Annotated in this window: 207 protein-coding genes, 2 tRNA genes and 4 pseudogenes (2 of these 213 only partly in view); 104 read left to right on the top strand and 109 right to left on the bottom strand. The window is 60.5% G+C overall.

Annotated elements, in window-relative coordinates; all coding sequences use genetic code 11:
* From gltB to ACU680_RS12100, 9 genes are all read right to left on the bottom strand, one after another.
* Nucleotides 1-2627, bottom strand: partial view of a glutamate synthase large subunit gene (gene gltB / locus ACU680_RS12140; protein WP_448179547.1) — the 5' portion only. It extends 1819 nt beyond the left edge of the window; the window shows 2627 of its 4446 coding nt (coding positions 1-2627); its start codon is at nt 2625-2627; its stop codon lies off the left edge, out of view.
* Nucleotides 2628-2976: 349 nt separating this feature from the next.
* The gene (locus ACU680_RS12135) at nt 2977-4566 is read right to left on the bottom strand and encodes an AAA family ATPase (RefSeq protein WP_329698937.1); all 1590 of its coding nucleotides are present in this window, start codon (nt 4564-4566) and stop codon (nt 2977-2979) included.
* A gap of 10 nt (nt 4567-4576) precedes the next feature.
* Entirely contained in the window at nt 4577-5677 is a 1101-nt protein-coding gene (aroB, locus tag ACU680_RS12130; protein WP_108590286.1) for a 3-dehydroquinate synthase, read from the bottom strand.
* 151 nt (nt 5678-5828) lie between these two features.
* Nucleotides 5829-6347: a shikimate kinase AroK gene (aroK, locus tag ACU680_RS12125; RefSeq protein WP_024011270.1), complete on the bottom strand. Its 519-nt coding sequence runs from the start codon at nt 6345-6347 to the stop codon at nt 5829-5831.
* A gap of 4 nt (nt 6348-6351) precedes the next feature.
* Nucleotides 6352-8424 (bottom strand): type IV pilus secretin PilQ, encoded by a 2073-nt coding sequence (locus ACU680_RS12120; RefSeq protein ID WP_367082683.1) that lies wholly within the window; start codon nt 8422-8424, stop codon nt 6352-6354.
* A 13-nt stretch (nt 8425-8437) separates the two neighbouring features.
* Complete coding sequence (locus tag ACU680_RS12115; protein WP_367082682.1) at nt 8438-8965, bottom strand: pilus assembly protein PilP; 528 nt, start codon at nt 8963-8965, stop codon at nt 8438-8440.
* Nucleotides 8962-9585 (bottom strand): type 4a pilus biogenesis protein PilO, encoded by a 624-nt coding sequence (gene pilO / locus ACU680_RS12110; RefSeq protein WP_027611313.1) that lies wholly within the window; start codon nt 9583-9585, stop codon nt 8962-8964. The genes ACU680_RS12115 and pilO overlap by 4 nt, the downstream gene beginning before the upstream one ends.
* Nucleotides 9582-10148, bottom strand: coding sequence for a PilN domain-containing protein (locus ACU680_RS12105; protein ID WP_367082680.1), 567 nt, complete (start codon nt 10146-10148; stop codon nt 9582-9584). Before ACU680_RS12105 ends, pilO begins: the two co-directional genes overlap by 4 nt.
* A complete protein-coding gene (locus ACU680_RS12100) occupies nt 10148-11212 on the bottom strand; it encodes a pilus assembly protein PilM (protein WP_108590281.1) in 1065 nt (354 codons plus the stop codon). Before ACU680_RS12100 ends, ACU680_RS12105 begins: the two co-directional genes overlap by 1 nt.
* A gap of 216 nt (nt 11213-11428) precedes the next feature.
* On the opposite strand from ACU680_RS12100, the gene ACU680_RS12095 reads away from it, so the two are divergent.
* The gene (locus tag ACU680_RS12095) at nt 11429-13876 is read left to right on the top strand and encodes a penicillin-binding protein 1A (protein WP_367082678.1); all 2448 of its coding nucleotides are present in this window, start codon (nt 11429-11431) and stop codon (nt 13874-13876) included.
* Between the two features lie 262 nt (nt 13877-14138).
* Here ACU680_RS12095 and ACU680_RS12090 read toward each other — a convergent pair whose 3' ends face one another.
* From ACU680_RS12090 to rpmE, 3 genes are all read right to left on the bottom strand, one after another.
* Entirely contained in the window at nt 14139-15407 is a 1269-nt protein-coding gene (locus tag ACU680_RS12090) for a malic enzyme-like NAD(P)-binding protein (protein ID WP_007968342.1), read from the bottom strand.
* A 183-nt stretch (nt 15408-15590) separates the two neighbouring features.
* A complete protein-coding gene (locus tag ACU680_RS12085) occupies nt 15591-16373 on the bottom strand; it encodes a thermonuclease family protein (RefSeq protein WP_448179655.1) in 783 nt (260 codons plus the stop codon).
* A gap of 41 nt (nt 16374-16414) precedes the next feature.
* A complete protein-coding gene (gene rpmE / locus ACU680_RS12080) occupies nt 16415-16630 on the bottom strand; it encodes a 50S ribosomal protein L31 (protein ID WP_007968345.1) in 216 nt (71 codons plus the stop codon).
* Between the two features lie 284 nt (nt 16631-16914).
* Between rpmE and ACU680_RS12075 the strand changes: the two genes are divergently transcribed.
* From ACU680_RS12075 to ACU680_RS12030, 10 genes are all read left to right on the top strand, one after another.
* Complete coding sequence (locus ACU680_RS12075) at nt 16915-19134, top strand: primosomal protein N' (RefSeq protein ID WP_448179546.1); 2220 nt, start codon at nt 16915-16917, stop codon at nt 19132-19134.
* Nucleotides 19135-19395: 261 nt separating this feature from the next.
* Nucleotides 19396-21132 (top strand): arginine--tRNA ligase, encoded by a 1737-nt coding sequence (gene argS, locus ACU680_RS12070; protein WP_367082672.1) that lies wholly within the window; start codon nt 19396-19398, stop codon nt 21130-21132.
* A 1-nt stretch (nt 21133) separates the two neighbouring features.
* A complete protein-coding gene (locus ACU680_RS12065) occupies nt 21134-21841 on the top strand; it encodes an SPOR domain-containing protein (protein ID WP_007968349.1) in 708 nt (235 codons plus the stop codon).
* Nucleotides 21842-22140: 299 nt separating this feature from the next.
* A complete protein-coding gene (gene hslV / locus ACU680_RS12060) occupies nt 22141-22671 on the top strand; it encodes an ATP-dependent protease subunit HslV (RefSeq protein ID WP_007968352.1) in 531 nt (176 codons plus the stop codon).
* A 55-nt stretch (nt 22672-22726) separates the two neighbouring features.
* The gene (gene hslU / locus ACU680_RS12055; protein WP_448179545.1) at nt 22727-24064 is read left to right on the top strand and encodes an ATP-dependent protease ATPase subunit HslU; all 1338 of its coding nucleotides are present in this window, start codon (nt 22727-22729) and stop codon (nt 24062-24064) included.
* Between the two features lie 125 nt (nt 24065-24189).
* A complete protein-coding gene (locus tag ACU680_RS12050; RefSeq protein WP_367082670.1) occupies nt 24190-24567 on the top strand; it encodes a gamma-butyrobetaine hydroxylase family protein in 378 nt (125 codons plus the stop codon).
* A 257-nt stretch (nt 24568-24824) separates the two neighbouring features.
* A complete protein-coding gene (gene phaC / locus ACU680_RS12045; RefSeq protein ID WP_367082669.1) occupies nt 24825-26504 on the top strand; it encodes a class II poly(R)-hydroxyalkanoic acid synthase in 1680 nt (559 codons plus the stop codon).
* Nucleotides 26505-26623: 119 nt separating this feature from the next.
* A complete protein-coding gene (gene phaZ, locus ACU680_RS12040; RefSeq protein ID WP_007961784.1) occupies nt 26624-27478 on the top strand; it encodes a poly(3-hydroxyalkanoate) depolymerase in 855 nt (284 codons plus the stop codon).
* Nucleotides 27479-27617: 139 nt separating this feature from the next.
* Entirely contained in the window at nt 27618-29300 is a 1683-nt protein-coding gene (gene phaC / locus ACU680_RS12035) for a class II poly(R)-hydroxyalkanoic acid synthase (RefSeq protein ID WP_448179544.1), read from the top strand.
* A gap of 30 nt (nt 29301-29330) precedes the next feature.
* Nucleotides 29331-29951: a TetR/AcrR family transcriptional regulator gene (locus tag ACU680_RS12030; RefSeq protein WP_400763420.1), complete on the top strand. Its 621-nt coding sequence runs from the start codon at nt 29331-29333 to the stop codon at nt 29949-29951.
* Nucleotides 29952-30206: 255 nt separating this feature from the next.
* On the opposite strand, the gene ACU680_RS12025 is transcribed toward ACU680_RS12030, so the two are convergent.
* From ACU680_RS12025 to ACU680_RS12015, 3 genes are all read right to left on the bottom strand, one after another.
* Nucleotides 30207-31127 carry a phasin family protein gene (locus tag ACU680_RS12025; protein ID WP_448179543.1) on the bottom strand — a complete coding sequence of 307 codons (921 nt, stop codon included), beginning with the start codon at nt 31125-31127 and terminating at the stop codon, nt 30207-30209.
* 10 nt (nt 31128-31137) lie between these two features.
* Nucleotides 31138-31560 (bottom strand): phasin family protein, encoded by a 423-nt coding sequence (locus ACU680_RS12020; RefSeq protein WP_367082664.1) that lies wholly within the window; start codon nt 31558-31560, stop codon nt 31138-31140.
* 250 nt (nt 31561-31810) lie between these two features.
* Nucleotides 31811-32086 carry a polyhydroxyalkanoic acid system family protein gene (locus ACU680_RS12015; protein WP_003220859.1) on the bottom strand — a complete coding sequence of 92 codons (276 nt, stop codon included), beginning with the start codon at nt 32084-32086 and terminating at the stop codon, nt 31811-31813.
* A 154-nt stretch (nt 32087-32240) separates the two neighbouring features.
* On the opposite strand from ACU680_RS12015, the gene ubiE reads away from it, so the two are divergent.
* From ubiE to ACU680_RS11960, 11 genes and pseudogenes are all read left to right on the top strand, one after another.
* Nucleotides 32241-33011, top strand: coding sequence for a bifunctional demethylmenaquinone methyltransferase/2-methoxy-6-polyprenyl-1,4-benzoquinol methylase UbiE (gene ubiE, locus ACU680_RS12010; protein WP_007961779.1), 771 nt, complete (start codon nt 32241-32243; stop codon nt 33009-33011).
* Entirely contained in the window at nt 33011-33634 is a 624-nt protein-coding gene (locus ACU680_RS12005; RefSeq protein WP_426201779.1) for a ubiquinone biosynthesis accessory factor UbiJ, read from the top strand. The genes ubiE and ACU680_RS12005 overlap by 1 nt, the downstream gene beginning before the upstream one ends.
* Nucleotides 33631-35235, top strand: coding sequence for a ubiquinone biosynthesis regulatory protein kinase UbiB (gene ubiB / locus ACU680_RS12000; RefSeq protein WP_448179542.1), 1605 nt, complete (start codon nt 33631-33633; stop codon nt 35233-35235). The genes ACU680_RS12005 and ubiB overlap by 4 nt, the downstream gene beginning before the upstream one ends.
* A gap of 80 nt (nt 35236-35315) precedes the next feature.
* Nucleotides 35316-35708, top strand: a complete 393-nt coding sequence (gene hisI / locus ACU680_RS11995) for a phosphoribosyl-AMP cyclohydrolase (protein ID WP_095667753.1) — start codon at nt 35316-35318, stop codon at nt 35706-35708.
* A 269-nt stretch (nt 35709-35977) separates the two neighbouring features.
* Entirely contained in the window at nt 35978-36310 is a 333-nt protein-coding gene (locus tag ACU680_RS11990; protein ID WP_003220849.1) for a phosphoribosyl-ATP diphosphatase, read from the top strand.
* A gap of 25 nt (nt 36311-36335) precedes the next feature.
* Nucleotides 36336-36617 (top strand): twin-arginine translocase TatA/TatE family subunit, encoded by a 282-nt coding sequence (locus ACU680_RS11985; protein WP_003220847.1) that lies wholly within the window; start codon nt 36336-36338, stop codon nt 36615-36617.
* Between the two features lie 10 nt (nt 36618-36627).
* A complete protein-coding gene (gene tatB, locus ACU680_RS11980; protein WP_448179541.1) occupies nt 36628-37092 on the top strand; it encodes a Sec-independent protein translocase protein TatB in 465 nt (154 codons plus the stop codon).
* A complete protein-coding gene (gene tatC, locus ACU680_RS11975) occupies nt 37089-37880 on the top strand; it encodes a twin-arginine translocase subunit TatC (protein WP_448179540.1) in 792 nt (263 codons plus the stop codon). Before tatB ends, tatC begins: the two co-directional genes overlap by 4 nt.
* Nucleotides 37877-38584 carry a 16S rRNA (uracil(1498)-N(3))-methyltransferase gene (locus ACU680_RS11970; RefSeq protein WP_367082659.1) on the top strand — a complete coding sequence of 236 codons (708 nt, stop codon included), beginning with the start codon at nt 37877-37879 and terminating at the stop codon, nt 38582-38584. Before tatC ends, ACU680_RS11970 begins: the two co-directional genes overlap by 4 nt.
* Nucleotides 38585-38810: 226 nt before the next feature.
* Nucleotides 38811-39872 (top strand): annotated as a pseudogene (locus tag ACU680_RS11965) (methyl-accepting chemotaxis protein); the annotation flags it as partial.
* Nucleotides 39855-40727 carry a methyl-accepting chemotaxis protein gene (locus tag ACU680_RS11960; RefSeq protein ID WP_371917811.1) on the top strand — a complete coding sequence of 291 codons (873 nt, stop codon included), beginning with the start codon at nt 39855-39857 and terminating at the stop codon, nt 40725-40727. The pseudogene ACU680_RS11965 and the gene ACU680_RS11960, both read left to right, overlap by 18 nt.
* 154 nt (nt 40728-40881) lie before the next feature.
* On the opposite strand, the gene ACU680_RS11955 is transcribed toward ACU680_RS11960, so the two are convergent.
* The 18 genes from ACU680_RS11955 to hutC all read right to left on the bottom strand — a co-directional run bounded on the left by ACU680_RS11955 (nt 40882) and on the right by hutC (nt 63689).
* A complete protein-coding gene (locus ACU680_RS11955) occupies nt 40882-41616 on the bottom strand; it encodes an amino acid ABC transporter ATP-binding protein (RefSeq protein WP_367082654.1) in 735 nt (244 codons plus the stop codon).
* Nucleotides 41609-42568, bottom strand: a complete 960-nt coding sequence (locus ACU680_RS11950) for an amino acid ABC transporter permease (protein WP_448179539.1) — start codon at nt 42566-42568, stop codon at nt 41609-41611. Before ACU680_RS11950 ends, ACU680_RS11955 begins: the two co-directional genes overlap by 8 nt.
* Nucleotides 42569-42748: 180 nt before the next feature.
* The gene (locus ACU680_RS11945; protein WP_003220833.1) at nt 42749-43546 is read right to left on the bottom strand and encodes a transporter substrate-binding domain-containing protein; all 798 of its coding nucleotides are present in this window, start codon (nt 43544-43546) and stop codon (nt 42749-42751) included.
* A 358-nt stretch (nt 43547-43904) separates the two neighbouring features.
* Complete coding sequence (mdoH, locus tag ACU680_RS11940; protein ID WP_448179538.1) at nt 43905-46475, bottom strand: glucans biosynthesis glucosyltransferase MdoH; 2571 nt, start codon at nt 46473-46475, stop codon at nt 43905-43907.
* Nucleotides 46468-48252, bottom strand: coding sequence for a glucan biosynthesis protein G (locus ACU680_RS11935; RefSeq protein ID WP_333989364.1), 1785 nt, complete (start codon nt 48250-48252; stop codon nt 46468-46470). The genes mdoH and ACU680_RS11935 overlap by 8 nt, the downstream gene beginning before the upstream one ends.
* Nucleotides 48253-48715: 463 nt before the next feature.
* Nucleotides 48716-49153 carry a D-aminoacyl-tRNA deacylase gene (gene dtd / locus ACU680_RS11930; RefSeq protein WP_400763446.1) on the bottom strand — a complete coding sequence of 146 codons (438 nt, stop codon included), beginning with the start codon at nt 49151-49153 and terminating at the stop codon, nt 48716-48718.
* The gene (pip, locus tag ACU680_RS11925; RefSeq protein WP_329698958.1) at nt 49150-50121 is read right to left on the bottom strand and encodes a prolyl aminopeptidase; all 972 of its coding nucleotides are present in this window, start codon (nt 50119-50121) and stop codon (nt 49150-49152) included. Before pip ends, dtd begins: the two co-directional genes overlap by 4 nt.
* A 261-nt stretch (nt 50122-50382) precedes the next feature.
* Nucleotides 50383-51186: an N-formylglutamate deformylase gene (gene hutG / locus ACU680_RS11920; protein WP_448179537.1), complete on the bottom strand. Its 804-nt coding sequence runs from the start codon at nt 51184-51186 to the stop codon at nt 50383-50385.
* 10 nt (nt 51187-51196) lie between these two features.
* Nucleotides 51197-52402 carry an imidazolonepropionase gene (gene hutI, locus ACU680_RS11915; protein WP_448179536.1) on the bottom strand — a complete coding sequence of 402 codons (1206 nt, stop codon included), beginning with the start codon at nt 52400-52402 and terminating at the stop codon, nt 51197-51199.
* 89 nt (nt 52403-52491) lie between these two features.
* Nucleotides 52492-54024 carry a histidine ammonia-lyase gene (hutH, locus tag ACU680_RS11910; protein ID WP_448179535.1) on the bottom strand — a complete coding sequence of 511 codons (1533 nt, stop codon included), beginning with the start codon at nt 54022-54024 and terminating at the stop codon, nt 52492-52494.
* A gap of 116 nt (nt 54025-54140) precedes the next feature.
* Complete coding sequence (hutH, locus tag ACU680_RS11905) at nt 54141-55664, bottom strand: histidine ammonia-lyase (RefSeq protein WP_448179534.1); 1524 nt, start codon at nt 55662-55664, stop codon at nt 54141-54143.
* 154 nt (nt 55665-55818) lie between these two features.
* Complete coding sequence (locus ACU680_RS11900; protein WP_047601084.1) at nt 55819-56649, bottom strand: quaternary amine ABC transporter ATP-binding protein; 831 nt, start codon at nt 56647-56649, stop codon at nt 55819-55821.
* A complete protein-coding gene (locus ACU680_RS11895; protein ID WP_007949591.1) occupies nt 56646-57497 on the bottom strand; it encodes an ABC transporter permease in 852 nt (283 codons plus the stop codon). Before ACU680_RS11895 ends, ACU680_RS11900 begins: the two co-directional genes overlap by 4 nt.
* An 84-nt stretch (nt 57498-57581) precedes the next feature.
* On the bottom strand, nt 57582-58550 hold the full coding sequence (locus tag ACU680_RS11890) for an ABC transporter substrate-binding protein (RefSeq protein ID WP_448179533.1): 969 nt from the start codon (nt 58548-58550) through the stop codon (nt 57582-57584).
* Between the two features lie 69 nt (nt 58551-58619).
* A complete protein-coding gene (locus ACU680_RS11885; protein WP_448179532.1) occupies nt 58620-60092 on the bottom strand; it encodes a purine-cytosine permease family protein in 1473 nt (490 codons plus the stop codon).
* Between the two features lie 153 nt (nt 60093-60245).
* Nucleotides 60246-61931, bottom strand: coding sequence for a urocanate hydratase (gene hutU, locus ACU680_RS11880; protein WP_448179531.1), 1686 nt, complete (start codon nt 61929-61931; stop codon nt 60246-60248).
* 481 nt (nt 61932-62412) lie between these two features.
* Nucleotides 62413-62982, bottom strand: coding sequence for a HutD/Ves family protein (locus ACU680_RS11875; RefSeq protein ID WP_448179530.1), 570 nt, complete (start codon nt 62980-62982; stop codon nt 62413-62415).
* Nucleotides 62979-63689 (bottom strand): histidine utilization transcriptional repressor HutC, encoded by a 711-nt coding sequence (hutC, locus tag ACU680_RS11870; protein ID WP_007961751.1) that lies wholly within the window; start codon nt 63687-63689, stop codon nt 62979-62981. The genes ACU680_RS11875 and hutC overlap by 4 nt, the downstream gene beginning before the upstream one ends.
* Nucleotides 63690-63835: 146 nt before the next feature.
* Here hutC and ACU680_RS11865 point away from each other — a divergent pair, with 146 nt between their 5' ends.
* The gene (locus ACU680_RS11865) at nt 63836-65200 is read left to right on the top strand and encodes a formimidoylglutamate deiminase (RefSeq protein ID WP_367082636.1); all 1365 of its coding nucleotides are present in this window, start codon (nt 63836-63838) and stop codon (nt 65198-65200) included.
* A 90-nt stretch (nt 65201-65290) separates the two neighbouring features.
* On the opposite strand, the gene ACU680_RS11860 is transcribed toward ACU680_RS11865, so the two are convergent.
* The gene (locus ACU680_RS11860; RefSeq protein ID WP_448179529.1) at nt 65291-65860 is read right to left on the bottom strand and encodes a lipocalin family protein; all 570 of its coding nucleotides are present in this window, start codon (nt 65858-65860) and stop codon (nt 65291-65293) included.
* Nucleotides 65861-65891: 31 nt separating this feature from the next.
* Nucleotides 65892-66146 (bottom strand): hypothetical protein, encoded by a 255-nt coding sequence (locus tag ACU680_RS11855; RefSeq protein ID WP_367082634.1) that lies wholly within the window; start codon nt 66144-66146, stop codon nt 65892-65894.
* A 281-nt stretch (nt 66147-66427) separates the two neighbouring features.
* On the opposite strand from ACU680_RS11855, the pseudogene ACU680_RS11850 reads away from it, so the two are divergent.
* Together ACU680_RS11850 and ACU680_RS11845 are read left to right on the top strand one after the other, a co-directional pair.
* Nucleotides 66428-67462: pseudogene (locus tag ACU680_RS11850) on the top strand (cache domain-containing sensor histidine kinase); the annotation flags it as partial.
* A 93-nt stretch (nt 67463-67555) separates the two neighbouring features.
* Nucleotides 67556-68320 (top strand): methyl-accepting chemotaxis protein, encoded by a 765-nt coding sequence (locus ACU680_RS11845; RefSeq protein WP_371260421.1) that lies wholly within the window; start codon nt 67556-67558, stop codon nt 68318-68320.
* Between the two features lie 199 nt (nt 68321-68519).
* Here ACU680_RS11845 and ACU680_RS11840 read toward each other — a convergent pair whose 3' ends face one another.
* The 5 genes from ACU680_RS11840 to ACU680_RS11820 all read right to left on the bottom strand — a co-directional run bounded on the left by ACU680_RS11840 (nt 68520) and on the right by ACU680_RS11820 (nt 78044).
* Nucleotides 68520-69122: a DUF924 family protein gene (locus ACU680_RS11840; protein ID WP_448179528.1), complete on the bottom strand. Its 603-nt coding sequence runs from the start codon at nt 69120-69122 to the stop codon at nt 68520-68522.
* A gap of 3 nt (nt 69123-69125) precedes the next feature.
* Nucleotides 69126-70136 (bottom strand): class 1 fructose-bisphosphatase, encoded by a 1011-nt coding sequence (locus ACU680_RS11835; protein WP_007961744.1) that lies wholly within the window; start codon nt 70134-70136, stop codon nt 69126-69128.
* Between the two features lie 340 nt (nt 70137-70476).
* Nucleotides 70477-71841 (bottom strand): DUF3999 domain-containing protein, encoded by a 1365-nt coding sequence (locus tag ACU680_RS11830; RefSeq protein WP_448179527.1) that lies wholly within the window; start codon nt 71839-71841, stop codon nt 70477-70479.
* Nucleotides 71838-75425, bottom strand: a complete 3588-nt coding sequence (locus ACU680_RS11825) for a DUF2339 domain-containing protein (protein ID WP_448179526.1) — start codon at nt 75423-75425, stop codon at nt 71838-71840. Before ACU680_RS11825 ends, ACU680_RS11830 begins: the two co-directional genes overlap by 4 nt.
* Before the next feature lie 168 nt (nt 75426-75593).
* Nucleotides 75594-78044 carry a glycogen/starch/alpha-glucan phosphorylase gene (locus ACU680_RS11820; protein ID WP_448179525.1) on the bottom strand — a complete coding sequence of 817 codons (2451 nt, stop codon included), beginning with the start codon at nt 78042-78044 and terminating at the stop codon, nt 75594-75596.
* Nucleotides 78045-78303: 259 nt separating this feature from the next.
* On the opposite strand from ACU680_RS11820, the gene ACU680_RS11815 reads away from it, so the two are divergent.
* Nucleotides 78304-78741, top strand: a complete 438-nt coding sequence (locus tag ACU680_RS11815; RefSeq protein WP_007961740.1) for a YkgJ family cysteine cluster protein — start codon at nt 78304-78306, stop codon at nt 78739-78741.
* A 218-nt stretch (nt 78742-78959) separates the two neighbouring features.
* Here the strand turns inward: ACU680_RS11815 and typA are convergent, their stop codons facing one another.
* Nucleotides 78960-80780, bottom strand: a complete 1821-nt coding sequence (typA, locus tag ACU680_RS11810) for a translational GTPase TypA (protein WP_007961739.1) — start codon at nt 80778-80780, stop codon at nt 78960-78962.
* A 139-nt stretch (nt 80781-80919) separates the two neighbouring features.
* Nucleotides 80920-82374 carry a tRNA uracil 4-sulfurtransferase ThiI gene (gene thiI, locus ACU680_RS11805; protein WP_007961738.1) on the bottom strand — a complete coding sequence of 485 codons (1455 nt, stop codon included), beginning with the start codon at nt 82372-82374 and terminating at the stop codon, nt 80920-80922.
* A 328-nt stretch (nt 82375-82702) separates the two neighbouring features.
* Here thiI and glnA point away from each other — a divergent pair, with 328 nt between their 5' ends.
* From glnA to ntrC, 6 genes are all read left to right on the top strand, one after another.
* Nucleotides 82703-84109 (top strand): glutamate--ammonia ligase, encoded by a 1407-nt coding sequence (gene glnA, locus ACU680_RS11800; RefSeq protein ID WP_003220788.1) that lies wholly within the window; start codon nt 82703-82705, stop codon nt 84107-84109.
* A gap of 181 nt (nt 84110-84290) precedes the next feature.
* Nucleotides 84291-84713, top strand: a complete 423-nt coding sequence (locus tag ACU680_RS11795; RefSeq protein ID WP_448179524.1) for a cupin domain-containing protein — start codon at nt 84291-84293, stop codon at nt 84711-84713.
* 25 nt (nt 84714-84738) lie between these two features.
* Complete coding sequence (locus ACU680_RS11790; protein ID WP_367082621.1) at nt 84739-85248, top strand: DUF4124 domain-containing protein; 510 nt, start codon at nt 84739-84741, stop codon at nt 85246-85248.
* Nucleotides 85245-85862 carry a DUF4124 domain-containing protein gene (locus ACU680_RS11785; protein ID WP_367082619.1) on the top strand — a complete coding sequence of 206 codons (618 nt, stop codon included), beginning with the start codon at nt 85245-85247 and terminating at the stop codon, nt 85860-85862. The genes ACU680_RS11790 and ACU680_RS11785 overlap by 4 nt, the downstream gene beginning before the upstream one ends.
* A gap of 231 nt (nt 85863-86093) precedes the next feature.
* Nucleotides 86094-87179: a nitrogen regulation protein NR(II) gene (glnL, locus tag ACU680_RS11780; protein ID WP_007961730.1), complete on the top strand. Its 1086-nt coding sequence runs from the start codon at nt 86094-86096 to the stop codon at nt 87177-87179.
* Nucleotides 87176-88612 (top strand): nitrogen regulation protein NR(I), encoded by a 1437-nt coding sequence (ntrC, locus tag ACU680_RS11775; RefSeq protein WP_007961729.1) that lies wholly within the window; start codon nt 87176-87178, stop codon nt 88610-88612. Before glnL ends, ntrC begins: the two co-directional genes overlap by 4 nt.
* A gap of 508 nt (nt 88613-89120) precedes the next feature.
* Here the strand turns inward: ntrC and ACU680_RS11770 are convergent.
* On the bottom strand, nt 89121-89561 hold the full coding sequence (locus ACU680_RS11770; RefSeq protein WP_448179523.1) for a hypothetical protein: 441 nt from the start codon (nt 89559-89561) through the stop codon (nt 89121-89123).
* Between ACU680_RS11770 and ACU680_RS11765 the strand changes: the two genes are divergently transcribed.
* Nucleotides 89560-90015: a tRNA (cytidine(34)-2'-O)-methyltransferase gene (locus tag ACU680_RS11765; RefSeq protein ID WP_041071426.1), complete on the top strand. Its 456-nt coding sequence runs from the start codon at nt 89560-89562 to the stop codon at nt 90013-90015. The genes ACU680_RS11770 and ACU680_RS11765 overlap by 2 nt on opposite strands.
* A 175-nt stretch (nt 90016-90190) precedes the next feature.
* Here the strand turns inward: ACU680_RS11765 and secB are convergent, their stop codons facing one another.
* The 3 genes from secB to ACU680_RS11750 are packed head-to-tail and all read right to left on the bottom strand — an operon-like array spanning nt 90191 to nt 91403.
* On the bottom strand, nt 90191-90676 hold the full coding sequence (gene secB / locus ACU680_RS11760) for a protein-export chaperone SecB (protein ID WP_027611264.1): 486 nt from the start codon (nt 90674-90676) through the stop codon (nt 90191-90193).
* A 57-nt stretch (nt 90677-90733) separates the two neighbouring features.
* On the bottom strand, nt 90734-90988 hold the full coding sequence (gene grxC / locus ACU680_RS11755; RefSeq protein WP_003220774.1) for a glutaredoxin 3: 255 nt from the start codon (nt 90986-90988) through the stop codon (nt 90734-90736).
* Nucleotide 90989: 1 nt separating this feature from the next.
* Nucleotides 90990-91403 (bottom strand): rhodanese-like domain-containing protein, encoded by a 414-nt coding sequence (locus tag ACU680_RS11750; protein ID WP_007961724.1) that lies wholly within the window; start codon nt 91401-91403, stop codon nt 90990-90992.
* 153 nt (nt 91404-91556) lie between these two features.
* Between ACU680_RS11750 and gpmI the strand changes: the two genes are divergently transcribed.
* The 6 genes from gpmI (at nt 91557) to ACU680_RS11720 (ending at nt 99871) form a co-directional block, all read left to right on the top strand.
* Nucleotides 91557-93083: a 2,3-bisphosphoglycerate-independent phosphoglycerate mutase gene (gene gpmI, locus ACU680_RS11745; protein WP_400759976.1), complete on the top strand. Its 1527-nt coding sequence runs from the start codon at nt 91557-91559 to the stop codon at nt 93081-93083.
* A 252-nt stretch (nt 93084-93335) separates the two neighbouring features.
* Nucleotides 93336-94622, top strand: coding sequence for a murein hydrolase activator EnvC family protein (locus ACU680_RS11740; RefSeq protein WP_367082613.1), 1287 nt, complete (start codon nt 93336-93338; stop codon nt 94620-94622).
* Between the two features lie 31 nt (nt 94623-94653).
* Nucleotides 94654-95973, top strand: coding sequence for a S41 family peptidase (locus ACU680_RS11735; protein ID WP_041071409.1), 1320 nt, complete (start codon nt 94654-94656; stop codon nt 95971-95973).
* A gap of 2 nt (nt 95974-95975) precedes the next feature.
* Nucleotides 95976-96752 (top strand): divergent polysaccharide deacetylase family protein, encoded by a 777-nt coding sequence (locus ACU680_RS11730; protein WP_367082612.1) that lies wholly within the window; start codon nt 95976-95978, stop codon nt 96750-96752.
* A gap of 128 nt (nt 96753-96880) precedes the next feature.
* The gene (locus tag ACU680_RS11725; RefSeq protein ID WP_448179522.1) at nt 96881-98359 is read left to right on the top strand and encodes a trypsin-like peptidase domain-containing protein; all 1479 of its coding nucleotides are present in this window, start codon (nt 96881-96883) and stop codon (nt 98357-98359) included.
* Nucleotides 98360-98566: 207 nt separating this feature from the next.
* A complete protein-coding gene (locus ACU680_RS11720; protein ID WP_448179521.1) occupies nt 98567-99871 on the top strand; it encodes a Vps62-related protein in 1305 nt (434 codons plus the stop codon).
* Here ACU680_RS11720 and ACU680_RS11715 read toward each other — a convergent pair.
* From ACU680_RS11715 to ACU680_RS11685, 7 genes are all read right to left on the bottom strand, one after another.
* Nucleotides 99852-100607, bottom strand: a complete 756-nt coding sequence (locus ACU680_RS11715; protein WP_346650711.1) for a substrate-binding periplasmic protein — start codon at nt 100605-100607, stop codon at nt 99852-99854. The genes ACU680_RS11720 and ACU680_RS11715 overlap by 20 nt on opposite strands.
* A 73-nt stretch (nt 100608-100680) precedes the next feature.
* The gene (hisF, locus tag ACU680_RS11710; protein ID WP_007909211.1) at nt 100681-101451 is read right to left on the bottom strand and encodes an imidazole glycerol phosphate synthase subunit HisF; all 771 of its coding nucleotides are present in this window, start codon (nt 101449-101451) and stop codon (nt 100681-100683) included.
* 9 nt (nt 101452-101460) lie between these two features.
* Complete coding sequence (gene hisA, locus ACU680_RS11705; RefSeq protein WP_448179520.1) at nt 101461-102198, bottom strand: 1-(5-phosphoribosyl)-5-[(5-phosphoribosylamino)methylideneamino]imidazole-4-carboxamide isomerase; 738 nt, start codon at nt 102196-102198, stop codon at nt 101461-101463.
* A 42-nt stretch (nt 102199-102240) separates the two neighbouring features.
* The gene (locus ACU680_RS11700) at nt 102241-102501 is read right to left on the bottom strand and encodes a DUF2164 domain-containing protein (RefSeq protein WP_007952545.1); all 261 of its coding nucleotides are present in this window, start codon (nt 102499-102501) and stop codon (nt 102241-102243) included.
* Nucleotides 102502-103140 (bottom strand): imidazole glycerol phosphate synthase subunit HisH, encoded by a 639-nt coding sequence (hisH, locus tag ACU680_RS11695; protein ID WP_007961712.1) that lies wholly within the window; start codon nt 103138-103140, stop codon nt 102502-102504.
* Nucleotides 103140-103733, bottom strand: a complete 594-nt coding sequence (gene hisB / locus ACU680_RS11690; RefSeq protein ID WP_007909204.1) for an imidazoleglycerol-phosphate dehydratase HisB — start codon at nt 103731-103733, stop codon at nt 103140-103142. The genes hisH and hisB overlap by 1 nt, the downstream gene beginning before the upstream one ends.
* A gap of 273 nt (nt 103734-104006) precedes the next feature.
* The gene (locus tag ACU680_RS11685; protein WP_007961711.1) at nt 104007-105671 is read right to left on the bottom strand and encodes an OFA family MFS transporter; all 1665 of its coding nucleotides are present in this window, start codon (nt 105669-105671) and stop codon (nt 104007-104009) included.
* Between the two features lie 223 nt (nt 105672-105894).
* Here ACU680_RS11685 and ACU680_RS11680 point away from each other — a divergent pair, with 223 nt between their 5' ends.
* The 6 genes from ACU680_RS11680 (at nt 105895) to ACU680_RS11655 (ending at nt 110629) form a co-directional block, all read left to right on the top strand.
* On the top strand, nt 105895-106299 hold the full coding sequence (locus ACU680_RS11680; protein WP_400759989.1) for an acetyl-CoA sensor PanZ family protein: 405 nt from the start codon (nt 105895-105897) through the stop codon (nt 106297-106299).
* A gap of 78 nt (nt 106300-106377) precedes the next feature.
* Nucleotides 106378-108600 (top strand): AsmA family protein, encoded by a 2223-nt coding sequence (locus ACU680_RS11675; RefSeq protein WP_448179519.1) that lies wholly within the window; start codon nt 106378-106380, stop codon nt 108598-108600.
* Complete coding sequence (mutY, locus tag ACU680_RS11670) at nt 108597-109664, top strand: A/G-specific adenine glycosylase (protein WP_448179518.1); 1068 nt, start codon at nt 108597-108599, stop codon at nt 109662-109664. Before ACU680_RS11675 ends, mutY begins: the two co-directional genes overlap by 4 nt.
* On the top strand, nt 109661-109933 hold the full coding sequence (locus ACU680_RS11665; protein ID WP_007961706.1) for an oxidative damage protection protein: 273 nt from the start codon (nt 109661-109663) through the stop codon (nt 109931-109933). Before mutY ends, ACU680_RS11665 begins: the two co-directional genes overlap by 4 nt.
* A 103-nt stretch (nt 109934-110036) precedes the next feature.
* A tRNA-Phe gene (locus ACU680_RS11660) sits at nt 110037-110112 on the top strand.
* Between the two features lie 166 nt (nt 110113-110278).
* Nucleotides 110279-110629, top strand: a complete 351-nt coding sequence (locus tag ACU680_RS11655; protein ID WP_448179517.1) for a hypothetical protein — start codon at nt 110279-110281, stop codon at nt 110627-110629.
* Nucleotides 110630-110679: 50 nt separating this feature from the next.
* On the opposite strand, the gene ACU680_RS11650 is transcribed toward ACU680_RS11655, so the two are convergent.
* A complete protein-coding gene (locus ACU680_RS11650) occupies nt 110680-111129 on the bottom strand; it encodes a carboxypeptidase regulatory-like domain-containing protein (RefSeq protein ID WP_448179516.1) in 450 nt (149 codons plus the stop codon).
* A 258-nt stretch (nt 111130-111387) separates the two neighbouring features.
* Here ACU680_RS11650 and ACU680_RS11645 point away from each other — a divergent pair.
* The 6 genes and pseudogenes from ACU680_RS11645 (at nt 111388) to vapC (ending at nt 115193) form a co-directional block, all read left to right on the top strand.
* Nucleotides 111388-112447 (top strand): annotated as a pseudogene (locus tag ACU680_RS11645) (PDDEXK nuclease domain-containing protein).
* Nucleotides 112448-112514: 67 nt separating this feature from the next.
* The gene (locus ACU680_RS11640) at nt 112515-113489 is read left to right on the top strand and encodes an alpha/beta hydrolase family protein (RefSeq protein ID WP_448179515.1); all 975 of its coding nucleotides are present in this window, start codon (nt 112515-112517) and stop codon (nt 113487-113489) included.
* Between the two features lie 28 nt (nt 113490-113517).
* Nucleotides 113518-113931 carry a hypothetical protein gene (locus ACU680_RS11635; protein WP_448179514.1) on the top strand — a complete coding sequence of 138 codons (414 nt, stop codon included), beginning with the start codon at nt 113518-113520 and terminating at the stop codon, nt 113929-113931.
* A gap of 6 nt (nt 113932-113937) precedes the next feature.
* On the top strand, nt 113938-114390 hold the full coding sequence (locus ACU680_RS11630) for a hypothetical protein (RefSeq protein ID WP_448179513.1): 453 nt from the start codon (nt 113938-113940) through the stop codon (nt 114388-114390).
* A 165-nt stretch (nt 114391-114555) separates the two neighbouring features.
* Nucleotides 114556-114786 (top strand): type II toxin-antitoxin system VapB family antitoxin, encoded by a 231-nt coding sequence (vapB, locus tag ACU680_RS11625; RefSeq protein ID WP_108181398.1) that lies wholly within the window; start codon nt 114556-114558, stop codon nt 114784-114786.
* The gene (gene vapC / locus ACU680_RS11620) at nt 114786-115193 is read left to right on the top strand and encodes a type II toxin-antitoxin system tRNA(fMet)-specific endonuclease VapC (protein WP_448179512.1); all 408 of its coding nucleotides are present in this window, start codon (nt 114786-114788) and stop codon (nt 115191-115193) included. Before vapB ends, vapC begins: the two co-directional genes overlap by 1 nt.
* Nucleotides 115194-115262: 69 nt before the next feature.
* Here the strand turns inward: vapC and gabP are convergent, their stop codons facing one another.
* A complete protein-coding gene (gabP, locus tag ACU680_RS11615) occupies nt 115263-116654 on the bottom strand; it encodes a GABA permease (protein ID WP_007961696.1) in 1392 nt (463 codons plus the stop codon).
* A 552-nt stretch (nt 116655-117206) separates the two neighbouring features.
* Between gabP and ACU680_RS11610 the strand changes: the two genes are divergently transcribed.
* From ACU680_RS11610 to ACU680_RS11580, 7 genes are all read left to right on the top strand, one after another.
* Nucleotides 117207-117980 carry an ABC transporter ATP-binding protein gene (locus tag ACU680_RS11610; RefSeq protein WP_007961695.1) on the top strand — a complete coding sequence of 258 codons (774 nt, stop codon included), beginning with the start codon at nt 117207-117209 and terminating at the stop codon, nt 117978-117980.
* Nucleotides 117981-117993: 13 nt separating this feature from the next.
* Nucleotides 117994-118743: an ABC transporter substrate-binding protein gene (locus tag ACU680_RS11605; protein ID WP_007961694.1), complete on the top strand. Its 750-nt coding sequence runs from the start codon at nt 117994-117996 to the stop codon at nt 118741-118743.
* 77 nt (nt 118744-118820) lie between these two features.
* Complete coding sequence (locus ACU680_RS11600; protein WP_007961693.1) at nt 118821-119516, top strand: ABC transporter permease; 696 nt, start codon at nt 118821-118823, stop codon at nt 119514-119516.
* Nucleotides 119513-120202: an ABC transporter permease gene (locus ACU680_RS11595; RefSeq protein WP_007961692.1), complete on the top strand. Its 690-nt coding sequence runs from the start codon at nt 119513-119515 to the stop codon at nt 120200-120202. The genes ACU680_RS11600 and ACU680_RS11595 overlap by 4 nt, the downstream gene beginning before the upstream one ends.
* Nucleotides 120183-121418: a methyltransferase gene (locus ACU680_RS11590; RefSeq protein ID WP_448179511.1), complete on the top strand. Its 1236-nt coding sequence runs from the start codon at nt 120183-120185 to the stop codon at nt 121416-121418. Before ACU680_RS11595 ends, ACU680_RS11590 begins: the two co-directional genes overlap by 20 nt.
* Nucleotides 121419-121837: 419 nt before the next feature.
* Nucleotides 121838-121913: transfer RNA gene (locus ACU680_RS11585), tRNA-Thr, on the top strand.
* Between the two features lie 383 nt (nt 121914-122296).
* Nucleotides 122297-122542: a hypothetical protein gene (locus ACU680_RS11580; protein WP_448179510.1), complete on the top strand. Its 246-nt coding sequence runs from the start codon at nt 122297-122299 to the stop codon at nt 122540-122542.
* Nucleotides 122543-122824: 282 nt separating this feature from the next.
* Here the strand turns inward: ACU680_RS11580 and ACU680_RS11575 are convergent, their stop codons facing one another.
* Entirely contained in the window at nt 122825-123250 is a 426-nt protein-coding gene (locus ACU680_RS11575) for a type II toxin-antitoxin system HicB family antitoxin (RefSeq protein ID WP_448179509.1), read from the bottom strand.
* Nucleotides 123251-123281: 31 nt separating this feature from the next.
* Nucleotides 123282-123464 (bottom strand): type II toxin-antitoxin system HicA family toxin, encoded by a 183-nt coding sequence (locus ACU680_RS11570; protein ID WP_367082544.1) that lies wholly within the window; start codon nt 123462-123464, stop codon nt 123282-123284.
* Between the two features lie 469 nt (nt 123465-123933).
* Between ACU680_RS11570 and ACU680_RS11565 the strand changes: the two genes are divergently transcribed.
* Nucleotides 123934-124209: a DUF3077 domain-containing protein gene (locus tag ACU680_RS11565; RefSeq protein ID WP_448179508.1), complete on the top strand. Its 276-nt coding sequence runs from the start codon at nt 123934-123936 to the stop codon at nt 124207-124209.
* 51 nt (nt 124210-124260) lie between these two features.
* Here the strand turns inward: ACU680_RS11565 and ACU680_RS11560 are convergent, their stop codons facing one another.
* The 4 genes from ACU680_RS11560 to ACU680_RS11545 form a co-directional block, all read right to left on the bottom strand.
* Nucleotides 124261-124941, bottom strand: a complete 681-nt coding sequence (locus ACU680_RS11560) for an RES family NAD+ phosphorylase (RefSeq protein WP_448179507.1) — start codon at nt 124939-124941, stop codon at nt 124261-124263.
* Entirely contained in the window at nt 124938-125348 is a 411-nt protein-coding gene (locus ACU680_RS11555; protein WP_448179506.1) for an MbcA/ParS/Xre antitoxin family protein, read from the bottom strand. The genes ACU680_RS11560 and ACU680_RS11555 overlap by 4 nt, the downstream gene beginning before the upstream one ends.
* 127 nt (nt 125349-125475) lie before the next feature.
* On the bottom strand, nt 125476-125790 hold the full coding sequence (locus ACU680_RS11550; RefSeq protein WP_448179505.1) for a type II toxin-antitoxin system YafQ family toxin: 315 nt from the start codon (nt 125788-125790) through the stop codon (nt 125476-125478).
* The gene (locus tag ACU680_RS11545; protein WP_034151912.1) at nt 125756-126046 is read right to left on the bottom strand and encodes a type II toxin-antitoxin system RelB/DinJ family antitoxin; all 291 of its coding nucleotides are present in this window, start codon (nt 126044-126046) and stop codon (nt 125756-125758) included. The genes ACU680_RS11550 and ACU680_RS11545 overlap by 35 nt, the downstream gene beginning before the upstream one ends.
* Nucleotides 126047-126515: 469 nt before the next feature.
* On the opposite strand from ACU680_RS11545, the gene ACU680_RS11540 reads away from it, so the two are divergent.
* The gene (locus ACU680_RS11540) at nt 126516-127442 is read left to right on the top strand and encodes a LysR family transcriptional regulator (protein WP_448179504.1); all 927 of its coding nucleotides are present in this window, start codon (nt 126516-126518) and stop codon (nt 127440-127442) included.
* Here the strand turns inward: ACU680_RS11540 and ACU680_RS11535 are convergent.
* The 6 genes from ACU680_RS11535 to ACU680_RS11510 all read right to left on the bottom strand — a co-directional run bounded on the left by ACU680_RS11535 (nt 127359) and on the right by ACU680_RS11510 (nt 132055).
* Complete coding sequence (locus ACU680_RS11535) at nt 127359-127676, bottom strand: AzlD domain-containing protein (RefSeq protein ID WP_003220702.1); 318 nt, start codon at nt 127674-127676, stop codon at nt 127359-127361. The two genes, ACU680_RS11540 and ACU680_RS11535, sit on opposite strands and share 84 nt — an antisense overlap.
* On the bottom strand, nt 127655-128371 hold the full coding sequence (locus ACU680_RS11530) for an AzlC family ABC transporter permease (RefSeq protein WP_003220701.1): 717 nt from the start codon (nt 128369-128371) through the stop codon (nt 127655-127657). Before ACU680_RS11530 ends, ACU680_RS11535 begins: the two co-directional genes overlap by 22 nt.
* Nucleotides 128368-128745, bottom strand: coding sequence for a GNAT family N-acetyltransferase (locus ACU680_RS11525; RefSeq protein ID WP_003220700.1), 378 nt, complete (start codon nt 128743-128745; stop codon nt 128368-128370). Before ACU680_RS11525 ends, ACU680_RS11530 begins: the two co-directional genes overlap by 4 nt.
* 79 nt (nt 128746-128824) lie before the next feature.
* Nucleotides 128825-129571 (bottom strand): 2OG-Fe dioxygenase family protein, encoded by a 747-nt coding sequence (locus ACU680_RS11520; RefSeq protein WP_007961854.1) that lies wholly within the window; start codon nt 129569-129571, stop codon nt 128825-128827.
* Between the two features lie 232 nt (nt 129572-129803).
* Complete coding sequence (locus ACU680_RS11515; RefSeq protein ID WP_108590810.1) at nt 129804-131090, bottom strand: OprD family porin; 1287 nt, start codon at nt 131088-131090, stop codon at nt 129804-129806.
* A 296-nt stretch (nt 131091-131386) separates the two neighbouring features.
* Nucleotides 131387-132055 (bottom strand): DsbA family protein, encoded by a 669-nt coding sequence (locus tag ACU680_RS11510; RefSeq protein WP_367082539.1) that lies wholly within the window; start codon nt 132053-132055, stop codon nt 131387-131389.
* A 256-nt stretch (nt 132056-132311) separates the two neighbouring features.
* On the opposite strand from ACU680_RS11510, the gene ACU680_RS11505 reads away from it, so the two are divergent.
* Entirely contained in the window at nt 132312-134405 is a 2094-nt protein-coding gene (locus tag ACU680_RS11505; RefSeq protein WP_448179503.1) for a TonB-dependent receptor, read from the top strand.
* A 150-nt stretch (nt 134406-134555) separates the two neighbouring features.
* Here the strand turns inward: ACU680_RS11505 and ACU680_RS11500 are convergent, their stop codons facing one another.
* The 3 genes from ACU680_RS11500 to ACU680_RS11490 form a co-directional block, all read right to left on the bottom strand.
* A complete protein-coding gene (locus ACU680_RS11500) occupies nt 134556-134768 on the bottom strand; it encodes a hypothetical protein (protein ID WP_448179502.1) in 213 nt (70 codons plus the stop codon).
* Nucleotides 134769-135013: 245 nt separating this feature from the next.
* Nucleotides 135014-136120, bottom strand: a complete 1107-nt coding sequence (gene aguA, locus ACU680_RS11495; protein WP_448179501.1) for an agmatine deiminase — start codon at nt 136118-136120, stop codon at nt 135014-135016.
* A 235-nt stretch (nt 136121-136355) separates the two neighbouring features.
* Nucleotides 136356-139268, bottom strand: coding sequence for an aminotransferase (locus ACU680_RS11490; RefSeq protein WP_448179500.1), 2913 nt, complete (start codon nt 139266-139268; stop codon nt 136356-136358).
* A gap of 147 nt (nt 139269-139415) precedes the next feature.
* On the opposite strand from ACU680_RS11490, the gene rfbC reads away from it, so the two are divergent.
* The 4 genes from rfbC to ACU680_RS11470 are packed head-to-tail and all read left to right on the top strand — an operon-like array spanning nt 139416 to nt 143646.
* Nucleotides 139416-139961 (top strand): dTDP-4-dehydrorhamnose 3,5-epimerase, encoded by a 546-nt coding sequence (gene rfbC, locus ACU680_RS11485; protein ID WP_007961846.1) that lies wholly within the window; start codon nt 139416-139418, stop codon nt 139959-139961.
* Between the two features lie 42 nt (nt 139962-140003).
* Nucleotides 140004-141812 (top strand): sensor histidine kinase, encoded by a 1809-nt coding sequence (locus tag ACU680_RS11480; protein ID WP_330206730.1) that lies wholly within the window; start codon nt 140004-140006, stop codon nt 141810-141812.
* Complete coding sequence (locus ACU680_RS11475) at nt 141809-143194, top strand: sigma-54-dependent transcriptional regulator (protein WP_103368290.1); 1386 nt, start codon at nt 141809-141811, stop codon at nt 143192-143194. The genes ACU680_RS11480 and ACU680_RS11475 overlap by 4 nt, the downstream gene beginning before the upstream one ends.
* Nucleotides 143191-143646: a YiiD C-terminal domain-containing protein gene (locus ACU680_RS11470; protein ID WP_448179499.1), complete on the top strand. Its 456-nt coding sequence runs from the start codon at nt 143191-143193 to the stop codon at nt 143644-143646. Before ACU680_RS11475 ends, ACU680_RS11470 begins: the two co-directional genes overlap by 4 nt.
* Before the next feature lie 84 nt (nt 143647-143730).
* Here ACU680_RS11470 and cysQ read toward each other — a convergent pair whose 3' ends face one another.
* Together cysQ and nudE are read right to left on the bottom strand one after the other, a co-directional pair.
* Nucleotides 143731-144558 (bottom strand): 3'(2'),5'-bisphosphate nucleotidase CysQ, encoded by an 828-nt coding sequence (gene cysQ / locus ACU680_RS11465; protein ID WP_400760024.1) that lies wholly within the window; start codon nt 144556-144558, stop codon nt 143731-143733.
* A gap of 11 nt (nt 144559-144569) precedes the next feature.
* Entirely contained in the window at nt 144570-145136 is a 567-nt protein-coding gene (gene nudE, locus ACU680_RS11460; RefSeq protein ID WP_400760027.1) for an ADP compounds hydrolase NudE, read from the bottom strand.
* A gap of 88 nt (nt 145137-145224) precedes the next feature.
* Between nudE and yrfG the strand changes: the two genes are divergently transcribed.
* Nucleotides 145225-145887 carry a GMP/IMP nucleotidase gene (yrfG, locus tag ACU680_RS11455; protein ID WP_448179498.1) on the top strand — a complete coding sequence of 221 codons (663 nt, stop codon included), beginning with the start codon at nt 145225-145227 and terminating at the stop codon, nt 145885-145887.
* A gap of 112 nt (nt 145888-145999) precedes the next feature.
* Here the strand turns inward: yrfG and lysM are convergent, their stop codons facing one another.
* Nucleotides 146000-146440 carry a peptidoglycan-binding protein LysM gene (gene lysM, locus ACU680_RS11450; RefSeq protein WP_123585632.1) on the bottom strand — a complete coding sequence of 147 codons (441 nt, stop codon included), beginning with the start codon at nt 146438-146440 and terminating at the stop codon, nt 146000-146002.
* Between the two features lie 235 nt (nt 146441-146675).
* Between lysM and fdhD the strand changes: the two genes are divergently transcribed.
* The 3 genes from fdhD to ACU680_RS11435 all read left to right on the top strand — a co-directional run bounded on the left by fdhD (nt 146676) and on the right by ACU680_RS11435 (nt 150689).
* Nucleotides 146676-147515, top strand: a complete 840-nt coding sequence (gene fdhD / locus ACU680_RS11445; protein WP_047600939.1) for a formate dehydrogenase accessory sulfurtransferase FdhD — start codon at nt 146676-146678, stop codon at nt 147513-147515.
* Nucleotides 147512-149860 (top strand): FdhF/YdeP family oxidoreductase, encoded by a 2349-nt coding sequence (locus ACU680_RS11440; protein WP_448179497.1) that lies wholly within the window; start codon nt 147512-147514, stop codon nt 149858-149860. The genes fdhD and ACU680_RS11440 overlap by 4 nt, the downstream gene beginning before the upstream one ends.
* 346 nt (nt 149861-150206) lie before the next feature.
* Nucleotides 150207-150689, top strand: a complete 483-nt coding sequence (locus ACU680_RS11435; protein ID WP_007964672.1) for a glycine zipper domain-containing protein — start codon at nt 150207-150209, stop codon at nt 150687-150689.
* A 103-nt stretch (nt 150690-150792) separates the two neighbouring features.
* On the opposite strand, the gene ACU680_RS11430 is transcribed toward ACU680_RS11435, so the two are convergent.
* The 4 genes from ACU680_RS11430 to ACU680_RS11415 form a co-directional block, all read right to left on the bottom strand.
* Complete coding sequence (locus tag ACU680_RS11430; RefSeq protein ID WP_448179496.1) at nt 150793-151224, bottom strand: acyl-CoA thioesterase; 432 nt, start codon at nt 151222-151224, stop codon at nt 150793-150795.
* Nucleotides 151225-151255: 31 nt separating this feature from the next.
* Nucleotides 151256-152479 carry a 3-hydroxyacyl-CoA dehydrogenase gene (locus ACU680_RS11425; RefSeq protein WP_448179495.1) on the bottom strand — a complete coding sequence of 408 codons (1224 nt, stop codon included), beginning with the start codon at nt 152477-152479 and terminating at the stop codon, nt 151256-151258.
* Between the two features lie 221 nt (nt 152480-152700).
* Nucleotides 152701-154629 carry a RecQ family ATP-dependent DNA helicase gene (locus tag ACU680_RS11420; RefSeq protein ID WP_448179494.1) on the bottom strand — a complete coding sequence of 643 codons (1929 nt, stop codon included), beginning with the start codon at nt 154627-154629 and terminating at the stop codon, nt 152701-152703.
* A gap of 182 nt (nt 154630-154811) precedes the next feature.
* On the bottom strand, nt 154812-155315 hold the full coding sequence (locus ACU680_RS11415) for a polysaccharide deacetylase (protein ID WP_367082515.1): 504 nt from the start codon (nt 155313-155315) through the stop codon (nt 154812-154814).
* A gap of 302 nt (nt 155316-155617) precedes the next feature.
* Here ACU680_RS11415 and ACU680_RS11410 point away from each other — a divergent pair, with 302 nt between their 5' ends.
* The 4 genes and pseudogenes from ACU680_RS11410 to ACU680_RS11395 all read left to right on the top strand — a co-directional run bounded on the left by ACU680_RS11410 (nt 155618) and on the right by ACU680_RS11395 (nt 158041).
* On the top strand, nt 155618-155893 hold the full coding sequence (locus ACU680_RS11410; protein WP_003220660.1) for a hypothetical protein: 276 nt from the start codon (nt 155618-155620) through the stop codon (nt 155891-155893).
* A gap of 92 nt (nt 155894-155985) precedes the next feature.
* Nucleotides 155986-157128: a hypothetical protein gene (locus ACU680_RS11405; RefSeq protein ID WP_367082514.1), complete on the top strand. Its 1143-nt coding sequence runs from the start codon at nt 155986-155988 to the stop codon at nt 157126-157128.
* Between the two features lie 342 nt (nt 157129-157470).
* A pseudogene (locus ACU680_RS11400) lies at nt 157471-157671 on the top strand (hypothetical protein); the annotation flags it as partial.
* A 43-nt stretch (nt 157672-157714) separates the two neighbouring features.
* Nucleotides 157715-158041, top strand: a complete 327-nt coding sequence (locus ACU680_RS11395; protein ID WP_448179493.1) for a hypothetical protein — start codon at nt 157715-157717, stop codon at nt 158039-158041.
* On the opposite strand, the gene ACU680_RS11390 is transcribed toward ACU680_RS11395, so the two are convergent.
* Both ACU680_RS11390 and hslO read right to left on the bottom strand, forming a co-directional pair.
* Nucleotides 157942-159483, bottom strand: a complete 1542-nt coding sequence (locus tag ACU680_RS11390; RefSeq protein WP_007964688.1) for a phosphoenolpyruvate carboxykinase — start codon at nt 159481-159483, stop codon at nt 157942-157944. The two genes, ACU680_RS11395 and ACU680_RS11390, sit on opposite strands and share 100 nt — an antisense overlap.
* Nucleotides 159484-159664: 181 nt before the next feature.
* Nucleotides 159665-160567 carry an Hsp33 family molecular chaperone HslO gene (gene hslO, locus ACU680_RS11385; RefSeq protein ID WP_367082508.1) on the bottom strand — a complete coding sequence of 301 codons (903 nt, stop codon included), beginning with the start codon at nt 160565-160567 and terminating at the stop codon, nt 159665-159667.
* 104 nt (nt 160568-160671) lie between these two features.
* On the opposite strand from hslO, the gene ACU680_RS11380 reads away from it, so the two are divergent.
* Complete coding sequence (locus tag ACU680_RS11380; RefSeq protein WP_448179492.1) at nt 160672-161475, top strand: phosphatase PAP2 family protein; 804 nt, start codon at nt 160672-160674, stop codon at nt 161473-161475.
* 166 nt (nt 161476-161641) lie between these two features.
* On the opposite strand, the gene ACU680_RS11375 is transcribed toward ACU680_RS11380, so the two are convergent.
* On the bottom strand, nt 161642-162049 hold the full coding sequence (locus ACU680_RS11375; protein ID WP_448179491.1) for an RNA-binding S4 domain-containing protein: 408 nt from the start codon (nt 162047-162049) through the stop codon (nt 161642-161644).
* Nucleotides 162050-162264: 215 nt separating this feature from the next.
* Here ACU680_RS11375 and rimB point away from each other — a divergent pair, with 215 nt between their 5' ends.
* The gene (rimB, locus tag ACU680_RS11370) at nt 162265-162744 is read left to right on the top strand and encodes a retropepsin-like aspartic endopeptidase RimB (protein WP_003220644.1); all 480 of its coding nucleotides are present in this window, start codon (nt 162265-162267) and stop codon (nt 162742-162744) included.
* Nucleotides 162741-163646, top strand: coding sequence for a 30S ribosomal protein S6--L-glutamate ligase (gene rimK, locus ACU680_RS11365; protein WP_007949201.1), 906 nt, complete (start codon nt 162741-162743; stop codon nt 163644-163646). The genes rimB and rimK overlap by 4 nt, the downstream gene beginning before the upstream one ends.
* Before the next feature lie 201 nt (nt 163647-163847).
* Here rimK and ACU680_RS11360 read toward each other — a convergent pair whose 3' ends face one another.
* Both ACU680_RS11360 and ompR read right to left on the bottom strand, forming a co-directional pair.
* Nucleotides 163848-165161 (bottom strand): ATP-binding protein, encoded by a 1314-nt coding sequence (locus ACU680_RS11360; protein WP_003220639.1) that lies wholly within the window; start codon nt 165159-165161, stop codon nt 163848-163850.
* 114 nt (nt 165162-165275) lie between these two features.
* Entirely contained in the window at nt 165276-166016 is a 741-nt protein-coding gene (gene ompR, locus ACU680_RS11355) for an osmolarity response regulator transcription factor OmpR (protein ID WP_003220637.1), read from the bottom strand.
* Between the two features lie 358 nt (nt 166017-166374).
* On the opposite strand from ompR, the gene ACU680_RS11350 reads away from it, so the two are divergent.
* From ACU680_RS11350 to tauD, 7 genes are all read left to right on the top strand, one after another.
* Nucleotides 166375-168699, top strand: a complete 2325-nt coding sequence (locus tag ACU680_RS11350) for a Tex family protein (protein ID WP_367082502.1) — start codon at nt 166375-166377, stop codon at nt 168697-168699.
* The gene (locus tag ACU680_RS11345) at nt 168699-169082 is read left to right on the top strand and encodes a PaaI family thioesterase (protein ID WP_135294745.1); all 384 of its coding nucleotides are present in this window, start codon (nt 168699-168701) and stop codon (nt 169080-169082) included. The genes ACU680_RS11350 and ACU680_RS11345 overlap by 1 nt, the downstream gene beginning before the upstream one ends.
* Nucleotides 169083-169327: 245 nt before the next feature.
* A complete protein-coding gene (gshA, locus tag ACU680_RS11340; RefSeq protein ID WP_448179490.1) occupies nt 169328-170911 on the top strand; it encodes a glutamate--cysteine ligase in 1584 nt (527 codons plus the stop codon).
* A gap of 283 nt (nt 170912-171194) precedes the next feature.
* Complete coding sequence (tauA, locus tag ACU680_RS11335) at nt 171195-172172, top strand: taurine ABC transporter substrate-binding protein (protein ID WP_329699012.1); 978 nt, start codon at nt 171195-171197, stop codon at nt 172170-172172.
* Between the two features lie 16 nt (nt 172173-172188).
* Entirely contained in the window at nt 172189-172983 is a 795-nt protein-coding gene (gene tauB, locus ACU680_RS11330; RefSeq protein WP_448179489.1) for a taurine ABC transporter ATP-binding subunit, read from the top strand.
* The gene (tauC, locus tag ACU680_RS11325; RefSeq protein ID WP_007964710.1) at nt 172980-173813 is read left to right on the top strand and encodes a taurine ABC transporter permease TauC; all 834 of its coding nucleotides are present in this window, start codon (nt 172980-172982) and stop codon (nt 173811-173813) included. Before tauB ends, tauC begins: the two co-directional genes overlap by 4 nt.
* A 141-nt stretch (nt 173814-173954) precedes the next feature.
* Nucleotides 173955-174797 carry a taurine dioxygenase gene (tauD, locus tag ACU680_RS11320; protein ID WP_448179488.1) on the top strand — a complete coding sequence of 281 codons (843 nt, stop codon included), beginning with the start codon at nt 173955-173957 and terminating at the stop codon, nt 174795-174797.
* A 209-nt stretch (nt 174798-175006) separates the two neighbouring features.
* On the opposite strand, the gene mgrA is transcribed toward tauD, so the two are convergent.
* From mgrA to ACU680_RS11305, 3 genes are all read right to left on the bottom strand, one after another.
* Nucleotides 175007-176044 carry an L-glyceraldehyde 3-phosphate reductase gene (gene mgrA, locus ACU680_RS11315; RefSeq protein ID WP_034148469.1) on the bottom strand — a complete coding sequence of 346 codons (1038 nt, stop codon included), beginning with the start codon at nt 176042-176044 and terminating at the stop codon, nt 175007-175009.
* A gap of 190 nt (nt 176045-176234) precedes the next feature.
* Nucleotides 176235-177554: an LLM class flavin-dependent oxidoreductase gene (locus ACU680_RS11310; RefSeq protein WP_448179487.1), complete on the bottom strand. Its 1320-nt coding sequence runs from the start codon at nt 177552-177554 to the stop codon at nt 176235-176237.
* Between the two features lies 1 nt (nt 177555).
* A complete protein-coding gene (locus ACU680_RS11305) occupies nt 177556-179781 on the bottom strand; it encodes a TonB-dependent receptor (RefSeq protein ID WP_448179486.1) in 2226 nt (741 codons plus the stop codon).
* Between the two features lie 205 nt (nt 179782-179986).
* On the opposite strand from ACU680_RS11305, the gene ACU680_RS11300 reads away from it, so the two are divergent.
* Nucleotides 179987-181024, top strand: coding sequence for a LacI family DNA-binding transcriptional regulator (locus ACU680_RS11300; RefSeq protein ID WP_448179485.1), 1038 nt, complete (start codon nt 179987-179989; stop codon nt 181022-181024).
* Nucleotides 181025-181124: 100 nt separating this feature from the next.
* On the opposite strand, the gene ACU680_RS11295 is transcribed toward ACU680_RS11300, so the two are convergent.
* Nucleotides 181125-181526: a type II toxin-antitoxin system HicB family antitoxin gene (locus ACU680_RS11295; protein ID WP_123585734.1), complete on the bottom strand. Its 402-nt coding sequence runs from the start codon at nt 181524-181526 to the stop codon at nt 181125-181127.
* A gap of 341 nt (nt 181527-181867) precedes the next feature.
* Between ACU680_RS11295 and ACU680_RS11290 the strand changes: the two genes are divergently transcribed.
* Nucleotides 181868-182128 (top strand): hypothetical protein, encoded by a 261-nt coding sequence (locus tag ACU680_RS11290; RefSeq protein ID WP_003220613.1) that lies wholly within the window; start codon nt 181868-181870, stop codon nt 182126-182128.
* 24 nt (nt 182129-182152) lie between these two features.
* Here the strand turns inward: ACU680_RS11290 and betT are convergent, their stop codons facing one another.
* On the bottom strand, nt 182153-184114 hold the full coding sequence (betT, locus tag ACU680_RS11285; protein WP_167734187.1) for a choline transporter BetT: 1962 nt from the start codon (nt 184112-184114) through the stop codon (nt 182153-182155).
* A gap of 424 nt (nt 184115-184538) precedes the next feature.
* Nucleotides 184539-185465, bottom strand: a complete 927-nt coding sequence (gene epsC / locus ACU680_RS11280; protein WP_095137901.1) for a serine O-acetyltransferase EpsC — start codon at nt 185463-185465, stop codon at nt 184539-184541.
* A 190-nt stretch (nt 185466-185655) separates the two neighbouring features.
* Between epsC and ACU680_RS11275 the strand changes: the two genes are divergently transcribed.
* The 12 genes from ACU680_RS11275 to ACU680_RS11220 all read left to right on the top strand — a co-directional run bounded on the left by ACU680_RS11275 (nt 185656) and on the right by ACU680_RS11220 (nt 198157).
* Nucleotides 185656-186654 carry a D-cysteine desulfhydrase gene (locus ACU680_RS11275; protein ID WP_448179484.1) on the top strand — a complete coding sequence of 333 codons (999 nt, stop codon included), beginning with the start codon at nt 185656-185658 and terminating at the stop codon, nt 186652-186654.
* A 343-nt stretch (nt 186655-186997) separates the two neighbouring features.
* Nucleotides 186998-187798 (top strand): cystine ABC transporter substrate-binding protein, encoded by an 801-nt coding sequence (gene tcyJ / locus ACU680_RS11270; protein ID WP_202370864.1) that lies wholly within the window; start codon nt 186998-187000, stop codon nt 187796-187798.
* Nucleotides 187798-188463: a cystine ABC transporter permease gene (gene tcyL / locus ACU680_RS11265; RefSeq protein WP_003220607.1), complete on the top strand. Its 666-nt coding sequence runs from the start codon at nt 187798-187800 to the stop codon at nt 188461-188463. Before tcyJ ends, tcyL begins: the two co-directional genes overlap by 1 nt.
* A gap of 4 nt (nt 188464-188467) precedes the next feature.
* Nucleotides 188468-189217 carry an L-cystine ABC transporter ATP-binding protein TcyN gene (gene tcyN / locus ACU680_RS11260; protein WP_003220606.1) on the top strand — a complete coding sequence of 250 codons (750 nt, stop codon included), beginning with the start codon at nt 188468-188470 and terminating at the stop codon, nt 189215-189217.
* Nucleotides 189218-189687: 470 nt separating this feature from the next.
* Complete coding sequence (locus tag ACU680_RS11255; RefSeq protein ID WP_367082479.1) at nt 189688-190458, top strand: hypothetical protein; 771 nt, start codon at nt 189688-189690, stop codon at nt 190456-190458.
* A 400-nt stretch (nt 190459-190858) separates the two neighbouring features.
* Nucleotides 190859-192100 carry an SfnB family sulfur acquisition oxidoreductase gene (locus ACU680_RS11250; protein WP_367082477.1) on the top strand — a complete coding sequence of 414 codons (1242 nt, stop codon included), beginning with the start codon at nt 190859-190861 and terminating at the stop codon, nt 192098-192100.
* Between the two features lie 24 nt (nt 192101-192124).
* On the top strand, nt 192125-193318 hold the full coding sequence (locus ACU680_RS11245) for an SfnB family sulfur acquisition oxidoreductase (protein ID WP_448179483.1): 1194 nt from the start codon (nt 192125-192127) through the stop codon (nt 193316-193318).
* A complete protein-coding gene (locus ACU680_RS11240; protein WP_007964732.1) occupies nt 193318-194676 on the top strand; it encodes an LLM class flavin-dependent oxidoreductase in 1359 nt (452 codons plus the stop codon). The genes ACU680_RS11245 and ACU680_RS11240 overlap by 1 nt, the downstream gene beginning before the upstream one ends.
* Before the next feature lie 125 nt (nt 194677-194801).
* Nucleotides 194802-195611, top strand: a complete 810-nt coding sequence (locus tag ACU680_RS11235) for a MetQ/NlpA family ABC transporter substrate-binding protein (RefSeq protein ID WP_367082471.1) — start codon at nt 194802-194804, stop codon at nt 195609-195611.
* 2 nt (nt 195612-195613) lie between these two features.
* Nucleotides 195614-196735: a methionine ABC transporter ATP-binding protein gene (locus ACU680_RS11230; protein WP_448179482.1), complete on the top strand. Its 1122-nt coding sequence runs from the start codon at nt 195614-195616 to the stop codon at nt 196733-196735.
* Complete coding sequence (locus tag ACU680_RS11225; protein WP_027611182.1) at nt 196725-197369, top strand: methionine ABC transporter permease; 645 nt, start codon at nt 196725-196727, stop codon at nt 197367-197369. The genes ACU680_RS11230 and ACU680_RS11225 overlap by 11 nt, the downstream gene beginning before the upstream one ends.
* Before the next feature lie 158 nt (nt 197370-197527).
* Nucleotides 197528-198157: a class I SAM-dependent methyltransferase gene (locus ACU680_RS11220; RefSeq protein ID WP_448179481.1), complete on the top strand. Its 630-nt coding sequence runs from the start codon at nt 197528-197530 to the stop codon at nt 198155-198157.
* A gap of 84 nt (nt 198158-198241) precedes the next feature.
* On the opposite strand, the gene ACU680_RS11215 is transcribed toward ACU680_RS11220, so the two are convergent.
* The 3 genes from ACU680_RS11215 to ACU680_RS11205 are packed head-to-tail and all read right to left on the bottom strand — an operon-like array spanning nt 198242 to nt 203456.
* Nucleotides 198242-201295 carry an efflux RND transporter permease subunit gene (locus tag ACU680_RS11215; protein WP_367082465.1) on the bottom strand — a complete coding sequence of 1018 codons (3054 nt, stop codon included), beginning with the start codon at nt 201293-201295 and terminating at the stop codon, nt 198242-198244.
* On the bottom strand, nt 201292-202356 hold the full coding sequence (locus tag ACU680_RS11210; RefSeq protein WP_448179480.1) for an efflux RND transporter periplasmic adaptor subunit: 1065 nt from the start codon (nt 202354-202356) through the stop codon (nt 201292-201294). The genes ACU680_RS11215 and ACU680_RS11210 overlap by 4 nt, the downstream gene beginning before the upstream one ends.
* The gene (locus ACU680_RS11205) at nt 202353-203456 is read right to left on the bottom strand and encodes an efflux RND transporter periplasmic adaptor subunit (RefSeq protein WP_367082461.1); all 1104 of its coding nucleotides are present in this window, start codon (nt 203454-203456) and stop codon (nt 202353-202355) included. Before ACU680_RS11205 ends, ACU680_RS11210 begins: the two co-directional genes overlap by 4 nt.
* A gap of 259 nt (nt 203457-203715) precedes the next feature.
* On the opposite strand from ACU680_RS11205, the gene ACU680_RS11200 reads away from it, so the two are divergent.
* Entirely contained in the window at nt 203716-204912 is a 1197-nt protein-coding gene (locus tag ACU680_RS11200) for an AAA family ATPase (protein ID WP_448179479.1), read from the top strand.
* A 244-nt stretch (nt 204913-205156) separates the two neighbouring features.
* Here the strand turns inward: ACU680_RS11200 and ACU680_RS11195 are convergent, their stop codons facing one another.
* The 15 genes from ACU680_RS11195 to ACU680_RS11125 all read right to left on the bottom strand — a co-directional run bounded on the left by ACU680_RS11195 (nt 205157) and on the right by ACU680_RS11125 (nt 219131).
* Entirely contained in the window at nt 205157-206038 is an 882-nt protein-coding gene (locus ACU680_RS11195) for a transporter substrate-binding domain-containing protein (RefSeq protein ID WP_448179478.1), read from the bottom strand.
* Nucleotides 206035-206817: an amino acid ABC transporter ATP-binding protein gene (locus ACU680_RS11190; RefSeq protein WP_400760100.1), complete on the bottom strand. Its 783-nt coding sequence runs from the start codon at nt 206815-206817 to the stop codon at nt 206035-206037. The genes ACU680_RS11195 and ACU680_RS11190 overlap by 4 nt, the downstream gene beginning before the upstream one ends.
* Nucleotides 206814-207473, bottom strand: coding sequence for an amino acid ABC transporter permease (locus ACU680_RS11185; protein ID WP_448179477.1), 660 nt, complete (start codon nt 207471-207473; stop codon nt 206814-206816). The genes ACU680_RS11190 and ACU680_RS11185 overlap by 4 nt, the downstream gene beginning before the upstream one ends.
* Nucleotides 207454-208119 carry an amino acid ABC transporter permease gene (locus ACU680_RS11180; protein WP_123375646.1) on the bottom strand — a complete coding sequence of 222 codons (666 nt, stop codon included), beginning with the start codon at nt 208117-208119 and terminating at the stop codon, nt 207454-207456. Before ACU680_RS11180 ends, ACU680_RS11185 begins: the two co-directional genes overlap by 20 nt.
* Before the next feature lie 654 nt (nt 208120-208773).
* On the bottom strand, nt 208774-209571 hold the full coding sequence (locus ACU680_RS11175) for a MetQ/NlpA family ABC transporter substrate-binding protein (RefSeq protein WP_108589330.1): 798 nt from the start codon (nt 209569-209571) through the stop codon (nt 208774-208776).
* A gap of 261 nt (nt 209572-209832) precedes the next feature.
* Entirely contained in the window at nt 209833-210753 is a 921-nt protein-coding gene (locus ACU680_RS11170; protein ID WP_367082447.1) for a sigma 54-interacting transcriptional regulator, read from the bottom strand.
* A gap of 56 nt (nt 210754-210809) precedes the next feature.
* Entirely contained in the window at nt 210810-211391 is a 582-nt protein-coding gene (locus ACU680_RS11165; RefSeq protein ID WP_448179476.1) for an alpha/beta hydrolase, read from the bottom strand.
* 356 nt (nt 211392-211747) lie between these two features.
* Nucleotides 211748-212149, bottom strand: coding sequence for an ExbD/TolR family protein (locus ACU680_RS11160; RefSeq protein WP_003220570.1), 402 nt, complete (start codon nt 212147-212149; stop codon nt 211748-211750).
* A 1-nt stretch (nt 212150) separates the two neighbouring features.
* Nucleotides 212151-212876, bottom strand: coding sequence for a MotA/TolQ/ExbB proton channel family protein (locus tag ACU680_RS11155; RefSeq protein WP_007963447.1), 726 nt, complete (start codon nt 212874-212876; stop codon nt 212151-212153).
* A gap of 44 nt (nt 212877-212920) precedes the next feature.
* The gene (locus ACU680_RS11150; RefSeq protein WP_448179475.1) at nt 212921-213736 is read right to left on the bottom strand and encodes an energy transducer TonB; all 816 of its coding nucleotides are present in this window, start codon (nt 213734-213736) and stop codon (nt 212921-212923) included.
* Between the two features lie 274 nt (nt 213737-214010).
* A complete protein-coding gene (locus tag ACU680_RS11145) occupies nt 214011-214346 on the bottom strand; it encodes a hypothetical protein (RefSeq protein ID WP_448179474.1) in 336 nt (111 codons plus the stop codon).
* Between the two features lie 53 nt (nt 214347-214399).
* A complete protein-coding gene (locus tag ACU680_RS11140; protein ID WP_448179473.1) occupies nt 214400-214723 on the bottom strand; it encodes a hypothetical protein in 324 nt (107 codons plus the stop codon).
* A gap of 164 nt (nt 214724-214887) precedes the next feature.
* Entirely contained in the window at nt 214888-215214 is a 327-nt protein-coding gene (locus ACU680_RS11135; RefSeq protein ID WP_007963451.1) for a hypothetical protein, read from the bottom strand.
* 189 nt (nt 215215-215403) lie between these two features.
* Nucleotides 215404-216747, bottom strand: coding sequence for an aryl-sulfate sulfotransferase (locus ACU680_RS11130; RefSeq protein WP_448179472.1), 1344 nt, complete (start codon nt 216745-216747; stop codon nt 215404-215406).
* A gap of 23 nt (nt 216748-216770) precedes the next feature.
* Complete coding sequence (locus tag ACU680_RS11125; RefSeq protein ID WP_448179471.1) at nt 216771-219131, bottom strand: TonB-dependent receptor; 2361 nt, start codon at nt 219129-219131, stop codon at nt 216771-216773.
* A 165-nt stretch (nt 219132-219296) separates the two neighbouring features.
* Between ACU680_RS11125 and ACU680_RS11120 the strand changes: the two genes are divergently transcribed.
* Both ACU680_RS11120 and ACU680_RS11115 read left to right on the top strand, forming a co-directional pair.
* A complete protein-coding gene (locus tag ACU680_RS11120) occupies nt 219297-220241 on the top strand; it encodes a LysR family transcriptional regulator (RefSeq protein ID WP_448179470.1) in 945 nt (314 codons plus the stop codon).
* Between the two features lie 213 nt (nt 220242-220454).
* The gene (locus tag ACU680_RS11115) at nt 220455-222071 is read left to right on the top strand and encodes an alkaline phosphatase family protein (RefSeq protein WP_448179469.1); all 1617 of its coding nucleotides are present in this window, start codon (nt 220455-220457) and stop codon (nt 222069-222071) included.
* A 107-nt stretch (nt 222072-222178) separates the two neighbouring features.
* On the opposite strand, the gene ACU680_RS11110 is transcribed toward ACU680_RS11115, so the two are convergent.
* Nucleotides 222179-223099, bottom strand: a complete 921-nt coding sequence (locus ACU680_RS11110) for a TauD/TfdA dioxygenase family protein (RefSeq protein WP_448179468.1) — start codon at nt 223097-223099, stop codon at nt 222179-222181.
* Between the two features lie 181 nt (nt 223100-223280).
* Between ACU680_RS11110 and ACU680_RS11105 the strand changes: the two genes are divergently transcribed.
* Nucleotides 223281-224201 carry a LysR family transcriptional regulator gene (locus ACU680_RS11105; RefSeq protein ID WP_367082431.1) on the top strand — a complete coding sequence of 307 codons (921 nt, stop codon included), beginning with the start codon at nt 223281-223283 and terminating at the stop codon, nt 224199-224201.
* An 85-nt stretch (nt 224202-224286) separates the two neighbouring features.
* Here ACU680_RS11105 and ACU680_RS11100 read toward each other — a convergent pair whose 3' ends face one another.
* Nucleotides 224287-225300 (bottom strand): ABC transporter substrate-binding protein, encoded by a 1014-nt coding sequence (locus ACU680_RS11100; protein ID WP_448179467.1) that lies wholly within the window; start codon nt 225298-225300, stop codon nt 224287-224289.
* A gap of 397 nt (nt 225301-225697) precedes the next feature.
* Here ACU680_RS11100 and ACU680_RS11095 point away from each other — a divergent pair, with 397 nt between their 5' ends.
* From ACU680_RS11095 to ACU680_RS11085, 3 genes are read left to right on the top strand one after another with little or no spacing between them, the layout of a single operon-like run.
* The gene (locus ACU680_RS11095) at nt 225698-227296 is read left to right on the top strand and encodes an ABC transporter permease (RefSeq protein ID WP_448179466.1); all 1599 of its coding nucleotides are present in this window, start codon (nt 225698-225700) and stop codon (nt 227294-227296) included.
* Nucleotides 227293-228108: an ABC transporter ATP-binding protein gene (locus ACU680_RS11090; protein WP_400760132.1), complete on the top strand. Its 816-nt coding sequence runs from the start codon at nt 227293-227295 to the stop codon at nt 228106-228108. The genes ACU680_RS11095 and ACU680_RS11090 overlap by 4 nt, the downstream gene beginning before the upstream one ends.
* A gap of 14 nt (nt 228109-228122) precedes the next feature.
* Nucleotides 228123-229733 carry an arylsulfatase gene (locus tag ACU680_RS11085; protein WP_448179465.1) on the top strand — a complete coding sequence of 537 codons (1611 nt, stop codon included), beginning with the start codon at nt 228123-228125 and terminating at the stop codon, nt 229731-229733.
* Nucleotides 229734-229861: 128 nt separating this feature from the next.
* Here the strand turns inward: ACU680_RS11085 and ACU680_RS11080 are convergent, their stop codons facing one another.
* Nucleotides 229862-230686: the 3' portion of a fatty acid desaturase gene (locus tag ACU680_RS11080; protein ID WP_448179464.1), read on the bottom strand. It continues 249 nt past the right edge of the window; only the last 825 of its 1074 coding nucleotides appear in the window; its start codon lies off the right edge, out of view; its stop codon occupies nt 229862-229864.

Genomic DNA, 230686 nt, shown 5'->3' with positions numbered 1-230686 from the left:
GCCAGGGCTTCGTGGGCTTCCGGCGACAGGGCGCCCAGCGAGATACCGGCGGAGTCGAAGCGCTTGAGCACCGATTCCAGCGGTTCGACTTCACTGATGTCCAGCGGCGTGTCGAGGGTCTTGACCTTGAACAGGTCGCGAATCATCGACACCGGGCGGTTATCCACCAGCGAGGTGTATTCCTTGAACTTGGCATAGTCGCCCTGCTGCACGGCGGCTTGCAGGGTATTGACCACGTCCGGGTTGTAAGCGTGATATTCGCCGCCGTGGACGAACTTCAGCAGACCGCCCTGCTGGATCGGCTTGCGCGGACTCCAGGCTTCGGTAGCGAGGGCTTTCTGCTCGGCTTCGATGTCGACGAAACGCGCACCCTTGATACGGCTCGGCACACCACGGAAGCTCAGTTCGCACACTTCTTCGGACAGGCCGATGGCTTCGAACAGTTGCGCACCACGGTACGAGGCGATGGTCGAGATGCCCATCTTCGACAGGATCTTCAGCAGACCTTTGGTGATGCCCTTGCGGTAGTTCTTGAACACCTCGTAGAGGTCGCCCAGCACTTCACCGGTACGGATCAGGTCGCCCAGCACTTCGTAGGCCAGGAACGGATAGACCGCCGAGGCGCCAAAACCGATCAGCACCGCAAAGTGGTGCGGATCGCGGGCGGTGGCGGTTTCCACGAGGATGTTGGAATCGCAGCGCAGGCCTTTCTCGGTCAGGCGATGGTGCACCGCGCCGGTGGCCAGCGAAGCGTGGATCGGCAGTTTGCCCGGCGCGATATGACGGTCGCTCAGAACGATCTGGGTACGACCGGCACGCACGGCTTCTTCAGCCTGATCGGCAACGTTGCGGATCGCCGCTTCGAGGCCGACGCTTTCGTCGTAGTTGAGGTCGATGATCTGCCGCTCGAAACCCGGGCGGTCGAGGTTCATCAGCGAGCGCCACTTGGCCGGCGAGATCACTGGCGAGCTGAGGATCACGCGCGAGGCGTGCTCCGGCGATTCCTGGAAGATGTTGCGCTCGGCACCGAGGCAGATTTCCAGCGACATCACGATCGCTTCACGCAGCGGGTCGATCGGCGGGTTGGTGACCTGGGCGAACTGCTGGCGGAAATAGTCGTACGGCGTGCGCACGCGCTGCGACAGCACGGCCATCGGCGTGTCGTCGCCCATCGAACCGACGGCTTCGTAGCCTTGTTCGCCAAGCGGACGCAGCACCTGATCACGCTCTTCGAACGTGACCTGGTACATCTTCATGTACTGCTTGAGCTGATCGACGTCGTAGAACGCCGAACCGTGGTCGTTGTCTTCCATGGTCGCCTGGATGCGCAGGGCGTTCTTGCGCAGCCATTGCTTGTACGGATGACGGGATTTCAGACGGTTGTCGATTGCGTCGGTGTCGAGGATCTGCCCGGTTTCGGTGTCCACGGCGAGAATCTGGCCCGGGCCGACACGGCCCTTGGCGATCACGTCCTGCGGCTGGTAGTTCCAGACGCCGATTTCCGACGCAACGGTGATGAAGCCGTTGGTGGTGGTGACCCAGCGCGCCGGACGCAGACCGTTACGGTCGAGCAGGCACACCGCGTAGCGACCATCGGTCATGACCACGCCGGCCGGGCCGTCCCACGGCTCCATGTGCATCGAGTTGTACTCGTAGAACGCGCGCAGATCCGGGTCCATGGTTTCGACGTTCTGCCACGCTGGCGGAATGATCATCCGCACGCCACGGAACAGGTCGATGCCACCGGTGACCATCAGTTCGAGCATGTTGTCCATGCTCGAAGAGTCGGAACCGACACGGTTGACCAGCGGGCCGAGCTCTTCCAGATCCATCAGATCGTTGCTGAACTTGGTCCGACGGGCCTGCGCCCAGTTACGGTTACCGGTAATGGTGTTGATCTCGCCGTTGTGGGCGAGGAAGCGGAACGGCTGAGCCAGCGGCCATTTCGGCAGGGTGTTGGTGGAGAAGCGCTGGTGGAACACGCAGATCGCGGTTTGCAGGCGCTGGTCACCGAGGTCCGGATAGAACGCGGCCAGGTCGGCCGGCATCATCAGGCCTTTATAGATGATGGTCTTGTGCGAAAAGCTGCAGATGTAGTGGTCGGTGTCGGCGGCGTTGGCCACCGACGAACGACGCCGGGCGCTGAACAGCTTGACCGCCATGTCCTGATCGCTCAGGCCTTCACCGCCGATGTACACCTGCTCGATCTGCGGCAGGCGCTCGAGGGCCAAACGGCCGAGGACGCTGGTGTCGATCGGCACTTTGCGCCAGCCGATCAGTTGCAGGCCTTCAGCGAGGATCTCGCGGTTCATGTTCTCGCGAGCGGCTTCGGCTTTGGCCGGATCCTGGTTGAAGAAGACCATGCCCACGGCATATTGCTTGGGCAGCTCGACGCTGAAGGCTTCCTTGGCAATCGCACGCAGGAACGCGTCAGGCTTTTGAATCAGCAGACCGCAACCGTCACCGGTCTTGCCGTCGGCATTAATCCCACCGCGGTGGGTCATGCAGGTCAGGGCCTCGATGGCCGTTTGCAATAGGGTATGACTGGGCTCGCCCTGCATATGGGCTATCAGGCCGAAACCGCAGTTATCCTTGAATTCATCTGGTTGGTACAGACCTGCTTTCATAGACACTTTCTCACCAGGCTGCCTCTTTTCGAGGCAAATTTCTTTTCAATTCAACCACTTGCTGACCGCGCCGAACGTACGCCGGCTTTGCGGGGGCAAAAGGGTGGTCATTGTACACAGCGACACAGACGCTCACAAATTTGACGACGAAATGTCGCAAATTTATGTCGCATTTGTGAAAGGTTTAAAGCGATATGCTGTGCTAGTCAAAACTTTTTTAATTCTGACCGCAACGACTCAAAGACTACTGTGACGCAGACACCACAAGGCACGCGACCTGGAAGGAAGCGCGCACTCGTAGAAATTTTGAGGTGCTTGGAGAGGCGGCCTGGGTAAGGCCGCCGAATCTTCAGCGAGTTGTTGCCAGTTCCTGTTGGACGCTGGCGACAGTGCGAGGCCAAGGTTTACCAGCCTGAACCTTCGCTGGCAAGGCCTTGATGGCAGAAACGGCTGCATCACGATTGGCGAAGTTGCCGTAGGTGATCACGTAAAGCGGCTTGCCGTTGAGGACTTTCTTGAAATAACGGTACTCGCCGCCCTGCTCCTTGACGAAGTTCTGTGCGGTCGCTTCGGAGCTGGTACCGAGGATCTGCACCACATAGTTGCTGGTCGGCTGACCGGCGTACCAGCTGCCACCGGCGGCTTTGGCGACGGTAACCGGCTTCTCGGCCGGTTTGGCGGCTGCAACTGGCTTGGCCGGGGCAGGAGCCGGTTTGGCCGCTGGCGCTGCCGGAGCAGGCTTGGCGGTGGCGACCTGAGTCGGAGCCGGGGTCGGCTTGGCGGCGGGCACCGGAACCGGGGTTGGCGCCGGACCGGCCGGAACACCTGCCGGTGGTGCGGAAGTGGTGACGGTCGGCGGCGTCGCGCTGGAGCCTTCAACCGGCACGCCGTCGTCACCTTCAGTGATGCCGCCAGCGGCTTCAGCCAACGGGCCGCGCATCACCGGTTGCGAGTTGCCGACCAGCGGCAGCGGCATCGGCTGGGTATTGCCGGCGAACTCGACGTTCGGCGCGCCACCCTTGGCGCCCTGGCCCAACGGCAGTTGTGCCTGTTCGTTGGCGGGAGCGCCAGTGGTTGGCGCCTTGTTGCGACCCGGCATCAGCCAGGCGGCGGCGACCGCGACCACAACGACGGCGGATATCGCCAATACGTGTTTCTTCGGCATGTTGAACCCCATACTTGGACGCTTGACCGCAGAGCGGCTGGCAATCATGACTTCGATCAGTGCATCGCGAGCGACCTGGTTGATGTTGCCAGGCCAACCCTCGGCGCTTTCGTGAATCTCAGAGATCTGATCCGCGGTGAAAAGTTCGACACCCCGGCCCGCACCTTCCAGCCGTTGGTCGAGATATTCGCGGGTCTCTTCCTCGGTGTACGGCTGCAGTTCGATGACGTGGAAGCGCTCTTCCTCGAGGTGCAAGGCCTCCAGTTGCGCGATCAGCGACGACTCACCGAACAGGAACACGTGCGGACGACCTTCCGGCGCACCGGCGCCCAGCGCCATCAGCGCCTCGAGGGCGGATTCGTCGAGCTGCTCGGCATCATCCACCAGCAGATAGACTTCCTGCCCGGTCAGTGCCAGCTGCACCACTTGCGCCAGAATCGCGCCGACTTCCGCCTGCGCCACGTCCAGCGCCTGCGCCACCTGACGCAGCACGCCAGCGGCATCGCCGGCGCCACGGGCCGACACGACAACGCTTTGCACCGATTGCTTGTTGGTGCTGGCCACCAGCGCCTGACGCAGCAAGGTCTTGCCGCTGCCCTGCGGGCCGGTGACCACCAGCAGCAACTGGCTGTAACGCGCCAGGTGATGCAGTTGCCCCAGCACCGGTTTGCGCTGGGCCGGGAAGAATTTGAAGCCCGGCACCCGCGGCGCGAAAGGGTCGTGACTTAACTGGAAATGGCCGAGGAACGCCTCGTCGGCATGCAAACTAGTCATCGGAATCTTATTAACCTTTAAGCTGAGCCAGAGCGCGGTAATCCGCTCCCAGCGTGGCCTGTAGAACCTCTTTCGGATAATCGGCGGTCACCACCGCTTCGCCCATCCGGCGCAGCAGCACCAGGCGCAGACGACCGTCGATCACTTTTTTATCAATTGCCATATGTTCGAGAAAATCGGCTTCGGTCATTTCTTCCGGCGGAATCACCGGCAGACCGGCACGCTGGAACAGACGAATGCCGCGATCACGCTCCTGCTCGCTGATCCAGCCCAGACGCGCGGACATTTCCAGCGCCATCACGGTGCCAGCGGCGACCGCCTCACCATGCAACCAGACACCATAGCCCATGTGGGTCTCGATGGCGTGGCCGAAGGTGTGGCCCAGGTTAAGCGTGGCGCGCACGCCGGTTTCCTTCTCATCGGCGCCGACCACGGCAGCCTTGGCTGCGCAGGAGCGCTCGATGGCGTAGGTCAGGGCTTTCTGGTCCAGCGCACGCAGGGCGTCGACGTTGTCTTCGAGCCAGGTCAGGAACGGCTCGTCGCAAATCAGACCGTACTTGATGACTTCGGCCAGACCGGCGGACAGTTCGCGCTCCGGCAGGGTTTTCAGGGACGCGGTATCGATCAGCACGACGTTCGGCTGATAGAACGCGCCGACCATGTTCTTGCCCAGCGGATGGTTAATGCCGGTCTTGCCGCCCACCGACGAATCGACCTGGGACAGCAGCGTGGTAGGTATCTGGATGAAATCGACGCCGCGCTGGTAGCAGGCGGCGGCAAAACCGGCCATGTCACCAATGACCCCGCCGCCGAGGGCGATGATCGTGGTGCGGCGGTCGTGACGGGCCGTTAGCAGGCCGTCGAAGATCAGTTGCAGGGTTTCCCAGTTCTTGAACGCTTCGCCGTCCGGCAGCACCACCGAGATGACCGAGAACTGCGCAAGGCTTTGGGTCAGACGTTCGAGATAGAGCGGCGCCACGGTCTCGTTGGAGATGATTGCCACTTGCCGCCCATGAATATGCGGTGCCAGCAGCTCAGGCTGATCCAACAAACCTTCGCCAATATGAATCGGGTAGCTGCGCTCGCCTAGATCGACCTTGAGTGTCTGCATGTGTCCCCACAGTGAAGATGGAAGCAGGCGTCCTGCCCTGAATTATTGGTTGTCTGCGGCCTATAGCGGGTATGACGCCGCTCGCACGCCATCCGCCACAACCTCGACGGCTGTGACAGGACGCCGAGGATAGCGCATTTCCGGCGGCGCTTTAACGGGGTGGCAGCTGTGCCAGACGGTCGAGAATGTCGAGCACCACCATGCGCGGTGGCCGTTCGTCGGTTTCCACCACCAGATCGGCGATCTCCCGATAGAGCGGATCGCGGATCTCGAGCAGGTCTCGCAGGGTTTTCGCCGGATCGGCGGTGCGCAGCAAAGGCCGATTGCGATCGCGCGACGTGCGGCCGACCTGCTGCTCGACGGAGGCGTGCAGATACACCACCCGCCCGCCCTCGTGCAGGGCCTTGCGGTTGGCATCGCGCATCACCGCGCCACCGCCGGTCGCCAGCACCACACCGTCGAACGCGCACAGCTCGGCGATCATCGCCTGCTCACGGTCACGAAAGCCGGGCTCGCCTTCCTTGTCGAAGATCCACGGGATATTGGCGCCCGTGCGCAGTTCAATTTCCTTGTCGGAATCTTTGAACGGCAGGCGCAGCTCTTTGGCCAGCAACCGGCCGATGGTGCTTTTGCCAGCGCCCATCGGTCCTACAAGAATCAAATTTCGCACAGAATCAACGACTCACAGCAATCGCCTGGTTATTCATGATACGCGGAGTGAGAAATACCAGCAGCTCGGATTTTTTCTCCGAAACCACATCACGCCGGAAAAGGCGGCCAAGATACGGCACATCGCCAAGAAATGGCACCTTATCTACAACCTTGCTTTGAGTATTTGAGAAAACACCGCCAATCACGATGGTCTCGCCGTCGTTCACCAGCACCTTGGCGTTGACCTCGTTCTTCTTGATTGGCGGCACATCCTGCACCTTGTTCAGGTAGTCCGGTTCATCCTTGGTGACCTTGACCTCCATGATGATGCGGTTATCGGGGGTGATCTGCGGCGTCACTTCCAGCGACAGCGAAGCCTCCTTGAACGACACCGACGTCGCACCGCTGGAACTGGCTTCCTGATACGGAATCTCGGTGCCCTTGAGGATCTTCGCCGTCTCCTTGTCGGAGGTGACGACTTTCGGCTGGGAGACGATTTCGCCGTTGCCGGTTTTCTCCATGGCAGTCAGCTCAAGATCGAGCAGCACGTTGTCGGTGATGAAGGCGATGCCGATCCCGGACGTGTTACCGACCGTGCCCATGTCGACGAACGGCGAGTTGGTGCTGGTACTGCCCGGCGTGCCAATGGTGGTCGACGAGCCATTGCTGACCCCCGAGGTGTTCCAGTTGCCCTTGTTCTGGATCGAGCCGCCCCAGCGCACGCCCAGACTCTTGTCGTAATCGACGTTGGCCTCGACGATCCGCGCCTCGATCATCACCTGGCGCACCGGAATATCCAGTTGCGCCACGATCCGCCGCAGTTCGTCGAGGCGATCCTGGGTCTGGTAGGCAATGATGTTGTTGGTGCGCTCATCGACGGTAATCGAGCCACGCTCGTCGATTTTCGCCTCGGCGCTGGTCACCGACTGGAACAGCTTGGCGATGTCCGCGGCCTTGGCGTAATTCACTTGCAACAGCTCGCGGCGCAGCGGTGCCAGTTCGGCGATCTGTTTTTGCGACTCCAGTTCCTGGCGTTCACGGGCAGCGATTTCGTCGGCCGGCGCCACCAGCAGCACATTGCCGATCTTGCGCTTGTCCAGGCCTTTGGTTTTCAGCACCAGGTCCAGCGCCTGATCCCACGGCACGTTTTGCAAACGCAGGGTGATCCCGCCCTGCACCGTATCGCTGGCCACCAGATTGAGGTTGGTGAAGTCGGCGATCAGTTGCAGCACCGAACGCACGTCGATGTCCTGGAAATTCAGCGAAAGCTTTTCACCGCTGTAGCTGTTGCGGTCAGCGTTGCGCTTTTGCAGGTCATCGACGGTCATCGGGCGAATGCTGACGGTCAGCTTGTTGTCGGTCTGGTAGGTGGAATAGTCGAACGTGCCACTGGGTTCGACGGTGATGACCGCACGATCACCGGTGGCGGCAGCGTTGACGAACTGCACCGGGGTGGCGAAATCCTTGACGTCGAGGCGTACCCGCAGCCTGTCGGGCAACTGCGTGCGAGCAAAACTGAGGATGATCTTGCCGTCATGTTCCTGGATGTCCGGGGCGATGGTCGGGTCCGACAGGTCGATGACGACGTTGCCCTCCCCCGCGGTGCCACGCTGGAAGTCGACGCCACGAATGGTTTTGGCAACGGGGGTATAAGCCTTTGCCGGCGCCGCGACCGGTCGCGGCGCAACAGCGGCTGGCCGTGGCGCAGCAGGCTTGGCGCCCTGCCCGACCACCACGAACAGATTGTTGCCCTCTACCCGTGAGGTGTAGGGCGTCAGTTGCGTCAGGTTGATAATCAGGCGCGTGCGGTCGTTAGCCTCGACTACCGTGGCGGTTCGCGCGTTGCCGCTGCCCAGATCACGGGTCTTGCTTGCCAGTTGGCTGGCGACACCCGGCAGATCGAGAGCGATTCGCGCCGGCGAATCAGTGGTGTAGCCCTTGGGTTGCGGTGGCGGACCGTCGAACGACAGCTTCAACTCGATGCGGTCACCCGGTAACGCCGCGACATCCAGCGTCTTGAGGCTGGCCGCCTGAACCATCGGTGAAAGCAGCGCTATCCATAGCGAAAAACCGAGGCTAAAGAAAATCCTGTTCATTGTTCGACTTCCACTATGAGTGCTCTTTCAAAGGAATGGTGCGCGGACGCTCCAGCCAGGCGCCTTCGCCATCGGGGACGATTTCGACCACATCGACCTGAGTGGCGCTGATGGCGACGATGCGCCCGTCGTTGCGCCCCAGGTAGTCGCCGACTTTCAGTCGATGCACCGCCCCCGCTCCGCGCAGCAGGGCGAAGGAACCGGAGGCATTGGAGATCGTGCCGACCATTTCAAACTGCTCGATGTTGAAACCTTCGAGGTACTGCTTGACCCGGTTGGGGTCGGGCTTGACGTTGCGCGAGCCACGCTGCTGCCCGGCCAGATCGACGCGCACCTGACGCGAGAACGGGCTGCGCAGGTTGGCCGCGCTGTAGGTAAACGTCGGATAGGAACGGAACGTCGGCGTCGGCTCGATCCGGCCGGCCGGCCGCAGACGCACTTCATTCATGTAGGTGTCGAGATCGCTGAAGTCATCTCCACCAAAGCATCCGCCAAGACCCAGCAACAGCACCGACAGGGCGAAATAACGGATCGGGGTCATTTGTCCAACCCCTTGTCGTTATAACGGTAGGTCTTGGCGAGGATACTCATGCGCAGCTTCGTCCCGCCGTCCGGGTTGGCAGGCGCCAGTTCGAAATCGTGCAAGGTGACGATCCGTGGCAACCCGGCGACGCCACTGACAAAGGTCGCGAGGTCGTGGTAAGCCCCGGTGACCGTGATCTGGATCGGCAACTCGATGTAGAACGGCTGGGTCACTTCCGGCAGCAGCTTGATCTCTTCGAATTCGAGACCACTGCCCAGCCCGGTGCGGGTGATGTCTTCGAGCAATCCCGGAACTTCGGTGTCGCTGGGCAATTGACGCAGGAGCACACCGAAGGAGTTCTCCATCTCCTTCATCTGCTGGGTGTACAGCTCCAGGTTGGCGGCCATGTGCGCCTTGCTGGCGAACTGCTCCTTCAAGGTGTCTTCTTCCTGACGCTTGGCTTCCAGCTGGTTTTCCATGTCGCTGATGAAAAAGTTATAGCCAAGCGCCAACACCAGCACCGCCAGCAACGCTCCCGCGATGGTTTTCACCGCGGCCGGCCAGGAGCCGATATTGCTGGTGTCCAGATCGTTGAAGTCGATATTGCGCAGACTTTGCAGCCATTCGGACGGCTTCATTTGTCGCCCTCCGTTACGGTTGGCTGGGTCTGACGCACGGTCAGCTGAAAGACGTTGGCCTGATCCACCTGACCGGCAGTCGTCGCTTTCACCTCGTTCAAGCTGGGCGCATCGAACCAGTCGGAAGCGTCCAGATTGCGCATCAGCTCCGAGACGCGATTGTTCGATTCCGCCGCGCCGCTGATCGACAGCGTCTTGCCGAGCAATTTCACGCTGGTGAAATACACCCCGTCCGGCAGCGTGCGCGCCAGTTGGTCGAAGATCCGCCCGCTGATCTGCCGGTTGCCCTGCAAGTCCTGGATGATGCGCATGCGCTCGACCAGTTGCTGGCGCCGAGCCTTAAGTTCGCTGATCTGCTTGATCCGCTCGTCGACCACGGCGATCTGTTTGCCGATGTAGGCATTGCGTGCTGCCTGCCGCTCGATGGCGGTACTGAAGATCTGATCGGCGATGAACACTGCGCCCACCGAACCGACGAAGACCCCGATCAGGATCAGCAGAAAGCGTTTGCGCCGCTCTTCGCGGCGTTCCTCACGCCAGGGGAGAAGGTTGATCCGCGCCATCAGTCGAAACTCCTGAGCGCGAGCCCGCAGGCAATCATCAGGGCCGGCGCGTCACTGGCTAGCGCCCCAGCGTTGACCTTGCTGCTCAGGGCCATGTCGGAAAACGGGTTGGCGACCTGGGTCGGGGTGCCCAGGCGCTGCTCGATCAGGCGATCCAGCCCCGGCACCGATGCCGTACCACCCGCCAGCAGAACGTGATCCACCGCGTTGTACTGACCCGAGGCAAAGAAGAACTGCAGCGAGCGCGAGACTTGCTGCACCAGCGCCTCCCGGAACGGCTGCAACACCTCGCTGACGTAGTCATCGGGCAAGCCGCCCTGTTTTTTCGCCAGACCGGCCTGCTCGATGGTCAGGCCATACCGGCGCTGGATTTCCTCGGTCAGTTGCCGCCCACCGAACAGTTGCTCGCGGGTGTAAATGATTTTGCCGTTGTGCAGAACACTGAGGGTGGTCATGGTCGCGCCGATGTCCACCACCGCCACCGTGAGACGCTCCTGCGATGCCGCCAGTTGCGTGGCGAGCAGGCCGAACGAGCGCTCCAGTGCGTAGGCTTCGACATCGACCACTCGCGCGGTCAGCCCGGCCAGCGCCAGTGCCGCCTCGCGCACTTCGACGTTTTCCTTGCGGCATGCGGCCAGCAGCACGTTGACCCGCTCCGGGTTGCGCGGGGAAACGCCCTGAACCTCGAAATCGATGGCGACTTCGTCCAGCGGATAGGGAATGTACTGGTCGGCCTCGATCCTGAGCTGGTTTTCCAGCTCGTCGTCGGTCAGCCCGGCGTCCATCTCGATGATCTTGGTGATCACCGCGGAACCGGCCACCGCCACCGCCACGCTCTTGAGCCCGGTCCGCGCCTTGACCAGCACGCGGGACAAGGCATGACCTACGCCTTCGAGCTCGGCGATGTTCTTCTCGACCACGGCGTTGGGCGGCAGCGGCTCAACCGCGTACGCCTCGACCCGGTAGCGGTCACCCTGACGGCTCAGTTCCAAAAGCTTCACCGAAGTGGAGCTGATGTCGATCCCCAGTAACGTATTGGTCTTTTTATTGAAGAGTCCCAGCACTACCAATTCCCTATGACTTTCCGTGAGTTACGGACTCTGTAATACGCATTGCGTTCCTTCACCCCGTCTTGACAGAAGCGCAAATGACGCCCCCAGCAGAAAAGTGCTTATAATGCCCAGCGTTTTTTTCCGCTTTTTACTGCCGGCCCAGGTTGTTCTGTGTGTTACCGGAACCCTGTCGCCCAATTCATTCTTTGCCCTGGATGTTCAAAAGCCTTGATTCGTCTGCTGAAATTTTTCGGTTGGTCCATCGTCGCCGTTTTCTGCGGACTGCTTTTAGGTCTCAGCGGCGCGTTTCTTTACCTTAGTCCGGGTTTGCCGTCTGTGGAGGCGCTGAGAAGCATTCAGTTGCAGATTCCGCTCCGGGTCTACAGCAGCGACAACAAGTTGATCGCAGAATTTGGCGAAATGCGCCGTACTCCGATCCGTTTCGCCGACATTCCACCCAATTTCATTAATGCGTTACTAAGTGCTGAAGACGACAATTTTGCCAACCACTATGGCGTCGATCCGAGCAGCCTGATGCGTGCCGCGACCCAACTGGTCAAAAGCGGGCACATTCAGTCCGGCGGCAGCACCATCACCATGCAGGTGGCGAAGAACTTCTTCCTGACCAGCGAACGCAGCTTCTCGCGCAAGACCACCGAGATTCTTCTGGCTCTGCAGATCGAGCGGCAGCTGACCAAGGACGAGATCCTCGAGCTGTACGTGAACAAGATTTATCTGGGTAACCGCGCCTATGGCATCGAGGCGGCAGCGCAGGTGTATTACGGCAAGTCGATCCGCGACGTCAGCCTGGCGCAGATGGCGATGATCGCCGGCCTGCCGAAAGCCCCGTCGCGCTTCAACCCGCTGGCCAACCCGGCGCGCAGCAAGGAGCGCCGTGACTGGATCCTCGGGCGCATGTACAAGCTCGGGAAGATTTCCGAAGCGGACTACACCGCCGCGATCAACGAGCCGCTGAACGCCAGTTATCACGTACCGACGCCGGAAGTGAACGCGCCGTACATCGCCGAAATGGCCCGTGCCGAAATGGTCGGTCGCTATGGCAGCGACGCCTACACCGAAGGTTTCCGCGTCACCACCACGGTACCGAGCAATCTGCAGGAAATGGCCAACACCGCGCTGCACGAAGGCCTGATGACCTACGACCAGCGTCACGGCTACCGTGGCCCTGAATCGCGTCTGCCGGGCAAGACCCACGAAGCGTGGGCCAGCGAGCTGACCAAGCAGCGCACCATCAGCAGTCTTGAGCCGGCCATCGTCACCCAGGTCGACAAGAATGGCTTGCAGGTGCTGACCCGTACCGGCGAAGAACACGTCGCCTGGGACACCATGAAATGGGCGCGGCCGTTCCTCAATACCAACAGCATGGGCGCGGCACCGCGTCAGCCGTCGGATGTGGCGCAGGTCGGCGATCTGATTCGGGTGCAGCGTCAGCCGAACAATTCGCTCAAATTCAGCCAGATCCCGCAGGCGCAGGGCGCGCTGGTATCGCTGGATCCGCAGAACGGCGCGATTCGCTCGCTGGTCGGTGGTTTCGCTTTCGAGCAGAGCAACTACAACCGTGCCCTGCAGGCCAAGCGTCAGCCGGGTTCGAGCTTCAAGCCGTTCGTCTACAGCGCTGCGCTGGACAGTGGTTATACCGCCGCGACGCTGGTCAACGACGCTCCGATCGTGTTCGTCGACGAGTACCTGGATAAGGTCTGGCGGCCGAAGAACGACACCAACACCTTCCTCGGCCCGATCCGGCTGCGCGAGGCGTTGTACAAGTCGCGTAACCTGGTGTCGATCCGCCTGCTGCAGGCGATGGGTGTGGGCAAGACCATCGACTACATCACCCGTTTCGGCTTCAACAAGCAGGACCTGCCGCCGAACCTGTCGCTGGCACTGGGCACCGCAACCCTGACCCCGATGGAAATCGCCACAGGCTGGAGCACCTTCGCCAACGGCGGCTTCAAGATCACCCCGTACATCATCGACAAGATCGAAAGCCGTAACGGCGACACGTTGTTCGTCGCCAACCCGCCGACCGTGCCTCAGGGCGTGTCGGCCACGGATGGCCTCGCCGCGCCAGCGTCGCAGCCGATCACCGTCAACGCCGCGCCGGTGCCGGGTGAAGCCCCGGGCACTGCCGCCGCGCCACAAGCGCCGGCAGTCGCCGAGCGAATCGTCGATGGCCGCACCACGTACATTCTCAACAGCATGCTGCAGGACGTGATCAAGCTCGGCACCGGGCGCCGCGCACTGGCCATGGGTCGCAGCGATATCGCGGGCAAGACCGGTACCACCAACGAATCGAAGGATGCGTGGTTCTCCGGCTACAACGCCGATTACGTGACCACCGTGTGGACCGGTTTCGATCAGCCGGAAAGCCTCGGTCGTCGCGAGTTCGGCGGTACCGTGGCGCTGCCGATCTGGATGAACTACATGTCGGCCGCGCTCAAGGACAAGCCGCCGCATGTGCAGCCTGAGCCGGAAGGCATCCTCAGCCTGCGGGTGGATCCGGTCAGCGGTCGCGCGGCAACGCCAAGCACGCCAGGTGCTTACTTCGAGCTGTTCAAGTCGGAAGACACGCCGCCTTCGGTGAATGAGCTGGGCAACGGTGCCGTACCGGGCAGTCCGCTGCCGGCTGATGAGCAGGCACCGATCGATCTGTTCTGATCCAGCGTTATTGAAAAGCCCCGCCTTCGAGAGAGCGGGGCTTTTTATTGCCTGTTGGTTTTGTGGTGAGACCACTGGCCTCATCGCGAGCAGGCTCACTCCTACAAGGACCAAGGTGCGGCATAGATAGAGTGAACAACTCAAACCCTGTAGGAGTGAGCCTGCTCGCGATGGCGCCAATCCAGTCGCGACAAAAATATCAGGCATAAAAAAGCCCCGACTCATGACGAGCCGGGGCTTTCGGTTGAAGCGCTACAACGACTTAGCCGTTGAACACGTCATCCACGCTTTTCAGCGGGTAGTTCTTCGGATACGGCAGGGTCGCCACACCGGTCTCGATCGCAGCTTTGGCCACGGCGTCGGAGATCAGGGTGATCAGGCGCTTGTCCATTGGCTTCGGAATGATGTACTCACGGCCGAATTCCAGCGGCGCACCACCGTAGGCGTCGCACACGTCCTGCGGCACTGGCAGCTTGGCCAGTTCGCGCAGGGCGTTGGCCGCAGCCACTTTCATTTCTTCGTTGATGCGCTTGGCGCGAACGTCCAGGGCACCACGGAAAATGAACGGGAAGCCCAGAACGTTGTTGACCTGGTTCGGGTAGTCGGAACGACCGGTGGCCATGATCACGTCGCTGCGGGTGGCGTGTGCCAGTTCCGGGGAGATTTCCGGATCCGGGTTCGAGCAGGCGAAGACGATCGGGTTGGCCGCCATCGACAGCAGACCTTCAGGGCTCAGCAGGTTCGGGCCGGACAGACCGACGAACACGTCAGCGCCTTGCAGAGCGTCAGCCAGGCTGCGCTTGTCGGTGGCGTGAGCGAACACGGCTTTGTACTGGTTCAGGTCGTCACGGCCGGAGTGGATCACACCGGTACGGTCAACCATGAAGATGTTTTCGATTTTTGCGCCCATGCTCACCAGCAACTTCATGCAGGAGATGGCCGCAGCGCCGGCGCCGAGGCAGACGATCTTGGCTTCCGGCAGGGTCTTGCCGGCGATTTCCAGGGCGTTGATCATGCCGGCCGCGGTCACGATTGCGGTGCCGTGCTGGTCATCGTGGAATACCGGAATGTCGCACTGCTCGATCAGAGCACGTTCGATCTCGAAGCACTCAGGTGCCTTGATGTCTTCCAGGTTGATGCCACCGAAGGTGATGGAGATGCGTTTTACGGTGTCGATGAAGGCTTGCGGGCTTTCGGAGTCGACTTCGATGTCGAATACGTCGATACCGGCGAAGCGCTTGAACAGCACGCCTTTACCTTCCATAACCGGCTTGGAAGCCAGTGGGCCGAGGTTACCCAGCCCCAGAATCGCGGTGCCATCGGAAATGACTGCAACCAGGTTGCCCTTGCCGGTGTACTTGTAGGCCAGTTCAGGATCGCGAGCGATCTCACGCACTGGTTCAGCTACGCCGGGGCTGTAGGCCAGCGACAGGTCGCGGGCGGTAGCAGTGGCCTTGGTGAGCTCGACACTCAGCTTCCCTGGACGAGGATTGGCATGATATTCGAGAGCGGCAGTTTTCAGATCAGACATTTTGGCATTCCGCTTTTTACTGTTGGACAGACTGGTCAGCGAGGATACGCGCCTCGCAAAGTCCCCACAAGACTGAGCGGTCACCCCTGTCAAGCGCGCTGTCCTACGACTTTGGGCCAAGAGCCACGGCGCACAAGGGCTGGACTGTTCACAATCAACAGAAAAAATGTCTACAATTTTTATTCAGCGAGCGCTTTGCAGCATTGAAGGATCCGTCAGCGGAAGTAACCAGCGTGGCTGACCCGGTTTCAACCCGCCGCGTCGCGAACGATCGACGACCCAGCCGCGAGCCTCGACCTGCTTGCCTTTCAATGCCTGCAAGCGGGCATTGTCGAACTGTCCGAGCAGATTGGGTGCAACGCGCAACACAAGCGCGTCCTGCAACTCGATCCAGATTCCACCGCGATTGCGCTGAACCTTGCTCACACGCCCGCTGACCACGGCGAAACCCGAACGCTGGATCTGCTGCGCTTTCAGTACAGGCGACTGGCGCCAGACGCCGCGTCCAGCGGTTCGCGCGCGCCTCTCAGCGGCCTGCTGACAGGCAACAAGATCGACGTTCGGCGCCACCGCGACCTGAAAACCGAGGCCATCGGCGAGCATTTGCGCTTCAAGACTGGCGCCGCTGGCACTGTAGACATGCGCCAGGATCCGGCCGTAATGGTCTTTGGCCTGCCTGCCGGGGAGCAACCCGACCCGCCCGCCACTGTCCGCCACCAGTGCTTCAAGGCGTTTGCGCGCCGCCACGGCGAAGGGTTCGTCACTGCGGCCCTGCTTGCCCAGCTCCGGCGTGTTGAGACCGATCATCCGCACACTGCGCCCATCGCTCAGGCGTAGCGTGTCGCCATCGACCACGCGCTGGACGCTGACGCTGCTCAGGCCGGCAGGCGTGGGGCAAAATGCCTGGGCAGCGGACAGCCAAATCGCGGACACAAAAAAGGCGCCCACAAGGGACGCCTTTTTCATCAGCCTGGAGAAACCGTCGAAGTTTTCCAGAATGACCAATCTTACTTCTTGGCGCCGAAGGCACCGAAACGGTCGGCGAACTTCTGAACGCGGCCACCGGTGTCCAGAGTCTTCTGCTTACCGGTGTAGAACGGGTGGCACTCGTTGCAAACGTCGATCGCCAGGGCTTTGCCGAAGGTCGAACGGGTTTCGAACTTGTTGCCGCAGCTGCAGGTTACTGCAACTTCTGGGTAATTCGGGTGGATATCAGCTTTCATGATGTCTTCCTCAGCTAGCGTGCCGCCACCCAACACTATTGTTGAATACCGCACGTAATTAGGCCGCGGATTCTACCAGACAATGTCAATCGCGCAAGCTGTCCCTGAGACCGACCGTCTGCTAGGCTCCCGGGCTTGAACGCACCCCTGTGGGAGCGAGCTTGCTCGCGAATGCGTTGTGCCAGTTGATGACTTCGTGCCTGACACACCGCGTTCGCGAGCAAGCTCGCTCCCAAACTTGATCTGCGCCAAGCCTCCTTTTGTGTTGATAGAGATCCCCCCGCGTGCCCGACGCCATTCTGCGCCTCGCCCTGCCTTCGCCCCTGCGCCGCCTGTTCGATTATCGGGCGCCGGCCGGGGTATCGCGTGCCCAGTTGCAGCCGGGCATGCGCCTGCGGGTGCCGTTCGGTCGGCGGGAAATGATCGGGATCCTGGTCGAAGTCACCGACACCAGCGACGTGCCGCTGGAAAAACTCAAACCGGCGCTGGCCCTGCTCGATGCCGAGCCGCCGCTGCCGCCCGCGCTGTTCAAGCTGTGCCTGTGGACATCCCAGTATTACCAGCACAGCCTCGGCGACACCTTGAGCTGGGCGCTGCCGGTTTTGCTGCGACAGGGCGAACTGGCTGAAGCCCGTCAGGAGCGCTTCTGGTCGGTTGCGCCCGGTGCCAGCCTCGATGATTCGCGCATCGCCCGCGCCCCGCGCCAGCGTGAAGCATTGTCGACGCTGGCGCAGCACCCCCACGGCGTAGCCCATCAGTTGCTGAGCAAGCTGATGCTGAGCAAAGACAGCCTCGACCTGCTGCTGGCCAAGGGTCTGGTGCAGGTGGAAATCCGCCGACATGCGCCCGGCGTGCGCCATGAACACTGGCTGGCGCAACCGGAACTGCCGCTCAACACCGAACAACGCGCCGCTTACGAGGCGATCCGCGCCGGGTTCGACAGTTATCACGCGTTTCTGCTGGCCGGGGTCACCGGCAGCGGCAAGACCGAAGTCTATCTGCAGCTGATCCGCGAAACCCTCGAAGCCGGCAAGCAGGCGCTGGTGCTGATCCCCGAGATCAACCTCGGCCCGCAGACTCTGGCGCGTTTCGAGCAGCGCTTCAATGCGCGCATCGCCCTGCTGCATTCGGCGGTCAACGACCGTGAGCGCCTCGACGCCTGGCTCGCTGCCCGCGACGGCGAGGCCGACATTATTATCGGCACCCGCTCGGCGCTGTTCACCCCGATGAAAAACCCGGGACTGATCATCATCGACGAAGAACACGACGGCTCCTATAAACAGCAGGAAGGCCTGCGCTACCACGCCCGGGATCTGGCGCTGGTGCGTGCGCGCCAGGAAAACATCCCGATCGTCCTCGGCTCCGCCACGCCGTCGCTGGAAAGCCTGCACAACGCCTACACCGGTCGTTATGGCCTGCTACGCCTCAACGAGCGGGCCGGCGGCGCCAAACAACCACGTTTCCTGCGGCTGGACGTGAAAAGCCGTCCGCTGGACAGCGGCATTTCCGGGCCGATGCAACAAGCCATCGGCCAGACCCTCGCGGCCGGCCAGCAGGTGCTGGTATTCCTCAATCGCCGTGGTTTCGCGCCGACTTTGCTGTGCCACGATTGCGGCTGGATGTCCGAATGCTCACGCTGCGACGCGCGGATGACCGTGCACCAGCGCTACGGTGAGCTGCGCTGCCACCACTGTGGCAACGTCGAGCGCACGCCGCGCCAATGCCCCAAGTGCAACAAAGTCGATCTGCGGCCGGTGGGCGCCGGCACCGAACGCGCCGAGGAACGCCTGGCGATTCTGTTCCCGGACTACCCGGTGCTGCGCGTCGACCGCGACAGCACTTCGCGCAAGGACGCGATGAATCAACTGTTCGCGACGATTCAGAAAGGCCAGCCGTGCATTCTGGTCGGCACGCAAATGCTGGCCAAGGGGCACCACTTCCCCCGGGTCACGCTGGTGTCGATTCTGGATGCCGACGGCGGGCTGTTCTCCGGCGACTTCCGCGCCAGCGAGCGCATGGCGCAGCTGATCGTGCAGGTGGCCGGGCGCGCCGGGCGGGCTGAGGAGCCGGGCAAAGTGATCATACAGACCCACTTGGCCGACCATCCTTTATTGGTGCAACTGACCGAGCAGGGCTACTTCGCCTTTGCCGAGCAGGCCTTGAGTGAGCGCCGCGCGGCGGGGCTGCCGCCGTTTTCACACCTGGCGCTGTTACGCGCCGAAGCGCACAAACCGGGGCAGGCGGAAGGTTTTCTCGATGAGGCATGCAGCGCCGCCGAGCGTTTGCTGGCTGAACAGAATCTGGGCGGGATCGAATTGCTCGGACCGGTGCCGGCACCGATGGAGCGCCGTGCGGGGCGCTATCGGGCACAGCTGTTGGTGCAGGCGGCGGCGCGGGCACCCTTGCATCGACTGCTCGCCAGCTGGTTGCTGGTGCTGGAGCAGATGCCGAGCGGGCGCGCGGTGCGCTGGTCGCTGGATGTCGATCCGGTGGATTTGTATTGACGCTGACCTGTGGCGAGGGAGCTTGCTCCCGCTGGGGCGCGAAGCGGCCCCAAAACGGAAATGCCAGCCGAACCGAGTCAGCGGTTTTACGACTGTTGCGCAGCCGAGCCGGAGCAAGCTCCCTCGCCACAGGGTAATTTGTCACCACATATCCACATCCTGCCTGCTAAGGTTGGCAAGCCCGTCTTCGCAACGGATAATGCCCAGTTTTTCCACCCGCGCATCGATGCGCCGCCGCGCTTGCGGTCGAAAGAGAAGACCATGAAAGACACCATTCGCCAGCTGATCCAACAAGCCCTCACCCAACTCGTCAACGAAGGTGTGTTGCCTGAAGGCCTGTCGCCGGCGATTCAGGTGGAGAACGCCCGTGACAAGACCCACGGCGACTTCGCCAGCAACATCGCCATGATGCTGGCCAAGCCTGCGGGCATGAAGCCGCGCGATCTGGCGGAGAAAATCATTGCCGCGCTGCCGGCCGACGAGAACGTCACCAAGGCCGAAATCGCCGGCCCCGGCTTCATCAATTTCTTCCAGAACACCCAGGCCCTCGCCTCGCGCCTCGACGCCGCCCTGGCCGATGCTCACGTTGGCGTGCGCAAGGCCGGCCCGGCGCAACGCACCGTGGTCGACCTGTCGGCGCCGAACCTGGCCAAAGAGATGCACGTCGGCCACTTGCGCTCGACCATCATCGGCGACGGCGTGGCCCGTGTTCTCGAGTTCCTTGGCGACGAAGTGATCCGCCAGAACCACGTGGGCGACTGGGGCACCCAGTTCGGCATGCTGATGGCTTACTTGCAGGAAAACCCGATCACCAGCGACGAGCTGTCCGATCTGGAAAACTTCTACCGCGCCGCCAAGCAGCGTTTCGATGAATCCGAAGAGTTCGCCGACCGCGCCCGTGGCCTGGTGGTCAAGCTGCAGGCCGGCGATGCCGAGTGCCTGGCGCTGTGGACCAAGTTCAAGGACATCTCGCTGTCGCACTGCCAGAAGATCTACGAACTGCTCAACGTCAAACTGACCATGGCCGACGTGATGGGCGAAAGCGCCTACAACGACGACCTGATCAACGTGGTCAACGACCTCAAAGCCGCCGGCATGCTGGTCGAGAGCAACGGCGCCCAGTGCGTGTTCCTCGACGAGTTCAAGAACGCCGACGGCGATCCGCTACCAGTGATCATCGTCAAGGCTGACGGCGGTTACCTGTACGCCACCACTGACCTGGCAGCCGTGCGCTACCGCAGTGGCAAGTTGAAGGCCGACCGCGCGCTGTACTTCGTCGACCAGCGTCAGGCCCTGCACTTCCAGCAAGTGTTCGCCGTGGCGCGCAAAGCCGGTTTCGTGACCCATCCGATGGAAATGGAGCACATGGGCTTCGGCACCATGAATGGCGCCGACGGCCGTCCGTTCAAGACCCGTGATGGCGGCACCGTGAAGCTGATCGATTTGCTGACCGAAGCCCAGGAACGTGCCTACAACCTGGTCAAAGAGAAGAACCCGACACTGGCCGAAGACGAACTGCGCAACATCGCCAAGGTTGTCGGCATCGGTGCGGTGAAATACGCCGACCTGTCCAAGCACCGCACCAGCGACTACAGCTTCAACTTCGACCTGATGCTGAATTTCGAAGGCAACACCGCGCCGTACCTGCTGTACGCCTATACCCGTGTGGCCGGTGTGTTCCGCAAACTGGGCAAGGACTTCAGCGAAGTCGACGGCCAGATCGTCCTCGAAGCCGCGCACGAGCAAGAGCTGGCGGCGAAGCTGGCGCAGTTCGGCGAAGTGCTGAACAGCGTTGCGGAAAAAGGCACGCCGCACATTCTCTGCACTTATCTGTATGACGTCGCCGGTCTGTTCTCCAGCTTCTACGAGAACTGCCCGATTCTCGCCGCCGAAACGCCGGTCCAGATGCAGAGCCGTCTGCGTCTGGCCGCGCTGACCGGTCGTACTCTCAAGCAAGGCCTGGAACTGTTGGGCCTGGAAACTCTGGAGCGCATGTAAGTTGGCTGCCAAGAAAAAACCTGCACCCAAGCGTGGCGCCAGCCGTTACCAAGCTCCTGCAAAGCAACCGATCCCGGGCTGGCTGTGGATGGCCATCGGCCTGACGGTCGGCGCGTTCATCGTGTTCCTGATGAAACTGGAGCCGGGCAAGGGCAGCGACACGGTCAAGCGCGAGAAAGTCGAGCAGGCGCAGCAGCAGAAAGCGTCGAAGATCGCCGAGGCCAACAAGACCCCGCCGAGCCCGACGCAACCGGTGAAGCCGAAGTACGACTTCTACACCCTGCTGCCGGAATCGGAAGTGATCGTGCCGCCGGATGCCGTGCCGGAGAAAACCCTGCCGACGCCGCAAGTGCCGACCACACCGGTTACCCCGGCGGAAGCGGCGAAGATCGACACCGCACGCGCGCAGGCCGCGCTGTCGGGCATTACCCCACCGCCAGCGCCACCGGTGGCGAAAGCGGCGCCAGTGACCAAGTTCTTCCTCCAGGCCGGTTCGTTCCGCAAAGAGGCGGACGCGGACAAGGTGCGGGCGCAGATCATTCTGCTCGGCCAGGCTGTGGCGGTTGAGTCCGGCACAGTGAAGGATGAAACCTGGTATCGCGTACTGGTTGGCCCGTTCAGCAACCGCGAACAACTGACCACGGCGCAGAAACAACTGGCCGGCAGCGGCTTCAGCAATCTGTTGTTACAACAACGCCAGAGCCGCTGATTGGCCTGTGGGCACCTCACTCTGAGGTTGCCCACAACCTTGTGGTGAGGGGATTTAGCGAAACGTCGCACCGCCCCGACCGGCTGCGCAGCAGTCGTAAATCCGGCATTCGCGGTGCGTCAGACCGACTGCAACCGCAGGTTTCAGGGCCGCTTCGCGCCCCATCGGGGATAAATCCCCTCGCCACAGTCATCAAACACCATTCGTCTCCCATTACCCTCCCCGGTTGAAATCCTCTCCAGCACCCCCATATGAATGGGCATAAGGCATTTTCGCCCCGCTGCGTGGAGACTCTTCCCTTGACCACCATCGTTTCAGTCCGCCGCCACGGCAAAGTCGTCATGGGCGGCGACGGCCAGGTTTCTCTCGGCAACACCGTGATGAAAGGCAACGCCAAAAAGGTGCGTCGCCTGTACCACGGCCAGGTCATCGCCGGTTTCGCCGGTGCCACCGCCGACGCCTTCACTCTGTTCGAACGTTTCGAAGGCCAGCTTGAGAAACATCAGGGCCACCTGATCCGCGCCGCTGTCGAACTCGCCAAAGAATGGCGCACCGACCGCTCCCTGAGCCGCCTCGAAGCCATGCTCGCGGTCGCCAACAAGGACGCCTCGCTGATCATCACCGGCAACGGTGACGTGGTCGAACCCGAAGACGGCCTGATCGCCATGGGTTCCGGCGGCGCCTACGCGCAAGCCGCAGCCAGCGCGCTGTTGAAAAAGACCGACCTGTCGGCCCGTGAGATCGTCGAAACTGCCCTCGGTATCGCCGGCGACATCTGTGTATTCACCAACCACACCCAGACCATTGAGGAGCAGGATCTCGCTGAATAAGCCTGACGCGGCCTAAGTGCCACGGCTTGTTTCTGCTTGAGGACCGTCAATTATTATGTCCATGACTCCCCGCGAAATCGTCCACGAACTCAACCGCCATATCATCGGCCAGGACGATGCCAAGCGCGCCGTCGCGATTGCCCTGCGCAACCGCTGGCGCCGCATGCAGCTGCCTGAAGAGCTGCGCGTTGAAGTGACTCCGAAAAACATCCTGATGATCGGCCCGACCGGTGTCGGTAAAACCGAGATCGCCCGTCGCCTGGCAAAACTGGCCAACGCGCCGTTCATCAAGGTCGAAGCGACTAAATTCACCGAAGTCGGCTACGTTGGCCGCGACGTCGAATCGATCATCCGTGATCTGGCCGACGCCGCGATCAAGATGCTGCGCGAGCAGGAAATGACCCGCGTGCGCCACCGTGCCGAAGACGCTGCCGAGGATCGTATCCTCGACGCACTGCTGCCACCGGCACGCATGGGCTTCAGCAATGAAGAAGCGCCGAGCAGCGATTCCAACACCCGTCAGCTGTTCCGCAAACGCCTGCGCGAAGGACAACTGGACGACAAGGAAATCGAGATCGAAGTCGCCGAAGTGGCCGGCATCGAGATCGCCACGCCGCCTGGCATGGAAGAAATGACCAGCCAGTTGCAGAACCTGTTCGCCAACATGGGCAAGGGCAAGAAGAAGGCGCGCAAGCTCAAGGTCAAAGAAGCACTGAAACTGGTGCGCGACGAAGAGGCCGGGCGTCTGGTCAACGAAGAAGAGCTGAAGGCCAAGGCGCTGGAAGCGGTCGAGCAGCACGGCATCGTGTTCATCGACGAAATCGACAAGGTCGCCAAGCGCGGCAATGTCGGCGGCGCCGACGTGTCCCGTGAAGGCGTACAACGCGACCTGCTGCCGCTGATCGAAGGCTGCACCGTCAACACCAAGCTGGGCATGGTCAAGACCGACCACATCCTGTTCATCGCCTCCGGCGCGTTCCACCTGAGCAAGCCGAGCGATCTGGTGCCTGAGCTGCAGGGTCGTCTGCCGATCCGCGTCGAACTCAAGGCGCTGAGCCCGGAAGACTTCGAACGCATCCTCAGCGAACCGCACGCCTCGCTCACCGAGCAATACTGCGCACTGCTGAAAACAGAAGGCCTGAACATCCAGTTCCAGCCGGAAGGCATCAAGCGTCTGGCGGAAATCGCCTGGCAGGTCAACGAGAAGACCGAGAACATCGGTGCCCGTCGTCTACACACGCTGCTTGAGCGTCTGCTGGAAGAGGTGTCGTTCAGTGCCGGCGACCTGGCCAGCACGCATGACGACAAGCCGATCCTGATCGACGCTGCGTACGTCAACAGCCATCTGGGCGAATTGGCGCAGAACGAAGACCTGTCCCGTTATATCCTGTAGGTCACCTTCCCTGTAGGAGCTGCCGCAGGCTGCGATCTTTTGATTTTGATTTATAAAAGACAAGATCAAAAGATCGCAGCCTTCGGCAGCTCCTACAGGGGCTCATCACAGTCGGATGACCTGCAATGACCACTATTCCCACCGACATCAAACTGCACAAAGCCTCGAAAACCCTGACGCTCAAATACGCGTCCGGCGAGGAGTACACCCTGCCCGCCGAATTTCTGCGCGTGCATTCCCCTTCCGCCGAGGTCCAAGGCCATGGCAAACCGATCCTGCAATTCGGCAAGCTCAATGTCGGACTGACCGCACTGGAACCGGCCGGTCACTACGCACTGAAACTGACCTTCGACGACGGTCACGACAGCGGCCTGTTCACCTGGGAATACCTCTACGAGCTGGGGCGACGTCATGACGCACTCTGGGCCGATTATCTGGCCGAGCTCAAAGCCGCCGGGAAAACCCGCGATCCGGACCAGTCGATCGTCAAGCTGATGCTCTAGTCCGAGACTCTTGCTCTTTAGAGGGCATTTTCTAAATTCATCTGTTTGAATGCTGCGCCAAGTGGTCGAGGATCGGCCGCTTGCGAAAAAAATTAAACTCGGGTAACCAATGGAGCTGGCAAGTTCCCTGCAGTGCTCTACGACTGTAAAGCAGCTATGCAGAATTAACGGTCACCCGAGCAGTAGTACCTGGCATTCGCTGTGGAACTGCACAGCACAACACCGGGTACTCGTCTCAGGACAATGGAGCGTCGTAGATGAGTAACAAGAATAACGATGACCTGAAGTACCAAGCCTCGGAAAACACCCTGGGGCTTAATCCCGTCGTTGGGCTGCGCGGAAAGGATCTGCTGGCCTCTGCTCGAATGGTGCTGACCCAGGCCATCAAACAACCGATCCATAGCGTCAAGCACGTGACCCATTTCGGTCTTGAACTGAAGAACGTGCTGTTCGGCAAATCCGAACTGCAACCGGCCAGCGATGATCGTCGCTTCGTTGATCCGGCGTGGAGTCAGAACCCGCTCTACAAACGTTATCTGCAAACTTACCTGGCGTGGCGCAAGGAGCTCCATTCCTGGATCGACGACAGCAGCCTGTCACCCAAAGACATCGCGCGCGGCCACTTCGTGATCAACCTGATGACCGAAGCCATGGCCCCGACCAACACCGCCGCCAACCCGGCAGCGGTCAAACGCTTCTTCGAGACCGGCGGCAAAAGCCTGCTCGACGGCCTCTCGCATCTGGCCAAGGATCTGGTGCACAACGGCGGCATGCCGAGCCAGGTCAACATGGGCGCGTTCGAGGTCGGCAAGAGCCTCGGCGTGACCGAAGGCGCGGTGGTGTTTCGCAACGACGTGCTGGAACTGATCCAGTACAAGCCGATCACCGAGCAGGTGCACGAGCGTCCACTGCTCGTGGTGCCGCCACAGATCAACAAGTTCTACGTTTTCGATTTGAGCCCGGACAAGAGTCTGGCGCGCTTCTGCCTGCGCAACAACGTGCAGACCTTCATCGTCAGCTGGCGCAACCCGACCAAGGCCCAGCGCGAGTGGGGCCTGTCGACCTACATCGATGCGCTGAAAGAAGCGGTCGACGTGGTCACCGCGATCACCGGCAGCAAAGACGTGAACATGCTCGGCGCCTGCTCCGGCGGCATCACCTGCACCGCCCTGCTCGGCCACTACGCCGCCCTCGGTCAGAACAAGGTCAACGCCCTGACCCTGCTGGTCAGCGTGCTCGACACCACCCTGGACAGCGACGTCGCCCTGTTCGTCGACGAGCAGACCCTCGAGACCGCCAAGCGCCACTCGTACCAGGCCGGCGTGCTCGAAGGCAAAGACATGGCCAAGGTCTTCGCGTGGATGCGTCCCAACGACCTGATCTGGAACTACTGGGTCAACAACTACCTGCTCGGCAACGAGCCGCCGGTGTTCGACATCCTGTTCTGGAACAACGACACCACCCGGTTGCCGGCAGCGTTTCACGGCGACCTGATCGAGATGTTCAAAAACAACCCACTGATCCGCCCCAATGCACTGGAAGTGTGCGGCACGCCGATCGACCTCAAGCAGGTTACCGCCGACATCTTCTCGCTGGCCGGCACCAACGACCACATCACGCCGTGGAAGTCCTGCTACAAGTCGGCGCAGCTGTTTGGCGGCAAGGTCGAGTTCGTGCTGTCGAGCAGCGGGCACATCCAGAGCATCCTGAATCCGCCGGGCAACCCGAAATCGCGCTACATGACCAGCGAAGGCATGGCCGCCAATGCCGACGAGTGGCAAGAGAACTCGACCAAGCACACCGATTCCTGGTGGCTGTACTGGCAGGCGTGGCAGGCCGAGCGCTCGGGCAATCTGAAAAAGGCACCACTGAAACTGGGCAACAAGGCGTATCCGGCAGGCGAGGCCTCGCCGGGCACTTATGTTCATGAGCGGTAACTGACACACCTCGGCTCCCCGAACTGTGGGGTGAAACTGTGGTGAGGGGATTTATCCCCTCACCACAAGGCTCACTCCTGCAGGGGAGCGGGGATGAATTAATTCACAGGGCCTGAAGCATGCCGCAACCGTTCATTTTCCGTACCGTCGATCTGGATGGGCAGACCCTCCGCACCGCGGTACGCCCCGGCAAGCCTCATTTGACGCCCTTGCTGATTTTCAATGGCATCGGCGCCAACCTGGAGCTGGTGTTTCCGTTTGTCGCGGCGCTGGACCCGGATCTGGAAGTGATCGCCTTTGACGTGCCCGGTGTCGGCGGCTCGTCGACGCCGAGCCGGCCTTATCGCTTTCCCGGGCTGGCGAAGCTGACGGCGCGGATGCTCGACTACCTCGACTACGGTCAGGTCAACGTGATCGGCGTGTCGTGGGGCGGCGCGCTGGCGCAGCAATTCGCCCACGACTATCCCGAACGCTGCAAGAAACTGGTGCTGGCAGCAACCGCCGCCGGTGCTTTCATGGTGCCGGGCAAACCGAAAGTGCTGTGGATGATGGCCAGTCCCCGCCGTTACATCCAGCCGTCCCACGTGATCCGCATTGCGCCGCTGATCTACGGCGGCTCGTTCCGCCGCGACCCGACCCTGGCTGCCAGCCATGCGGCGAAAGTGCGTTCGGCGGGCAAGCTCGGTTACTACTGGCAACTGTTCGCCGGCCTCGGCTGGACCAGCATTCACTGGCTGCACAAGATCCATCAGCCGACGCTGGTGCTGGCCGGCGACGACGATCCGCTGATCCCGCTGATCAATATGCGCATGCTTGCCTGGCGCATCCCCAACGCCCAGCTGCACATCATCGACGACGGTCATCTGTTCCTGATCACCCGCGCCGAAGCCGTGGCGCCGATCATCATGAAATTCCTTGAGGAGGAACGGCAGCGCGCCGTGATGCACCCGCACCCGACCCCGCTGGGCGGATAAGTCACGGCGGCAGGCTTTATGCAGGGTTTTGAACAATGCGCGCGGCAGGACGCCGCGCAGGCAGCAACCCGTAACAGCGACTATGGTGTTCTGGTTCGGTGAGTTTGTTTTTGACCTGAAGACGAAGGAGTGTTGAGTCATGCGCGACAAACCTGCGACGGGCGTGGTGCCCAGTCCCGCCGTGTTCATCAATGCACAGAGTGCAATGACCGGCCTGCGTGGGCGGGACTTGCTCTCGACCTTGCGCAGCGTCGCCGCCCACGGTCTGCGCAACCCGCTCCACAGCGCGAAACACGCCTTGAAACTCGGCGGCCAGCTCGGTCGGGTGCTGCTCGGTGAAACGCTGCACCCGACCAACCCGCAGGATGCGCGGTTCGCCGACCCGGCATGGAGCCTCAATCCGTTCTACCGGCGCAGCCTGCAGGCGTATCTGGCCTGGCAGAAACAGGTCAAGAGCTGGATCGATGAAAGCAGCATGAGCGAGGACGACCGCGCTCGCGCGCACTTCGCGTTCACCCTGCTCAACGATGCCGTGGCGCCCTCCAATACCCTGCTCAACCCGCTGGCGGTCAAGGAGCTGTTTAATTCCGGCGGCCAGAGTCTGGTGCGCGGCCTGAGCCATCTGTTCGATGATCTGCTGCACAACGATGGCCTGCCGCGACAGGTTACCAAGCAGGCGTTCGAAGTCGGCAAGACCGTTGCCACCACCACCGGCGCCGTGGTGTTTCGCAACGAGATGCTCGAGCTGATCCAGTACAAGCCGATGAGCGAAAAGCAGTACGCCAAGCCGCTGCTGGTGGTGCCGCCGCAAATCAACAAGTACTACATTTTCGACCTCAGCCCGCACAACAGCTTCGTCCAGTACGCGCTGAAAAACGGCCTGCAGACCTTCATGATCAGTTGGCGCAACCCGGACGTGCGCCACCGTGAATGGGGCCTGTCGACCTACGTCGAGGCGGTGGAAGAAGCGATGAATATCTGCCGGGCGATCACCGGCGCGCGCGAGGTCAACTTGATGGGCGCCTGCGCCGGCGGCCTGACCATCGCCGCGCTGCAGGGTCATCTGCAGGCCAAACGGCAACTGCGGCGGATCTCCAGTGCGACCTATCTGGTCAGCCTGCTCGACAGCGAGATCGAAACCCCGACCACGCTGTTCGCCGACGAACAAACCATCGAAGCGGCCAAACGCCGTTCCTACCAGAGAGGCGTGCTCGACGGTCGCGACATGGCCAAGGTGTTTGCCTGGATGCGGCCCAACGATTTGATCTGGAGCTACTTCGTCAATAACTACCTGCTCGGCAAGGAGCCGCCAGCCTTCGACATCCTCTACTGGAACAACGACAACACCCGTCTGCCCGCCGCCTTCCACGGCGACCTGCTGGACTTCTTCAAGCACAACCCGCTGACCCATCCGGGCGGGCTGGAAGTCTGCGGCACGCCGATCGATCTGCAGAAAGTCACCGTCGACAGCTTCAGCGTGGCTGGCATGAACGACCACATCACGCCGTGGGACGCGGTGTACCGCTCGACCCTGCTGCTCGGTGGCGAGCGGCGCTTTGTACTGTCCAACAGCGGGCACGTGCAAAGCATCCTCAACCCGCCGAGCAACCCGAAAGCCAATTACGTCGAGAACGGCAAGCTGAGCAGCGATCCGCGCGCCTGGTATTACGACGCCAAACGCACTGATGGCAGCTGGTGGCCGCAGTGGCTGGAATGGATACAGCAACGCTCCGGCACACAGCACGAGACCACGTTTACCCTCGGCAATCCGAACTATCCACCGATGGAGGCGGCACCCGGCACCTACGTGCATGTGCGCTGACGCTTAACCAAACTTTTCTAAGAAGACTGGATGAAGACCCGCGACCGGATTCTCGAATGTGCCCTGCAACTGTTCAACGAAAAGGGTGAGCCCAACGTCTCCACCATGGAGGTTGCCAACGAAATGGGGATCAGCCCCGGCAACCTCTACTACCACTTTCACGGCAAGGAGCCGTTGATTCTCGGCCTGTTCGAACGCTTTCAGAACGAACTGGCGCCCCTGCTCGACCCGCCTTCGGATGTCGAGCTGGCGCCGGAGGATTACTGGCTGTTCCTGCACCTGATCGTCGAGCGCCTGGCGCAGTACCGCTTTCTGTTCCAGGACCTGTCGAACCTCGCAGGGCGCCTGCCGAAGCTGGCAAAGGGCATCCGCAGCCTACTCAACGCGCTCAAGCGCACGCTGGCGTCATTGCTGGCGCGATTGAAGGCATCCGGGCAACTGGTCAGTGATACCCAGGCGTTGGGGCAACTGGTGGAGCAGATCACCATGACCCTGCTGTTCTCGCTGGACTATCAGCGGATTCTCGATCGCGAGGGCGAGGTCAAACTGGTGGTGTACCAGATCATGATGCTGGTGGCGCCGCATCTGCTGCCCCCGGTGAAAGTGGCGACGGAGCGGATGGCCCTGCAATACCTCGAAGATCACGAATGAAATCAAGAGCCCCTCACCCTAACCCTCTCCCAGAGGGAGAGGGGACTGACCTTATTGTCTTACGCGATACGGCGACCTGAAAAATCCAGTCGATTATGGATTCAATACGACACTTTCAGGTCGGTGTAAGGCTGAAGCATCCCCGAATCGGCCCCCTCTCCCTCGGGGAGAGGGCTGGGTGAGGGTAAGTTTTTAAAAGCACAAACAAAAACGCCCGACCTTCACAGGCCGGGCGTTTTGTTTTGCCCTGAAAAATCAGGACTGACTGGTTGGCGTCGACGGGGTCGATGCAGCAGTCGGGGTGGCTACCGGAGTCGGTGCAGCGGCGGAGTTCGACGCGCTGGCCGGGGTTGCCGGGGTAGCAGGCTTGGCTGCTGCGGGTGCAGCTGGCTTCGGCGCAGCGGCTTTCGGCGCGGCCGGTTTTTTCACTGCCGGCTTTTTCGCCGCAGCCGGTTTGGCCGCAGGCTTGGCAGCCGGTTTTGCGGCTGCGGTTTTCGCTGCTGGCTTGGCTGCTGGCTTCGCCGCAGTTTTAGCGGCAGGCTTCGCAGCGGCCTTGGCGGCTGCAACCGGCTTGGCCGCTGCTTTCGCAGCAGGCTTGGCGGCAGCCGTTTTCGCTACGGATTTAACGGCTGCTTTAGCCTTCGCCACCGGTTTGGCAGCCGCTTTGGCCAATGGCTTGGCCGCTGTTTTGGCTGCCGGTTTTGCCGCTGCAGTTTTAGCGGCTGGTTTGGCCGCAGCGGTTTTCGCCGCTACCGGACGCGCCTTCTCGCCAGTGAGTTTCTCGATCTGCTTGGTCAGGGTTTCGACCTTGCTGTGCAGCGCTTTGACTTCGTTGCGGCTAGGCACACCCAGGCGCGAAATCGCGCTGTTCAGGCGCTTGTCGAAAGCGCCTTCCAGCTCGTCCCACTTGCCCAGTGCGCGATCTTTCACGCCGCTGATGCGCGACTTGGCCGAAGAAGCGGAGTCCTTGGCGGCATCGACTTTTTTGCCGACTGCAGACTTGGTGAGCTTCTCGGCTTTCTCGCCGTCTTTGACCAATGTATCGAAGAGCTTGCTGCCGTCAGTGTCGATCTTCGAGTACACGCCTAAACCAGCCAGCCAGATTTTGCGGGAGTAGTCTTCGACTTTCCCAATCCACGAGCTGCCTTCTTTATCGGTGTTCTTTTTACCAGCCATCCCGTTCTCCTTAAGATTTACGCGCGACGCGTTCGAGCAATGCCGTCAGCTCATCGAGCTTAGCAGAGAGTGTCTCAACGTCATGTTTAGACGGAATGCCGATACGATTCAAGGCGCTTGCTACACGGGAGTCGAACGCCTTCTCGACCTTGTCGAGCTGAACTTCGACGCGACCTTTGAACGAGCTGACTTCATCCTTGGCTTCGTCGATCTCGGCGTTGGCGGCTTCGAGTTTTTCGGTGACGGCTTTTTTGCCTTTCTTTTCAACAGTTTGACCAGCCTTGATCAACTCTTGAAAGTAGTCGCTACCTTCCTGGCCGACCTTGGTGTAGGCACCCAGGCCTGCCAGCCAGATCTTGCGGGCATAGGATTTGACGTCGCTCAGAGCAGAAGTCGAAGCGTCGATTTTTTTCTTCAGAATGACTTTGGCCATGGTGCACCTCACGCGCAGAAGGTTTGAGGAACTGCCCGCAGATGTGTCGGGCTCAGGCACAAAGTAGGGAGAAAAATTAGAAACGGCACCCTAACAACTGACATAAACAGTCGGCAGGACAAACTCGAACCCTGTGGGAGCGGGCTTGCCCGCGATGAGGCCGGCACATCCAGAATTTTCGTAATCTGACCCACCGCCATCGCGGGCAAGCCCGCTCCCACAGGGATTCGGGATTCAGAAAAAAAAGGCGTCAGACCAGCGCTTTGTCCAGCGCTTTCTCGATCTCGGCTTTGATCATGCCGCTCATGGCCGACATCATGATGCCCAGTTCCACGTCGACACGGATCGAATCGTCGGCAACATGCACCGCGCCTTTCACGCCCGAGCGTTTGAGGTTCAGGGTGTCACCCGACCACTGCGGCTCCAGGCCATATTGATCGGAGAGTTTCTGCGCCAGCTTGTCGGCCTTCTCGCGGGCGGCTTCCTTGCCCAGGCTATGGGCACGCTCAACACTGATTTTGGCCATCGAATGACTCCTGCTTGATGAATAGGTGACGGTAAATCTTGACCGCGTCTGCGGCAAATCGTCCCGAAGGTTGCCCATCTTACCTTTAGCCATTCCAAGACAAAGCATGGCTTGGGGATTAGAATGTCGCGCATTCTCTTTTGGTGACAGCGATATGACTGATCAGCGCAAAGGCAGCGATGCCGAACCCACCACACACTTCGGCTTCAAAAACGTTCCGGAAAGCCAGAAAGCGGAAAAAGTCGCTGAGGTATTCCACTCCGTAGCCGCCAAGTACGACCTGATGAACGACCTTCTGTCGGGCGGCATGCACCGTCTGTGGAAGCGTTTCGCGATCGAACTGTCCGGTGTGCGTGCAGGCAACCGCGTGCTCGACATCGCCGGCGGCACTGGCGATCTGACCAAAAAGTTCTCGCACCTGGTCGGCCCGACCGGTCAGGTGGTTCTGGCTGACATCAACGAATCGATGCTCAAGGTCGGCCGTGACCGCCTGCTGGATCTGGGTGTGTCGGGCAACGTCGAATTCGTTCAGGCGGACGCCGAAAAGCTGCCGTTCCCGGACAACCACTTCGACTGCGTGACCATCGCTTTCGGCCTGCGCAACGTGACGCACAAAGAAGACGCCCTACGTTCGATGCTGCGCGTGCTTAAGCCCGGCGGTCGCCTGCTGGTGCTGGAGTTCTCCAAGCCGACCAACGCGCTGATGTCAAAAGCCTACGACGCTTACTCGTTCGCCTTCATGCCGCTGATGGGCAAGCTGATCACCAACGACTCGGAAAGCTATCGCTACCTGGCCGAATCGATCCGCATGCACCCGAATCAGGAAACCCTGAAGTCGATGATGGTCGACGCCGGTTTCGACCGCGTGACCTATCACAACATGACCGCAGGCATCGTCGCCCTGCACCGCGGCATCAAGCCCTGATGTTGCTCACCGGGCTGCTCGCCAGCGTCGAACTCGGCCTCAACCGGGTGCTGCGTCTCGACAGCACGGCGCTGCCGCGGCTGGCGCATCTGACCGGCAAAGTGATTGCCGTCGATTGCCGCAGCCCGGCGCTGCAACTGTTCATCCTGCCCAGCGATGAGGGCCTGATGCTCGCCTCGCACTGGGAAACCGGCGTCGACTGCACCCTGCGCGCTCCGGCCTCGAGCCTGCTGAAACTGGCCCTGAGCAAGGACAAGACCGCGGTGCTGCACGCCCCGGAAGTCGAGCTCGACGGTGACAGCGGCGTGCTGCTGGAACTGGCCGGGGTGCTGCAGGACCTCGAGCTGGACTGGGAGTACGAACTCTCACGCTGGCTCGGCCCGGTCGCCACGCAACTGATCGGTGGCCATCTGCGCAGCCGCGCACGCTGGTATCAACAAGGATTTGCCAGCCTCAACCAGAACCTCGCCGAATACCTTGCCGAAGAATCGCGCACCCTCGTCGGGCAGCGCGAAGCCGAAGCGCGATTCAGCGAACTGGACCGGATCAAACTTGATCTGGAACGTCTCGAGGCGCGCTTCGAGCGCCTTTCCCGATCCCTCGACCCAAGCGATAACGCATGAAGCTGCTTGCCGTCCGCCGTCTGTTGCGCATCCAGCGCGTCGTGATCCGCTACCGCCTCGATGACCTGCTGTTCGATCTGCCGCTGCCCTGGTTTCTCCTGGCGCTGCGCTACGTGCTGCCGTGGCGCTGGTTGCCGCGCAAGCCGCTGGAGCTGAGTCGTGGTGCGCGCCTGCGTCTGGCGCTGCAGGATCTGGGACCGATCTTCATCAAGTTCGGGCAGATTCTCTCGACCCGTCGCGACCTGCTGCCGGAAGACATCGCCGATGAGCTGATGCTGCTGCAGGACCGTGTACCGCCGTTCGATTCGCAATTGTCGATCAAGCTGATCGAAGAGCAGCTGGGCAAGAAAATCAGCGAAGTGTTCAGCCGCTTTGACGTCGAACCGCTGGCCTCGGCCTCGGTGGCGCAGGTGCATGCCGCACAACTGAAGACCGGCGAAGAAGTGGTGGTCAAGGTGATCCGTCCGGGCCTGAAACCGGTGATCGCCCAGGATCTGGCGTGGCTGTTCATCCTCGCCCGCGCCGCCGAGAAAGTCTCCGCCGACGCCCGCCTGCTGCACCCGGTGGACGTGGTGCAGGACTACGAAAAAACCATCTACGACGAACTCGACCTGCTGCGCGAGGCGGCCAACGCCAGCCAGTTGAAGCGCAACTTCGAAGGCTCGCCGCTGCTCTACGTGCCGCAAGTCTATTGGGACTGGTGCCGGCCGAAAGTGCTGGTGATGGAGCGTATCTACGGGATTCAGGTGACGGACCTGGCGACTCTCGCCGACCAGCGCACCGACATGAAAATGCTCGCCGAGCGCGGCGTGGAGATCTTCTTCACCCAGGTGTTCCGCGACAGTTTCTTCCACGCCGACATGCACCCGGGCAACATTTTCGTCAGCACCGTCAACCCGTGGAGCCCGCAGTACATCGCGATCGACTGCGGCATCGTCGGCAGTCTGACCCCGGAAGACCAGGACTATCTGGCGCGTAACCTGTTCGCCTTCTTCAAGCGCGACTACCGCCGCGTGGCGCAGTTGCACATCGATTCGGGCTGGGTACCGGCGGAAACCAAGCTCAACGAATTCGAAGCGGCGATCCGTACCGTGTGCGAGCCGATATTCGAAAAACCGTTAAAAGATATTTCATTTGGCCAGGTGCTGATGCGCCTGTTCCAGACCGCGCGCCGCTTCAATATGGAAGTCCAGCCGCAACTGGTGCTGCTGCAAAAGACCCTGCTGAACATCGAAGGTCTGGGTCGTCAGCTGTACCCGGATCTGGATCTGTGGAACACCGCGCAGCCTTTCCTCGAGCGCTGGATGCGCGAGCGCGTCAGCCCCAAAGCCTTGCTCGGCAACGTGCAGAGCCAGTTCGAACAACTGCCGCATCTGGCCAACATGGCCCGCGATCTGCTCGAACGCGTGTCGCAACCGCACGCCTACGACCCGCCGCCACCGTGGCACAAACGCAAGGACGACTGGTTCCTGCGCCTGCTCGGTTGCGCGCATCTGGCCGGCGGGACGATCCTCGCCGCCGGTGGTCCGTTGCACGAACTGGGGCATTGGCCGGCGGGCATCATGGTGGCCGTCGGCTTGTATCTGGTCGTTCGCCGATAGCCAGTTCGCTGATCGGCTGGCACACTGTTTCAACGCCTGAACCCGACTATTGAAGTACGGGTTCGCTGTCGGAGTCGAAGATGAAAAACTGGCTGGACGAGATCAAGTGGGACGCCGATGGCCTGGTGCCGGCGATTGCCCAGGATCACAAGACCGGACGCGTGCTGATGATGGCCTGGATGAACCGCGAAGCGCTGGAGCTGACCGCTGCGGAAAACCGTGCAATCTACTGGTCACGTTCCCGTGGCAAGCTGTGGCGCAAGGGCGAAGAGTCCGGCCACGTACAGACCCTGCATGAAATGCGCCTGGACTGTGACGCCGACGTGATCATCCTGATGGTCGAACAGATCGGCGACATCGCTTGCCATACCGGCCGTCAAAGCTGCTTTTACCGCGTCTTCGAAAACGGCGACTGGAAAACGGTCGACCCGGTTCTGAAAGACCCGCACGCTATCTATTCCGCAGGACAATAGGATGTGTCATCAGTCATTTACTGAGCTGCGTTGCCGGCTGAAAGCGCGCCAGGCAAGGCGCAGGCCGCAGGGAATGTCTTTTCCTTGCCAAGGCCTGCAACGCAGCATGGCGCGCTTTCAGCCGGCAACCCGAAGGGCCGGGCCTGATTTTGTGCAGGGCTGCGTTACTCGTCGTTTATTTGAAATGCCAAACTACACTCCTCGCGCCTTGCCCTGCACAAAATCAGGCTCCGGCGCAGCTCAGGAAATGACTGATGACACATCCTCCCATGAGTGACACCCTGACCCGCCTCGCTCAGGTGCTTGAAGAGCGCAAGGGCGCCGCTGCCGACAGCTCATATGTGGCTAGTCTGTATCACAAGGGCCTGAACAAGATTCTGGAGAAAGTCGGCGAAGAGTCGGTCGAAACCATCATTGCCGCCAAGGACGCCGCCATCAGCGGTGACTGCAGCGATGTGATCTACGAGACCGCCGACCTGTGGTTCCACAGCATGGTCATGCTCGCCCAGTTGGGGCAGCATCCGCAGGCCGTGCTGGATGAACTGGATCGTCGCTTCGGTCTGTCCGGACACGTCGAGAAAGCCTCGCGTCCGTCCGCCTGAACAATTTTTAGAGAGGAACAGCAACATGGGCATTTTTGACTGGAAACACTGGATCGTCATTCTGGTAGTCGTGGTGCTGGTGTTCGGCACCAAGAAACTGAAAAACCTCGGCACCGACGTCGGTGAGTCGATCAAGGGCTTTCGCAAAGCCATGAACGACGACGAGAAACCCGCTGCCGATCCGACCGTAACGCCTGCGCAACCGGTGCCTCCGGTGCAGCCGCAAGCCACCGCTCAGGCCAACCCGCCGCACACCATCGACGTGCAGGCGCAGAAAGTCGAAGAGCCGATCCGCAAAGACGTGTGAGCACTGACTAATGTTTGGTATCAGCTTCTCTGAACTGCTGCTCGTCGGCCTCGTCGCCCTGCTGGTGCTGGGCCCCGAGCGTCTGCCGGGCGCTGCGCGCACCGCCGGCCTGTGGGTCGGCCGGCTGAAGCGCAGCTTCAACGCGATCAAACAGGAAGTTGAACGTGAAATCGGTGCCGACGAGATCCGTCGGCAACTGCACAACGAGCACATTTTGTCGCTGGAGCAGGAGGCGCGGAAGATTTTCACGCCGGTTCAGCAGGAGCCAACGCCGGTTGAGCATGTGGGTGAGCAGACGATTCATGCGCCAGCCGCGCCAGCTGTAACAGCTCCGACACCTGCACCTGCCGCCGCTGTAGCGCCGCCAGCCCCCGTGCCGGCTGCTACAGCAACTTCGGTTGAACACGTAGCTCCAACCGCCGCGCCGACCACAACAGCGCCTCACGACCCTACATTGCCGCCGCGAGCCCCATGAGCGATCTCCCCGAAAACGACCAGCACATGCCGCTGGTATCGCACCTCACCGAGTTGCGCACCCGTCTGCTGCGGTGTGTGGCGGCGGTGTTCATCATCTTCGCCGGGTTGTTCGCCTTCACCCAGCAGATCTACACCTTCGTCTCGACGCCGCTACGCCAGTACCTGCCGGTCGGCGCGACGATGATCGCCACTGACGTATCGTCGCCGTTCCTGACGCCGCTGAAGCTGACGATGATGGTCTCGCTGTTCCTCGCGATTCCGGTGATCCTGCATCAGATCTGGGGCTTCATCGCGCCGGGCCTGTACAAGCATGAGAAGCGCATCGCCGTGCCGCTGCTGGTGTCGAGCATCCTGCTGTTCTACACCGGCATGGCGTTCGCCTATTACTTCGTGTTCCCGCTGATCTTCAAGTTCTTCGCCGCCGCCACCCCGGCCGGCGTGGAAATGATGACCGACATCACCAGTTACCTCGACTTCGTCATGACGCTGTTCTTCGCCTTCGGCGTCGCGTTCGAAATCCCGGTGGCCGTGGTGCTGCTGGTGTGGATCGGCGTGGTCGACGTCAAATACCTGAAGAAGATTCGCCCGTACGTGATCATCGGCTGCTTCGTGGTCGGCATGATCCTCACCCCGCCGGACATCTTCTCGCAGACCCTGCTGGCCGTGCCGATGTGGATGCTGTTTGAAATCGGCATTCTGTTCGGCAGCCTGGTCAGCAAACGCGAACGCCCGGACGAAACGCCAGCCGACGATCACAACGACCAGCCGCCAGCGACCCAGGCATGAACCTGCTGCTGCTCGAAGAGGCCGACTTCATCGCGGCCGACCGCGTCGTGCTGCGTGACCGGCGCCTGACCCACATGCAGGAAGTGCATCGCTCGGAAGTCGGGGACAGCCTGCGCGTGGGGCGCATCAACGGACTGATGGGTTCGGCTGAACTGCTGCGCCTCGAGGCCGGCGAGGCCGAGTTGCGCGTCATCCTCGATCAACCACCGCCGGCCAAGCTGCCGCTGACCCTGGTGCTGGCCCTGCCACGGCCGAAGATGCTGCGTCGAGTGTTCCAGACCGTGGCGACCATGGGCGTGTCGAAGGTGATTCTGGTCAACAGCTATCGGGTCGAGAAGAGCTTCTGGCAGACACCGTTTCTGGAGCCGGAAGCGATTCGCGAGAATCTGATCCTCGGCCTCGAACAGGCCCGCGATACCGTGCTGCCGGAAGTCATCATCGAGAAACGCTTCAAGCCGTTCGTCGAAGACCGCCTGCCGGCAATCAGCGAAGGCACCCTGGGTCTGGTCGGCCATCCCGGCAATTACCCGCCGTGCCCACGTGCGCTGAGCGAACCGGTGACCCTGGCGATCGGCCCCGAAGGCGGCTGGATCCCCTACGAAATCGACCTGCTGGGCAAGTCCGGCCTGCAACCGGTGCAACTGGGCGAGCGCATCCTGCGCGTCGAAACCGCCGTCACCGCCCTGCTCGCCCGCCTGTTCTAAAAGTACTGTGGCGAGGGAGCTTGCTCCCGCTTGGGCGCGAAGCGGCCATTGCTCTTCCCTCAGATGAAAATGTGTTTGTCAGTTTTGCGACGGCTGCGCCGCCGGGCGGGAGCAAGCTCCCTCGCCACAATGTCGCTGCGCTTCAGACAAATCGGGTTACAGATTGCCATCACCCCGCCGATACAGTCCCCATAAGTCCAATTAGTGGTCCGAGGGGAGTCGTCGCATGTACCGTTGGTTAGCCGAGAATCTTGGGAACGTCAGCGTCAAACGCAAGCTGGGCATCGGTTTCGGCCTGGTGCTGTTGCTCACCCTGCTGATTACCTTTACCGGCTGGACCGGCATGGGCGGCATCATCAGCCGTGGCGACAAGCTCGGCTTCATTTCCAGCCTCAACGAGCTGACCAAGGACCTGCGCCTGGCGCGTCTGGACTATGAAGCGCGTCGTGGCGAACAAGGCCCGGGCGCGGTCAACGAGTTGCTGGCCAAACTCGCCAGCGGCTTGCAAACCGCGCGCGGCCTGATCGAGCAGCCCGCAGATGCGGCCATGGTCGATCAGCAACTGGCCGCTGTCGCCGAGTACAAACGTGCCTTCGCCGACATGACACAGGCCACCGTGCAGCGTGAAGACGCGCGCAGCAAGCTCGGCGCCAGTGCCGACAATGCCGTGGCTAAAGTCTCGGAAGTCGAGAAATCCATGCTGCAGGGTGACAGCGTCGCGCAATTCAACAGCGTGATCGAATTGAGCAAACTGTTGCAGCAAGCGCGCTATCAGGTGCGCGGCTACACCTACAGCGGCAAGGCCGAGGCGGAGCAGCCCGCGCTGGACGCCATCGACAATGCGCTGAAAAACCTCGACAGCCTGCCGGCGAAACTGCCCGAACAGCACATTGCCAACCTGCAACAGGCCACCGACTCGATCAAGGCTTATCGCGCGGCGGTCGCTCAGTTCCGCGACTCGCAGGTGAACAATGCCAAGGCCGGGGCAACCATGACGGCTCAGGGCGACATCCTCCTCGACGTCAGCAAGAAGCTCACCGAATCGCAAACCGTGGTGCGCGACACCGACGCCGCCAGCGCCAAGAACCAATTGATCATCGCCACCCTGCTGGCCGTGGCCTTCGGTTTGCTGGCCGCGTGGGCGATCACCCGTCAGATCATCATCCCGCTGAACCAGACCCTGAAAGTCGCCGAGCGCGTGGCTGCCGGCGACCTGACCCACAATCTGATCTCGCAACGCCGCGACGAACTCGGCCAACTGCAGCGCTCGATGCAGAGCATGACCCAAGGCCTGCGCGAGTTGATCGGAGGCATCAGCGACGGCGTCACGCAGATCGCCAGCGCCGCCGAAGAGCTGTCAGCGGTCACCGAGCAGACCAGCGCCGGGGTCAACAATCAGAAAATCGAGACCGATCAGGTCGCCACCGCCATGAACGAAATGGCCGCCACCGTGCAGGAAGTCGCGCGCAACGCCGAAGAGGCTTCCGAAGCCGCCGTGGCCGCCGACCAGCAGGCCCGCGAAGGCGACAAGGTGGTCGGTGAAGCCATTGCGCAGATCGAGCGTCTGGCCGTCGAAGTGGGCCACTCCACTGAGGCCATGGGCGAGCTCAAGCGCGAGAGCGACAAGATCGGCAGCGTGCTCGACGTGATCAAGTCCGTCGCCCAGCAAACCAACCTGCTGGCGCTTAACGCGGCCATCGAAGCGGCCCGTGCCGGTGAGGCCGGGCGTGGTTTTGCGGTGGTTGCCGATGAAGTCCGCAGCCTCGCCCAGCGCACGCAGAAGTCCACCGAAGAGATCGAAGAGCTGATCGTCGGCCTGCAGAACGGCACCCAGCAAGTGGCGACGATCATGGACAACAGCCGCAGCCTGACCGACAGCAGCGTCGAACTGACCCGCCGCGCCGGTGGCTCACTGGAAAGCATCACCCGCACCGTCTCGGCGATTCAGGCGATGAACCAACAGATCGCCGCGGCGGCCGAGCAGCAGAGTGCCGTGGCTGAAGAAATCAACCGCAGTGTGCTGAATGTGCGGGATGTGTCGGATCAGACCTCGGCGGCGAGTGAAGAAACGGCGGCGTCGAGTGTTGAGCTGGCGCGGCTGGGGACGCATCTGCAGATGCTGGTGGGGCGGTTCAAGGTTTGAGGTGACGCATCGGCCTCGGTTCGCTTTGGACTGAGGTGATGCTATCGCTGGCAAGCCAGCTCCCACAGGTTGCTAGTCGTTCACAAAGTTTGTGTTCAACCCCTTCACTGTGGGAGCTGGCTTGCCAGCGATGGCGTCCGAAAGAACGCCGCCGTTACAACACCTGCCGCAGGAAGGCCTGAGCGCGCGGATCCTTCGGTGCATCGAAAAATTGCGCCGGCGCGGCATCTTCCAGCAGTTTGCCGTGATCGAAGAACAGCACCCGATCCGCCACTTCCCGGGCAAAACCCATTTCGTGGGTGACGCAAACCATGGTCATGCCTTCCACGGCCAGGTTCTTCATCACGTCCAGCACTTCACCGACCATTTCCGGGTCGAGGGCCGACGTCGGTTCGTCGAACAGCATCACTTTCGGGTCCATCGCCAGCGCCCGGGCAATCGCCACGCGCTGTTGCTGACCGCCGGACAGGCGTGACGGGTATTCCCGCGCCTTCTGCGCGATACCGACCTTCTCCAGCAACGCAAGGGCCTTGGCCTCGCTTTCCTTCTGCCCGCGCTTGCGCACGACTTTCTGCGCCAGGCAGAGGTTTTCCAGCACGGTCATGTGCGGGAACAGGTTGAAGTGCTGGAACACCATGCCGACTTCGCGGCGGTAGGCGTTGACGTCGGTTTTCGGGTCAGCCAGTTGCAGGCCGTCGATGCTCACCGAACCCGAGTCGAACTCTTCCAGGCCGTTGAGGCAGCGCAGGAAGGTCGATTTGCCCGAGCCCGACGGGCCGATCACCACCAGCACTTCGCCCTTGGCGACAGACGTGGTGACGTTATCCACCGCCCGGACTACCTGGCCCCGGGTGTCGAAGACTTTTACCAGATCGCGGACTTCAATCACTTTGCGCGAGCCTCCGCTCAAGCCGGCTGGCGATTTTCGACAGCGGCAGGTTGATCAACAGGTACAGGCCGGCAACGCAGAACAGGATTTCGAACGGCGAGAACGAGGTGGTGATGACTTCACGGCCGCTTTTCAGCAGTTCGGTGATGGCGATCACCGACACCAGAGAGGTGTCTTTGACCAGACTGATGAATTGCCCGGCCAACGGTGGCAGCACGCGTTTGAACGCTTGCGGCAGCACCACATGGCGCATCGACTGGCCAGCACTCAGACCCAGCGAACGGGCCGCTTCGTTCTGCCCACGGGCAATCGACTGCACCCCGGAGCGGATGATCTCGGCCACGTAGGCGCCGGTAAACAGCGACAGCGCGGCGATCCCGGCGAACTCGCGGGACAGGTTCATCACCGTGCCGATGAAGAAGTAGAAGATAAAGATCTGCACCAGCAGCGGCGTGCCGCGCACCAGCTCGACGTAGATGCTCGACAGGTCGCGTAGCGTCGGGTTGCTCGACAGGCGGCACAGCCCGGTGACCAGACCGATCAGCAAACCGAGTACGCCGGACACCACCGACAGCCAAAGCGTCGTCCAAAGGCCCCACAGCAGTGGCCCTGCCGCCCAATGCCGGGTCACGCCCACGACGTCGCCTTCGGCCACATCGTCGCCCTGAGCGAATTGCAGGCTGTTTTCGTCGACGGTCAGGTGCTGCTCGTCACCGGCATCGTTGCGCAGGATGACCTGCGCGCTGCCGCCCTTGCGCACCAGTTCGGTGACGGTGGAGATATCGGTGGCACGCTGGGATTCTTCGGCCTGATAGGCGAAGTACTGCGGCACACGGTTCCAGCGCCATTCGTAGGACATCAGCGACGTGGCGTAATACAACGCGCCCGCCAGGCCGACCAGCACCAGCACGGTCAGGACGTGCCAGGGCCATTGGGCTTTTTTCTGTTTCATCTAGAGCAAATCCATATCGATCAGGATGCTCGCTCCCTCTGTGGCGAGGGAGCTTGCTCCCGCTAGGGTGCGCAGCAGCCCTGAAATCAGCCACCGCGCAACGTCGGGTAGAACGAGTCAACCAGTTACGACTGCTTCGCAGCCGAGCGGGAGCAAGCTCCCTCGCCACAACGACCGGCGTTATTCCATGTCCTTGAGCCACTCGGTGCTCTTGAACCACTTGTCATGGATGCGATCGTAGGTGCCGTCTTCGTGGATCTGGTGCAGGAAGTTGTTGATGAAGTTGATGCTGTCGTAATCACCCTTCTTCAGACCGAAGGCCAGCGGCTCGTAGGTGAACGGCTTGTCGAGGAACACCAGTTTGCCGGCGCCGACCTTGTTCACCGCGACCACGTTGTACGGCGCGTCGTAGATGAACGCGTCGGCCTTGCCATTGACCACGTCGAGCACGGCTTCCTGCTCGTTGTCGTAGCCGTGGTACTTGGCTTTGGCGATCAGCTTCTTGGCAACCATTTCACCGGTGGTGCCGAGTTTGGAGGTGATGCGGTAGTCGGCGGTGTTCAGGTCTTTGTAGGACTTGATGGTGCCTTCCAGCTCCTTACGGATCAGCAGGGTCTGGCCGACCACGATGAACGGTTCGCTGAAGTTCAGGCGCAGGTTGCGCTCCTGAGTCAGGGTCATGCCGCTGCCGATCATGTCGAACTTGTCGGTCATCAGGGCCGGGATGATCCCGTCGTAACCGGTGGACACCAGCTCGAGCTTGACGCCCATGGCCTTGGACATGGCTTTGAGGATGTCGACTTCGAAGCCGATGATCTCGCCGCGCTTGTTGGTCATTTCGAACGGCATGTAGGTCGGATCCATACCGACTTTCAACGTGCCGCGCTTGACCGCGTCATCGATTGCACCGGCGTGCGCCGCATTGACTGCAACCAGTGCCGTGACGCCGACCAGCAGCATCGACAGATACTTCTTCATCTTCAAGTCCCCAAAACCATTGCGTTTGCGGCGCGAAAAACGACAGAAATGGACAAGATTGTCCGGGCGCGCCAATTCGGGGACGGATGCTAACGCACTCGATTTTTTGCACAAGGTTTAATGGACGATTTGTTTAACATTCAAAGGCCACCCCTCACCCCAGCCCTCTCCCCAGAGGGGAGAGGGGGAAAGGGAGCCGATCGGGGAAATATTCGAAAGCTAAGTTCGACTCGATTTCTCAGGTCGATGCAACTCGAATATCCAATCCGGTCAGTCCCCTCTCCCTCCGGGAGAGGGTTAGGGTGAGGGGGCTTTTCAGCGCCATAAAAAAACCCCGCTAGTTAGCGGGGTTTCTTCATCAGGCCGGTTGCGCCTGCAAGCTCACAGGCTTGAGCGGCAACAGCGGCGCATGCGGATCGGCTTTCACCGAAGCGCGCCAGGCATCCAGCCACTCGTTGTGACCTTCGGCCCAGACCAGCTCGTGCAGACGCGCCAGGGCCACCGGATCGCTCAGCAGTTGCAGGCGATCATGGTTGCTCAGGGCTGCCGGACCCGCCTTCAGGGCGTGACGCACACGCTCCTGACGCAGCCACTCGATCGGCTCGGCCTGACCGTGACGGGCCGTCGCCAGCGAGCACGCCAGGGCGTTCTGCTGCGGATCGACCACGGCGCGGATGAAGCCGTCGTTCAGTGCATGCCAGCGGTTCTCGTGGGTGTACTGATCGGTCGCCAGCAGAGCCTGTGGCGGATTGTATTCCTCTGGGATGAGGAACAGGCTCTCGTCACGGGACTTCAGGCCCAGACCGACACGGCTGGAAATCACCGACACCGGGATCGACAGCATCAGCGAACCGACGATCGGCACCAGCCACCACAGGAAGCTCGGGTTCAGCCAGATCACCAGCAGTGCCCAGCAGAAGCCCAACAGGGTCTGCGGACCGTGGCGCTTGACCGCCTCGCTCCATGGCGTGGAGTCGTCGTCACGCTGCGGCGAGTTCCAGGTCGCAGCCCAGCCGAGGAACGCGGCGAGGACGAAACGGGTGTGGAAAATCATCCGCACCGGCGCCAGCAGCATGGAAAACAACATCTCCAGCAGCATCGACAGGGTCACCTTGAACTTGCCACCGAACTCTTTCGCGCCCTTGGCCCAGATCAGGATGATGCTCAACAGCTTCGGCAGGAACAGCAGCACGATGGTCGTCGAGAACAGCGCGATCGCTTTGTCCGGGTGCCATTGCGGCCACAGCGGATAGAGCTGACGCGGTTCAAGGAAGTATTGCGGCTCCATCAGCGTGTTCACCGCCAGCAGCGCGGTGGACAGCACGAGGAAGAAGAACCACAACGGCGCCGACAGGTACGACATCACGCCGGTCAGGAACACCGCGCGGTGCACCGGGTGCATGCCTTTGACCAGGAACAGGCGGAAGTTCATCAGGTTGCCGTGGCACCAGCGACGGTCACGCTTGAGCTCGTCGAGCAGGTTCGGCGGCAACTCTTCGTAGCTGCCCGGCAGGTCGTAGGCAATCCACACGCCCCAACCGGCACGGCGCATCAGCGCGGCTTCAACGAAGTCGTGAGACAGGATCGCCCCGGAGAACGCACCTTTGCCCGGCAACGGCGCCAGGGCGCAGTGGTCGATGAACGGCTTCATGCGGATGATCGCGTTGTGACCCCAATAGTGGGATTCACCCAACTGCCAGAAGTGCAGACCGGCGGTGAACAGCGGGCCGTACACGCGGGTGGCGAACTGCTGCATGCGCGCATACAGGGTGTCCATGCCCGACGCACGCGGCGCGGTCTGGATGATCCCGGCGTCCGGCGTGGCTTCCATCAGGCGTACCAGACTGGTCAGGCATTCCCCGCTCATCACCGAGTCGGCATCGAGCACGACCATGTACTTGTAGTCACCGCCCCAGCGACGGCAGAAGTCGTCGAGATTGCCGCTCTTGCGTTTCACGCGACGACGGCGGCGGCGATAGAAGATCTTGCCGAAGCCCTTAGCTTCGCGGCAGACGTCCAGCCAGGCCTGCTGCTCGGCGACGCAGATATCGGTGTCGTTACTGTCGCTGAGGACGAAGAAGTCGAAGCGATCCAGATCACCGGTGGCCGCGACCGACTCGAAGGTGGCGCGCAGACCGGCGAATACCCGAGGCACGTCTTCGTTGCAGATCGGCATGACCAGCGCGGTACGGGCGTCTTTCGGAATCGGCTCGTTGCCGGCGCTTTTGCCGGAGATACGGTATTTGTCGTGGCCGGTGAGCAACTCGAGGAAGCCCATCAGCGCCGTCCAGAAACCGGCCGAGACCCAGCAGAACAGAATCCCGAACAGGATCAGGATGCTGGTCTGCAGCGCATACGGCAGCACTTGCGTGGCGGTTTGCAGCAGCGGCTGGTGCAGCACTTCGTCCAGATCGACGAACGACCAGCCCTGGTACGGCATGATGCCTTTCATGTACCAGCCGGCAACGATGGTCTGGCCAAGCATCAGCAGCAACAGAATGTAGCGACGGATCGAACCCACGGTGCGCCAGCGCGCCGCCGGCAAGACGTTTTCGTCCTTCGGCGGCTGTGGCGGGTTGGTGCGCCCGGTCAGGCGACGCCAGCCACGCACCAGAATATTGGTGCGCCATGGCTCCGGCACGACTTTGGTCCGACGGATCGGCGGCGTCGCCTTCATGCTGACCCGACCGCTGGCGTCGAGCACCAGCATCTCCGCGTCTTCAAGCTCTTCGGCGGTGCTCAGGGTCAGGCGCTTGCCCACCGAAGCCTGGGCGGCTTCGGTGGGCGCGTCGAACGTTGACGACGACAGGCGCTGGTGCAATTCGCTGAAGGACTGGCAGCCCGCGAGTTCCGCGCGCTGCTCGTCGGTCATCGGCAGATGCGCCAGATACTCGGACAGAGTCTCTGGCTGTACTTGAGAGTTACTCATCGGCAGGCAACTGATAGCTCCAGGTCTCGGTCAGGACTTCTTCAGTCGGTGCCGATTCCGGTGTGGCTGGGGCCGCGTTGGCAGCCGCTGGCTGCTTGGCGTCTTTGTTGGCCTTGTCCTTGGCATCTACGGCTGGCTTGGCGTCGGCCTGTTTGGCCTCGGCTGCCTTGGCTTCCTTCTCGTCCTTCTCTTGTTGCTTGGCCGCAACCTTGTCCGCCTTGGCCACCGACGAATTCGACGCCGGTACCGAAGACTTGGCCAGATCAGCGGTGACCACTGGCTGTACCAGCGCGGCACGCATCTCGGTGGACTTGCTCGCGTCCTTGATTTTCATCCGCAGGGTCAGGCGCCAGCCCTTGGTTTCCGGGTTGTAACGCACGCTGTTCTCGACCAGCTCGGCGTTGTCGCCAACGCTGACCTGACTGCGCACGTCGGCATCCGGGGCCAGAGCCGCCAGCGATGGACCTTCGAAGTCGACCAGGTAGGCAACGCTGCCATCCGGTTGACGGATCAGGTTCGACTGCTTGACGTCACCGGTCGAACGCAGGGTCTGCTTGACCCAGGCGCTGTCCGGGGCGTGAATCGCCGCTTCGTCCATGGTCCAGTGCAGACGGTAGGCGAAGTCCAGCGGCTTGCCTGGCTCCGGCATGGTTTCCGGGCTCCAGAACGCAACGATGTTGTCGTTGGTTTCGTCGGCAGTCGGAATCTCTACCAGATCAACGGTGCCCTTGCCCCACTCGCCCTTCGGCTCGATCCAGGCGCTTGGACGCTTGTCGTAGCGGTCGTCGAGGTCTTCGTAGTGGCTGAAATCACGGCCACGTTGCAGCAGACCGAAACCACGCGGGTTCTCGACGCTGAAGTTGCTCACGGCCAGGTGTTTCGGGTTGTTCAGCGGACGCCAGATCCACTCGCCGTTGCCGGCATGGATCGACAGGCCGCTGGAGTCGTGCAGTTCACGACGGTAGTTGAGGACTTTCGACGGCTGGTTGGCGCCGAACAGGAACATGCTGGTCAGCGGTGCGATCCCCAGTTTGCCGACCTTGTCACGCAGGAACATCTGCGCCTTGACGTCGACAATGGTGTCGCTGCCCGGACGCAGGATCAGGCGGTAGGCACCGGTGGCGCGCGGCGAATCCAGCAGGGCGAAGATCACCAGATGCTTGTCGCCCGGCTTCGGTTGCTGAATCCAGAACTCGCGGAAACGCGGAAACTCTTCGCCCGACGGCAGCGCAGTATCGATTGCCAGACCACGGGCCGACAGACCGTAGGTGTGGCCCTTGCCAACGACGCGGAAGTAGCTCGCGCCGAGCATGGTCATGATTTCGTCTTGCTTGTCGGCCTTGTTGATCGGGTACAGCACACGGAAACCGGCGTAGCCCAGTTGCTCGGTAGCCTTAGGATCGAACTTGAGGTCGCCGAAATCGAAGCGGGTCGGATCGTATTTGATCTCTTCGACGGTGTTCGCCGTGATTTCGTTGATTTTCACCGGCGTATCGAAGTGCATGCCCTGGTGATAGAAGGACAGCTTGAACGGCGTCTTCTGATCGGCCCACTCAGCCTTTTCGGTGAGGAAGCGGATTTTCTGATAATCCGCGAACTTCATGTCACGGAATTCGTTCGGCAGGTTGCTGCGCGGGGCTTCGAATTTCTGCCCGGCGAGCTCTTTAGCCTTGGCTGATACATCGTCAAGATTGAACGCCCAAAGCTGGCCGGCGCTGAGCAGGCACAGGAGCGCCGAACCCGCTACCAGGGCACTTCGCATGCGTTTGGCAGACATTTTTGCTGCATTACAGGGACTAACAATCACGAGCAACCCTCGCCGAAAACAGATCAAAAAACCAACGGCCAGCAAGCCGTCTGTGTGGCCATTTTCGTCAGCTTATTTCGGTTCCAGAGAGCCAGATACTGCGTTGCCGCTCCTCGCCATAGCGGGCTATGACTCGTCGCGGCGCCTTGTCTCTGGCTCCCTGGCCCTCGAAATAATGCTGACAAAAATGGCCGTACAGACCGCTCATGCCAGGTTGGCGAGCATTGTTCCGACTCCGCTGGGGCAAAATGATTCCCCAATCGGATCCGGACAAGTCTCTACCTAAGTCAAAAATGGACCAGCGAACGCTGATCCCCATAGCGCGCGATTATCTAGTAGCCCGCGTGACAACGCATCAGGGGTAACAAAGTATTTATCGCGAAAAACGCCTGTTTTCAGTCGAAAAGCCCTTGAAAAGATGTTTCAAGCGCTTTCATGTCTGTAACAGGAAGGTGACCGGGCCATCGTTGACCAGGTGCACCTGCATATCCGCGCCGAATCTACCTGATGCCACAGTGCCATGCATCTGTTTCGCTTTGCCCAATAGATAGTCGAACAATTCCTCGCCCAATGCCGGAGGGGCCGCGGTCGAGAAACTCGGACGCAACCCACTCTTGGTGTCGGCAGCCAGGGTGAACTGAGAGACCAGCAGCAACCCGCCGCCCACATCCGCCAGGGACAGATTCATCTTGCCCTCGGCGTCACTGAATACCCGATAGTTAAGCAGCTTATGCAGAAGTTTGTCGGCGCTGGTACGGGTATCGTCGGGTTCGACCGCCACCAGTACCAGCAATCCTTGATCCACCGCGCCGACGATCTCGCCCGCCACTTCGACCCGTGCACCGCGCACGCGCTGTATCAGCCCCTTCATGCTTCTTCGGGCGGCAGGTCGAGCAGGCGGCGAGCCATTTTGCTTGCGGCACGCACCAGCGCATCGGTGATGCCCGGCTCGGACGCGGCGTGACCGGCGTCGCGAATCACCTGCAGCTCGCTGTTCGGCCAGGCCTGATGCAGCTCCCAGGCGTTGTCCAGCGGGCAGATCACGTCGTAGCGACCGTGAATGATCACCCCCGGCAGGTGGGCGATCTTGCCCATGTCGCGAATCAGCTGATTCGGCTCAAGGAACGCGTTGTTGGTGAAGTAGTGGCACTCGATCCGCGCAATCGACAAGGCGCGCTGCGGCTCGGAGAAACGGTCGACCACCAGCGGGTTCGGGCGCAGGGTCGCAGTGCGCCCTTCCCAGGTCGACCAGGCCTTGGCCGCATGCATCTGCGCGATCTGGTCGTTGCCGACGAGGCGCTTGTGGAAAGCGCTGAGCAGATCGTCGCGCTCGTCCAGCGGGATCGGCGCGATGTAATCCTGCCAGTAATCGGGGAACAGACGGCTGGCACCGGCCTGATAGAACCACTCGATTTCCTGCGGGCGGCAGAGAAAGATCCCACGCAGGATCAGACCGTGTACGCGCTCCGGGTGGGTTTGCGCGTAGGCCAGCGCCAGGGTCGAACCCCACGAACCGCCGAACAGCACCCATTTGTCGATGCCCAGGTGCTTGCGGATACGCTCAAGGTCGGCGACCAGATCCCAGGTGGTGTTGTTTTCCAGGCTGGCGTGCGGGGTGGAGCGTCCGCAGCCGCGCTGGTCGAAGGTGACAATGCGATACAGATTCGGATCGAAATAGCGACGGCTCTGCGCGTCGCAACCGGCACCCGGGCCGCCGTGGATGAACACCACCGGCAAACCTTCCGGCGAGCCGCTTTCATCGACGTACAGCGTGTGGGTGTCATCGACAGCCAGATCGTGCCGGGCGTGGGGTTTGATCTGCGGAAACAATGTCTGCATTGCGCGCTCCGTAAGGGGTCGAGGTCATCCCTGGGGGGACTTCTATTATTCTGCCGTTCGGCATCATAAACCCGATTTACGTCAATGAGCATGCCTGAGGCCATGAATCAAAATCTGTGGCGAGGGAGCTTGCTCCCGCTGGGCTGCGGAGCAGCCCCAAAACAGTCAACCGAGTGTTCCCGGTTGAATCCGGATTGCCGGTTTGCGACGGCTGCGCCGCCGAACGGGAGCAAGCTCCCTCGCCACAATTTTCTCTGCGAGTCAGGTGGTATGGCGGGATTTGCCCCAGTTCAAGAAGCCCTGCAGCAACTCCTTGAGCACCACCCGCGTCGGCTCGGCCAGATCGGCGCGGTAGCGGAACGGTTCGAATTCTTCCATGTAGGTGCACTGGCCCAGTTCCAGTTGCACGGCGTGGATGTTCTCGGCCGGGTTGCCGTAGTGGCGGGTAATGTGGCCGCCCTTGAAGCGTCCGTTGAGCACGTGACTGTAATTGCCATGCCGCGCGCAGATCGCTTCGAGCTGCGTCGCCAGCTGTGGATCGCAACTGGCGCCGTTGAAGGTGCCGAGGTTGAAGTCCGGCAGTTTGCCGTCGAACAGGTGCGGGATGATCGAACGGATCGAGTGCGCGTCGAACAGCAGCGCATAGCCGAACTCGGCCTTCAGCCGCGCCAGCTCTTGCTGCAGGGTGCGGTGGTACGGCGTCCAGATCTGTTCCAGATAGGTCGCGCGCTCTTCTTTCGAAGGCTCGTGCCCTTCGCGGAACAACGGAATGCCATCGAACAGCGTCGCCGGGTACAGCCCGGTGGTGGCGCCGGCATACAACGGCTTGTCATCGGACGGACGGTTGAGGTCGATGACAAACCGCGAGTACTCGGCCGCCAGGGTGCTGGCGCCCAGCTCTTCGGCAAAATCATAGAGCTGCGGAATGTGCCAGTCGGTGTCCGGCAGGCTTTTCGCGTCCGGTATCAGCCCGGCCTCGACCGCAGACGTCAGGCGCACACCGGCATGCGGCATGCTGATCAGTAGAGGCACGCGACCTTGTTTGAAACTCAGAACCTTATCCACAACCGCTCTCCTACAGACTTGATTCGACGCCGTGACGCACGACGCGTTTGTCCAGATCACCGCCGAGCCAATAGGCCAGGTCCGCCGGACGATCGATGTGCCAGGCGACGAAATCCGCGACCTTGCCGACTTCCAGCGAGCCATGGGTGTCGGCCATGCCCAGCGCTTGCGCAGCGTGGATGGTCGCACCGGCCAGGGCTTCTTCCGGGGTCATGCGGAAGCAGGTGCAGGCCATGTTGAGCATCAGGCGCAACGACAGCGCCGGTGAGGTGCCGGGGTTGAGGTCACTGGCGATGGCGATCTTGACCTTGTGCTTGCGCAAGGCGTCCATCGGCGGTAACTGGGTTTCGCGCAGAAAGTAGAACGCCCCCGGCAGCAGCACGGCGACGGTGTCGGACTTGGCCATGGCGATGGCGTCGTCTTCGTCCATGAACTCCAGATGATCGGCAGACAACGCGTGATACCGCGCGGCCAGACTGGAGCCGTGCAGCGATGACAATTGCTCGGCGTGCAGCTTCACCGGCAGACCGAGTTTCTGTGCGGTGATGAACACCCGCTCGACCTGCTCCGGCGAGAACGCCAGATACTCGCAGAACGCATCCACCGCGTCGACCAGCCCTTCGGCGGCCAATGCCGGAAGCATCTCGGCGCAGATGTGCTCGATGTAGTCGTCAGCGCGATCCTTGTATTCCGGCGGCAGCGCGTGCGCGGCCAGACAGGTACTGCGCACGCTGATCGGCAGCTCTTTTTCCAGGCGACGAATGACCCGCAGGATCTTGCGTTCGCTGGCCAGATCGAGACCGTAGCCAGACTTCATCTCGACCGTGGTCACGCCGTCGCGCATCAGGCTTTTCAGACGCTTGGCGGCGCTGGCGAACAGCTCGTCTTCGCTCGCTTCACGGGTGGCGCGCACGGTGCTGGCAATGCCGCCGCCCTGCGCCGCGATCTCAGCATAGCTGACGCCTTGCAGACGCTTTTCGAATTCGCCGCTGCGGTTGCCGCCGAACACCGTGTGGGTGTGGCAGTCGATCAGGCCGGGGGTCACCCATGCGCCTTGCAGATCGTTGACCGCCGGGTATTCGCCGGACGGCAGCAGATTGCGCGGACCGATCCACTCGATGTGCGCACCGGACGTCACGATGGCCGCATCCTCGATGATCGAGTACACGCCCTGCGCCATGGTTGCGACGTGGCAGTGTTGCCAGAGGGTTTTCATCCCAAGTCCTCGTCTTGTTCAAAATCGTATCGCTGGCAAGCCAGCTCCCACAGGTATTTGTGGGAGCTGGCTTGCCAGCGATGAGGCCCTTACAGGCTCGGCAGCAGCTTGGCTGGAACCAGCTCAGTCAAACACCGCGAAGCCAACAGCTCAGTCGCCGCATTGATGTCTGGCGCAAAGAAGCGGTCCTTCTCATAGAACGGCACTTCGCGGCGCAGAATCGCCCGCGCCTGTTCCAGCTTGGCCGAGGTCTTCAGACCGTTACGCAGGTCCAGCCCCTGCACCGCCGCCAGCCATTCCACCGCGAGAATCCCGCGGGTGTTCTCGGCCATTTCCCACAGGCGCTTGCCGGCGGCCGGAGCCATCGACACGTGGTCTTCCTGGTTAGCCGAAGTCGGCAGACTGTCGACCGAATGTGGATGCGACAGCGCCTTGTTCTCGCTGGCCAATGCAGCGGCGGTCACCTGAGCGATCATGAAGCCGGAGTTCACACCGCCATTGGCCACCAGGAACGGCGGCAGTTGCGACATGTGCTTGTCCATCATCAGCGAGATGCGGCGCTCGCTCAGCGAGCCGATTTCAGCGATGGCCAGGGCCATGTTGTCGGCGGCCATGGCCACCGGTTCGGCGTGGAAGTTGCCACCGGAAATCACATCGCCTTCAGCGGCGAATACCAACGGGTTGTCGGAGACGGCGTTGGCTTCGACCACCAGTACCTCGGCGGCCTGACGGAACTGGGTCAGGCAGGCGCCCATGACTTGTGGCTGGCAACGCAAGGAGTACGGGTCCTGAACCTTTTCGCAGTTCTGGTGCGAATCGGACACTTCGCTGCGCTCGCCGAGCAGAGCGCGGTAAGCCATGGCCGCGTCGATCTGGCCTTGCTGACCACGGGCCGCGTGGATGCGCGCGTCAAACGGCGAGCGCGAACCGAGTACCGCTTCCACCGTAAGCCCGCCAACGGTCAGTGCACCGGCAAACAGGTCTTCACCTTCAAACAGACCGCGCAGGGCGAATGCAGTGGACACCTGAGTGCCGTTGAGCAACGCCAGACCTTCTTTCGCCGCCAGGGTCAGCGGGGTCAGACCGGCGACTTTCAGCGCTTCGGTCGCCTCCATCCATTCACCCTTGTAGCGCGCCTTGCCTTCACCCAGCAGCACCAGCGACATGTGCGCCAGCGGTGCCAGATCGCCAGAAGCGCCCACCGAACCTTTGAGCGGAATGTGCGGATACACCTCGGCGTTGATCAGCGCGATCAGCGCATCGATCACCACGCGGCGGATCCCGGAAAAACCACGGCTGAGGCTGTTGACCTTGAGCACCATGATCAGGCGCACCAGCTCATCGCTGATCGGCTGGCCGACACCGGCGGCGTGCGACAGCACCAGCGAACGCTGCAGGTTTTCCAAGTCTTCGCTGGCGATCCGGGTCGAAGCCAGCAGGCCGAAACCGGTGTTGATGCCGTAGGCAGTACGGTTCTCGGCGAGGATCTGCTCGACGCAGGCGACGCTGGCCTCAATCTGCGCCGCAGCGCTGCTGTCGAGGGTCAGCTTGACCGGTTGCTGATAGACGTCACGCAGTTGGGCCAGGCTCAGTTGGCCGGGAATCAGGTTCAGCGCAGTCATTAAAATGCTCCTTTTGAACATTGTTATTAACTACCAGTCGCTCCGGAGCATTCCGTTATCCGTCGTTTCTCGTCTTGTGGACGATCCGCGCCTTGGCACGCTGGTATGGGTAGTTGTCAGTGCAGATTCGGTAATACGTTGTGCAGCGAATTCGGGTCTTTCAAAACGTTCGCGGCGGCAGCGATATCCGGCGCCAGCCAGCGATCCTGATCGTAGGCCGGGACGGTTTCCCGCAGCAGGCGCCACGCCCGGTCAGTGCCCGCGCCAAAGCGTTGCTCCTTGAGGAATTCAAAGGCCTGCGCCGCCAGCAGGTACTCGATGGCGAGAATCTGCGTGCAGTTTTCCAGAGCACGGTGCAGCTTCAGCGCGGCGCTGGTGCCCATGCTCAGATGGTCTTCCTGCAGGCCCGAGGTGACGTAGTTGTCGAGCACTGCCGGTTGCGCCAATTGGCGGTTCTCGGCACACAGCGAAGCGGCGACGTATTGCACGATCATCATCCCGGAGTTCACCCCCGGGTTGGCCACCAGAAACGCCGGCAGACCGCTGACGTGCGGGTTGACCAGACGATCGAGGCGGCGCTCGGCAATCGAGCCTATTTCAGCCATGGCAATCGCCAGCAGATCCGCCGCCATCGCCACCGACTGGCCGTGCGGGTTGGCTTGCGACATCACCCGGAAATTCTCCGGCGTGCCGAGCAGCAACGGGTTGTCGGTGCAGCCGTTGAGTTCGGCTTCCACTTGTTTGATCGCGTGGTCCAGTTGATCGCGCGCCGCGCCGTGCACCTGCGGGATCGAACGGATGCTCAGCGCATCCTGAGTGCGAATGCCTTTGCTGGTCGCGATCACTTCACTGCCATCGAGCAAGGCGCGCAGATTGCTCCCGACCTGTTGCATGCCCGGGTGCGGCTTGAGCGCGATGATCTCGGCGTCGAACGCGGCAATCTGGCCGCGCTGGGCTTCGAAGCTCATCGCGCCGATCACATCGGCCCATTGCACCAGACGTGTCGCGTCGGCAATCGCCAGGCAGCTGAGGCCGGTCATGCACGGCGTACCGTTGACCAGACACAAACCGTCCTTCGCACCCAATTGCACCGGCTGCAAACCTTCTTCGGCCAGCGCCTGTTGCGCCGAGATAATCTGCCCGCGATAGCTGACATTGCCCACGCCCAGCAGCGCGATGCCGATGTGCGCCATGTGCGTCAGGTAACCGACCGAACCTTGCGATGGAACCTGCGGGGTGATGCCACGATTGAGCAGCGCCAGCAGCGCTTCGACCACGCGGCGATGAATGCCGGATTTGCCGTGGCTGTAGTTGTGAATCGCCGCGCAGATGATCGCGCGGGTCTGCTCATCGGGCAGCACCGGACCGACGCCACAGGCGTGGCTGAGCAAGGTGTTGCGCGAGAGCTGACTGAGTTGCTCGTCCTCCAGCGAGACGTTGGACAGACCACCCAGACCGGTGTTGACGCCATAGGCACGCTCGCCGCTTTCGACGATGCGCTGGACGATACCCTGAGCGTTTTCGATGCGCGCCCAGGTCTCGCTCGACAGCTCAAGTTTTGCGCCGTGACGGGCGACGGCGACCACGTCCTGCCAACGCAGGGGGTTGCCGGTGATGATGATTTTTTCAGCCTGGGACATCTAAAACCTCATGCCAATTCTGTTGATACACCAACCTGTGGCGAGGGAGCTTGCTCCCGCTGGACTGCGAAGCAGGCCCAAAATTTTTGCGACCGCTGCGCGCTCGAGCGGGTGCAAGCTCCCTCGCCACAAAAGCAGTCTCGCCCTTAGTCCACTAAACCACCGCCGCCCGCCGCTGCACGAACCGGTCAACATACTCATCCGCCGGCGAATGCAGGATCTCTCTTGGCGTGCCGACCTGAATCAGGCGCCCATCCTTGAGGATCGCGATGCGGTTGCCGATGCGCACGGCCTCGTCGAGGTCGTGGGTGATGAAGACGATGGTCTTGTGCAGGGTCTTTTGCAGCTCCAGCAACTGGTCCTGCATCTCGGCGCGGATCAGTGGGTCCAGCGCACTGAACGCTTCGTCCATCAGGATGATGTCGGTGTCGGCCGCCAAGGCGCGGGCCAGGCCCACGCGCTGACGCATGCCGCCAGAGAGCTGGTGCGGGTATTTGTTTTCGTAGCCCTTGAGGCCCACGGTGTTGATCCAGTGCAGCGCACGTTCGGCGCACAGCTGTTTGCTTTCGCCGCGCACTTTCAGGCCGTAGGCGACGTTCTCGATCACGGTCTTGTGCGGCAGCAGGCCGAAGCTCTGGAACACCATGCTGATCTTGTGCCGGCGAAATTCGCGCAGCGCTTCCATGTCGTATTGCAGGATGTCCACGCCGTCGACCAGGATCGCGCCGCTGGTGGGGTCGATCAAACGATTGAAGTGGCGCACCAGGGTCGATTTGCCGGATCCGGACAAGCCCATGATCACGAAGATCTCACCGGTGCCGATGCTCAGCGACAGGTCGTTGACCCCGACCACGCAACCGGTTTCGTTCAGCACCTGATCCTTGGTCTTGCCCTGGCCGACCATCGCCAGTGCGTCCTTGGCGCGGTTGCCGAAAATCTTGAAGACGTTTTTGACTTCGATCTTGCTCACGGTTGCGTTGTTCATTTGCTCACCTCATGCCGTGGCCGACCGTACGCCTGAGTAATGCGGTCGATGACCACTGCGAGAATCACGATCGCCAGACCGGCTTCGAGGCCGCGTCCGACGTTGAGGGTTTGAATCCCCACCAACACGTCTTCACCCAGACCACGGGCGCCGATCATCGAGGCGATCACCACCATCGACAGGGCCATCATGGTGGTCTGGTTGATCCCGGCCATGATGCTCGGCAGGGCCAGCGGCAGTTGCACGCCGAACAGTTGCTGCCAGCGGTTGGCACCGAAAGCGTTGATCGCTTCCATGACTTCCCCGTCGACCTGGCGGATGCCCAGATCGGTGAGGCGGATCAACGGCGGCGCGGCGTAGATCACCGTGGCGAAAATCGCCGGGACCTTGCCCAGACCGAACAGCATCAGCACCGGGATCAGGTACACGAAGCTGGGCATGGTCTGCATGATGTCGAGCAGCGGCATCAGCACCGAACGCAGGCGATTGCTGCGCGCCGAGAGGATCCCCAGCGGAATGCCGATCAGCACCGAAATGATCGTCGCGACCATCATCAGCGCCAGGGTCTGCATGAGCTTGTCCCACAGGCCGACAGCGCCCACCAGGAACAGCAGACCGACAATGACGGCGGTGGTCACGACTTTGCGCGTGGCGTGCCAGGCGACGACGCCGACGATCGCCAGCATCAGCCACCACGGCGCCGCACGCAGCAGGCCTTCGAGATTGACGATGGCCCACAGCAGGGTGTCGGAGATGTGGCGGAACACATCACCGTAGTTGGTAACCAGCGAATCGACCCAACCGTTGACCCAGTCGGCGATGGAAAAGGTAAAGCTTTCGGGAAACATAAGCGGCTCTCAATCAGAAATCTCAATCAAGCGATTTACGGCATATCTCCCGGCCAGCCTCACGGTTGACCGGGAGGTATCGACCTACAGCGCCGCGTCGATTTTCTTGGCTGCGTCGTCACTGACCCACGCATGCCAGACCTCAGGATGTTCCTTGAGGAAGATTTTCGCCAGTTTTGGCGACTCGATACGTTCCTTCGCCATGCGTCCCAGGTTCTGGTTCAGCAGGTCGATCGGCAGGTTGACCTTTTCCAACACGGCCACCAGTTCGGGCGCCTGCTCATGGAAGGTTTTCGACAAGCCGACCTTGATGCTCACGCTCTTGTCGACGCCCGGTTTTTCTTCAAGCTTGACCGCGTCGATCTGGCCCATCAGCGGGGTTGGCGACCAGTAGTAAAACAGGATCGGCTCGCCACGCTTGTAGCTCGACAGCACCGCCGCATCCAGCGCAGGTCCTGTGCCCGGGCGGAAGTTGGTGTAGGTGTTTTCCAGGCCGTAGCTCTTGAGCATTTCGCTGTTGTCCAGCTCGCAGGTCCAGCCCGCCGGGCAGTTGTAGAAACGGCCCTTGGACGGCTCTTCGGCGTCTTTGAAAACAGCCGCGTACTTGCCCAGATCGGCGATGTTTTTCAGGTCCGGGGCTTTTGCTTCGATCTTGCGTTTGGCGTCGCCTTCGATCACGTAGCGCGGCACGTACCAGCCTTCGATTGCGCCGACGATCGGGGCGCCGACACCGACGACTTTGCCGGCCTTCTCGGCCTTGTTCCAGACCTCGCTGCGGCCGACCCATTCTTCGGCGAACACTTGAATGTCGTTGCTGCTCAGGGCGTTTTCCATGGTGATGGAGTTGCCCGGCAAACTGTCGGTCTTGCAGTCGTAACCTTTCTCCAGCACCACTTGCAGCACGTCGGTCAGCAGCATGCCGCTTTCCCAGTTCAGACCGGCGAATTTCACCGGTTTACCGGACTCGCACCAGCCGGCCGCCTGGGTGGTGCCGGCACTGGCCAGCAGGCCCATGGACAACAGTGTGGTGAGCAGGGTCTTGTTCGATTTCATTGTTGCGACGCTCCTAATCATGAATTGGCTTACGGCAGTCAAGAGGCATCCAGCCCTGTCCACGTCCAATCAGGCCTGCGCCGCAGCGCGCCCGGCCCCACTTTTTTCAGGTGGTACAACGCTGTTCTGCTCGATCGGCAGAATCAGGTGATCGGGCACCGAGCCGTGCCATTTTTTCGCGCACAGGTAATACAGCGCGGCCGGCAGCACCAGACCGATGATCCAGGAGATATCCACGTCACCGAGGGCGGCCACCAGCGGGCCGGTGTAGAACTTGGTGGAGATGAACGGCAGTTGCACCAGCACGCCGAACACATAGACGCTGATCCCGAGCAGGTTCCAGCGCCCGTAGCGACCGTTCGGATCGGCCAGCGCCGGCACGTCGTAGCGCTCGCGGGTGATGCAGTAGTAGTCGACCAGGTTGATCGCGCTCCATGGCGTGAAGAACGCCAGCAGGAACAGGATGAACGACTTGAACGCACCGAGGAACGAGTGCTGACCGAGCAAGGCGATCAGGGTGGCTGCACCGACGATCACCAGCACGAACACCAGACGCTGCAGGCGCGAGACCGTCAGATGCCCACGGAAGCCGCTGATGATGGTGGCGATGCACATGAAGCTGCCGTAGGAGTTCAGTGTCGAGATGGTCACCTTGCCGAACGCGATGCTGAAGTACAGCAGCGCCGCCGTGGCACCGGTGCCGCCCAGTCCGACGATGTAGGCCACTTCGTGACCGGCAAACTGGCCGTTGGCCGAAGCTGCCGCGAACACGCCGAGGACCATCGCCACCTGCGCGCCGATGACCGAACCTGCGCCAGCGGCAAAGAAGGTTTTCACCGAGGAAACCTTGCTCGGCAGGTAACGCGAATAATCCGCCACATAAGGGCCGAACGCGATCTGCCAGGAGGCCGCGAGCGACACCGCCAGCAGGAAGCTGCTCCAGCTGAAGTGACGGATCTGCAACAGTGCGCCCACGTCCACCTGGCTCAGCAGACGGCTGAACAGATACACGAAAGCAATCACGCCAATCACGCTGGCAATCCGGCCGATCCAGTGGATCACCCGATAACCGAGCACGGTGACCACCACGATGACACTGGCGAACAGCAGGATGCCGACGGTGTCGCTGACGCCAAACAACTGGCCCAGCGCCTGGCCGGACAGCACCGTACCGGTGGCGGTGAAGCCCAGGTACATCAGGCACACCAGCACGATCGGAATCGCCGCGCCATACACACCAAATTGCACGCGGCTGGAAATCATCTGCGGCAGACCCAGCTTCGGCCCTTGCGCCGCGTGCAGCGCCATCACGCCGCCGCCCAGCAGTTGACCGATCAACAGACCGATCAACGACCAGAACACATCCCCGCCCAGCACCACGGCCAGAGCCCCGGTGACAATCGCAGTGATTTGCAGATTCGCACCCATCCACAGGGTGAACTGGCTCAACAGACGACCGTGTCTTTCCGCTTCCGGGATGTAGTCGATCGAACGCCTTTCGATCAACGGTTTGTTGCCTGCACGATCGGGGGTTACAGCCATGATTCAACCTCTGTGGATTGTTTTAATTGTTCTCTCGAGCCTACTCGAACCCTTGTGGGAGCTGGCTTGCCAGCGATGACGTCGGCACCTTCAACATCAATTCCGGCAGTGCCACCGCTATCGCTGGCAAGCCAGCTCCCACAGGAATCTGTGTTACTTGCCGCCGGTAATCATCGGCAGGTTCAGACCCTGCTCCTTCGCGCAGTCGATGGCGATCGGGTAACCGGCATCGGCGTGACGCATGACACCGGTCGCCGGGTCGTTGTGCAGCACGCGCGCAATACGCTCGGCCGCTTCGTCAGTGCCGTCGCAGACAATCACCATGCCCGAGTGCTGTGAGAAGCCCATGCCCACGCCACCACCGTGGTGCAGGGAAACCCAGGTCGCGCCGCTCGCGGTGTTCAGCAGAGCGTTGAGCAGTGGCCAGTCGGACACGGCGTCGGAACCGTCCTGCATCGATTCGGTTTCGCGGTTCGGGCTGGCCACCGAGCCGGAGTCGAGATGGTCGCGACCGATCACGATCGGTGCCGACAGCTCGCCGCTGCGCACCATTTCGTTGAACGCCAGACCGAGCTTGGCGCGCAGGCCCAGGCCGACCCAGCAGATACGTGCCGGCAGACCCTGGAAGCTGATGCGCTCGCGGGCCATGTCCAGCCAGTTGTGCAGGTGCGCGTCGTCGGGGATCAGTTCTTTGACTTTGGCGTCGGTCTTGTAGATGTCCTGCGGATCACCCGACAGCGCCGCCCAGCGGAACGGGCCGATGCCACGGCAGAACAGTGGGCGGATGTAGGCAGGTACAAAGCCTGGGAAGTCGAATGCGTTTTCCACGCCTTCTTCCTGCGCCATCTGACGGATGTTGTTGCCGTAGTCGAAGGTCGGAATGCCTTGCTTCTGGAAGTCCAGCATCGCTTTGACGTGGACGGCCATCGACTGCTTGGCGGCCTTGATCACGGCAGCCGGCTCGGTCTTGGCGCGGGCGCGGTATTCGTCCCAGGTCCAGCCCGCCGGCAGGTAGCCGTTGAGTGGGTCATGGGCGCTGGTCTGGTCGGTGACCATGTCCGGGCGCACACCGCGCTTGACCAGTTCCGGGAGAATTTCGGCGGCGTTGCCCAGCAGGGCGATCGAGATCGCCTTGCCTTCAGCGGTGTATTTGGCGATGCGCGCCAGGGCGTCGTCGAGGTCTTTGGCTTGCTCGTCGACGTAGCGGCTTTTCAGGCGGAAATCGATGCTCACCTGCTGGCATTCGATGTTCAGCGAGCAGGCGCCAGCCAGGGTTGCAGCGAGTGGCTGAGCACCGCCCATGCCACCCAGACCTGCGGTCAGCACCCACTTGCCCTTGAGGTTGTCGTTGTAGTGCTGACGACCGGCTTCAACGAAGGTTTCGTAGGTGCCCTGAACGATGCCTTGGCTGCCGATGTAGATCCAGCTGCCGGCGGTCATCTGGCCGTACATGGCCAGGCCTTTGGCGTCGAGTTCGTTGAAGTGTTCCCAGCTCGCCCAGTGCGGCACCAGGTTGGAGTTGGCGATCAGTACGCGCGGGGCGTTGCTGTGAGTCTTGAACACGCCGACCGGTTTGCCGGATTGCACCAGCAGGGTCTCGTCGTCGTTCAGATTGGTCAGGCTCTCGACGATCTTGTCGTAGCACTCCCAGTTACGCGCAGCGCGACCGATGCCACCGTAGACCACCAGCTCTTTCGGATTCTCGGCCACTTCCGGATCGAGGTTGTTCATCAGCATCCGCAGCGGCGCTTCGGTCAGCCAGCTCTTGGCGGTCAGCTTGTTGCCGCGGGCAGCGCGGATCTCGACGTCACGGTATTTAGTAGGTTTTGTGTCAGTCACGAAAAAGACTCCTCAGCGATCAATTCAAACCAACCCTGGCAGTGGGCAAGCAGCCTGTGCGCCTCAATGCGCGACAAGCGAATCAGTGGACGCTGCGGACTCATACGCATACGTCTTTACTTGTACATACAAGCATATGCAATCAAGCGGCCAACTTGTTGGAGGCGCGTTCAGGAAAAATGGCGGACAGGGCTGCAGAGCGCCTGAGACAAGGGTTGCAGCGTGGATAAAAATTTTTGCGGGGAGGAATTGAGGTAGCGGAGGATCGTTACGAACCCGTGGTTTTGCGCCACGCTGGGGCGTTCGGTAACAAGTTGGTGCGCCGAGGGAAACGGCCTGTAGAAATGCAATTGTGGCGAGGGAGCTTGCTCCCGCTGGAGACCGAAGGGCTCCCATTCCGGCATTTACCGAAATGGGGCCGCTTCGCAGCCCAGCGGGAGCAAGCTCCCTCGCCACAATGTGTTTTATATGAGCAGAAGGATCAGTGCGCAGTCAGCTCAATCACGCAGCACGCTGCATTCACCGCAACTTCAAGCAGGCCGGTGTTACCGTCCAGTTGCAGGCAATCATGGCGCCCCAGTTGCGCGACGCTGTCAGCGACTGTCGCCTCAAGTAGCTCACTGACACTGAACACCAGTACCGTCGATGCCGAGCTGAAGAACCGCTGCTCGCCATCCAGCCACTGCAACCGCGCGCTATAACGCTGTGGCGCGTAGATCAGGTTGAAGTCGCGGATCGCACCACCGAGCAAGGTGCAGGACACCTGGCTTTCGCCGCTGAACGCAAACGGATCCAGCGGTAACAATGGGCGTGTGTCATCACCATCGACGCACAAGGTCATGCCGTCGCCCTGCAGTACCGTGATCACCCGCTGGTAACCGGCAAAGGTCGAGAAACCACCGGACTCGGCAATGTCGGCAATCGACAGGCGCCAGCCAAAACCATCCAGACCTGCACCGGCGTCACGGGTGATTTCCTCGGTGCTGCCGCCGCCGTTTTTCCACGGCATGCGCGGGTAGCCTTCAGCGCGTAAAACCTTTACCTGACTCATTTATGAAAGCGTCCTTCCAGACGATGACGGGAACCTGGGTGAATCAAACGTGCGGCGGTCACCGGCTGACGCCCCGACCAGGTGCGACGACGGATCAGCAGGCACGGCTCGCCTTTTTCGATCTGCAGCAACTTGCACTCGGACGATTCGGCGAGGATCGCCTCGACCACGTGCTCGCCTTCGGTCAGTGGCGCAACCTGGTTGAGATAGGCGTAAGGCGTTTGCAGGGTGAAGTCCTGCTTGAGGTATTCCGGTGCGACCAGCGCGTTAACGAAGCGGTCTTCGATCTGCACCGGAATGTCGTTCTCGTAATGCACGATCAGCGAATGGAAGACCTTCTGCCCTTCGCGCATGTCCAGCGCCAGCGCGCGCTCGGAGCCGGCAGCCTCTTCTTCGAGGGTGATCACCTGGCAGGTGTGGCGATGGCCACGGGAGGCGATTTCGTCAGCGATGTTGTGCACTTCGAACAGCGCGGACTGGCTTTTCGGTTCGGCGACGAACGTACCGACGCCTTGCATGCGCACCAGCAAGCCGTCGGCAGTCATCTCGCGCAAGGCACGGTTGATGGTCATGCGGCTGAAACCGAGCTGGCTGACCAGTTCGCTTTCCGACGGCACGCGGTAGTGCGGCGGCCAGTTACCGCTGTCGATCTGCTGGGTGATCATCTGCTTGACGCGGGCGTACAAGGGCGCCGGACTGTCGCCCATGTTCGCGGCCAACGGGGAGACTGGAGGCGGAGTCGGCACGGTTGATCCCTGTTCATTGGATGAAGGTTGCTAGCTTGCCGGAGTTTACCGGGCAGGCAAACGTCTGTATATGTATATACAAATAACACACGATGGGGTGCTGAACCATGTCCGCTTTCTTTGCCGAACGCGCGCTGCTGCCTAACGGATGGGCCAACAATGTACGTCTTGAGGTCAGCGCCGATGGCGTGCTGACCCAAATCCTGGCCGATTCCACCGCAGACGGCGCCGAACGGCTGAGCGGTCCGCTGCTGCCGGGCATGCCCAATCTGCACTCCCACGCCTTCCAGCGTGCGATGGCCGGGCTGGCCGAAGTGGCCGGCAATCCGAATGACAGTTTCTGGACCTGGCGCGACCTGATGTATCGGCTCGTCGGAAAAATCAGCCCCGAGCAACTCGGCGTTATCGCCCGCCAGCTGTACATCGAGATGCTCAAGGCCGGTTACACCTCGGTCGCTGAATTCCACTATGTGCACCACGACAGCAGCGGCCAGCCTTATGCCGATCCGGCCGAGCTGGCGCTGCGCATCAGTCAGGCCGCCAGCGAAAGCGGCATCGGTCTGACCCTGCTGCCGGTGCTCTACAGCCACTCGGGTTTCGGCGGCCAGACGCCGAACGACGGTCAGCGTCGCTTCATCAACAGCACCGAAAACTACCTGAATCTGCAATCGCGCTTGCAGCCATTACTGGCTCAGCAAAAAGCGCAATCGCTGGGTCTGTGCTTCCACTCGCTGCGCGCGGTCACCCCGCAGCAGATCAGCGAAGTGCTGGCCGCCAGCGACAAACAATGCCCGGTGCACATTCACATCGCCGAACAGCAGAAAGAAGTCGATGACTGTCTGAGCTGGAGCGGTCGCCGCCCGTTGCAATGGCTCTACGAAAACATTGAGGTCGATCAGCGCTGGTGCCTGGTCCACGCGACCCACGCCAACCCGGAAGAAGTCACGCTGATGGCCAAGAGTCGCGCCATCGCCGGGCTGTGCCTCACCACTGAAGCGAATCTGGGCGACGGGATTTTCCCGGCGGTGGATTTCCTCGCTCAGGGCGGGCGCATGGGCATCGGCTCCGACAGCCATGTGTCGCTCAGTGTGGTCGAGGAATTGCGTTGGCTGGAATACGGCCAGCGTCTGCGTGATCAGCGGCGTAACCGTTTGTATGGCGCGGATCAGCCGATGGTCGGGCGCACATTGTATGACGCAGCGCTGGACGGCGGCGCCCAGGCTTTGGGACAGCCGATTGGTGCGCTGGAAGTCGGCAAGCGGGCGGACTGGATTGTGCTCGATGGCAATGATCCGTATCTGGCCACCGCCAGTGGCGACGGGATTCTGAATCGCTGGTTGTTCGCCGGTGGCGATCGTCAGGTGCGCGATGTGCTGGTCAACGGCCAGTGGGTGGTGCGCGATGGGCGGCATGCGGGCGAAGAGCAAAGCGCTCGGGCGTTCACCCAGGTTCTGCGCGACCTGCTGGGCTAAGAAAAGCAAAAGATCGCAGCCTGCGGCAGCTCCTACATGGAAATGTGAGGGTTCCTGTAGGAGCTGCCGAAGGCTGCGATCTTTTCGCTGTTAATTCGAAGTCTTCGCCATCTGCCGATCCGACGCCCGCCAGATCAACCGGGTAGTATCGTAACCCTGCTGACGCGCCTTGCTCAGCAACTCCTCGCGCACTACGCCATTGACCGTCGGCGTGCGCGACAGCAACCACATGTACTTGCGGCTCGGGTCGCCGACGATGGCGGTCTTGTAGTCGTCGCTGACGTACAACACCCAGTATTCGCCTTTCGCCACACCCGGAATCAAGCGCGAGAACCAGGTATCGAACTCGACCCACAACTTGTCGGTCTTGCCCGGCACCTGTGGATAAGCCGTGCCCTTGACCTCTTCCCACTGCCAGTCCGCAGTCAGGCAGCGATTGAGCACATCGACGTTACCATCGGGCTTGAGCGAGTAATGCGCTTCGGATTGCGCGCAGTTGCGCTGGAAGTACATCGGCAGGCGCGCCAGTTCATACCAGGTGCCCTGATAACGCTTGAGGTTGACGCTGTGAACTGTCTTGGGCGCCAGCGGATCTTCACCATGCGTGGCGCAGCCGGCCAGTACCAGGCCGGCAAAAAGAACAAACAATAACCGCTTCATTATTTTTCTCCCGTGGGCGCTTGGCCCCGGTTTACTTCAGGCCTTGGCCGGAAAACATCAACACTTTGTCACCGGCGTACTGCACGCTGATAAAGCTTTTCTGGTCGCCCCAGGTGCAACTGGACATGCCGAGCGCGCCCGAGCAGTCGGTGGGTTTGCCGAGCAGCGTCTCCACTTCGGCCTTGGCCATGCCGGCCGAAAGCTTGGAATAGTTTTCCTGATTGACCTTGCTGCACGCGGTCAGCAGCACGCAAAAAGTCAGAAGGGCGATAGATCGCAGCGACATGAAGTAACTCCTGGAACGAGGGGGGATGGCATGGTGCCAACCAGAAGCTTAGAAGAGAAAACCCTCATCTGGTTCCGTGCAACGAGGGCTATTTATTTGCCCGCTCGTCTGGCTTTTACCTTTAAATCAGACACTTTGTAGGGCCATTGAGCATTTCGTCGCATTTCCCGAAAGACGCCTAATCTTTGGCGCGCGGCGGTCGAAATAAGAGCAGCGCAAAGCCCCCGAGTGTGGCAAATTGCCGCCCTTTCTCGACCAGCCCCTTCGCGGTAGTTCATTCGATGACCAGAAACATGAAATTCAGCCACAAGATCTTGTTGGCTGCCGCCCTCGTGGTGGCCGTTGCGTTCGCCTGTTTCATTTTGTTCAACGACTATCGACAGCGCGAAGCCCTGAGCAGCAGCACCGAAGCGTCGATGCAGGAACTGGGCAGCCTGACCACCAGCAACATCCAGACCTGGCTGGAAAGCCGTATCCAGTTGCTGCAATCGTTGTCGCAACAGGTCGCCGCCGACGGCAGCGCCCCGGCCAGCCTGAAACGCATCATCGACCTGCCCGCCTACACCGGCAATTTCCAGCTCAGCTATTTCGGCGGTGCTGACGGCGTGATGTTCTCGGTGCCCGCCGGCAACCGCGCGCCGGACTACGACCCGCGCGCCCGTGGCTGGTACAAGGCCGCCAACAGCGCCCAGCAGACTATCGTCACCGAACCCTACATCGCCGCATCGTCGGGCAAACTGGTGATCACCGTCGCCACCCCGGTGCAGCGCCAGGGCCAGATGATTGGTGTGGCCGGTGCCGACATCGATCTGACCAGCGTCAGCGCGATCATCAACTCGCTGAACTTCGGCGGCCATGGCCACGCGTTCATCGTCAGTGCCGACGGCAAAATCCTGATTCACCCGGACAGCAAACTGGTGCTCAAGACTCTCGCCGAGGCCTACCCGAACGGCGCTCCGAAAGTCAGCCCGGGCCTGAAAGAAGTCGAATTCGACGGCAAGACCCAACTGATCTCGTTCACCCGCGTCAACGGCGTGCCATTGGCCGACTGGTACGTGGCGCTGGTGCTGGACAAGGACACCGCGTTCTCGATGCTCAGCGAATTCCGCACCTCGGCGCTGATCGCCATGGTGATTGCCGTGGTAATCATCATCGCCCTGCTCGGCATGCTGATCCGCGTGCTGATGCAACCGCTGCTGACCATGGGCCGCGCCATGCATGACATCGCCGAGGGCGAAGGCGATCTGACCAAGCGTCTGGTGATCCACGGCCATGATGAATTCGGCGCGCTTGGCCTGTCGTTCAACCGCTTCGTCGAGCGTATTCACACCTCGATCCGCGAAGTCTCCTCGGCCACCGGCCAGGTCAACGAAGTCGCCCTGCGCGTGGTCGCCGCATCGAATTCGTCGATGTACAACTCCGACCAGCAGGCCAGCCGCACCAACAGCGTGGCCGCCGCGATCAACCAGCTCGGCGCCGCCGCCCAGGAAATCGCCCAGAACGCCGCCCTCGCCTCGCAGCACTCCAGCGATGCGCGCAGCCTGGCGGTCGATGGTCAGCAGGTTGTGGATAAAACCATCCACGCCATGCAGCAGCTGTCGGCAAAAATCAGCGACTCCTGCGGCAACATCGAAACCCTCAACAGCAACACGGTGAACATCGGGCAGATTCTGGAAGTGATCACCAGCATCTCGCAGCAGACCAATTTGCTGGCGCTCAACGCTGCGATCGAAGCCGCCCGCGCCGGTGAGGCTGGCCGTGGTTTCGCCGTGGTCGCTGACGAAGTGCGCAACCTCGCCCACCGCACCCAGGACTCGGCGCAGCAAGTGCAAAAGATGATCGAAGAACTGCAAGTCGGCGCGCGTCAGGCCGTGAGCATCATGACCGAGAGCCAGCGCGAGAGCGAAAGCAGCGTCGGCATCGCCAACCAGGCCGGCGAACGTCTGGGCAGCGTGACCCAGCGCATCGGCGAGATCGACGGGATGAACCAGTCGGTGGCTACCGCGACCGAGGAGCAGACCGCGGTGGTCGAGTCGATCAACGTCGACATCAACGAGATCAACACGCTGAACCAGGAAGGTGTGGAGAACCTGCAGGCAACCTTGCGTGCGTGCTCGGATCTGGAGCAGCAGGCGGCGCGATTGAAGCAACTGGTGGGTAGCTTCCGGATCTAAGATCAAGAGCCACCCCTCACCCCAGCCCTCTCCCCCAAGGGGGCGAGGGGGGAAGGGAGTAGATCTTCAAGCTTTTCAAACCTGAGTTCGACTGGATGCTTCAGGTCGATGTATAGCGACAGACCACCTCGGTCAGTCCCCTCTCCCTCCGGGAGAGGGTTAGGGTGAGGGCTGGTTGTTGAGGTTGCCGAGAATCGTCCTAAAAACGCGAACCCGGCTCTTTCAAAAACGCCAACTCCTCAGCTGTCGACTCCCTCCCCAACACCGCATTGCGATGCGGAAACCGTCCAAACCGCGCAATCACTTTCCGATGCCGCTCGGCATAGTCCAGATTGTCGGCAAACACCGCCCGCTCGCTTTCCGGCTGCTCAGCCAGCAGATCGATAAAGCGCGAAACGGCTTCGTTCTGCACCGCGAGGTTTTCGCAGTGTTCGAACACCAGATAAATGAATACCCGCTGAATCGGCTTCAGTTGCCGATCGAAGTCCGCGGCAATGCCCTGCGCGACAAGTTTCTGCGCACGAAGATCGCCAGAGAATGCTTTGGGTGTATCGCGAAAGATCATGCGCGGCAGTTGATCGAGCAGCAGTACCACGGCCAGCCAACCTTCGGGAGATTGCGTCCACTCGGTCAGTTCCCCGGCCAGGGCCTGATCGACAAAGACCCCGAAACGCTCACGCGCTTCGAGGTCCTGGCTGTCTTTCTTGCCGAACCACAACTTGCCCTTGTCAGACGATATCTCGTCCGGTGATTCGGCGTGTCCGAACCACCAATCGAGCAACGGCTGCCAAGGCGCGGTCATGGTTTATTCCTTGTGGTAGGCCGTAGCGCGGGCGACTTCTTCTTTCGAACCAAGGAACACCGCTACGCGCTGGTGCAGGCCTTCGGGCTGGATGTCGAGGATGCGCTGGTGACCGTCGGTGGACGCGCCGCCCGCCTGTTCCACCAAGAACGACATCGGGTTGGCTTCGTACATCAGACGCAGTTTGCCAGGCTTCGACGGCTCACGGCTGTCGCGTGGGTACATGAACAGTCCGCCACGGGTCAGGATGCGGTGTACGTCGGCCACCATCGCCGCGACCCAGCGCATGTTGTAGTTCTTCTTCAGCGGGCCTTCTTCGCCGGCCAGCAGTTCGCTGACGTAGCGTTGTACCGGGGCTTCCCAGTGGCGCTGGTTGGACATGTTGATCGCGAATTCCTGGGTGGTTTCAGGAATGGTGATGTCTTCGTGGGTCAGCACGAAGCTGCCCATTTCGCGGTCCAGGGTGAAGCCTTTGACCCCGTCGCCCAGGGTCAGTACCAGCATGGTCTGCGGGCCGTAGATCGCGTAACCGGCAGCCACCTGCTGGGTGCCTGGCTGCAAGAAGGCTTTTTCGTTCAGTGGCTCATTCTGGCTCAGGTATTCGTTCGGGCAACGCAGTACCGAGAAGATGGTGCCAACCGGAGCGTTGATGTCGATGTTCGACGAGCCGTCCAGTGGGTCGAACACCAGCAGGTACGCGCCTTTCGGGTATTTGCCCGGGATCTGGTAGGCATTGTCCATTTCTTCGGACGCCATGCCGGCCAGGTGACCGCCCCATTCGTTGGCTTCGAGCAGGATTTCGTTCGACAGCACGTCGAGTTTCTTCTGCACTTCGCCTTGGACGTTTTCAGTGCCCATGCTGCCCAGAACACCGCCCAGGGCGCCTTTGGACACGGCGTGGCTGATCTCTTTGCAGGCACGCGCCACCACTTCGATCAGGAAGCGCAGATCGGCAGGAGTGTTATTGCTGCGGGTCTGCTCAATCAAATAGCGACTCAGGGTAACGCGGGACATGGACGGCTCCGGTGGAATGGGGGGCTAAAAACCCGCGCAGTTTACAGGGAGTCTGAAAACGTAGCGAGCGATGACGCCCGGTAACGTGCATTGGGGCGCAATTGCTTGTATCAGACGTGATCGGGTCGAGAGAGTTCATGCACCGCAATCAGCGTAGTCCGGTTCGGGACGGGTGGTGGTTGAGTTGATAGCGGCAGTTTGCGGATTTTTATTGATTGATCGACCGACATCGCTGGCAAGCCAGCTCCCACAAGGACTTCGGTCGCTCACCTGTTTTGCGTACACCAAATAACCTGTGGGAGCTGGCTTGCCAGCGATTGGCGCGCAGCGCCAGCCATTCTCAGGAATTGGCAGGTGGCTTACGCAACAAGCTGAACGCCATCGCTCCGAGAAAAACCACACTCACCAGCAACACCGCCCACAGGCCGATCTTCTTCCAGTTGGTCTCGGCCACTGCCGCCGTAGTCGCCGGCGCAGCCTGTGTGGCAACCACTTCACCTTGCACCGTTGCCTTGCCCAGCGCCGCGAGTTTCTCCGGTTTGAAATCCGGAATCAGCGTGCTCAGCGGCAGGTTCGCGGTTTTCACCGTCGGATTGCCCAGCGCCAGGCTGTAAGGCCCGTCACCTCGTGCGAGGAAAATCACCTGCGTCGCCCGCACCGCGTATTTCAGACTCGGTGCCTGCTCGCCCAGACCGCCGCCACGCTCATCCACGCTCAGTTTCAGCTGCTGCACAGTCTGCCCGTACACCTGCAATTCGTTCTGCACCACGTCCTGACCGTTCTGGGTCAGGCGATACAGCAAACCATTGCTCAGCGTCTGCCACGGCAGGCTGCTTTCGCGCCGGCCCGCGAGCGTCACCGGTGCCAGACTGTTCGGCTGCTTCAGCTCCACCTGCACCCGTTCGACATTCAGGCCCATCGGCAACTGCCAGGTGTACTCGCCGGACTTGGTGCTGTTGCCCGCCAGCGCTTGCGACCAGACCAACGGCAGCGGCACGTTGCGTGGATCGCTGCTTTTCAGTTGCGCCGACGTGAGGATGGGCGCCGAGGTTGGCGCATCCCACAGCAGACGCAGGTAGCGAGCGGATTGCCCCGGCAGCGTCACTTCGTGCTGTTCGATGCGTTCGTCGGAAAAGGTCAGCCGCGCGACCTGCCCCTCGCCCCACGCCTGCCAGTGCTGCAAGTCATCACTGGCCTCGATGCTGAAACGCTGGAAGCCGTCACGCTCGCTGGTCCAGTCAAGAATCAACTGCTGCAGCGGCGCCTTGATCGCACTGGCATCGAGCAACCAGCCACGCAGCACTTCTTCACCAGCCTCCAGTTGAGTCGACGGCTGCACTTCCACCAGGGTGCCGGTGGTGGTCGATTGCACGCGTACGTTCGGCGCTCGCTCGCTGGCGTCGGCGGCGTTGTACAAGGGGAACCACTTCACTTCATGCAACTGCCCGTCGTCGCGGGTCTGCGCCGATTCCCGGGCCAGGGCATAGGCCTGCGGTTCGCCGGCGGCGTTGAATACGCGCAGGTCGCTGAGATCGGTCTGGCGGGCCTGCAATTGTGCGCTCAGCGGCAGGTCGAGGCGATACCACGGGCCGTTGCCACTCACCGTCAGTGGCACCTGCGTGGCGAAGTCCGCCGGTTTTTCCTGGGCGCCGGCAGCCATCACCACGCCCAGCGCCAACCACCCCAGATTCAGCATGCGACTCAAGATGAAACTCCTTCGGTATCCGGTGCGGGTTTGTCCGCCACCGGTTCGGCTTCGACGCGTTTCGGTGGCAGTGGTGCGAAATAGCCCACCACCAGCAGCAACACGCCGACCCCGATAAACGAGACGATCCGGGCGAGGCCGCCACGGTTGCTCAATTCGACAAAAATCAGTTTGGCCACCACCAGCGCAATCAGCGCCGCGCCGATCAGCCACACTTCGCGCCGGTGACGCAGGTGTCCGCCGATCATCAGCCCCAACGCCATCAAGGTCCAGACGATGGACAACCCGGCCTGCACCAGCATCGATTCGAGCAGCAGATCCAGCTCGAACGGAATCCCCGCCCAATGGTGCGCAGCACGGGTCACCAGCGCGGTGCAGAAAGCGAACAGCGAAATCCCGGCGACCAGTTGCGTGGCGTACTCGGCGTAATCCTTGCGCAGGGCAAACTGCGTCACCGCATAACGCGACCACACGTACACCCCGAACAGGGCGAACAGCAGGCCCAGTTCCAGCGGGTTGATCAGCGGCACGTACGGCAGCGGTTCGGCATTGCCGTCGCTGACGCCGTTGGCCAGCCAGAACCACGCCAGCATCAGCACTGCCAGCGGCGCGGCGGCGTACAAACGATATTCGCGTGGGAACGCTGCCACCGGCCACGGCCAGTTGCGCGGAGCCGCCGCCAACAGCAGATACAGGCTCGGCAGGATCGCCCAGCCCAGCCAGCGCCAGGCGTTGTATTGCTCGGACAACAGCAGCAGACCGTAGCGCAGCTCCAGCGCCAGTACGCCGATCAGCAGCCAGCAACCCAGCACATGCGCAGTGCTCAAGGCCTGAGCCGGCAGCATCGGCGCCAGACGCCGCAGGCTGAAGAAATGCACGGCGAACACCAATACCCACGCCAGCCAACCAAAATTCGCCGCTGGGTGATAACGCGAATGCCACGCCGCCAGCAGCACCAGCCCCGCCGCCGGAATCAGCAAGGTGCAGAGCAGGCCCAGCGCCGGCCATTTCAGGCGCAGCGCCAACAATGTCCACAGCGCCACACTCAGCGCGGCAATCAGCAGCAACAGCGTCGCCTGCAGATTCAGCGGCGCAAAACGCAGCACCTCACTCACCCACGCCAACGCCCACCAACCGGCGCCCCACACCAGCAGCACTTCAGACAGGCGTTGCAAACTCAGCGCATCGAAGGCCGAGGCGTGATTGCCCAGTTGCAGACGCCAGGCACCGACCAGCGCGGCCAGCCCCAGTACCAGCGGCGTCCAGAAACCGCCATGGGCCAACGGCCGCAGTCCTTCGCTGGACAGCGGCCCGAGCAACTCGGGGCCGGCCAACAAGAACGCCGCGCCACCGATCAACTGCAACAACAGCCCAAAGACAAAACTCACGCGCTGTTTGAGGTACAGGCTCAGCCAGATGATCAACAGACCGCTCGCCGCCCACACCGCACTCGCGGTTTGCCACGGCAGCACGAACAGCACCGCCAGATTGATCAGCACCAACCCCGCCAGCAACACCACCGACAACCCGCGTAGCAGCCGCACATCGCCGCGCACCATCTCGTCGCGCGCCGCCAGCAACATGCCGCCGATCAACGCCAGACCAATCACGGATGCGCTGAGCAAACCACTCCACCCGGCGCTGAACACCGCCGCCGAATCCTCGCCTGCACCTTGCAGGCGCAACAGGAACAACGCACCGCCGAGCAACTGCACAGCGAACGCGGTGAACAGGAACGTGCGCGATTGCAGGCGCAGGCCGACAAACAAGGTCACCAATCCGGCCAAGGCCCAACTGATCGCTGTTGCCTGAACAAAGAAAAACAGTGGTGCCAGCAGGTACAGGAAGGTCAGGCCCAGCGCCGCCAGCACCGGCAAACCCTGACGCTCCCACGGCGATGCCTGTTCCGGCGTGGCTTTGCGCAACTGATAGAAACTGAACAGCAGCGCGATACCGAGCATCAATGCGCCCAACGGTGCGCCGTCGAGCAGGCTGCTTTCGCCGACCCGCAACTGACTGAGGAACGCCAGCGCCGAACCCAGTTGCAGCAGCAAGGCAAACGCTCGGGCGAACGGTCGCTGCTGACGCAAGCCGAGCCAGAAAATCCCCGCGCCCTCCACGGCCCACGCCGCCGAAGTCCAGCGCGCATCGAGGCCCAGCGGGATCGCCAGGCTGGCGAAAATCACCCCCAGCGCCAGACAGGTTTCACCCAGCAACAAGGCGCGACCGCCCATCAACACGCGGGCCAGGCCCATGTAGATCACGCCCAGTGCCAGTGCACTGAACGCGGCGGCGAACTCCAGGTGCTGCACCAGCGCAAACTGCAGACCGAAGCCAACGATCGGCGGGCCGAACAGCATCGTGCCGTCGACGTAATCGCCCTTGCGCGCCGACCAGTGCAGCAGCGCCTCGCGGTCACCGTCTGCCGGTGCATCGGGCATGTCGAGCAACTTGCGCCGGGCGAACAGCAGGCCGAGGGCCAGATACATCAAGAAAAACAGAATCAGGAACGGCTCGGTGCTCCACAGCAACTCAGGTGCGTAGGAACGCCGTCCCCAGGCGAAAGCGATGCCGAAGGTACCGACAAAACCGATCAGGTTGAGCAGGCGCCAGGCCTTGAACCAGGCGATGGCGAGGATGCCGGCATTGAGCAGCGCGAAGTAGCTGAACAGCGCGACGTGATTGCCGGCCCCGGTCGAGGTCAGGATTGGCGCGGCGAAACCGCCGAGCGCAGCGGCGGCCGCCAGTCCAAGAGCATCCTGAGTGATGGCGAGAATCGCCGAGAACACCGTGACCGCCACCAGCAAACCCAGCGCGGCGGACGGATCGAGCAACGGATGCAGACGCATCGCCGCAAACACCGTCAGGTACAGCACCGCAATCCCCGTGCCCTGCAGGATCAGCGCATAACTGCTGTTGCGTTTACGCAGCCACCAACCCAGCGCCAGCAGGGCCAAGGCCGCCGCAGCGACGCCGGCGTAACGCAATTCGATCGGCACCACCATGCCTTCGGTGGCATAGCGCAACAAAAAGGCCAGCCCGAAGAACAACAGCACCACGCCGACCCGCAGCACGGTGTTGCCACCGAACAGCCAGTTGCGCGCAGCGCTGATGCCGCGCTCGATCAGGTTCGGGCCACGGGGTTCGGCGGGTTGTGCAGGTTGTGCTGGCTCGGCGGTGATGGCATCCAGATGCCAGACATCGGCCGGCAGCGGCTGACTGGTTTCGCTCGCAGCGACGGTGACCGGTTCGAGTTCGGGTGGCAGTTCCCAGACCAGATCCGGTGTGACGGCGGGTGCCGGTTCGGCGACGATGACGGGTTCGACGACCGGTTCCGCGCCTGCTGCTGGCACCGCGTGAGAGGGGGAGCCTTCCAGCAGATACAGGCGCTGAGCGACGCCTTGCAAAGCCGCTTTAGTCTGTTCAAGTTGGCGCTGTTGCTCTGCAGCCTGCGAGCCAAGCCGGGCGATGCGCAGCGTTTGCCCGATCACAAGCCCGAGCAGTGCACCCAGCAACGCGGCGCTGAACGACTCGTCGAGCAGCCAGCCGAGCAGCAGCCCGATCAACATGAACATCCATTGCATGGTCGATATCCCTAAGCGCAAAGGCCAATCCGGGAAGATTAGCGCAGCCTGATCCAAAAAGATCGCAGCCTTCGGCAGCTCCTACAGGGTTATGTGAACACCCATGTAGGAGCTGCCGAAGGCTGCGATCTTTTCCGGCGCGCTGATTATATCGAGCCGAGCGAAAAGTTACTCCAGTGCCTTCCAGATATCCGTGGCGTACTCGCGAATCGTCCGGTCGGACGAGAACCAGCCCATCCGCGCCGTGTTGAGCACTGCCGAACGCCACCAGTTGTTGGAATCGTGCCAGTGCGCGTCGACGCGTTTTTGCGCCTCCCAATACGAATCGAAGTCGGCGCAGACCAGAAAGCGGTCGTAGTCCACCAGCGAATCGATCAACCCGGTGTAGCGCGACGTGTCATCCGGCGAGAACACACCACTGCGGATCGCCTGCAGCACATCGCTCAAGCGATGCGACGCGGCGATGTCCGGTGCAGCGCTGAACTCGTGGTTCTGCTTGCGCGCTTCAACCTGCTGCGCGCTGAGGCCGAAGATGAACATGTGCTCGGCGCCGATGCGCTCGCACATCTCCACGTTGGCGCCATCGAGGGTGCCGATGGTCAGCGCACCGTTGAGGCCGAACTTCATGTTGCTGGTGCCCGATGCTTCGAAGCCGGCCGTGGAAATCTGCTCGGACAAGTCCGCCGCCGGAATGATGCTTTCGGCCAGGCTGACGTTGTAGTTGGGCAAAAACACCACCTTCAGCAAACCCCGCACGGTCGGGTCGTTGTTCACCACCCGGGCGATGTCGTTGGTCAGCTTGATGATCAGTTTGGCCTGGTGATAACTGGCCGCCGCTTTACCGGCGAAGATTTTCACCCGAGGTACCCAGTCGACTTCAGGCTCGGCGCGAATCGCCTGATAAAGCGCCACGGTGTGCATCAGGTTGAGCAACTGGCGCTTGTATTCGTGGATCCGTTTGACCTGCACGTCGAACATCGCCGCCGGGTTGACCGCGATCCCCAACCGCTCGTGAATCAGATAGGCCAAGGCCTTTTTGCTGTGCAGGCGCTGTTCGGCGAAGGCTTTGCGGAAGGCGGGTTGCTCGGCGAACGGTTCCAGATCGAGCAAGCGCTCTTCCGGGTTATCCAGCACCTCCGGGCCGAGGGAGTCGACCAGCATCGAGGTCAGTTCGGAGTTGGCCTGGAACAGCCAGCGGCGGAAGGTGATGCCGTTGGTTTTATTGTTGATCCGCTCCGGGTAGAGCTTGTGCAGTTCGGCGAATACGGTCTTGCGCATCAATTGCGTATGCAGCCCCGACACGCCGTTGACACTGTGCGAACCGAGGAACGCGAGGTTGCCCATGCGCACCCGGCGCCCGTTGTCCTCTTCGATCAGCGATACCGCGCGCAGCACGTCGAAATCGTGGATGCCCTTGGCGCGCAGCGAGTCGATGTGCTGCGCGTTGATCAGATAAATGATCTGCATGTGCCGCGGCAGCATGCGTTCCATCAGACCGACCGGCCAGGTTTCCAGCGCCTCGGGCAGCAGCGTGTGGTTGGTGTACGACAAGGTATCGACGGTGACTTGCCACGCCGCATCCCAGGCCACGTCGTAGACGTCGACCAGTTGCCGCATCAGTTCGGCGACGGCGATCGAAGGGTGGGTGTCGTTGAGCTGGATCGCCGCGTGATCGCCCAGGGTCAGCACCGAGGTGTGCATGTTGCGATGGCGACGCAGCAAGTCCTGCAAGGACGCGGCGACGAAGAAGTATTCCTGACGCAGGCGCAGTTCCTGCCCGGCTTCGGTGCTGTCGGCCGGATAGAGAACCCGGGAAATACTTTCAGCACGGGCTACTTCGGCGACGGCGCCCAAGTGGTCACCGGCGTTGAAACGCTCAAGGTGCAGATCTTCCATCGCGCGCGCACGCCACAGGCGCAGGGTGTTGACGCTCGCCCCGCGCCAGCCAACCACTGGCGTATCGTAGGCAATCGCCCGTACGGTTTCCGCCGGCGACCAGACCTGCTTGGACTTGCCACTCGCATCGGTGACGGTTTCCACGCTGCCGCCGAAGCCAATGGAGTACACCACTTCCGGGCGCTCGAATTCCCACGGGTTGCCGAAGTCCAGCCAGTGCTCGGTCTGTTCCTGCTGCCAGCCATCGACGATGGCCTGACGGAACAGACCATGTTCGTAGCGAATGCCGTAGCCGTGCCCGGCGATGCCGAGGGTCGACATGCTTTCCATGAAGCACGCCGCCAGACGTCCGAGGCCGCCGTTACCGAGTGCCGCATCCGGTTCCAGCAGACGAATGCGTTCCAGATCGACACCCAGTTCGGTCAGCGCCTCACGGGCGACGTCGAGCAGGCCGAGATTGCTCAGGCTGTCGTAGAGCAAACGACCGATGAGAAATTCCAGCGAGAGGTAATACACCCGCTTCTGGCCTTTGCGGTAGATCTGCCGGGTGTGGTCCATCCAGTGTTCGACCATGTGGTCGCGCGCCGCCAGGGCAATGGCTTCGAACCAGTCATGGTCGAAGGCGTGATCCGGGTCTTTGCCCACCGCATAGGTGAGCTTGGTCAGGACGGCGTCGCGAAATGCGGCCACCTCTGCTTCGCGAACAAGTGGTTCTTGAGTCATCGATTGGACCTCGAGCGAGCGGGGAATTGTCTGAGCCTAGACGGTCTGACCGACGGTAGAGGCGCAGGTTCGGCAGTTTTTCCGAAGACGATGAGATAGCCCGGCATTAGCTTGGCGAGTGGGCTAATGAATGCAGGGGCCGTGCCGGACTGAATGGCACTTGCGCGGCATTTGCAAAAATCTGGCGAAAGGTTGTTCAAAAATCCACCAGTCCCGGTATGATCGCGCGCCCTGATGCACACACGCCTGGTAACCCCCGATGATGAAGCCCAACCTGATTGCCGCCGCCGAGATCGACCGTCTCGATACGTGGGCCAAATATTCGGCCCCGATGTGCGGCTCTTGTGTCTCCAGCTGCTGCACCCTGCCGGTCGAGGTCAAGATCAAGGACCTGGTACGCATCGGCGTGGTCGACGAGTTCGAGCTGGGCGATCCGCCAAAGAACATCGCCAAGCGCCTGCAAAAGGAAGGGCTGGTCGAGCGCTTCAACCAGAAGTCGGGGATCTTCACCCTGCAGCGCATGAGCAACAACGATTGCTACTACCTGGATCGTAAGAGCCGCCTGTGCACCATTTATGACAAGCGCCCGGACACCTGCCGCAACCACCCGAAAATCGGCCCGCGGCCGGGGTATTGCGCGTACAAGCCGAAAGAAGTGGAGCGGGTGCAGAATTCGCGGTCGATCGAGAAGTTCTGATCGTTCCTGAAATGTTCGGCGCCTGTCAGGCCGCCATCGCTGGCAAGCCAGCTCCCACATTGATTGTTGTCGTACACAAGATTCATGTGCGACGCAAAACCCTGTGGGAGCTGGCTTGCCAGCGATGAGGCCAGCACGAACACCGCACAAATCCAGGACAAACAAAAACGCCCCCGGTCTCTCGACCGGGGGCGTTTTTTTTCAGCCTGGGCTAAATCTTATGCCTTGGCTTTCTTGGCAGCGCGGGTACGCTCGCTTTCGTCCAGGATCTTCTTGCGAAGACGGATGGACTTAGGCGTGACTTCGCACAGCTCGTCTTCCTGGATGTATTCCAGAGCCTGTTCCAGAGTGAAGCGAACAGGTGGTACCAGAGCGATGGTTTCGTCTTTACCCGAAGCACGCATGTTGTCGAGCTTCTTGCCTTTGGTAGGGTTCACACCCAGGTCGTTGTCGCGGCTGTTCTGACCAACGATCTGACCGTTGTAGATCTCTTGGCCGTGTTCTACGAACAGCTTGCCACGAGCCTGCAGGGTTTCCAGCGAGTAGGTCAGAGCCTTGCCGGTTTCAACCGAAACCAGAACGCCGTTCTGACGGCCGGACATGTGGCCCGACTTCACTGGAGCGTAACGATCGAAGATCGAGGTCAGGATGCCAGCACCGTTGGTCAGGGTCAGGAACTGGTTACGGAAACCGATCAGACCGCGAGCAGGGATGTTGTATTCCAGACGAACACGGCCCTTGCCATCCGGCACCATGTTGCTCAGGTCGCCCTTACGCAGACCCATCTCTTCCATGACCTTGCCCTGGGATTCTTCAGGGATGTCGATGGTGACGTTTTCGAACGGTTCCTGCTTCACGCCGTCAACTTCACGGATGATCACTTCAGGACGGCCCAGGGCCAGCTCGAAGCCTTCGCGACGCATGGTTTCGATCAGTACCGAGAGGTGCAGCTCACCACGGCCGGAAACCTTGAACTTGTCAGCCGAGTCGCCTTCTTCAACGCGCAGTGCAACGTTGTACAGCAGCTCTTTGTCCAGACGATCCTTGATGTTACGGGAGGTCACGAACTTGCCTTCTTTACCGCAGAATGGCGAGTCGTTTACCTGGAAGGTCATGGAAACGGTTGGCTCGTCAACGGTCAGCGGCTTCATCGCCTCGACGGTGTTGATGTCGCACAGGGTGTCGGAGATGAACAGCTCGTCGAAGCCGCTGATGCAGACGATGTCGCCGGCTGCTGCTTCTTCAACGTCAATGCGGTGCAGACCGTGGTGACCCATCAGCTTCAGGATACGACCGTTGCGGCGCTTGCCGTCGGCGCTGATCGCGACAACCGGGGTGTTCGGCTTAACGCGACCACGAGCGATACGGCCAACACCGATAACACCCAGGAAGCTGTTGTAGTCCAGAGCGGAGATCTGCATCTGGAACGGACCGTCACGGTCAACGGCCGGAGGCGGAACGTGGTCGACAACTGCCTGGTACAGCGCAGTCATGTCTTCGCCCATGGCGGTGTGATCCAGACCGGCGATGCCGTTCAGAGCCGAAGCGTAAACAACCTGGAAGTCCAGTTGTTCTTCGGTAGCACCGAGGTTGTCGAACAGGTCGAAGATCTGGTCCAGAACCCAGTCCGGACGCGCGCCTGGACGGTCAACCTTGTTGATCACCACGATTGGACGCAGGCCGGCTTCGAACGCCTTCTTGGTCACGAAACGGGTTTGCGGCATAGGGCCGTCTTGAGCGTCAACCAGCAGCAGAACGGAGTCAACCATCGACATTACGCGTTCTACTTCGCCGCCGAAGTCGGCGTGGCCCGGGGTGTCCACGATGTTGATGTGGTAGCCGTTCCAGTTGATGGCGGTGTTTTTCGCCAGAATGGTAATACCGCGCTCTTTTTCCTGGTCGTTGGAGTCCATCACGCGCTCGTCGTTGAGCTCGTTGCGCTCCAGGGTGCCGGATTGACGCAGGAGTTTGTCTACCAGGGTGGTCTTACCATGGTCAACGTGGGCAATGATGGCGATGTTACGTAGATTTTCGATCACTTGTGTATCTCGATCAGAGGATTCGGTTTGCTGACAAGTCTTGGCAGCGATTAACAGTAGTGTCCGGCATGGCCGTTACAGCTTGACGGCGGTGTCGGGGGGCCGGTGACGCAGGCCACAGGCAAACAGCCCCGGGCACTTAGCTCGGTCGATAAACGCGCACATTGGCATGCCCCTCACTGAGCAAATGGTGAGCATGCAGGCGACTCATCACGCCTTTGTCGCAATACAGCAGGTACTGGCGAGTCGGATCCAGCTCCTTGAAACGAGCGTTCACTGCGTAGAACGGCATCGTCTGTACTTCTATGCCGGCGAGTTCCAGCGGGTCATCCTCGGCCGCATCCGGGTGACGGATGTCGATGACGATCTGACCGGCCAGCGCTTCGCCGACTTCTTCGATCTGCAAGTCCTGGCCCAATTCGTCGATCACCCGATCGATCGGCACCAGTTTGGCATTTTCGAGCGCACGCTCGAGGACTGCCATGTCGAATTCTTTCTCTTCGTGCTCAACACGGTGGCGCTTGGCGGCGGTCTTCGGATTGACCGAGATGACCCCGCAGTATTCCGGCATGTGCCGGGCGAAATCGGCGGTGCCGATCTCGTTGGCCGTGTCGATGATGTCCTGCTTGTGTGCCACGATCAGTGGGCGCAGGACCAGTTTGTCGGTCACGCAGTCGATCACCGACAGGTTCGGCAGCGTCTGGCTCGATACCTGGGAGATCGCTTCGCCGGTGACCAGCGCGTCGATGTGCAGGCGGTCGGCGATGGCCGAGGATGCGCGCAACATCATACGCTTCAATACGACGCCCATATGACTGTTATCGACTTTGCCGAGAATTTCGCCCAAAACCTCTTCGAACGGAACACTGACAAATAGCACGCGTTGCGAGCTGCCGTACTTCTTCCAGATGAAATGCGCGACTTCCATCACGCCCAATTCGTGGGCACGCCCACCCAGATTGAAGAAGCAGAAATGTGCCATCAGGCCGCGACGCATGATCTGGTATGCGGCAACCGTCGAGTCAAAGCCGCCGGACATCAATACCAGCGTCTGCTCCAGGGCGCCGAGCGGGTAGCCGCCGATGCCGTTGTGCTGGCTGTGGATCACAAACAACCGTTGGTCGCGAACTTCGATGCGAACTTCGATTTGCGGGTCTTTGAGGTCGATTCCGGCAGCACCGCACTCACGACGCAGCTTGCTGCCGACGTATTTTTCGACGTCCATCGAGCTGAACGGATGCTTGCCGGCACGCTTGCAGCGCACCGAGAAAATCTTCCCGGCCAGCTCATTACCGTAGTGCTGCTTGCACTTCTCGGTGATGTCGTCGAAGTCGCCCAGCGGGTACTCGTCGATCTGCAGAAAGTGCGCGACACCGGGGGTGCAGACCAGGCGCTCGCCCATCTCTTTCAAGGCTTTGGGGTCGGTAACGCGGGTTTCCAGCTCGAGATTGTCCCACACACCGTTCACCACCACGGCCGGGTCCAGATCGCGGAGCACGGCGCGGATGTTCTTGGCCAGCTGGCGGATGAAACGCATCCGGACAGGGCGGCTTTTGATGGTGATCTCGGGGAAGACTTTTACGATTAGTTTCATGAAAACAGCGCGCGCAGGGCCAGCCGAAAAAGGGGGGCGCGGATTATAGCGGAAATTGCTCAAGGTTTAACCAGTTAATATGCAGAAGGTTTTCCTTGCACCAAAACGGGTCATTTTTGATTTGAGGCGCTACATTAAGGGGCGAGATTTTCGCCTTTATGACGCTTTGCAGTGCTGCAAGCGTGAATTTGGGGCAAAAAACCCATGCTGGGGCACTGGCATGCAATTTGCTCCCTTGTGAGGCAGGTTGCCTTGGCAGAGTATCTGCGCCGGCATCACCCCTATTAAGGGCATCCACTACCAAGCCCTAAGCCACCCGGAGGACACTATGTCGAAGTCGGTTCAACTCATCAAAGATCATGACGTCAAGTGGATTGATCTGCGCTTCACGGACACCAAAGGCACTCAGCACCACGTGACCATGCCGGCTCGCGATGCGCTGGAAGACGACTTCTTCGAAGTCGGCAAGATGTTCGACGGTTCCTCCATCGCTGGCTGGAAAGGCATCGAAGCCTCCGACATGATCCTGCTGCCGGACGACGACACTGCCGTCCTCGACCCGTTCACCGAAGACGCAACCCTGATCCTGGTTTGCGACATCATCGAACCGTCGACCATGCAAGGTTACGATCGCGACCCGCGCGCCATCGCTCACCGTGCCGAGGAATACCTGAAGACCACCGGTATCGGTGACACCGTCTTCGCCGGTCCAGAACCAGAATTCTTCATCTTCGACGAAGTGAAGTTCAAATCCGACATCTCCGGCTCGATGTTCAAGATCTACTCCGAACAAGGCTCGTGGATGTCCGACCAGGACATCGAAGGCGGCAACAAAGGCCACCGTCCTGGTATCAAAGGCGGCTACTTCCCGGTTCCGCCGTTCGACCACGACCACGAAATCCGTACTGCCATGTGCAACGCACTGGAAGAGATGGGCCAGACCGTTGAAGTTCACCACCACGAAGTGGCGACCGCCGGTCAGAACGAAATCGGTGTCAAGTTCAACACCCTGGTGAAAAAAGCTGACGAAGTTCAGACGCTGAAATACGTTGTCCACAACGTTGCCGACGCTTATGGCCGCACCGCGACCTTCATGCCGAAGCCACTGTACGGCGACAACGGCTCGGGCATGCACGTACACATGTCCATCGCCAAAGACGGCAAGAACACCTTCGCTGGCGAAGGCTATGCCGGCCTGTCCGAAACCGCCCTGTACTTCATCGGCGGTATCATCAAGCACGGCAAGGCCCTGAACGGCTTCACCAACCCGGCCACCAACTCCTACAAGCGTCTGGTGCCAGGTTTCGAAGCGCCAGTAATGCTGGCCTACTCGGCGCGCAACCGTTCCGCCTCGATCCGTATTCCTTACGTCAACAGCCCGCGCGGCCGTCGTATCGAAGCACGTTTCCCGGATCCGGCTGCCAACCCGTACCTGGCTTTCGCAGCACTGCTGATGGCCGGCCTGGACGGTATCCAGAACAAGATCCACCCAGGCGATGCCGCTGACAAAAACCTGTACGACCTGCCGCCTGAAGAGGCGAAAGAGATCCCGCAAGTTTGCGGCAGCCTGAAAGAAGCCCTGGAAGAGCTGGACAAGGGCCGTGCGTTCCTGACCAAGGGCGGCGTGTTCTCCGACGACTTCATCGACGCTTACATCGCGCTGAAATCCGAAGAAGAAATCAAGGTCCGCACCTTCGTACACCCACTGGAATATGAGCTGTACTACAGCTGCTGATCCGGTAGCGCCGCGCTACGCGGCGTGACAAAAAGAGGCCTCCTTCGGGAGGCCTTTTTTTTGAGGAAAATTCCGACAGCCTCAATCCACAAATTCGCGAACAACTTGCGCATCGTCCGGCATCAATCTTGGTGAACCGCCCGTAGCCTTTTCCTCCTACGACCATTCGAGGAATAACGCGATGAACTACTGCCCCTTCAAAACACTGCTGGCGACTCTGGCCGCTCTCACCCTGCTGGGTTGCACCTCTCCCGACAAACCCGGGCAGATAGAGCGCAAGCTCTTGCTTGAAAGCGGCACGTCTTGGGATGGAACGCCCTACGTACGCTATCCCAACGCCGCCCCCGAACTGTCGGTGCTCAAACTCAGGATTCCCGCCAATACCCAGCTCCAATGGCACACCCACCCGACTCCCAACGCCGCCTATATTCTCTCCGGCGAACTGACGATCGAAAGCCGGGACGATGGTCGCAGCCAGCGTTTCAAGCAGGGCGAGGCCGTTGCCGAGATGGTCGACCGCAGTCATCGCGGCGTCACCGGGGATGAACCCGTAGAGCTGGTTGTGTTCTATGCTGGCGGCGAGGGTATTCCATTGTCGGAGTGATATCCGCTGCTCACAGGACGTCCGAATGCGGTCATTACTGTTAATTCTGTTGCTGGCTTGCACCTTTACCGCATCAGCACAGATCTACAAGTACACCGACGCCAGCGGTAACACGGTGTACAGCGATCATGCGCCGGACGGCGTACAGGCGCAGCCGGTGGATTTGCCGCCGCTCAACAGCGTTCAGCCTCAGACACCGAGTGCGCCTCCCTCAGACACCACCAGCCGTGCGCCAGCGCGCAATGCCTATGAAGTGCTGGAGCTGACCGGCCTGCCCACCGAAGAGGCCCTGCGCGCCAACAACGGCACCTTCACCGTCAGCGTGCTGATCAAGCCGCGCCTGCAGGCGCCGCACCAGTTAAGGCTGGTCCTGGACGACGCACCTTACGGCCAGCCGAGCAACGTGCCGATCCTGCAACTGGTGAACGTCGATCGCGGAGAGCATCGTCTCGCGGTGCAAGTGATCGACGGCGAAGCGATCATCCAGCAGAGTCCAGCGGTGGTGTTCACCGTGCAGCGGGTGCACAAACCATGAGGATTTTCTGGCTGATCCTGTGCCTGTGCGCCCAGTCCGTGCACGCCGAGGTCTTCACCTATATCGACGCGCAGGGCAATCGCGTCTACACCGACCAGCCACGCGGTAACGCCAAGCGCGTACCTGTCGCGACCAGTAATCGCATGTCGGCCAACCCCACGGCTGCAGCACCGATCAGCACTGCGAAAAAGGTCGCGGAACAACCATTGTTCCACTACGAGATGCTGCGCATCCTGATCCCCGAGCCGGACGCGACCCTTCGCAGCAGCGCCGGCGAAGTGATCGTCAGCGTCACCAGCGAACCGGGCCTGCAGCAGGGCCATCGCTATCGCCTGCTACTGGACGGCCAGGCCACCGGCGAGCCGGGCCTGAGTCCGGTGTTCCCGCTGAGCAACATTGATCGCGGCAGTCACAATCTGTCGGTGGAAATCCTTGATGAGCAGGGTCGCACCGTCGAGCGCACCGCCAACCAGCCGTTCCACATGCTGCGCATCTCCCTGGCGCAGAAACGCCAGGTCAAACCCTGCGTCAGCGAAGACTACGGCGTGCGCCCGGAATGCCCGCTGAAAGACAAACCGGTCGAAGAAAAAAACCCCTTCCTGCGTTTCTTCTAACGCCGTTCAGCTTTGCGCACTATATTGGTGCATGAGGCTGCACCGTACCCATATTCCAACCCATTTTGGTTCGTAACTTCCCGCTCACGTGCATTGAGCGCCACGCAAACGAGCGTCAAACGCCTGTTTCAGGGGTTGAACGCTTCTTTTCGGAGCCTTGGTTTGGTTTTTGCATTTTCCGTTTAACGACGCCTGCTTCTTGCGCACGCTCCGCCCCCAAAAGAGGCTCCGATGACTATTAGCGACGCAATCCACCGTTTGCTGCTCGACAACCTGACCACCGCCACCATTCTGCTCGATGCCGAACTGCGCCTTGAGTACATGAACCCGGCGGCTGAAATGCTGCTGGCCATCAGCGGCCAGCGCAGCCATGGGCAGTTCATCAGCGAGCTGTTCACCGAGTCCACCGAGGCGCTCAACTCACTGCGTCAGGCGGTGGAACAGGCACACCCGTTCACCAAGCGCGAAGCGATGCTCACCGCCCTCACCGGCCAGACCCTGACCGTGGACTATGCGGTGACACCGATCCTCAGCAACGGCGCGACCATGCTTCTGCTTGAGGTGCACCCGCGTGATCGCCTGCTGCGGATCACCAAGGAAGAGGCGCAACTGTCCAAGCAGGAAACCAGCAAGATGCTGGTGCGCGGCCTCGCCCACGAGATCAAGAACCCGCTCGGCGGCATCCGTGGCGCCGCGCAATTGCTGGCCCGCGAACTGCCGGAAGACAGCCTGCGCGACTACACCAACGTGATCATTGAAGAGGCCGACCGTCTGCGCAATCTGGTCGACCGCATGCTCGGCTCGAACAAACTGCCGTCGCTGGCGCTGTGCAACGTCCACGAAGTGCTCGAACGCGTCTGCCAACTGGTCGAAGCGGAAAGCCAGGGCTGCATCACCCTGGTGCGCGACTACGATCCGAGCATTCCCGACGTATTGATCGACCGCGAACAAATGATTCAGGCCGTACTGAACATCGTGCGCAACGCAATGCAAGCGATCAGCAGCCAGAACGAGCTGCGTCTGGGTCGCATCAGCCTGCGCACGCGAACCATGCGCCAGTTCACCATTGGCCACGTCCGTCATCGTCTGGTGACCAAAATCGAGATCATCGACAACGGCCCGGGGATCCCCGCGGAACTCCAGGAAACCATCTTCTTTCCCATGGTCAGCGGCCGCCCGGACGGCACCGGGCTGGGCCTGGCCATTACCCAGAACATCATCAGCCAGCACCAGGGCCTGATCGAGTGTGACAGCCACCCCGGCCACACCACGTTCTCGATCTTTCTGCCACTGGAACAAGGAGCCACATCGACATGAGCCGTAGTGAAACCGTGTGGATCGTCGATGACGACCGTTCTATCCGTTGGGTTCTGGAAAAAGCCTTGCAGCAGGAAGGCATGACCACGCAGAGCTTCGACAGCGCCGATGGCGTGATGAGTCGTCTGGCCCGTCAGCAGCCTGATGTGATCATTTCCGACATCCGCATGCCGGGCGCCAGTGGCCTCGACCTGCTGGCGCGCATCCGCGAGCAACACCCACGGTTGCCGGTGATCATCATGACCGCGCACTCCGACCTCGACAGCGCAGTGGCCTCGTATCAGGGCGGCGCTTTCGAATACCTGCCCAAGCCCTTCGACGTCGACGAGGCGGTGTCGCTGGTCAAACGCGCCAACCAGCATGCGCAGGAGCAGCAAGGCCTGGAAGTAGTGCCGGCGCTGACCCGCACCCCGGAAATCATCGGCGAAGCGCCGGCGATGCAGGAGGTGTTTCGCGCCATCGGCCGCTTGAGCCACTCCAACATCACCGTGCTGATCAACGGCGAATCCGGCACCGGTAAAGAATTGGTTGCCCACGCCCTGCACCGCCACAGCCCGCGCGCGGCCTCGCCGTTCATCGCGCTGAACATGGCGGCGATCCCCAAGGACCTGATGGAATCCGAGCTGTTCGGCCACGAGAAAGGCGCATTCACTGGCGCCGCCAACTTGCGGCGCGGGCGTTTCGAACAGGCGGACGGCGGCACGCTGTTCCTCGACGAAATCGGCGACATGCCGGCCGACACTCAGACCCGTTTGCTGCGCGTGCTGGCCGATGGCGAGTTCTATCGCGTTGGCGGCCATGTGCCGGTCAAGGTCGATGTGCGGATCATTGCCGCGACTCACCAGAATCTGGAAACCCTGGTGCATGCCGGGAAATTCCGTGAGGACTTGTTCCACCGCCTCAACGTGATCCGCATCCACATTCCACGCCTGTCGGACCGTCGCGAAGACATCCCGACCCTGGCCAAGCACTTCCTCAGCCGCGCCGCGCAAGAACTGGCGGTGGAGCCGAAGCTGCTCAAGAGCGAGACCGAGGAATACCTGAAGAACCTGCCATGGCCGGGCAACGTGCGGCAGTTGGAGAACACCTGCCGCTGGATCACGGTGATGGCCTCCGGGCGCGAAGTGCACATCAGTGACTTGCCGCCAGAGCTGCTGAGCCTGCCACAGGATTCGGCGCCGGTGACCAACTGGGAGCAGGCGCTGCGCCAGTGGGCCGATCAGGCCTTGGCTCGCGGCCAGTCGAGCCTGCTCGACAGCGCGGTGCCGGCGTTCGAGCGGATCATGATCGAGACTGCTTTGAAGCACACCGCCGGGCGTCGGCGTGATGCGGCGGTATTGCTCGGCTGGGGGCGTAATACCCTGACGCGCAAGATCAAGGAATTGGGGATGAAAGTGGATGGTGGGGATGATGATGAGGGGGATGAGGGTTAACTCGGCACTCTAGTCGTCCGCGAAAAGATCGCAGCCTTCGGCAGCTCCTACAGAGAACGCATATCACTGTAGGAGCTGCCGAAGGCTGCGATCTTTTTTTGTGTGCACCGCCACAAGGCACGGCGAACCGCAATTGGGCATGACTCACTGATCAAAAAAACACCAACAAGATCAAAGCTTCAACCAAGCAGAGGCATCAAATCCCCGATTCACGGGGCTTTCGCGGCTCTTCGGCTTTTTTCTGTTTCGAAATACTAAAACTGGCACGCCACCTGCAGTAACGCTTACAGGTGATTCGATTCACCAACCCTTTCGGGGACCTTGGTACAGGCAGGCCGGGGATTCCCCTCTTTACACCGGGTTCAAAACCGCAACGCGGCGAACTCACCCTTTTGGGATCCTTGGTACAGGCAGGCCGGGGGTTCCATCTTTACACCGGACCGATGCTCTCAGCGAAGTCCACCCCGTTTTGGGAACCCTGGTACAGGCAGGCCGGGGATTCCCGCTTTTATTGCTCCCGGAGATGGATCTGCAGCCGCCAGCGCTCGTCAACCTTGCTGCCGGCCCACTCCCCGTGCAGCGGCCGCGCCGCCAGCACCGTCAGCAACAGCCCACCGTCACTCACCCGCGTTCGCCAGTTGACATCCTTGCCATTGAGTTTCAACTGGCCTTTCTGCGCGCGGCCTTCAGCCTGGAACAACAGGGCCACGGTGCCGTCGATGATCTCGCCGTGCAGTTGCGGTTCGTTGTTGAACCACACCACCAGGCCGTCATCGCTCACCTCGACCTGCTGCAACACAATCGGATCCGGCGTGGTCAGGCGGCCGATCATCAAACCGATCATCAGCCCGAAAATTGCCAGCGAACCGATTACCCGCGGGAATAGTTTCGAACGCGGATCGGCTTGCGGCGTAGAATGCGCGTCATCTTTACCTTCGGAGCCGTGCATGTTTCACGTCATCCTTTTTCAACCAGAAATTCCGCCGAATACCGGCAACGTTATCAGGCTGTGCGCCAACAGCGGCTGCCACCTGCATTTGATCGAACCGCTGGGTTTCGAGATGGACGACAAGCGCTTGCGCCGGGCCGGCCTCGACTACCACGAATATGCCACGTTGCAGCGCCATGCCGACCTCGCCAGTTGCCTGGAAAGCCTCGGCCACCCACGGTTGTTCGCGTTCACCACCAAAGGCTCGCGGCCGTTTCACGATGCCGCGTTCGTCCCGGGCGATGCATTCATCTTCGGCCCGGAAAGCCGTGGCCTGCCGCCGGAAGTGCTGGACGCCCTGCCCGCCGAACAGCGCCTGCGCCTGCCGATGCGTGAAGGCTGCCGCAGCCTGAACCTGTCCAACACCGTGGCGGTGGCCGTGTACGAAGCGTGGCGACAGAACGACTTCAAATAACCACCCACCCGCAAAAACATCACCCCTGTAGGAGCTGCCGCAGGCTGCGATCTTTTGATCTTCAAAAACAAGATCAAAAGATCGCAGCCTTCGGCAGCTCCTACATGAAGGTTTCGTTTACCCCATGAAAAAAGCGCCTTTAAACGGCGCTTTTTTCATGGGGCAAACGAAGCTTTTATTGTACGGTCGGCGTCTCGCCAGCTTCCTGCATGCGCTGCAGCTCTTGCGCGTACAGAGCGTCGAAGTTCACCGGAGCCAGCATCAGGGCCGGGAACGAACCACGGGTCACCAGGCTGTCCAGGGTTTCGCGAGCGTACGGGAACAGGATGTTCGGGCAGAACGCACCGAGGGTGTGGCTCATCGAAGCCGCGTCGAGGTTCTTGATCAGGAAGATACCGGCCTGTTGCACTTCAGCGATGAAGGCCACTTCGTCGCCGTTTTTCACGGTCACGGACAGGGTCAGCACGACTTCATAGAAATCGCCTTCCAGCTCTTTCTGGCGAGTGTTCAGATCCAGACCGACGGTCGGGTCCCACTGCTGGCGGAAGATTGCCGGACTTTTCGGGGCTTCGAAGGACAGATCGCGTACGTAGATGCGCTGCAAGGAGAATTGCGGTGCGGTTTCTTCTTCGCTGGCTGCAGTGTTCTGTTGGTCAGTCATCTCAGATCCTTTCTGATCTTGGGTCTTTTAGGGATTGCTGTACGTGGGTGCAGCCGTTCAGGCCTTGAGCAGCGCGTCGAGCTTGCCGGCGCGCTCCAGGGCATACAAATCATCACAACCGCCGATGTGCTTTTCGCCGATCCAGATCTGCGGCACGGACGTGCGTCCGGCCTTCTGGCTCATGGCAGCACGAATCTGCGGCTTGCCATCGACCTTGATCTCTTCGAAGGCCACACCTTTGTTCGCGAGCAATTGCTTGGCTCGCATGCAGTAAGGGCAGTAGTCGCTGGAGTAGACGATGACTTCGCTCATATCACTTCACCAGAGGCAGGTTGTCGCCTTTCCAACTGGAGATCCCGCCGGACAGCTTGGCGGCGGTGAAGCCGGATTTCATCAGCTCGCGAGCGTGGGTGCCAGCGGTCTGGCCCAGGGCGTCCACCAGAATGATGGTCTTGGCCTTGTGCTTTTCCAGCTCGCCGGTACGCGCAGCCAGTTTGTCTTGAGGAATGTTGATCGCGCCAACGATATGGCCGGCGGCGTAATCTTTCGCCGGACGGATGTCCACCACCACGCCTGCGTCCTTGTTGACCAGTGCGGTCAGTTCGCCGGTGCTCAGGCTTTTACCGCCGCCCTGCATCGTGTGCGCCAGCAGCAAAGCCAGCAATACGACGAAGATACCGACAAGAATGTAGTGGTTAGTGGCAAATTCAATCAGGTGAGCAACCATCGAAGGAGGTTCCAGGGCGTTAAAATGTCGGCCAGTATACACAGCCCCCAAGGTGGGCCAAACCCCGTCCGGCGGTGACGCCGCAGGAACTTCGCTTTAAACTGCCACTCCCTTTTCCATCGCCCTCTTCTTTATTAGCCACGAGTGGATTCCATGACTACCACGCCTAAACCTTTGGTCCTGATGATTCTCGACGGCTTCGGTCACAGTGACAGCCACGAATCCAATGCCGTGTATGCGGCGAAGAAACCCGTGCTCGATCGTCTGTGGGCCACGGTGCCGAACGGCCTGATCTCCGGCAGCGGCATGGACGTCGGCCTGCCGGACGGCCAGATGGGCAACTCCGAAGTCGGCCACATGAACCTCGGCGCCGGACGCGTGGTATACCAGGACTTCACGCGCGTGACCAAAGCGATCCGCGACGGCGAGTTTTTCGAAAACCCGACCATCTGCGCCGCCGTGGATAAAGCCGTGGCCGCCAGCAAAGCCGTGCACTTCATGGGCCTGCTGTCCGATGGCGGCGTACACAGCCACCAGGATCACCTGATCGCCATGGCCGAACTGGCCTTCAAGCGCGGCGCCGAAAAGATCTACCTGCACGCCTTCCTCGATGGCCGCGACACCCCGCCGAAAAGCGCCGCGTCGTCGATCGAACTGCTCGACGCGACCTTTCAGGCACTTGGCAAGGGTCGCATCGCCAGCCTCATCGGGCGCTACTTCGCGATGGACCGTGACAACCGCTGGGACCGCGTCTCCCAAGCCTACAACCTGATCGTCGACGGCAACGCCGAATTCAACGCTGCCACCGCCCAGGAAGGCCTCGACGCCGCCTACGCCCGTGGCGAGAGCGACGAGTTCGTCAAGGCCACCACCATCGGCGAGCCGGTCAAGGTCGAAGACGGCGATGCCGTGGTGTTCATGAATTTCCGCGCCGACCGTGCCCGCGAGTTGAGCCGCGTATTTGTCGAAGACGATTTCAAGGAATTCGAGCGCGCGCGCCAGCCAAAAGTGCAGTACGTGGGCTTGACCCAATATGCGGCCAGCATCCCGGCCCCTGCAGCCTTCGCTCCAGGCAGTCTGGAAAACGTGCTCGGCGATTACTTGGCGAAAAACGGCAAGACTCAGCTGCGCATCGCCGAAACCGAAAAATATGCACACGTGACCTTCTTCTTCTCCGGCGGCCGCGAAGAGCCGTTCCCGGGTGAAGAGCGCATTCTGATCCCGTCGCCGAAAGTCGCCACCTACGACCTGCAGCCGGAAATGAGCGCGCCGGAAGTCACCGACCGCATCGTCGATGCCATCGAACACCAGCGTTACGACGTGATCGTGGTCAACTACGCCAACGGCGACATGGTCGGCCACAGCGGCGTGTTCGACGCTGCGGTAAAAGCCGTGGAATGCCTGGACACCTGCGTTGGTCGCATCGTCGAAGCGCTGGAAAGGGTGGGGGGCGAAGCGCTGATCACCGCTGACCACGGCAACGTCGAAAAAATGGCCGATGAAGAAACCCACCAGGCGCACACCGCGCACACCACCGAGCCGGTGCCGTTCATTTATGTCGGCAAGCGTGACCTCAAAGTGCGCGAAGGCGGCGTACTGGCGGACGTGGCACCGACCATGCTGATGCTGTTGGGTCTGGAAAAACCGGCGGAAATGACTGGTACCTCGATTCTGGTCTGACCCGATCCATAAAACACCGCAAAACCCTGTGGGAGCTGGCTTGCCAGCGATAGCAATCTGACAGCCAACAGCTATGTTGAATGTGCAGACGCCATCGCTGGCAAGCCAGCTCCCACAGTGGTTTATGGGGTTTTCGAAATGGAAATGAGCCTGTCTGCCGCTCCAGTTATCACACAAGCCCAATTGGGCGTTTTTTTTGCAGCCTCGGGCGGGCATACTAGGCCGTCCATTACCCTGGTGCCGCCCGCCTCTATGCTCCGCGTCCTGATCGCCCTCGCTCTGACCTGCCTGCTCCAACCGGCCTTCGCTGACGAGCGCGCGCAAACCCAACAGCAGTTGGATGCCACGCGTCAGGACATTGCCGAGCTGAAAAAGCTGCTGGGCAAGCTGCAGGAAGAAAAATCCGGTGTGCAGAAAGAGCTCAAGGGCACCGAAACCGAGATGGGCAAGCTCGAGAAGCAGGTCGATGCCCTGCAGAAAGAGCTGAAGAAAAGCGAATCCGAGCTGCAGCGGCTCGATGCGGAGAAAAAAAAACTCCAGAGCGCGCGCACTGAACAACAGCGACTGATCGCCATCCAGGCCCGCGCGGCCTATCAGAACGGCCGTCAGGAATACCTCAAGCTGCTGCTCAACCAGCAGAATCCCGAGAAATTCGCCCGCACTCTCACCTATTACGATTACCTGAGCCAGGCCCGCCTGGAGCAGTTGAAGAACTTCAACGAAACCCTGCGCCAACTGGCCAATGTCGAAAAAGACATCGCCATGCAGCAGGCGCAATTGCTGGTACAAAAAAGCAGCCTCGACACCCAGCGCGACGAGCTGGAAAAGGTCCGCAAGGAACGCCAGCAAGTCCTCGCCAAACTCAACGATGACGTGAAAGCCCGCGACCAGAAACTGGCCGCCCGCGAGCAGGATCAGGCAGACCTGTCTAAAGTCCTTAAAACCATTGAAGAAACCCTGGCCCGCCAGGCCCGTGAGGCAGAAGAAGCGCGACAGAAAGCGCTGATTGCCCAGCAGGAAGCGGAAAAAAAGCGTTTGCGTGAGGCGCAGGCTGATAACAGCGACGCCCCACGAAAACCAGCCAGACCAACCCCCGGCGCGCTGGTATCCAGCAGCGGCGAGACCTTCGGTGGCCCTTTTGCTGCAACCCGGGGAAAACTTCCATGGCCGGTTGATGGTCGATTGCTGGCACGCTTCGGCGAAAGCCGGGGCGACGATGCCCGGACCAAGTGGGATGGCGTGATGATCAGCGCCGCTGCCGGCAGCCAGGTGCATGCCGTGCACGGCGGGCGCGTGGTGTTCGCCGACTGGTTGCGCGGCGCCGGGCTGCTGGTGATCCTCGATCACGGCAATGGTTTTCTGAGTCTTTACGGTCACAACCAGACGCTGCTCAAGTCGGCCGGTGACGTGGTAAAAGCCGGTGAGTCGATCTCCACTGTGGGTAACAGTGGTGGTCAGGACACGCCAGCGCTGTATTTCGCAATTCGTCAGCAGGGTCACCCGAGTGATCCGGCGCAATGGTGTCACGCGCAAGGATAAGCGCGTCGCCTAATTCAGGAGTTCGTTCGACATGCTGCATTTGTCCCGCCTTACCTCGCTGGCCCTGACGATCGCCCTGGTGATCGGCGCGCCTCTGGCGTTCGCCGCTCAACCGGCCCCGGCCGTCGCTCCGGCAGGCACTGCCGCGACCGCCAAGGCCCCGTTGCCGCTGGAAGAGTTGCGCACCTTTGCCGAGGTCATGGACCGGATCAAGGCAGCGTATGTCGAACCGGTGGACGACAAGACCCTGCTGGAAAACGCGATCAAGGGCATGCTCAGCAACCTCGATCCGCACTCCGCGTATCTCGGCCCTGAAGACTTCACCGAACTGCAGGAAAGCACCAGCGGCGAATTCGGCGGCCTGGGCATCGAAGTCGGCTCCGAAGACGGCTTCATCAAGGTCGTCTCGCCAATCGACGACACCCCGGCGTCGAAGGCCGGCATCCAGGCCGGTGACTTCATCGTCAAGATCAACGGCCAGCCGACGCGTGGCCAGACCATGACCGAAGCCGTGGACAAGATGCGCGGCAAGATCGGCCAGAAGATCACCCTGACCCTCGTGCGCGACGGTGGCACGCCGTTCGACGTGACCCTGGCCCGCGCCGTGATTCAGGTGAAGAGCGTCAAGGCACAGCTGCTGGAGTCGGGCTACGGCTACATCCGCATCACCCAGTTCCAGGTCAAGACCGGCGAAGAGGTTTCCAAGGCCTTAGCCAAGCTGCGCAAGGACAACGGCAAAAAGCTCAACGGCATCATCCTCGACCTGCGCAACAACCCGGGCGGCGTGTTGCAGGCGGCAGTGGAAGTGGTCGACCACTTCATCAAGAAAGGCCTGATCGTTTACACCAAGGGCCGGATCGCCAACTCCGAGCTGCGCTTCTCCGCCACCGGCAAGGACGAAAGCGAAGCGGTGCCAATGGTCGTGCTGATCAACGGTGGCAGCGCCTCGGCTTCGGAAATCGTCGCCGGCGCCCTGCAGGATCAGAAACGCGCCGTGGTCATGGGCACCACCAGTTTCGGCAAAGGCTCGGTGCAGACCGTGCTGCCGCTGAACAACGACCGCGCACTGAAGATCACCACCGCGCTGTATTTCACGCCGAACGGTCGCTCGATTCAGGCCCAGGGCATCGTCCCGGACATCGAAGTGCGCAAGGCCAAGATCACCAACGAGGCGGACGGCGATTACTTCAAGGAAGCCGACCTGCAAGGTCACCTGGGCAACGGCAACGGCGGTGCAGACAAGCCGACCGGTTCCGGCGCCAAGGCCAAGGCCATGCCGCAGGATGACGATTACCAGTTGGCCCAGGCCCTGAGCCTGCTCAAAGGGCTGAGCATCACGTCCGGCCGTTGAGGATGTCTTTGCGTTTCTTCTTCGTCCTGCTCTGCTGTCTGGCGGGTGCTGCTCACGCAGAACCCGCCAGGACGCCCCCGCCAAAAGCCTACCTGACGCTGATCATCGACGACCTGGGACAGAACCTGCCCCGGGATCGCCGCGTGCTGGCCCTGCCCGGCCCGGTGACCACAGCGATCATGCCCGACACTCCGCACGCTACCGAATTCGCCCGCGAAGCCCATCGCGCCGGCAAGATCGTGATCCTGCATATGCCCATGGACCCGGCCACCGGCCCGTATGCCTGGCATCCCGAGCTGCCGCTCGAAGAACTTGAGAGGCGCCTTAACGCTGCGTTCAAAATGGTCCCCTACACCGCTGGCATCAATAACCACATGGGCAGCCGCATGACCGCGCAACCGGTGGCAATGGCGTGGCTGATGGGCGAGTTGCAACGCCGTCACAAGTTCTTCGTCGACAGCCGCACCAGCGCCCAGACCGTGGCGGCGCAGCAGGCTCAGAAAATCGACTTGGCCAGTGTTTCACGGGATGTGTTCCTCGATGACGAGCGCACGGAAGCCGCCATCTTTACCCAACTGCAAACGGCCATCAGCCTGGCGCACAAGCAGGGTTCGGCGGTGATGATCGGTCACCCTTATCCGCAGACACTGGCAGTGCTGGAACGTGAAATGCCGAAACTCAAGGCGCAAGGCATCGAGTGGATCGACATTAAGCAGATGATCAGCGTGCGCAGTAACAAGGCCACCGCTGCACACGGAAAGAACGGAATTTACCGTTAGTTTTTGCAGCGGGTTTCCAATAACTCTTTGCAACTCCAACAAATAGCAACACCTCCGAAACCACAATAAGGCAAAACCACCTTATTCTGCGCCAGTCTCATATCCCGCACATTAGCCAAGGACTGGCCATGAACTTAAATACGCTTCACCCAAGTTTCTTATTACTTGCGGCCCTTTCGCTCCCCGCTTACTCAACCCCTGTCGATTATGGCAAAGGCGCCGAGAATCATGCGCCATCGAAATACCTGAGCAACAAGAACGGCGAGCATGACTACTGGACAGGAATCGGCAAATACCAAAGCCGCGAACACGGCGTATGCACTGCCTTTCTTATTGATACCAACAGCGCTCGACCGTCAGACTCCGCCTATGCTCTCACCAGTGCACACTGTGTGGGCAAAGACAATGGCGTCATGCAAACGGATGAGCCCATTAAAGCCACCATAACCTTCAAGCATTTCCTTGATACGGAGGATGCCAGCAAGACTTTCCCTCTGAAAAAAGTTTCCTGGAGCAGCATTCAGGGCATCGATCTGGCTCTTTTGGAGCTTGAAGTATCACAGGGTGAACTTCGGGCGCAGGGCATCACGCCTCTGAAACTGGCACAGCAACCGCCGGCTGACGCAAGTGACATTCTGATTGTGCACGGGCCCGGCGGGACGCCATTGCGACTGTCCGCTTGCACCCATGATCCTTCGCCAGCCATTTTCGAAACGCCCTGGGTGTGGCGACATACTGTCAGCAACCAATGCAAAGATGTTGCTTCCGGCAGCTCGGGGAGCCCGGTCATTGTCCGAGCGACCAACGAGGTCTATGCCGTTCTGGGTACCCTCGCAGAGCATCTGACGCCACTGCCCGGATATGGCCAGATGCCAAGCGGCAGTTACGGTAGCCCGACCTCGGTTTTCAACAACTGCTTTATCGATGGCAAACTCAATACCAACCCGCAAGTGTGCGAGTTATTTCCGGCAGCATCCATGAGTCTGCCCCCACGACTGCCAATGTATGCAAAGATCAGCGTAAACGAGCACGGTAACTATATTTATCCCGCCTGGAACTTTGAAGTAACCGCCAGCACTCGCTTTATCCGGACCAAACGAACTACTGATCCGCTCGACTGCGAAACTCCGCAAGGCTACAGCCAGCCAATCAATACTGACACCGCCCCCACTCGGCTAAATGTTCCAATGGGACCTGAAACCGGGCTTAACAATCTTTGTATCATTGCCACCAACAGTATCGAGGACCTATTGCCCGCCGGCACTTATCGCAATGCCGTCACTGTCCCCACTTATCTGATTGATGCGGGCCCGACGCCTGTTCCGACCGTAGATATATCCTTTAACAAAGAAATAAACAGGGCGCAGATTTTCTGGCCAAAACGCAAGAACGAGGGCCTTGATGGCTACGAGGTAAAAGACGGTCTTGCTGGAAAAGTCAGCTGCGAAGACCCGCAGGGTTATAGGCGTGTGACCTCCAATTGGCTGCGTCCGGAAAGCAACTTCCCCCTCAAGCTCTGCGTTTACGCCGTCGACCCCAACAATCAGCGCTCAGAATTGAAGGAATACGTCCGGGAATGGGAAGCGCTCAAAAACAGCGCCCCCTGAGCTGATCAGCGACGCCGGCCTTGTGCTTCCGCATTAATGGGCAAAACGGGAGCGCAAGGCAGCCAATGGCACGGAACGGTTTTTTCGGAAACAACTGGTCACGACGTCATACATAGTTACCGCCAGAGAGCGGAGACGAACACCGATAGTGAGGCCTGCAACGGGTCGCGACTCCCTTGAGTCGCCGTTCAACTATCAGGAGTGACCATGACCATTCATGACCAGGCCGCAGCGCCATCCAGGCAAATCGAGCCGATCCGACACGACAATCTGCTGATCCATTTCACCACGGAATTTCACCGGATCTGGGACAGCACCGGCTCACGGGCCAAACCCGCGGCCTTCTGGCGTCCGACTCCGGCGCCAGATGTGTTGCCGGGCTATTTTCCGCTCGGCGACGTGTTCACCTCCGGACTCCACAACATCAACGGCAGCACCGTCGTCGCCGTGGTTTGCGAAGCCGATTTCCCCAGTGCAGATTCAATGAATGGGCCGGCACTGTGCCGTCCGGAGGATTTCGAGCTGATCTGGAAAGATTCCGGCTCAGGCTCGAAGAAAGACGGTGCCGTATGGCGACCGCTTGCCCCGCAAGGCTATGTGGCCATGGGCGCGGTCTGTTCCAATGATCACGAAAAACCTTCACTCAATGCGGTTCGCTGCGTGCGCGCCGATCTCGTGATCGCCTCGGACATCGGCGAACTGATCTGGAACGACAGGGGCAGCGGCGCCCGACAGAGCCTCAGTGCATGGAGTGTCACACCACCCGGTGCAGCCCCGGGAGAGATTCACTTCGCACCAGGTACTTTTATTGCGGCAAACACTTTCAACCGGCCCGAGAGCAATGTCGGGGTCTATTCGCTACGGATGCAGATCACCCCACTGATCAAATCATCGCCACAGTTGCCGGTGCTCAGCGCAGCGGATGCTCCGCAAAAAAACGGCGCAGCCACTATCGCTCAAGTGGTCGAGCTTCCATGGTTTGCCGTCAAGGATGACTTGTCACCACTCGAACAATTGCGCACCACGCCGTTTTATCGCCTGGAAAGAACCGACCAGTACTATCTGGTTGGGAGCGGACACAACACGGGCGATGGAAGCCGGGCGTTCAAATGGACGACGCAGCGGCTGCAGAATCCGAAAATGCTGCGACTATTCACTCAACTGACTACGGTGAATTTCGTCGGTCCCTGGACAAGGCATCCAGATATGCTTCCGACATTACAGTTCTCGGCGAGATTAGACAGTCAGTTCACCCACAGCGAGACTTCAATCAGCGGCTGGCAGGCGCCGTCTGTCACCCATGTAATTGCCATGGCAGGCAAAGGCAAGTTCGTGGCGGTTTATCAACTGGAGAGTTTTTACGAGTTGCTGAGGGCAGACGGTTCGCAAGTGGGGATCAATCTCGGCTACACCCACGATGAAAATCTGCATCTACTGCAATATCCACCGCACGAATGTCCCTACAATACAGCGGAACAGCCGGCACCGACGGCTACAGATAGCGCCCCATGATTTCGTCGACAACCCCGTCCTTGCGCATCTGATCCAACGCCGCCTGCAGCCTGGCGACCGTTGCGTCCGACACATCCTTGTTCAGCGCCAGGTACAACTCGGCGCTGTTGAAGCGCAGCACGGTCTTGAGGCCGGTGACCCCGTCCTGCCGCGCCAGATAACGACCGGCAGGATCACCCGTAGCCCACAGGTCGATCTGGCCGTTGACCAGTTTTTTCGCGTTGTCCTGATCGCGCAGCACGACCATGGGCTTCAAGCCTTGCTTGGTCAGCGTCTCGGCAATCGCATCGCCCTTGTAGGCACCGATCTTGTATTTGCGTGCATCGTTGAGGGTGTCGAGGGTGATCTTGCTGTCGGCCCTGGCCAACATGATCCAGTCGTCCGGACCGATCGGGCCGACCCATTTGAACAGGTTTTCGCGGTCCGGCAGGCGGGCCATCACGAAGGCGCCGTAGCCGGGGTTTTCCAGCGCCAGCTTGTAGACGCGCTCCCATGGGAAGCGCAGCGTCAGGCTGTAGGTGAGCCCGGCACGCTTGAACATTTCACGCACGATGTCGGCGGCAATGCCGTTGATGTTCTCGCCCTTGGCGAAATTCTTGCCGTCTTTCGCCATGTTGTAGGGCGGAAAGTTTTCGGTGAGGAGCACCAGATCGGTGTCAGGACTGTTTTCGGCCCGCGCCGTGTTGATTAACAACACAGAGGCACTGGCGAGAACGAGAAGCAGGCGTTTGATCATGTCGGGCTACCGGAATCCATGGCGTGCCCAAGAGTGCCTTGGGTACGCCATGCTGTCCACTGGCCTGTACGGTTTAGCGCATCACGATGCCGCGTTTGGCCATATACGCTTTCGCTTCCTGCACGGTGTATTCGCCGAAGTGGAAAATACTCGCCGCCAGTACCGCGCTGGCGTGGCCTTCAAGGATGCCGTCGGCCAGATGCTGCAGGTTGCCGACGCCGCCGGAAGCGATCACCGGAATGCCCAGCGCATCGCTGATTGCGCGGGTCACACCGAGGTCGAAGCCGTTTTTCATGCCGTCCTGATCCATGCTGGTCAGCAGGATCTCGCCGGCACCGAGGCCTTCCATCTTCTTCGCCCACTCGACCGCGTCGAGGCCGGTCGGCTTGCGCCCGCCGTGGGTGAAGATTTCCCAGCGCGGGGTTTCGCCCGGGCCGGAGACCTTCTTCGCGTCGATGGCGACGACGATGCACTGCGAGCCGAAATGCTGCGCCGCTTCGCCGACGAATTCCGGATTGAACACCGCTGCAGTGTTGATCGAGACCTTGTCCGCACCGGCGTTGAGCAGATTGCGGATGTCCTGCACGGTGCGCACGCCGCCGCCGACCGTCAGCGGAATGAATACCTGGCTGGCCATGCGCTCGACGGTATGCAGCGTGGTGTCGCGGCCATCGACGCTCGCGGTGATGTCGAGAAAGGTAATCTCGTCGGCACCCTGCTCGTCATAACGACGGGCGATTTCCACCGGGTCGCCAGCATCGCGGATGTTCTCGAACTTCACACCTTTGACGACCCGGCCGTTGTCCACGTCCAGGCAAGGGATGATGCGTTTGGCCAGCGCCATGGTCAGTCCTCAGCCTTGGTACGCATCGCAGAAAGCTTGCGCTTCAGCGACGTCGAGGGTGCCTTCGTAGATCGCCCGGCCAGTGATTGCGCCGATGATGCCCGGCGCCTTGGCGTCGAGCAGCGACTTGATGTCACCCAGATTGTGGATACCGCCGGACGCGATCACCGGGATCTTCGTCGCTGCTGCCAGCGCAGCGGTGAACGGTACGTTGCAGCCCTGCATCATGCCGTCTTTGGCGATGTCGGTATAAACGATCGAGGACACGCCGTCGGCTTCAAACTGCTTGGCCAGGTCGATGACCTGCACGGTGCTGATTTCAGCCCAGCCATCGGTGGCAACGAAACCGTCCTTGGCATCCAGACCGACGATGATCTTGCCCGGGAACGCGCGGCAGGCCTCAGCGACGAAGGCCGGATCTTTAACGGCTTTGGTGCCGATGATCACGTAGCTGACGCCCGCCTTGACGTAATGCTCGATGGTTTCCAGCGAGCGGATACCGCCGCCGATCTGGATCGGCAGGGTCGGATAACGCTTCGCGATCGCGGTGACCACTTCACCGTTGACCGGCTGGCCTTCGAATGCGCCGTTCAGATCGACCAGATGCAGACGGCGGCAACCGCCCTCCACCCACTTGGCAGCCATGCTCACCGGGTCCTCGGAGAACACTGTGGAATCTTCCATGCGGCCCTGGCGCAGACGTACGCAGGCACCGTCTTTAAGATCGATAGCGGGAATAATCAGCATCTGGCAAACCTTCAAATTTGAATGTTCAGCTTGGCTCGGAAATCAGTTTTTCTCGAGCGCCCACAGGTCGCTTTCGATGCTTTCAAACCGCTCTTTGAGGTGGGTCTGCACATCGAAAATCGCCCTGTTGTAATAGTGCGGAGCAATTTCACGGGTAAACAGCTCAAGAATTTCCGCCGCTTCGAACGAACCCAGGTCGAGTTCGAAACGGTCTTCCATGAACCGCTGAATCTTGCGATTGGCCTCGCTCTCCTGTTCGGGAGTGAGGGTCAGGATCGGCGGTTTGGACTTCTTGGCGGCCATTTACCAGCGACCGTCCCACGCGGCGAAGTTCTGCAGCAATTGCAGGCCATGGGTATGGCTCTTCTCCGGGTGGAACTGCACGGCAAAACGCGAGCCTTCGGCCAGCGCTGCGGCGAAATCGACCCCGTAATGACCGCTGCCCACCACCTGCCGCGCGTTGGCGGCGGCGATGTAGTAGCTGTGCACGAAGTAGAAACGCGCCATGTCCGGAATGTCGTGCCACAGCGGGTGACTGACTTTCTGCTGCACTTCGTTCCAGCCCATGTGCGGGACTTTCAGGTGCTCGCCGTCTTCATGCAGGTCTTTGCCGAAGAACTTCACCGCGCCCGGGAACAGGCCGATGCAGTCAACGCCGTCGTTCTCTTCGCTGCTGTCGAGCAGGGCTTGCATGCCGACGCAGATGCCGAGAAACGGACGATCCTGGCTGACTTCACGTACCAGCGAATCGAAACCGAGGCGACGGATCTCTGCCATGCAATCGCGAATCGCGCCAACGCCCGGGAATACCACCCGGTCGGCTTCGCGGATCACGTCGGCATCGCTGGTGATCAGCACCTTGCCGGCGCCGACGTGCTCCAGGGCCTTGGCCACCGAGTGCAGGTTGCCCATGCCGTAGTCGATAACTGCAACCGTCTGCATTACAGAACGCCTTTGGTCGATGGCATTTGCCCGGCCATGCGCTCATCCAGCTCGACGGCCATGCGCAGGGCGCGGCCGAAAGCCTTGAACACGGTTTCGATCTGGTGGTGGGTGTTGGTGCCACGCAGGTTGTCGATGTGCAGGCTGACCAAGGCGTGGTTGACAAAGCCCTGGAAGAATTCCTGGAACAGATCGACGTCGAAGCCGCCCACAGTGGCGCGGGTATACGGCACGTGCATCTGCAGGCCTGGACGACCGGAGAAGTCGATCACCACGCGCGACAGCGCTTCATCGAGCGGCACGTAGGCGTGACCGTAGCGACGGATGCCTTTCTTGTCGCCGATGGCTTTGGCGAAGGCCTGGCCGAGGGTGATACCGACGTCTTCCACAGTATGGTGGTCGTCGATATGCAGATCGCCCTTGCATTCAATATCCAGGTCGATCAACCCGTGACGGGCGATCTGATCCAGCATGTGCTCAAGAAAAGGAACACCGATATCGAATCGGGCCTTTCCGGTGCCATCAAGGTTGATCGAGGCTTTGATCTGGGTTTCCAGAGTGTCGCGCTCGACAGACGCCTTACGTTCGGCCATCACCAGCTCCGCAAAATCATTGGGCGAAAAAGGCAGCCATTATAGGCACGCGGGGCCGAAACAGAAACACGCGACGTGAGATGCCTGACGGACAGAAGCCCCGGCTGTCGCGGGTAGACATGTCCATACAAGCCATTACAGGCACCCCGAAAACAAATGTGGGAGCGAGCTTGCTCGCGAATGCGGTAGTTCAGCCAACACTGATGTCGACTGACACTGCGCCTTCGCGAGCAAGCTCGCTCCCACAGGTTTGGTGTTTATCCAGCTAACACCTTAGTGAAACAGTACCGCCGTCTTCTGCAGGGTCACCCACACACCCCACGCCAACGGAATACCCACCGCCAGCCACGCGGCGATCGCCAGCGGCTTGCTGCCCGGTGCGGCTTTCCACTCCAGTACGGTGCTGGCATCAGCACCTTTATCGTGGCCCAGCGCCTGTTCGGCGGCCAGTTCAGCGTCGGTCATGAAGTACTTGTCGGCCACCGGACGCACCAGCAGGTTGCACAGGAAACCCAGCACCAGCAGGCCCGCGAGGATGTACAGAGTGATGTCGTAAGCGGCGGCGCGTTCAACGCCGATGCTCAACTGATACTCACGCAGGTAGTTCACCAGCACCGGACCGAGCACGCCCGCGGCGGCCCAGGCAGTCAGCAGGCGACCGTGGATCGCACCGACCATCTGCGTGCCGAACAGGTCGGCCAGATACGCCGGAACGGTCGCGAAACCACCGCCGTACATCGACAGGATGATGCAGAACGCCGCCACGAACAGCGCAACGTTGCCCAGATGGCCCATGTTCGGGATCAGCGCGTACAGGGCAAAACCGAGGGCGAAGAACACGAAGTAGGTGTTTTTGCGTCCCAGGTAGTCCGAGAACGAAGCCCAGAAGAAGCGGCCTCCGATGTTGAACAGGCTCAGCAGACCGGTGAAGCCGGCAGCGATCGCGGCGATCGAAGCCAGTTGCCCGGCGTCCAGTTGACCGAACGGCACGTCAACGCCCAGCAGCTTGCCGCCAAACACTTCCTGCAGCAGTGGCGAAGCCATGCCGAGGATGCCGATACCGGCCGATACGTTCAGGCACAGCACCAGCCACACCAGACGGAACTGCGGGGTTTTCCACGCCACATTCACGTGCACGTGACGGTGGGTGATCATCGCGTTCGACGCTTTCTTCGCTGGAGCGGTCCAGCCTTCAGGCTTCCAGCCGGTTGGCGGCACGCGGTAAGCCAAGGCGCCACCGATCATGAACACGAAGTAGATCGCGGCCATCGCCACGAAGCTCTGCCATACGCCGACACCGGCAGGCGAAGCGAAGTGACTCATCAGCGCAGTCGCCAACGGTGCACCGACCATCGCGCCGCCACCGAAACCCATGATCGCCATGCCGGTCGCCATGCCGCGCTTGTCCGGGAACCACTTGATCAGGGTCGATACCGGCGAAATGTAGCCCAGGCCCAGACCGATACCACCGATCACCCCGGAGCCGATCCACATCAGCCAGATCTGGTGGGTGTAGATACCCAGCGCCGAGATCAGCAGACCGCCGCACCAGCACAATGCCGATACCACACCGGCCTTACGTGGCCCGGCGTGTTCCAGCCAGCCACCCCAGATCGCTGCCGAGCAGCCGAGGAAGATGAAGAACAGTGTGTAGATCCAGCCGAGCATGGAGATCGGCCAGTCGCATTGCGAAGAAAAGACCTGAGCGATGAAGCTCATGTCCGGTGCGCAAGCCACCGGAGCGGTGACGCCCAGCGCCTTGGACAACGGCAGCCAGAACACCGAGAAACCGTAGGCCATGCCGATGCACAGGTGGATGGCCAGAGCGGCCGGTGGAACCAGCCAGCGGTTGAAACCGGGCTTGGCGATGATGCGTTCCTTGGACAGGAACGCAGGCTGGTCGGCGCGAAGGCCGTCCGCCGTGATGCTCGTGCTCATTGTGTATCCCCCAATTATTAGTATGGTTCGCCAGCCACTGCTCACCCTCGGCCTTTATGCACGCAGGCATGACCGTTTTTTCGGGTGAAGCTCCTTGAAGGCGCGACGTTAAGTCGCAGAAGGACGGACGAACCGGCGAAGGTTACCATTTGCACGTGACAGAAAAACCAAACTGATATCACCTTTTTCATGTCATCTGATCTCGTCCCTGCAGGAAAAAGCCATGCCGATCGCTGTCCAAGCGCTGAACGATGCCAGTTACCAGGATCAACAGGACCTGCAAAAAATCTATCGTGACGCTCCGCAATGGCTATTCGCACCGTATTCCGGGGACGCTCAACTGATCGAAAACAGCCTGGCTGACGGCTCTTTGATTGCAGGACGTTTCAACGATCGCCTGCTCGGTGCAGCACGCCTGACAAGGCACGACAGGGTTTGGTACTTGTCACATTTGTGTGTACGAAAAGTCACCCGGCGCCGTGGGGTAGCCGAGCGGCTGGTGAACCAAGCACAGAAAATGGCGTCGCAAGCGGGAGCCCAACTGCGCCTGCTGGCACCGGCCGGACACCTTGAAGCTCAGGCGCTGGCTACCAAATTGCAATTGCCGCTGGACGTCATCGCGACATGACAGCGCCCCGAATCGGGCGGATGCAGCGCTATACTCCCCGGCTAAATTACGAATTCGACTAACTACAAGGACTCGCCCATGAAAGCGTTCGGCAAAATCCTGGGTCTGGTACTTCTCGGGCTGTTGCTGATCATTGTGGCGGCGGGCTTCGCCCTGACCCACCTGTTTGATCCCAACGACTACAAAGACGAGATTCGCCAGATAGCTCGCGACAAGGCACACATCGAGCTGACGCTCAATGGCGATATCGGCTGGAGCCTGTTCCCGTGGCTCGGCCTGGAACTGCATGAAGCCAGCATTGCCACCCTGATCAACCCGACCGAACCGTATGCCGACCTGCAGATGCTCGGCCTGTCCGTGCGCGTGCTGCCGCTGTTGCGCCGCGAAGTGCAGATGAGCGATGTGCGCGTCGAAGGCCTGAACCTGCGCCTGAAACGCGACAAGAACGGCCACGGCAACTGGGAAGACATCGGCAAGCTGCCACCTCCCGCCACGCCTGCCGGCAGCCCGACGCCTGCCAGCCCGCCTGTTGCAGCGGCCGCCCAGCCGGAAAAACCGCCGCAGCCGATCCGCCTCGACATCGACAGCCTGACCGTCAACAACGCCCGTGTGGAATACAACGACGAGCAGACCGGCAAGCAGTACAGTGCCGAAAGCATCCAGCTGAGCACCGGTGCGGTACACGATTCGACCAACATTCCGCTGAAAGCCACGGCGTTCCTCAGCACCAATCAGCCTGTGTTGCGCGTGCGGACCGAACTCAACGGCGAGCTGCGCATCGAGCGCGCCCTGCAGCGCTACAAGTTCGAAGACATGAAACTGTCCGGCGAACTGACCGGCGATCCGCTGCAGGGCAAGGCCATGACCTTCTCCGCCCAAGGGCAGATCTTGCTGGACAAGGCGGCGAACGTCGCCGAATGGACCGGGATCAAGATCTCCGCCAACCAGTTGCGCGCACTCGGTGAGCTGAAAGTCAACGACCTCGACAAGACCCCGCAGATCACTGGCGGGCTCTCGATCGCCCAGTTCGATCTGGCGAAATTTGTCGATAGCATCGGCCAGACGCTGCCAGCCATGGCGCCCGGCAGCCTGAGCAAAGTCGAACTGGTCAGCCGCGTGGCCGCCACGCCAACCAGCGTGGCCTTCGACAACATCAACCTGAAACTCGACGACAGCAGCTTCAGCGGACGCATTGCCGTGGAAGATTTCGCCAAGCAGTCGCTGCGCGCGATCCTCAAGGCTGACACCTTCGACGTCGACCGCTATCTGCCGTCGAAATCGGAAAAAGCCAAAAACGCCACGCAAGTGCGTCAGGCCGAAGTTGCCAGCACCGAAGCCGATGCCATGGCCGGCGCCGGCAGCACTCCGCTGCCGGACAAGCCAAGCAAAAGCGCCTGGAGCACCGAGCGTCTGCTGCCGGTCGAGCGCCTGGCCAAACTCGATGTCGACGCCGACCTGAGCTTCGGCCAACTGACCCTCGACAAACTGCCGATTCAGAATGCCGCGCTCAAAGCCACTGGCCAGGGCGGCCTGCTGACGTTGGAAAATCTGCGTGGTGGCCTGTACAACGGCGACTTCGAAGCCAAGGGCACCCTCGACGTACGCCCAAGTGCGCCGGTGCTGAACCTGCAAACCAGGATCAACCGTGTGCCGGCCGAGAAAATCCTCGAAAGCCAGGGCAAGAATCCGCCGGTCAAAGGTCTGGTCACACTGACCAGCAGCCTCACCGGCAGCGGCAACAGCCAGCAGGCGCTGATCGAAACCCTCAACGGCAACGCCAGTTTCGTGATCAATAACGGTGTACTGCTCAACGCCAACCTTGAACAGCAACTGTGCAAAGGCATCGCCACCCTCAACCGCAAAACCCTCAGCGGCGAGCCGCGGGGCAAGGACACGCCGTTCCAGGAACTCAAGGGCAACCTGACCTTCCGCAACGGTATCGCCAGCAACCCGGACCTGAAAGTGCGCATCCCCGGCATGACCGTCAACGGCGACGGTGACATCGACCTGCGCGTGCTGGGCATGGATTACCGCGTCGGCATCATCGTCGAAGGCGACACCAGCGCGATGCCGGATCCGGCCTGCCAGGTCGGCGAGAAATTCGTCGGCATCGAGTGGCCGCTTCGTTGCCGTGGGCCGCTGGAGCTGGGCGCCAAGGCCTGCCGTGTGGATAACGAACGTCTCGGCCAGGTCGCGACCAAAATGGCCGGTGACAAACTCAGCGAGAAGATCGATGAAAAACTCGGCGACAAGGTCAGCCCGGAATTGAAAAACGCATTGAAGGGGCTGTTCAAGCGATGAGAGCGGAGCAGTTTTCCACGGCGGTGCTGGAATGGTTCGACCGCCACGGCCGCCACGATTTGCCTTGGCAGCAAGACATCAACCCGTATCGGGTGTGGGTGTCGGAGATCATGTTGCAGCAGACCCAGGTCAGCACCGTGCTCAATTACTTCGACCGTTTCATGACCGCGCTGCCAACCGTGCAAGCGCTGGCCGAAGCGCCGGAGGACGAAGTGCTGCACCTGTGGACCGGGCTCGGTTACTACACCCGCGCGCGCAATCTGCAAAAAACCGCGAAGATCGTCGTCAGCCAGTACGGCGGCGAGTTTCCCCGTGACGTCGAAAAGCTCACCGACCTACCGGGGATCGGCCTGTCCACCGCCGGTGCCATCGCCAGCATCAGCATGGGCTTGCGTGCGCCGATCCTCGATGGCAACGTCAAACGCGTTCTTGCGCGTTTCACCGCGCAAGAGGGTTACCCGGGTGAACCGAAGGTCGCCAAGCAGCTGTGGGCCAATGCCGAGCGTTTCACGCCGCACGATCGGGTCAACGCCTACACCCAGGCGATGATGGATCTCGGCGCCACGTTGTGTACGCGCAGCAAACCTAGCTGCCTGCTGTGCCCGCTGGAAAAAGGCTGCGAGGCGCACATGCTCGGGCTGGAGACGCGTTACCCAATCCCCAAACCGCGCAAGGCCATACCGCAAAAACGCACGCTGATGCCAATGCTGGCCAATGGCGAAGGCGCGATTCTGCTATATCGCCGCCCGTCCACGGGGCTTTGGGGCGGTTTGTGGAGCCTGCCGGAGCTCGACGATCTCGACGACCTGCAACATCTGGCCGATCAGCACTCGCTGACCATGGGCGAGCAGCAGGCGCTGCCAAGCCTCGTTCACACCTTCAGCCATTTCCAGCTGTCCATCGAACCCTGGCTGGTTCAGGTGCAGGAGGCCGGCCAGCACGTGGCCGAGGCCGACTGGCTCTGGTATAACCTCGCCACCCCGCCGCGCCTGGGCCTTGCCGCCCCGGTCAAAACCTTGCTCGAACGCGCGGCCGCCGTATTGAACGCAGGAGAGTTGTCATGACCCGCACCATCATGTGCCGCAAGTACAAAGAAGAACTGCCCGCGCTGGACCGCGCTCCTTTCCCGGGCGCCAAAGGTCAGGATATTTTTGACCACGTATCGGCCAAGGCCTGGGCCGACTGGCAGAAGCACCAGACCCTGCTGATCAACGAAAAACGTCTGAACATGATGAATGCCGAAGACCGCAAATATCTTCAGGGCGAAATGGACAAGTACTTCTCCGGCGAGGATTACGCCAAAGCTGAAGGCTACGTTCCGCCTGCGGAGTAAACCCGCAAAATCGGGGGGCGAATCGTAAGCGACGGAATTAATTTAAGAAATTTTAAAAAAGTCGTTGACGTAAATCCGAAAAACCCTTTTAATGCGCCCCGTTGCCCAGATAGCTCAGTCGGTAGAGCAGGGGATTGAAAATCCCCGTGTCGGCGGTTCGATTCCGTCTCTGGGCACCAAATACCGAAAACCCTGAATCGCAAGATTCAGGGTTTTTTTATGCCTGCGATTTGATGACGGCTCATTCCAGCCTTTTTCCTGGGCTGCGCAAATGCGCGACGGGTTTCGAACAAAGGCGATCCGCGCTACTTTGGCCGAACCTTATGGAAGAGGGTCATCCGCCCGATGAACCAGAAAAGAACCCGCGTGCCCCTGCCCCATCCACCACCCTATCGCCAGAGCCGGATTGCATTCTGGCTGACGGTGCTGGTCGGCGTACTGATCGCCTTCCTTATCGCCGCGTCGACTTATCTGATCGTCCACAGCTTGATCAGCGGCTCCATCACTACCTGGAACCGATCGGGTCCACGCCATACCTACGCCCTGGCGCTGCAACCCCGAATGTTCTGGTTCGAGATCGTGTCGCAGTGCGTCGGCACCGTGTTCCTGATAGCCGTCGGCTGGATCGGATTATGGATTCACCGAATGGCGCGCGAGCCCGGCGACAAGCAAAAGGCCAAGCGTACGCGGGGGTAAAGGAAGGCGCGGGATTGTACCCGCGCCTCGACTTTTCAATACACCCGACGTTATCCAGCGTCATTCCAGTGGAACACCAGATTGCGCGCAGTGCCGCTGCCAACGTCTGTCACGTCACGCCGTGTTTCGCCATTGCGTGTGGCGAGCACAGTGTATTTACCGGGTGGCAATTGCACGTACACCAGCGGCCCCGTTTGAGTGAGGGTCAGCACGGTTTGCCCCGGTGCCTTTTGAATCGTCACATCGACATCAGCGGTGTACTGGTCTTGCGCGCCCACCGCGAACGTCATGTGCAGGTTGTAACCAGTGGATTGTTGAATGGCTTTTGACTCGTCCAGGCCAATTCCGCCGGACAGGTAGTTGATGCCGTTTTGCTGTTGTTGCTGGACTTGCACGCCGGCACTGTCGACCGGTTCCAGGTTGGCGGCCTGGGACATGCCAGGCAACAGCAGCCAACCGACAGCAGCGAGCGGCAGCATGAATGAACGAATGTTTTTCATGATGGCGACTCCCGGGTTCTGAAGAACCCAATCGTTACCCTTTTTTAGATTTGGCACCGCAAGGCTTGTTTTAGATTGATTGGTACTTGGCGCATGTACGAAATGGACTACAGACCATTGCTATCAATACGCCTTTTGCCGGCAACGTCCTGCACGACCCATCCCCCCTTCCTGCTGACTTCACAGGCTCGCCCGACATCGCCGAGCGGTGAATCCCGGCATGCTTTTGCGCCTGTTTCCAATGATGCGGAAGACCCGATGAACCCGTTAAAAACTGATGATGCGCAAGACCCGAAAAATCGATTCATTGCTGGGAGAGTTGGGCGAACTGATCCGCCAGGCGCGGCAAAAAGTGCTGCGTGCGGTGGATACGATCCAGGTGCAGACCTGCTGGCAGATCGGCCGGCATATTGTCGAGTTTGAACAGCAAGGGGCGCAGCGGGCGGGGTATGGCAAGCGGTTGCTGGCCTTGTTGGCGAAGGACCTGACGGCGCAGTTCGGGAAGGGGTTCGATGAAACCAATCTTCGCAAGATGCGCCTGTTTTATCAGTTATTCCCAATTCGAGACGCACTGCGTCTCGAATTGAGCTGGACTCACTATCGCAGGCTGTTACGGGTCGAAAACGCAAAAGCACGTCAATGGTACGTGGAAGAATCCGCCAACCTGAACTGGTCCAGCCGCGCGCTTGATCGCCAGATCAATACGCTCTACTACGAGCGGCTCCTGATGAGTCGAGACAAGGCCGATGTGGTTGAAGAAGCCTCGATCAACATTGAGGCGATGAAAAACAATCCACGCGAATTCATTCGCGACCCCGTCCTGCTTGAGTTTCTCGGGCTGCCTGCGCCCTGCAAGATCAGAGAGGATGCTCTTGAACAGGCTCTCATCGAACACTTGCAAGGCTTTCTTCTTGAACTCGGCAAGGGATTTTCCTTTGTCGCTCGCCAGCAACGCCTCAGTACTCATGATGTAGATCTGTACATCGACCTGGTGTTCTACAACTATTTGCTCAAATGCTTCGTGATCATTGAGCTCAAGAGCGGAAGGCTCAGCGCTCGCGACGTCGGACAAATGGACATGTACGTGCGCATGTACGACGAACTCAAGCGCAGCGAGGGCGACAAACCGACAGTCGGGATCATTCTGTGTGCTGAGAGCAATGACTCCGTCGCGCGTTACTCGATGCTCAAGGGCAATGAGCAACTGTTCGCCAGCAGTTACAAAACGATACTGCCGAGTGAGGAAGAACTGCGCGCCGAACTCAATCGGGAACAGGCTCTGATCGAAGAGCGCCTGCTCCTGCAATCCGCAGAATAGAAACGGCGGATTGTTCCCGTGCGGCACGAAGGCTATTGTTGACAGCTCCGCGAAAGGGTCGAAAGCGATGAGCTGTCAGGATGCGCCAGCAACGCAAGACATGCAGTCACCGTCACCGGTGTTGACAGGCAAACAGGGGGAGGCCTTCAAGGAAGTCGCCGCCGATGGCTTTGTGCTCGGCGGTTTCACCTGGCAGCACACCCTGCCTGACCCGCAACGCCCGGTGGTCATCATCAACGCTGCCACCTCGGTACGCTGCCGGCACTACACGCGCTTCGCCGATTATCTGTTCGCCAACGGCTTTGACGTGATCACCTACGACTACCGCGGCATCGGCGAATCGCGCCCGGCAACCCTGAAAGATCTTGAAGCCTCATGGACCGACTGGGGCGCGCTGGATTTCGAGGTGATGCTCAAACGCGCGCAACGGGAGTTTCCCGGCCAGCCCATCGATGTGGTCGGCCATAGCTTCGGCGGTTGCGCGGCGGGACTTGGCGAGTCCGGGCAGGTCATTCGTCGGCTGGTGACGGTCGGCGCGCAGTTCGCTTACTGGCGCGACTACGCGCCGGAACAGCGCTGGCGCATGTTTGGTAAATGGCATTTGCTGATGCCACTGCTGACGCGCATCTGTGGCTATTTCCCGGGCAAACGCCTCGGCTGGCTGGAGGACACGCCCTCAGGCGTGGTTCGCGACTGGAGCACACCTGCAGCGCGCTACGAGCAGCGTCCGAGCGGCCGCCGACTGCTGCAGCAAAGCGGTCGCCTGCCCTTCGCCAATGTCCGCGCGCACACCCTGGCGATCAGCATCAGCGACGACCCGTACGGCACGATCCCGGCCATCGAACGCCTGCTTGGCTACTTCAGCCATGCGCACAAAACCCACCTGCGCATCGAGCCGAAGGACATCGGCGAACAACAAGTCGGACATTTCGCCTTTTTTCGCAGCGCATACCAAGCCACACTATGGCCCATCGCTCTGACCTGGCTGCACACCGGCGAGCTGGCCCCCGCCACACCCGGGCGGACAGTGCCACGCAGTTGAGCCCTTTCCACGCACGACGGAACACACCATGGCCTCCGCCAACAAGCAGCAAAAACGCGCCGCCCGGGCCAAGACCAAGGCCAAGCAGAACCGCACCAAACGCGCCGAGGCGCCGGTCGAACTGGACCCGAACGATGACCGCATCGACTTCGAGTCGGTGGACCTGACCGAGCTGTTCAAGAAAATGATCGATGCCGAGAAGATCAGCCAGCAAGCCATGTGCACCACGTTCCTCGAAGACCCGCTGCTGGAACTAGTTTACGAGCAGGAAGGCGAAGAAGGCGCGATGGATTTCATCCTCGCCGCGCTGATCGAGTATCGCCAGTGGTCGCAAGAAACCGACGAAGCCGGCGCCCTGGCGTGGATCGAATCCCCAGCCTTCCAGGCCGACTATGTGGCGGCGTCCGACGCAATCGCCGCACACACCCAACAGAAGAACTGAGTTCCCATGGCATCCCTGAACAAGCAACAGAAACGCGCCAAACGCGCCAAGGCCAAAGCCAAGCACATCCGCATGGTCGGCCGTAAGCCGCTGGACCAGGACGACAACCTCGGGCATCTGGACGAGCCGATCCCGGAATACACCCTCGCAATGTTCAGCAAAATGCGCGATGCCGAAGCCGTCAGCCGCAACGAAATGCTGCTGACCCTGCTGCGCGAACTGGCGTTCATCATCGTTGACCATCCAGAGCTGCTGGACATGGAAAACGCCGAGAACGAAGGCATGGCCGCCACTCACCTGGCCGCCGACATGCTGATCGACTACCGCATGTGGGCCGACGGCATGGACATCGAAACCGCCCAGGCCTGGCTGAGCGAGCCACAGTTCATCACCGATTTCGGGATTGCGCTGGATACTTACGGCAAGTCGCAGGATGTTCGGGAAGAAAAGAGCGAATAAGACCCCGCTCCCAAACAAAAACGGCCGCTCGTCATCACTGACAGCGGCCGTTTTTGTTTGAGCAATTCGAAAGCCCTCCATCCGAGAATGGTGTATATCCCGTTGACATATCCCATTCGCAACCTATTCTTGCTTCATTGCAGGCGCAGACCTTGGAGGCCGAATATGGAACAAACGACAATTTTCATGAGCAATAGAAGCCAGGCTGTTCGACTGCCAAAGGCAGTCGCAATGCCTGGCGATGTCAAACGAGTTGAAGTGATCGCCATCGGCAGAACACGCGTCATCACACCTGCCGGAGAAAGCTGGGATAGTTGGTTCGATGGAGAAAACGTTTCAGCTGATTTCATGGCTGAACGAGAGCAACCAGACGATCAGGAGCGTGAGTCGTTCTGATGATCAAGTACATGCTGGATACCAACATCTGCATTTTCACCATCAAGAACAAACCACAAATTGTCCGAGAATCTTTCAACCGACATTCCGGACAGTTGTGCATCAGCGCTATCACGCTCATGGAGCTTATCTACGGTGCTGAAAAGTCGGCGGCCCCTGAAAGGAATCTTTCGGTTGTCGAAGGATTCGTTGCTCGACTGGAAGTCTTGGCTTTTGACAATGACGCAGCAGCACAGGCCGGAATGATTCGATCTGAACTGGCTAAAGCAGGAACACCTATTGGCCCCTACGACCAAATGATCGCCGGTCATGCACGGTCACAAGGCCTTATCGTGGTGACGAACAATGTACGGGAATTCGAACGTGTTTCCGGATTACGCATTGAAGATTGGGTGCACCCAGGCTAATGCACCGCCCAAACAAAAACGGCCGCTCGTCATCACTGACAGCGGCCGTTTTGCATTACGCGTTGCGGATCAGTTCAACACCACCGCACCACGGTTTTCCAGCTTGCGACGGCGTGCTACCAGCAGGCCGGCGGCGACTACCATGAGGCTCAGCAGACCGGTTGCGAGGATTTCCACGCGGTGGGCTTCCTGGAACAGCATGATGGTCAGGGCCGCGACGATGAAGATGATCACCGCGTAGGTCAGGCCCGGGAACAGCCACATGCTGAAGACGATTTTCTCGCCGCGGGCCATGCGTTGTTTACGCATGCGCAGTTGCGAGAACGCGATCACCAGGTACACCAGCAGCGCGATGGCGCCGGAACTGGCCAACAGGAATTCGAACACCGCGGCCGGGGCCACGTAGTTGGCGAAGGTGCAGAGGAACGCCGCGCCGGTCGACAACATCACAGCCCAGTAAGGCGTGCCGCTTTTGTTGACCCGAGTTGACATGGCCGGTGCGTCACCGCGCTTGCCGAGGGAGAACAGCATGCGCGACGAGGTGTACAGCGCCGAGTTCAGGCAGCTGGTGACCGCGACCAGCACCACGATGTCGACGATCATTTTCGCGTTCGGAATGCCCATGCGCTCAAGCACGGTCTGGTAGGAACCGAGGTTGGCCAGCGTAGGATCGTTCCACGGCACCAGGGCCACAACGATGAAGATCGATACCAGGTAGAACAGGCCGATCCGCCAGATAACGGAGTTGGTGGCCTTGGAGATCTGCTTGCCCGGGTTCTTCGATTCCGCGGCCGCGATGGTCACGATCTCGGTTCCCATGAACGAGAACATGGTGGTCAGGATTGCGCCCAGCACCGCGCCCATGCCGTTTGGCAGGAAACCGCCGGAGTCGAACAGGTGCGACACGCCGCTGACCTGGCTGTTCGGCAGGAAACCGAAGATTGCCGCGAGGCCAAGGATGATGAAGCCGATGATCGCCAGGACTTTGATCAGGGCGAACCAGAACTCGAATTCACCGTAGTTTTTTACGCTGAACAGGTTGGTGACCGTCAGCAGCATGGTGATGATCAATGCGAACGCCCAGATCTCGATCCCCGGGAACCAGGCATGGAGGATGGTCGCAGCGGCGTTGGCTTCCAGCGGAATCACCAATACCCAGAACCACCAGTACAACCAGCCGATGGTGAAACCGGCCCAGTGCCCGATGGCACGGTCGGCGTATGTCGAAAACGAGCCGGTGTCGGGCGAGGCGACAGCCATCTCACCGAGCATGCGCATCACCAGCACCACCAGGGTACCGGCGGCGGCGTAGGCCAGCAGCACGGCGGGGCCGGCGGCAGCGATCGCGTGGCCGGAGCCAACGAACAGACCGGCGCCGATAACACCGGCGATCGACAACATGGTCACATGACGCGGTTTGAGCCCCTGTTCGAGGCCATTGGAGCTTGGGGTACTGCTCATCGAAACTACCTTTGCGAGGAAAGCGATTGCGTCCGTCCTGTCTGGTTTTCCTTCTCGTAAAAAGAAACCAACGGGGCGTTCCAGATTCTGCACGCAATAAATGCGCCAAAATGTTTCAAACTCTTCTGCTCCGCGGCTTTGCGCGCGACCGGACAGTCATCGCAAGTCCTTGAGATTAATGGCTATTCGCCAGAGCGTTACCCTGCGACTCACTTTTCAGACGAATCAGCGCACCAGAAACACACTGAAAAAGTGTGGGATGCACAATTAAAGGGCGAATCGTGTACGTTCAGCCGGATAGCGCTTCCAACACCCCGCCAAAGCTGGCAACATCGCGCCTTTTTTTACGCAACGCCCTCGGGTTTTCACGATCAAACACCCGTTCGGTTGTTGATGGGGCGACAGTCTGCTGTGCCGATGCGACAACCTGCCACACGCCATCCGCTTACCGCTTGTAGCGCTGTTGGCTGCCATTGAAACGCTATGCTAGCTTGGCCGCCTCGCCAGGAAGGCCCGCCAACAGCAGGAGCGCAACATATATGAGGAACGCACATGGCTGAGGCCACGCCCGCGCTTGAAATCCGCAACTTGCACAAACGCTACGGACAGCTTGAGGTGCTCAAAGGCATCTCGCTGACCGCCCGCGACGGCGATGTGATCTCGATCCTCGGTTCCTCCGGTTCCGGCAAGTCCACGTTCCTGCGTTGCATCAACCTGTTGGAAAACCCGCACCAGGGTCAGATTCTGGTGGCTGGTGAAGAACTCAAGCTCAAGCCCGCCAAGAATGGCGAACTGGTTGCCGCTGATGGCAAACAGATCAACCGCCTGCGCTCCGAGATTGGTTTTGTATTTCAAAACTTTAATCTGTGGCCGCACATGAGCGTGCTCGACAACATCATCGAAGCCCCGCGCCGCGTGCTCGGCCAGAGCAAAGCCGAGGCCATCGAAGTCGCCGAAGCGCTGCTGGCCAAGGTCGGCATCGCCGACAAGCGCCATGCCTACCCGGCGCAATTGTCCGGTGGTCAGCAACAACGCGCGGCGATTGCCCGCACGCTGGCGATGCAGCCGAAGGTGATTCTGTTCGACGAGCCCACCTCCGCCCTTGACCCGGAAATGGTTCAGGAAGTACTTAGTGTCATCCGCGCACTGGCCGAAGAAGGCCGTACCATGCTGTTGGTGACCCACGAAATGGGCTTTGCCCGTCAGGTCTCCAGCGAAGTGGTGTTCCTCCACCAAGGGCTGGTGGAAGAGCAAGGATCGCCTCAGCAGGTGTTCGAAAACCCGCTTTCGGCGCGCTGCAAACAATTCATGTCCAGCAACCGCTAACGGAGCAACATGCATGCAGAATTTTAAAAAGGTCTTCCTGGCCGCCGCCGTCACCCTCGCCTTCAGCGCCGGTGCCATGGCCGAGACTCTGAAGATGGGCATCGAAGCGGCTTACCCGCCGTTCAACAACAAAGACGCCAGCGGCAACGTGGTCGGCTTTGACAAAGACATCGGCGACGCCCTGTGCGCCAAGATGAAGGTCGAGTGCAGCGTTGTCACCTCCGACTGGGACGGCATCATCCCGGCACTGAACGCCAAGAAGTTCGACTTCCTGGTCTCCTCGCTGTCGATCACCGAAGAGCGCAAGGGCGCGGTGGACTTCACTGACCCGTACTACTCGAACAAGCTGCAGTTCATCGCGCCGAAAAACGTCGACTTCAAAACCGACAAGGATTCGCTCAAGGGCAAAACCATCGGTACGCAGCGTGCGACGCTGGCCGGTACCTGGCTGGAGGACACCTATGGTGACGATATCAAGGTCAGCCTTTACGACACCCAGGAAAACGCCTACCTGGACCTGACCTCCGGTCGTGTCGATGCCATCCTCGCCGACAAGTACGCCAACTATGACTGGCTGAAAAGCGACGCCGGCAAGAACTACGAGTTCAAGGGCGACCCTGTCGTGGAAAGCGACAAGATCGGCATCGCCGTGCGCAAAGGCGATCCGCTGCGTGAGAAGCTGAACGCCGCCCTGAAGGAAATCGTCGCCGACGGTACCTACAAGAAGATCAACGACAAGTATTTCCCGTTCAGCATCTATTGATCTGACCTGCGGGACCGGCGCCGTGATCCGACGGCGCCGGCTCCCGGCCTTGCCTGCCGCGATTTGAATAGAAATCCATGATTATCGACCTCTACGGATTCGGCCCGGCCCTCGCCGCCGGTGCGCTGATGACCGTCAAACTGGCGCTGACGGCCCTGTGCCTGGGACTGGTGCTCGGTCTGCTCGGCGCCTTGGCCAAGACTTCCCCGTACAAGCCGCTGCAATGGCTTGGCGGTACTTATTCGACCTTGGTGCGTGGCGTCCCGGAATTGCTCTGGGTGCTGTTGATCTACTTCGGTACGGTCAACCTGATGCGCAGCCTCGGTGAGTTCTTCGGCAACCCCGACCTGCAACTCAGCGCCTTCGCTGCCGGCGTGATTGCGCTGGGCCTGTGCTTCGGCGCCTACGCCACGGAAGTGTTTCGCGGCGCGATCCTCGCCATTCCCAAGGGCCATCGCGAAGCGGGTGTGGCGCTGGGCCTGTCGAAATGGCGGATCTTCACCAAGCTGATCATGCCGCAGATGTGGCGCATCGCCCTGCCCGGCCTGGGCAACCTGTTTATGATTCTGATGAAAGACACCGCGCTGGTGTCGGTGATCGGCCTGGAAGAAATCATGCGTCACGCGCAGATCGGCGTGACCGTGTCGAAACAGCCATTCACCTTCTATCTGGTGGCGGCAGTCATGTATCTGGGCCTCACCGTGCTGGCGATGACCGGCATGCACTTCCTGGAAAAACGCGCCGCTCGCGGCTTTGCGAGGAGCGCTTCATGAACTGGGAAGTGATCATCAAGTGGCTACCGAAACTGGCGCAGGGCGCGACCCTGACCCTGGAACTGGTGGCGATTGCCGTGATTGCCGGCCTGTTGCTGGCCATTCCGCTGGGCATCGCCCGCTCTTCGAAGCTGTGGTACGTGCGCGCATTGCCCTACGCCTACATCTTCTTTTTCCGTGGCACGCCGTTGCTGGTGCAACTGTTTCTGGTCTATTACGGCCTGGCGCAGTTCGATGCGGTGCGCAACAGCGCACTGTGGCCGTACCTGCGCGATCCGTTCTGGTGTACCACCGCGACCATGACCCTGCACACGGCGGCGTACATCGCCGAAATTCTGCGCGGCGCGATCCAGGCGATTCCGCCCGGCGAAATCGAAGCGGCACGAGCGCTGGGCATGTCCAAGCCCAAGGCGATGTTCTACATCATGCTGCCGCGAGCGGCGCGCATCGGCCTGCCGGCCTACAGCAACGAAGTGATCCTGATGCTCAAGGCCAGCGCACTGGCGAGCACCGTGACCTTGCTGGAACTGACCGGCATGGCCCGCACGATCATCGCGCGCACCTACCTGCCGGTGGAAATCTTCTTCGCCGCCGGCGTGTTCTATCTGCTGATGTCCTACGTGCTGGTGCGCGGCTTCAAGCTGCTGGAGCGCTGGCTGCGCGTCGATGCCTGCCAAGGGCGTTGAAACTTCCCACGTGCTGACGGGCGAGGCCCTACTCGCCCGCTTCACCGCGCTGGATGCTTTTTTGCTTGAGCATCAGGCGCTGTGGAAACCTCGTCCATTCACTCATCGTTCGCTTCCATGGGAAACCGCCTACCCCGAATTGGCTTCCTGGCTACGCGGACGATCGCTGGAAGATGCAGAGCGGGCGCATAACCACCCTGCCGACCTCATCGATGCCCCGGAGCCGTTCGCTGCATTGGCGGCGCTGTCGACTGAGCTGAGCGCGGTCGGTGAATTGCCGGGACATACGCTGGAAACCCCAGGACATCGATTGAACGTCGATGTGCCGGGGCGCAAGTGGCTGCAGATCGAAGCCTTCGCCAGTCGCTTGTCTTTCGCCTCGCCGCCGGCGCATTGGCTGGACTGGTGTTCCGGCAAAGGACATTTAGGTCGGCGTCTGTTGGGCGCGGGACAACAACTGACTTGTGTCGAATACGATCCGGCGTTGGTCGCCAGTGGTCAGGCCCTGAGTCAGCGTCATCATTTGCACGCCCTGCATGTCGAGCAGGATGTGCTGTCCGCAGATGCGGCCACAGTGTTGAGCGCTCATCACACCCCCGTCGCCCTGCACGCCTGCGGCGATCTGCATGTGCGCCTGATGCAACTGGCAAGCGCTGCCGGATGTCAGCAGATGGCCATCGCCCCGTGCTGCTACAACCGGATCAATCGCAGCGAGTACCAGGCATTGTCCTCAGCGGGTTTGCGATCCGCCCTACAGCTCTCGCTCGAAGATCTGGCGCTGCCCATGAGCGAAACCGTCACCGCCGGTGCAAGAGTCCGACGTCAGCGCGACACCTCCATGGCCCGACGCCTGGCTTTCGATTTGCTGCAACGGCAGGTACGTGAAGTAGATGAATACCTGCCCACCCCGTCCCTGCCCAGCGCCTGGCTGGACAAATCCTTCGCCGATTACTGCCGCGACTTGGCTGCATTGAAGGAGTTATCCACAATCGGCACGCCAGATTGGCAGGCACTGGAAGCCGCCGGTTGGCAGCGGTTGGCCGAAGTTCGCAACCTGGAATTACTGCGCGGACTGTTCCGACGACCGCTGGAGCTTTGGCTGAATCTTGATCGAGCCATTTTCCTCGCCGAACAGGGATACGTCGTACGCCTCGGCACCTTCTGCGACGCACCGCTGACTCCGCGTAATTTCCTGCTGTTGGCCGAGCGCGCTTGAAATCTTTACAGCCTGTGGATAACTCTGTTGATGGTTTTCCCGTGGATCCAATATCCACGGCCATTGCATGACAAAAACAGCATTGGTCATTTTTTGTTCATATAGATAAAAAACCGGTAAAACAGGGCTTTGCGCACAAAATGAGAACGTGTCCACAAAATCCCCTGCAACGCCGCCTTAGCGCCCATCCGTTGTGCATAAGCTTCCAATCAAAAGGACATAAACGGCTGAAATAGGTGCTTGAACGGTGCGGAAATCCTGCCAACACTCGCATGCTGGATTGACGTCGAACAGCCCGATTTTGCGGCTTGAGACCCAATGACACAGCCCACACCGCACCTGATCCAGCGCCTGCGTAAAAATAGTCTGAATTCAGGGGTTTACAGAACCAACCCAATCGCTATAATCGTCGACCACACGCCGGTATAGCTCAGTTGGTAGAGCAACTGACTTGTAATCAGTAGGTCCCGGGTTCGACTCCTGGTGCCGGCACCATACAAAACAAAGCCCCTGCAGAAATGCAGGGGCTTTGTTGTTTCTGGCGTTTGGATATAAAAAGCGCAACGGCTGAGTGATCATGACTTTGACCCTTAGGTTATGAGCGCTCACCCTATCTAAAAGATCTTTGCTGTGGATCGGCAACACACAAGACCGCCTGGCTTCATCAGCGCAAAAGGCCTCTCCATAGAGCAAAGCCAACAATCTCCAGACATGCCAGTCAGCACCTTGTCAGCAATTGAGATATTGAACTCCCCCACCGACAAAATTCAAATAAGCGAGCGCTGAAGGTCCGTCACAAGTTGATACGCGAAGCTGATTTTGACGCAGAGCTTTGCGCATAAACTCGCCCCTGACAACATGGAACAGGGAGTCAACTGATGTCCACATGCAAAAAAGCCTTGGAAATCCGCGAAGCATTTGAGGAAGCCGGAAACGCACTCTCGTTATTCATCGATCTGTGCACATCTAATATTCAACTCACCCAACGCAGCATACTGGCCTTGTCGGCTTATGGCAGAACCTGCATGAACACCTTTGAGGACGCCGAACGCTGGTTGCGCAGTCAAGACGAGGCACGAGCCAACTTCCCCGAGCAGGGTTCCCTGAATAGACCAAAGCAGTGAAATAACGGTCAGACCACGTTTTGAGCTGGTCTGACTCTATTTTTCCCTACCCTATTTTGCTCGTTTCACCACGGAGCTTAGGTTCGCGAAAACGCTTTGAGAAACCCCGGCCTTCCTTTGCTCTTCAGTGGCCGCAGAGAGCGGCACCAGCGTTACGCGCGAGGCCTTTCCAGCCTTCATCTGACGTACAGATTCCATCAAGTCCGTCTGAAATCGCCCTAGTTCATTTGCCATGCCTTTTCTTCGCCTTCAGCCATTTTCTCCAACGCTCGCTTGCTGAACTTATGCCGCTTGAACCGAAAGCGAAATCCGCCTTCCAAGTTGTTGCAACGCACGCTCAACATTCTCGATTTTGGAATGATGCAGGAAATCTACCAGGCGATCGACCTGGGGCCGTTGTACGCCGAGACGACGTGCCAACTCGGCCTTGCTTAAACCTGATTCCAAAAGTGTATTCCACAGAGCAACCTTTGCTGCAGTCAGCGCAGGCAGACGCAATACAACGTCACTTGCCTGTTCTCCTGCCTGCCCGGTCGGAATCAACCGGCGATCATCAACGTATATCGAGAGCGCCGTCTCGATTGCATCAATGGCGGTGTCCAACGCTTGCTCGAGGGTGTCGCCAACGGCGTGCATCTCAGGAATTTCTGCGCAGGACAACCAGACACTGTCAGGCTCTTCGTGAACTTCCAACGCATATTCGAACATCACGATTCCTCTCATGGGGTACAGCTGAGCCTCAATCCCTGAGGCCCAGCTGTTTGATTATCGATTTTCTCAACCCTTCGCCCATTTCCTTGGCTCCATGGTCGGGAAACACAGTTGATTTGCCATTCAAGGAAACCTTGAAGTGACTGCCCTTGCCGGTTTGAAACTCAACGCCTTGGGCTTTCAACCATCGCCGAAACTCGCTGTACTTCATGTGCATCACTCGCCGTTTCGGTAAAGCGAATGTGCAACATATTTGCTGCGTGCGCAACATAAGTGTTGCACTACACAGAGATGGCAACGGCCACCACCTGGCCACGATTGCGCATCCGTCCTTCGCAAGCTACCGTCAAACCCGTCGCTGCCAATTCAGCGACCGGGCCTGAGAACCCGCGTAAGATACAGGCGCACCAGCGCCCAAAATCACGATTGCCGGCGCTTTTTTGTGTCCGCATTCACGTGTAATGGCGGCTGTGCGTGGGAGACCTTCGGGTCTGCCGGGTTCCTGTATCTCCGGTTTCTCAGCCTGCGCATAGCTGCCACCCTTTCGCCTGAGAACGAAAATGGCAGCTCTCATTTGATACAGGGAGTTCACAAATGAATGCCATCGATCCATCCATAATCCGCCGCTCTGCCACACCGGTCACCTCACGCCACGCCTTACGTAGGGCAGGTGAAGCGAAATGACCGACTACCTCGATTTGAAAACCCCAGGCCTTACGCACTTTTCCTTCCAGGCCAATCAAGCGCTGTTCCGCACCAATCGTGGCGTTCCAGTCATCGCCGCCCTCTCGCACGCCTCGCACTTGCTTCACATCTCCAAGCTGCTGACCGCCGACTCTACCGTTTCTCGCGATCCTGACCTTCACGCTTATGCCTCCCGGTATCTGCAGGATTTAAGCAAGGCGCTGATCGACGATGTGGTGAAGGTGCTGAATGCGCCAACAGCAAGCCATTGACGTAAATCGCCAATAAAAAGCCCTCGCGGTACTGCGAGGGCTTTTTGCGTTTCAAACCTGGCTGATCTCGAACACAAACGAAATCCTGCGCTGGCTCGCACTCCACACATACCGCAAATGCTTACCCTGCTTTGGAATCGACACTGCCGGGGGCCTGAATGCGGCAACACATTCGTGGCCCGGCAAACGGACGCTGTTGTACAGCAAGCCCCAGGATTGAGACTCACGCAGTTGTCGGGCAAACGTCTGGGAAGGACCGTAGGCGTCTGGATCGGGTTGATGCAAGTCGGGAAAGCCGTGACGCACATCATGCAACGGTTGCAGCACGCGATTGACGTAAGTACGCATGGTCAACTCAAGATCCGCCTCGTTGGTGGCCGCGAGGAAACGCTCCTGGTGATAGCAGGTTTCGGCGATGGCCGCGGCCTGGCTGCTGGCGGCGTAGTAGACGCCGAAGGTGCCATCGGTGAAGCGGCTGCTTTTGCCGATGTGGGTGAACGCCGCCATCACCGGGGTTGAACCGGGGCCGGAGAGCCGGTCTTCGGGGCGCACGCGGGCGAGGACGCCGGCCTGTTCGATCAGGCGATCGTTGGTCAGTGCTTCCAGCGCGTAGGCGATTTCCAAGTCTTCGGGGTCGAGCACGTCTTCGAACAGCGCAATCGGCGGGAAGCTGCTGTTGACGATCCGGTAGGCCTTCGGCCATTGCGGCTCAGCCAGCGGCGGGGCCTTCAACCGCGCACCCCGTCGAGGTAGCGGCGCACGTCGGCGATGTCGACCACCCTCCCCGCCAGCATGTAATCCAGCGCCGTTCGACCATTGAATGGCGCAGCCGTGTTGGGGCTGCTGACCCACGTGTAGGCACGCTCGCGGCTGTTGCTGAAGATGATGCTCAGGGCCTTGTGAATACCCATCAGATACGAGATGCGCTCCAGCGTGTCATGCGGAAGACGAATGTTCGGCGGCAGGTGTTTGTACTTGTAGAACGTGGTGTTGCCGACGCCGCCCAGCAGCGTGCGCTGCTGCTCGGCGCTGCAGCCCCAGCGCTCCATGAGACTGAAGAAAAACTTCAGCGCGACGCGCCCGGCTTCGGGGACGTCGAGTTGTTCACGCGGGGTGAGGGCTGGGGATGAGGTAGGCATAGACGCCTCCTGATTTTTTGTCTTAGCTGAAGACTAGTACATAACTGTAATTTTTTAGAATTTTTATACACAAACGAACAATCAAACGCACAGAAGCCGGAGTTAAGCCGGCTTATGTATTTCTGCGCTATTTAAACAATTCTGAATGGCTCCCGAGATCCACAAATGTGATCAGGTCTAGGCGCGTGTTCTCGTAAATCATCAGAAAATCGCCACCGATATGACACTCGCGGAATCCAGACCAATCTCCAGTCAGCGCATGATCCAGATATTCTGCCGGTAATTGCTGCCCCAAGAACAACATCGCCATCACCTTCCGGACGTCGTTCATGTCTCGCCTTCCGGCGCGGTTATAACGGTCCCATGACTTCTTGAATTCAGAAGTCTGTGCACACTGTTTAGGCCGATCAGCGCGTTTTTGCGTTTTCTCCGGTTTCGCCATCAGCAGTCCTCAGCATGTCGTCTATCGAGTCGAAACGCTGACGGATTTCTCGTGCTTCCATCATTGCGCGGGCCGTTTTCTCTGATGGAACCCGCACCTCGAAGGGAAGCCCCTGAGTGGCAACAACCTGCCGCAGGAAAAGTCGCATGGCGTCGCTAATGCTCAGCCCGCAAGCGTTCAAGACTTCAGTGGCACGCGCTTTCAAATCCTCATCAATTCGGCAGCGCACATCGGTAGTTTTCAGTAGTGCAGCCATTTCAATTACCTCATCGTGATTTTGTAGCTACATAAGCGCTACCTCTGCATTGTGGTCGGAGGGATCTTCGTCGGTCAACGCGAAGTTGATAGGTGGTTCTCTACCGCCATGACTCGCATGCCAGGCAGCCATTTCAACTCCTTTTACAAGGTAGGGCTATCAGCTGAATCGTTACTTTGCCTGAGACCTATCTGCGCATAACGAAGGCATAAACCCCGGAAGATGTAAGCTGTTTCTCTTCGAAAAAAATTGCCCCACGCATCAAAACCACGCACTTTTCTTGACCCCAATCACCCCCGCGTCATCAAAAATCCCGATCCTGTGTCAGCTTCCAGCCATCGGCGGGGACATCAATTCGCTACTAAACCCGCGACAACTATGCTCAGGTGCTGGAATATAGCCGGCATATGACGCCGGATCGGCAGTCTCGTAAACAACAATACCCAGCCCACTTCAGAGGGCATTACCCATGGATAGCAGAACCTTACGCAACCTCATGCGCATCGTGCAGACCGGCTCGTTGTCGGCCGCAGCCGAGCATTCGTGCCTGACTGTGCAGGCCCTGGCCGCGCAGTTGAACAAGGTCGAAGAGCAGTTCGGTTTCCGCTTGTTTCGACGTTCCAACAAAGGGCTGACGCTGACGCCGCAAGGCACGGAGCTGACGCCTTACATGGACAAAGTGCTGATTGCCACGCGACAGATGGAAGAAAAGGTCGAGGCGCTCAAGGTGCCGGGCCAGCGCACGTTGAAGGTCGCGTTGAACAACACGTTGTCGTCTGACTTCAACCGGCGAATGATCGGACGCCTGATCGAGGTGTTTCCCGATTACCAGATGGAATTCAGCTATGCCGAGTCGATGGAGAACCTCAGCAAGCTGAAGAATGAAGACTTTGATCTCGCAGTGCTGATCGGCCCGCAGCGTCCGGGTTTGCCAAGTATCGTCCTGCCGGATGTGCAGGTGCAGGTGGTCGGTGCCCATTGCGGGCAGGAAAACGATCCACTGACATTGCTGGGCAACAAGTTTCAGGTGCGTCCTGCGGAAGATTGTCCGTATTCCCACAGTTTCCTGCGTTTTCTCGACGCCGGACTGGGCAATCACGAGAACGGTCAACGCATGGTCTATTCCTGCAGCGAGACCCTGACGCTGTCGTTGATCACGCAGATGGACGCAGTGGGTATGGTTTCTCGTGAGGCCGCGCAAAAGAACGGCCTGACAATTTTCCCTGGATTCGAGGATTTCCTCGAAGTGCGTCTGGCGGTGAACAACCCGAACCTGTCGGGCCAAGCCCTGAACGACGTGGTCGATCTGCCGCTACATGAACGAGCCGAGCGCAATATACGCAGCCGTCCCAACCGCCACACTGAGAAAGAGGTTTTTGCTGAAATACGCACATAGCAACGTCGGAATGGCTGCATAAAATTCCGGGCGATCGAGCTGCAGGTGCTGATCCTTGATCAACAAGGGTGTCAGGCTGATCGCAGCGACGATCGCCACCGGCAGGTACTCCAGCGCCCGCGCAACGAATGGCGGCCAGTGCTCGGTGTTGACCTGCAGCGGCAGCGCGCGTGGCAGGAAGGTCACAGCCATCATCAGCGCAACCACCAGGATCAGGAACGTTTGGTCAGGCATACACCCACTCCGCAACCCACAAATGTGGCGATGAATACATTGAATGGCGATGTGCCAACCAGGCTCAGCGCGCCCATGCAGGCCACGGCTGCCGCAGCGGCGATGAGTTTGTTGCGGGTGTTGCACAGCGACACCAGCACGTAGAGCATCATCGCGGTCAGTGCGTAGTCGAGCTGATATTTGATCAGGTGCGACGCATATTGCGCGCAAACAGCGCCCAGCAATCCGCCCAGCACCCACGAGGTGTGGCAGAACAGGTTGAAGCCGATCAGGTAACGGATGTTGACCGGCGCGCCGGTGCCCAGTTTGACGCTGTGAAACGCGAAGGACTCGTCGGTCAGCCCACCAGCGTAAGCCCAGCGCTCCATGCGGCTCAGCCCCAATGCGCGCAGGGCCTTGGCCATGTACACCGACATCAGCATGTGCCGCGCATTGATCAGGAAGGTGGTCAGCACGATGGTGGTTAGCGAGGCGCCGCTGGAGATCAGCGCCAGTGCGGCGAATTGCGAAGCGCCGGCGTAGACGAACAAGCACATCGCCACCGGCAGCCACATCGGCAGCCCGGCGTTGACCGCCATCAGCCCGAACACGAACGACACCGTGAAATAACCGGCCACCACCGGGCTGGCTTCGGCAAACGTGCGCGATGGCTGATGGGCAGCCATCAGCGGCGCACTGCCGGACGTTTCATTCATAGATCCCTCTCAAATGTCCGCTCGCCGTGGGGTTCGCAAAAACCCTGGGCAGTCCAGAATCGCTTGCCCGCGAGGTTAGCATCGTCGACGAACAGAAACATCCGTAATACACCGACCCGCTTCATGTCGGACGACGCCGCTTCCACCAGCCGCTGACCGACGCCCTGGCTGCGATAGCGCGGGCTGACCGCCAAGTGGTTGATGGTGCCGCGGCTGCCTAGCATGCCGCCGAGCACCGCACCGACGATTTCGCCTTCGACGTCGAAGGCCAGATAGGCCGTGGTGGTCTTCTGGATCAATACACCGCGCAGGCATTTGGCGTCCTGCCACTCACAGAACGACACTTCGTCGAACTGCCGGAAGAAGCGCTCCATGCGCTGCGCGTCCTTGGCGGTGGCGCGTCGCAGCACCACCGGCGTCGAGCACTCGACGCCATCGATTGGGGTGATCTGATTAGCGAACAATGTCGAAAGCGGTCCCGGGCCGCGAGAAGGAAATCGCCAGAATCTGCCGGTACGCCATCGCATGAGTGTGCGTATTGCGGGCCGGGGTTACGTAGTGGCGCATATCGCGATCAAGGAAGTAGGTGGTGTCGAGAATTTCCTGGTAGGTGGTCGACGCCAATTGATGCTCGTGGATATCGTAAAGACGACTCTCCGCACCCTCGACATTATTGCGCCCCCAGAAGTGCACGCCGCTGAACGGATAACCGTCGCAGTGAATCCCTTCCGGAGTGATTTCCAGCTGCTTGCCGGGTTTGATCTCGATGCGGATCTGATGAATCTGGCATTGCCAGATTTCATCGTGCAATTCTTCCGGCAGCACGCTTTTGTACACTTCAAAATCGGTGTCGATCAGGCTGCGCATCACCGGCGAAGTGATCACTTCATCAGAGAAGTCCTGAAAGTGCCGCACAACACCGCCCACGTAGGCGTTGTTCTCTTTCGACTGCACGTACGCGCGATGCTCGAGTTGCTTCAATTCACGTGTTTTCGGGTTGTACTCAAAGTCGCTGTAACGACGGTAACGCATGCCGGCTTCGGCCTGACCGTAGTAACTGTCAGGCTCCATGTTTTCCCAACTTTTGGTCAGTCTGACGAAGTCGGCAAAATGACCGTAGAGATTGAAGTCACCACCCTGGACGTTGACATATTTGTCGCGCCGTAGCGATTCGCCCACTTCTCTGTTCAAAACGATCATTACCAAATTCTCCGCTGCGTTGAGCGGCCTAATCTATTAGGTGGAGAATTTGCGTCCATGAGAAAGAATTTCAGGCATTTAAAGCCCTGTTTGAAACGGTAGTTGAAGACGCGTTAAAACAACTTTTACATGACAAAAACACGGGTTTTTTACGGTTTTTGCACAAAAGACCTCGAAAAAAAACCCCGAGGTCAGTCGGGGTTTTCTCATGTTTCTTACACCGGATCGTTCATCAGAAGATGTTGATCGGGTAGTCCACGAATACCCGCAGCTCGTTGCCGCTGACGTTGTACTCGCTGGATTTCTGCGACACACGCAGGATCGAGCTGCGCAATTTCACGCTCAGATCTTTAGCCGGACCGCTTTGTACGACGTATTTGACCTGGTTGAAGATCTCGCGCTCGGTGCCGCCTTCGCTGGTGGATGTGGTGATGTTGTCGCCACGCACGTAAGCGAAGTTGTAGCTCAGACCCGGTACGCCAAATGCGCCGAAGTCCAGGCCGTAGCCCAACTGCCAGCTGCGCTCGTCTTCAGCGTTGAAGTCCGACCAGTAGGAGTTGGCCAGGTAGATAGTGTTGCCACCGTCACCGACACGACCTTGCTCTTTCTGATAGCCGCCGTAGGCGTAGCCCAGGTTGCTGTCGCCAGTGGAGCGCTGGTGCGCCACGGTGAAGGAGTGAGGGCCGGTGGCGAACGTCGCTGCCAGGCTCCAGATCTTGTTGTCATCGCCGGTAGCGCCACTTTCGCGGACGTAGGAGTCGTCCAGCTTGGTGCGGTAGCCGTTGAAGTCCAGGGTCAGGGACTGATCCTTGTCGATCGGGAACACGTAGTTGGCGTTCACGTATTGCTTCTTCAGCACGTCCTCGACGTCGGAAGCGTACAGCGCCGCCTTGAATCGTTCGGTGAACTGGTAGCTACCGCCCAACACGTTGATCGCCTTCAGACCACCGCTGTCACGGCCTTCAGCGCTTTTGCGCGACTCGGCGGTGAAACGACCGGCGTCCAGTTGCAAGCCTTTGATCTCTTTGGAAGTGATCAAGGTACCGGTATAGCTTTCCGGCAGCAGACGCGAATTGTCGTAGTTCAGCACCGGCAGCGCCGGCATCTGGTCACCGTAGGTCAGCACGGTGTTGGACAGACGGAATTTGACCGCAGCGCCGCCTTTGGACAGGTCGTTGGCCGGTTTGCCGCTGTCGCCACGTTTGAAGAAGTCGATGCCGCCGGCACCGCTGCGATCTTCGCTGCGTTCCAGGTTCAGGGCGTACAGACCGAAAGCATCGACACCGACACCGATGGTGCCTTGGGTGAAGCCGGACGAGAACGTACCGATGGCCGCCTGGCCCCACTCGGATTTGTCCGCGTTGCCGTCTTTGTAATCACGATTGATGTAGGCATTGCGCAGCAGCACTTTCAGACTGCTGTCTTCTACAAAACCCTTGGACTCGGCCTGGCCGTCAGCCATGGCCTGTGTAGCACTCAACATCCCCAGTGCGATCAGACTGATTCGCTTGTTCAACATTTTGTTTTCCTTATTACGGGTTGAAACGCGCTGTGTCGAACGGCTGAAACGGCGCTATTGCACTCTTTTTTCACCCCGAAACAAAAAGACCCGCCCATGACTGAGTCATGGCGGGCCTGCTCATTATTCTTGAGTCATGGCGGTTGGCCACAGGCGTTGGGCCGAATCGTAGCCGCGCCTTCAATAATGTGTCAATTTCAAGAATCGTCTTTAAATAGGTAAAAATCGTCTAAGAATCGTAAATTTTGCGATAGCGCATTGCTCGGAAATGCGCTCAGCCAGTGAATCCAGTGCGATTACGCGCAGCCGTCGAGACCGCATTGCACGGCGGATTGCCCCGGCTCAACCGCGACCACCGCTTGCCTCAACCAGGCGGCGAAAGCCTGCGGCTTGCCAAGCCATGGGCTGATGTCGATCAGCGTGAATTGCCCGTCCTGCTCCAGCGCCAATGTCGGGAAACCCTGGCCGCCCAGTTGCGCCAAGAGTGCGCGGCTGGCTTTCACATGCGCTGTCGTATCAACGGATTTGAACGCAACCGCAAAGGTGTTCTCGGCGTAGCCCAACTCACTGGCGAGTTCGAACAGTACGGACTCATCGGCAATCCGCCGTCCCTCAACGTAATGCGCCGTTTGCAAACGCCCAAGCAATTGCAGGCCACGGCCGTCGATGGACTCTGCCGCCATCACCGCTGCGATCGGCGGCGTCGAATCGAAAACCGCCGATTGATCACGCAGCAGACCTTCGAAATACGCCTCGCCAAAGGGTTGCCCGGTGTATTCGGCGATGCGCCGGTCGTGGGGCATGACGTAATCACGCAGTTGCGGCGAAACGCGCTGACGGCTCGCGCCGCTCATCATTCCGCCCCCATGCGCCGCGACCGGCAGCACTTGCTGCGCCGCTTGCACCAACGGTTTGGCGCCGTAGCACCAGCCGCACAATGGATCGTAGATGTAGTGAAGGATCATGGGAGAACTCCGGCAGGCAATCAGGAAAAATCGATGGCGGCAGACTATGCCTACGCGTGTTGGGGAAAAACGCCGGAATGGCTTTCAGACTGTTCCGAGAATCGGTCGAATGGATTACCTGATCAGGTTGTATCAAAATCGACATAAATTGAAACAATCTGACAGGGGAACTTCTCAGGAATAAATAACGGCAGCAAATGCAAAGCATTACCATTCGCGCGTTTGAATTTCCTTACCCTTTCGGATGCGCTTTTCCATGCCTGCCCCGTTCCGCCTCACGCCCGTCACCCTTGGATTGTCTGCCGTTCTGTCCAGCGGTTTTGCTTATTCCGCCACTGAACTGCCCGCCACGGCGATCAGCGCCGAAGAACAAGCCGAGGACCCGCGCGTCAAGATCAGCACCACTGCGACTCGCACTTCGACCCCGGTGCGTTACGTGCCGCAGGCCATCGACTCGATCAAGACCTCGAACGTCGCCGACTACGGCACCAATGACATCGGTGACGCCCTGAGCGGGATTCCCAACGTCAGCAGCAGCGCCGACACGCGCTTCGACAGTCTGCGCATCCGCGGCTTCGACGCCAGCAACGACTTCTATCTGGACGGCATTCGCGACGACAGCCAGTACAAGCGCGACCTGCACAACATCGAGCGGGTCGAAGTGCTCAAAGGTCCGGCGGCGGTACTTTATGGCCGAGGCAGCCAGGGCGGGATCGTCAACCGCGTGAGCAAGCTGCCCGAGTTCGGCCGTCGCTCGACCATCGAGGCCCAGGGCGGCAGCGAAGACCTGCGCAGCCTGTACGCCGACCTCAGCACCGACCCCAGCGAAAACCTCAGCCTGCGCCTGAACATGGGCAACATGGATGAAAACAGCTTTCGCGACGGCGTCAGCGGCAACCGGCAGTTGTTCGCGCCGTCGATGAGCTGGCAGCTTACTCCGGACCTGAACTGGCTGGTGCAATACGAATACAGTCGCTACAACCGCACGCCGGATCGCGGCATTCCGGGGGTGAATGGCCGTCCCGCAGACGTAGGTCGTGACACCACCTACGGCAACGATCACGATTTCATCGACGACAAGGCGCAATCCCTGCGCTCGAAATTCACCTACGAGATCAACGACGCCTGGCAACTGCGCCAGACCCTCGGCGTGTTCAAGCTCGACAGCGATTTCGACAACACCTATCTGACCGGCTTCGACCCGAAAACCAACAAGGTCGCGCGCCAGCACTGGCAGCAGGATCTGACCACCCGCAACGTCTACAACAACCTCGAACTGGAAGGCGGTTTCGATACCTTTGGCCTTGAGCATCGCCTGCTGACCGGCGTCGAGATCGGCAGCCAGCGCCGCGATCCGAAGTTGTACAACGCCGCCACCGGCAAGACGCCCGGCGCACAACCGGTGCCATCGCTCGACCTGTTCAACCCCAACCGCGAGCTGCGCCACACCGGCAGCATGCAAACGTTCAGCGACAGCCACACCGAAGTCGAAAGCCGCGCGGTCTACGTCCAGGATCAACTGCGCCTGAATGATCAATGGCAACTGCTGGCCGGCCTGCGCTACGACACCTTCGATATCGAGTCGACCAACAAGCTCAAGAACATCACTGAGGATCGCGACAGCCACAGCACCAGCCCGCGCTTCGGGATTGTCTGGACGCCGCTGCAGAACCATTCGTTCTACGCCTCCTGGTCCAAGACTTTCTCGCCAGTGGGTGGCGGCCTGATCGGCATCACTCCGGGCGCTGCCGGCAACACCAACGACTTGAGCCCGGAGCTGACCAAACAGAAAGAAATCGGCGTGAAAAGCGACTGGCTCGATGATCGCTTGAGCACCACGCTGGCGGTCTACGACCTGGAACTCTACAACCGTCGCACCAGCGATCCGAACGATCCGACCCTGACCGTCATGACCGGTCTTCAGCGCTCTCGGGGTGTCGAGCTGACCGCCACCGGCAAACTGGTCGGTAACTGGTACATGCGCGGTGGCGTCGGCGTGCAGGACACCACCATCGAGAAGGACAACAACGGTCTGGAAGGCAAACGCGTCAACAACGTGGCCAAACACAACGGCAGCCTGTTCCTGACCTGGAAACCGGAAATGGGCTGGTACGGCGAAACCGGTCTGACCTTGGTTGGCCAGCGTTACGCCGACAACGCCAACACCACCGTGCTGCCGGGTTATGGCCGCTGGGATGCGCTGCTCGGCTACCGCTTCAAGGACTGGGACTTGCGCGCGGCACTGAACAACATCACCGACCGCGAGTATTACGCCTCGGCCACCAGCCAGTATCAGATCCAGCCAGGCGCACCGCGCAGCGTGGTGATGACCGGCACCTATAGTTTTTAAAAGCAGGATCAAAAGATCGCAGCCTTCGGCAGCTCCTACAGAGAAACACACCACCCCATGTAGGAGCTGCCGAAGGCTGCGATCTTTTCGCTTTTCCATAAAAAAGCGCCGCCATCCCGGCAGCGCTTTCAGCAATCCCTGTTGTTCTTCTTATCCTTCCATTACAGCCCATAACGCTTCCAGTTCGGCCTCGCTGAACAGGCCAGCGGGGTAGCGCTCGATCATCATCCGGCGCGGATCAGGTTCCCTGATCTGACGCGTTCCGTTGGATTTCAAAAAGTGCGCGACAATCTGGAGCGATTCACCGTTTACGACCATGGGATGCATATTCCGCTCGCTGACTACGTTCACTTCGGCGTTCATTTCAGCGCTCTCTCCCCGTTCGTGAGCGGCTAAGTTATCCAAGGTATGTGACAGAACTGTTGAAGTTCCCCCCTCTCCCTAGTGCGCTGTGACCGATACAAGAGCTATGCCAAGGTTTCCGATTTGTCGACAAGCGGATACAAACAAGCCCGCGGTCCAACAGGGCCGCGGGCTTGTTTGAATGTGTAGCAAGCTAATTGTTGCCCGGCCGATTTATGAATCAACTCAAGCTGTTACGTCTCAACTCACTCTTTGTGCGGGGCTGGCTGTTGTTGGGTAAGGCAGTGGATATTGCCGCCGCCCAGTAACAGTTCACGGCCCGGCACCATCACCACTTCGTGCCGCGGGAACAGCTTCTGCAGGATCTCCCGCGCAGGCGCGTCCATTGGATCGTCGAAGCTCGGCGCGATGATGCCGCCGTTGACGATCAGGAAGTTCACGTAGGAGCCGGCCAGGCGCACGGACGGGTTGCGCTCCTGCGTACCGTCCACCGGATCGACACCGGCGCACTCTTCTTCGGTCGCATACAGCGGCCCCGGGATCGGCATCTTGTGCACCGTGAACGGGCGACCCTTGGCGTCGGTGCTGCTTTGCAGCACTTTCATCGCGGCCTGGCAGCGCGGATAGTTCGGGTCCTGCGGATCGTCGGTCCACGCCAGCAGCACTTCGCCCGGACGCACGTAGCAGCAGAAGTTATCCACATGGCCGTCGGTCTCGTCGTTGAACAGGCCATCCGGCAGCCAGATGATCTTGTCCACAGACAGATTGTCGCGCAGCACCGCTTCGATCTCTTCGCGGCCCAGATGTGGATTGCGGTTGTGATTGAGCAGGCACTCTTCAGTAGTGATCAGCGTGCCTTCGCCGTCGACGTGAATCGAACCGCCTTCAAGCACAAAACCTTCGGTGCGATAACGCGGGCTGCGCTCGATTTCGAGGATCTTGCCGCCGACCTGCGAATCACGGTTCCACGGCGAATACAGACCGCCTTCGAAACCGCCCCAAGAGTTGAAGTCCCAGTTCACACCGCGCACTTCGCCACTGTTGTTGATGACGAACGTCGGCCCGGTGTCACGCACCCAGGCGTCATCGCTGGACATCTCGACCACACGGATATTCGGCACATCGAGGCGTGCACGGGCGTTTTCGTACTGGCCGGCCGAAACGGCAACGGTCACCGGTTCGAAACGGGCGATGGCCTTGGCCACTGCAACGTGCGCGGCCTGCGCCGGCTTGCCACCCAGGCGCCAGTTGTCCGGACGCTCAGGCCAGATCATCCAGGTCTGGGTCTGCGGCGCCCACTCGGCCGGCATGTAGAAGCCATCGTCACGCGGGGTACTTTTCAAAGTGGTCATCGGCACAGGACTCCTGGGGAACCGTCGAAGGGTTGCAAAGCAATGGCGACTTTATAACCGATAAATATCGGCATTAAAAGCTGACAACCAACCGAACATCTAAAATCTCACAACAATTATCGATATAAATCTGAATCCCTGTAGGAGCTGCCGCAGGCTGCGATCTTTTGATCTGGCTTTTCAAAGGCAAAAGTCAAAAGATCGTAGCCTGCGGCAGCTCCTACAGGGGTCTGGTTTAGAGGCCTTCTTTGAGCACTCGATCCAGCATGTCGACAAAGAAGTCCACACTGCGCCGCGAGGTAACCATCGGCGGTTTGATCTTGAGAATGTTCAGGTCATCTCCGGTCGGCTGCATGAAGATCCCCAGCTCGCGCAGGCGATCGCACAACAACGTGGTCTCCTCGGTGGCCGGCTCCAGGGTTTCGCGATTGCGGATCAACTCCACGCCCAGATAAAACCCGGAACCGTGCACCGCACCCACCAGCGGATGTTTATCGATCAAGGCTTCCAGCCGCGCCTTGAAATGCCCGCCAACCACTTGGGCGTTTTCCCAGAGTTTTTCTTCTTCCATCACATCCAGCACCGCCATGCCGATCTGGCAACTCACCGGGCTGCCGCCAGCGGATGAGAAGAAGTAGCCTTCGGCCTCCAGCGCTTCGGCGATTTCCCGACGCGTAATGACGGCGCCGAGCGGCTGACCGTTGCCCATGCCCTTGGCCATGCAGATGATGTCCGGTACCACGCCCTGCTCTTCGAAACCCCAGAAAAAATGGCCCATGCGTCCGTAACCGACCTGTACTTCATCGGCGATGCACACCCCGCCTTGGGCACGTACCAACGCATACACCTGCTTCAGGTAATTGGGCGGCAGGGCAATACCGCCGGCATTGCCATACACCGGTTCGCAGATGAATCCGGCCAGTTGGCGCTCCTGCGCGGCGATATGCGCCAGTTGCGCCTCGACGCTGCGCACATAATCCGCCGCAGAATCGAGGCCACGGAATTCACCGCGATAGATGTTCGGCGCGGTCACCGGGTGCACCCAGTCCGGGCGGCTTTCCAGCGCACGCGGGTTGTCGGCAATCGAGGTCGACACCGCATCGGCGCCGACCGTCCAGCCGTGATAGGCCTCCAGCACGCTGAGCATGTCGCGCCCGCCGCTGTAGGCCCACGCCAGACGGATCGCCAGATCGTTGGCCTCGCTGCCACTGTTGACCAGAAACACCCGGTCCATGCCTTCCGGCGCCAGTTTCAGCAGGCGCTCGGAAAACTCCGCCACGGCTGCATAGTTGAATCGCGAGTTGGTGTTGAGCAGCGACCACTGTCGCGCCGCCACTTGGGCCATACGCGGATGACCATGGCCGAGCACCGCGACGTTGTTGAGCATGTCGAGGTAGGAGCGGCCCTGCATGTCGATCAGGTGATTGCGCCAACCGCGCTCGATGCGCGGCGGGTCGACGTAATAGTGTTTTTGCGTGCGGGCGAAACTGGCGTCGCGCCGCTCAAGCAAGGTTTTCGCGTCCAGCTCCGGTTCGGCATCGCAGGCCAGCCCGAGCAGCGCTGCCGGCGACGGGCACAACGCCTGCCACGCAGCCGCGCGCGAAGGGCTGCAGAACAACGGCGCATCCAGCGATGCAACGCGGCTCAACTGCACCTTCAACGGACCGTCGACCGAACCCAGCACCTGACCTTTGACCAACGCCGCGCCACTGTGCAACGAGGCGTTCACGCCCCACAGACGCACGCTGAGCTGTGGTCCGTCGAGTTGCAGCACACCATCCGCCGCGTGATGCAGCACACCGGCAAACGGCGCTTCCACGACCGTGCCTCGTGGCACACGCAGTTCAACGTGCAGCGGGAAGGTCTCCGGTTCGACCGCGCTGTCCACTCGCGTTTGCGACAAGCGGTATTGCCCGTAACGACTGGCCGCCAGGCCATGCGCGGCGGCGGCTTCAGTCAGCAACTGCTGATCGATGCCCGCCTGCTCCCAGTTGCCCGCCTCGAAATGCGGACTCAGAACGCCAAGATCGATCAGCGCGAATTCACGCCCGACCAGTTCCGGTAGCAGCGGCGCGAACCCTTCACTGCCAATGGCCGGCAGTTGCTGGCCGACCGCCGTGAGGATCGCCGCTTCCATCAGCGCCAATGGCACCGAAGTCGCCACGTGGAAAATTTCCCACTCGTGACCAAGATTGTCGCGGCTGTAGGTGTTGCCCGGGTCGATGCTGACCTGCTGCTCGCCACTGAGTACCAGCACCGCCGCCCGCGCCACGATCAACGGCCACAGTGCCTGCAACTCTTCGTGCTGAAGCGGATTGACCGCGTGATAGGCCTGCACCGCCGGCAGAATCACGAACGGATCACCACCGGCATGGTGCAGCAGCGCCGCGCAGGTCACCGACAGATCGGTGATACGCCAAGTGCGCACCAAGTCACCGAAGTCGATCACGCCCTGCAATTGCCAATGACGCTTGGCATCGCGTTGCCAGACAGCGTTATCGTCGGTGATGTCCATGTGGATCGCTTGCACCGGGAGCTTGTCCTGCAACGGTTGCAAGCGGCGTTCGGCCTGTTCGGCCGCATCAGCGATCAGTGCGCGCTGGCGTTCATCCTTGATCACCGGCAGCAGGTGGTTGATCAGCGCACTGGCGTGGCGCGCGTCCCATTGCAGCGCGCGCTCAAGACCCGGATGGTCGAAGCCGGCCAGCGCCAGATCCATCTCGCCACATAACTGACCGAATCTGGCCACCACGTCATGCCCCAAATGCTCAAGCTGGGTCAGCGACTGACCTTCGATGTACTCCAGCAGCCGCACGTGCACCGGCTCGCCGTTGGCGTGCAGCGATAACAGGTCCTCGCCGTTATTGGCCGGGATCACCTTGGGTACGTGTATCGATGAATGCTCGGCAAGGTATTTGAGGCCTGCATGCTGGGCCTGCAGTTCCACCAGCGCGTAATCGCCACGGCAGATTTTCAGGACAAAGCGCCCACGCTCGCTGTCTACCCGGTAATTGAGGTCCTGCTGACTGCCCAGCGCCTGCAACGTGCCGCTGAGGCCGTAATGCTCCGCCAGCCACTGCCGGGCCAGTGCCTCAGAGACCTGCGGGCAGGGCAAACTGGCGCGATGAATCAACGTGGCGAACGGCATGGAACGACCCCTGAAATTTTGTCAGGCGCCTATATCGCCATTGCACCGATGGTTGTGCAACCCCCTGACTGCCGTTATTCGAGCGCTCGCATCCATCAGCGCTTTGCGCAAGAATGTCGGCCACTCACATCTATCCGGAAAAAACTCATGAATGTAATCACCACCGATCTGCCCGGTGTTCTGATCATCGAACCCAAGGTATTTGGTGACGAGCGCGGTTTCTTCTACGAGAGTTTCAACGCCAAGGCCTTTCAGGAAGCGACCGGCCTCGATACGCAATTCGTCCAGGACAACCATTCGCGCTCGCAGAAAGGCGTGCTGCGCGGCCTGCATTACCAGCTGCAAAATACCCAGGGCAAACTGGTTCGGGTGACCGCCGGCGAAGTGCTTGATGTAGCCGTGGACATCCGTCGCAGCTCGCCGCACTTCGGCAAGTGGGTTGCTGTACGCCTGTCGGCCGAGAACCACCGTCAACTGTGGGTTCCGGAAGGCTTTGCCCATGGTTTCGTGGTGCTGAGCGAGTTCGCCGAATTCCTCTACAAGACCACCAACTACTACGATCCATCGTCCGAGCGCAGCATTCGCTGGGACGACCCTGCCTTGGGCATCGACTGGCAACTGGACGAAGCGCCGAAACTGTCGGCCAAGGATCAGGCCGGTGCGCTGCTCAAGGACGCTGACGTCTTCGCCTGAGCCTAGGCATAATGCGCCTGTTCACTCAGGCGCATCCGGCTCATGAAACCATCTCTACCCCGCAGACCCCGCTGGCGCAGCCTCGCCCTGCTGGCGCTGTGCCTGGCACCGCTGCTGTGGCCGCTGGAGCATCTGGCCGAGCGCTATTACCGCAGTGAGCTGGCCGGGCAAAACCGCCAGACCCTCGATCTTTACGTCGCCAACCTGCTGGGCACCCTGCACCGTTATGAAGTATTGCCGCAGATCCTCGGCGACCTGCCGGCCCTGCGCGCCGTGCTCGGGGCACCAGACGACGGCGTCACCCAAGGCAACGCCAACCGCCTGCTGAAAAACATCGCCGCACAGACCGGCGCCGAAGTCATGTACCTGATGGACACCAGCGGCCAGACTCTCGCGGCGTCAAACTGGGACAAACATGACAGTTTCGTCGGGCGCAATTTCGCTTTCCGTCCGTATTTCAGCGAAGCCATGGCCGGGCGTCTGGGCCGCTTCTTCGGCCTCGGCACTACTTCGGCCAAACGCGGTTATTTCTTCGCCGCGGCAGTGCGCAACGGCGAAAAAATCATCGGCGTGCTGGTGATCAAAGTCGACCTCGATCACACCGAAAGCCTGTGGGGCAAAACCCCGGAACAACTGCTGGTGACCGACCACAACGGCGTGGTGATTCTCACCTCGCGCCCGGAATGGCGCTTTCGTTCGACCCGCATTTTGAGCGACACCGAGCGCTCGGCGATCACCGCCATCCTGCCTTATCCGACCCGCGAGCCACGTCCGCTGAACCTCAGCGACAGCGCCTGGCTGACCCAAACCGTCGATATCGCCGAAACCGGCTGGAGCGTCAGTATTCTTGCCCCGCGCACGCTGATCGACCGTCCGGTGCGCACCGTGGTGGCGATCGGCGGCGCCACACTGTTGGTGGTGATGTTGTTGCTGGGGCTGATGATGCAGCGCCGTCGGCATTACCTGGAACGCATCGCCTTCGAGGCCAAGGCCCGTCGTGAACTGGAAGGTCGGGTGGCCGAGCGGACCAGCGATCTGGAAGGCCTCAACCGCCGCCTCAAGCAGGAAGTGCTGGAGCGCGAACAGGCGCAGCAGGAACTGGTGCGCGCCCAGGACGATCTGGTCCAGGCCGGCAAACTCTCGGCGCTGGGTACGATGTCGGCGAGCATCAGCCATGAACTCAACCAGCCGCTGGCGGCGATTCGCAGTTACGCGGAAAACGCCGAGGTGCTGCTCGATCATCAACGCACCGACGATGCTCGCGGCAACCTCAAACTGATCAGCGAACTGACCGGGCGCATGGCCTCGATCATTGCCCACCTGCGTGCCTTCGCCCGCCGCGACCGCCATGCCCCGGAAAGCGTCGCCCTGCAACCGGCGCTGGACGATGCGCTGGCGTTGCTGGCCAAACGGCGCCGCAGTATGGAAGTCGAGCTGATCCGCGACCTGCCCGCCGCCACGCTGTGGGTCGAGGCCGGGGAAACCCGTCTGCGTCAGGTGCTCGGCAACCTGCTGGCCAACGCCCTCGATGCGCTGACCGAAAAAGGCCCGCCGCGCAAACTGTGGCTGAGTGCCGAATCCACGGCCGAGGGCGTCAATCTGTACATTCGCGACAACGGCCCGGGCTTTTGCATGGAAGCCCTCGGCCGCGCCAGCGAGCCCTTCTACACCACCAAGACTCGTACTCAGGGCCTTGGCCTGGGGCTGGCGATCTGTGAAACCCTGATGCGCGCCTTCGGTGGTGAACTGTCGTTCGCCAACCACAAGCAAGGTGGCGCCTTGATCACCCTGCGGCTGCGCGCCGGCGCGCCCGGGGTCAGCCTGCAACCGTCCGAGGATCGAAGTGCATGACCATCGACAATCGCATTCAGGTGGTGTTGATCGACGACGATCCGCACCTGCGTCAGGCCCTCGGCCAGACTCTGGATCTGGCCGGGCTGAAAATCCTCCCGCTGTCCGAAGCCAAAGGTCTGGCCGGGCAACTGGAGCGTGACTGGCCCGGCGTGGTGGTCAGCGACATCCGCATGCCGGGCATGGACGGCCTCGAGCTGTTGAGCGAATTGCACGCTCAGGACCCGGAGCTGCCGGTGCTGCTGATCACCGGCCACGGCGACGTGCCGCTGGCGGTGCAGGCGATGCGTGCCGGCGCGTATGACTTTCTGGAGAAACCGTTCGCCAGTGATGCGCTGCTCGACAGCGTGCGCCGCGCCCTGGCCCTGCGCCGGCTGGTGCTGGACAACCGCAGCCTGCGCCTGGCCCTGAGCGATCGCAACGAACTGAGCGCACGCCTGGTCGGCCACTCGGCGCCGATGCTGCGCCTGCGCGAGCAGATCGGCGCGCTGGCGGCGACCAAAGCCGACGTGCTGATCCTCGGTGAAACCGGCGCCGGTAAAGAGGTCGTGGCCCGCGCGCTGCACGATTTGTCGAGCCGGCGCAACGGCCCGTTCGTGGCGATCAACGCCGGGGCGCTGGCCGAATCGGTGGTCGAAAGCGAGCTGTTCGGGCATGAGCCGGGCGCGTTCACCGGCGCGCAGAAACGCCGGATCGGCAAGTTCGAGTTCGCCAACGGCGGCACGCTGTTCCTCGACGAAATCGAAAGCATGAGCATGGACGTGCAGGTGAAACTGCTGCGCATGCTGCAAGAGCGTGTGGTCGAACGTCTGGGTGGCAATCAGTTGATCCCGCTGGACATCCGCGTTATCGCCGCGACCAAGGAAGACTTGCGTCAGGCCGCCGATCAAGGGCGCTTCCGCGCCGACTTGTATTACCGCCTGAACGTCGCACCACTGCGCATTCCGCCACTGCGCGAACGCGGCGAGGACGCGCTGGTGCTGTTCCAGCACTACGCCGATGAAGCCAGCGCCCGCCACGGTCTGCCGCCTCACGAACTGCAACCGGCGCAACGTGCATTGCTGCTGCGCCACACCTGGCCGGGCAATGTGCGCGAACTGCAGAACGCTGCCGAGCGTTTCGCCCTCGGTCTGGAACTGGCGCTGGATAACAGTGGAAGCGAAAGCGGCGGCACCAGCGTGGAAGTCATCAGTGGCGGCCTCAGCGAGCAAGTGGAAAACTTCGAGAAGTCGTTGATTGCCGCTGAGCTGGCGCGCTCGCACAGTTCGGTGCGCAGCCTCGCCGAAGCCCTGGGTATTCCACGCAAGACCCTGCACGACAAACTGCGCAAGCACGGCTTGAATTTCGCAGATAGTAACGCCCATGGAGACGAAGCCGAATGAGCCGCGACAGTCACTATCTGGAATCGGTGCTGCATCACGACATTCCCCTGACCCGCGAGATGGGCCTCAAGGTCCTCGCCTGGCACGAACAACAGTTAAGCCTGCACTTGCCGCTGGAGCCGAACGTCAATCACAAAAGCACCATGTTCGGCGGCAGTCTCTACTGCGGCGCGGTGCTGGCGGGTTGGGGCTGGCTGCATCTGCGCCTGAAGGAAGAAGGCATCGAAGACGGGCACATCGTGATTCAGGAAGGCCAGATCAGCTATCCGCTGCCCGTGACCGGTGATGCCACGGCGATTTGCCCGGCACCGGAAGTGGCTGTCTGGAAGAAGTTTCTGGCGATGTATCACCGCTACGGGCGGGCGCGATTGACGCTCAACACGCGGATCGTCAATGCCGGAAGTGATGAGGATGCGGTGACGTTCAGCGGCCAGTACGTTCTGCACCGCTGAAGCAAAAGATCGCAGCCTTCAGCAGCTCTTACACGGGATTCGCATTTCCCTGTAGGAGCTGCCGCAGGCTGCGATCTTTTGATCTTATGAGCGCGCCAGCTCCAGCAATCTTGAACGCCACGCCGCCTTCGCCGGCAACGCCAGAAAGAACTCATTGAGCAGCGATTCCCGCGCCGGATAACAGAACGCTTCGCCCTGCAGATCCAGCACCTCGCCGCCGGCACCTTCGAGCACGCCCTGCGCCGCTGCGGTGTCCCACTGCGAAGTTGGCGCCAATCGCGGATAACAATCCGCCGCCCCTTCAGCCAACAGACAAAACTTCAGCGAACTGCCGATGTTCGCCAGTTGCAATTCGCCCAGGCTGGCGCTCAAACCGGCAAGCAGCCGCTCTTGCTCCGGACTCGAGTGCCGACGGCTCGCCACCACGGTGAACGCTTCACCGGGCGCGAGCACCTCACGCACCTCAATCGCCACCGGCGAACCACCTTTGTCCCCACGCCACGCACCGAGACCGGCTCCGCCGACATAGAAACGCCCATTGGTTGGCATCGACACCACGCCAAACACTACCCGACCGTTTTCGATCAGGGCGATGTTGACGGTGAATTCCTCACTGCCGCTGATGAACTCCTTGGTACCATCCAGTGGATCCACCAGCCACCAGCGCTGCCACCCGGCACGCACGCTCTGCGGGATGTCGGCATCTTCTTCGGACAGAATCGGAATACTGGAGTCCAGCGCGGTCAGCCCAGCAACGATCACATGGTGCGCAGCGATGTCCGCCGCCGTCACCGGTGAGTCATCGGACTTGGCGGTGACCGCCACGTCAGCGCGCCAGAACGGCAGGATCGCCTCGCCAGCCTGCAATGCCAGCTCAACCACTGGCGCCATCAACGGATGCGGAAACTTCATCGATATCTCACTCACGACCGAAAGAACCCGCGCTGCGTCAGCAGATCACGCGCCAGATACAGCGCCGCCAGGGCACGGCCTTCGGTAAATTGCGGGTTTTGCGCCAGCGCCGCCAGCTCACCCAAGTTGACCTTGTCAACGCGCATCGGCTCCGGCTCGTCGCCCTCCAGACGCTCCTCGTAGAGGTCGGTGGCCAACACCACCTGGATCTTCTGGCTCATGTAACCGGGCGACAGCGACAACTCGGTCAGATGTTCCAGCTGGCGCGCGCCGAAACCGGCCTCTTCCTTGAGCTCGCGCTCGGCCGCTGCCAGCACATCTTCACCCGGCTCGATCAGGCCTTTGGGCAGGGACAGTTCGTATTCGTCGGTGCCGCCGCAGTATTCCTCGACCAGCACCGCGTGCTCGCTGTCGAGCATCGCCACAATCATCACCGCGCCATAACCCGCGCCTTTGCCGACCAGACGCTCGTAGGTGCGTTCCACGCCATTGGAAAAACGCAGCTTCAGTTCTTCGACGCAAAACAGACGACTGGTGGCGACGATCTCGCGGGCGAGTACAGTGGGTTTCTGGCGCATGCAAAGCTCCTTGGCGTGAACGCGCTACTATAACGCGGCTTTCCCGATTGTTTGTGTCGGATATCTTTCTACCGCTCGAGACGTTGCCATGCCTTCTTTACCGTGGTCTGACATCGATACCGTCCTGCTGGACATGGACGGTACGCTGCTGGACCTGCACTTCGACAACCATTTCTGGCTGGAACACCTGCCGCAGCGCTACGCCGAACTGCACGGGGTGAGCCGGGCCATGGCCGAAATGGAATTGCAGCCGCTGTTTGAGCGTCATGCCGGACAACTGCAGTGGTACTGCCTGGATTTCTGGAGTACCGAGTTGAAGCTCTCGGTGCGTGAACTCAAACTGGAAACCGCGCACCTGATCGCGCTGCGTCCGGATGCCGACACCTTTCTGCAGGCGATCAAAAAAGCCGGCAAACGGGTGATCATGATCACCAACGCCCACCGCGATTCACTGTCGTTGAAACTGGAACGGATCGAACTGGCGCCGTACTTCGAGCGGCTGATCAGCTCGCACGATTACGGTTATCCCAAGGAGAATCCGCAGTTCTGGGATGCCTTGCGGGCGGATATCGACTTTGATCCGGCACGCAGCCTGTTCATCGACGATACGTTGCCGATCCTGCGCAGTGCGCGCCATTTTGGTGTCGCGCATCTGCTGGCGGTCAAGGAGCCGGACAGCCGTAAAGGGCCGAAGGACACCGCCGAGTTTGCGGCGGTTGAAGACTACCGCGATTTGATTCGGGGACTCTAGCAACACCACTGTGGCGAGGGAGCTTGCTCCCGATGGGCCGCGAAGCTGCCCTAAATGTTCACGACTGCTGCGCAGCCGAACGGGAGCAAGCTCCCTCGCCACAGCGTGGTCATTACTTCGGAATACGGAGCTTCTGGCCTGGATAGATCTTGTTCACATCCTTGAGCATCGGTTTGTTGGCGTCGAAGATTTTCTGGTACTGGTTGGCATTTCCATATACCCGCAGGGAGATCGCACTGAGCGTGTCACCTGCCTTCACCTCGACAAATTCCGCAGCCACTACTACCGGCCCTGTCACAGTAATCTGGTCGTCAACACTGCCAACACCGGCAATGTTACCCACCGCCAGCAGAATTTTTTCCTTCTCCTCCTGGCTCGCTACCTCACCGGTAACGGTCACTTTGTCGCCGTCCACGGTTGCCTGAACATTCGGATTGCCTAACCCGACCTTGCTGATATGTTCCTTCAACTGCTCACTGGCATTGGCATTGCCCGGGGTCAGCAGGTCGATCAGCTTTTCACCGGCTTCTTTCACAAAGCTCAACAGACTCATAGCGCACACTCCTTGATTGGGATTCCAGACATCAAAGCCTAGACCACCTTTACCGAACCCGGTTCCAGACCGACCAATGACCCGGCAACGCCGCGTGTTCAAAGCCTTGGTGTGCCGGCGCGCCAATACCGGCAGCCGCTTGATCGACGCCATCTATCAATAGATCGACAGTACCGATTAGACGCGACAAGTTGCCGCGCCTAGTCTTAGCGTTGATCAATCCGTCGGTGATGCCATGAACGCCAAGCGCCCAACTTGCGCGGCGCCTGCACTCGAAACGCCCGCGCCCGCCGCCAGCCAGACCTACAGCTACAGCGATCTGCCCCTCGTGGAATCGGCCAGCACCGCGCTCGCCGAGGAAGTCGCGCTGGCGATCGCCTACAACGGCATCAGTCAGGCGGTGATGCTGGTAACGCCGACGGATCTGGAAGACTTCATCGTCGGTTTCAGCCTCGGCAGCGGCATCATCGAAGACGCCAGCGACATCTATGACCTGCAACTGACCGGCGCAGGCTCCGCGCAATACGCGCAAGTGACTATCGCCAACCGCGCGTTCTGGAACCTCAAGCAGCAGCGCCGACAACTGGCCGGCACCAGCGGTTGCGGGCTGTGTGGCGTCGAAGCGGTGGAACAGGCCTTGCCCGACCTCAAGGTGTTGCCCGGCGCGCCGCTGCCGCCCGCCGCATGGCTCGACGGTCTGCGCCAGCGCATCGGGGCATTTCAGCCGCTCGGTCAGCACTGCGGCGCAGTCCACGCGGCGGTGTTCATGAACGCCAGTGGTGAGTTGTTGCTGGGCCGTGAAGACATCGGCCGGCACAACGCCCTCGACAAACTGATCGGCGGGCTGATCCGGCAGAAGATTTCCACCGAAGGCGGTCTGGCGATTGTCACCAGTCGCTGCAGTCTCGAATTGATCCAGAAAGTTTTACGCGCCGGCATCCAGACTCTGGTCAGCCTGTCCGCGCCCACGGGCCTTGCCGTGCAATGGGCCCGTCGCCACAACCTCAATCTCATCCACCTGCCGCAGAAGAATGCGCCGCGGGTCTACAGCCCAGCGATGGAGAATCAAGCGTGAGCCAACATCATCAAGCCGACCAGAAACCTGTCCCGCGCTACAAACCTTACAAAGGTGCAGCCGGCGGCTGGGGTGCGCTGATCAGCGTGGCCCAGGCGTGGTTGACCAGCGACAACGCGCTGAAGAACCTGCGCATGATGCTCAAGACCAACCAGAACGGCGGCTTCGACTGCCCGGGCTGCGCCTGGGGCGATTCGCCGGAGAGCGGCATGGTCAAGTTCTGCGAGAACGGCGCCAAAGCAGTGAACTGGGAAGCGACCAAGCGTCGGGTGGACGGCAAGTTCTTCGCCAAACACAGCGTCACGTCGTTGCTGGAGCAGAGCGACTACTGGCTTGAATACCAGGGCCGCCTGACCGAGCCGATGGTCTACGACGCCGAGACCGACCGCTACAAACCCATCGCCTGGGACGATGCCTTCGCCCTGATCGGCAAACACCTGCAAGCGCTGTCGAGTCCGGATCAAGCCGAGTTCTACACCTCGGGCCGTGCCAGCAACGAAGCGGCGTACCTGTATCAGCTGTTCGTGCGCGCCTACGGCACCAACAACTTCCCGGACTGCTCGAACATGTGCCACGAGGCCAGTGGTGTGGCGTTGGCGCAGAGCGTTGGCGTCGGCAAAGGCACCGTAACCTTCGACGACTTCGAACACGCCGACGCGATTTTCGTCTGGGGCCAGAACCCCGGCACCAATCATCCACGGATGCTCGAACCACTGCGTGAAGCGGTGAAGCGCGGCGCGCAAGTGGTGTGCATCAACCCGCTGAAAGAGCGCGGTCTGGAACGCTTCCAACACCCGCAGCATCCGATCGAAATGCTCACCAACGGCGACAAGCCGACCAACACCGCGTACTTCCGTCCAGCACTGGGCGGCGACATGGCGGTGCTGCGCGGCATGGCCAAGTTCCTGCTGCAGTGGGAGCGCGATGCGCAGAAGGCCGGTGAACCTGCGGTGTTCGATCACGACTTTCTCAATGCCCACAGCACCAACGTGCTGGAGTATCTCGGCGTGGTCGATGACACGCCTTGGGAGCAAATCGTCGCGCAATCCGGCCTGACCCTGGTCGAGATCGAGCAAGCGGCGCGCATGTACGCCAAAGGCAAGAACGTGATCATGTGCTGGGCGATGGGCATCACCCAGCATCGCCACTCGGTGCCGACCATCCAGGAAATCGCCAACCTGATGCTGCTGCGCGGCAACGTCGGCAAACCCGGCGCAGGCCTGTGCCCGGTGCGCGGTCACAGTAACGTGCAGGGCGACCGCACCATGGGCATCAACGAGCGTCCACCGGTGGCGTTCCTCGACTCGCTGGAACGGCGCTTCCAGTTCAAGGTGCCGCGTGACAACGGGCACAACGTGGTCGAGGCGATCCACGCGATGGCCGAGGGCCGCGCCAAGGTCTTCATCGGTCTGGGCGGCAACTTCGCCCAGGCGACCCCGGACAGCCCGCGCACCTTCGCGGCGCTGAGCAATTGCGACCTGACGGTGCAGATCAGCACCAAGCTCAACCGCAGCCATCTGGCCCACGGTAAAGACGCGCTGATCCTGCCGTGCCTGGGCCGTACCGACATCGATATCCAGACCGAAGGCCCGCAGGCGGTCACCGTGGAAGACTCGTTCAGCATGGTCCACGCCTCCAACGGCCAGTTGCAGCCGCTGTCGAACCAGATGCGCTCGGAACCGGCGATCATCGCCGGCATCGCCGCCGCCACGCTGGGGAGCAAACCGGTGGACTGGAACTGGCTGGTGGCCGATTACCGGCGCATCCGCGACCTGATCGCCGACACCATTCCGGGCTTCAAGGACTTCAACGAGAAGGTCAAGAACCCGGGCGGTTTCTACCTCGGTAACAGCGCTGGTGCGCGCAAGTGGAACACCCCTTCAGGCCGGGCCAACTTCCGCGCGAACCTGCTGCCCAAGGATCTGGTGCATGAACGCACCCGCGCCACCGGGCAACTGCCGGATCTGATCCTGCAATCGATGCGCTCCCACGATCAGTACAACACCACGATCTATGGTCTCGACGACCGTTATCGTGGGGTCAAGGGTCAGCGCGATGTGCTGTTCGCCAACGAGGCCGACATCATTCGCCTGGGCTTCCGCCCGGGACAGAAGGCCGACATCGTGTCGATCTGGGACGATGGTCGTGAGCGTCGGGTGAAGGGCTTTACCTTGCTCGCGTTTGATATCCCGGCGGGGCAGGCCGCGGCTTATTACCCTGAGGTGAATCCGCTGGTGCCGCTGGAAAGCACCGGGGATGGCAGTCATACGCCGACATCGAAGTTCATTGCGATCCGCCTTGAGGCGGCGAGTGAGACCGGGTTGATCATGGCCAAGTCCGCTTAAAGACGCTGCCCTGTGGCGTGGGAGCTTGCTCCCGCTGGAGGCCGCAGGACTGCCTCCGTTTGCATTTTTTGGGGCCGCTTCGCGGCCCGGCGGGAGCAAGCTCCCTCGCCACAGAATTTGTGTTGAGTCTCTGTTTCCTGAAACTTTCAAACGCCCACAAAAAAGGCCGCTTTTTAACAAAAGCGGCCTGTCCGAAGTAGCTAAAGACCGGCGAAAATCGCTTAAGTTCCGCATACAAAACAGTAACTTGCATAATTGTATACAAGTCGTGTTATTCGTCGGATTTCGATTGTCAGCCTTGTTACACAGCCTCAGGATCGCGCCGTCATCCCTTTGAGGCTCCTCTATGAAGTTCTCCTCGATTCTCTTGTTGTCCCTTGGCCTGGTCAGTGGCTTCGCTTCTGCCGGAGGCACCACCGAAGCAGGTGTGGGCGGCGCATTGGGCGGGGTTCTTGGCTCGGTCGTCGGTCAGTCTTTAGGCGGCAGCACAGGTTCAACCATTGGCGCAGCCCTGGGCGGCGCGGGTGGTAGCGCGGTCGGCGCCAACAAACACAGCCGTGGCGAAGCGGCCATTGGCGGTGCGTTGGGCGCAGCCGGCGGTAACGTGGTCGGCCGCAGCATGGGCGGCACCACCGGCAGCCTGATCGGCGCCGCAGCAGGTGGCGGCGCCGGTGGCGCGCTGGGCAACTACATGGGCAACAAGAGCAACGAGGACGACCGTCATTACGATCGCGATCGTGATCACCGTCGCTACTACCGCGACGACCACCGTGGTCGCGGCCATGCCTACGGCCATCGCAAGCATCACCGGTATTACAACCACCGCTGATTGCTGAGCCTGGCGGGCAACGGATCAAAAGATCGCAGCCTGCGGCAGCTCCTACAGTCGAACCCTGTAGGAATTGCCGCAGGCTGCGATCTTTTTTGCGTTATCACACCAGCAAACGCTCCAGAGCCTGACGCAACCGGCCAGGAATCGGTACCGGCTGATTGCTCGCCCGATCCACGAACACATGGACAAAACGCCCCGCTGCACACGCCTCGCTTTCACCGACCTTGAACACCGCCAGTTCATATTGCACCGAACTGTTACCCAGCTTGCCGACCCGCAGACCGATCTCGATCAGGTCCGGGAACGCGATCGAGGCGAAATAATCGCAAGATGAACTCACGACGAAACCCACCACCTCGCCGTCGTGGATATCCAGGCCACCGACCTGAATCAGGTAAGTGTTCACGGCAGTATCGAAAAAGCTGTAGTAGGTGACGTTGTTGACGTGGCCATAAGCATCGTTGTCGTGCCAGCGGGTGGTGATCGGCTGGAAATGCGGGTAATCGGCGCGTTGCGCCATGGTGCTGGACATCGGTATCGACTCCTTGAGTTATCTGTCCAGTCTAAAGGTAAAAACCTTTGCCTCGCGCCGCCAGCTCGCCAATCAGTGGCGCCGGCCGCCATTGATCGCCCTGTCGCGTCTCCAGCGCCAGCAAGCGCTTGTGAATGTCCGCCAGCCCCTGATCGTCCGCCCAGGCCATCGGGCCGCCTCTGTCCGCCGGGAAGCCGTAGCCATTGAGGTACACCTGATCGATGTCATGCGCCGATTCGGCAATGCCTTCCTGCAGAATTTTCGCGCCCTCGTTGACCAGCGCCAGAAGGCAGCGCTCGAGGATCTCCTCGGACCCAATCTCGCGGCGCTGAAAGCCGAGGCCTTCGCTGACGCTCAATATCAGCGCATCGACCTCGGGATCATGCTCGGCCTGTCGACTACCCGGCTCATAGTGGTAGTAACCGTTGCCGGACTTCTGCCCGAAACGCCCCAGTTCGCATAAACGGTTGTCGACCTGAACCTCTGGCGCATCCTGCCCCTTGGCGGCCAGCTCACGGGCTCGCCATTCCAGATCGATGCCGACCACGTCGTACATGCGAAACGGCCCCATGGCGAAACCGAAGCCCTGCAAGGCCGCATCGACCTGGTGTGGATAAGCGCCTTCGAGCAACATCTTGCGCGCCTCCAGCACATACGGATGCAACATGCGATTGCCGATAAAACCGTGGCAGTTGCCCGACACCACACTGACCTTGCCCATGCGATTGCCCAGCGCCAGCGCCGCTTCCAGTGCGGCTGGCGACGTCTGCGCCCCGCGGACGATTTCCAGCAGCTTCATGATGTGCGCCGGGCTGAAGAAATGCAGGCCGAGCACTTGCGATGGACGTTTTGTTGCAGCGGCAATCGCGTCAATATCCAGCGCCGAGGTGTTGCTCGCCAACAACGTCTCAGGCTTGAGCAGGCCATCCAGCTCGCGAAAGATCGTCTGCTTGAGCTCAAGGTTTTCGTACACCGCTTCGATCACCAGATCGACATTGCGGATCGCTGCATAATCCGCCGCCACGCTGACCCGCGCGACACGCGCGTCCGCCTCGGCCTGATCAATCCGTCCCTGGCGCACGTTGTGGGCATAAGTGTCGGCCACCGTGCCCAGCGCCTGTTCGAGCATCTGTGGATTGTTATCGACCCACTGCACGGCGATGCCGGCATTGGCCAGGCACATGACAATACCGCGGCCCATGGTGCCCGCGCCAATCACGGCAGCTTGCTGAATATCGAAAGTTGTCTGGCTCATGTTGTTCTCTTGTTGGCGATCCGAAGACAGCCTTCACCATAGTCAGGCACTGGACGTTTTTGAAGTTTATTACCGTGATGATCGGCATTCAGCGCATGGATAAGCCCTGATCGCCCTGAGACCGCTCCCTGTAGGAGCTGCCGAAGGCTGCGATCTTTTGATCTTGATTTTTCAACAGCAAGATCAAGAGATCGCAGCCTTAAGCAGCTCCTACAGACATATCAGAGGTGTTCTTGAGCCCAACTGCGGACTTCTGCGTACGGATACTCTTCCAGCGCCGCATACCCGGTGATCGCCCGCGCCTTGAGCCTTGTAAACAACGGCACACTGATCCCGCACAGGAACCGCGTCAGGCGCTCGGCCGTTGGCAAACTGCCGGTGTGCTGCTGGTGCTTGTGGATAAAATCACCGCACAACGCCGCGAAGTTCTTATCCACAAGCGCTGGCAACCCGGGAGGTGCCGGCAGCCGCGCGACATTACCGTGGCACACCGAACAGTGCCCGCAGCGCTCGGGCGCATTGTGGTCGCCAAAGTACTCGGCCAGGCGATAACCCAGGCAGCGCTCAGTGGCGAACAGTTCGAGCATGGCGTGAATCCGCGCGACTTCAGTCTGTTCATGCCGGGTGAAGTACTCGTGCAACTCGGCGCTCAGCACAGCGCTGTCGAAATCGCTGTGCAGCACGTTGTAGACCTCGGTCATCTGCTTGCTCTCAAGCTCGACCCAGCCCTTCTCCTGAAAGTAGTCCAGCGCCTTGACCACCCGATTGCGCTCAGCCGAATACTGCGTGTACATCGCCTCGAAATTCACCGTGGCCCAGGTACGTGCGCGGCTGGAAGTCTGGATGATCGCTGCGACAAAATCCCTGCGCTCACCTTCAAAACGCTCAAGCAACGCTTCCGGTTCCAGCAGGTATTTGAAACGGTATTCGGCGTAATAGGCATAGCGCGGCGCGATGAAACCACGCAACTCCATTTGCACCAGCAAAGTCTTCAACGGCAGCATGCGAATGTTGCTCTGATCAGCCAGTGGCCCGAGCAGAAACTCCCACTGCCCTTCGGCTGCGGCAGCCTGCATTTCTTCCAGCACACAACGAATCCCTTCGCGCTCCGGGGTATCGCCGTAGACGAAGTTTTCCAGCACGTTGAGGCTGTCGCGGTTGGCCAGCACCAGGCAATCCGACGGCTGTCCGTCCCGTCCGGCGCGACCAATCTCCTGGCTGTAGTTCTCGATGGATTTCGGCAGGTCGAAATGCACCACGTTGCGGATGTCGCTCTTGTCGATACCCATACCGAAGGCAATGGTCGCGACAATGCAATTGGACTGCCCGGCCATGAAGCGCTTCTGGATCGCCTCGCGCTGATCATTGGGCAACCCGGCATGATAAGCCTCGGCTTGTATGCCGTTGCGCCCCAGATGCTCGGCGATGTGCTCGGCGGTTTTCTGTAACGTGACGTAGACGATGCTCGGCTGGCCCGGGCGCTCGCTCATCCAATCCACCAGGCGCCGGCGCTTGTCCTGGCCACGCACCGGCTCCACCAGCAGATTGAGGTTGGGGCGATAGAAACCGGTGATCACCACATCTTCGGCGGCGATGGCGAATTTGGCTTGCATGTCGGCGATGACTTTCGGCGTCGCCGTGGCCGTCAGCAGCAGGGTTTGCGGGATGTTGAACTGGCGTTGATAGTCCGGCAGTTTCAGATAGTCAGGGCGGAAGTTGTGCCCCCATTCCGAGATGCAATGCGCTTCGTCAATCACCAGCAGCGAGATTGGCACCTGCTGCAAAAAGTTGCGGAAACGCTCGTTCTTCAGGCGCTCCACCGAGATCATCAGAATCTTCAGTTCACCCGAACGGGCGCGAGCCATCACATCATTGGCGTCATCGCGGCTTTGTGCCGAATCGATGCTGCCGGCACTGATGCCGTGATGCTTGAGGAATGCCAGTTGATCCTGCATCAACGCCAACAGTGGTGAGACCACCAGGGTCAGATGCGGCAGCAACAGCGCCGGCACTTGATAGCACAGCGACTTGCCGGACCCGGTGGGGAAAATCGCTGCCGCCGAACGTCCCGCCAGTACCGCGCTGATCGCGGCTTCCTGCCCGGGTCGAAACTGTGGATAACCGAAAACCTGTTCCAGGGTGTTGTGCATGCGCTGTCACTCCGTTGACCGCTGTAATGCCAACAGCCTAGCGGGCGATCGCAGCGAGTCGAGAAAAGGCCGGGGTCAATTCAATTCGGGATGATACAGCCAATGGCGCAGACAACTCGGTCCACTGCAGGAGCGAGCCTGCTCGCGAAGAGGCCCCGTGGAACAAAACAAAAACAAACAATTCACGGCTTTAAAACCGCCACTCGCAATTGCTCGTTCAACACCAGCTCATGCACGCCCTGGCTCTTGCTCGCCCACGTTGCATGGGCCGGGCTGATGTCACCGGTGAAAGCTGCCGCCAACTGCCGCAGTTCCGCGACACTGCGCACGCGCGGGCAGAACGGTTGCCCGTCACAGTCCAGACTGGCGTTGCGATAGGTGCTCAACAAACGATCCCACAGACCGTCACGCACCTGCCTGATCGACTTGAGCTGCACATGCGGCACACCCAGTCGCTGCTCCAGCCCCACCTCGTCCAGCGCTTCACTGGCGAGCAAGGCCCTGCCGAACATCAACACCTCGGCGCGCGAGGCGGTATCGATGCCGGTCTGGCTGGAGAGCGCATCGGGCCAACCGGTGCGTTCAAGGTCGGCAAACATCCAGCCGTTGCCGGCATCAGACGCCATGGCCAAACGGCAACCGCTGGCCCACAGCAATAAAATCGAGGCCATACGTAGCCACTGCATACTCAATTCCCTTTAAGCGCGTATCGGACGTTTGGAAACGTCCTACAAATTCTGGCGCGCACCATACATAGATTTGCCAAGAAACGCGTGTGAATCCCGTAGGAAATTTCTGCGCTAGGGGTTTCACCGCAAAAAAGCCGCAAAATCTTGTAGGGCATATGCCCGGCCCTCGGAAAATCCCCTACGAACGCCGTCCATTGCGGCGCTCTTGTGAGTGCTCGCCACGCACTTCTATAGTGGCCGGCGCGACTGACCACTGAATCAGCCCCGCCCGAGTGCCTTTGTAAAGGACAAGCCTCACCATGATTACCCGCTATCGCCCCTTGAAGACTTGCTACAACGAAAATCCCGTATTGGTCATCGATACTCACTCCAGCCATCGCGATCTGCTTGATGCCGCTGACCAGCGACTGCGTGCCGCCAGCGATCTGCTGGAAACCCTTTACTGTTTATGTTTCAAACAGGCTGATGTTAAAGATATACCTAACATCGTTAATGCTCTTTATTTATTAGTGCAGGACGGTTGTGATTTGCTCGAAGTAGCAAAACATAAACCGCAACAACCAGACCCACACTGAAAACAACTAAAATCCAGAAACAACAGAATGCTTTAATAAACAATCCAAGAAGACCTAAGTTGTTGACTCTTACTTCAACCGAGAGCAACACAATGACTGTTTTAACTATATTTTTTTGCGGCACTGGTTCCAATAAATTCGACGTTACCCACGAAAACTTCTGGGACGGCGAGCTGATTTCCACCTTGGCTGCCAATCATACGGGTTACGAGTTCGCCGAATGGATCGTGGTCGATGGCCCCGGCAGCGGCAACATGCAGGCCGACGATCTATTCACCAAGACCAAGGAATACGGCATGAGCGGCACCTTGTTCGGCAAGGGCTGGGAAGAAAACGTGTTGCATGCGCTCAATATCATCAAGGGCAAGTGCGACTGGCAACGCGAGCAACTGACTGAAGCCGAATACAATCGGCTGAAAGCGGCCGGCATTCCGATCGAAGATGTAAAAGCCGAGGGTTCCTGGTTCTGGCGCAAATATAATTATGGTAATCGCAGCATTACCCAGCAGCAATTACAGGAAGGAATTATCAAAACCCACCGCAAGGATGGTGTTATTCCTACTCAAGTCAATCTCGTCGGTTGGAGCCGAGGCGGCATCAGTTGCCATATGTTGGCCAATGCAATGTTCAAGGACAGTCTGCTGAAAAACATCCCGGTCAATATCTTTGCTCTTGATCCCGTGCCAGGCATTGGTAACTTTCAGGAAGAGCGGGTCAAACTCGCGGCCAACGTCAAAGAGTATGTAGCGTTCTATGCTCGTGACGAACGCTCCAAAGGTTTCAGCTGCGTCATCCCGCAGACCGCTACCGGCACTAAAACCTACATATATCCTATGGCTGGCCGCCACGCCACCATGGCCGGCAATGCCACCAGCAGCGGCGGCGTCCCGACCGGCGCCAATGATCTGAAAGCGCTGTCCGAGCCCGGACGCATCGTGCGCCACCTCGCCGAAACCTGTCTCAAACGCTGGGGCGTGCAACTGCAAAAAACGTTGAATCTGACCCAGGCCGATCTGGAAAACCTCACCAACGGCATCGCACGCGATAAAGCCAAATACACACTGATGCACAAACATTCCTACACCTACTTCACCGAGCTGGACCAAGGCGAGCGCTACGTTTCGCTGGGCAGCAAAGGTGTACCGTTCACCAGCGTGAAGGGCGAGATCTACAAGCCGGCGACCGGTTTGGCAACCAGCTTGCTGGATATTTCGGCGTATCAGCATTTGCGTTGAAAAATGATGAAAGACCGGTAGGAACATCCGATGAAATCTTCATCCCGTTCCTACACGCCACGACTCTTTGTCGCCTATCGCGGCTTGAGGGCAGAAATCTATAGTCGAGAATGTCGCCGGCAAATCAGCGGCTCGGGCTTGGTCACCCGGAGGGACACATAAATGCGTCCGTTGTATGCTGCCGGCAGTTCAAATGTCTGCACGCTTAATGGTGGCTGTGTTTGGGATGCCTTTGAGCGTGCCGGACTTGTGTGTTCCTTCGGTTGACCAACCCGAACACAGTTCGCCTCCCATCGCTTGGTCACGGTGGGATGAGTCCTCACGACATTTGGAATACACACTCTGAAAGCATGGACGCCGCTTCCCCTTGATCGCTACCGCTCACTCGAATCCAGCCTCACCGACACCAAGCCCCTGATCATCGACACAGAGGCCAACCCGCAAGACATCCTCGAATGCGCCGTCCAGCGCCTGCGCGCCTCCAGCGACCTGCTGAAAACCCTCTACTGCCTCAGCTTCAAACAAGCCGACGTCGAAGACATGAGCGTAAAGCACTCAAGGTCTTGATCGAAAAATGGAGATGACCATGAGCAAATTTTTTGATGAGCTGATGGAGAGTGTGCAGGAGATGGACGAGATCGTGCGAGGCGAGCGCACACCTTCTCGCGAATTCCACGTTGATGCATTGCAGGTCAAAGAAATTCGTAAAGCTACCGGTTTGACCCAGGCCAAATTTGCGGCACTCATTGAGAAAATGAACACCCACAAAAAAGCCGCCTCTAGAGGCGGCTTTCTCGTTACTACAAACCAATCTTACAACTTCGGACCCGCCGCCTTGATCGCGTCGCTCACTTCGAACTTCTTGAAGTTCTCGATGAACAGACCGGCCAGCGCCTTGGCAGCTTCGTCGTAGGCAGCCTTGTCAGCCCAGGTGTTGCGCGGGTTGAGCAGGTTGGTTTCAACGCCCGGTACGGCCAGTGGCACGTCGAGGTTGATGGTGTCCAGGTGCTCGGTGGCGGCACCGATCAGCGCGCCGCTCTGGATCGCTGCGATCACCGCACGGGTGGTCGGGATGTTGAAGCGTTTGCCGACGCCGTAGCCACCGCCGGTCCAGCCGGTGTTGACCAGGTAGACCTTGGAGCCGAAGCCGCGGATGCGCTTGATCAGCAGTTCAGCGTATTCGCCAGCCGGACGCGGGAAGAACGGTGCGCCGAAGCAGGTGGAGAAGGTCGACTTGATGCCGCTGCCCGAACCCATTTCAGTCGAGCCCACCAGCGCGGTGTAGCCGGACAGGAAGTGGTAGGCCGCTTGTTCTTCGTTGAGGATCGACACTGGCGGCAGCACGCCGGTCAGGTCGCAGGTCAGGAAGATCACCGCGTTTGGCTCGCCGCCCAGGTTCTTCTCGGAACGCTTGGCAACGTGCTCCAGCGGGTAGGCCGCGCGGCTGTTCTGGGTCAGGCTGACATCGGCGTAGTCAGCATGCTTGGCGTCGTCGATGACCACGTTTTCCAAGACTGCGCCGTGCTTGATGGCTTTCCAGATAACCGGCTCGTTCTTCTCGGACAGGTCGATGCACTTGGCATAGCAACCGCCTTCGATGTTGAACACCACGCCTTCGCCCCAGCCGTGTTCGTCGTCACCGATCAGGTAACGGCTTTCATCGGCCGACAGGGTGGTTTTACCGGTGCCCGACAGACCGAAGAACAGGGTCACGTCGCCTTCTTCGCCGATGTTGGCAGCGCAGTGCATTGGCAGCACGTCAGCGGCCGGCAGCAGGAAGTTCTGCACGGAGAACATGGCTTTCTTCATTTCACCGGCGTAACGCATGCCGGCGATCAGCACTTTCTTCTGCGCGAAGTTGATGATCACGCAACCGTCGGAGTTGGTGCCGTCACGCTCAGGCACGCACTCGAAGTTGGCCACGTTGAGCACTTGCCACTCTTCACGACCGGCCGGGTTGTACTGGGCCGGGTTGATGAACAGGCAACGACCGAACAGGTTCTGCCAGGCAGTCTGAGTGGTCATTTTCACGGCCAGGTAGTGATCTTCAGCCGCACCTACATGCACGTGGGAAACAAAGTGCTCTTGCGCGTTGTTGAACGCCTCGACACGAGCCCACAGCGCGTCGAACTTGTCGGCCGGGAACTTGCGGTTGATCGGGCCCCAGGCAATAGCGGCCTGGGTGGAAGGCTCTTCAACGATGAAACGATCGACTGGCGAACGACCGGTACGGTGACCGGTGCGAACGACCAGAGCGCCGGTATCGGCAAGCTCGCCCTCACCGCGTTGCAGGGCTTCTTTTACCAGATCATCAACACTCAGATCGGTGTACACGGCGTTATTGGCTTGCGTCATGAGGTTCCCCGTCGGCCAGTGGCCGAGTGTGCTCCAAACGTTTTGTAGTAGAAAGTCGTGCACTACTACCGCGAAAAAAGTGGGCCGGATTATGCCAGAAAAGCCCAAAAAGAGTAGGGTCCTCCCGTCGTAACGGCGAAATTCCGTCGTTACGCAGTGAATTTACCTGCGCTGAACCGTTTTAGTGCCGGGTATCTGACGGCGTGTCGACGCCTGCGCCAGCGAACAATTGAGCAATATCGGCCGCATCGAACAGGTAACGCTGGTTGCAGAACTGGCAATCGATCTCGACTTCGCCACCGCGTTCAGCCACCAGTGCCTGCGCATCTTCCAGGCCCAGACTGACCAGCGCATTGCCCGAGCGTTCCCGCGAGCAGCTGCAACGGAAGCGCAAGGTCTGCACATCGAACAGGCGCACCTGCTCCTCGTGGTAGAGACGGTGCAGGACGGTTTCGTTGTCCAGGCTGAGCAATTCGTCGGCAGTCAGGGTGCTGGCCAGTGCGGTGACGTGCTGCCAGCTGGCGGCGCGCTCTTCTTCGTCTTTCAGACGGTCGGCCGGCAGTTGTTGCAGCAGCATGCCGCGGGCACGACGGCCGTCGGCGAACAGCTTGAAGCGCGTGCCGACTTGTTGCGACATGACGAAATAATTGGTGAAGCATTCCGACAGGGTTTCACCATCGAGGTCGACAATGCCCTGGTAACGCTGGCCGATCGTCGGGTCGACGGTCAGGGTCAGATCACCGCCCGGCATCAGGTCGGCAAGGGTGGCATCCGCAGCGATCTGGTCGGCGTTGTAGCGCGCCAGACCACGGATCTCGCGCTCGCTGGAGCACTCGATCATCAGTAGCGGAATCGGGCCTTCGGAACGCGCCTGCAAAATCAGCAAGCCATCGAATTTCAGCGTGCCCACCAGCAACGAGGCGGCCGCCATCAATTCGCCCAGCAATTGCGCGACAGGCTCCGGGTACGGGTGCTTGGCGAGGACTTCGGCGTAGCTGCGTTCCAGCGCCACCAGTTCGCCGCGAGTGTCGCTGTCATCGAAGATGAAGCGTTGGGTGTAGTCGGTATCCGGTAGGTCGGTCATAGGTCTGGGTATCTGAATTGATGACAAAATGGTTACAAAAGTTGAAAATCCCGCACTTATCCGCACCCATTTGGTGCGAAATGTTCAGCCACGGGAGGCATTTTATGAACAATCCGGGTTTGTTCCAATCAAGGTGGAACCTCGGCCGGCTGGTTCTGTGTAACGTAGTGCCATTGGCGCTACTGGCTTTCTGGTTATGGCCTACAGGCCAGATGCTGTGTGTGATTTTCGACGAGTGGCTGTTCCGCTCACTCAATGCACCACTGGCCAGCAACCCCATATGGCTCCACATCTGGGCAATTGCAAGTCTGCGTCCGTTCGACATCGTCGTCGGTCTGATCCTGCTGACGCTGCTGATCAAGGGTGACTGGGTGTTCAAGGCGATTGATGTACGTCGCGCCTTTTTCGGTTTTTTCTCGATTCTGCTGCTGATGGTGGTGATTCGCGCGCTGTTTTCCAAATTCGCCGACTACATGGACTGGCAACACAGCAGCCCATCGATGGTGCTGGAAGGCGCGGTGCACCTGAGTGACTACTTCCCGCATCTGGAAAAAGCCTGGGAGCTGAAGGATCGCTCGAGCCAGAGCTTTCCCGGTGACCACGCTTCGGTGTTGCTGATCTGGGCGCTGTTCATGGGCGTGTTCAGCCGTACTGTCGGCCAGTTCCTGACGGTCTGGGGCCTGGCGTTGCTGTTCATGTTGCCACGTCTGGTGGCCGGTGCGCATTGGGGTCAGGACGATTACATCGGCGGCATGCTGCTGGCAGTGTGGGCGTTGGGTTGGGGTTACTACACGCCGTTTGCCTATCACGCTGCCAACTTCTGGCTGAAGGTGACTGCGCCGGTTTTCAATCTGCTGGGCAAGCTGCCGCTGATCTCGCGGATGAGTGTGGTGTCTGCCGCGAACTGACAGTTTGTACACACCTGTGGCGAGGGAGCTTGCTCCCGCTTGACTGCGCAGCAGTCACTGGACCAGTCGACTCGGTTGTATTTTGAAATACATGATCGACTGGATTAGGAGTCCTTCGGCCTCCAGCGGGAGCAAGCTCCCTCGCCACAATGGTGTGCCGTGCCGGTCAATCGCTATTGCTGTTGCCACGAAACTTGAACAGATCCCGCCGCTGCTTCTTGCTCGGCTTGCCGTCGGTACTCACACCTAACGCCCCGGCCTTGCGCATCGCCGCAGCCGCTTCACGTTTGGCAATACTCGCCTCGGTCTCGGTATACAGCGTCTGCGCTTCGGGTGCGCCGCGACGCACGATCGACAAGGCTTCAACCTTCACCGTGCGTTCTTCAAAACCGGTCCGGATTTCGAACTCATCGCCAATGCGTGGCTCTTTGCCAGGCTTGCAGCGCTCTCCCCGGCAATGCACCTTGCCACTCTCGATGGCCGCTTTGGCCAGAGCCCGGGTCTTATAAAAACGCGCCGCCCACAACCATTTATCGAGACGGACCTTGTCGTCCTCTTCGCTTTTTTGTGCCATGGAATTTCCTCATTCTGAAATATTGATGAACTGTACTACCGTTTCTGTCGTGCCATGAATTACCCGGTCCCGGATTACAATGCGCACCAGCCGATACCTGCTTGAAGCGTCGGCGATCCGGGCCGTAGAAATCTGTCGCCTTTTAACCCTTATTCTGCGTGAATACCGCGATTCGGCCGTACGCGGCCCGAGCGGTTTCTGCCGGTTGATTACCTTTGAAGACATTTGACCATTTGACCGTTGTCGGTCTGCGCGAGTGGGTAGCGCTCCCCGATCTGGGAGTCGCCGGCCTGCGGGCGAAAATCGATACCGGCGCCAGCACCTCCAGCCTGCATGCCACCGACATCGAACCTTTCGAACGCGACGGCGAGAAGTGGGTGCGCTTTACCGCGCACTTGGGCACCGTGGTGCAGTTGCGTCACCGCCGCTGCGAAGCGCCGCTGGTGACGCGCAAAACCATCAAAAGCTCCAACGGCCAGGCGCAGGTGCGCTATGTGATCAGCACCACCCTGGCCCTCGGTGATCGGGTCTGGGCAGTCGAGTTCACCCTCGCCTGCCGCAAGTCCATGCGCTATCGCCTGTTGCTCGGTTCCAAAGCCCTGATCGATGGCCAACTGGTGGTCAATCCGGGCATCAAATATGTACAAGACAAGCCGGTGTTCCCGGTATCTACCTCCTCCACAGGTGTTGCATGAAGATCGCTGTGCTGTCGCGGAATCCGCGTCTGTATTCCACCCGTCGTCTGGTCGAGGCCGGCACCGAGCGCGGGCATGAAATGGTGGTGATCGACACCTTGCGCGCCTACATGAACATCGCCAGTCACAAGCCGCAGATCCACTACCGCGGCAAGCCGCTGGAAGGCTTCGACGCGGTGATCCCGCGGATCGGTGCGTCGGTGACGTTCTATGGCTGCGCGGTGTTGCGCCAGTTCGAAATGATGGGGGTGTTTCCGCTCAACGAATCGGTGGCCATCGCCCGCTCGCGGGACAAATTGCGTTCGCTGCAACTGCTGTCGCGTCGTGGCATCGGCCTGCCGGTCACCGGCTTCGCTCACTCGCCGGATGACATTCCCGACCTGATCGACATGGTCAACGGGGCGCCGCTGGTGATCAAGGTATTGGAAGGCACTCAGGGTATCGGCGTGGTGCTGTGCGAAACCGCGACCGCAGCCGAATCGGTGATCGAGGCGTTCATGGGCCTGAAGCAGAACATCATGGTCCAGGAATACATCAAGGAGGCGGGCGGTGCGGACATCCGCTGCTTCGTGGTCGGCGACAAGGTGATCGCCGCCATGAAGCGTCAGGCCAAGCCGGGCGAGTTTCGCTCCAACCTGCACCGTGGCGGCAGCGCCAGCCTGATCAAGATCACCCCGGAAGAACGCATGACCGCGTTGCGTGCGGCCAAGGTCATGGGGCTGGCGGTGGCGGGTGTGGATATTTTGCGCTCGAACCACGGGCCGCTGGTGATGGAGGTGAACTCGTCGCCGGGCCTGGAAGGGATCGAGACCACCACTGGCAAGAACGTGGCGGGAATTATCATTGAGCATCTTGAGAAGAATGGCGGGCCGAACATGACCCGCACCAAAGGCAAAGGCTAAAGCGAGGAGCAAGAGCCCTCACCCTAACCCTCTCCCAAAGGGAGAGGGGACTGATTGGGGGATGCTTAAAAGATACGCCGACCTGATACTGCAGTGCCGAATCCACAATCGCCCCCAGTCTTTCAAGTCGATGTATGACGCCAGACACCTCGGTCAGCTCCCTCTCCCTCTGGGAGAGGGCTGGGGTGAGGGTTTAATGGATTAAACGGCATCTCGAGGCAACATCAACCCCAGCGGCAACCTGACTCGCGCTTCCAATCCACCCCCGGAGCGGTTACGTAATTCAACATTGCCGCCATGCATCGAAGCAATCCGCTTCACGATCGCCAACCCCAGCCCGGTACCTTTCCCGCCCCGGGCACGGTCGCCACGGGTGAACGGGTTGAAGATCGCCTCAAGCTCCGACGGATCGATCCCCGCCCCCCGGTCCATCACGCTCAACACCACGTACGGCGCGCTGGTGTCACCGGACACATAAGCCGCGACTTCGACGCCACTGCCGGCATGGTTCAGGGCGTTGCCGATCAGGTTGTTCAGCAGGCGCTTCATTGACACCCGGCGCAGTGGAAACGGCTGGATCGGTTCCAGACGCAACCGCACCTTCTCTTCGTTCTGGTTGTACGGCGCGGCCACTTCACGCACCAGATCGCTCAGATCGACTTCCTCCACCGACTCGTCACGACCGTCGCGAATGAACGCGAGGAACTGATCGAGAATCGCATCCATGTCTTCGATGTCGCGCACCATGTCGTCGGTCAAATCGTTGCGATCACCCATCAGCTCCAGCGACAGACGCAAACGGGTCAGCGGCGTGCGCAAATCATGCGAGACCCCCGCCAGCATCAGCTCGCGCTCGCGACCGGCCTGTTCGACGTCTTCGGCCATCTGGTTGAAGGCGCGATACACCTCGGTCATCTCGCTGGGCGTATCGCTGATCGGCAGGCGCACGCTGCGACCCTGACCGAGTTGCCGCGCGGCATATACCAGACGTTTCAACGGCTGGTTGAGCTGACTGACGAAAATCCACGCCGAGGCGGTGGACAGCAAGCCGATGGCGAGGAACCAGCCGAGCACGTTCCAGATTTTCTGGCCGCGCAATGGATGCGGGTACAACGGCACTTTCAGCCAGCCGTCACCGAGGCTCGGCGCACGCACCCACAGCGCCGGCGGCGAGTGCATGCGCAAGCGCACTTCGGTATCGGCGCCCAGCTCCGCCTGCATCTGCCGCTGATAGATTTCACTGTAAGGCCAGTGCTGTTCGCCCTCCGGCACACCGGCACCGACCACCCGGATCAGGGTCGCGGCATCGGCGATCTTCGCGCGGTTTTCTTCATCGGCCGCCCAATAGGCGCGCAGCGTCAGGGCGACGCCGTGGCTGTATTGGCGATCCACCAGCACGTCCTCGTTCATCAACAGATAAACCAGGGTCAGCGCCTTGGAAAACAGCACGACGATGAGCACCAGCCACAGGGTGCGGGAGAAAAAACTTTGAGGGAACCAGACGGGGGTTTTCATCGATAACCGTTACACACTTGCAGGAGCGAGCCATGCTCGCATATTGCGGATTGCGAGTCTGCGTAGAGGGTCGTTCAACCCGATCGACGCAGACCCGCTCCTACAAATCGCCGATCACTTGGTGGCGGCGCCATCCGGTACGAACACGTAGCCCACGCCCCAGACCGTCTGGATGTAGCGCGGTTTCGACGGATCGGGTTCGATCATCCGGCGCAGACGGGAAATCTGCACGTCGATGGAACGCTCAAGGGCATCCCACTCGCGACCACGGGCCAGGTTCATCAGTTTGTCGCGGGTCAGCGGCTGACGCGCGTTCATCACCAGCGCCTTGAGTACCGCAAACTCACCAGTGGTGAGCATGTGCACTTCTTCGCCACGTTTCAGTTCTCGGGTCGCCAGCGACAACACGTAATCACCGAACGTGACGTTTTCGTCTTCGCTGCCCGGCGCGCCCGGCACCGGTGCGGCCTGACGACGCAGAACCGCTTTGACCCGAGCCATCAGCTCGTCCGGGTTGAACGGCTTGGCCAGGTAGTCATCGGCGCCCAGTTCCAGGCCCTTGATGCGGCTCATCTCATCGCCCTTGGCGGTGAGCATGATGATCGGAATCTGATTGTTCGCCGCCCGCAGGCGACGGCATGCGGTCAGGCCGTCTTCGCCCGGCAGCATCAGGTCGAGGACGACCAGATTGAACACTTCACGCGACAGCAGACGGTCCATTTGCTCGGTGTTCGGTACGGCACGGGCACGGTAGCCCTTGCTGACGAAGAAACGTTCCAGCAGGCTGCTCAGCCCCGGATCGTCGTCAACAATAAGAATTTTTTCGCCTTCAGCATTGTTTGCAGTGCTGCTCATTGGATGCTCCTTTTAGCTCGGCGCGCATTATGGCGTAGCTGCCGTTATACGCACCGTGTGCATTGTTAGCAGATTTTTCCTTCACTGCCAGAAAACCGGGGTTTCTACCTACAGACTGCTACACCCCCGAATGACAGAACGCTGGTTATAATGCGCGGCGTTTTGTGCCAGGCAACGTCTGAATCGTTACCGCAGGTGGCCGGGTTTTTTTCCCGGTGGCCGCAGTAATTGTTCGATTTCACGGGTCAATGGGGTGCCTTTTGACCCAGGCAGCGGCAATTTTCTAGCCGCTCAACCAGACTCCGGGCCTTTATTTCCGTGCCTGCGAGCCTGCTTTCACAATATGTCAGGTGGTTTTATGGACAGCATCAACAGCCGCATCGCCGAGGAACTCGGCGTACGCCCGCAACAGGTCGAAGCGGCCGTCGCGCTACTCGATGAAGGCTCTACCGTTCCCTTCATCGCCCGTTACCGGAAAGAAGTCACCGGCAGCCTCGATGACACCCAGCTGCGTCATCTGGAAGAGCGTCTGCGCTACCTGCGAGAACTCGACGAACGGCGCATCAGCATCCTCGCCAGCATCCAGGAGCAGGGCAAACTCACCCCCGCCCTTGAGCGCGACATCAAGCTCGCCGACACCAAGACCCGCCTCGAAGACTTGTACCTGCCGTACAAGCAGAAGCGCCGCACCAAGGGCCAGATTGCCCTGGAAGCCGGCCTCGGCGAGTTGGCCGACGGCCTGTTCAACGATCCGAATCTGACGCCGGAAACCGAAGCCGCACGTTTCGTCGACGCCGAGAAAGGCGTAGCCGACGTGAAAGCTGCGCTGGAAGGCGCCAAGTACATCCTGATGGAGCGCTTCGCCGAAGACGCCAGCCTGCTGGAAAAGCTGCGTACCTTCCTCAAGCAGGAAGCGACCATCAGCGCCCGCGTGATCGCCGGCAAGGAAGAAGAAGGCGCGAAGTTCCGCGACTACTTTGAACACGACGAGCCGCTGAAAAGCATGCCGTCGCACCGCGCACTCGCGATTTTCCGTGGCCGCAACGAAGGCATCCTCAGCTCCGCGCTGAAAGTCGGCGACGAGCTGCCGGGCACCATGCACCCGTGCGAAGGCATGATCGGCCAGCAATTCGGCATCCAGAACCAGAACCGCCCGGCCGACAAATGGCTCGGTGAAGTGGTGCGCTGGACCTGGAAGGTCAAGCTCTACACCCACTTGGAAACCGACCTGCTCGGCGAGCTGCGCGACGGTGCCGAAACCGAGGCGATCAACGTCTTCGCCCACAACCTGCACGACCTGCTGCTGGCCGCGCCGGCCGGCCCGCGTGCCACCCTGGGCCTCGACCCGGGCCTGCGTACCGGCTGCAAAGTCGCGGTGGTCGACTCCACTGGCAAGCTGCTCGATCACGCCACGGTTTACCCGCACGTGCCGCACAACAAGTGGGATCAGACCATCGCGATTCTGGCCGCCCTGTGCGCCAAGCACTCGGTTGACCTGATCGCCATCGGCAACGGCACCGCCAGCCGCGAAACCGACAAACTGGCGATCGAGCTGATCAAAAAATACCCAGCGATGAAGATGACCAAGGTCATGGTGTCCGAGGCCGGCGCCTCGGTGTACTCGGCATCGGAACTGGCGGCCAAGGAATTCCCGGATCTGGACGTGTCGATCCGTGGCGCCGTTTCCATCGCCCGTCGTCTGCAGGATCCACTGGCCGAGCTGGTGAAGATCGATCCGAAATCCATCGGTGTCGGCCAGTACCAGCACGACGTGTCGCAGCTGAAACTGGCGCGTGGTCTGGATGCGGTGGTCGAGGACTGTGTGAACGCCGTCGGCGTCGATGTGAACACCGCTTCGGTGGCCTTGCTGGCGCGGATCTCCGGCCTCAACGCGACTCTGGCGCAGAACATCGTCGCCCACCGTGACGAACACGGTGCGTTCAAGACCCGTGCGGCGCTGAAGAAAGTCGCGCGTCTGGGCGAAAAAACCTTCGAACAGGCCGCAGGCTTCCTGCGCGTGATGAACGGCGACAACCCCCTGGACTCTTCCGCTGTTCACCCGGAAGCCTATCCGCTGGTACAGCGCATCGCCGCTGAAACCGACCGCGACATTCGCTCGCTGATCGGCGACGCCGCGTTCCTCAAGCGTCTGGATCCGAAGAAATTCACCGACGAAACCTTCGGTCTGCCCACCGTCACCGACATCCTGCAAGAACTGGAAAAACCGGGTCGCGACCCGCGTCCGGAGTTCAAGACCGCCGAGTTCCAGGAAGGTGTCGAAGACCTCAAAGACCTGCAGCTGGGGATGATCCTCGAAGGCGTCGTGACCAACGTGACCGCGTTCGGCGCGTTCGTCGACATCGGTGTGCATCAGGACGGTCTGGTGCACATCTCGGCGCTGTCGGAGAAGTTCATCAAGGACCCACGCGAAGCGGTGAAGGCCGGTGACGTGGTGAAAGTGAAGGTCATGGAAGTCGATATCCCGCGCAAACGCGTCGGTCTGTCGATGCGCATGAGCGACACCCCGGGCGAGAAAATCGATGGCGCCCGTGGTTCGCGTCCGGGCTCGGCACCGCGCCAGTCATCAAACAACGCGCCACGCAAGGAAACGGCCACAGCCGCTCCGGTGAACAACGCCATGGCTTCGCTGTTCGCTAACGCCAAGCAGTTGAAGAAACGCTGATGGAGATTCCGGCCGGGCTCGTCGAGAGCGCGTTTTTCAAGCTGTTGGGCTGCCGCCTGCACAGCCTGGAAACCGGGGTGGCGCAAGTCGCCCTGGTGCTGGAACCGCAACTGCGCAATCGCGGCGGCAAATTGCACGGTGGCGCGCTGTTCAGTCTGGTCGATATCGCCATGGGGCTGGCCTGTTCCAGCACCCATGGCTTCGATCAGCAGAGCGCGACCATCGAGTGCAAGATCAACTACATCCGCGCCGTCGCTGACGGCGAGGTGCTGTGCACGGCGCGGGTGATCCACCCGGGCCGTCGCACGCTGGTGGTCGAGGCCGACGTGATGCAGGGCGACAAACTGGTCGCAAAAGCGCAAGGCACGTTCGCTGTCCTGTAGATGTTGTTCATCATTTTGAGTTAATTTCGGCGCAATGATCCTGTAGGAGCTGCCGCAGGCTGCGATCTTTTGACTTTGTTTTTCAATAGCAAGATCAAAAGATCGCAGCCTGCGGCAGCTCCTACAGTTTATGTGTGTGGCTGACCGGCTAGAAAACCAGGCGATAACGCCAGTTTCAACTTCACCCTTGTAGACCGTCCTGCCCACCCCCATATTGGGGCGACTGACGCGTGAAGGAATCCAAATTGAGCGAACTTCTCAACCGCCGCCTGGCTCTGCTCGGCGAGCGCGCCAACCTCTCTCTGCTCGAACAGTGCCTCCACGGTATCGAACGTGAATGCCTGCGCGTGACCAGTGAAGGTCGTCTGGCGCAAACGCCGCACCCGGAAGCCTTGGGTTCCGCGCTGACCAATGAACAGATCACCACCGACTACTCCGAGTCGCTGCTGGAATTCATCACCCCCGCCCTGCCCGATCCGGCCGATACGCTGGCGAGCCTGGACAAGATTCATCGCTTTGCCTACAGCAAGCTCGGCAACGAGTACCTGTGGAGTCCATCGATGCCGTGCCCGTTGCCGGCCGAGGAAGACATCCCGATCGCCTATTACGGCACCTCCAACATCGGTCAGCTCAAGTACGTCTACCGCAAGGGCCTGGCCCTGCGGTACGGCAAGACCATGCAGTGCATCGCCGGGATTCACTACAACTTTTCCCTGCCGGAAAAGCTCTGGCCGCTGCTGCGCGAAGCCGAGGGTTACGTCGGCACCGACCGCGATTTCCAGTCGTCGTCGTACATCGCGCTGATCCGTAACTTCCGCCGCTACAGCTGGCTGCTGATGTACCTGTTCGGTGCTTCGCCAGCGCTGGATGCAGGCTTCCTGCGCGGCCGTTCGCACCAGTTGGAACAACTGGATCCGGACACCCTGTACCTGCCGTACGCCACCAGCCTGCGCATGAGCGACCTCGGTTACCAGAGCAACGCTCAGGCCGGCCTGACGCCGTGCTACAACGATCTGGCGAGCTACACCGACAGCCTGCGCAAAGCCGTGGCCACGCCATACCCGCCGTACGTGGAAGTCGGCACGCACCAGGATGGCGAGTGGGTGCAGTTGAACACCAACATCCTGCAGATCGAAAACGAGTACTACTCCAACATCCGCCCAAAACGCGTGACCTACACCGGCGAGCGACCGATCCAGGCCCTGATGGCCCGTGGCATCCAGTACGTCGAAGTGCGCTGCCTGGACATCAATCCGTTCCTGCCGATGGGCATTGACGTCACCGAATCGCGCTTCCTCGACGCGTTCCTGCTGTACTGCGCACTGAACGACAGCCCGTTGCTGACCAACAACAGTTGCGGCAACGCCACCTCGAACTTCCTCAGCGTAGTCAAGGAAGGCCGGCGTCCGGGCTTGCAGTTGCAGCGTGACGGTGAAGCGGTCGAGTTGAAGGTTTGGGCAGCCGAGCTGCTGGAAAAAATCGCACCGCTGGCGGCATTGCTCGATCAGAGCCATGGCAGCGACGCACACAGCAAGGCGCTGGACGCGCAACTGGCCAAGGTCAAGGATTCGTCCCTGACCCCGTCGGCCCAGGTACTGGCGGCAATGGCCGAGCACAAGGAAAGCTTCGCACAATTCTCCCTGCGCCAAAGCCAGGCGCATGCCGAGTTCTTCCGCAGCGAGCCGTTGGCTGCTGATGAACAGGCGAAGTTCGAGGAGCTGGCGCGTTCGTCGCTGGCGCAACAGGCGGAGCTTGAGCAGAACGAAGTCGGCGATTTCGATGTGTTTGTCGGGTCGTATCAGGCGAGCATTCTGGCGATCAGTAACTAACCACTATTCCCTGTGGCGAGGGAGCTTGCTCCCGCTCGGCTGCGCAGCAGTCGCAATCTCAGTCCCCCGGTGCATCAGCAGCACCGTGATGAATTGATATGGGAGTCCTCCGGCCTCCAGCGGGAGCAAGCTCCCTCGCCACAATGACCTCACCCACAATCCCTCACGCCTTAGATTTTTCCGCTCATAAGCTAAGTCTAAAAAGTTATTTATTTTTAGATTCTTAGATCATTTAGTCTCCTTTCACGCCGATCGTCGGTCGCCTGATTTGGAGCACTCCCCCATGAAACTGAATTTTCCGCTTCGCCTGCTGGCCGTGGCCTCGTTGGCTGCTGCGAGCTTTCTGGCGCAGGCCGCCGACCTCACCGTCGCTTACCAGACCACCGTTGACCCGGCGAAAGTCGCCCAGGCCGATGGCGCTTACGAGAAAGCCACCAAGGCCGACATCAGCTGGCGCAAGTTCGATAACGGCGCCGACATCATCGCCGCCATCGCTTCCGGTGACGTGCAGATCGGCTATCTCGGTTCCAGCCCGCTGACCGCCGCCATCACCCGCAAGGTGCCGGTGGAAACCTTCCTTATCGCCACCCAGATCGGCGCCGCCGAAGCACTGGTCGCCCGCGACGGTTCCGGGATCAAAACCCCGCAGGATCTGGTCGGCAAGAAAATCGCCGTGCCGTTCGTGTCCACCGGTCACTACAGCCTGCTCGCGGCGTTGAAGCACTGGAACATCGATCCGTCGAAAGTCACCGTGCTCAACCTTGCCCCGCCAGCGATCATCGCCGCGTGGAAACGCGGTGACATCGACGCCACTTACGTGTGGGATCCGGCCCTCGGTGTCGCCAAGGAAAACGGCAAAGTGCTGATCACCTCCGGCGAACTGGCCAAGTTCGGCGCGCCGACCTTCGATGCCTGGATCGTGCGCAAGGATTTTGCCGAGAAGCACCCGGAAATCGTCACCGCGTTCGCCAAGGTCACTCTCGACGCCTACGCCGAATACCGCAAGGATCCCAAAGCCTGGCTCGCCGATCAGTCCCACGTCGACAAACTGGTGAAGCTCTCCGGCGCCAAGGCCAGCGACATTCCGCTGCTGCTGCAAGGCAACGTCTACCCGCTGGCGGCTGATCAGGTGATCACCCTCGGCGCGCCGACCACCAAAGCCATTACCGACACCGCCGCGTTCCTCAAGGAGCAAGGCAAGGTCGAAGCCGTCCTGCCGGACTACGCGCCGTACGTCAGCGCCAAATACATCACCAACTGATCGGGAGTTCACTGCGATGGCCTTGCTACAGCTGGAGCGCATCAGCGCACAGTATCCCGGCAGCCCGGAACCGGTGCTGGCGGACATTTCCCTGACCCTCGGGCCTCAGCAATTGCTGGTCGCCCTCGGCCCGTCCGGCAGTGGCAAGACTTCGCTGTTGAACCTGATTGCCGGCTTCGTCGAACCCAGCGCCGGGCGCATCACCCTCGACGGCGTGCCGGTCAAAGGCCCGAACGCCGAGCGCGGCGTGGTGTTCCAGGACGACGCGTTGCTGCCCTGGCAGGATGTGCTGGCTAACGTGGCTTTCGGCCTGGAACTGGCGGGTGTCGCCAAGGACAAACGCGAAAAAATCGCCCGGGAAATGCTCGCACTGGTTGATCTCTCAGGTTTTGAACATCGCCGTATCTGGCAACTCTCCGGTGGACAGAAACAGCGCGTCGGCCTGGCCCGCGCGCTCGCCGCCGACCCGCGCGTGCTGCTGATGGACGAGCCCTTCGGCGCCCTCGACGCCTTCACTCGCGAGCAGATGCAGGAGCTGTTGCTGCAAGTCTGGCAGCGCACCGCCAAACCGGTGTTCCTGATTACCCACGACATCGAAGAAGCGGTATTCCTCGCCACTGACCTGATTCTGCTGGCGCCGAATCCGGGGCAGATCGTCGAGCGTCTGCATCTGGATTTCGGCCAGCGCTATGCCGCTGGTGAATCGGCGCGAGCGATCAAGTCCGACCCGCGTTTTATCGAAACCCGCGAGCACGTGCTGAGCAAAGTGTTCTCGCAACGCAGCGCCGTACAACGGCAGGAGCGCGCATGAGCAGTTACGACGTTTCCGCCCCCGCCGTGAAAAGCCCATCGGTGGCAATTCCCGTGCGGCGCAGCCTCAGCACCCGCTGGATCAGCCTGCTGACCCTGTTCGCCTTGCTGGTGATCTGGTGGGCCGTAACCGCCACCGGTTTGATCGAACCGCTGTTCCTGCCACCACCGTCCGCCGTGCTGCAAAAAGGCTGGTTGCTGGCGACCACCGGTTACATGGATTCGACCCTGTGGCAGCACCTGGGCGCGAGCCTGAGCCGCATCGGTCTGGGCCTCGGCTTCGCGATTCTGACCGCAGTGCCAGTGGGCATCGCCATCGGCGCCAACCGTATTGCCCGTGGGGTGCTTGATCCGCTGATCGAGTTCTACCGGCCGATTCCGCCATTGGCGTATCTGCCGCTGATCGTGATCTGGTGTGGCATCGGCGAGTTGTCGAAAGTGCTGCTGATCTACCTGGCGATTTTCGCGCCGATTGCCATTGCCACCGCGACCGGCGTGCGCACCGTAGACCCGGCGAAATTGCGCGCTGCGCAGTCGCTCGGTGCCACTCGCGCACAACTGATCCGCCATGTGATTTTGCCCAGCGCCCTGCCGGACATTCTCACCGGTGTGCGCATTGGTCTGGGCGTTGGCTGGTCGACCCTGGTCGCCGCCGAACTGATCGCCGCCACCAGCGGTTTGGGCTTCATGGTGCAGTCTGCTGCGCAGTTCCTGGTCACCGATGTGGTGGTGCTGGGGATTCTGGTGATCGCCCTGATCGCCTTCGCCATGGAAATGGGCCTGCGTGCCCTGCAGCGCAAACTGGTGCCGTGGCACGGCCAGGCGCACTGAGTCATTTGAAAATTCGCCCCCTGTAGGAGCTGCCGCAGGCTGCGATCTTTTGATCTTGATCTTTTAAAAACAAAATCAAAAGATCGCAGCCTGCGGCAGCTCCTACACGGGCGCGGTTACCCGGAATTGAAGAGAACCACCATGAGCAGCCTGACCATCACCCCATTAAGCTCGGCCCTCGGCGCGCAAATCAGCGGCGTCGACGTCACCCAGCCGTTGAACCTGGAACAGCGCGATGCCATCGAGCAGGCGCTGCTCAAACATCAAGTGCTGTTCTTCCGCAACCAGCCGATCGAGCCTTCGCAACAGGCACGTTTCGCCGCGTACTTCGGCGACCTGCATATTCACCCGATCTATCCGAACGTGCCGGAACAGCCCGAAGTGCTGATCCTCGACACGGCCGTCACCGACGTGCGCGACAACGCGATCTGGCACACCGACGTGACCTTCCTGCCGACCCCGGCGCTGGGGGCGGTGCTCAGCGCCAAGCTGTTGCCGGAATTTGGCGGCGACACCCTGTGGGCCAGCGGAATTGCCGCCTATGAAGCGCTGTCAGCACCGATGAAAACCCTGCTCGAAGGCCTGACTGCCACTCACGATTTCACTCGTTCGTTTCCGCTGGAACGTTACGGCAATACGCCGCAAGCCCTGGCGCAGTGGGAAGAAGCAAGGCGCAAGAATCCGCCGCTGTCGCACCCGGTGATCCGCACGCACCCGGTGAGCGGACGCCGTTCGTTGTTCGTCAACGAAGGCTTCACCTCGAAGATCAACGAGCTGTCGGAAACCGAGAGCGAGGCGATTCTGAAATTCCTGTTCGCCCACGCAACCCGGCCGGAATTCACCATTCGCTGGCGCTGGCAGCAGGACGACATTGCGTTTTGGGATAACCGCGTGACGCAACATTACGCGGTGGATGATTACCGCCCGGCGCGGCGGGTGATGCAGCGGGCGACGGTGTTGGGGGATGTGCCGTTTTTTCGCTGAGCGTTGAAGCCCAGAGCAGAATCAAAAGCCCCTCACCCTAACCCTCTCCCGGAGGGAGAGGGGACTGATTGGGGGATGCATCAGAAGTACGCCAACCTGATCAATCTGTGCTGAATCCATAATCGACCCGGTTTCTCAGGTCGATTTACGACGCAAGACACCTCGGTCGGCTCCCTCTCCCTCCGGGAGAGGGCTGGGGTGAGGGTGACTCACTCCGCCGTCGAAGGCTTCTCCCACAGATTAATCCCGCCCTCCTGGGCAAACCGGTCGATCTCCGCCAGTTCCTCAGCACTGAAACTCAGATTCTTCAACGCCCCGACGTTCTCGATGATCTGCTCCGGCCGGCTCGCACCGATCAGCGCCGAGGTCACTCGCGGATCACGCAGGGTCCAGGCCAGCGCCAGTTGCGCCAGGCTCTGGCCGCGACGTTTGGCGATCTCGTTCAACGCACGCACGTGGGCAATGTTGGCATCGGACAAGTGCGAAGCCTGCAGCGAACCACCGCCCGGACGATTGACCCGCGCATCCGCCGGCACGCCGTTGAGGTACTTGTCGGTCAGCAGACCTTGCGCCAGCGGCGTGAACGCAATGACGCCAGTGCCGAGTTCGTCGGTGGTGTCGAGCAGGTCTTTTTCCACCCAGCGATTGAGCAGGTTGTACGCCGGCTGATGAATCAGCAGCGGCACTTTCCATTCCTTGAGCAGCGCGGCGATCTCGCGGGTTTTCACCCCGGAGTACGACGAGATGCCGATGTACAGCGCCTTGCCCTGTTGCACGGCGGTGGCGAGGGCGCTGGCGGTTTCTTCCAGCGGGGTGTCCGGGTCGAAGCGGTGCGAATAGAAGATATCCACATAGTCCAGACCGAGGCGCTGCAGGCTTTGGTCGAGGCTGGCCAGCACGTATTTGCGCGAACCGCCGCCCTGACCGTACGGGCCAGGCCACATGTCCCAACCGGCCTTGCTGGAGATGATCAGTTCATCGCGGTACTGCTTGAAGTCTTCACGCAGCAAACGACCGAAATTGATCTCGGCGCTGCCGTACGGCGGGCCGTAGTTGTTGGCGAGGTCAAAGTGGTTGATGCCCAGGTCGAACGCGGTACGCAGCAGGGCACGCTGGGTGTCGATCGGCGTGCTGTCGCCGAAGTTGTGCCACAGGCCCAGCGACAGCGCCGGCAGCACCAGACCGCTGCGGCCGACGCGGCGGTAAGGGATGGAGTCGTAGCGGTTTTCGGCAGCGGTGTAAGTCATCGAATCCTCTCTTGTTTGATTGACAGCAAATTGAGGGTGAATTTCAAACCTGTGGCGAGGGAGCTTGCTCCCGCTCGGTTGCGCAGCAACCGCAAAACCATCCAGCGCGGTATGCCTGGCTGAATGCGATTGCAGGTTTTAGGCCTGCTTCGCAGACCAGCGGGAGCAAGCTCCCTCGCCACAAAAGTCTTTACACAAATTTGTTTATGGGTCGGGCAAGGCCGAGGTTCTCGCGCAAGGTCCGGCCCTCATACTCGGTTCTGAACAACCCACGCCGTTGCAGTTCCGGGACCACGCCATGGGCGAAATCTTCCAGCCCGCCCGGAAGGTGCGGTACCAACACGTTGAAACCATCCGCCGCGCCCTGCTCGAACCATTCCTGCAAGCGATCGGCGATCTGCGCCGGTGTGCCGACCAGACTGTAATGCCCACGCCCACCGGCAATCCTGCGGCCCAATTCGGCGAGGGTCAGATTCTCCCGCCCCGCCAGTTCAGTCAGCAATTTTTGCCGGCTCTGCTGGCCGCTGTCGGTCAGTGGCAACTCCGGTAACGGGCCGTCCAGCGGGTACTTCGACAAGTCGAAGTTGCCCAGCATACGCCCAAGCAACGCCACGCCAACCTCCGGTTCGACCAATTGCTGAAACGTTTCACATTTTTCCTGCGCTTCGGCTTCTGTCTGCCCGACGACGACAAACACCCCCGGCATGATTTTCAGCGAATCGGCACTGCGCCCGTACTTGGCCAGACGCCCCTTGAGGTCGGCGTAGAACGCCTGCGCGCCCGATAGCGAAGTCTGCGCGGTGAACACCACCTCAGCGGTCTGTGCCGCCAGTTCACGCCCGGTCTCCGATGAACCGGCCTGCACGATCACCGGTTGCCCCTGCGGCGAGCGCGCGACGTTCAGCGGGCCTTTCACCCGAAAGTGCTCACCGACGTGATCCAGCACGTGCAACTTTGCAGGGTCGTAATAGGCGCCACTGGCCTTGTCGCGGACAAACGCATCATCCTCCCAACTGTCCCACAGCCCGGTGACCACCTGATGAAACTCCCGGGCGCGGCTGTAGCGTTCGGCGTGGCCGATGTGCTCGTCGCGACCGAAATTCAGCGCTTCGGCGGCGTTGTCCGAGGTCACCAGATTCCACCCGGCGCGGCCACCCGACAGATGATCGAGCGAAGCGAATTTGCGCGCCACGTGATACGGCTCGTTGTAGCTGGTGGTCGCCGTGGCGATCAGGCCGATGTGTTCGGTCACCGCGCTCAGGGCCGAGAGCAAGGTCAGCGGTTCGAAGTGATCCGAGCGCGCCATGCGGCTGGCGATGTCCTGCGTCGGCGCGGCAACACTGTCGGCGACGAACAGCGCATCGAATTTCGCCGCCTCGGCGATCTGCGCCAGACGCTTGTAGTGGGCGAAATCCAGACCGGCATTGGCCGGCACCTGCGGGTGACGCCACGCGGCGACGTGATGCCCGGTGGCCATGAGAAAGGCGCCGAGTTTCAGCTGTCTGCTCATCTCAGAAATCCTTGCGCAATTGCACGCCGAAGTAGCGCTCGTCATCCCGTGGCACGGCGCGGTAGATGTAGTTGCCGCCGCTGGCCAGCAGCGGTGAGTAGGACTTGTCGGCGAGGTTCTTGCCCAGCAGCGCCACGCGCCAGCCATTGCTGTAATCGGCCAGCGCCACGCTGGCGTTCCAGATGCCGTAGGCGCCCTGCTTGGTATCGGTGTTCTGACTGATGTCGTACTGCACTTCGCTCTGCCAGCTGTAGTCGGTGCCGAGTTCGATATCCAGACCGTTTTCCAGCGGGATGGTGTAGTCGGCACGCACGTAGCTTTTCCAGTCCGGACTGAACGGCAACGGTTTGCCATTGACGTTGCACGATGCCGCCGCGCCCGCCGGGCAGCTGAATTGGTCGATGCGCGCGCGGGTGTAAGCCAGCGCCCCGGAGAACTTCAGTTGCTGGGTCGCCTGCAAGGCGTAATCGAGTTCGACGCCTTCGGTGCTGACGCTGCCGGCGTTGATCAGGCGCGTCACCACTTGCCCGGCGACGGTGTCGAAAAAGTTCGCCTGGTAGTTGTCGTAATCGCTGTGGAACACCGCAAGGTTGGTGGTCAGCCGATTGTTCCAGCTCGTCGCTTTGATGCCCGCCTCCCAGGTGTTCGAGGTCTCCGGTTTCAGCGCTTCGGTGTCACGCGGCTGCATGTTGAAGAACACGTTGTACGCCGGGCCTTTGTAGCCACGCGAATAGGTCAGATACGTGGTGACCGCATCGCTGAGGTCGTACTGCACACCTAGCCGGCCGGACCAGCCGTCCTCGTCCACCGAACCGGAACTGCTGGTGGCCGGCTGAATGCCGCTGACTGTGGTCGCCGACGTGGAGACGCGGCGGTGAGCGTATTCAAGATCATCGTGGGTGTAGCGCAGGCCGGCGATGCCACGAAAGTCCGAGGTGAAGTTCAGCGTGGCTTCGCCGAACGCGGCGTAGCTGTCGCTGGTGGTGCTGTAATCGGCGACGCCACGGTCGGTGCGCGTGGTGGTGGTCAAAGTGCGCTGATAGGTCTCGTCATCCTTGCCGTGCATGTAGAACAGGCCGCCAACGTATTCGAGGAACTCACCTTTCGGCGAAGCCAAGCGCAGCTCCTGCGAGTACTGATCAAAGGCCAGATCACCCTGGTCGGCGGTACCGGGGAACGCTGCGCTGATCGTGCTCAGCCGATCGCCATCCTGATACTGGGTGTTGTCCCAGCCGCGCCACGCGGTGATCGAGGTCAGGGTGTAATCGCCCAGTTGCCAGTCGAGCTGGCCGGACAGGCCTTTGTTGGTGTCTTCAACGTGAGTGCGGGTGTCGGTGTTGATGTCGCGGTTGTGGCTGCTGGCGTAGACCGGGCTCAGCGCGTTGGCGAAGGCCGGGGTCAGCGACTTGCTGACCACGCCGTTGGGACCGTCGTCGTGGGATTGCATGTAGTCGGCGATCAGGGTGAAGGTGATGTCGTCATTGGGCGTGAATTCGAGTTTGCCGCGCACGCCGCGATGGTTGTAACCGTTGACCTCCTGGCCGTTGTTTTTGTTGTCGACGTTGCCGTCGTATGTGCCGAACAGGGTGCTGATCGAACCCTTGAGCGTGTCCGGAATCAGGCTGCCGCCAATGCCGAAGCGGGTGCGGCTTTCGTTACCGCTGAAGTACGACTGGTCGATGTAACCGTGGGTCTCGTTGGTCGGCGCCTTGCTGGTGATGTTGAGCACACCGGCCGAGGCATTCTTGCCGAACAGCGTGCCTTGCGGGCCACGCAGCACTTCGACGCGTTCCAGATCCAGCAGATCAAGGGTCGATTGACCGGGACGCGCATAGACCACGCCATCGATCACCGTGGCCACCGTTGGCTCGACGCCGGGCGAGGTGGAAATCGTGCCGACGCCACGCACAAACAACGAGGTGTCCTTGTTCGACGCACCGGTACGGAAATTCAGCGACGGCACTTGCTGGACGATGCTCGCCACACCGTTGCGGTTGTCGCGCTCCAGTTGTTCGCCGTCGATCACCGAGACCGCCACCGGCACCTTTTGCAGTGACTCTTCACGGCGGGTGGCAGTGACCGTGACGGACTTGAGGGTTGGCTCCTGATCGCTGCTGTCAGCCGCCAGCGCATCGGCCAGCGGTAACGCAGCCAGCCCGGTAAAAATCCAGCCAGCGGCGCGAATCGACTGCGCCAGTTTGTGTGTCGCCCCAGGAATGTTGTGCATGGTTGCCCGCTCGAAATTGGCCCTGAACCGCTGCCGTTCTGCGACGACAGCGCCTGAATCGGTGTCTTGGGCATTCGCTCGAGCGAGTAGCAGACAATGCGCGTTGTTAGCGCTAACATCGCCAGTATCGGCAAGCTCGTCATAGAGCGTCCAATACTGAAAAATTACTTTTATATGCGTTTTGGTTTTTAAGAAGGATCGAGCCTTGAACCAGGAAAAGCCCCGCAAACGCCGTGGTGCCGGACGCGTAACCCTCAATGCGGTGGCGCGCGAGGCGGGTGTGTCGGCAATCACCGTGTCGCGCTATTTCAATCAGCCAGAAACCGTCTCGCCGGAACGTCGCGAGCGAATTGCGCAGGTGGTTGCCGAGCTGGGTTATGTGCCGAATCTGGTGGCCGGCGGTCTGGCCTCGGCGCGCGGGAAAATCGTCGGCATGGTGATTCCGAACATCTCCGGGCCGATCTTCGCCAACACCATTCAGGGCTTCAGCGACACCCTCAGCCGCCACGGTTATCAATTGCTGCTGGCGTCGAGTTACTTCAGTACCGAGCAGGAAGAAAATGCCGTGCGCGCATTTCTCGGCTGGTCGCCGGCTGCGCTGGTGCTGACCAGCCACTTCCACAGTGCGGGCACGGAAAAGATGATCGCCGAGGCAGACATTCCGGTGATCGAAACCTGGGATTACCAGCCGGATCGCGAGCCGATGCAGATCGGCTTCTCGCACTATGAAGTCGGCGTGACCGCTGCGCGTTATCTGCATGACAAAGGCTATCGCCGCATCGCCTTCGTGCAGAACAGCGCCCCTGGTGACCTCAGTGCCCTCGAACGTCGCGACGGTTACGCCGCCACCGTGCGCGAGTTCGGACTGCAGCCGTGGGTGTTCGCCCCGGACGCCGACCGCGCGCCGTTCGAAGCCGGCAAGCAAGCAATGGAAGCGCTGATGAACGCCGCTCCGCGCCCCGACGCGATCATCTTCGCCAACGACAACCTCGCCGCCGGCGGCCTGCTCGCCGGGCAACGCGCAGGCATCAAAATCCCCGAAGACTGCGCCGTGCTCGGCTTCGGCGATTACCCGTTCGCCGAGATGCTGTTGCCGAGCCTGAGCACGATCAAACCACCGGCATTGGAGATTGGCGTGCTGGCGGCAACGCGGGTATTGGAAAGCCTTGGGGTGTTGCCGAGCGATGATGTGCAGCGGCTGAATCTATTGCAGTGCAATGTGATCGAGCGCGAGAGCACCTGACACACATGCCTCGGTAGGAGCTGCCGCAGGCTGCGATCTTTCGCTTTTCAAAGCCAGAATCAAAAGATCGCAGCCTGCGGCAGCTCCTACAGGTTGTTCATCATGCCGACAATTCGCGTAACGCAGCGGCGGCCAGAAACCCGGAGCGAGAACTGTAGCGCTGATCACGCCGGACTGTTTGATCAATACGCTCCAGCAGTTGCTCGGGCAGCGTGGCATTGAAGCGTACCGACTTGCCGAAATAGGGTGTGATATCAAAGTCGACAACACCCCAGATTCCACCCGCGTAATCCGGGTTTTCGATATGCGCATCAATATCCTGAACACGAGGCAATGGCGCGCCATCAGCCACCAGCCCCTCATAGTGCAGGGCCAGAGCCTCCTGAGTGTTTTCGAAGGCTTCGGCTACCGTGGTACCTGCGGAGAAGCACCCCGGTACATCCGGGACAATCACTCCGTAGTCCGAGTCGGCATCCTTGTGCAGAACGACCGGGAATTTCATCTGCAATCCTTTCCATACATCAGTTGATGCTGGCCACTATAGGTTCAACCCCCCAGACAAGAAGTCAAAATACACATCTTGAAATTGATCATTACCTGAGGGTGGACTCAGTTTTCGCATCAATGCCACTGCGCGAAACTAAAGCTAATCAACGGAATAAGGCGAATGGAAGGCAGAGTTGTCTATGCTCGAAGTAACACCGAGGTGGCCCTTTCGCGGGCAAGCCCGCTCACACAGGATTTTGGTTGTAGCAGAATCTGTGAATGACCGAGATCACTGTGGGAGCGGGCTTGCCCGCGAAGGCGTCCGATCAGGCACCGCAAAACCCAAAAGGCACATCCATGCACACCGCCATCATCATCTTCTTCGGCCTGGTCCTGCTGGCCCTGATGCTCTACATCGGCGAGCGCGTCGGTTTCAGCCGGCAGACGCTGGCCTACAGCTTCGCCGCGCTGTGGCTGGCGTTGACGGTGATCAATGGTGCGGTGGGGGTGGTGCATGCCGGGCAGCCGCTGGGATCGGAGATCGCGGTGGGCAGTGCGGTGTTCGGGGTGCCGATGGCGGCGATGGTGTTGTTCATGGTGCTGAGCGCCGAGTCGTGAAACGTCCCGGCGCTCAGTTGCCGATCAACGCACCAGATGCAGGAACTGCATGTGACGTTCGTACTGGTCGAGGATGTCGTTGATGATCTGTTCCTTGGTGTAGCCGACCAGATCGTAGTCCTGACTGCCCTCGCTCAAGTGCACTTCAGCGCGGTAGTAGCGGCGGTTGTTGAGTTGCTTGGAACCCATGCCGCCGCGGGCGAACGACGGCGTGAAGTAGCCGCGCATCTGCACCTGATAGATGAACGGATGCTGCTCACCGTGGCCGATTTCCAGGCTGATGTTGTCGTGCGCCGGATCCGGCTGCGTGACCACGTTCAGGCCCTTCTCGACGAATACCGCCGTCACTTCTTCAATCGCCGGGCGCACCGTGGTGTCCATGAAGCGGTACACCTCGTCGCGTGAGGGGAAGTGCACCGCCTGACTCAGGCGCTGGCGCCAGCCGCCGGTGCCACGCCGCGAACCGGAGACCGGGGCCAGCGAATGCAGCTGCGCGATCTGCTTCTGCGATTCCAGATAGAACGCCTTGTGCAGGCCCCACATCATCAGCAGCAAAATCATCGAGAACGGCAACGAGGTCAGCACCACCGCCGATTTCAGCGCATCGATGCTGCCGGAGAACAGCAGTGCACTGGTCACCAGCGCGGTCATCGCGCCCCAGAACACTCGCAGCCATTTCGGCCCGTCTTCGTCCGGGTTGCCGCCCTTGGCCGACAGCGTCGAGAGCACCACGGTGCCGGAGTCGGCAGAAGTGACGAAGAACACGAAGCTGATGAACACCGTCACCGCGATGACGGTCTTGCTCCACGGGTAGGTTTCCAGCAGCAGGTAAAGGCTCATCGACGGATTGTCGAGGGCCGACATGCCCAGCGCCGACATGCCGTGATTGAGCACCTGATCGATGGCGCTGTTGCCGAAAATCGACATCCACGCCAGGGTGAAACCGAGTGGAATCAGCAGCACGCCGAAGACGAATTCACGGATGGTCCGACCACGGGAAATGCGCGCGATGAACAGGCCCACGAACGGCGACCATGCGATCCACCAGGCCCAATAGAACACCGTCCAGCCACCGAGCCAATCGCTCGGTTTGTCGTAGGCGTAGAGGTCGAAACTCTTCATCGGCAACGCGCCGAGGTAATCGCCGAGGTTCTGGATCAGCGTGTTGAGCAGGTGCTGGGTGGGACCTGCGAACAACACGAACAGCAGCAGCGCACAGGCCAGCAGCATGTTGATGTCGGACATCACCCGCACGCCCTTGTCCACACCCGACACGGCGACGATGATCGCCGCACCCATCATCAGCGTGATCAGGCCGACCTGAATCCATTGGGTGTGGGCGATGCCGAACAGGTAGTCGAGACCGGAGTTGAGGTGCAATACGCCGAAGCCCATGTCGGCCCCCAGACCGAACACCGTGGCGATGATGCCGAAGCCGTCCACCGCGTAACCGATGGGGCCGTTGATGCGCTTGCCGATCAGCGGATACAGCGCCGAACGCAAGGCCAGCGGCAGGTTATGCCGGTAAGCGAAATAGGCCAGCGCCATGCCGACGAAGGCGAACACGCCCCAGCCGTGCAGGCCCCAGTGCAGAAACAGAATCTGCATCGCCTGCCGCGCCGCATCGGCGGTGCCGGCCTCGCCTTGCGGCGGTTGGGCCAGGTGCGTCAGTGGCTCGGATACGCAAAAGAAAAACAGCGTGATGCTGATCCCGGCGGCGAACAGCATGCCGGCCCAGGACAGGTAACTGAACTCGGGTTCGTCGTGGTCGGCACCGAGTTTTATCTTGCCGTAGCCCGATAACGCGGTGACCACCACGAAGACCAGATACAGCGTCATCGCGAGCATGTAGTACCAGCCGACCGTATTGGCCGCCCAGTTTTGCGCAGCCAGCAACCAGGCGCCGGCCTGTTCCGGCATGGCGATGACAACCAGACCAAACAGCAGAATGACCGTCGCGGCGAAGTAGAACACCGGCGGATTCATGCGAACCAGACCGCTGGCGGGGGTAGACGATGCACTCATGAAACGTGCACCTCGAGGGGTTGAAACGTGGCTGAAATGATCGGACTCAGCAAAGGCAAGCCTCCTGTTGTGAGCGGGCAGCGAACCACCGGTTTAACTTGAATGAACGTTCAAGTTAAACATGGATAGGGTGGTAAGGACTAATCGCAGGGCCAGGCGGTAGTTTTCCTACAGTAGCCCAAGGAGGGGTATGACGCGGGTTTGGGGGGATTCGTTCAATGGAGAATTGGCTGAATGCCATCAACCTGAGTCGATGCGAAAATTGTGGCGAGGGCGCTTGCTCCCGCTGGACTGCGCAGCAGTCCCAATCCGGCGTCAGTCGCAATTGGGAGTCCTGCGGCCTCCAGCGGGAGCAAGCTCCCTCGCCACAAACGAATTGGATGTTTTACTTCTGCGTCCCGTCATCATGCTGCAGATTGGCCTGAGTCAGATTGCTCCCCGCCGGCACGCTGCGCGTCAGCCAGACATTGCCACCAATGGTCGACCCCTGACCGATGGTGATCCGCCCCAGAATCGTCGCCCCGGCGTAAATCACCACGTCATCCTCGACAATCGGATGCCGCGGATGGCCCTTCTGCAACTGCCCGTCTTCATCCGCCGGGAAGCGCTTGGCGCCCAGAGTCACGGCCTGATAAATCCGTACCCGCTCGCCGATGATCGCGGTCTCGCCGATCACCACACCCGTGCCGTGGTCGATGAAGAAGCTGCGGCCGATCTGCGCGCCCGGATGGATATCGATGCCGGTGGCCGAGTGCGCAATCTCCGCGCTGATTCGCGCCAGCAACGGCAACCCGGCGCGATACAGATGGTGCGCCAGACGATGGTGAATCACCGCCAGAATCCCCGGATAGCACAGCAGCACTTCATCAACACTGCGTGCCGCCGGGTCGCCGTGATAGGCCGCCAGCACATCGGTGTCGAGCAAACTGCGCAAACCCGGCAAGGCCAGGGCAAAATCCTGAATGATGCGGATCGCCTGAGCTTCGACGTCAGCATCGCCTTGAGCGCTGTGCCGGGCGACATAACGCAACTCCAGCCGCGCCTGCGCCAGCAAGGCATTCAACGAGGTATCGAGGGTATGCCCGACATAGAAGTCCTCACTCTCCTCACGCAGATCCACCGGCCCCAGCCGCATCGGAAACAACGCGCCACACAGCGCCTCGAGAATCTCGGCCATCGCCGCGCGGGACGGCAACTCGCGACCACCCTGCTCGCCGCTGGCGCGGCCATTCTGGGTACGCCACTGATCCCGCGCGGTACGCAGTTGGCTGACGATGGTCTGCAATTGCCAATGGCTGGAACGCTCGCTCACGGTAAAGACTCCTCACGGGCGGCCGGACGGTCGGGCCGCGTCAACGGCGACTACTTTACGACATGCCCATGAGGGCGAATTAAGAACCGATAGTGCTGGCCTAAGCACATTTAGCTATAAGCAATTCACGGTTGCCCCGGTAAAACCGCCTGCCTATAGTCCTGTCATCTTCCTCCGCCAGTACGGGCTCATGATCAAACAACAGCTGGATCGCTTTAACCGCCTCAACCTGCTCGGCCAACCCACGCCACTGGAAAAACTCGAACGCCTGTCCGCCTGGCTGGGCCGCGATGTGTACATCAAACGCGATGACCTGACGCCGTTGGCCATGGGTGGCAACAAGCTGCGCAAACTCGAATACCTTGCCGCCGACGCCCTCGCCCAAGGCGCCGACACGCTGATCACCGCCGGCGCCCTGCAATCGAACCACGTACGCCAGACCGCCGCATTGGCGGCCAAACTCGGCCTGGGTTGCGTGGCGCTGCTGGAAAATCCGCTGGGCACCGACTACAGCAACTACACCGGCAACGGCAACCGCCTGCTGCTGGACTTGTTCGACACCAAGGTCGAGCTGGTGGACAACCTCGACAACGCCGACGAATTACTGGCCGCCCTCGCAGTGCGCCTGCGCAGCAATGGCAAGAAACCCTATCTGGTGCCGATCGGCGGCTCGAATGCCCTTGGTGCATTGGGCTACGTGCGTGCCGGCCTGGAACTGGCCGAGCAGATCAAGGACACCGGCCTGAGTTTCGCTGCCGTGGTACTGGCCTCGGGCAGCGCCGGGACCCACAGCGGCCTGGCGCTGGCGTTAAGCGAAGCGCTGCCGCAATTGCCGGTAATCGGCGTGACGGTCTCGCGCAGCGAAGAAGATCAGCGCCCGAAAGTGCAGGGTCTGGCCGAGCGCACGGCGGAGCTGCTGGGCGTGAAATTGCCGGAGCACTTCAAGGTCGAGTTGTGGGACGAATACTTCGGCCCGCGTTACGGCGAGCCAAATGCCGGGACACTGGCGGCGGTGAAACTGTTGGCCAGTCAGGACGCGGTGCTGCTCGACCCGGTGTATACCGGCAAGGCCATGGCCGGGTTGCTCGACGGGATCGGCCGTCAGCGTTTCAACGAGGGTCCGATCATCTTCCTGCACACGGGTGGGGCGCCGGCGTTGTTTGCCTACAAGGATGCTTTGAGCGGTTGAAGTGCTTTTGTGGCGAGGGAGCTTGCTCCCGCTGGGGCGCGCAGCGCCCGCAAACCTGCTTCCGCGTTTTTCAATTGAACACTGGCGGCAGGTATTGCGACTGCTGCGCAGTCGGGCGGGAGCAAGCTCCCTCGCCCCAGGCAAATGCCTCATATTCCATATATGAATATCAAATCAGATATTAAGTATTTTCAAGTCTAAAGCAGACATCTTATAGTCTCGCCGCAGGCGAATTTCGGGCAAGACGCATAAGCTGCTTTAGGGCACGATAACGTAGTCGTTGAATTCCCGGATTCGCCAACTTTCCTTAAGCGTCTTCCATAAGAAAACACAGGGGCTTGTCATGAATTTTTCCGCACTACGTCGCAATCTGCTGGTAGGTTCGCTGGGCCTTGCACTAAGCGCCGGCCTGATCGGCCAGGCATCCGCCGGTGAGCAGTTGCAACAGATCAAGGACAAAGGCGTCATCAACGTCGGCCTGGAAGGCACTTACCCACCGTTCAGTTTCGTTGACGCCGACGGCAAACTGTCCGGTTTCGAAGTCGAACTCTCCGAAGCCCTGGCGCAGAAACTCGGCGTCAAAGCCAAGATTCAGCCGACCAAGTGGGACGGTATCCTCGCTGCACTGGAATCCAAACGTCTCGACGTCGTGGTCAACCAAGTGACCATCTCCGACGAGCGCAAGAAGAAGTATGACTTCTCCGAGCCGTACACCGTTTCCGGGATTCAGGCGCTGGTGCTGAAGGACAAGGAAGCCAAGTTGAACATCAAGACTGCCGCCGATCTGTCCGGCAAGAAAGTCGGTGTCGGCCTGGGCACCAACTACGAGCAATGGGTCCGCGCCAACGTGCCGGGCGCTGACGTGCGTACCTACGACGATGATCCGACCAAGTTCGCCGACCTGAACAACGGTCGCACTGACGCGATCCTGATCGACCGTCTGGCTGCACTTGAATACGCCAAGAAAGCCCCGAAAACCGTGGCTGCCGGTGAAGCGTTCTCCCGTCAGGAATCCGGTATCGCTCTGCGCAAAGGCGAGCCTGAGCTGCTGGCGGCGGTGAACAAGGCGCTCGACGAACTGCGTGCCGACGGTACCCTTGAGAAGCTGTCGAAGAAATACTTCAACGCTGACGTCACCAAATAATGGAAGAAGCTTTCCAACTCGCACTGGACTCCGCGCCCTTTCTGCTCAAGGGCGCGTATTACACGGTCATCCTCAGTCTGGGCGGCATGTTCTTCGGCTTGCTGCTGGGCTTCGGCCTGGCCTTGATGCGCCTGTCGCGCTTCAAACTGGTGAGCTGGATTGCCCGCATCTATGTGTCGTTCTTTCGCGGCACGCCGTTGCTGGTGCAACTGTTCGTAATCTATTACGGCTTGCCGCAATTGGGTCTGGAACTGGATCCGCTGCCGGCGGCGCTGATCGGCTTCTCGCTGAACATGGCCGCCTACGCCTGTGAAATCCTGCGTGCGGCGATCGGTTCGATCGAGCGCGGCCAGTGGGAAGCCGCTGCGAGCATCGGCATGACCCGCGCGCAGACCCTGCGTCGGGCCATCCTGCCGCAGGCCATGCGCACGGCGCTGCCGCCGCTGGGCAACAGCTTCATTTCGCTGGTCAAGGACACGGCACTGGCCGCCACCATTCAGGTGCCGGAACTGTTCCGCCAGGCGCAACTGATTACCGCCCGGACTTTTGAAGTCTTCACCATGTATCTTGCCGCCGCGCTGATCTACTGGATTCTGGCCACGGTGCTGTCGCACCTGCAGAACAAGTTGGAAGAGCGGGCCAATCGGCATGACCAGGAGTCCTGACCCCATGATTGTCGTGGAAAAACTGACCAAGCAGTTCAAGGGTCAAGAGGTGCTCAAAGGCATCGATCTTGAGGTGAAGGAAGGTGAGGTCGTGGCCATCATCGGCCCCAGCGGTTCGGGCAAGACCACGTTCCTGCGCTGCCTGAATTTCCTTGAACAACCCACCAGCGGCCGGATCAAGGTCGGCGATATCGAGATCGATACCAGCCGCCCGCTGAGCCAGCAACAGAGCCTGGTGCGCAACCTGCGCCAGCATGTGGGCTTCGTGTTCCAGAACTTCAACCTGTTCCCCCACCGCACGGCGCTGGAAAACGTCATCGAAGGGCCGATCGTGGTCAAGAAGATGCCGCGCGAGCAAGCCGTTGCCCTGGGCATGAAGCTGCTGGCCAAGGTCGGTCTGGCCGGCAAGGAAGATGCTTATCCGCGTCGTCTGTCCGGCGGTCAGCAGCAGCGCGTGGCGATTGCCCGGGCGCTGGCGATGGAGCCGGAAGTGATCCTGTTCGACGAGCCGACCTCGGCCCTCGACCCGGAGCTGGTGGGCGAGGTGCTGGCGACCATTCGCGGTCTCGCTGAAGAAAAACGCACCATGGTCATCGTCACCCACGAAATGGGTTTTGCCCGCGACGTGGCCAACCGTGTGGTGTTTTTCGACAAGGGCGTGATCGTCGAACAAGGCGAAGCCAAGGCGTTGTTTGCCAATCCGAAAGAAGAACGCACCCAACAGTTTCTCAGCAAGTTCCTGAATCACGCCTGAGAACATTATTGTTTTGAATCATTAACTTCCACGGATGGAAGTTATACTTCCCCCGCCTGAAAAACATTTGAATCCCTCCAGTTTAAAAACCTGTCAAAACAATACATTTATCCTCTGCAACAGATAAAAATAATCTGCGGCGCGCTTTTGCGCCTGTAAAACCACTTAAACCGGTCTACACAGAAACCGCAGAAACTCCGGAAGAATCGTAGTTCCATTCGCCATAACCGCTAGGCAGCATGCCTGATCAGCGTAGGAAGCTTCTGATTAATCCGTAATTCATTGATTAACTAACATGCTCTATTGACACTCTTTCCCGCACGCTCTTATCTAGTCGGCAACCGGCACCCAGTAGTTGAATAAATCCGTACTCAGCCCGAACAAAAGTTCACGGTTGCATTACCGATTCATCACGCCTTTTGTTTTTTCAAGACATGGAATTCGCCGCAAGACTTCAAGGAGAGAACCTGATGACCCGCACTTCGCATATTGCCGAACTGGCAGCGCCGAACCTCGCATCCGCACACAACAACGCGATCAACCTGGCGGCTGCCGCGCATTTACTGATTGATGTGCTGCCCTATTCCGGCATGGACGCCGGTGATCTGATCGAACTGTTCTGGAACAACTGCTACGTTGCCTCGCGGGTCTTGACCAGCGAAGACGTCGGCGCCTCGATCAGCCTGCGGGTACCGGAGAGCTTTATCGCCAGTGGCACCGCACGGATTCACTATCGGGTGATGCAGATCGGTCAAGGGCCGGCGCTGTCGGCGGCAACCCGAGTGCAGGTCAAGCTCGACTGCCCCGGCGGCCAGCCTTCGCCGCTCTGCGGTGACGAGAATCAGCAACTGGCGCCCGTCTCGCTGCCTGACACCATTCGCCGTCAGGGCGTGAACCCCTATCAGATCAAACGCGGTGTGCCCCTGACCATCGAACCTTACCTGAACATGGCCGAGGACGACGCCATTACCTTGCGCTGGGGCGACGTGCGCATGGACCTGGCCCGGATCACCGCAGCCGATGTCGGCCTGCCGATTCAGGTCTGGGTGCCACCGGCGGTGATCGTCGAAGGCGGTGAGGATCTGCGTCTGGACGTGACCTACTGCATCATCGACTGGGTGGGCAACAACTCACGCTGGGCACCGCCACGGACGCTGAAAATCGGCTGTGTGAATCCTTATCTGAAGGTACCGTTGCGCCAGGATCTGAAGGCCGCCGAATCGCGCCAAGAAGAACGCTGAACCTTGTGGCGAGGGAGCTTGCTCCCGCTGGGGTGCGAAGCGCCCCCAGAACCTGCAGAACGCGTTCTTTCAATTGAAACGTGGAGATCAGGTTTCGCGACTGCTGCGCAGTCGAACGGGACGGTGCGACGATTCGACGAGCTCCTTGCCACAGACTCCAGTCACCGAAACAAAGTTGTTAACCAACCCGACCACCACCCCTTCTATACATATTCCTAAAAGTTAGTTTATTTAATATTTATACACGCTTAGGGTATATGAACCGGACCACCGGACATTCTTTCGTTCGCCGCACTTTTGCGGCGTTTTTCATGAGATGTGAGGTAGGTAGTATGGTCCGGAACACAATCACCCCAGTGCAGATCGCCAGGGCATTGCGTGCAGCCAAGGAGCGGCACTGATGTCCAGTCTGGCCGATGCAAACGTCCAGTCGGATCTGGACATCGCCCCGTTGTTGTTGCCCGCGCAGGTCTTGCGCAACGACGCCCAAGCCATCAAGGCTGCCCACGAACTGGCGCAAGTTGCCCGCGTGCAGGCCGCCAAACGTGATCGTCAGCGCAAGCTGCCGTGGTCGGAAATCGAACAGTTCACCCGCAGCGGTCTGGGCAGCATTGCCATCCCGCGTGAGTACGGCGGCCCGCAGGTTTCGTTTGTCACGTTGGCCGAAGTGTTCGCGATCATTTCCGCAGCCGACCCGGCACTGGGACAGATCCCGCAGAACCAGTTCGGCATTATCAATCTGGTGCTTGGCAGCGCCACTGAAGAACAGAAAAAGCAGCTGTTCCAGAGCGTTCTGGAAGGCTGGCGGATCGGCAATGCCGGCCCTGAGCGCGGCACCAAAAATACTCTTGAATTGAAAGCGCGTATCACCGCCGATGGTGATGATTACGTGATCAACGGCCAGAAGTTCTACTCCACCGGCGCGCTGTTCGCGCACTGGGTGGCGGTCAAGGCGCTCAACGACGACGGCAAGCAGGTGCTGGCCTTCGTCCGCCGTGGCACCCCGGGCCTGCGCATCGTTGATGACTGGTCGGGTTTCGGTCAGCGCACCACCGCCAGCGGCACGATTCTGCTGAACAACGTGCGCGTCGAGTCGAGCCTGGTCGTCGATAACTGGAAAATCAACGAGAAGCCCAACACTCAAGGCGCGGTGTCGCAGCTGATTCAGGCAGCCATCGACGCCGGCATCGCCCGTGGCGCCATCGACGATGCCATCGAATTCGTCAAAACCCGCGCGCGGCCCTGGATCGACGCCAAGGTCGAGCGCGCCAGTGATGACCTCTACGTGATCGCCGACATCGGCAAGCTGAAAATCGAACTGCACGCGGCTGAAGCACTGCTGCGCAAGGCCGGGCAAGTGCTGGATCAGGTACACACCGCGCCGCTGACCGCCGAATCCGCCGCCCGCGCTTCAATTGCGGTGGCCGAAGCGAAAGTGCTGACTACCGAGATTTCCTTGCTCGCCAGCGAGAAGCTTTTCGAACTGGCCGGCAGCCGCGCGACCCTCGCCGAATTCAACCTCGACCGTCACTGGCGCAACGCCCGGGTGCACACCTTGCACGACCCGGTGCGCTGGAAATATCACGCGGTCGGCGCCTATCGCCTGAACGGTACTTTGCCGGCCCGCCATTCCTGGATCTGACGACCAGACATCTGGAGAAAACCCATGCCTTTTTCCCATCCCGTCGCGGTCATCACCAGCGATGAGCAAGCCCTGATCGTCGCCAGCGACCTGGCCGAAGATTTCAAACGCGACAGTGCCGTGCGTGACCGCGAACGCCGCCTGCCACTGCCGGAGCTCGACGTGTTTTCCCGCTCCGGCCTGTGGGGCATCAGCGTGCCCAAGGAGTATGGCGGCGCCGGCGTGTCCAACGTGACCCTGGCCAAAGTCATCGCCCTGATCGCTCAGGCCGACGGCTCCCTCGGACAGATTCCGCAGAACCATTTTTACGCCCTCGAAGTGCTGCGGGTTAACGGCAGCCACGAGCAGAAACAGCGGCTGTACGCCGAGGTGCTGGCCGGTCAACGTTTTGGCAACGCCCTGGCGGAACTGGGCACCAAAACCGCCCACGACCGCGTCACCAGTCTCAAGCGTGACGGCGACGGCTATCGCATCAACGGGCGCAAGTTTTACGCGACCGGCGCGATCTACGCGCAGCGTATCCCGACCTCCGTGGTCGATGAAAATGGCGTGCAGCAACTGGCCTTCGTCCCGCGTGACAGCAAGAAACTGACGGTGATCGACGACTGGAGTGGTTTCGGTCAGCGCACCACCGGCAGCGGATCCGTGGTGTTCGAAGACGTCTACGTTGCCGCCGAGGACGTGATCCCGTTCCAGAGTGCCTTCGAGCGTCCGACCACGGTCGGCCCGCTGGCGCAGATCCTTCACGCCGCCATCGACACTGGCATCGCTCGCGCCGCTTATGAAGATGCCCTGCACTTCGTGCGCAGCAAGACCCGGCCATGGATCGACTCCGGTAACGACAAGGCCACCGAAGACCCGCTGACCCTGAAGAGCTTTGGCCATTTGAGCATCCGCCTGCACGCCACCGAAGCACTGCTTGAGCGCTCCGGCGAATTCCTCGACAAGGCCCAGGCCGAGACCAATGCAGAAACAGTCGCTGCGGCGTCGATTGCAGTCGCCGAAGCACGGGCGATCAGCACTGAAATTTCGCTCGCCGCCGGCAGCACCTTGTTCGAACTGGCCGGCAGTCAAGCGACCCTGATTGAGCACGGCCTCGACCGTCACTGGCGCAACGCCCGGGTACACACCCTGCACGACCCGGTGCGCTGGAAATATCACGCGGTGGGCAATTACTACCTCAACGCTGAAAACCCTCCGCTTCGAGGGACGATCTGATGAGCGGCGCGAAAAAGAAGATTCTGCTCAACGCGTTCAACATGAACTGCATCGGCCACATCAACCATGGCCTGTGGACGCATCCGCGCGACACTTCGACGCGCTACAACACCCTCGAATACTGGACCGAACTGGCGCAGTTGCTGGAGCGCGGGCTGTTTGACGGGCTGTTCATCGCCGACATCGTCGGCGTGTACGACGTCTATCAGAATTCGGTGGACGTCACGCTCAAAGAGTCGATCCAGCTGCCGGTCAACGACCCGCTGCTGCTGGTCTCGGCCATGGCTGCGGTGACAAAAAACCTTGGTTTCGGCCTGACCGCCAATCTCACTTACGAGCCGCCGTATCTGTTCGCCCGCCGCATGTCGTCGCTCGATCACCTGAGCCGCGGTCGGGTCGGCTGGAATATCGTCACCGGTTACCTGGACAGCGCCGCCAAGGCCATGGGCCTGCGCGAACAGGTCGAGCATGACCGTCGCTACGATCAGGCCGACGAGTACCTTGAAGTGCTCTACAAACTCTGGGAGGGCAGTTGGGAAAACGGCGCGGTGCTCAATGACCGCGAGCAACGCATCTACGCGCAGCCGGAGAAAGTGCACAAGGTCGAACACCACGGCGAGTTCTATCAGGTCGAGGGATATCACCTCTGCGAGCCGTCGCCGCAGCGCACGCCGGTGCTGTTCCAGGCTGGCAGTTCGGATCGCGGTTTGCTGTTCGCCGGGCGCCACGCCGAGTGCGTGTTCATCAGCGGCCAGAACAAGCCGTCGACCAAAGTGCAGGTGGACAAGGTCCGCGCCAGCGCGGTCGAGGCCGGGCGCAATCCCGAGGATATCAAGGTGTTCATGGGCCTCAACGTGATCGTCGGTGCCACCGAAGAAGCCGCGTGGGCCAAGCACGCCGAGTACCTGAGCTATGCCAGCGCCGAGGCCGGCGTCGCGCATTTCTCGGCGTCCACCGGGATCGATTTTTCCCAATACGAAATCGACGAACCGATCCAGTACGTCAAGAGCAATGCCATCCAGTCCGCCACCAAAAATCTGCAGAACAACGACTGGACCCGACGCAAGTTGCTCGAGCAGCACGCCCTCGGTGGCCGCTATATCACCGTGGTCGGCTCGCCTGAGCAAGTGGCGGATGAACTGGAAGCGTGGATCGCTGAAACGGGACTCGACGGCTTCAACCTGACGCGCATCGTCACCCCGGAAAGCTATGTCGATTTCATCGAGCTGGTGATTCCGGAGTTGCAGCGGCGCGGGTCGTACAAGACTGCGTATGAGAGTGGCAGCTTGCGCGAGAAGCTGTTTCACGGTGAGGCACATTTGCCCGAGCAACACACCGGCTCTTCATACCGACATTAAAAGCTTCGCTGGCAAGCCAGCTCCCACAAGGGTCTGTGGCGTTCACAAAACCTGTGGGAGCTGGCTTGCCAGCGATGAGGCCCGAGCAGACACACAAAATTCATGCACTGACTGGAAAAATCACCATGACCAAGAAACTTCTCTCCCACCCAGTCAAAGCACTGGCCCTGGCCCTCGGCCTGTTCAGCTCGGCAGTGTTCGCCGCCGATGCACCCCTTAAAATCGGCACCACCGCCGCCTTCGCGATTCCGCTGGAAGCCGCCGTCGAAGAGGCCTCCAAACAAGGCCTGAAAGTCGAACTGGTGGAGTTCACCGACTGGATCGCGCCGAACGTCAGCCTCGCCGCTGGCGACATCGACGTGAACTACTTCCAGCACATCCCGTTCCTCGAAAACGCCAAGGCCGCTTCCGGTTTTGACCTGGTGCCATTCGCCCCGGGCATCATCAACAACGTCGGCCTCTACTCGAAGAAATACAAAAGCTTCGACGAGTTGCCTGAGGGCGCCAGCGTCGCCATCGCCAACGACCCGATCAACAGCGGTCGCGGTCTGCAACTGTTGGCCAAGGCCGGTCTGATCACCCTGAAACCGGGGGTCGGCTACAAGGCCACCGAAGACGACATCATCGCCAACCCGAAGAAGATCCAGATCCTGCAAGTCGAAGCCGTGCAACTGGTGCGCGCCTACGATGACGCCGATCTGGTCCAGGGCTACCCGGCCTACATTCGTCTGGCGAAGACCTTCGATGCCGGCTCGGCGCTGCTGTTCGACGGCCTCGACCACAAGGAATACGTGATCCAGTTCGTGATCCAGCCAAAGAGCAAGGACGATCCGCGCCTGATCAAATTCGTCGACATCTACCAGCACTCGCCGGCCGTTCGCGCCGCGCTGGATAAAGCCCACGGCAAGCTGTATCAGGCCGGTTGGGAAAGCTGAGGATGACGGCCGCGATCCAACGGCGACTGGAGATTCCAGAGCCCAAAAATGCTGAAAAAACCGAACTGCATCCCGAGCTGAATCGCGCCCATGTGCGCTTCATCGGCCTGGGTAAAACCTACGAGGGTCGGCAAGGCCCGGTCGCGGCCCTGCAGGGCATCGATCTGGCGATCCAGCGCGGCGAGGTGTTTGGCATCATCGGTCGCAGCGGCGCCGGCAAGTCGTCGCTGATCCGCACCATCAATCGTCTGGAACAACCCACTGCAGGGCGGGTGCTGATCGATCAGGTCGACATCGGCGAGTTCGATGAAGACCGTCTGGTGGCCCTGCGCCGAAGGATCGGCATGATCTTCCAGCACTTCAATCTGATGTCGGCCAAGACCGTGTGGCAGAACGTCGAACTACCATTGAAAGTGGCTGGCGTGCCGAAGGCACAACGCGAGCAGAAAGTCCGCGAACTGCTCGAACTGGTCGGCCTGCAAGCCAAGCACACGGCCTACCCGGCGCAGCTTTCCGGCGGGCAGAAACAGCGCGTCGGCATCGCCCGCGCATTGGTGCATGACCCGGACATTCTGCTGTGCGACGAAGCCACTTCGGCGCTCGATCCGGAGACCACCCAATCGATCCTCGGCCTGCTGCGCGAGATCAATCAGCGCCTGGGCCTGACCATTGTGCTGATCACTCACGAAATGGCTGTGATCCGCGAAATCTGCGACCGCGTGGTGGTCCTGGAACACGGGCGGATCGTTGAGCAAGGCCCGGTCTGGGAAGTGTTCGGCAATCCGCAGCACGAGGTCAGCCAGACCTTGCTCGCGCCGCTGCAACACGCACTGCCGGAAGAACTGCAGAGCAGCCTGCATGCCCAGCCACCCTCCTCCGAGGCAGCGGTGGTGCTGCGTTTGCAGTTCACCGGTAGCGCCGCCGACGAGCCGGATCTGGCCGCGTTATTTACCGCCCTCGGCGGACGCGTGAAGTTGCTGCAGGGCGGCGTCGAACGGATTCAGGGGCATGCGCTGGGACAACTGTTGTTGGCGGTCAGCGGCTCATCCTTGAGCGCCGAACAATTGCGCGAGCGCGCCGGGCAGTGGGCGCAACGGGTGGAGGTGTCGGGTTATGTGGTTTGATCGCTTGCTGCAGGGTTTCATCGACACCTTCCTGATGGTCGGCGTGTCGTCGCTGATCGCGTTGCTGGTGGGGATCCCGATGGCGGTGATTCTGGTCACCAGCGACAAGGGCGGGATCTATCAGGCGCCGCTGCTCAACCGCGCGTTGGGCGCGTTCGTCAACCTGTTCCGCTCGATCCCGTTTCTGATCCTGATGGTCGCGCTGATTCCGTTCACCCGGCTGATTGTCGGCACCACCTACGGGGTGTGGGCGGCGGTGGTGCCGCTGACCATTGCCGCAACGCCGTTCTTCGCGCGGATTGCCGAAGTGAGTCTGCGTGAGGTCGATCACGGCTTGATCGAAGCGGCGCAAGCCATGGGCTGCCGACGCTGGCATATCGTCTGGCACGTGCTGTTGCCTGAAGCGCTGCCGGGGATCGTTGGCGGGTTCACGATTACGCTGGTGACGATGATCAACTCGTCGGCCATGGCCGGGGCGATTGGTGCCGGCGGTTTGGGCGATATCGCTTACCGCTACGGTTATCAGCGTTTCGACAGCCAGATCATGCTGACGGTGATTGTGTTGCTGGTGGCGTTGGTAGCGGTGATTCAGTTGGGCGGGGATCGTCTGGCGCGGGGCCTGAACAAGCGTTAAGGCATGCCGCGCCTCTGAAACCGCTATCGCGAGCAGGCTCACTCCTACATGGGATCGCATTTCAAATGTAGGAGTGAGCCTGCTCGCGATGGGCTGCGCAGCGGCCCCGCGGGTTGGCGTATATTCGGCAAATCCCAACTGCCGCGCAGCCCTCGACCATGAAGCAAACCCCCACCGACCTGGAACAGATCACCGCCACCACCCTCGGCCACTACAACTCGGTGGCCGAAGACTTTCGCGAAGGCACCCGCGATCACGATGTCAGCCAGAACATCGACGCGCTGCTACGGCATATCCACGGCACTGCGCCGTTCACCCTTCTCGATTTCGGCTGCGGCCCGGGGCGTGACTTGCAGACGTTCACCCGCATGGGCCACGTCGCGGTCGGCCTCGATGGCACGCCGGAATTTGCGCGCATGGCCCGCGAGGACAGCGGTTGCGAGGTCTGGCAGCAGGACTTTCTGAAACTCGATCTGCCAGCCGAGCGCTTCGACGGGATCTTCGCCAATGCAGTGCTGTTTCATGTGCCGTTGCAGGAATTGCCGAGAGTGCTCAAGCAGTTGCATGGCACGCTGAAACCGGGCGGGGTGTTGTTCAGTTCCAATCCGCGCGGGGATAACCGTGAGGGCTGGAACGGGCCGAAGTATGGCGCGTATCACGACCTTGAGGCGTGGCGCGGGTTGCTGACGGCGGCGGGGTTCGTCGAGCTTGAGCACTACTACCGGCCGGCAGGGTTGCCGCGCGAGCAGCAGCCTTGGCTGGCCAGCGTCTGGCGGCGGGTGGGTTGAAGATCAAAAGATCGCAGCCTGCGGCAGCTCCTACAGGGGATTATCTGTAGGAGCTGCCGCAGGCTGCGATCTTTTGCTTTTGCCTCAAGCGGACTCTTTCTGCGGCTCGCGAATCTTGTACCAGGCCACATACAGCGCCGGCAGAAACAGCAGGGTCAGCAATGTCGCGACCACGATCCCGCCAATCATCGCGTAGGCCATCGGCCCCCAGAACACTTCGCGGGCGATCGGGATCATGCCCATGCTCGCCGCCGCTGCGGTCAGCAGGATCGGCCGGCGACGGTGCTCGGTCGCTTCCACCACCGCATCCCACGGCGCGTAGCCCTTCTGCTCGAACTCATCGATCTGCGTCACCAGAATCACCGAGTTGCGGATGATGATGCCGATCAGCGCCAGGATCCCGAGAATCGCCACGAAGCCCATCGGTGTCCCGGTCGGCACCAGCGCCAGCACCACGCCGATCAGCCCGAGTGGCGCGACGCTCGCCACCAGGAACATCTTCTGCACGCTGTGCAGCTGGATCATCAGGAAGGTCGCCATCAGAAACAGCATCAACGGCAGCACCTTGGCAATCGGTCCCTGGGCCTTGCCGCTTTCCTCGACCGTACCGCCGGTGGCGACTTTGTAGCCGACCGGCAGTTTTTCAGCGAAGGCATCAATTGACGGCTTGAGCAGTTTCACCAGATCGGTCGGCTGGATCTCGTCGCGCACCGAGGCCTTGATGGTGATGGTCGGCAAACGGTCGCGACGCCACACCAGCGGCTGCTCCAGCTCATACCGCACAGTGGCGAAGGCCAGCAGCGGAATCGAGGTGCCGTTGGGTGTGACGATCTGCAGGTTCTGCAAAGTTTCCGGGGTGCCGCGCTCGGAATCCACCGCCCGGCCAACAACGTTGATCAGGTAGATATCGTCATCGACCTGGGTCAATGGCGAGCCGCTGACGATGCTGTTCATCAGCTTCGCCACGTCTTCCGACGACAGCCCGAGCTGACGCGCCTTGTCCTGGGCGATGTCGATGCGCAGGACTTTGCCCGGCTCGTTCCAGTCGTAAATGATCTCGCCGATGTGTTCGTTCTTGTCCAGCTCGGTCGCCAGGTCGATGGCGTGCTTGCGCACCTGATCGATGTCCTTGCCGCTGACCCGGTACTGGATCGGCCGCCCCACCGGCGGGCCCATTTCCAGCGCCTGGACGTAACTGCCGATGCCGACGAAGTCCTTGTGCAGACGCTCGCGCAAGCGTTGGCTGAGGGCTTCGCGGGCCTCGAAGTCTTTACTGACGATCACCAGTTGCGCGTAGTACGGGTTCTGTAATTGCTGGTCGAGCGGCAGGTAGAAACGGATTGCGCCCTGACCGATGTAAGTGCTCCAGCGCACGATGTCCGGGTCGCCCTTGAGCGTGGCTTCGAGCTTGTCCACAGCCTTGCGGGTTTCGTCGATCGAGGCGTTTTGCGGCAGGTTCAGATCGACGAGGATTTCCGGGCGGTCGGAGGACGGGAAGAACTGGTTCTGCACAAAGCGCATGCAGAACACCGCCAGTACGAAGCACAACACGGTGATGCCGATCGCCCACCAGCGGTTGCGCATCGACCACAGCAAACCGTGATTGAACGCCCGGCCAATGCGCCCCGGCTCACCTTCGTGGGGTTTCACATTGGTGCTGAGGATGTGCACGCCGATCACCGGTGCGAACAGCACCGCGACGATCCACGACACCAGCATCGCCACCGCGATCACCGCAAACAGGGTGAAGGTGTACTCACCGGCGGAGCTGGCGTTGAGGCCGATCGGCACGAAACCGGCGACCGTCACCAGCGTACCGGTGAGCATCGGGAATGCCGTCGAGGTGTAGGCGAATGTGGCCGCCTGCTCCTTGGTCTCGCCCATTTCCAGACGCGTGACCATCATCTCCACGGTGATCATCGCGTCATCCACCAGCAGGCCGAGGGCGATGATCAGGGCGCCGAGAGAAATCCGCTGCATGGTGATGCCGCTGTATTCCATGAACACGAAGACCATCGCCAGCACCAGCGGAATCGAGCACGCCACCACCAGTCCGGCGCGCACGCCAAGACTGATGAAGCTGACCACCAGCACGATGATCACCGCTTCGAACAGCGCGCTGGTGAAGCCGCCGACGGCCTCTTCCACGACCACCGCCTGATCGGACACGGTGTGTACGCCGACACCCACGGGCAAGTCGGCCGTCAGTTGGTCGATGCGCGCATGCAGCGCTTTACCGAACTCCTGCACGTTGCCGCCCTTCTGCATGGCGATCGCCAGGCCGATGGCCGGTTTGCCGTCGAAGCGGAATTCCGGCGTGGCCGGGTCGACGTAACCACGGCTGATGTCGGCGACGTCGGCCAGCCGATAGAAACGGTCGTTGAGCTTGAGGTTGACCTCGGCCAGATCCTTCTCCGAAGCGAACTGCCCCGAGGTGCGCACGGAAATCCGCTCCGGCCCGGCCTCGATCACCCCCGCCGGGGTCACCGCGTTCTGCGATTGCAGGCTCTGCACCACCTGGCGCTGATCGATGCCCAGTGCCGCGAGTTTGCGGGTGGAGAAGTTCAGGTAGATCACTTCGTCCTGCTGGCCGATCATTTCGATCTTGCCCAACCCCGGCACGTTGCGGATCTCGGCGCGGGCCTGTTCCACGTAGTCGCGCAACTGGCGCATGGTCAGGCCGTCGGCGGTAAAGGCGTAGACCGAGCCGTACACATCGCCGAACTCATCGTTGAATCCGGGGCCCTGAATCCCTTGGGGAAACTGCCCGCGAATGTCATCGATCTTCTTGCGCACCTGGTACCAGATTTCCGGAATGTCCTTGGCGCTGGTGGTGTCGCGCAGGTACACGTAGACCGTCGATTCGCCGGGCCGCGTATAGCTTTTCACGTAGTCGAGAGAATCGAGCTCCTCGAGTTTTTTCTCGATGCGGTCGGTAACCTGCTTGAGGGTTTCCTCCTGGGTCGCACCCGGCCACTTGGTCTGGATGACCATGGTCTTGATGGTGAACGACGGGTCTTCTTCGCGCCCCAGATTGAAGTAGGAAAACACTCCCATCAGCAGCGCGACGAACATCAGGTACCAGACGAACGACTGATGCTTGAGGGCCCATTCGGAGAGATTGAAAGAGCCTTTCATTGACTGTCCTCGTCGAGTTTCACGGCTTGTCCGGGTTTGAGACTGTTGACGCCTGCGCTGACCACCTGCTCACCACTCTTGACCCCGCCGGCGAGCACCACGGTGCTGTCGGTGCGGCTGGTGACGCTGACATCGCGCGGTGACACGGTTTTGCTCTGGGTGTCGATGACCCAGATGCGGGTCTTGCCGTCGACTTCCTGCAACGCCGTGGCGGGCAGTTCGATGCGCGGTTTGATCGGCGAGCTGAGGGTCACGCTGATCGCCGTACCGAGACGAAACCCGGGGGGTGTTTCGCTCAGGGTCAGGCGGGCGCGACGGGTACGCGTGGCACTCTGCGCCTGGGGTTCGATTTCACGAATGATCGCCGTGGTGTGAATGCTCGGGTCGAGCTGCGCGGCCACCAGAAATACCACGTCGGACGGGATCTGATCGACCAGCGTGTCCGGCAGGTCGATCACCGCTTCCTTGATGTCCGGTTGCGCCAGGGTCACCACTTGCTGGCCGGCGGTCACCACCTGGCCGGCCTCGGCATTCCATGCGGTGACCACGGCTTTGTGGTCGGCACGCAATTCGGTGTAGCCGAGTTGATCCTGGCTCTGATTGACCGCCGCGCGCGCCTGATCGAGCGAAGCCTGGGTGGTTTTCAGGTCGGTGGTGGCGATGTCCAGTTGTGCCTGGGCGCCCACTCCGCGATCGAATAGTGCCTGCTGCCGCCGGGCGTTGGCCTGGGCGTTGATCAGTTGCGCCTGGACCTTGGCCAGATCGCCCTGGGCCGAACGTAACTGGTTCTGCTGATCGCTCGGATCGAGGGTGGCGAGCAGCGTGCCCTTGTCGACTTCCGCGCCAACATCGACGTTGCGACTGGCGATACGGCCGCCGACGCGAAACCCGGTATTGCTCTCGTAACGCGCCTGAATGCTCCCGGCAAAACGCCCGAGGGTTTCCTCGTTCAGCGCCTGCACCTTGATCGACAATACCGGCCGCACCGGCTCCGGCGGTGGCTCGCTTTTCGAGCAGGCGGCCAGCAACACGCCGATGGACAACAGCCCCAGACGCTTCATGGCTGCGCTCCCGGTTGCAGATCCTTGTAGGTGTTTTCTGCCACCTCGACTTTTATCCCCGGGTGCAGCAGTTGCCCACCGGCCACGATCACCTTCTCGCCGCCGGTGAGTCCTTCACTGATGATCACGTTGCCGGTCAGGTAGCGGCCGACCGTGACGTTGTGCAGTTGCGCCTCGCCCTTGTCATCGACGATCCACACGGCGGGGTCGCTGATGTTTTTGGTCAGCGCCGACCACGGCAATTGCACTGCCGACTTGCCCGAGCCTTTGGCACTGGCACTGACCACCGAGCCCAGCTGCATGCCCTGCGGCAGGCTGTCGAGAGTAACCTTGACCTGCACCGTGCCGGACTGCGCCGACACCGCCGGGGTGATTTCGCGCACGGTGCCGGTGGTCTTGATGTTGGGGTTGTCGAGCAGGCTGACCACGATCGAGCGATCCGCAGGCCGTTCCGAGAGCAGCGATTCGTAGACGTTGAACACCGCATCGCGCTCGCCATCGCGGGCCAGTTTGAAAATCGGCGCGGTCGCCTGGACCACCTGGCCGACTTCAGCCTGGCGCTCGGTGATGATGCCGGGGGCATCGGCGATCAGCGCGGTGTAACTGAGTTGATCCTTGGCATTGGCCAGCTGCGCCTGAGCCGCGCTCAGTGCGCTCTGACTGCTGCGCAAGGCGGCTTGAGCGGAGTCGAATTCGCTCTGACTGGTGTAACCCTTGGGCAACAGTTTCTGCTGCCGCACGAACGCCGCGGCGCTCTGTTTGACTCGCGCCTGCTCGGCGACCACCTGCGCCTGGGCGGAATCGACATTGGTCTGCAAATCCTTGGGATCGAGTTTGGCCAGCACCTGTTTGGCGCTGACCCGGTCGCCGACATCGACCATGCGCTGGATGATCTTGCCGCCGACACGGAACGACAGTTCGGTCTGCACCCGGGCCTGAACGTCACCGGTGAGGGTCACGGCAGCGGCGTAATCGGCCGGTTTGACCTCTTGCACGAAGACTCGTGGCAGGTACTCCGCCGGGGCCTCTTTCTTGCCGCAAGCGGTCAGCGCCGTGAGCAGGCTCAGCACGACAACTGTTTTCAATCCGGGACTCGCCATGCAGACTCCTTCCTGTGTACGAACGTGCAAGTGACGATACGACTGTGAGCTTAGAACAGGGTTCAACCTTCGCTCGCGGGAATAACGCATTTTCCACATTGATTTCTGTGGCGAGGGAGCTTGCTCCCGCTCGACTGCGAAGCAGGCGCAAACCTCTCGAATCGGGGTTTGGGGCCGCTTCGCAGCCCAGCGGGAGCAAGCTCCCTCGCCACAGGGGTACGGGCACGGCACACTATCGGCTCCGGCAAAGGAAACGCCCATGCTCAAGACCCTCGCGGTGGCCAATTACCGCTCGATCAATAAATTGGTGATTCCGCTGGGCCGGCTGAACCTGATCACCGGCCCCAACGGCAGCGGCAAGTCCAACCTCTATCGGGCCTTGCGCCTGCTGGCGGAGACCGCGCAGGGCGGCGTGGTCAACGCGCTGGCCCGCGAGGGTGGGCTGGACTCGACGTTCTGGGCCGGGCCGGAAACCATCAGTCGGCGCATGCGCAACGGCGAAGTGGCGGTCGAGCCGACGGTGCGTCAGGGCGTCAAAAGGCTGCGCCTGGGGTTTGCCGGGGAAGATTTCAGCTACTCCATCAGTCTCGGCCTGCCCGATTCCAACGGACACTTCATGTTGCCGGGGGACACTCATCCCAGCCCCTCGCGCTTCAGCCTCGATCCGCAGATCAAACGCGAATGTATCTGGGCCGGACCACTCTATCGTCCGGCGAGCCTGCTGGTAGATCGCAACGGCCCGATGATTCGCGCCCGCGAAGGCCGCAGTTGGGACGTGCTGGCGCAGCACACGCCGAACTTCGACAGCCTGTTCGATCAGGTCGGCAGCCTGCGCAGTTCGCCGGAAGTGTTCCAGATGCGCGAGTTCATTCGCCGCTGGCGCTTCTACGATCACTTTCGCAGCGACGCCGACGCCCCGGTGCGCCAGCCGCAATTGGGTACGCGCACGCCGGTGCTGCATCACGACGGTCGCGACCTCGCCGCAGCCCTGCAGACCATCAATGAAATCGGTGACCCCGAGGCATTGCAGGCGGCGATCAGCGATGCCTTTCCCGGCGCACGGCTGAACATCGCCCCGCTGGCCGGCGGACGCTTTGCCATCGAGTTCTTTCAGGAGGGGTTGCTGCGGCCATTGTCGGCGGCGGAGCTATCGGACGGCACCCTGCGTTATCTGTTGCTGATCGCCGCGCTGCTGACGCCACGCCCGCCGTCATTGATGGTGCTCAACGAACCGGAAACCAGTCTGCATCCGGATCTGTTGCCGGCGCTGGCGCGCTTGATCATTCGCGCTTCGCAGGCGTGTCAGGTGTGGGTGGTGTCGCATGCGCGAAGGTTGATTTCGGCATTGCAGGAAGACTCGGAGTGCAATTGCATCGTGCTGGAGAAGACGCTGGGACAGACCGGGATTGTCGGCCAGCGGGTGCTGGATGAGCCGGCGTGGAACTGGCCGGATTGAGCGTTTCAGCCCAAAGCCCCTCACCCTAACCCTCTCCCGGAGGGAGAGGGAACTGATTGGGGAATGCTGGTGAATTACGCCGACCTGAAAATGCTTCCGTGAATCCATAATCGACTCGGTCGTTCAGGTCGATGCAGGACGCAACACACCTCGGTCGGCTCCCTCTCCCTCCGGGCGGTCCGACGTTTCGGGAGGGCTGGGGTGAGGGGTTGCTCTTCAGCCTCACCGCGGACCTGTCAGGCAATCACCCCTGCCACTTGCCACCCTCGACAATCACACTCTCAGGCTGGGTGTCATCGCTCAGCTCTTTACGCACATATTGGTCGTACAGCTTGAGCAGGTACTTCTCTTCACCCAGCTTGGCCAACTCGGTATTCACCCAGTCACGCAGCTCGACGTTGCCCTTCTTCACTGCCGGCGCAATCGGTGCTTCGGCGCCGAGTTTTTCGTCCAGCACGCGGTAGCCAGGGTTCTGCTTGGCCCAGCTGAACAGCACCAGATTGTCCTGCGCGTAGGCATCGCCACGGCCGTTGGCCAGGGCTTGCAGCGACTCGGAGTTTTTCTCGAACTTCAGCAGTTTCCAGTCCGGATGATTCTTGGTCAGCCAGATGTCGGCGGTGGTGCCGGTGGTAACGATAGTGGTGCGGCTGGCCAAGTCATCGAGGCTTTTCACCGCGCTGCTCTGGGGCACCAGCGCCTGCACCGCGACCTTGAGGTTCGGGTTAGTGAATTCCACCGCTTCCTTGCGCTCCGGAGTCACGGTCATGTTGGCGAGGATCAGGTCGACCTTGTCGCTTTGCAGGAACGGAATGCGGCTCGCCGGCTCCACGGCCACGAACTCGACCTTGTTCTCGTCGCCCAGCAGATCCTTGGCGAAGCGCCGACCGATGTCGGTGTCGAAGCCGACGTAGCGCCCGGCCTCATCGACGAAACCGAACGGTGGCTTGTCGGTGAATACACCGACGATCAGTTTGTCGCGGGCCTTGATCTTGTCCAGGTAACCGGCTGGGGCGGTGCTTACGCTGGCGACTTTCGGCTTGGCCGGTTCTTCGGATTTGTTGCAGCCGGCGAGCAGCGCGAGCCCCAGCAGCGGCAGGAAAAACAGGGATGACTTGGCAGTTTTCATAGCGGTTCCAGTTCCTTTGTCGGATTCGTTTCAGGCAGTGTTGCAACGAAGGAGAACTTCTCCAGAAACTGCTGCGCGCGTGCGGTTTGCGGGTTCGTAAAGAAAATCTCGGGCGGGTTCTGTTCAAGGATGCGCCCGGCGTCCATGAACACGATGCGGTCGGCCACCGCGCGGGCGAAGGCCATTTCGTGAGTGACAATCAGCAGGGTCATGCCCTCGCGGGCCAGGCCCTGAATCACTTGCAGCACTTCCTTGACCATCTCCGGGTCGAGGGCGGCGGTGACTTCGTCGAAGAGCATCACGCGCGGGTTCATGCACAGCGAACGGACGATGGCGATGCGTTGCTGCTGGCCGCCTGAGAGCTGGCGCGGGAACGCATCGCGCTTGTCGGCCAAGCCCACGCGCTCAAGCAAGGCTTCGGCCTGCTGCTGCGCTTCACGACGCTGGCGCTTTTGCACCTTCAGCGGGCCGAGCAGCAGATTGTCGAGCACGCTCATGTGCGGGAACAGGTGATAACTCTGGAACACCATGCCGATCTGCTGGCGCACCTCTCGCCAGTCGGTGGTCTTGTCCAGCAGCTCGCGGCCGACAAACTTCAGGCTGCCGCTGTGGGCTTCTTCCAGACCGTTGAGGCAACGCAGCAGCGTGCTTTTGCCGCAACCGCTGGGGCCGAGGATGACGATCACTTCGCCGCTGCGCACTTGCAGGTCGATGCCCTTGAGCACTTGCTGCTCGCCGTAGAATTTGTTGAAACCCTGAAACTCGATCAATGCGCTCATGCTTGCGTCCAGCGCCGCTCCAGCACGCGCGAGGCGGCCGACAGCGGGTAGCAGATGAAAAAGAAAAACAGGAACAGCACGCCGTAGATCAGCACCGATTCGTAAGTGCGCTCGATGATCTGCTGGCCGACCTTGATCACATCGACCACGCCAATCAGCACCGCCAGCGAGCTGGTCTTGATGATTCGCGTGTAGACGTTGATGGTCGGCGGCGTCATGCGTTTCAGCGCCTGCGGCAGCAATACGTAGCCGTAGAGTTGCGCCGCGTTCAGGCCAATCGACAGCCCCGCTTCACGTTGGCCGCGCGGCAACGAATGCAGTGCACCGCGTGAGACCTCGCCCACCTCGCTGGCGCCCCACAGCGACAGCACCAGCACCGCGCACCAGAAACTCGGAATGCTCAGGCCGAAGAAAATCGGCAGGCCGAAAAACAGCAGGTACAACCAGACCAGCACCGGGATCGCCCGGAACAGTTCCAGATAGACCCGCAGGATCGCGTTCAGCCACCTCACGTTGAGCGTGCGCAACACACCGTAGAGCACCCCGCCAACGGTGCTGATGGCGATGCTCAGGAACGAGATCGACAGGGTTTGTCCGGCGCCTTTTGCCAGTTGCGGCAACGACACCCAGAGCAGCTCAAGACCCGAACTGGCCATGCTGGAGCCTCCTTTCCAGACGGCTGAGCAGCAGCGACAGCGGCAAGAACAGCAGCACGCAGATCAGCGTCAGCACGGCGAGCATTTCGTAGGTTTTGTAGTAGAGCGCAATGTAGCTCTTGGTGGTGTAGAGGATTTCCGGCACCGCCACTGCCGAGACCACGGTGGTTTCCTTGAGCAGGAAAATGAAATTGGCGAACAGCGACGGCAGGCTGAGAATCCCCGCTTGCGGCAGGATCACGTAGCGCAGCAACTGGCCGTGGGACAGACCAATGGAGCGGCCCGATTCCAGTTGCGCCTGCGGCACCGCATCGACCCCGGCGCGCAGCACTTCGGTGAGGTAGGCGCCGCCGAGAAAAGTCATGGTGATAATCGCGGCGGTGAATCCGGAAACCTTGATTCCTAGCGCCGGCAAGGCGAAGTAGACGAAGAACAGTTGAATCAGCAGCGGCGTGTTGCGCGCCAGTTCCACATAAAGGCCCACCAGTTTTTGCAGGTACGGCGTGCGGAACACCAGAATCGTTGCGTTGAGCAGCGCCACCAGCAGCGATGTGCCGATGGCGATGAACCCGACTTGCAGCGTCACGCCCACGGCCTTGAGAAAGGCCGGCAAGGTGCTGAGGATAAATGCGTAATCGAAAGTCATGAAGCATCCTGGACGTCGCTCGGTAAGCGGCGGTCATGCAGTCCATGGACAGCGGGTAACTGTCCGGCAGGCGCTGACTTTATAGGTATAAAAATAAGAATTTAAATACCGTTAAAGCATATTGATATCACCCAAAAAACTATCTTGTGGGTTTGCCGGGAAGGAATAAGAAGGCTATTTTCCCTTGCGCTGTAGGAAGGATCTTTTTTGCGTGAAAGCCCTCCAAGGACGAACAGCTTTTGGCCAGACTCCCCCGGCCAAACCATTACAAGGAAGACAACATGGACGTAAAAGTGCCGCAGCGACTGGATCCGCAGGACATCGTGAAATTGCTCGTGGCGTTGCGCCGGGCGTTGAAGGCTCAGGTAACCTGAGGTCAGGATCAACAGCACCCTCACCCCAGCCCTCTCCCCGAGGGAGAGGGGGCCGACCGCAGTGTCTGGCGATTAACATCGACCTGAAAGATCGAGTCGATTATGGATTCGGCAGAAAACTTTCACGTCGGTGTACTTCTACAGCATCCCCCAATCAGTCCCCTCTCCCTTTGGGAGAGGGCTAGGGTGAGGGGCTTTTCAACGCACGCACAAAAACGCCGATGACCCTCACGGGCCATCGGCGTTTTCATACCTTGAAGGGGTGGTTCACGCGTCGTGATCAGAACGCCGGCAATACCGCGCCGTTGTACTTCTTCTCGATAAACGCTTTGACTTCCGGGCTGGTCAGGGCTTTGGCCAGTTTCTGGATGGCGTCGCTGTTCTTGTTGTCCTCACGGGCCACCAGGAAGTTCACGTAAGGCGAGTCAGCGCCTTCGATCACCAGCGCATCCTTGGTCGGGTTCAGCTTGGCTTCCAGCGCGTAGTTGGTGTTGATCATGTCCAGATCAACTTCCTTCAGGACGCGTGGCAGCAGAGCCGATTCCAGTTCCTTGAACTTGAAGTTGTGCGGGTTCTTGGCGATGTCTTTCGGGGTCGCCAGGGCGTTTTTCGGATCTTTCAGTTCGATCAGGCCAGCCTTCTGCAGCAGGATCAGTGCGCGGCCGCTGTTGCTGCCTTCGTTCGGGATGGCGATGGTCGCGCCGTCCGGCAGATCAGCCAGTTTCTTATACTTGCTCGAGTAGCCACCGAACGGTTCAACATGCACACCTTGCACGGTCACCAGGTACTTGGCCTTGTCGTCCTTGTACTTGCCCTGGTTGAAGCTGTTCAGATACGGCAGGGTCTGGAAGTAGTTGGCATCCAGACGCTTCTCGCCAACCTGCACGTTCGGTTGCACGTAATCGGTGAAGACTTTGATCTCCAGATCCACGCCTTCTTTGGCCAGGGTCGGTTTGATCAGCTCAAGAATTTCCGCGTGCGGTACCGGAGTCGCCGCCACCACCAGTTTCTCGCCGGCCTGAGCCAGGGAAGCAGTCAGAGCAGCCGCCAATGCGGTAAACAACAGAACCTTTTTCATGCAGTGTCCTTATCGAGAATCACGGTCGCGAATGGCGACGGCTATTAATACGAGTGCCAGTGAAGTGCTATCTCTGGCGTGAAGCGGACAATACCGGGATTTTTTATTCCCGGACAATAACGTTTATTCACGTTGATATTCCATTTTGTTCATACACGCGAGATAGACGTGCAGGCGCTGCCGCAGGCTGCGATCTTTTAATTTTCAACGGGTTGAATGTGTCTGGAAGCAAGATCAAAAGATCGCAGCCTGCGGCAGCTCCTACACGAGGCCTGCGTTTTTCAGTAGCTGCTTTAGCGCCTGCTGATCGGTGGCGGTGCCATTTTCCAGGATGTGTTTAATCTGGCTTTCGATCTGCACCAGTGTCGGAGGCAGGTTCAGGTGTTCCGGGAGGATTTCGTCGCCGGTGCTGACCAGCAGCGCGAAGTGAATCACGTTTTCCAGCTCACGGGTGTTGCCCGGCCAGCTGTGGCGCTCCAGCAGGTGTTGCGCCGCTTCGCTGATCAACGGCACCGGCAGGTCGAGGCGCTGGCTGTAGATGCCGAGAAAATATTCCGCCAGCGACAGGATGTCGCCGATCCGCTCGCGCAGCGCCGGCAGTTCCAGCTGCCCTTCGCTGAGGTAGTGATAGAGCCGTTCGTGAAACTTCCCCGCGTCCACCGCTTGCGCCAGGTCGATGCTGGTCGCCGCCACCAGCCGCACATCCACCGGGCTTGGCTGATGCGCGCCGACGCGGGTGACTTCGTGATTTTCCAGGGCGGCGAGCAGTTTGATCTGGATCGGCAACGGCAGATCGCCGATTTCGTCGAGATACAAAGTGCCGCCATTGGCCGAACCGAACCAGCCGGCACGACTGCTGGCCGAACCGGTGTAACTGCCGGCGGCATAACCGAACAGCTCGGCATCGGCGTAGGTCGGGCTGATCGCACCGCAATTGACCGAGACGAACAGGCCGCTGCGATCACTGGCCCGATGGATATGGCGCGCGAGCAGCTCTTTACCGGTGCCGGTCTCGCCGCGGATCAACACCGAGATCGAACGCGGTGCCAGGTGCTCCAGTTCCTCGCGCAACTGGCGGGAACGGGGATCGACGAACACCAGCGCCTTGGCGCGAATGCTCAGGGGACTTTTTTCTGCATCGGGAAAGGTCAGCAACGGCTGACCGAACGTTTCGAAACTCATGGCAGACTCCCGCCCACAACCGCCGGCAGACGGGGGCGTTCAAAAAAGAAAAAGGTTCAAGCGCGACGCCGGGCGTGGTGTTCCATACGGTTTTGCAGGCGATACAGATAAGCGAAGCCCTGCTCCCAGCGCTGATGCCCGGACTTGACGTTGATGTGCCCGGCCCCGGCAAGAATTCCCGCCTCGGCGCCCCAGTGGCGCGACAGCTCCAGCGCGCGCGGGGCGCTGACGGCGGCGTCGTTGTCGGAGGCCACGACCTGGCTGGGGAACGGCAGCAGATCGGTCGGGATCGGCGCGAAATTGCGCAGCGCCGGCGCGCAGGCCGGACGCTCGACGTCGGCCGGTGCGACCAGCAACGCCCCGCGCACTTGCCGCAGGTATTGCACGGGCGCGGTGGCAGCCCAATGCGCAACGGTGACGCAACCCAGGCTGTGAGCGATCAGGATCACTGGCGTGCTGTCGACAGCAATCGCCTCGGCCAGCGCCGCGACCCAGTCTTCACGGCGCGGCGTCAGCCAGTCGGCCTGCTCCACCCGGGCGCTGTTGGGCAGGCTGTTTTGCCAGTGGGTTTGCCAATGATCTTCTGGCGATCCTTGCCAGCCCGGCACAATCAGATAGCGGATTGATTCGTTGCGCATGGGGGAGCTCTCCTGCGTCGTGTCTGTTCCTGATCGAGTATAGGGACGGGATTTATATTCGTTAAGGAATAAGAAGCTATTTATTAAGACCTAAATTGAATATATGATTTGTGTACGACTTTAAATCCTTTACCCCTCACCCCAGCCCTCTCCCGAGGGAGAGGGAGCTAATTTTTGAGCTTTTCAAATCCTGAGTTCGACTTGATATCCCACGTCAGCGTGCGTCTACCAAACACCTAGATCAGTCCCCTCTCCCTCTGGGAGAGGGCTAGGGTGAGGGCTTTGTTTTCTATGCCAGAAATAAAAAAGGGGCCGCACCCTGCCAAGGAGACGGCCCCGGAAAAACGTAAATCCTGTTACCGCGCGGTGATCACCGACAATTTGGTAATCCCCGCCCGCTCGATCGAAGCCATGGCCCGCGCCACTTCGCCGTAGTTCACCCCGTCGTCGGCCTGCAATTGCACGCGCACTTCCGGGTCCTTGGCCTTGGCCGACTTGAGGTTGAACTCCAGCAAGTCCGGCTGAATCTCATCCTTGTTGATAAACAGTTTGCCGGCGCCGTCGATGCTCACCACCAGCGGATCTTTCTGCTCGACCGGTGCTACGGCTTCGGTCTTCGGCAGGTTGATCGGGATCGCGTTGGTCAGCAGCGGCGCGGTGACGATGAACACCACCAGCAGCACCAGCATCACGTCCACCAGCGGCGTCACGTTGATCTCGCTCAGCACCTCGTCGCTGTCTTGCGTGGAGAAGGCCATATCAGGACGCCTCCTTCACTTTTGTTGCGCTGCCCGGCGCCGCTACCTTGTTCGCGGTCGGGTGGATCAGCACGCGGAACGAGCTCTTCTGCGCCAGGCTGTAGAAGTCGTGGGCGAAGTCATCGAGATCCGCCGCCGTCAGTTTCAGACGACGCAGAAAGTAGTTGTAAACCAGCACCGCCGGCACCGCGACGGCGATCCCCACACCGGTGGCAACCAGTGCCGCACCGATGGGACCGGCGACGGTTTCCAGGCTCGCCGAGCCTGCCGCGCTGATGCCTTTGAGCGCTTCCATGATTCCCCATACCGTGCCGAACAGGCCAATGAACGGCGAGGTACTGCCAATACTCGCAACCACTGCCAGACCGGTTTCCAGCGAACGGCGTTCGCGAACGATCTGCTGACGCAAGGCACGCTCCAATCGATCCTGATGGTTGATCGCCTGGCTCAGGTCATTGGCCTGCGGCGCCTCACCCACCTGGATCGCCGCGTAACCGGCCTGTGCTACCCGGGCGGCAGCGCCGGGCTGGGTTTCACTCAATTCCGCGGCGGAGTCGAGACTCGATGCCGCCCAGAAACGTTTATGAAACTTGCGATCCTGCGCCTTCAGACGACCGAACTGCACAGCCTTGAGCAGCGCCAGTCCCCAGGTGGCAACGGAAAAAACCACCAGCAGCCAGATCACCGCACTTTCGATGGATTCCAGTGGAGAGGCCAGTAACGTCATGATGTGTTCCCTCGTGTAAACATTTAGCGCGAATAGGTTTCGGTTTAATGAATCTTGAAATCGATGGGCACGCTGACCCAGCCGTCCTGGGCTACATCACCCTGCTTGGCCGGCACGAAGCTCCACTGCTTGACGGCATTGAGTGCCGCATCGTCGAGTTGCTGCCGACCACTGCTTTTCTGAATCTGAATTTCACCGGGCTTGCCATTGGCCAATACGTGCACCCTTAGCATCACCGTGCCTTCCCAGCCGCGACGTTGGGCCAGCGATGGATATTCCGGCGCCGGATTCTTCAAATACGCGGCGTTGGCCGAGGCCGGCGTTACCGAAGCCGGAGCCGGTGGTGCAGGTGGCGCTGGCGCTGCGACTGGGGCTGCCGGTTGCGCCGGCGCAGGTGGTTGTTCAACGGCTTTGGGTGCCGGTTTCGGCACCGGTTTGGCCACCGGTTTCGGCTTGGGCTTGGGAATCGGTTTGGGTGGCGGCGGCTTCACCGCCAACTCGTCTTCAACCGGCGGCGGTGGCTCAACGACCGGTGCCGGTGGCGGCGGTTCGACCACTGGTGGCGCGGGTGGCGCCGGCCGCGAAAACTCGATGGTCATCGGTGGAATTTCCGGCGGCACGATCGGCAATGCCGGCGTCGGATGCTGGTTGATCCAGTAGATCACCGCGCCGTGCACCAGCAGCGCCAGCACACCGAGCAGAATGGTTTCACGGCGGCTCAGAATGCCCTTGGGCGCACGCTGCAACCGCAGTTGCCCCAGCGGCACACGATGGGGCCGGCCGAGATCGACCAATTCGCCACTCGGTGCCTGGCGCCACAGCACCTCCTGTGCACTGGCGGCGGTCTGGACATTGCCCATTGATTCACTCCCTGCGGTCTCTTTGCGAAGTACCCGACGGGTCGCCGCAAACATCCCCCGGGCGACCGGTCGTTGGGTGAATCATTGGAGTAATGGCTTATCTCCGAAAGTAACTTTTATCGATTTGTTTAGAATTTTTATGAATATAAATTTTTGCTGATCGCTCCGAAGCCACGCCCTGCAAGGGCTGGCGCCGAGGTCAAAATTTACAATGCTTTTCAAGCATGAAAAATATTCGGCGAAGGCATGCGAAAAGCCTTCAATCCGGGCTTTTTCAGGGCTCTTGTCGGGTGAATTCAAGGCCAGTCAGCGCGACATCGCCGCTCAGATCGGCAGCGCTGCCCAGTGCCCGCAAGCGTGTGTAGGCTTGATCGGGTGAGAACATCACCCAGGCTTGCGCCGTGCCATCTGCCGTCAGCGTATTGAAAGAGATGGCGACCGGGCCTGTTGAAAAACCATGCCTGAAGTGAAAATTGCCAAATGCGATCGGATAATCGGTGCCGGACTCGGACAACGTGCCGGTGAAACTGCCGGTGCGGTCATCGCCCTCGACGAGGGTCAAGGTTGTATCTGAAGGTTCATGACGATAAACGCCGTTGATCGTGGACATGTGCAGCATCCTTGCTTGATGTTTTGAGAGTAAAATCCGGCGCTGGCTGCGCCTCATGCATGGCGAACGAAGTCGCCCGGCAGGCTGCTGACCACGCCGTCATAAGTAACGCGCACGCAGTGCCCCTGCAGTTCATGAGTGCCGCGACTTGGCGAGAACAGGGTCAGGGCGAAATAACCGTGATCCTGGTTATTGGCAATCAGCGTGACCACGGTTGGCGGCTGGTAGCCGTTGAGGCTGGCGTAACGGCCACTGACTATGCCGTAGTTGATGCCTTGGTGATGCAACGTGCCGCCGAAGACCCCGGTGCAGTCATCGGAATCGACAATGGTCAGAGAGGGCCCATCGAGGGTGTTGGAATAAAGCGCGTTTTGCATGTAAGCGTCCTGATCGAATGATTAATTCCACCGCGAGCTTAGAATCAAACACCAGCAAGCGCTGTCATCCACAGGAAGCACAAACAACATGAAAATGACTTATTTCATGTAAGAAAAAAGCCGCCAGGCTTGAATAGCATGGCGGCTTTTTCTGCAACATTTAATTACTGTTTAATAAACTCTCCAGCCACACCCACAACATCACCATCAAAGTTGGTACGCGAACCCACCGCACGAACTTTCGAATAGTTGTGATCCGGCGAGAACAGCGTCCAGGACTGATAGCCCGAGCCGTCATTCAGAGCCGCGAAAGTGATGATCGTAGGCTGCCCGGTGCTGTTCTGGAAATGGTAATGCCCGTAAGCGATGTCGTAGTTCACGCCGTTCTGGCTGAACTTGCCGCTGAAGGTGCCGTTGGAGTCGTTGCCATCGGTAATCGTCAGTTTGGCGCCAGCGTTAGCGTTTACATAATTGCCATTAATGCTCGACATAACGAGATTTCCTTTATCGTTGGATAAGTGTCTTCCGATGAGAGCAAGTTCCCTCCTGGAAACTCACGACACTCAGGATGGTTGGCCATTCACTTATTGTCCACGCGACTTTTCAACGAAATTGCAATAAGCAGTATTCAAACCGCACATAACTTATCGCCATTCATTCGAGCATTAATTCCTTTTCAACTAACGACTGGCACTGGTCTGCTGCACTGCCGATGTCGGGGCAATCACGGCGGTCTCGGAGCGCGGCGTACCCTTCGGCACCCAGTCGTAACTCACGGGCAACGCGCGATAGACCCAGTTGCTGATCGCGTCGCTGCCCGGTGCTTTACCCAGATAAGGACTGACGTATTCCCAGACGTTTTCGCCGCCGGCCGTGACCTGGAAAAAGCGCCCGTTCATGCCTTCGTCGATCAGCGTATTGCCGTTGGGCAAACGTCGCGCGCTGCTGATGAACGAGCTATAGAACGCCCACCCCGGCTGCTTCGAATTCGCCGCGCTGTACTGCCAGACGATTTCATTTTTCTGCGGGTCGATTTCCAGCACTCGCGAGCCGGAAATCAGCCCGAGGGTGACGTTCGGGTACCCCGCCGAACCCTGGTTGTCGAACACCAGCAGGTTGCCTGCGCCGGGCAGCCCGGCCGGGATGATGTGCGCATCGTGCTGGCCGACAAATTGATCAACCGGACGCGGCAGTTTCTGCGCGGTTTTCGGGTTGATCAGCGGCAGGTTCGGGCCGAGGCGCCAGACCACCTTGCCGCTGTGTTTGTCGATGATCGCGATGAAGTTGGCGTTGCGGGAATCGAGCAGCAGGTTGTCCGGATTGAAGCGCTTGTCACCGGCGTCGAACCACTTGTTCGGCCCTACCACGCTGAGGTTGTTGATGTGCAGGTAATCCGGGTTGTCGCTGGCGCGCACCAGTTTCAATTGCTCCGGGGTGAAGCCGAATTCGTTCAGGTGTTCCGAGGCCAGCCACTGCCATTTCACCTGCCCGTCGGGGCTGACTTCATAGATCGCATCGTCGATCACTTCAGGCACTTTGAAGCCTTTGACCTTGTGCACCTTGTTCGCCAGCACCACGGTGTTGCCGTTGCTCAACCGGCGCTGATCATGATGCTGTTGCGCCGCACCGCCGGGCGCCTTGTCACCCCACTGCCAGACCACTTTGCCGTTCCAGTCCAGTTCGCCGACGCTCTGGTTGCCCAGACCGTTGCCGGCCGAACCGAGCTTGCCCGGTTCCTTGTCACTGAGTTGCAGCAGCACATGCCCGCGCTCACCACCGACCAGTTGCGGGTCGATGATCGCCGACGGGAAACCCGCCTGCGGCCAGGTCTTCACTGCATTGCCATTCATGTCGATCAGGTGCGTCTGCTTGTCGGCGCCACTGAAGATCACGTACTGGTTAAAGGCCTTGTTCGGGTCATAGCGGGTAACGCCGGTGGGGTACACGCTGGGCGCGGCGAACGCCGTGCTACTGAGTACCACGCTGGACAACAGCAGCGCTGAAGCGGTTTTGCCTGGCAACATGATGCAGCTCCTTGAATGACAGATCAGAAGTCGTAGCGACCGGTAACGCCGAGGGTGCGCGGCGTACCGAGCAGACCTTCATAACCACCATTGCCGCCGGTCCACAGGGTCGTGTAGTAGGTCTTGTCGAAGGCGTTTTTCAGCCACAGCGAAACGTCCCACTGGCCCTGATTGAAATCGCCGCGCAGACCGGTGGACAGGTTGACCACCGCATAACTCGGGATCTGCCCGTAGTCGGAATCCTCGACCGTACCCACCGCTTTCGAGCGGAACGCGTAGCTGGCGGTGACGTAGGGTTCGAAGCCGTTGGCCAGATTCCATTTGTATTCGCCGTTGGCGTTGCCGATCCATTTCGACGCGCCGACCACTTGGTGCCCGCTGAGGTCGCAGGACGCAGGTGCGCCCGGGGCCTGGCTGATTTCCGGCGGGCACGGCGCATCCTTGTACGAGAGATAGCTGACGTCGTTGTACGAGCCGTTGAAGTTCAGGGTCAGGCCACGCAACGGAATTACCGTGCTTTCGAATTCGACGCCGCGCGAACGCACGGAACCGGCATTGGTCAGGTATTGCACGCGGTTGACGTCGTCGTAAGCGTTGGTCTGGTAGGCGTTGACCTGAGTCCAGAAAACGTTGGCGTTAAGCTGCAGACGCCGGTCCCACAGGGTGCTTTTGAAACCGAGTTCGGCGTTGTTCGCACGTTCGGTGCCGATCAGCAGCGAGTCAGCGCCAGCGGTTGGAGCAGACCCTACCGCAAGGTTCACCCCACCGGATTTTTCCCCGTGGGACAGGGTGGCATAGCCGAGCAGATCATCGGTGATGCGATAGCTGAGGTTGAGCAATCCGGACGGGCTGGAGCTGTACTGATTGAGATCGCCGGAGTCGTAGGCGCCAGTGCGTCCGCGTCGTGCCGTGGCCGCTGCGCCGGTGACAGTGGCGCCACCGACCGGCGCATCGCGGGTGACCCAGGCATTCTTCTCTTCATAGGTGCCGCGCACGCCGGCGGTCAAATCAAGGCGTTCGGTAAGGTGCCAGGTGCCTTGGGCGAACAGGGCGAAGCTGTCGGTCTTGATGTGGCCGTTGCCGACGCTGCCGACGTTGGCCAACGCACCGCGTGGCGTGCCGTTCCAGATGTCGGCCTGCGGGCCGTAATAGGCGAAGGATTTGTTGTCCAGATCCGAGCCGAAGTAGTACGCGCCCACCACGTAATCGAAGAACTCGCCCTTGGGCGAGGCCAGACGAAATTCCTGCGAGTACTGTTTGTCTTCCACTGAGACCCCGGCGTTGTAGGTCGCCGCAACGTTGAGACCATCGTCGTTGGCCGGGGTGAAATTCCAGAAGCGATAAGAACTGATCGAGGTCAGGGTGAAGTCGCTCGGCAGCGTCCAGTTGGCCTCCACCGACGTGCCGCCCTGATGCACGGTGACGTGCTGGTCGTTGTCCAGATTGACCTTGCGGTGCGAGCCGTTGACCAGCGTCGCACCGGCGGCATTGGCCCGCGACTGGTAGAGGTTGACGCCGTTGATGGTCGGGCCGGTGCTGTACAGCACGCGGGTGCCGGCGCTGGAATCCTCTTCGTTGTAGTCGCCGATCCAGCGCAGGTTGAAGTCTTCGTTGGGCTTGAACAGCAACTGCGCACGGAAGCCATCGCGCGAGCCACCGTTCAGGTCATGGCCGTTGTATTCGTTTTTGATGTCGCCGTCGCTGCGGGTGCGATAGGCCGAAAAGCGTCCGGCCAGTTGATCGTTGAGCGGCCCGGAAATCGTGCCCTTGGTCTGGAAATAACCATCCTCGCCGAACGAGGTTTCGATGCTGCGCTCAGGGGTGAATGTCGGCGCGCGGGTGCTGATGTTGATCACCCCGGCGGTGGTGTTTTTGCCGAACAACGTGCCCTGCGGCCCGCGCAGGACTTCGAGCTGCTCGATGTCCATCAGGTCGAACACCGCCATCCCCGGACGGCCCAGGTACACGTTATCGATGTACAGGCCGACACTGCCTTCCAGACCGTCACTGGCCGGGTTGTTGCCCAGGCCGCGAATCGACACGCTGGACTGGCGCGCGTGCATGTAGGCGACGTTGACGCTCGGCACCAGTTGCTGCAAATCCTGAATTCGGTAGACCCGCTGGGTCTCCAGCGTCTGGCCGCTGACCACGCTCATCGGCGTCGGCACATCCTGCGAGCTTTCTTCACGTCGGCGGGTGGTCACAGTCACGGTTTCCAGCTGCGAGCTGTTGGCCGCCGGTTTGCCGGCGGGGAGTGGCGCCGGGGTTTCGGCGTCGGCGGCGTAGCTGTGAGTCCAGCTGGCACTCCCCGCCAGCAACAGGGCCAGAGGCAGGCGTTTGAGCCGTCGTGGCGTTAAGGGTGACGCAAGGTTCAACGGACTCATGGCGCGGCTCCTGGTCAAAAAACACACAGACATCTTCAGCGCTGCATATTCTTTTAAGTTATTTATTTATGGATTTACAAATATTTACTGCATAAGAGATTGCCTTTATAAGGAGTCGACCTAATGCATATCCAATGCATTTCCCGGATATTTTTTATGTGAAAAATGCATATCGACTTGCGCCAACTTCGACACTTCATCGCCCTCGCCGAACAACGCAGCTTCGTCGCCGGCGCGCAGGCGGTGAACCTGTCGCAGTCGGCGTTCAGCCGCAGTATTCAGGCGCTGGAACACAGCGTCGGCTGCCAGTTGATCGATCGCGGGCGCAAGGAACTGCCACCGACCAAGCAAGGCCAAGTGCTGCTCGAACATGCCCGGCGACTGGTCAGCGGCGCGCAGCAGATGGCCAACGAGATCAGCCAGTTCAATGGCCTGGAGGCGGGCGAATTGCGCTTCGGTTGCGGCCCCGCGCCGGCGGCCGGATTGATCCCGCGCGCGATCGGCGCGTTCATCGGCCGTTACCCGAAAGCGCGGGTGCAATTTCAGGTCGATGACTGGCAGAGCCTGAGCAAACGCCTGCTCAGTGAGGAGTTCGAATTCTTCGTCGCCGACACTCGACACTTCGAGGCCGACCCGGATTACCTCACCCATCGATTGCGTCCGCGCAAATGGCATTTCTGCTGCCGCGCCGGGCATCCCTTAACGGCATTTGAACGGGTCTCGGCCGAACAATTGATGAGTTATCCACTGGCGGTGAGCATTCGCCCGCCGAACCTGCGCAAGGTCATCGTCGACCTCAGCGGCCGCCCGGATTTCACGCCGAATGTGGAATGCGAAAACAGCTCAAGCCTGCTCAGCGTGGTGCTGCGTTCGGATGCGATCGGCATTGTCGGGGCGTATTCCGATGCGCTGCATCAGGCCAAGGGTGAGCTGGTGTGTTTGCGGGTCGAAGGGTTGGCCGATGACCTGGAAGAGCTGTACACCCGTTACGGGATTGTCAGTCGGGCAGGGTATCGGTTGTCGCCGCTGGCGGAGGCAATGATTGAGCAGATCAAGGCGATTGATGCGGTGGGTGAGGAGGTTTGTTCACTCGAAAATTTAGCTGTCTGAGCTGCCGCTATCGCTGGCAAGCCAGCTCCCACAAAGTCCGGGTGTTCACATCATTTGTGCCCGGCGCAAATCCTGTGGGAGCTGGCTTGCCAGCGAAGGCGTCGCCAAAGGCACCGATGCATCCCCTGCATAAAACCCATTCCCCAAATGCACTTGCCGAACACCCCCGCCGAAAGCGACAACCCCCACCTGTCTTTCTGACCGGTGAACCCCATGTCCAACCCGCAAAACCCCGTGCGCAACGTGCTGTACATCATGTGCGATCAGTTGCGCCGCGATTACCTGTCCTGCTACGGCCATCCGCATCTTTACACGCCGAACATCGATCGCCTGGCCGCCGCCGGCGTGCGCTTCAGCCGTGCCTACACCCAGGGCACGATTTGCGGGCCGTCGCGGATGTCGGCCTACACCGGGCGCTACGTCAGCAGCCATCAAGTGGCGTGGAACGCCGTGCCGTTGCCGCTTGAGGAACTGACGATCGGCGACTACCTGCGCCCTCACGGCATCCGCACCGCGCTGGTCGGCAAGACCCACGCCACCGCCAACATCGATGCCTTGCAGCGTCTGGCGATCAACCCGGACAGCGCGCAGGCCGAGGTGCTCAACGAGGTCGGTTTCGAACCGTACTTTCGCCACGACGGAATCTTCCCCGACGACCCGCTGTTCGACGACAAGCGCGAATCCGCGCCCTACACCCATTACCTGCGCAAGCAGGGCTTCGACGGGCGCAATCCCTGGCACGACTGGGCCAACGCCGCCGAAGGCGAGAGCGGTGAAATCCTCAGCGGCTGGCACATGCGTCATGCCCATTTACCAGCGCGAATTCCCGAGCAGTTCTCAGAGACTGTCTACACTACAAATCGAGCCATCGACTTCATCACCGAGCAAGGTGAGAAATCCTGGTGTTTACACCTCTCCTACATCAAACCGCACTGGCCCTACATCGTACCGGCGCCATACCACGCCTTGTACAGTACGAAATCGATTCTCGAGCCGGTCCGCGCGACTCCCTCCGAAGCCAGCAAACACCCCGTATACACGGCGTTTCGCCAGCATGAGGAAAGCCTCAACTTCTCCCGTGACTCAGTACGATTGAATGTAATCCCCACCTACATGGGCCTGATCAAGCAGGTGGATGATCAACTCGGGCGGCTGTTCGATTTTCTGCAGAGCAACGGACGTTGGGATGACACGTTGATCGTGTTCACCAGCGATCACGGCGACTTTCTTGGCGACCACTGGCTGGGCGAAAAGGAGTTTTTGCTGGAGCAAGCGGTTGGCGTGCCATTGATCGTGCGCGACCCGCGCGCCGCGGCGGACATCACCCGGGGTACGGTGGATGAGCGGCTGGCGGAAACCATTGATGCGTTGCCGACATTTCTCCAGGCCCTGGGCTTGCCGAAGGCCGAGCATCGGCTGGAAGGACGCTCGCTGATCCCGCTGCTGCACGGCGAAAATCCCGATTGGCGCCGCTACGCCATCAGCGAATACGACTACGCCTTCCAGGCGCCTGCGCGTGAGCGACTCGGTCAGCCGATCGACCGTTGCCGCATGACCATGGTGCGCAGCGAGCGCTGGAAATACCTGGCGTACGACGGTTTCCAGTCGCAACTGTTTGACCTGTTGAATGATCCGCAGGAATTGCGCGATCTGGGTGAGGATCCGGCGTACGCCGCGGTGCGCGAGGAGCATGCGGGGTATCTGTTTGAATGGGTGCGCGGATTGAAGCGGCGGACCACGATCAGTCATCAGGAGATTGATGTGCGTGGACAGCGGTTCCGCTATGGCGAGCCGGAGGTCGAGAAAGTCGTGCAGATCGGTGTGTGGTAGTTAAAAGCATCGCTGGCAAGCCAGCTCCCACAGGTTTTGCGTTGTTCACATCCTTTGTGTCCGACACAAATCTCTGTGGGAGCTGGCTTGCCAGCGATGGGGCCTTATCAAACGCCGACGATATCCGCGCCTTTAATAGTCTGACTACGCTGCCCCGAAGTCCCAACCGGCACCTCCCCCTTCAGCGTCACCCGCCGCACGATGCGATCCTGAGTGCCGTAATCATCAATCGCATAATGCTGGGTCGAACGGTTATCCCAGATCGCCACATCGCCCGCCTTCCAGCGCCAGCGCACGGTATTTTCCTGACGGATCACATGGCTCTGCAACAGGCCGAACAGGTGCGCCGAATCGGCCTGCGAATAACCCTTGATACGTTTGACGAAGTGCCCCAGCAACAAGCTCTTCTCGCCGCTGATCGGGTGCACGCGGACCACCGGGTGCTCGGTCTCGTAAACAGTCGAAGTGAAGATCTTGCGATAGCGTTCAAGCTTCTCTGCCGAGACGTCCGGCTTGGCCCCGGCGTAGTCGTATTCGTTGCTGTGCACGGCGACCAGTTTGTCCGCCAGTTCGCGCAGCTCCGTCGGCAGTTCGTTGTAGGCAGTCGCCGTGTTGGCCCACAGGGTGTCGCCACCAAAGGCCGGGGCCACCACCGAGCGCAGGATCGAGGCTTTCGGGTAGGCGTCGACGAAGGTCACGTCGGTGTGCCAGGAGTTGGCGCGCTGGCCTTCGGCCCCGTCCAGTTCCAGCAGATAACGGGTGCCCTCACGCACCGGTACGGTCGGATGCGCCACAGGCTCGCCGAGCAGATGGGCGAAGGCTTCCTGGCGCTGATCGTCGAGCTGGGTCTGCTCGCGGAAGAACACCACCTTGTACTGGATCAGCGCCTGCTGAATGGCTTCGACCGTGGCGGCGTCCAGTTCACCGGACAGGTGCACGCCACGAATCTCGGCGCCGATACGGCCGGCCACCGGGTGAATTTCCAGCGCGTGGACAGCGGGTTTTACAGCGAGTGCGGCATTGCTCATGGGTAGACCCTCATCGACTGCTTGCGGTTGGGCGGCAGCGAAGCATCGCTCTATCTATATTCCATTTACATCTAATAGATATTCACATGCTTCGTTGACGGAATAAGAGCTTGCATTTAAAACCTCAAGCAACCCTCGTCGCAAATGCCTTCGAGCTATTTTTAGGATGCCGGAAAAGCATATGGATCTTCGCCAGTTGCGCTACTTCATCGCCCTCAACGAACACCGCAGTTTTGTCCGCGCGGCAGACGCGATGGGCATCACTCAACCGGCGTTCAGCCGCAGCATTCAAGGGCTGGAGCAAGAGTTCGGCTGCGTGCTGGTGGATCGCGGCAACAAGGATCTGCGCCCGACGCCAGAAGGCCAGGTGGTGCTGCAACACGCGCTGACCCTGGTGCAAGGCGCGGCGCTGCTCAGCGCGGAAGTGACGCAGATGACCAAGCTCGATGCCGGTGAACTGCACTTCGGCTGCGGCCCGGCCCCGGCGGTGAAACTGGTGCCGGACGCGGTGGCGCAATTCATCAACGCGCACCCGAAAGTGCGCACCTGTTTTCAGGTGGATAACTGGGAAAAACTCAGCCGTGCGCTGAGCCGTGAAGAGATCGAATTCTTCATCGCCGACATCCGCCATTTTGAGGCCGATCCGAACTTCCAGACCCAGGCCCTGACACCCAAGCGCGGGGTGTTTTTCTGCCGCCCCGGGCATCCGTTGCTGGCCAAGGAAAGTCTGTCGACCAATGACATGTTCGACTACCCGCTGGCGACCACGCTGATCCCGCCGGGGATTCGCAAATTGTTGGCGAACCTCAGCGGCCGGATCGACTTTTCGCCGACCATCGAGACCGAGCATTTCCCGGCGCTGGTGAAGGTGGTGCTGCAATCCAATGCGATTGGCGTGGGCACGGAGGAGGCATTCGTCGAGGACATCGCCCAGGGTTCGCTGGCGCTGCTGCACTGGCGCAACCTGCCGCAGAATCTGGAGAGCATGAATGCGCGCTGCGGGATCGTCAGCCGCACCGGGTTTCGTTTGTCGCCGGCAGCAAGAGCGATGATCGAGACGTTGGTGGCGGTGGATAAGCAGGCGATCAGCGTCGCGGTTTGAAGATCAAAGGATCGCAGCCCTCGGCAGCTCCTGCAGGAGAACGCATTCCCCTGCAGGAGCTGCCGAAGGCTGCGATCTTGTGCTGTTAAAGCTTGGCCGCCGCCAGTTCAGGCGCCACCCAATCGCTGACCTTGAACGGCTTGCGAATCAGCTTCTGCTGCGCCGCCAGATCCACCGAGTCCTGCAATTTGCCGAGGAACACCGGGTCCAGCGTCGACGGGAACACTTCGCTGAGTTTCTGATCCTGCAGGTCCTGGGTCAGGATCACCGGTGGATAACTCGCCAGCCCCGACACCAGTTGCACGTAAGCGTCCTTGTTGCTGTCCTGGGTCAGCCATTCCACGGCCTGCTGCTGCGCCTTGAGCAGTTTTGCCACGACCTCCGGGTGCCCGTCGACAAACTTGCCGGTGCCGACCAGCACCGATTGCACACTGCCGGCGCCGCCCAGATCCTTGGTGCTGAGCGGCAACTCCGCCAGCCCTTTGGCTTGCAGCGCCGTCAGCCCTGAGCTGCCCCACGACGCGTCGATCTGCTTGGCCGCCAATGCCGCGACCGCGCCGCTGAAGTCGAGGTTGATCACTTTCAGATCCTTCTCGCTCAAGCCCTGACTGGCCAGCGCCGCATCAAACGACAACTGCGTGGCGGTGCCACGGAAGATCGCTACGCGCTTGCCTTTCAGATCCTGCAGGGTCTTGATCCCCGACCCCGGGACCACGCCCAGATAATGCTTCACCCCACGCGCACTGGCGCTGAGCAAACGGGTGTCGAGACCGTTGGACTTGCCAATGATCGCCGCGAGGTCGCCCAGATACGCCAGATCGACCTGACCGTTGGCAAACGCCTCGTTGATCACCGGCCCGGCGCCCTTGAAGAAGCTCCACTGAATCTTGATGCCCTGATCGGCGAAGGCTTTTTCGAAGATCTGCTGATCACGCAACACGTCCACCACACCGCCGCCGCTGTGCTGGGTGCCGGCGCTCAGATCGGGGACGGCGATCCGGATCTCCTTGAGTTCATCGGCCTGCGCGGTAAAGGCCAGCAGCCCCGCCAGCGCCGGGATGGCAAACAGGTTGAAGACTCGTTTGAAGGGAAGGTTCATGGGTGCGGCTCCTTGATCACGACGGGCGTTGAGGAACCGAAAGTAGGCCGAAGCACGACCTTCGCTTAAATACTATAAATGCACATTTTTATAGCTTTTCACGCTAAGCGAGAAGCCACGCGGCTCGCAGCGGCGTATGCATTAACAGCATCGAAAATATTCTTCGAATGCATTGGATGCGCGATGCGCTGGAAGCCTTAAATGGCGCTGCTTATCTCCAAATTCAATATTTTAGATATCGCTTATAACAATTTGTTTATAGCTAATACCGCTAGAGATCGCAGCCTTCGGCAGCTCCTACAGGGGCGACTTCACGGACGCGTCCCCCTGTAGGAGCTGCCGAAGGCTGCGATCTTTTGATCCTGCTCCCGATCCAACCCGACAACGGAGGTCACCCATGGCCCGTGATTCCCTGCTCAGCCTGCCGCTGCCCGCGCCGCCCCTGAAAAGTCGGCGGCAGTGGCCCAGCCTGAATCAACGTCTGTTGCCCTGGCTGCTGCCGATCAGTCTGTTCGCCCTGTGGTGGCTGGCCGCGCGCAATCAGTGGATGAGCGAACAGATCCTGCCGGCACCATCGCTGGTGTGGAACAGCGCCATCGAATTGGCCCAGGGCGAGCTGTGGAGTCATTTGTGGATCAGCCTGCAACGCCTGCTCTGGGGCCTGCTCGCGGGGATTTCGGCGGGTGCGGTGCTCGGCGCTGCTCTGGGGTTCAGTCGACGCCTGGAACGTTTGATTTTCCCGACGTTCGCAGGTCTCGCGCAGGTGCCGACACTGGCGTGGATTCCACTGTTCATGGTGTTTTTCGGCATCGGCGAAGTGCTGAAACTGGTGGTGCTGATCAAGGCCATCGTGGTCCCGGTGACGCTGCACACCTTTGTCGGTGTGCGTGATGCGCAACCGAAACTGCGCGAAGCCGCCGCCGTACTGCGCCTGCCTCCCTACCTGCTGATCCGGCGTCTGGTGTTGCCCGCCGCGCTGCCGGCGTTCATGGCCGGCGTGCGTCTGGCCCTGGCCGCTGGCTGGACCTCCTTGCTGGCGGTGGAGCTGTTGGCGTCCAGCGAAGGCATCGGCTACCTGATGGTCTGGGCACGGCAGCTGTTCATGCTCGACATCGTGTTCGTGTGCATCGTGGTTATCGGTGTGCTCGGTGTAGCGATGGATCGCGGCATCGGTTTTCTCGACCGCAAACTGGTGCACTGGCCGCACCCCGCCACCGCAGAAATTCGCCGTGGTCCGCGTTATGAAGGCTGGCAGCGAGTGCAACCGTGGCTGGTGCCGCTGGGCATGATCGGTTTGTGGCAGGTGGCGAGCGATCAGCAATGGATCGACGCCAATATCCTGGTCAGCCCGCTGGCAGTCTTGCAAACGGCAAAAAACGGTCTGCTCGATGGCACGCTGATCAGCGGCATGGCCCTGAGCCTCGGCCGCACCCTTGGCGGTCTGTTACTGGGTGGCGGCCTCGGTTTCACCCTTGGCTTGCTGCTGGGTCTGTCGAAGATCAGCGAACGGCTGCTCGGCCCGACCCTCGCCGCCATTCGCCAGATTGCGATTTTCGCCTGGGTGCCACTGCTCACCGCGTGGTTCGGTCTGGGTGAGTTGGCGAAGTGGGTATTCGTCGCCCTCGCCGCGTTCTTTCCGTTGTTCATCGCCACTCAGCGCAGCGTCGCCAACCTCTCGCCACAACTCAACGAAGCCGCGCAGGTGCTGCGCCTGAACCTCGGTCAGCGCCTGCGTCGTCTGGTGCTGCCGGGTGCGGCGCCGGGGATTTTCGCCGGGCTGCGCCTGAGCCTGATCTACGCCTGGCTCGGCACCATCGGCGCCGAATACTTCATGCCGTCCAACGGCGGCATCGGCAGCCAGATGATCGGCGCCCAACAACTGCTGCGCATGGACCTGATCATGGCCGGGATGCTGCTGGTCGGCCTCACCGGCGCCCTGCTCAACCTCATCGGCCAACGCCTGGAAATTCGCGCCACTCGCTGGAGACACGCATGAACGCACCGATTGTCAGCTTCACCCACGTAGGCAAATCCTTCGACGTCGACGGTTTCGAACTGGAGGCGATTCGCGAATTCAACCTCGACATCGCCGAAGGCGAATTCGTCGCCATTGTCGGCTCCAGCGGCTGCGGAAAATCCACTCTGCTTCGTCTGCTGGTGGGCCTCGACACGCAGTTTCGCGGGCAGATCAGCGTCGATGGCAAAGCCGTCAGCGGCATCGGCGGCGAGCGCGGTATCGTGTTTCAGGAGCATCGGCTGTTCCCGTGGCTGACCGTGGCCGACAATATCGGTCTGGGCCTGGTCAACGAGCCGCTGAGCACCGCCGAAAAGCAGCAGCGCATCAACGATTTCATCGATCTGGTCGGCCTGCGCGATTTCACCCGCGCCTACCCGCACCAGCTCTCCGGTGGCATGGCCCAGCGCGTGGCGATTGCTCGCGGACTGGTCGCCAGTCCACGGATTCTGCTGCTCGACGAACCGTTCGGCGCGCTCGATGCACTGACCCGCCAGCAGATGCAGGACGAGCTGCTGGCGATCCGTGACCGGGCAAAAATCACCACGATCCTCGTCACCCATGACGTCGAAGAAGCGATCTTCCTCGCCGATCGCGTGGTGGTGATGGAGCCGCGTCCGGGACGGATCAAGCAAGTGGTCGACATCGCCTTGCCACACCCGCGTCAGCGCAGCAGTTTCGACTTCCATCAACTGCGCGAAGAGCTGCTGCACGAACTGACCAGTGACGACCATTATCAACCGAGCCTGCCGGTGCAGATCCGCGATCTGCCGCTGTCGTTCATTGCCTATTGAGAGGAGCTTTATCGATGCCGCAACGCCCCAACTTTCTGGTGATTCTGGCCGACGATCTCGGCTTCTCCGACCTCGGCGCCTTCGGTGGCGAAATTGCCACACCGAACCTGGATGCTCTGGCCAGCAACGGCCTGCGCCTGACCGATTTCCACACCGCACCGACCTGCTCGCCAACCCGTTCGATGCTGCTGACCGGCACCGATCACCACATCGCCGGCATCGGCACCATGGCCGAAGCGCTGACTCCGGAACTGATTGGCAAACCGGGTTACGAGGGTTATCTCAACGACCGCGTTGTGGCCCTGCCCGAGCTGCTGCGCGAGGCCGGTTACCAGACGTTGATGAGCGGCAAATGGCACCTCGGCCTGACGGCTGAACTGGCGCCGCAGGCCCGCGGTTTCGAGCGTTCGTTCTCGTTGCTGCCGGGTGCGGCCAACCACTATGGTTTCGAGCCGACTTACGATGAACACACCCCTGGCCTGCTGAAATCGACTCCGGCGCTGTACATCGAAGACGACACCTTTATCGATGAGCTGCCCAAGGATTTCTACTCGTCGGATGCCTTCGGCGACAAGCTGCTGCAGTATCTCAAGGAGCGCGATCAGAGCCGGCCATTCTTCGCTTATCTGCCGTTCTCCGCACCGCATTGGCCGTTGCAGGCACCGGCCGACATCGTCGAAAAATACCGTGGCCGTTACGACGCCGGCCCCGAAGTCTTGCGCCTGGAACGCCTGGAAAAACTCAAGGCGCTGGGGCTGATCGAGCCGGATGTCGAGCCGCATCCACTGATTCAACTGAATGCGCAATGGACTGCGCTGAGCGCTGAGCAACGGCAGATTTCCGCGCGGGCCATGGAGGTCTACGCGGCGATGGTCGAGCGCATGGACTGGAACATCGGCCGGGTGGTCGATTACCTGCGCCAGCAGGGCCAACTCGATAACACCTTCATCCTGTTCATGTCCGATAACGGTGCCGAGGGCGCGCTGCTGGAAGCGTTCCCCAAGTTCGGCCCGGAACTGCTGACTTACCTGAATCAGCATTACGACAACAGCCTCGACAACATCGGTCGCGCCAATTCCTACGTCTGGTACGGGCCGAGCTGGGCGCAGGTGGCGACCGCGCCGTCACGGCTGTTCAAGGCGTTTACCACCGAAGGCGGGATCCGTGTGCCGGCGTTGCTGCACTACCCGCAACTGCCAATCAAAGGGCAGATCAGCCATGGCTTCGGCACGGTGATGGACATCACTCCGACGATTCTCGATCTGGCGGGTGTGCGCCATCCGGGCAAACAGTGGCACGGCAAACCGGTGGCGCCGTTGCGTGGCAAATCGTGGTTGGGCTTTTTGTCCGGCGAGACGGCGCAGGTGCATGACGAGCACACCGTTACTGGCTGGGAATTGTTCGGGCGCCGGGCGATTCGCCAAGGGTCATGGAAAGCGGTGTGGATCCCCGGGCCGGTGGGGCCGGCGACCTGGCAGCTTTATGACTTGAGCAGTGATCCGGGGGAAATTCATGATCTGGCCTTGAGTCAGCCGGACAAGCTCAGCACGTTGATCGGGCATTGGCAGCAGTATGTCGAGGAGACCGGGGTGATTTTGAGTGCTTCGCCGTTTCAGCCGGACTGAGGTCGTCTGATAAACCGCTATCGCTGGCAAGCCAGCTCCCACAAGGTTCAATGTCGTTCACAAACCCTTCGAATGACACAAAACCTGTGGGAGCTGGCTTGCCAGCGAAGAGGCCCTCAAACCACCCATCAAGCCCGGGCAGTGCGCACCTCTTCCTGCACCAATTCATCCTTGCGAACAAACCGGTTCGCCCGCCCAAACGTGCCGAAATCATTGAACCGCACGCCCATCTCGCGCATCACCTTGTGCGCCACCGGCACGGTCATCTGCCGGATGTAAAACGGTTCCTTCACCACAAAATGGTGAATCCCGTGACTGCTGCCAAAATTGAAGCAGAACGCCTGCAGCGGCCACAGCCACCAAGGGTTCAACACCTGGCATTGCTGCAGCACATTGCCTGCCTCGATGTCGCCGTAGTAGTGCATGTTCGAGCTGATGAAATGCAGGCAGAAGGTGCGCAGCACATTCGGGCCGATGATCACTACTGCCGCGATATCGATCACCTGCATCACCGACAGCGTGGTCGCCGACCATTCAATCGGCGAACCCATGAGGTAGGCGATGCCATTCGCCGCATGAAAACCGAGAAACACATACCACGCGCCCCAATGCACCAGCGCCAGCGGCGCGTAGACCTTCAGCGTGCGCTTGATGATGCTGAACTTGTGCGCCCAGGTCTTGGCCCGCAGCATGCGGATGAACGCCGACATCACGTTGTCGCCGACCATCAGCAAGCGCGCAAAACCCCAAGGCTCGCCGTTGGTGATCGCGCGTTCTTCCATGTCGGTTTCGGTGCCGGAGACCTTGTGGTGATTGAGGTGCAGATGACGGCGAATCCACGGATTGATCGTGCTCGGCCGCGCCAGCCACACCAGGCCCATCATCAGGTTGTGCGGCACGCGTTGTTTGCGGAAATACATGCTGTGGATCAGGTCGTGCTCCAGCTCGTGGGT

The organism is Pseudomonas sp. LF020 (assembly GCF_053456425.1).
Note: the sequence above shows the minus strand (reverse complement) of the source record. Positions and strands in the feature narration are given on the sequence as shown.

What these genes read in the sequence shown, in the direction of transcription:
- ACU680_RS12085 (WP_448179655.1), bottom strand. Translation starts at nt 16,373, where the DNA reads ATGAAAAAGGCGTCCCTTGTGGGCGCCTTTTTTGTGTCCGCGATTTGG.
- ACU680_RS11185 (WP_448179477.1), bottom strand. Translation starts at nt 207,473, where the DNA reads ATGGCCAGTTCGGGTCTTGAGCTGCTCTGGGTGTCGTTGCCGCAACTG.
- ACU680_RS12105 (WP_367082680.1), bottom strand. Translation starts at nt 10,148, where the DNA reads ATGGCGCGGATCAACCTTCTCCCCTGGCGTGAGGAACGCCGCGAAGAG.
- hslO (WP_367082508.1), bottom strand. Translation starts at nt 160,567, where the DNA reads ATGACCGACCTACCGGATACCGACTACACCCAACGCTTCATCTTCGAT.
- ACU680_RS11595 (WP_007961692.1), top strand. Translation starts at nt 119,513, where the DNA reads ATGAACTGGGAAGTGATCATCAAGTGGCTACCGAAACTGGCGCAGGGC.
- ACU680_RS11205 (WP_367082461.1), bottom strand. Translation starts at nt 203,456, where the DNA reads ATGGCGAGTCCCGGATTGAAAACAGTTGTCGTGCTGAGCCTGCTCACG.
- ACU680_RS11900 (WP_047601084.1), bottom strand. Translation starts at nt 56,649, where the DNA reads ATGAACAACGCAACCGTGAGCAAGATCGAAGTCAAAAACGTCTTCAAG.
- ubiB (WP_448179542.1), top strand. Translation starts at nt 33,631, where the DNA reads ATGAAGCTGCTTGCCGTCCGCCGTCTGTTGCGCATCCAGCGCGTCGTG.
- mdoH (WP_448179538.1), bottom strand. Translation starts at nt 46,475, where the DNA reads ATGAGTAACTCTCAAGTACAGCCAGAGACTCTGTCCGAGTATCTGGCG.
- ACU680_RS11550 (WP_448179505.1), bottom strand. Translation starts at nt 125,790, where the DNA reads ATGGCGAAACCGGAGAAAACGCAAAAACGCGCTGATCGGCCTAAACAG.
- mgrA (WP_034148469.1), bottom strand. Translation starts at nt 176,044, where the DNA reads ATGACTTACACCGCTGCCGAAAACCGCTACGACTCCATCCCTTACCGC.
- ACU680_RS11890 (WP_448179533.1), bottom strand. Translation starts at nt 58,550, where the DNA reads ATGAAATCGAACAAGACCCTGCTCACCACACTGTTGTCCATGGGCCTG.
- tcyN (WP_003220606.1), top strand. Translation starts at nt 188,468, where the DNA reads ATGATTGTCGTGGAAAAACTGACCAAGCAGTTCAAGGGTCAAGAGGTG.
- ACU680_RS11795 (WP_448179524.1), top strand. Translation starts at nt 84,291, where the DNA reads ATGAACTACTGCCCCTTCAAAACACTGCTGGCGACTCTGGCCGCTCTC.
- ACU680_RS11545 (WP_034151912.1), bottom strand. Translation starts at nt 126,046, where the DNA reads ATGGCTGCACTACTGAAAACTACCGATGTGCGCTGCCGAATTGATGAG.
- ACU680_RS11125 (WP_448179471.1), bottom strand. Translation starts at nt 219,131, where the DNA reads ATGAGTCCGTTGAACCTTGCGTCACCCTTAACGCCACGACGGCTCAAA.
- secB (WP_027611264.1), bottom strand. Translation starts at nt 90,676, where the DNA reads ATGACTGACCAACAGAACACTGCAGCCAGCGAAGAAGAAACCGCACCG.
- ACU680_RS11240 (WP_007964732.1), top strand. Translation starts at nt 193,318, where the DNA reads ATGAGCGGCGCGAAAAAGAAGATTCTGCTCAACGCGTTCAACATGAAC.
- ACU680_RS11530 (WP_003220701.1), bottom strand. Translation starts at nt 128,371, where the DNA reads ATGAATGAAACGTCCGGCAGTGCGCCGCTGATGGCTGCCCATCAGCCA.
- ACU680_RS11950 (WP_448179539.1), bottom strand. Translation starts at nt 42,568, where the DNA reads ATGAAACAGAAAAAAGCCCAATGGCCCTGGCACGTCCTGACCGTGCTG.
- hisB (WP_007909204.1), bottom strand. Translation starts at nt 103,733, where the DNA reads ATGGCCGAACGTAAGGCGTCTGTCGAGCGCGACACTCTGGAAACCCAG.
- ACU680_RS12090 (WP_007968342.1), bottom strand. Translation starts at nt 15,407, where the DNA reads ATGTCTGATCTGAAAACTGCCGCTCTCGAATATCATGCCAATCCTCGT.
- ACU680_RS11860 (WP_448179529.1), bottom strand. Translation starts at nt 65,860, where the DNA reads ATGAAGCGGTTATTGTTTGTTCTTTTTGCCGGCCTGGTACTGGCCGGC.
- ntrC (WP_007961729.1), top strand. Translation starts at nt 87,176, where the DNA reads ATGAGCCGTAGTGAAACCGTGTGGATCGTCGATGACGACCGTTCTATC.
- yrfG (WP_448179498.1), top strand. Translation starts at nt 145,225, where the DNA reads ATGCCTTCTTTACCGTGGTCTGACATCGATACCGTCCTGCTGGACATG.
- pip (WP_329698958.1), bottom strand. Translation starts at nt 50,121, where the DNA reads ATGCAGACATTGTTTCCGCAGATCAAACCCCACGCCCGGCACGATCTG.
- ACU680_RS11555 (WP_448179506.1), bottom strand. Translation starts at nt 125,348, where the DNA reads ATGCCTACCTCATCCCCAGCCCTCACCCCGCGTGAACAACTCGACGTC.
- hutH (WP_448179534.1), bottom strand. Translation starts at nt 55,664, where the DNA reads ATGTCCCAGGCTGAAAAAATCATCATCACCGGCAACCCCCTGCGTTGG.
- ACU680_RS11700 (WP_007952545.1), bottom strand. Translation starts at nt 102,501, where the DNA reads ATGGCCGCCAAGAAGTCCAAACCGCCGATCCTGACCCTCACTCCCGAA.
- ACU680_RS11120 (WP_448179470.1), top strand. Translation starts at nt 219,297, where the DNA reads ATGCATATCGACTTGCGCCAACTTCGACACTTCATCGCCCTCGCCGAA.
- ACU680_RS11095 (WP_448179466.1), top strand. Translation starts at nt 225,698, where the DNA reads ATGGCCCGTGATTCCCTGCTCAGCCTGCCGCTGCCCGCGCCGCCCCTG.
- ACU680_RS11295 (WP_123585734.1), bottom strand. Translation starts at nt 181,526, where the DNA reads ATGAAATTCCCGGTCGTTCTGCACAAGGATGCCGACTCGGACTACGGA.
- hutC (WP_007961751.1), bottom strand. Translation starts at nt 63,689, where the DNA reads ATGGGCGACAGTCCGGCGCCCTTGTACGCCCGCGTCAAGCAGATGATC.
- ACU680_RS11540 (WP_448179504.1), top strand. Translation starts at nt 126,516, where the DNA reads ATGGATAGCAGAACCTTACGCAACCTCATGCGCATCGTGCAGACCGGC.
- ACU680_RS11580 (WP_448179510.1), top strand. Translation starts at nt 122,297, where the DNA reads ATGTCCACATGCAAAAAAGCCTTGGAAATCCGCGAAGCATTTGAGGAA.
- ompR (WP_003220637.1), bottom strand. Translation starts at nt 166,016, where the DNA reads ATGAGCAGCACTGCAAACAATGCTGAAGGCGAAAAAATTCTTATTGTT.
- ACU680_RS11575 (WP_448179509.1), bottom strand. Translation starts at nt 123,250, where the DNA reads ATGTTCGAATATGCGTTGGAAGTTCACGAAGAGCCTGACAGTGTCTGG.
- ubiE (WP_007961779.1), top strand. Translation starts at nt 32,241, where the DNA reads ATGACTGATCAGCGCAAAGGCAGCGATGCCGAACCCACCACACACTTC.
- ACU680_RS11845 (WP_371260421.1), top strand. Translation starts at nt 67,556, where the DNA reads ATGTACAACTCCGACCAGCAGGCCAGCCGCACCAACAGCGTGGCCGCC.
- ACU680_RS11215 (WP_367082465.1), bottom strand. Translation starts at nt 201,295, where the DNA reads ATGAAAGGCTCTTTCAATCTCTCCGAATGGGCCCTCAAGCATCAGTCG.
- ACU680_RS11730 (WP_367082612.1), top strand. Translation starts at nt 95,976, where the DNA reads ATGTCTTTGCGTTTCTTCTTCGTCCTGCTCTGCTGTCTGGCGGGTGCT.
- ACU680_RS12030 (WP_400763420.1), top strand. Translation starts at nt 29,331, where the DNA reads ATGAAGACCCGCGACCGGATTCTCGAATGTGCCCTGCAACTGTTCAAC.
- ACU680_RS11475 (WP_103368290.1), top strand. Translation starts at nt 141,809, where the DNA reads ATGACCATCGACAATCGCATTCAGGTGGTGTTGATCGACGACGATCCG.
- ACU680_RS11420 (WP_448179494.1), bottom strand. Translation starts at nt 154,629, where the DNA reads ATGCACAACACCCTGGAACAGGTTTTCGGTTATCCACAGTTTCGACCC.
- ACU680_RS11130 (WP_448179472.1), bottom strand. Translation starts at nt 216,747, where the DNA reads ATGTTGCCAGGCAAAACCGCTTCAGCGCTGCTGTTGTCCAGCGTGGTA.
- ACU680_RS11305 (WP_448179486.1), bottom strand. Translation starts at nt 179,781, where the DNA reads ATGCACAACATTCCTGGGGCGACACACAAACTGGCGCAGTCGATTCGC.
- ACU680_RS11275 (WP_448179484.1), top strand. Translation starts at nt 185,656, where the DNA reads ATGATCAAACAACAGCTGGATCGCTTTAACCGCCTCAACCTGCTCGGC.
- ACU680_RS11200 (WP_448179479.1), top strand. Translation starts at nt 203,716, where the DNA reads ATGCTCAAGACCCTCGCGGTGGCCAATTACCGCTCGATCAATAAATTG.
- ACU680_RS11985 (WP_003220847.1), top strand. Translation starts at nt 36,336, where the DNA reads ATGGGCATTTTTGACTGGAAACACTGGATCGTCATTCTGGTAGTCGTG.
- ACU680_RS11990 (WP_003220849.1), top strand. Translation starts at nt 35,978, where the DNA reads ATGAGTGACACCCTGACCCGCCTCGCTCAGGTGCTTGAAGAGCGCAAG.
- glnL (WP_007961730.1), top strand. Translation starts at nt 86,094, where the DNA reads ATGACTATTAGCGACGCAATCCACCGTTTGCTGCTCGACAACCTGACC.
- phaC (WP_367082669.1), top strand. Translation starts at nt 24,825, where the DNA reads ATGAGTAACAAGAATAACGATGACCTGAAGTACCAAGCCTCGGAAAAC.
- ACU680_RS12120 (WP_367082683.1), bottom strand. Translation starts at nt 8,424, where the DNA reads ATGAACAGGATTTTCTTTAGCCTCGGTTTTTCGCTATGGATAGCGCTG.
- ACU680_RS11740 (WP_367082613.1), top strand. Translation starts at nt 93,336, where the DNA reads ATGCTCCGCGTCCTGATCGCCCTCGCTCTGACCTGCCTGCTCCAACCG.
- ACU680_RS11500 (WP_448179502.1), bottom strand. Translation starts at nt 134,768, where the DNA reads ATGAACGCCGAAGTGAACGTAGTCAGCGAGCGGAATATGCATCCCATG.
- ACU680_RS11175 (WP_108589330.1), bottom strand. Translation starts at nt 209,571, where the DNA reads ATGAAAAAGGTTCTGTTGTTTACCGCATTGGCGGCTGCTCTGACTGCT.
- ACU680_RS11390 (WP_007964688.1), bottom strand. Translation starts at nt 159,483, where the DNA reads ATGACGCAAGCCAATAACGCCGTGTACACCGATCTGAGTGTTGATGAT.
- ACU680_RS11310 (WP_448179487.1), bottom strand. Translation starts at nt 177,554, where the DNA reads ATGAGCAGACAGCTGAAACTCGGCGCCTTTCTCATGGCCACCGGGCAT.
- fdhD (WP_047600939.1), top strand. Translation starts at nt 146,676, where the DNA reads ATGAACGCCAAGCGCCCAACTTGCGCGGCGCCTGCACTCGAAACGCCC.
- ACU680_RS11895 (WP_007949591.1), bottom strand. Translation starts at nt 57,497, where the DNA reads ATGTTTCCCGAAAGCTTTACCTTTTCCATCGCCGACTGGGTCAACGGT.
- argS (WP_367082672.1), top strand. Translation starts at nt 19,396, where the DNA reads ATGAAAGACACCATTCGCCAGCTGATCCAACAAGCCCTCACCCAACTC.
- ACU680_RS11435 (WP_007964672.1), top strand. Translation starts at nt 150,207, where the DNA reads ATGAAGTTCTCCTCGATTCTCTTGTTGTCCCTTGGCCTGGTCAGTGGC.
- ACU680_RS11750 (WP_007961724.1), bottom strand. Translation starts at nt 91,403, where the DNA reads ATGGTTGCTCACCTGATTGAATTTGCCACTAACCACTACATTCTTGTC.
- ACU680_RS11630 (WP_448179513.1), top strand. Translation starts at nt 113,938, where the DNA reads ATGGCATCCCTGAACAAGCAACAGAAACGCGCCAAACGCGCCAAGGCC.
- ACU680_RS11505 (WP_448179503.1), top strand. Translation starts at nt 132,312, where the DNA reads ATGCCTGCCCCGTTCCGCCTCACGCCCGTCACCCTTGGATTGTCTGCC.
- ACU680_RS11885 (WP_448179532.1), bottom strand. Translation starts at nt 60,092, where the DNA reads ATGGCTGTAACCCCCGATCGTGCAGGCAACAAACCGTTGATCGAAAGG.
- ACU680_RS11245 (WP_448179483.1), top strand. Translation starts at nt 192,125, where the DNA reads ATGCCTTTTTCCCATCCCGTCGCGGTCATCACCAGCGATGAGCAAGCC.
- ACU680_RS11425 (WP_448179495.1), bottom strand. Translation starts at nt 152,479, where the DNA reads ATGAGCCAGACAACTTTCGATATTCAGCAAGCTGCCGTGATTGGCGCG.
- ACU680_RS11815 (WP_007961740.1), top strand. Translation starts at nt 78,304, where the DNA reads ATGATGAAGCCCAACCTGATTGCCGCCGCCGAGATCGACCGTCTCGAT.
- ACU680_RS11155 (WP_007963447.1), bottom strand. Translation starts at nt 212,876, where the DNA reads ATGACGTTACTGGCCTCTCCACTGGAATCCATCGAAAGTGCGGTGATC.
- gabP (WP_007961696.1), bottom strand. Translation starts at nt 116,654, where the DNA reads ATGAGCAGTACCCCAAGCTCCAATGGCCTCGAACAGGGGCTCAAACCG.
- ACU680_RS11600 (WP_007961693.1), top strand. Translation starts at nt 118,821, where the DNA reads ATGATTATCGACCTCTACGGATTCGGCCCGGCCCTCGCCGCCGGTGCG.
- ACU680_RS11515 (WP_108590810.1), bottom strand. Translation starts at nt 131,090, where the DNA reads ATGTTGAACAAGCGAATCAGTCTGATCGCACTGGGGATGTTGAGTGCT.
- tatC (WP_448179540.1), top strand. Translation starts at nt 37,089, where the DNA reads ATGAGCGATCTCCCCGAAAACGACCAGCACATGCCGCTGGTATCGCAC.
- ACU680_RS11085 (WP_448179465.1), top strand. Translation starts at nt 228,123, where the DNA reads ATGCCGCAACGCCCCAACTTTCTGGTGATTCTGGCCGACGATCTCGGC.
- ACU680_RS11380 (WP_448179492.1), top strand. Translation starts at nt 160,672, where the DNA reads ATGAACAATCCGGGTTTGTTCCAATCAAGGTGGAACCTCGGCCGGCTG.
- ACU680_RS11225 (WP_027611182.1), top strand. Translation starts at nt 196,725, where the DNA reads ATGTGGTTTGATCGCTTGCTGCAGGGTTTCATCGACACCTTCCTGATG.
- ACU680_RS11610 (WP_007961695.1), top strand. Translation starts at nt 117,207, where the DNA reads ATGGCTGAGGCCACGCCCGCGCTTGAAATCCGCAACTTGCACAAACGC.
- ACU680_RS11220 (WP_448179481.1), top strand. Translation starts at nt 197,528, where the DNA reads ATGAAGCAAACCCCCACCGACCTGGAACAGATCACCGCCACCACCCTC.
- grxC (WP_003220774.1), bottom strand. Translation starts at nt 90,988, where the DNA reads ATGAGCGAAGTCATCGTCTACTCCAGCGACTACTGCCCTTACTGCATG.
- aroB (WP_108590286.1), bottom strand. Translation starts at nt 5,677, where the DNA reads ATGCAGACACTCAAGGTCGATCTAGGCGAGCGCAGCTACCCGATTCAT.
- ACU680_RS11250 (WP_367082477.1), top strand. Translation starts at nt 190,859, where the DNA reads ATGTCCAGTCTGGCCGATGCAAACGTCCAGTCGGATCTGGACATCGCC.
- tauD (WP_448179488.1), top strand. Translation starts at nt 173,955, where the DNA reads ATGAGCAGCCTGACCATCACCCCATTAAGCTCGGCCCTCGGCGCGCAA.
- ACU680_RS11170 (WP_367082447.1), bottom strand. Translation starts at nt 210,753, where the DNA reads ATGAGTTTCGAAACGTTCGGTCAGCCGTTGCTGACCTTTCCCGATGCA.
- phaC (WP_448179544.1), top strand. Translation starts at nt 27,618, where the DNA reads ATGCGCGACAAACCTGCGACGGGCGTGGTGCCCAGTCCCGCCGTGTTC.
- ACU680_RS11525 (WP_003220700.1), bottom strand. Translation starts at nt 128,745, where the DNA reads ATGGAGCGCTTCTTCCGGCAGTTCGACGAAGTGTCGTTCTGTGAGTGG.
- hslU (WP_448179545.1), top strand. Translation starts at nt 22,727, where the DNA reads ATGTCCATGACTCCCCGCGAAATCGTCCACGAACTCAACCGCCATATC.
- ACU680_RS11655 (WP_448179517.1), top strand. Translation starts at nt 110,279, where the DNA reads ATGAACCAGAAAAGAACCCGCGTGCCCCTGCCCCATCCACCACCCTAT.
- ACU680_RS11535 (WP_003220702.1), bottom strand. Translation starts at nt 127,676, where the DNA reads ATGCCTGACCAAACGTTCCTGATCCTGGTGGTTGCGCTGATGATGGCT.
- tcyL (WP_003220607.1), top strand. Translation starts at nt 187,798, where the DNA reads ATGGAAGAAGCTTTCCAACTCGCACTGGACTCCGCGCCCTTTCTGCTC.
- phaZ (WP_007961784.1), top strand. Translation starts at nt 26,624, where the DNA reads ATGCCGCAACCGTTCATTTTCCGTACCGTCGATCTGGATGGGCAGACC.
- ACU680_RS11255 (WP_367082479.1), top strand. Translation starts at nt 189,688, where the DNA reads ATGACCCGCACTTCGCATATTGCCGAACTGGCAGCGCCGAACCTCGCA.
- pilO (WP_027611313.1), bottom strand. Translation starts at nt 9,585, where the DNA reads ATGAAGCCGTCCGAATGGCTGCAAAGTCTGCGCAATATCGACTTCAAC.
- hisA (WP_448179520.1), bottom strand. Translation starts at nt 102,198, where the DNA reads ATGCTGATTATTCCCGCTATCGATCTTAAAGACGGTGCCTGCGTACGT.
- ACU680_RS11840 (WP_448179528.1), bottom strand. Translation starts at nt 69,122, where the DNA reads ATGACCGCGCCTTGGCAGCCGTTGCTCGATTGGTGGTTCGGACACGCC.
- ACU680_RS11395 (WP_448179493.1), top strand. Translation starts at nt 157,715, where the DNA reads ATGAGCAAATTTTTTGATGAGCTGATGGAGAGTGTGCAGGAGATGGAC.
- ACU680_RS11650 (WP_448179516.1), bottom strand. Translation starts at nt 111,129, where the DNA reads ATGAAAAACATTCGTTCATTCATGCTGCCGCTCGCTGCTGTCGGTTGG.
- ACU680_RS11360 (WP_003220639.1), bottom strand. Translation starts at nt 165,161, where the DNA reads ATGAAAACCCCCGTCTGGTTCCCTCAAAGTTTTTTCTCCCGCACCCTG.
- ACU680_RS11490 (WP_448179500.1), bottom strand. Translation starts at nt 139,268, where the DNA reads ATGCCGTTCGCCACGTTGATTCATCGCGCCAGTTTGCCCTGCCCGCAG.
- vapB (WP_108181398.1), top strand. Translation starts at nt 114,556, where the DNA reads ATGGAACAAACGACAATTTTCATGAGCAATAGAAGCCAGGCTGTTCGA.
- tcyJ (WP_202370864.1), top strand. Translation starts at nt 186,998, where the DNA reads ATGAATTTTTCCGCACTACGTCGCAATCTGCTGGTAGGTTCGCTGGGC.
- ACU680_RS11350 (WP_367082502.1), top strand. Translation starts at nt 166,375, where the DNA reads ATGGACAGCATCAACAGCCGCATCGCCGAGGAACTCGGCGTACGCCCG.
- ACU680_RS11135 (WP_007963451.1), bottom strand. Translation starts at nt 215,214, where the DNA reads ATGTCGAGCATTAATGGCAATTATGTAAACGCTAACGCTGGCGCCAAA.
- ACU680_RS11945 (WP_003220833.1), bottom strand. Translation starts at nt 43,546, where the DNA reads ATGAAGAAGTATCTGTCGATGCTGCTGGTCGGCGTCACGGCACTGGTT.
- ACU680_RS11640 (WP_448179515.1), top strand. Translation starts at nt 112,515, where the DNA reads ATGAGCTGTCAGGATGCGCCAGCAACGCAAGACATGCAGTCACCGTCA.
- ACU680_RS11520 (WP_007961854.1), bottom strand. Translation starts at nt 129,571, where the DNA reads ATGATCGTTTTGAACAGAGAAGTGGGCGAATCGCTACGGCGCGACAAA.
- ACU680_RS11835 (WP_007961744.1), bottom strand. Translation starts at nt 70,136, where the DNA reads ATGTCCCGCGTTACCCTGAGTCGCTATTTGATTGAGCAGACCCGCAGC.
- aguA (WP_448179501.1), bottom strand. Translation starts at nt 136,120, where the DNA reads ATGACCACTTTGAAAAGTACCCCGCGTGACGATGGCTTCTACATGCCG.
- ACU680_RS11410 (WP_003220660.1), top strand. Translation starts at nt 155,618, where the DNA reads ATGATTACCCGCTATCGCCCCTTGAAGACTTGCTACAACGAAAATCCC.
- ACU680_RS12115 (WP_367082682.1), bottom strand. Translation starts at nt 8,965, where the DNA reads ATGACCCCGATCCGTTATTTCGCCCTGTCGGTGCTGTTGCTGGGTCTT.
- ACU680_RS11680 (WP_400759989.1), top strand. Translation starts at nt 105,895, where the DNA reads ATGCCGATCGCTGTCCAAGCGCTGAACGATGCCAGTTACCAGGATCAA.
- hisH (WP_007961712.1), bottom strand. Translation starts at nt 103,140, where the DNA reads ATGCAGACGGTTGCAGTTATCGACTACGGCATGGGCAACCTGCACTCG.
- tatB (WP_448179541.1), top strand. Translation starts at nt 36,628, where the DNA reads ATGTTTGGTATCAGCTTCTCTGAACTGCTGCTCGTCGGCCTCGTCGCC.
- ACU680_RS11100 (WP_448179467.1), bottom strand. Translation starts at nt 225,300, where the DNA reads ATGAACCTTCCCTTCAAACGAGTCTTCAACCTGTTTGCCATCCCGGCG.
- ACU680_RS11820 (WP_448179525.1), bottom strand. Translation starts at nt 78,044, where the DNA reads ATGACTCAAGAACCACTTGTTCGCGAAGCAGAGGTGGCCGCATTTCGC.
- ACU680_RS11855 (WP_367082634.1), bottom strand. Translation starts at nt 66,146, where the DNA reads ATGTCGCTGCGATCTATCGCCCTTCTGACTTTTTGCGTGCTGCTGACC.
- hutI (WP_448179536.1), bottom strand. Translation starts at nt 52,402, where the DNA reads ATGAAAACCCTCTGGCAACACTGCCACGTCGCAACCATGGCGCAGGGC.
- tauA (WP_329699012.1), top strand. Translation starts at nt 171,195, where the DNA reads ATGAAACTGAATTTTCCGCTTCGCCTGCTGGCCGTGGCCTCGTTGGCT.
- ACU680_RS11970 (WP_367082659.1), top strand. Translation starts at nt 37,877, where the DNA reads ATGAACCTGCTGCTGCTCGAAGAGGCCGACTTCATCGCGGCCGACCGC.
- glnA (WP_003220788.1), top strand. Translation starts at nt 82,703, where the DNA reads ATGTCGAAGTCGGTTCAACTCATCAAAGATCATGACGTCAAGTGGATT.
- ACU680_RS11110 (WP_448179468.1), bottom strand. Translation starts at nt 223,099, where the DNA reads ATGAGCAATGCCGCACTCGCTGTAAAACCCGCTGTCCACGCGCTGGAA.
- ACU680_RS11230 (WP_448179482.1), top strand. Translation starts at nt 195,614, where the DNA reads ATGACGGCCGCGATCCAACGGCGACTGGAGATTCCAGAGCCCAAAAAT.
- nudE (WP_400760027.1), bottom strand. Translation starts at nt 145,136, where the DNA reads ATGCGCCAGAAACCCACTGTACTCGCCCGCGAGATCGTCGCCACCAGT.
- ACU680_RS11790 (WP_367082621.1), top strand. Translation starts at nt 84,739, where the DNA reads ATGCGGTCATTACTGTTAATTCTGTTGCTGGCTTGCACCTTTACCGCA.
- ACU680_RS11675 (WP_448179519.1), top strand. Translation starts at nt 106,378, where the DNA reads ATGAAAGCGTTCGGCAAAATCCTGGGTCTGGTACTTCTCGGGCTGTTG.
- tauB (WP_448179489.1), top strand. Translation starts at nt 172,189, where the DNA reads ATGGCCTTGCTACAGCTGGAGCGCATCAGCGCACAGTATCCCGGCAGC.
- ACU680_RS11875 (WP_448179530.1), bottom strand. Translation starts at nt 62,982, where the DNA reads ATGAGTCAGGTAAAGGTTTTACGCGCTGAAGGCTACCCGCGCATGCCG.
- gpmI (WP_400759976.1), top strand. Translation starts at nt 91,557, where the DNA reads ATGACTACCACGCCTAAACCTTTGGTCCTGATGATTCTCGACGGCTTC.
- ACU680_RS12050 (WP_367082670.1), top strand. Translation starts at nt 24,190, where the DNA reads ATGACCACTATTCCCACCGACATCAAACTGCACAAAGCCTCGAAAACC.
- ACU680_RS11865 (WP_367082636.1), top strand. Translation starts at nt 63,836, where the DNA reads ATGTCCGCTTTCTTTGCCGAACGCGCGCTGCTGCCTAACGGATGGGCC.
- ACU680_RS11635 (WP_448179514.1), top strand. Translation starts at nt 113,518, where the DNA reads ATGGCCTCCGCCAACAAGCAGCAAAAACGCGCCGCCCGGGCCAAGACC.
- ACU680_RS11235 (WP_367082471.1), top strand. Translation starts at nt 194,802, where the DNA reads ATGACCAAGAAACTTCTCTCCCACCCAGTCAAAGCACTGGCCCTGGCC.
- hisF (WP_007909211.1), bottom strand. Translation starts at nt 101,451, where the DNA reads ATGGCGCTGGCCAAACGCATCATCCCTTGCCTGGACGTGGACAACGGC.
- ACU680_RS11165 (WP_448179476.1), bottom strand. Translation starts at nt 211,391, where the DNA reads ATGCGCAACGAATCAATCCGCTATCTGATTGTGCCGGGCTGGCAAGGA.
- ACU680_RS11770 (WP_448179523.1), bottom strand. Translation starts at nt 89,561, where the DNA reads ATGCACGGCTCCGAAGGTAAAGATGACGCGCATTCTACGCCGCAAGCC.
- ACU680_RS11190 (WP_400760100.1), bottom strand. Translation starts at nt 206,817, where the DNA reads ATGAGCGCATTGATCGAGTTTCAGGGTTTCAACAAATTCTACGGCGAG.
- ACU680_RS11345 (WP_135294745.1), top strand. Translation starts at nt 168,699, where the DNA reads ATGGAGATTCCGGCCGGGCTCGTCGAGAGCGCGTTTTTCAAGCTGTTG.
- ACU680_RS11405 (WP_367082514.1), top strand. Translation starts at nt 155,986, where the DNA reads ATGACTGTTTTAACTATATTTTTTTGCGGCACTGGTTCCAATAAATTC.
- ACU680_RS11570 (WP_367082544.1), bottom strand. Translation starts at nt 123,464, where the DNA reads ATGAAGTACAGCGAGTTTCGGCGATGGTTGAAAGCCCAAGGCGTTGAG.
- ACU680_RS11935 (WP_333989364.1), bottom strand. Translation starts at nt 48,252, where the DNA reads ATGTCTGCCAAACGCATGCGAAGTGCCCTGGTAGCGGGTTCGGCGCTC.
- ACU680_RS11195 (WP_448179478.1), bottom strand. Translation starts at nt 206,038, where the DNA reads ATGAAAACTGCCAAGTCATCCCTGTTTTTCCTGCCGCTGCTGGGGCTC.
- rimK (WP_007949201.1), top strand. Translation starts at nt 162,741, where the DNA reads ATGAAGATCGCTGTGCTGTCGCGGAATCCGCGTCTGTATTCCACCCGT.
- ACU680_RS11960 (WP_371917811.1), top strand. Translation starts at nt 39,855, where the DNA reads ATGCAGAGCATGACCCAAGGCCTGCGCGAGTTGATCGGAGGCATCAGC.
- ACU680_RS11105 (WP_367082431.1), top strand. Translation starts at nt 223,281, where the DNA reads ATGGATCTTCGCCAGTTGCGCTACTTCATCGCCCTCAACGAACACCGC.
- ACU680_RS11510 (WP_367082539.1), bottom strand. Translation starts at nt 132,055, where the DNA reads ATGATCCTTCACTACATCTACGATCCATTGTGCGGCTGGTGCTACGGC.
- betT (WP_167734187.1), bottom strand. Translation starts at nt 184,114, where the DNA reads ATGAATCCGCCGGTGTTCTACTTCGCCGCGACGGTCATTCTGCTGTTT.
- ACU680_RS11115 (WP_448179469.1), top strand. Translation starts at nt 220,455, where the DNA reads ATGTCCAACCCGCAAAACCCCGTGCGCAACGTGCTGTACATCATGTGC.
- hisI (WP_095667753.1), top strand. Translation starts at nt 35,316, where the DNA reads ATGAAAAACTGGCTGGACGAGATCAAGTGGGACGCCGATGGCCTGGTG.
- ACU680_RS11145 (WP_448179474.1), bottom strand. Translation starts at nt 214,346, where the DNA reads ATGTCCACGATCAACGGCGTTTATCGTCATGAACCTTCAGATACAACC.
- ACU680_RS11375 (WP_448179491.1), bottom strand. Translation starts at nt 162,049, where the DNA reads ATGGCACAAAAAAGCGAAGAGGACGACAAGGTCCGTCTCGATAAATGG.
- mutY (WP_448179518.1), top strand. Translation starts at nt 108,597, where the DNA reads ATGAGAGCGGAGCAGTTTTCCACGGCGGTGCTGGAATGGTTCGACCGC.
- thiI (WP_007961738.1), bottom strand. Translation starts at nt 82,374, where the DNA reads ATGAAACTAATCGTAAAAGTCTTCCCCGAGATCACCATCAAAAGCCGC.
- hutH (WP_448179535.1), bottom strand. Translation starts at nt 54,024, where the DNA reads ATGACTGCGCTGAACCTGATTCCCGGCCAACTGAGCCTGGCCCAACTG.
- ACU680_RS11725 (WP_448179522.1), top strand. Translation starts at nt 96,881, where the DNA reads ATGAACTTAAATACGCTTCACCCAAGTTTCTTATTACTTGCGGCCCTT.
- ACU680_RS12020 (WP_367082664.1), bottom strand. Translation starts at nt 31,560, where the DNA reads ATGGCCAAAGTCATTCTGAAGAAAAAAATCGACGCTTCGACTTCTGCT.
- ACU680_RS12135 (WP_329698937.1), bottom strand. Translation starts at nt 4,566, where the DNA reads ATGACTAGTTTGCATGCCGACGAGGCGTTCCTCGGCCATTTCCAGTTA.
- ACU680_RS11090 (WP_400760132.1), top strand. Translation starts at nt 227,293, where the DNA reads ATGAACGCACCGATTGTCAGCTTCACCCACGTAGGCAAATCCTTCGAC.
- ACU680_RS11150 (WP_448179475.1), bottom strand. Translation starts at nt 213,736, where the DNA reads ATGGGCAATGTCCAGACCGCCGCCAGTGCACAGGAGGTGCTGTGGCGC.
- ACU680_RS12005 (WP_426201779.1), top strand. Translation starts at nt 33,011, where the DNA reads ATGTTGCTCACCGGGCTGCTCGCCAGCGTCGAACTCGGCCTCAACCGG.
- ACU680_RS11480 (WP_330206730.1), top strand. Translation starts at nt 140,004, where the DNA reads ATGAAACCATCTCTACCCCGCAGACCCCGCTGGCGCAGCCTCGCCCTG.
- ACU680_RS11825 (WP_448179526.1), bottom strand. Translation starts at nt 75,425, where the DNA reads ATGCAATGGATGTTCATGTTGATCGGGCTGCTGCTCGGCTGGCTGCTC.
- ACU680_RS11430 (WP_448179496.1), bottom strand. Translation starts at nt 151,224, where the DNA reads ATGTCCAGCACCATGGCGCAACGCGCCGATTACCCGCATTTCCAGCCG.
- ACU680_RS11715 (WP_346650711.1), bottom strand. Translation starts at nt 100,607, where the DNA reads ATGATCAAACGCCTGCTTCTCGTTCTCGCCAGTGCCTCTGTGTTGTTA.
- lysM (WP_123585632.1), bottom strand. Translation starts at nt 146,440, where the DNA reads ATGAGTCTGTTGAGCTTTGTGAAAGAAGCCGGTGAAAAGCTGATCGAC.
- ACU680_RS11210 (WP_448179480.1), bottom strand. Translation starts at nt 202,356, where the DNA reads ATGAAGCGTCTGGGGCTGTTGTCCATCGGCGTGTTGCTGGCCGCCTGC.
- ACU680_RS11160 (WP_003220570.1), bottom strand. Translation starts at nt 212,149, where the DNA reads ATGGCCTTCTCCACGCAAGACAGCGACGAGGTGCTGAGCGAGATCAAC.
- ACU680_RS11590 (WP_448179511.1), top strand. Translation starts at nt 120,183, where the DNA reads ATGCCTGCCAAGGGCGTTGAAACTTCCCACGTGCTGACGGGCGAGGCC.
- ACU680_RS11290 (WP_003220613.1), top strand. Translation starts at nt 181,868, where the DNA reads ATGCACACCGCCATCATCATCTTCTTCGGCCTGGTCCTGCTGGCCCTG.
- vapC (WP_448179512.1), top strand. Translation starts at nt 114,786, where the DNA reads ATGATCAAGTACATGCTGGATACCAACATCTGCATTTTCACCATCAAG.
- ACU680_RS11470 (WP_448179499.1), top strand. Translation starts at nt 143,191, where the DNA reads ATGAGCCGCGACAGTCACTATCTGGAATCGGTGCTGCATCACGACATT.
- tauC (WP_007964710.1), top strand. Translation starts at nt 172,980, where the DNA reads ATGAGCAGTTACGACGTTTCCGCCCCCGCCGTGAAAAGCCCATCGGTG.
- ACU680_RS11765 (WP_041071426.1), top strand. Translation starts at nt 89,560, where the DNA reads ATGTTTCACGTCATCCTTTTTCAACCAGAAATTCCGCCGAATACCGGC.
- ACU680_RS11665 (WP_007961706.1), top strand. Translation starts at nt 109,661, where the DNA reads ATGACCCGCACCATCATGTGCCGCAAGTACAAAGAAGAACTGCCCGCG.
- ACU680_RS11415 (WP_367082515.1), bottom strand. Translation starts at nt 155,315, where the DNA reads ATGCAGTGGCTACGTATGGCCTCGATTTTATTGCTGTGGGCCAGCGGT.
- ACU680_RS11720 (WP_448179521.1), top strand. Translation starts at nt 98,567, where the DNA reads ATGACCATTCATGACCAGGCCGCAGCGCCATCCAGGCAAATCGAGCCG.
- cysQ (WP_400760024.1), bottom strand. Translation starts at nt 144,558, where the DNA reads ATGAAGTTTCCGCATCCGTTGATGGCGCCAGTGGTTGAGCTGGCATTG.
- dtd (WP_400763446.1), bottom strand. Translation starts at nt 49,153, where the DNA reads ATGAAGGGGCTGATACAGCGCGTGCGCGGTGCACGGGTCGAAGTGGCG.
- ACU680_RS11180 (WP_123375646.1), bottom strand. Translation starts at nt 208,119, where the DNA reads ATGACTTTCGATTACGCATTTATCCTCAGCACCTTGCCGGCCTTTCTC.
- ACU680_RS11735 (WP_041071409.1), top strand. Translation starts at nt 94,654, where the DNA reads ATGCTGCATTTGTCCCGCCTTACCTCGCTGGCCCTGACGATCGCCCTG.
- ACU680_RS11605 (WP_007961694.1), top strand. Translation starts at nt 117,994, where the DNA reads ATGCAGAATTTTAAAAAGGTCTTCCTGGCCGCCGCCGTCACCCTCGCC.
- ACU680_RS12025 (WP_448179543.1), bottom strand. Translation starts at nt 31,127, where the DNA reads ATGGCTGGTAAAAAGAACACCGATAAAGAAGGCAGCTCGTGGATTGGG.
- ACU680_RS12015 (WP_003220859.1), bottom strand. Translation starts at nt 32,086, where the DNA reads ATGGCCAAAATCAGTGTTGAGCGTGCCCATAGCCTGGGCAAGGAAGCC.
- ACU680_RS11785 (WP_367082619.1), top strand. Translation starts at nt 85,245, where the DNA reads ATGAGGATTTTCTGGCTGATCCTGTGCCTGTGCGCCCAGTCCGTGCAC.
- ACU680_RS11565 (WP_448179508.1), top strand. Translation starts at nt 123,934, where the DNA reads ATGACCGACTACCTCGATTTGAAAACCCCAGGCCTTACGCACTTTTCC.
- ACU680_RS11685 (WP_007961711.1), bottom strand. Translation starts at nt 105,671, where the DNA reads ATGAGCACGAGCATCACGGCGGACGGCCTTCGCGCCGACCAGCCTGCG.
- rfbC (WP_007961846.1), top strand. Translation starts at nt 139,416, where the DNA reads ATGAATGTAATCACCACCGATCTGCCCGGTGTTCTGATCATCGAACCC.
- rpmE (WP_007968345.1), bottom strand. Translation starts at nt 16,630, where the DNA reads ATGAAAGCTGATATCCACCCGAATTACCCAGAAGTTGCAGTAACCTGC.
- ACU680_RS11140 (WP_448179473.1), bottom strand. Translation starts at nt 214,723, where the DNA reads ATGCAAAACGCGCTTTATTCCAACACCCTCGATGGGCCCTCTCTGACC.